The sequence below is a fragment of the Streptomyces sp. NPDC088810 genome (assembly GCF_044750305.1).
GTDB lineage: Bacteria > Actinomycetota > Actinomycetes > Streptomycetales > Streptomycetaceae > Streptomyces.
The window spans coordinates 429114-655591 of record NZ_JBIVJQ010000001.1 but is presented as its reverse complement, the minus strand read 5'-3'; the positions used below and the strand labels follow the sequence as shown (position 1 = coordinate 655591).

The following is a 226478-nucleotide window of genomic DNA, read 5'->3' as shown; positions in this document are numbered from 1 at the left end:
CAAGGGCGTCCTCGTGGACGACGAGCTGCGCACCTCCGACCCGCACATCCACGCCATCGGCGACTGCGCCCAGCACGGCGGCACGGTCTACGGCCTGGCCGCCCCGGCCCTCGAACAGGCCGACGCGCTCGCCGGACTGCTGGCAGGCGACACCGGTGCCCGCTACACCGGCACCCGTTCCCTGACCCGGCTGACCCTCACCGGTCCCGACTCCCCCTTCGACCTCGCCGCGTTCGGCGAGACGGAGGCCCGCCCCGGCGACGACGTCGTGCGGCTGACCGACGCCACCCGCGGCACCTACCGCAAGGTCGTCGTCCGCGACGACCGCGTGGTCGGCGGGGTCCTCGTCGGCGAACTGGGCACCGTCGGCGCGCTCGCCCGCGCCTGGGAGGGAGCAGAGCCGCTCCCCGACGACGGCCCCCTGCTCCACCTGCTCACCAACGATGGAGGCTCCTGAATGTCCGCCACCCTGGGGGCCACCCCCACGATCGTGCTCGTCGGCCACGGCATGGTCGGCCAGCGCTTCCTCGAAGCGCTCGCCGAGCGCGGCCTGACCGCCACGCACCGCGTGGTCGTGCTGTGCGAGGAGCCGCGTCCGGCCTACGACCGCGTGCAGCTCACCTCGTACTTCTCCGGGAAGACGCCGGAGGACCTCTCCATGACCGACATGGAGTTCATCAAGGACCACGGCATCGAGCTGCACATCGGTGACCCGGCCGAGACGATCGACCGCGAGGCGAAGACGGTCACCGCCCGCTCGGGGCTCACCGTCGGCTACGACGTCCTCGTGCTGGCCACCGGCTCCTACCCGTTCGTCCCGCCGGTCCCCAACAAGGACGCCACCGGCTGTTTCGTCTACCGGACCATCGAGGACCTGCTGGCCATCGAGGAGTACGCGAAGACGAAGGCCACCTCGGGTGCCGTCGTCGGCGGCGGCCTGCTCGGCCTGGAGGCGGCCGGCGCCCTCAAGGGACTCGGGGTCGAGGCGCACATCGTGGAGTTCGCGCCGCGGCTGATGCCGGTGCAGGTGGACGACGGTGGCGGCACGGCGCTGCTGCGGACCATCGAGGGCATGGGCCTGAGCGTGCACACCGGTGTGGGCACGCAGGAGATCGTCGTCGACGAGACCGGTGCCGTCACCGGTATGAAGCTGTCCGACGGCTCCGAACTCTCCACCGACATGGTGGTGTTCAGCGCCGGTGTCCGCCCCCGCGACCAGCTGGCCCGCGCCTCGGGCCTCACGGTCGGCGAGCGCGGCGGCATCGCGGTGGACGAGCAGTGCCGGACCGTCTCCGACCCGCACGTGTTCGCGATCGGCGAGTGCGCGCTGGCCGCGGACGGCCGGGTGTACGGCCTGGTGGCGCCCGGCTACGAGCAGGCGGAGACGGCGGCGGCGACGATCGCCGAGGACGAGGCCTCCTTCACCGGAGCCGACCTGTCCACCAAGCTGAAGCTGCTCGGTGTGGACGTGGCCTCCTTCGGCGACGCCCACGGCACCACCGAGGACTGCCTGGACGTCGTCTACTCCGACTCCCGCGCCGGCCTGTACAAGAAGCTGGTCATCGGCCGGGACGGCACGCTGCTCGGCGGCATCCTGGTCGGCGACGCGGAGGCGTACGGCACCCTGCGCGCGCTCACCGGTTCGGTGCCGCCCATCTCCCCCGAGTCGCTCGTCCTGCCCGCCGGAGCCGACTCGGGGGCCCAGCTCGGCCCGTCCGCCCTGCCGGACGAGGCGATCATCTGCTCCTGCCACAACGTCAGCAAGGGCGCGATCCGCGGCGCGGTCACCGAGCACAAGTGCACCACCGTGCCCGAGGTGAAGAAGTGCACCAAGGCCGGCACCGGCTGCGGCAGTTGCGTGAAGGTGCTGGGCCAGCTGGTCGACGCCGAGCTGGAGGCGTCGGGCATCGAGGTCGACAAGGGCCTGTGCGGCTGCTTCTCCCAGACCCGCGAGGAGCTGTACGAGATCGTCCTCGCGCTGCGCATCACGTCGTACCAGGAGCTGCTGGACCGCTACGGCCGCGAGGGCGCCCGGGGCGGTGACGGCTGCGAGGTGTGCAAGCCGGCGGTCGGCTCGATCATCGCCTCCCTCGCCCCGGCGATCGGCGCGAGCGGCTACGTCCTGGACGGCGAGCAGGCAGCGCTGCAGGACACCAACGACCACTTCCTCGCCAACCTGCAGAAGAACGGCTCGTACTCGGTGGTGCCGCGGATCCCCGGCGGGGAGATCGCGCCCGAGAAGCTGATCGTGATCGGTGAGATCGCCCGGGACTTCGGCCTCTACACGAAGATCACCGGCGGTCAGCGGATCGACATGTTCGGCGCCCGTGTGGAGCAGCTGCCGCTGATCTGGGCGCGGTTGGTGGACGCCGGCTTCGAGTCGGGCCACGCGTACGGCAAGTCGCTGCGCACGGTGAAGTCCTGCGTGGGCTCCACCTGGTGCCGGTACGGCGTGCAGGACTCGGTCCGGATGGCGATCGACCTGGAGCTGCGCTACCGGGGCCTGAGGTCCCCGCACAAGCTGAAGTCGGCCGTGTCCGGGTGCGCCCGCGAGTGCGCGGAGGCCCAGTCGAAGGACTTCGGCGTGATCGCCACCGCGAACGGCTGGAACCTGTACGTCGGCGGCAACGGCGGCGCCACCCCGCGCCACGCCGACCTGCTGGCCCAGGACCTGTCCGACGCCGAACTGGTCCGGCTGATCGACCGGTTCCTGATGTTCTACATCCGTACGGCGGACCGTCTGGAGCGGACCAGCACCTGGCTGGAGCGCATCCCGGGCGGCCTGGAGCACGTACGCGACGTGGTGGTGCACGACTCGCTCGGCATCTGCGACGAGCTGGAGAAGCTCATGCAGGCGCACGTCGCCCACTACCGCGACGAGTGGGCGGAGACCGTCAACGACCCCGAAAAGCTCGCCCGGTTCGTGTCCTTCGTGAACGCGCCGGACACCCCGGACCCGGTCGTCTCCTTCGTCCCCGAGCGCGACCAGATCAAGCCCGACCTGCCGCTGCTGAACATCGGCCTGCGGCCCGCCGACGACGTCCTGGAAGGAAGCGCCCAGCGATGACCCTGGCAGTTGAGACGACCGAACTGAAGGTCCAGCTCCAGCTGGCGGACGAGTGGTTCACGGTCTGCGACCTGAGCATGCTGGTTCCCGGCCGCGGGGTGGCCGCCCTGCTGCCGGACGGCCGCCAGGTGGCGGTGTTCCGCGACCGCGCGGACCGGCTGTACGCCGTCGACAACCGCGACCCGTTCACCGGCGCGGCCGTCCTGTCCCGTGGCCTGACCGGCACCCACCAGGGCCGCCCGTTCGTGGCGTCCCCGCTGCTGAAGCAGCGCTTCGACCTGGCCACCGGGGAGTGCCTGGACGACGCGTCGGTGCGGGTGGCCGCGTACGAGGTGCGCGCCCTCTAGTTTTCTTGACCGACTGTTCCAGAAAGTCTAGGCTGCGAGGCGTGGCCAGGACCAAGGAATTCGACCCGGACGCCGCGCTGCAGTCAGCCCTGGAGCTGTTCTGGCGGCGCGGCTACGAGGCGACGTCGATGGCCGACCTGGTCGAGCACCTGGGCATCGGCAAGGCGAGCCTGTACGCCACCTTCGGCAGCAAGCACGAGCTGTACCTGAGGGCGCTGGACCGGTACGGACAGGCGCAGAACCCGCGGCTGACGCGGGAGCTGTCCCGGCCCGGCCCGGTGCTGCCGGCCGTGCGCGCCCTGGTCCGGCGGTTCGCGGCGGAGGCCGCCGCCGAGGCGACCCGGGAGCAGGGCTGCCTGGTCACCAACACCGCGGTCGAGCTCGCCCCGCACGACCGGGAGGCAGCCCGCCGGGTGGAGCACAGCTGGGACACCCTGGAGACCCTGCTGCACTCCGCCCTGGTCCGCGCCCAGGCACAGGGTGAGCTGGCCGGGGACCGCGACCCGCCGGCGCTGGCGCGCCTGCTGCTGGTGCTGCTCCAGGGCCTGCGGGTGGTCGGCAAGGCCTCGGCGGACCCGGCCCGGGTGCGGGACGCGGCGGAGCAGGCCCTGGCACTGCTGGACACCTGAACAAGGCGACGGAGAACGCGCTTCCGGCGGGGGGCGCGTTTTTCTCGCCCCTCATACTGAACCGATCGGTCAAGAAAAGGGATTCTCACCATGACGCACCGCTTCTCCGGCCGGACCGCTCTCGTCACCGGCGCCGGCTCCGGCATCGGCCGCGGAGTGGCACTCGCCCTCGCCCGGGAGGGCGCCCAGGTCGTCGTCGCCGGCCGGCGCCGCGACCCGCTCGACGAGACCGTGGCGCTGATCGAGGGCGCGGGCGGCAAGGGGCTCGCCGTCACCGCCGACGTCTCCCGCGCCGACGACCTGCACGCCCTGGTGGCCGCCGCCGTGGACCGGTTCGGCTCGCTGGACGTGGCGGTGAACAACGCCGGGGTCCTTCAGGGCCGGGGGCAGGCGGTCGGCGACCTGGCCGAGGCGGACTGGCGCCGGATGATCGACATCAACGTCACCGGTGTCTTCCTCGCCCTCCAGGCCGAGATCGCCCACATGCGCACCCAGCCGGACGGCGGCGCGATCGTCAACATCGCCTCCAGGATCGGCGTGCACAGCCGGCTGCCCGGCACCGCCGGCTATGCCGTCAGCAAGGCGGCCGTCTCGGTCCTCACCCGCGCCGCCGCCCTGGACCACATCACCGACGGCGTGCGCATCAACGCCGTCAGCCCCGGACCCACCGCCACGGAGATGTCGTTCCGGGACGGGGAGACCGAGGCCGGCCGGGCCGCGCGCATGCGCACCGAGGTGCCGCTCGGCCGGGTCTCCACCGTCGCCGAGGTGGCCGCCGCCGTGCTGTACCTCGCTTCGGACGACGCGGCCTCGGTGGTCGGCGCCGACCTGGTGATCGACGGCGGCTCCACGGCCTGAACCCTGCGCTCCGTCAGCCGATCCCGGACCGCTCGCCGCCCGGCCGGCAGCCGCCGGTGACGCGCCCCTGTATGCCGGGGATCCGGGCTACGGTGCCCATCTCGACCGGGACGGGGACGGGGTGGCCTGCGAATGGGGGCGGGCGCCCGGGGTCAGCGGGTGTGGTCGCGTCGCTCCTGGCGGGAGCCGGTGCGGCGGGTGATGGACATCAGGTCGCTGGGGGCGTCCAGTTCGAGTCGGTGCCAGCGGTTGCGGGGCACGATGACGGCGGTGCCCGGCCGCAGTCGCACCATCTCCTCCGGGGCGTCCGCGTCGACGGGGCGGACGTAGAGCCGTACGCCGCCGGACAGGCAGCAGACGGCCTCCTCGCCGTCGGGGTGGATCTCCCAGTGGTCGGCGTGGACGTCGGCGTCCGTCTCCACGTGGAAGGTGGCGACCTGCCAGACCCCGGGGTCGCCGTCGGTCATCCGCCGGGCGGCGGCGTGGACGTCACCGTCGGGGCGGAACTGGAGCGCCGAGGAGAACAGGTCGATGGCGGTGGTGGTCATGACGGGGTTCCTTCCAGTCGGGGTTCCTCGACAGGGGTGGGTGCCGGACCGCCGGTGGCCCGGCGGCGGGGCAGGACGCTGAACGCGACCACCGCCGCGAGCAGGAAGAGCGCGGCGGTGACGGCGAGACCCAGCGCGTAGCCGCCGGTGAGCGCGGCGGGGTCGGTGGCCGTGCCGGTGCGGTGGGCGGCGACCGTGGCCAGGGCGGCCAGGCCGACGCAACCACCCAGCTGGCGGGCGCTGTTGAGGACGCCGGAGGCCATGCCGGCCTCGCCGGGGCGGACCCCGGTGGTCGCGGCGGCGGCCACCGGCGCGAAGATCAGCCCGATGCCGACGCTGGTGAGGACGGACGGGCCGAGGACGTCGGTGAGGAAGCCGCCGTGCGGGCTGATCCCGGCGAACCAGGCCATGCCGGCGGCGGCGAACAGCGTGCCGGGCACCAGCGAGGCGCGCGGCGACCGGTTCGCGGTGATGCGGGTCGCCACGACGGTCGACGTCACCGAACCCGCGCAGAACGGCAGGAACGCGGCACCGGTAGCGGCGGCGCCCAGGCCCAGCACCTGCTGGAGGTAGAGGGACACGAAATAGAACGCGGTGAACTGCCCGGCCGCGGCCAGGAACACCAGCAGGTTCGCCCCGGCGACCCAGCGGCTGCGCAGCAGGCCGAGCCGCAGCAGCGGGGCGGCGGACCGGGATTCGACCGCGACGAAGGCGCCGAGCAGCAGTCCGGCGACGGCGAGCGTCTCCCAGGTCGCGGCGGACGCCCACCCCCTGACGTCGGTCCGGACGACCCCGAACACCAGCAGCCCGATGCCGCCGGTGGCCAGGACGGCGCCGAGCACGTCCAGCCGCTCACGCCGTACCGGCCGGGGCTCGGGGGCCACAGCGGCGTGCACGAGGACGAGTGCCGCCGCCACGATGGGCAGGTTGACCAGCATCACCCAGCGCCAGCCCGCGTACTCGGTCAGCACTCCGCCGGCCAGCACACCCAGCGCGCCGCCCACGGCGTTGACCCCGCTCCAGACGCCGAGGGCGCGCACGCGCCGGGGCCCCTCGGTGAAGGTGGTGGTCAGCAACGCGAGCGCGGCCGGCGCGGTGGCCGCCGCGCCCACCCCCTGGCCCGCGCGGGCGGCGATCAACTGCCAGGGTTCCCGGGCGAGTCCGCCGGCGAGCGAGCAGAGGCCGAAGACGACCAGCCCCGCGACGAACAGCCGGCGCCGGCCGAACAGATCGCAGGCCCTGCCGCCGAGCAGCAGGAACCCGCCGAAGGTGAGGGCGTACACGTGGACGACCCACGACAGGTCGAGCGGGGCGAATCCGAGCGCGGAGCGGATCGCCGGGAGGGCGACGTTGACGACGGCCATGTCCAGGGCGACGACGAACTGGGCTACGGCAGCCGCCGCCAGCACGGCCGCCGGACGGCCGCGTAAATTTCTATACATGTAAGAAAACTAGCGCGCGGGCCGCCCCGATGTCGACACCCGCGCCCCGAAGTCCCCGCCGCCTGAGGGATGATGAGCCCATGCCGCGACCGCCCGCCCCCCGCAAGACCACCGGCCGACCTGCCCGTATCTCCCGCGAGGAGATCATCCGGACGGCGCGCCGGATCGTGACGCAGGAGGGCGTCGGCCGCCTGACCATGCGCCGCCTCGCCACGGAGATCGGCAGCACGCCGATGGCCCTGTACCACCACGTCCGCGACAAGGAAGAGCTGCTCCTCCTCCTGCTGGACGACTACGCGGCCGGCTCCCTGCACCGCCCCGAGTCCCCGCCCGCCCACCCACGCGACCGCGTCCTCACCGCGGCCCTGGCGATCCACGACGTCCTGGCCGCCTGCCCCTGGATCGTCGAGGTGCTGACGGCGGACGACCTGATGTCCACCTCCGCCCTCTGGTTCGTGGAACAGATCGTCGCCGGCCTGACGGACGCCGGCCTCACCCTCGACCAGGCCGTCCACGGCTACCGCTCGATCTGGTACTACACGGCCGGCGAGATCCTGGTCCGCACCACGGCGGCCCGCCGCCGCACGACCGACGACCGCCCGGCCTACCGCGACCAGGTCTTCGCCGGCCTCGACCCGACCGACCTCCCCCACCTGTCCCGGGCCGCGGACCGTTGGGCGGCCCTGACGTCGCAGGACACGTACGAGCAGGGCCTACGAGCCCTGGTCACCGGCCTCCTGACCGCCCGCTGACCGGCATCGCGTCCGGCGGCGGAACCGCCCGTCCCCTGTGGTCGTCTTGTGCGCTGGCTGTGCACCGAGCAGGAATGCGGGGGACATTGTGACGCGGAACGTGACGAAGGCCGGTCTCATGGCGGTGGCCATGGCGACGGTGCTCGGGGCCTCGGCCTGCGGCGGGGAAGCCGGCCCGGCCGCCGGGGGGAGCGGCGGGAAGCTCCCCGCGCACGGGAGGGCGAAGTCGGTGGCGTCGTCCGGTTCGGTGCCGGCCTCTCCCGGAGCCGTGGGGAAGTTGTCCGGAGTCGCGCAGACCGAGACGTCGTCCCTCACCCGCCGCGTGCCGTGGAACCTGGACATCCTGGACCAGCGGTCACGGCCGCTGAACGGGAAGTTCACCACCACGGCCACGGGCAAGGGCGTTCACGTCTACGTGATCGACACGGGGATGGACATCGCCCACAAGGAGTTCGGCGGGCGCGCCCACCTCGGCGCCGACTTCGTGGGCCGCAAGGACTCCGGTGACTGCTTCGGCGAGGACGGCGGCGGCCACGGCACGTTCGTCGCGGGCATCATCGGCGGGGCGAGGTACGGGGTGGCGCCCAAGGCGGAGCTCGTACGGGTCCAGGGCATCCTGTGCGAGAGCGGGGGCGGCGGCTCCCCGGCGGCGGCCGAGGCGGCCCTGCTCAAGTCGGTCACGTGGGTGACCGCCCACGCGCAGAAGCCTGCGGTGGTGAACATGTCGCTCAACCTCGACCACCGGTCGGCGGCCCTGGAGTCCGCCGTGAAGAAGATGGTCGACGCGGGGATCCCGACGGTGGTGTCGGCCGGCAACTTCCATGACGACGCCTGCAAGCACTCCCCGGCCGGCGTCCCCGGCACGATCGTCGTGGCGGCCTCCACCTCGAACGACCGCGCGTGGGACGACGGCGACTCCTACGGATCGGGCTACGGACGGTGCGTGGACCTGTACGCCCCCGGCCAGAAGGTGACCGCCGCCCTCGCCGGCGGCGGTACGACCACGGAGGACTACGGCGCGACGTCCTGGGCCGCGCCGCATGCGACCGGCGTGATCGCGCTGTACCTGTCGGCGCACCCCCGGGCCACGGCCCACGAGGTCCACGTCTGGCTCGACCGCACGGCCACCCGCGGTGTCCTGCGCGGCGTCCGCTCCGACACTCCGAACCGGCTGCTCCACACCGGCGGCCTCTGACCTCGGCGCACCAAAGGGGCGACACCCCCCGCACTGGGGTGTCGCCCCTTCTCTTTCGTGCGCCGGAGCCGTCGCCGATCGGTGAGGGTCGGGGACCGGCGGCGGCTCCGGGGTCCGGGTGGGTCAGCGGTGGTCGCTGCCCGCCGACTGGGTGGCCGCGCGGCCGGCCTCCAGGCGGGCGACCGGGATGCGGAACGGGGAGCAGGAGACGTAGTCCAGCCCCACCTCGTGGAAGAAGTGGACCGACTCCGGGTCACCGCCGTGCTCGCCGCAGACGCCGAGCTTGAGGTCGGGGCGGGTGCGCCGGCCGGCCTCCGCGGCCGCCTTCACCAGGGAGCCGACACCGTCCTTGTCGATCGTCTCGAACGGGCTGACGCCGAAGATGCCCTTCTCCAGGTACGCCGTGAAGAACGAGGCCTCCACGTCGTCCCGGCTGAAGCCCCACACCGTCTGGGTCAGGTCGTTCGTGCCGAAGGAGAAGAACTCCGCCGCCTCCGCGATCTGGCCCGCCGTGAGGGCGGCGCGCGGCAGCTCGATCATCGTGCCGATCGCCAGCTTGAGCTGCGTGCCGGTCGCCGCCTCGACCTCGGCGACGACCTGGTCCGCCTCCTCGCGGACGATCTCCAGCTCCTGGACCGTACCGACGAGCGGGATCATGATCTCGGCGCGCGGGTCGCCCTTCGCCGCCTTGCGCTCGGCCGCCGCCTCCGCGATCGCGCGGACCTGCATGGTGAACAGGCCGGGGATGACCAGGCCGAGACGCACGCCGCGCAGGCCCAGCATCGGGTTCTGCTCGTGCAGGCGGTGAACCGCCTGGAGCAGGCGCAGGTCGTTCTCGTGCGGCTCCTGCCGGGACTCCGCCAGGGCCACCCGGACCGAGAGCTCCGTGATGTCCGGGAGGAACTCGTGCAGCGGCGGGTCGAGGAGGCGGATGGTGACGGGCAGGCCGTCCATCGCCTCGAAGAGTTCGACGAAGTCCTTCTTCTGCAGGGGCAGCAGCTCCCGCAGGGCGGCCTCGCGCTCCTCCTCCGTGTCGGCGAGGATCAGCTTCTCGACCATCTCCCGGCGCTCACCGAGGAACATGTGCTCCGTGCGGCACAGGCCGATGCCCTGGGCGCCGAAGCGGCGGGCGCGCAGCGCGTCCTCGGCGTTGTCGGCGTTGGCGCGCACCCGCAGGCGGCGCTTGCGGTCGGCGAAGGCCATCATGCGGTGGACGGCTTCGACCAGCTCGTCCGCGTCGTCGGCACCGGGGTGCATCCGGCCCTCGAAGTACTCCACCACGGGGGACGGGACGACCGGGACCTCGCCCAGGTAGACCTTGCCGGACGAGCCGTCGATGGAGATGAGGTCGCCCTCCTCCACGACGTGTCCGCCGGGGACCGTCATGCGGCGGCGCTTGGTGTCGACCTCCAGCTCCTCGGCGCCGCAGACACAGGTCTTGCCCATGCCGCGGGCGACGACGGCCGCGTGCGAGGTCTTGCCGCCGCGCGAGGTGAGGATGCCCTCCGCCGCGATCATGCCGTCCAGGTCGTCGGGGTTGGTCTCCCGGCGGACCAGGATCACCTTCTCGCCCGAGCGGGACCACTTCACCGCCGTGTACGAGTCGAAGACCGCCTTGCCGACCGCCGCACCCGGGGACGCGGCGATACCGCGCGCCACCTGCTCGACCTTCGCGTGCTCGTCGAAGCGCGGGAACATCAGCTGGGCCAGCTGGGCGCCGGTGACGCGCTGGAGCGCCTCCGTCTCGTCGATCAGGCCCTGGTCCACCAGCTGGGTGGCGATGCGGAAGGCGGCACCGGCGGTGCGCTTGCCGACCCGGGTCTGGAGCATCCACAGCTGACCGCGCTCGATCGTGAACTCGATGTCGCAGAGGTCCTTGTAGTGGTTCTCCAGCGTCTCCATGATCTGCATGAGCTGGTCGTACGACTTCTTGTCGATCTGCTCCAGCTCGGCGAGCGGGACGGTGTTGCGGATGCCCGCGACGACGTCCTCGCCCTGGGCGTTCTGCAGGTAGTCGCCGTAGACGCCCTGGTGGCCCGAGGCGGGGTCGCGGGTGAACGCGACGCCGGTGCCGGAGTCGGGGCCGAGGTTGCCGAAGACCATCGAGCAGACGTTGACGGCCGTGCCCAGGTCGTGCGGGATGCGCTCCTGGCGGCGGTACAGCTTGGCGCGGTCGCCGTTCCAGGAGTCGAAGACCGCCTTGATGGCGAGGTCCATCTGCTCGCGCGGGTCCTGCGGGAAGTCCCGGCCGGCCTCCTTCTTGACGATCTTCTTGAAGGTGGTGACCAGCTTCTTCAGGTCCGCGGCCTCCAGGTCGGTGTCGACCGTGACCTTCTTGGCGGCCTTGGCCTTGTCGAGGGCCTCCTCGAACAGCTCGCCGTCGACGCCGAGGACGGTCTTGCCGAACATCTGGATGAGGCGGCGGTAGGAGTCCCAGGCGAACCGCTCGTCGCCGGCCTGGGCGGCCAGGCCCTGCACCGACTTGTCCGACAGGCCGATGTTGAGGACCGTGTCCATCATGCCGGGCATGGAGAACTTGGCGCCGGAGCGGACCGAGACCAGCAGCGGGTTGTCGGCCTGGCCGAGCTTCTTGCCCATCTTCGCTTCGAGGGCCTCGAGGTGCGCACTCACCTCGTCACGCAGTGCCGCGGGCTCCTCACCGCTCTCCAGGTAGACCTTGCAGGCCTCCGTGGTGATCGTGAAGCCGGGAGGGACCGGGAGACCGAGGTTGGTCATCTCGGCGAGATTGGCACCCTTGCCACCGAGAAGGTCCTTGAGGTCCTTGTTGCCCTCGGTGAAGTCGTAAACGAACTTCGCTACGTGGGGTTCTTTGTTTTCCGACACGGGTCTCGACTCCTTGAGGCCACGGTGGCTGCCCTGACGGCCAGGAACATACCCAGATCGAAGGTTCCTGGGTACGTCCACTTACCCGTCATGCGCCTGTAACCACCCGTCCGCCAGCGGATCGAAAGTCAAGGCTTGGCAAGCGAAGCCAGCCGTATGTTTTCACTTCTTGAAGACAACCGCGCCCAGAGGTGCGGTTTTGCGCTCAGATGAGCGTTCTCCAGCGCGCCTGATTTCGGTCGCTGAACGATCAAAGGGTGGCACCCAGTGCCACCCTTTGGAGAAGTGCAGCCGCGCTTGATTCGCTCATCTGAGCGCAACCCTTATCAAGGGTGGCGAGAATCACGCTGCCACAGAGTGCCCCGTTTCACCATGCGGACCCCCTGACGGACGCCGACCAGCAGCGGAAACGGCCCTGTCACACGCCCATCCGGGACAGCCGCTCCTCCGCGCGCTCCGGCGCGTACAGGTACTCCACCACCAGCGCCCCGGCGCCGATCAGCCCCGCCCGGTCGCCGAGCCGGGAGGTGACGACCTCCAGGTGAGCGGTGGAGCGGGGCAGCGCCCGCTGGTAGAGCAGCTCGCGCACACCGGTGAGGAAAGGCGTTCCGGCCAGGTCGCCCGCGATCATCAGCACGCCCGGGTTGAGCAGCGTCACGACCGTCGCCAGCACGTCCCCGACCTGGCGCCCGGCCTCCCGGGCCAGCGCGGCTGCCTCCGGGTGCCCGGCGGCCAGCAGGTCCCGCACATCCGAGCCGGAGGAGGCCGGCACCCCGGACGCGGCCAGCCGCCGGGCCACGGCACCGCCGCTCGCGACGGCCGCGAGACAGCCGTACGACCCGCACCGGCACAGCGCGTCGGCGCCCACCCGGATGTGCCCGATGTCGCCGGCGCCGCCGTCGACGCCCCGGTAGATCGAGCCGTCCACGACCACCCCGGCACCGATGCCCGTGGACACCTTGACCAGCACGAAGGCCGTGCAGTCGGGGTGTCCGGTGCGCTGTTCGCCGTAGGCCATGAGGTTGGCGTCGTTGTCGACCAGCACCGGGACCGCGGGGGCGCCGGTGTGCTCGGTGAAGGCGCGGGAGAGGCGGCCGCGGATGTCGTAGCCGTCCCAGCCCGGCATGATCGGCGGCTGCACCACCAGGCCGGTCTCGCGGTCCACCGGGCCCGGCACCGCGAGCCCGATCCCGCACACCTCCTCGCCCGTGTGCCCGGCCTTGGTCAGCAGCTCGGCGAACCAGCGGCCCAGTTCGGCCAGAACGGCGTCCGGACCGTCCTCGACCGCCAGCGTGCCGGCGTGCTCGGCGAGGACCTCGCCGGTCAGGGTGAGGACGGCCGCGCGGGCGTGCCGGGTGTCCAGATCGGCGGCGAGGACCACCGCGTGGGAGTCGTCGAACTCCAGGGTGATGGAGGGACGGCCGCCGAGCGGCGAGTCGACCGGGCCGCCGGCGCCCTCGCGCAGCCAGCCCGCCCGGAACAGCCGGTCCAGGCGCTGGCCGACGGTGGCCCGGGACAGCCCGGTGGCCTGCTGGAGCGCGCCCCGCGTCACGGCCCGTCCACTGCGCACCAGTTCGAGCAGGTCGCCGGCTCCCGCCTGGCTTCCGCTCTTGCCGGTCCTTCCCGGACGTCCCGTCATGCGCACCCCCTTGTGTTTCTCAAGCTTGCATTACATATTGAGTTTTGCGTGTTAAATAGACGTAACCCTACGGTGGTCGCAGCCAAACCCGCGCGGCCGGACGTCTTCGGGGAGCCCCGAGTGGATCGCACTGCCCAGCTCACTGCCCGTCCCACGAAGCGCGAGGTCGCATACGATCCACCGGCCGCACCTGCGGCCACTGCGTCGCTGCACGTCCGAGCGGCCGAGGTGCTGGAGGCGAACTGGACGGGCGGCTCGACCGTGCCGTCCCGGAACCTGTACCCCCACCAATGGTCCTGGGACTCCGCGTTCATCGCCATCGGGCTGCGGCACCTCTCGCCGCTGCGCGCCCAGACCGAGCTGGAGACGCTGCTCGCCGCACAGTGGGCCGACGGTCGCGTCCCGCACATCGTGTTCCACCCCTCCGTACCGCTCGACGCGTACTTCCCGAGCCCCGACTTCTGGCGCTCCTCCACCGCCGGGCGCAGCGCGGGCGCCCCGCGCACCGTACAGACGTCCGGCATCGTGCAGCCACCGGTGCACGCGCTGGCGGCCTGGCTCGTGCACCGCGCCGACCCGGGGTTGTCCGTGGCCCGCGGCTTCCTGGCCCGGGTGTATCCGCGGCTGGCCGCCTGGCACCGGTACCTGCTGCACCGGCGGGACCTGGGCGGCGGCGGCCTCGCGTCCGTGGTCCACCCCTGGGAGCAGGGCATGGACAACAGCCCCTGCTGGGACGCCCCGATGGCCCGGATCACCCCGGCCCCGGCCCGCTCCTTCCGCCGCGCCGACCTCGACCACGGGGCGGCCGAGGACCGGCCGACGGACCTGGACTACGGGCGGTACGTGCGGCTGGCCGCGGACTACCGGGACGCCGGGTACGCCGACGGTGAGGCGGAGTTCGCCGTGGAGGACCCGGCGTTCAACGCCCTCCTCATCGCCTCCGAGCACGCCCTCGCCCGGATCGCCGAGGAACTGGGCGCGACCGGCTCCGCCCGCCGGGCCCGCGCCGAACGACTGACGGCGGCGCTGGTGGAACGGCTGTGGGACGAGAAGTCCGGCATGTTCCTGTGCCGCGACCTGCGGGGCGCCACCTCGACCGGGGCCCCCGACCCCGAGCGCGGCACCCCCGCCCCCGGCCACGCGCCGGAACGCGGCACCCCCGGAACCGGCCACGGACCCGAGCGCGGCACCTGCGGATCCGGTCTCGCGTCCGGGCCCGGCACCCCCGCCCCCGACCAGGCGCCGGAACGCGGCACCCCCGGAACCGGGCCCTGTACAGCCGGCGCCGACCGTTCCCCCGAGGACGCCACCCCCGGACCCGCTGCCACCCCCCAGCCCGGCGCCCCCGACCGAACCCCCGAGCCCCGCTCACCCGGGCCCGGCATCGCGCCGGAACGCGGCACCCCCCGGACCGGGCCCGCCCCCGGGCCCTGTACAGCCGGCGCCGGCCGTTCCGCCGAGGACGGCACTCCCCGACCCGGAACCGCCCGCCAACCCGGCGCGTCCGACCAGACCTCCGAGCCCCGCTCACCCGGGCCCGGCATCGCGCCGGAGCGCGGCACCCACGGACCTGAACCCACCCCCGAGCGCGCCACCCCCGGACCCAGCCAGGCCCCCGAGCGCGCCACCCCCGGCCCCGGCCCCACCCCCGAGCCGCGCTCGTCCGGCCCCGGCCCCGGGCCCAGCACTCCCCGCCCCCGCTCCACCACCCCCGGCCTGATCCCCGAGCGCAGCGTTTCCGGGCTGGTTCCGCTCCTGTTGCCCGGGTTGCCCCGGGACATCGTCGACGCGCTGGTCCGTACCGTGAGCGGGCCGCACTTCTCGGTCGGGGACCGGACGCGGCTGGTGCCGAGTTACGACCTCCTCGGCGAGGCCTTCGACCCGCACCGCTACTGGCGCGGGCCGGCCTGGTTCAACACGAGCTGGCTGCTGGAGCGCGGGCTGCGCACGCACGGCGAACGGGAGCGGGCCGACGCCCTGCGCGAGGCGGTGCTGGAGCTTGCCGGCACCACCGGTTTCGCCGAGTACGTCGACCCGTACACCGGCGAGGCCTGCGGCGCCACCGGCTTCAGCTGGACGGCGGCCCTCGCGCTCGACCTGCTGCACCAGCGGCCCACACCGCACGAGCGTCAAGAGCTGGACAAGAGCCCACAAAGTGGCGCACCCCCCACGGACACCGCACCGTTCGACAGGAGTGACAGAGGAGGGGACCGGGGATGACGGACCGGCATCATCTGCTCGTGCACGGCGCCACCTTCGCCGCCGTGGGCGACCGTGGCGACATCAGCGGAGTGCGGGGCGGCGGGCCCCCGGACGGGTTGTTCGTCCGGGACGCCCGGCACCTCAGCCGCTGGCAGCTCACCGTCGACGGCGCCGTACCCGAGGTGCTCACCCCGGTGACGGACGGGGACGAGGCCCGCTGTGTGCTGGTCCCGCGCGGCGGCCGGCAGGAGCCCCCGGCGCACACCCTGTTCCGTGAACAGGCCGTCGGGGACAGCTCGTTCGTGGAGTCCGTGAAGGTGACCAGCAACCGGCCGGTGCCCACCACCGTCCGGCTCGCGCTCACCGTGGACGCCGACTTCACCGACCAGTTCGAACTCCGCTCCGACCACCGCACCTACATCAAGTCCGGCGTCGTGCGCTCCCGCGAAGTCCTCGACGACGGCATCGAGTTCACCTACCGGCGCGCCGAATGGCGGTCCTGTACGACGATCACCGCCGACCCGCCCCCCGACGCCGTGGAGGAGACCGGCACCGGCGCCCGCCGCCTGGTGTGGACCCTCGACCTCGCCCCGCACGAGACGACCGAGCTGCTGCTGCGGGTGGTCGCCCGCCCGCACGGCGAGAAGCGCGCCGTCCGCGTGCCCCGCGACCCCGCCGCCGTGCACGACCAACTCCTCGCCCGGGAAGCGGAGTTCATGGAGGGCGTGGCCTTCCCGACCGGCTGGCCGGAGCTGGCCGCGGCCTGCGCCCGGGGCCTGGCCGACCTGGCGGCGCTCCAGGTCCCCGCCACCGGACCGGACGGCGAGGAGCTGCGCGTACCGGCGGCCGGCGCCCCCTGGTTCCTCACCCTGCTCGGCCGCGACGCCCTGCTCACCTCCCTGTTCGCCCTGCCCTACCGCCCGCAGCCGGCCGCCGCCACCCTCCTCGCCCTGGCCGCCACCCAGGCCACGGACACCGGCGGCTCCCCGGTCGCCCAGCCCGGCAAGATCGTGCACGAGGTCCGGCACGGCGAGCTGGCCCACTTCGGCCAGGTGCCGTTCGCCCGCTACTACGGCTCGGTCGACGCCACCCCGCTGTTCCTGGTCCTGCTCGGTGCGTACGTCGAGCAGACCGGGGACACGGAACTGGCCCGCCGTCTGGAGCCGCACGCCCGGGCCGCCATCGGCTGGATGCTCGACCACGGCGGCCTGACCTCGCGCGGCTACCTCGTCTACCGCGCCGACGAGGGCGGCCTCGCCAACCAGAACTGGAAGGACTCCCCCGGCGCGATCTGCTGCGCCGACGGCACCCGGCCCACCGGCGCGGTGATGGCGGCGGGCGCCCAGGGCTACGCGTACGACGCGCTGCGCCGCACGGCGGGGGTGGCGCGGGCGGTGTGGGCCGACGGGACGTACGCCGCGCTGCTGGAGCAGGCCGCGGCCGACCTCCGGGACCGTTTCCAGCGGGACTTCTGGATGCGCGAGCAGTCCTTCCCGGCGCTGGCCCTGGACGGGCGGGGCCGGCAGATCGACGCGCTGGCCTCCGACGCCGGGCATCTGCTGTGGTCGGGGCTGCTGGACAAGGAGTACGGCGAGGTGGTGGGCCGGCGGCTGCTGGAGCCGGACTTCTTCTCCGGCTGGGGCGTGCGCACGGTGGCCTCCGGCCAGGCGGCGTACCACCCGCTGTCGTACCACCGGGGCTCGGTCTGGCCGCACGACAACGCGCTGATCACGCTGGGGCTCGCGCGGTACGGGCTGCACGACGAGGCCCGTACGGTCGCCCACGCGCTGGTCGACGCGGCGACGATGGGCGGGCACCGGTTGCCGGAGGTGCTGGCGGGGTACGGGCGTGGTCCGCACGCGTCGCCGGTGCCGTATCCGCACGCGTGCGGGCTGGAGGCCCGGTCCGCCGCGGCGCCTCTTGCCCTGCTGACGGCGGTCGGGGGCGCCTGAACCGTACCGTCGGCTGGGTTGACCAGGTGTTTGCCTGGCCGGGGTGAACGGGGGTCCCCGGGGCGTCGTACGGGAGGGCATGAGTGCGCTCCAGTCAGCCGAGGACGTGGCCGAAGAGATCACCGAGCCCACCCCGCGCCCGTCCCGCCGCCCCTGGACCGTCTGGTCCGCGTGGCGGCGGCGCTGGCGGGAACAGCATCCGGCCGCCGCGCAGGCGCTGTCCGTGAGCGTCACCGTGCTGGCCGCCCTGCTCGTCGTCGCCGCGCTGGTGATGCCCAACACCGTCGTCCGGCTCGGGCCCGCCAAGTTCCTGCGGATACCGGCGGAAGCGGTCGTCGGGGCCGCCGTGCTGCTCGCGCTGCCGCGGCGGCCCCGGGTGGCGGTGGCGGCGGTGTCCGGGGTGCTGCTCGGGGCCATGACCGTGCTGAACGCGCTCGACATGGGGTTCAACCAGTACCTTGGCCGCAATTTCAACGTCGTCCTGGACTGGAGCCTGTTCGGAGACGCGGAGGCGTACCTGGAGGACTCCCTCGGGCGTACCGCGACCCTCGCGGCCGTGGGCGGGGTGATCGCCCTCGTGCTGCTGCTCTTGGTGCTGCCGGCGCTGGCCATGGTCCGGCTGAGCAACCTCCTGGCCCGGCACCCCGCCACCGCGACCCGCGGCACCCTGGTCGCCGGGGTCGTCTGGATCACCTGCTCCTCGCTCGGCCTGCAGATATCCGGCGTGCCGATCGCCTCGGACCGGACCGCGAACGCGCTGAAGATCCAGGCCCGCCGGGTCTCCGACACGCTGAAGGACGAGGCGGAGTTCCGGAAGGTGGCCCGGGTCGACGCGTTCGGGAACACGCCGGGCAGTCAGCTGGTGCCCGACCTGCGCGGCAAGGACGTGATCTTCACCTTCATCGAGAGCTACGGCCGCAGCGCGATCGAGGACCCGGTCATGGCGCCCGGCGTGGACCGGACGCTCGACGTCCGCACCAAGGCCCTGGCCCAGGCCGGCTTCCACGCCAGGAGCGGCTGGCTGACCTCGGCGACCTACGGCGGCAGCAGCTGGCTCGGCCACTCCACCACCATGTCGGGCCTGTGGATCAGCAACCAGCAGCGCTACCGCACGGTCATGGCCAGCGACCACCTCAGCCTGACGGAGGCGTTCCGCAAGACCGGCGCGTTCGACACGGTCGGTGTCATGCCGGGCGTGCAGAAGGGGTGGCCGGAGCAGAAGTGGTACGGCCTGGACCAGGTCTACAACGCCTTCCAGCTCGGCTACCAGGGGCCGAAGTTCAGCTGGTCGACCATGCCCGACCAGTACGCGCTCCAGCAGTACCAGGAGCGGGTGCACAGCAAGCCGGCGCCCGCGGGGAAGTCACGGATGTCGCTGCTCATCCTGACCTCCAGCCACCAGCCGTGGGCGCCCATCCCGAAGATGGTGGACTGGGACCGGCTCGGTGACGGCTCGGTCTTCAAGGGCATCGAGGCGTCGGGCAACAAGGCGGCCGACGTCATCGCCGACAGCAGCAAGTCCCGCGAGGAGTACGGAAAGTCGATCCAGTACTCGGTGACCGCGCTGACCGAGTGGCTGGAGCGCTACGGCACGAAGGACACCGTGCTCGTCTTCCTCGGCGACCACCAGCCCATCTCCCGGGTCAGCGGCAACCACGCCAGCCGTGACGTGCCGGTGTCGGTCGTCGCCAAGGACCCCCGGATGCTCGACAAGATCGCCGACTGGAACTGGACGGACGGCCTGCGCCCGGCCCACGACGCCCCGGTCTGGAAGATGAGCTCCTTCCGGGACCGCTTCCTGAGGGCGTACGGCTCGACACCGCACCCGAAGCACGGCTGACCCCGGGGGCCCCTTCCAGCCGACCGAGCCGGGTGGTGGGTGGGCGAGGCCGGGGCCAGGGGCGGAGCCCCAGGCGGGTCCGGGGCGGAGCCCAAGGCGGGTCCGGGGCGGAGCCCAAGGCGGACGGGCCGGTGCCCTAGGCGGGCGGGCCGGTGCCCTAGGCGGGCGGTGCCCTGGGCGGGTCCGGGGCGGAGCCCAGGCGGGTCCGGGCCGGTGCCCCCGGCGGGGTAAGGGGCGAGCCCCGGGGACGCTCAGCCGCCGGAGGTGTCCAGCTCCGCGTCCTCGCTCACGCCCGCGCAGTCGTACGGATCCTTCAGCCACCCGTCCGGCAGCACCACCCGGTTGTTGCCGGACGTACGCCCCCGCGGCCCCTCCGCCCCGACGGGCCACGGCTGCTCCAGGTCCAGCTCGTCCAGCCCGGCCCGCAGCTCCTCCAGGGACGACGTGATCGCAAGCCGCTTGCGCATCTCGGAACCGACCGCGAAGCCCTTCAGGTACCAGGCGACGTGCTTGCGGAAGTCGACCACGCCCTTGGACTCGTCGCCGATCCACTCCCCGAGCAGCGTGGCGTGCCGCACCATCACGTCGGCGACCTCGCGCAGCGAAGGCCGTGCGACATCCTTCAGCCGGCCCTCGAACGCCGCCACCAGGTCCGCGAACAGCCACGGCCGCCCCAGGCAGCCACGCCCCACCACGACCCCGTCGCACCCGGTCTCCCGCACCATCCGCAGCGCGTCCCCGGCCGACCAGATGTCGCCGTTGCCGAGCACGGGAATCTCCGGCACATGCTCCTTCAGCCGGGCGATGGCGTCCCAGTCGGCGGTACCGCCGTAGTGCTGGGCGGCCGTACGGCCGTGCAGGGCGATGGCGGTCACCCCCTCCTCGACGGCGATACGGCCGGCGTCGAGGTAGGTGATGTGGTCGTCGTCGATGCCCTTGCGCATCTTCATGGTCACCGGCAGGTCACCGGCACCGGAGACCGCCTCGCGCAGGATCGCCCGCAGCAGGTTCCGCTTGTACGGCAGCGCGGACCCGCCACCCTTGCGCGTCACCTTCGGCACCGGGCAGCCGAAGTTCAGGTCGATGTGGTCGGCCAGGCCCTCCTCCGCGATCATGCGGACGGCCTTGCCGACGGTCGCGGGGTCGACGCCGTACAGCTGGATCGAACGCGGCTGCTCGCTCGCGTCGAACTTGATCAGCTGCATGGTCTTGTCGTTGCGTTCGACCAGCGCCCGGGTGGTGATCATCTCGCTGACGAACAGCCCCTTGCCGCCACTGAACTCCCGGCACAGCGTGCGGAAGGGCGCATTGGTGATGCCCGCCATGGGTGCGAGCACGACGGGCGGCGTCACGGCGTGCGGGCCGATGGAGAGCGGGTGGGTCATCGTCAGGGCTCCGGAACGGATGGACGGCACAAGGACACGGAACAAGGTCCCATTGTCCCTCACCCGGCCGGCTACCCGTCCGGGGATCGTGTAGCACTCATTAGTTAGACGCACTATTGATTCGGGCGTACGATGGGGGTCATGCCAGAGCCGAGCCCTCGCCGACGCCTGCTCGTGCTCGCGATCTGCTGCATGAGCCTGCTGATCGTGAGCCTCGACAACACCGTGCTGAACGTGGCTCTGCCCTCGATGCAGCGCGACCTGCACGCCGGCACCTCCGGACTGCAGTGGACGATCGACGCCTACACGCTCGTCCTGGCCTCCCTGCTGATGCTCGCGGGCTCCACGGCCGACCGGATCGGACGCAAACGCGTCTTCATGGCGGGACTGGTGGTGTTCACCGCCGGCTCCGTGCTCTGCTCCCTCGCCCCGAACCTGGAACTGCTGATCGTGTTCCGCATGGTCCAGGCGGTGGGCGGCTCGATGCTCAACCCGGTCGCCATGTCGATCATCACCAACACCTTCACCGATCCCCGGGAACGCGCCCGCGCGATCGGTGTGTGGGGCGCGGTGGTCGGCATCTCCATGGCGGCGGGTCCGCTGGTCGGCGGTCTGCTGGTGCAGTCGGTGAGCTGGCGCTCGATCTTCTGGATCAACCTGCCGGTCGGCCTGGCGGCCCTCCTCCTCACCCTCCGCTTCGTCCCCGAGTCCCGCGCACCCCGGGCCCGCCGTCCCGACCCGGTCGGCCAGTTGCTGGTGATCGCCCTGTTCGGCGCCCTCACATACGCGATCATCGAGGCACCGGAGTCGGGCGCCGGCCCGGTCGCGCCGTTCGCCGCGCTCGCCGTAGCCGCCCTGCTGGCCCTGCTCTGGTACGAACCCCGGCGCGCGGAACCCCTCGTCGACCTGCGGTTCTTCCGCTCGGCCCCGTTCAGCGGCGCCACGATGATCGCGATCAGCGCGTTCGCGGCGCTGGGCGGATTCCTGTTCCTGTCCACCCTGTACCTGCAGAACGTGCGCGGCCTCGACGCCCTGCACGCGGGCCTGTGGATGCTGCCGATGGCCGCGCCGACGTTCCTGTGCGCCCCGCTCTCCGGCCGCCTGGTCGGCAGCCGCGGCCCCCGCCTGCCGCTGCTGGTGGCGGGTACGGCGATGACCGCGAGCGGCGTGCTGTTCGCCGCGTTCGAAGCGGAGACGGCGAACGCCACCCTCCTCCTCGGCTACGTCCTCTTCGGCATCGGCTTCGGCTTCGTGAACGCGCCGATCACCAACACGGCGGTCTCGGGCATGCCCCGCGCCCAGGCCGGCGTCGCCGCCGCCGTCGCCTCCACCAGCCGGCAGCTCGGCCAGACGCTCGGCGTCGCGGTGGTCGGCGCGGTCCTGGCCTCCGGCATCGGCTCCTCCCCCTACCGCCGGACCTTCGTCTCGGCCGCCCGCCCCGGCTGGTGGATCCTCACCGCCTGCGGCCTCGCCGTCCTCCTCCTCGGCCTCCTCACCAGCGGCCACTGGGCCCGCAGGACCGCCGAACGGACAGCCACGAGCCTGGAATCAGCAGAGATCCGCCAGCCCGCGGGAACCGCGGAGCGGGCGTAGGGTCGGGCGCCCCGTAAGCCGGCACCGGCTCGCCCTGGGGCTCCGTATCCGGCAGAACTGGAGGAGCTGCTGCTGAGCCATCCCGCCGTCGTCCGGTGCGCGGTGTTCGGCAGACGGGACGAGGAGTCGGTGGAGCACGTCCACGCCGCCGTGGTGCCCGCCCCCGGCAAGCACCCTTCCCTGGAGGACGTCCGGGACTTCGTCACCGCCCGCAAGGGACGCCTCTACGCCCCCGAGGCCCTGCACCTGGTCCCCGAGATCCCGCTGACGGCGGCGGGCAAACCGGACAAGAAGCTGCTCCGCTCCCGGCTCTCCGGCTGAGCCGCGGCACCTCCCCCAGGGCCTGGTCTGGATCATGCCGGGCTCGCGGGGGCTGGCCCGTTGCAAACGACAGGCCCTAGCCCGAACGCTCGGTGTCCGTCCGCAAGCACGGCGCGGCTGCCGGTTCCGGCGCGGTTCCCGCCCGACCATGTCCGGCAGCAGCCGCGCCGTACCCGTGGAGGTTTCCTTGCCGTGCTGGAGGCGTACCGGCCTGACCGCGTTCGTGTGCGTTGTCTGTCTCACCGGCTGCGCCACCCTCGGCGAGCGGGAGACGGCGGCGTCCCGGGCCGCGGTGCGCTTCGAGGAGAGCGTCCGGCGGGCCGACGGGTCACGCGGCTGCGCGGCGCTCGCCCCGCAGACCCGGCAGGAGGTCGAGCAGTCCGCCGAGTCCCCGTGCGCCAAGGCCCTCCCCGAGGAACAGCTCCCGTACGGGGGTGCCGTACGGGACGTCCAGGTCTACGGCCGCCAGGCACAGGTCGTCCTCGACCGCGACACCCTCTTCCTGTCGGCCTTCCCGGCCGGCTGGCTGATCACCGCGGCGGGCTGCGTGCCGCGGCCCGAGCAGCCGTACCAGTGCAAGGTCAAAGGGGGCTGAGCCGGCCATGCGCACCCTGTTCACGCTGGTCCTGGTGACCGTCGGCACCGGGCTCGGCTACTTCACCGCCGTGGGGCTGATGCACCGGTGAACGGCCTGACCCGCTTCCTCAAGCACAACAGCCTGACCCTGGCCTTCTTCACCGGCTTCCTGCTCACCCTCGCCGGGCAGGCGGTGGCCGGCCACGCCGACTTCGACAACCAGCTCACCACCGACGGCCTGCACCCGATCGGCTTCCTGGACTACCTCGCGACCTCCGACTTCGCCGTCGACGTCACCGAGAACTGGCAGTCCGAGTACCTGCAGTTCTTCCTCTACATCTTCGGCACCGTCTGGCTGCTCCAGCGCGGCTCCCCCGAGTCCAAGGAGTTGCACAAGGCCGGCGTGGAGAGCGACCGGGAGCAGAAGGTCGGCGAGCACGCCGGCCCGGACTCCCCGCGCTGGGCCGCCGACAAGGGCTGGCGGCAGCGGATGTACGCCCGTTCCCTGGGCCTCGTCATGGCCACCGTCTTCGCCTGGTCCTGGCTCGCCCAGTCCATCGCCGGTGCCGCCGCCTACAACGAGGAGCACCTGCGCCAGCTCCAGGCGCCCGTCTCCTGGGGGCAGTATCTCGGCTGCGCCGACTTCTGGGGCCGCACCCTGCAGAACTGGCAGTCCGAACTCCTGGCCGTCGCCTCGATGGCCATCCTCTCGGTCTACCTGCGCCAGCGAGGCTCCCCCGAGTCCAAGCCGGTCGGCGCGGCCCACGTCTCCACCGGGGTGGAGGGCTGAGTGTCAGGTCGCCGGTGCCCCGCAGGCGATCTCGTACAGCCGCGCCAGCCGCTCCCGGGTCTCCTCGTTCCGCGGGGTGTAGGTCACCATCCGGGCGCCCGCCTCGGGGCCCAGCCACAGGTCCGTGTGTTCCAGGGTGAGCAGGCCGACGTAGGGGTTGAGGAACTCCTTCGTCTTGTGGCGGGCGGCGACCACCTCGTAGCGCTGCCAGTTCTCACGGAACGCCGGGGACTCCTCCAGCCGCTTCAGGAGCATCTTCCAGGCGGGCTCGCCGAGATGGCCGGCCAGGGAGGCGCGCAGCCGGGCGGCCATCAGGTGTTGGGTCTCCTCCAGGTGGACGACCGCCGCCTGCCACTCCTTGCTGGTGTGGACGAGGAGCATGCAGTTGCGGTCCTCGGGCGGGACCGCGTCCAGGTCGCCGAGGAGGCGGCCGTAGGTGCGGTTGTAGGCGAGGATGTCGTACCGGCTGTTCTGGATGCAGGCCGGGATCGGCTCCAGCCGGGTCAGCATCTCGCGCAGGGCGGGTGTGATGCTCGGGCAGTTCGCGGCCGGGGTCGGGTCGGTCGCGCCGGCCAGCTGGAAGAGGTGGGCGCGTTCGCCGGCGTCGAGGCGCAGGGCGCGCGCGAGGGCGTCCAGGACCTGCACGGAGACCTGGATGTCGCGGGCCTGTTCGAGCCAGGTGTACCAGGTGACGCCGACCGCGGAGAGCTGGGCGACCTCCTCGCGGCGCAGCCCGGGGGTGCGGCGGCGGGCGCCGCGCGGCAGGCCCACCTGCTCCGGCGTGATGCGCTCCCGTCTGCTGCGCAGGAACGCGGCCAGCTCGTGCCGGCGGATCTCCGCTCCCCGGGCCGGCTGCGGCCGGGTGGTCTCCTGCGCCGTGGTCGTCATGGGCCCAGGGTGCCGCGTCGGCCAGCGTGTTTCCAGGTACTCCCGCTACCAGGATCAGAAGACTCTGGTACCCGTCTGAGCGGTCCCGCAGGCTCGGGGCATGAGGGAAACCGTCACCGCCCCTGCCGTCCGGCCGACGGCCGCGCCGCCCGCGCTCGGCGGGCCCGGGCTGTTCACCGTCCTGCTCGCCGCGGCGCTGCCGCTGGTCGACTTCTTCATCGTCAACGTGGCCCTGCCGACCATCGGCGCCGACCTCGCCGCGGGCGAGGCCGTACTGGAACTGGTCGTCGCCGGGTACGGGGTCGCGTACGCCGTGCTGCTCGTGCTCGGCGGGCGGCTCGGGGACCTGTTCGGGCGCCGGCGGCTGTTCCTCGGCGGCATGGCCGCGTTCGGGCTCACCTCCCTGGCCTGCGGACTCGCGCCCGGCGCATGGAGTCTGGTCGCGGCCCGGGTCGCGCAGGGCGCCTCGGCCGCCGCGATGCTGCCGCAGGTGCTCGCCACCATCCAGGCCGCCACGAGCGGCGCGCGCCGCGCGAAGGCCATGAGCCTGTACGGCGCCACGGCCGGCCTGTCCATGGTGGCCGGGCAGATCCTCGGCGGGGTGCTGGTCGCCGCCGATGTCGCCGGGACCGGATGGCGGGCGATCTTCCTCGTCAACGTGCCGGTGGTCGTGCTGGGGCTCGTGCTCGCCGCGCGGTACGTGCCCGAGACCCGGTCGCAGCACCCGGAGCCGGTGGACGGCCCCGGCACCGTGCTGCTCGCGGTGTCCCTGCTGACGCTGCTCGCGCCGCTCACCGAGGGCCGGGCCACCGGCTGGCCGCTGTGGACCTGGCTGTCGCTGGCCGCGTTCCCGTTCGCGGCGGGCGCGTTCTGGGTGGTGGAGCGGCGGGCGGACCGGGCGGGGCGGACGCCGTTGGTGCCGCCGAGCCTGTTCCGGGTGCCGTCCATGCGGCACGGTCTGGAGCTGCTGCTGCCGTTCTCCATCGGCTTCAGCGGGTTCATGTTCGTGATCGCGCTGGCGTTGCAGCAGGGCGCCGGGCTCGGTCCGGTGCCGGCCGGGCTCGCGCTCACGCCGATGGCCGTGGCGTACCTGCTCGTCTCCCTCGCCGGTCCCCGGCTGATCGCCCGCCACGGCACCCGGGTGGTCACCGCCGGGGCCGTGGTCCAGGGCGTGGGCCTGCTGCTGATCCTGCTGGCCGCGTGGCGGGACTGGCCGCACCTGGGCGTCGCCTCCCTGCTGCCGGGCGCGGCGGTGGCCGGTGCCGGCCAGGCGCTGCAACTGCCCAACGTGATGCGGATCGTGATGTCCGAGGTGCCGTCCGCCCGGGCCGGTGTCGGCAGCGGTGTGATGGTCACCACTCAGCAGTCGGCGCTGGCCCTGGGCGTGGCCACGCTCGGCACCCTGTTCCTGACCCTCGTGCCGCACCTCGGCATGCGGGACGCGCTGGTCGGCACGCTGCTGGTGCAGCTGGCCGGCCCGGTGCTGACCGGCCTGCTGAGCCTGCGGCTGCCCCGGACGGTCGGCTGAGCAGGGGCCCGGCCCGGCAGATTCGCCGCGAAGTCCGCCCTGCCGGCGACGGTTGTGCCGCACACTCCTGTGCGGCCGGGCGGTCCGGCGCGGGGAGGGAGGGCGTGATGCCCGGGGACGGCAGTACGAGCAAGGTCAGCCGCTGGGACCAGCACGGCCGGGAGCACGTGGTCCGGGTGGAGCGGGCGGCCGGCCGGCGCACGATCCGGTGCGACACCTGCGGCTGGCGGCAGGGCGCACAGTTCCTGCCGTGGCTGAAGGCGGAGCAGCACCTGACGGAGGCCCACCAGGCGACGGTCGATCCGACGGCACGCCGGTAGTCGTCCCGCCGACGCCCGCTTCCGGGGGGCCGATGACTTCCGGTGGCGGCGGGAGTCGTAGCAGCAGGACCACGGCACCGCCCCGACCGCCGACCGGAAGGCCGAGACCATGACCGCACTGCACGAGACCCTGCTCCGGTACGTCGAGGACGGGAGCGTGCCGGGCGCGGTGGCCCTGGTCGCCCGCGGGGACGACGTCGAGGTGGTGGCCGTCGGTCACCACGACACGGCCGGCTCGGTGCCGATGGCCCGGGACTCGCTGTTCCGGATCGCCTCGCTGACCAAGCCGGTGACGGCGGCGGCGCTGCTGACGCTGGTGGACGACGGCCGGCTCGCCCTGGACGACCCGGTGGAGCGGTGGCTGCCGGAGCTGGCGAAGCCGCTGGTCGTCCGGACCCCGTCCGCGCCGGTGGACGACGTGGTTCCCGCGGACCGGCCGATCACGGTCGAGGACCTGCTCGGCTCGCGCACCGGCTGGGGCTTCCCGTCGGACTTCTCGCTGCCCGCGGTCCAGGCCCTGTTCGAGGTGCAGAAGGACGGCCGGGCCCCGCAGGCCTGCCCCGCGCCGGACGCCTGGCTCGCCGATCTGGCCCGGGTGCCGCTGCTGTACCAGCCGGGCGAGGCGTGGCTGTACGGCACCTCGTCCGACCTGCAGGGTGTGCTGATCGCGCGGGTCTCGGGCCGTACGCTCCCGGAGTTCCTGGCGGAGCGGGTCTTCGAGCCGCTGGGCATGCTCGACACCGGGTTCGAGGTGCCGGCGGCGAAGCGGGACCGGTTCACCTCGTACTACCGGCGGGGCGCCGACCGCACGCTGGAGCTCGCGGACACCCCGGACGGCGACTGGAGCCGGGTGCCCGCGTTCCTGTCGGGCGGCGGCGGGCTCGCGTCGACGGCCGACGACTACGCGCGCTTCGCCCGGCTGGTGCTGGCCGGCGGTGAAGCGGGTGGCCGCCGGCTGCTCTCGGCGGCCTCCGTGAGCCGGATGACGAGCAATCATCTGGGCGTGCGCCAGCGGGAGATCGGCAGGCTCTTCCCGGAGGGGCAGGGCTGGGGGTACGGCGGCCAGGTGGACATCGCCCCGGCCGAGCCGTGGAACGTGCCCGGCCGTTACGGCTGGGTCGGGGGCACCGGCACCACCGCCCACCTCGTCCCGGCCACCGGCAGGATCACGATCCTGCTCACCCAGGTCGCCATGGCCGACCCGACACCGACCCCGCTGATGCGGGACTTCTGGCGGGCCACGGCCTGAGGACGACTCCGGTCACCGCGAGGTACGGGCGGCGCACCCGGGAAGGCGAGCGCGACCCCAGCCACCGTAGGGCAGGGGCGGCCCCAGCCGCCGTAAGGCAGGGGCGGCCCCGGTCACCGGCGGATTCGGGCGGTCACCGCCACCGTGAAGACGAGCGCGGTCCCCGTCACCCCGGAGGTGCGGCGGCGCCCCTCACCGGGCAGGTGCGCCGAGGCCGCGGGTCAGCAGGTCCACCACCGCGGTGAACTCCTCCTGGATCCCGGGGCTTTCCCAGTCCCGGGCGTAGCAGGGGTCGTGGAAGCGGCCGGTGGCCTGGAAGACGGCCCGGGCCGCGGTGGCCGGGTCGGTCACCCGGAAGGCGCCCGTCTCCGCGCCGGCGGCGATGATCCGGGTCAGCTGGCCGGTGAGGTCGGCTATGTGCTCGCGGACCACGCCGCCGAGTTCCCCGGCCAGCACGGTGTAGGTGGCGAACAGCTCGGGATCGTCGCCCGCCTTGTGCCGCTTGGCGGCGAACAGGGCGGCGAGCCAGTCCCGCAGCCGCTGCTCCGGTGACCGGTCCTCGGCGCCGACGATCCCGGCGAGCCGCTGCGAGGTCCGGTCCAGCCAGCGCTTGGTGACCGCCTCGCGCAGCGCCGCCTTGGTACGGAAGTGCCGGTAGACGCTGCCGTGGCTGACGCCGAGCGCGCGGGCCACATCGACCACGGTGGCCTTGGCCGGCCCGTGGCGGCGCAGCACCTCCTCGGTGGCTTCGAGGATGCGCTCGGCGGTCAGGGTCTCGCTGGTCGGTGGCATGCCTAGACGGTACCCGGCGTGCCGGTCACCGCTCGCTGTCGAGCAGGGCCATCTGTTCCGAGGCGTACCGCTCGCCGGCCGCCGCGTCCGCCGGTACGGCGCTCTCGATGGCGGCGAGCTCGTCCGCGTCCAGCGTCACGTCCAGGGCGCCGAGCGCCTCGCCGAGCCGCTCGCGGGTGCGGGCGCCGACCAGCGGCACGATGTCCTCGCCCCGGGAGAGCACCCAGGCGATGGCGATCTGCGCGACCGTGACGCCCTTCTGTTCGGCGATCTTGCGCAGGGAGTCGACGAGCGTGAGGTTGTGCTGGAGGTTCTCGCCCTGGAAGCGGGGCGAGTGGGCGCGGAAGTCGTTCGCTGCGAACTGCCGGCCGGCCGTGACGTGGCCGGAGATCAGCCCGCGCGAGAGCACGCCGTAGGCGGTGACGGCGATGCCCAGCTCCCGGAGGGTGGGCAGGATCTCCCGTTCGGGACCGCGCGAGATGAGCGCGTACTCGATCTGGAGGTCGGCGATCGGGGCGGTGGCGGCGGCCCGGCGGACGGTGTCGGCGCCGACCTCGCTGAGCCCGATGTGCCGGACCCAGCCCTTCTCGACCAGCTCGGCGATCGCGCCGACCGTCTCCTCGATCGGCACGTCCGGGTCGAGCCGGGCGGGACGGTAGACGTCGATGTGGTCGACGCCGAGGCGCTGCAGGGAGTACGCGGCGAAGTTCTTGACGGCCGCCGGGCGCCCGTCGGAGCCGGACCAGCCGCCGTCCGGGTCGCGCAGGGCGCCGAACTTCACGCTCAGCAGCGCGTTCTCGCGCAGGCCGGCCGGGGCGGTGCGCAGCGCCTCGGCGATCAGCAGTTCGTTGTGGCCCATGCCGTAGAAGTCGCCGGTGTCGAGCAGGGTCACGCCGGCCTCGAGGGCGGCGTGCAGGGTGGCGATCGACTCGGCGCGGTCCGCCTCGCCGTACATGCCGGACATGCCCATGCAGCCGAGGCCGAGGGCGGAGACCTGGGGGCCGGTGGTACCGAGGGTTCGGGTTCGCATCGTCATGGCTCCACCTTCGCATGACAGCTGACAGATTTCAATATCTGTCATCCCAATCCTGTTATTCCCGTTCCCGCCTTCACCGCTCGACAGGATGGTCCAGACCTATTGACGAGAGGTCTGGACCACGCGCACTGTCATGCCTACGACACCTCACCGCACCCCCACCGGGAGGCCTCGCATGATCAGACGTCTGCTCACCGCCACGCTCACCGCGGCGTTCCTCGTCCCCCTGGGCATCGCCACCGCGCCGGCCGCCTCCGCCGCCGACACGTGCGCGGTGCAGCCGAGACCGGCCGGCAAGGTGCTCCAGGGCTACTGGGAGAACTGGGACGGCTCCGCCAACGGCGTCCACCCGCCGTTCGGCTGGACCCCGATCACCGACTCCCGCATCGCCGCCCACGGCTACAACGTGATCAACGCGGCCTTCCCGGTGATCCGCTCCGACGGCACGGCGCTGTGGGAGGACGGCATGGACGCCGGCGTGAAGGTGGCCACGCCCGCCGAGATGTGCGCGGCCAAGGCGTCCGGCCGGACGATCCTGCTCTCCATCGGCGGCGCGGCGGCCGGCATCGACCTGTCGTCCTCCGCCGTGGCCGACCGGTTCGTGGCGACGATCGTCCCGATCCTGAAGAAGTACAACTTCGACGGCATCGACATCGACATCGAGACGGGTCTGGTCGGCAGCGGGAACATCAACCAACTCTCCACGTCCCAGGCCAACCTGATCCGCATCATCGACGGGATCCTGGCGCGGATGCCGGCGGGCTTCGGCCTGACGATGGCCCCGGAGACGGCGTACGTCACCGGCGGCAGCGTCACCTACGGCTCGATCTGGGGCGCGTACCTGCCGGTCGTCAAGAAGTACGCGGACAACGGCCGCCTGTGGTGGCTGAACATGCAGTACTACAACGGCAGCATGTACGGCTGCTCCGGCGACTCCTACGCGGCCGGCACCGTGCAGGGCTTCACCGCCCAGACCGACTGCCTCGACAAGGGCCTGGTGGTCCAGGGCACGACGATCAGGGTGCCGTACGACAAGCAGGTCCCCGGTCTGCCCGCCCAGCCCGGCGCGGGCGGCGGCTACCTGTCCCCGTCGCTGGTCTCCCAGGCCTGGAAGCACTACGGCACGTCGCTCAAGGGCCTGATGACGTGGTCGGTCAACTGGGACGGCGCGAAGAACTGGACCTTCGGCGACAACGTCAAGGCGCTCCAGGGGCGCTGACCGGACGCGGACATGCGTATGCCGGACGGGCCCGCCTGCTCGGCCCGTCCGGCATACGAGGGTGTGACTAGGCGCCGATCAGGCGGCTGGCCAGGTAGCCCTCGATCTGGTCCAGCGACACGCGCTCCTGCTTCATGGAGTCACGCTCGCGCACCGTGACGGCGTTGTCCTCGAGGGTGTCGAAGTCGACGGTCACGCAGAACGGCGTACCGATCTCGTCCTGGCGGCGGTAGCGGCGGCCGATGGCGCCGGCGTCGTCGAACTCGATGTTCCAGTGCTGGCGCAGCGCCTGGGCGAGACCCTTGGCCTTCGGGGACAGCTCCGGGTTGCGGGAGAGCGGGAGCACGGCGACCTTCACCGGGGCGAGGCGGTGGTCGAGGCGCAGCACGGTCCGCTTCTCCATCTTGCCCTTGGCGTTGGGCGCCTCGTCCTCGACGTAGGCGTCGAGCAGGAAGGCCAGCATGGTGCGGCCGACACCGGCCGCGGGCTCGATGACGTACGGCGTCCAGCGCTCGCCGGCGTCCTGGTCGTAGTAGGAGAGGTCCTGGCCGGAGGCCTTGGAGTGCGCGGAGAGGTCGTAGTCGGTGCGGTTGGCGACGCCCTCCAGCTCGCCCCACTCCGAGCCGCCGAACTGGAAGCGGTACTCGATGTCGGCGGTGCGCTTGGAGTAGTGGGAGAGCTTCTCCTTCGGGTGCTCGTACCAGCGCATGTTCTCCTCACGGAGACCCAGGCCGGTGTACCAGTTCCAGCGCTGCTCCATCCAGTATTCCTGCCACTGCTCGTCCTCGCCGGGCTTGACGAAGAACTCCATCTCCATCTGCTCGAACTCGCGGGTGCGGAAGATGAAGTTGCCCGGCGTGATCTCGTTGCGGAACGACTTGCCCATCTGGGCGATGCCGAACGGCGGCTTGCGGCGCGAGGTGGTCTGCACCTGGGCGAAGTTGGTGAAGATGCCCTGGGCGGTCTCGGGGCGCAGGTAGGCGACGGAGCCGGAGTCCTGGGTGGGGCCGAGGTGGGTGGAGAGCAGACCGGAGAACTGCTTGGGCTCGGTGAACTGGCCCTTGTTGCCGCAGTTCGGGCAGTTGATGTCCGCCAGGCCGTTCGCCGGGGCGTGGCCCTTCTTCTCCTCGTACGCCTCCTCCAGGTGGTCGGCGCGGAACCGCTTGTGACACGAGGTGCACTCGGTCAGCGGGTCGGTGAAGGTGGCGACGTGGCCGGAGGCGACCCAGACCTCGGAAGCCAGGATCACGGACGAGTCGATACCGACGACGTCCTCGCGCGAGGTCACCATGTAGCGCCACCACTGGCGCTTGATGTTCTCCTTGAGCTCGACACCCAGCGGTCCGTAGTCCCAGGCGGCGCGCTGTCCGCCGTAGATCTCACTGCAGGGGAAAACGAAGCCACGGCGCTTGCTCAGGCTGACGATGGTGTCGATCTTGTCGGCGGCCACGGTGCTCTCTTCATTACGACGACGGGCGTTGAAGCGAGATGCTTCCAGCGAATGATTCAGGTTACCGGCGCAGGCTCCCCCACGACCAAATCGGCCCCTGCCAAGACCACCTGATGAGCGTTGTTGACAACGGTTTCCATATTTGTTGAAAATGACTGTCATGAACGTACGACGACGCACCCGCGCCGGCGCGCAGCGCCTCATACCCGCCGCCGCGGTCGCCGCGGTCACCGCTCTGGGGGCCGGCACCCTCACCGCCTGCTCCGGCGAGAGCGCGGCAGCGGCCAACACCTCCAAGTTCGACGTCGTCGCGTCGTTCTACCCGATGCAGTTCCTCGCCGAGCAGATCGGCGGGAAGCACGTCCACGTCACCACCCTCACCTCCCCCGGCCAGGAACCGCACGACCTGGAGATCAGCCCGAAGCAGATCGCCGCGCTGGAGCAGTCCGACGCGGTGCTGTACCTGAAGAACCTCCAGCCGTCCGTCGACGACGCGGTGGCCCAGTCCCCGGTCAAGACCAAGATCGACGCGGCCTCCTTCACGACGCTGGAGGACCACGGCAACGAGGTCGGCGGCCACGCGGCCGAGCACGACACCCACCAGGGCGAGGAGTCCGCCGGCAAGGACCCGCACATCTGGCTCGACCCGGTGCGCTACGCCCAGGTCGCCGAGGGCGTCGGCAAGGCCTTCGAGAAGGCCGACCCGAAGCACGCGGCCGACTACCGGAAGAACACCGTGAAGCTGGTGGGGAAGCTGGGCGCGCTGAACTTCGCGTTCCAGCAGAGCCTCGCCCACACCAAGAGCAAGGTCTTCCTCACCACGCACGCCGCCTTCGGCTATCTCGCCGAGCGCTACGGTCTCACCGAGGAGGCCATCAACGGGCTCGACCCCGAGTCCGAGCCGAGCGCCGCCCGGGTCAGGGACCTGGAGAAGATGGCCGAGGCCGACGGCGTCTCCACCGTCTTCTACGAGACGCTCGTCAGCGACGGGACCGCCAAGACCATCGCGCACGACACCGGCCTGAAGACCGACGTCCTCGACCCGATCGAGGGCATCACCGACAAGTCCCGCGGCCGGGACTACTTCGCGGTCCAGCAGGCCAACCTCAAGGCCCTCCAGAAGGCGCTGGGCGCCAAGTGACGGGAGACGAGATGACCAGCCGGCCTGTCATAGCCCTGCGGGGGGTGACCGCCGAACTCGGCGCGCGTCCCGTCCTGCGCGGCATCGATCTCACCGTCGGCCGCGGCGAGGTCGTCGCGCTGCTCGGCGCGAACGGCTCCGGCAAGTCCACGGCGATCCGCGCGGTCATCGGCCAGGTGCCGGTCAGCGGCGGCACGATCGAGCTGTTCGGCACCCCGCGCGGGTCCTTCCGGGACTGGGCGCGGGTGGGCTACGTACCGCAGCGCACGACCGCCGCGGGCGGTGTCCCCGCGACGGTCACCGAGATCGTCTCCGCGGGCCGGCTGTCCCGCACCCGCTTCGGCGTCTTCCGCAGGAGCGACCGGGAGGCCGTGCGCCGGGCCCTGGAGCAGGTCGGCATGGCCGACCGCGCCAAGGACTCGGTCGACGCCCTCTCCGGCGGCCAGCACCAGCGGGTGCTGATCGCCCGCGCGCTCGTCGCCGAACCCGAGCTGCTGATCATGGACGAGCCGATGGCCGGCGTCGACCTGGCCAGCCAGGAGGTCCTGGCGCGGACGCTGGAGCAGCAGGTCGAGGCCGGTGCGACGGTTCTGCTCGTGCTGCACGAACTGGGCCCGCTGGAGCCCCTGATCGACCGGGCGGTCGTCCTGCGCGACGGCTGCGTGCTGCACGACGGGCCGCCGCCGCGCGCGGTCGGCCAGCACGCGCTGCCCGGCCACGACCACGTACACCCGCACGCACCGGCGGGCGCCGAACCGATCCGCACGGGACTGCTGAGCTGATGGAATTCCTGAACTACGCCTTCATGCAGCGGGCGCTGCTGGCCGCCGTGCTGGTCGGCATCACCGCGCCCGCGATCGGCATCTACCTGGTCCAGCGCCGCCAGGCCCTGATGGGCGACGGCATCGGACACGTGGCCATGACCGGCGTCGGCCTCGGCTTCCTGCTGTCCACGTCCCCCGTGTGGATGGCGACGGCCGTCTCCGTCCTCGGCGCGGTCCTGATGGAACTGATCCGCTGGTACGGCAAGACCCGCGGCGACATCGCCCTGGCCATGCTGTTCTACGGCGGTATGGCCGGCGGTGTGATGCTGATCAACCTCGCCCCGGGCGGGTCCAACGCCAACCTGGTGTCGTACCTGTTCGGCTCCCTGTCGACGGTGTCCGAGTCCGACGTGCATGCGATCTGCGTGCTGGCCGCGTTCGTCCTGCTGGTCGCTCTCGGCCTGCGCCGCCAGCTGTTCGCGGTCAGCCAGGACGAGGAGTTCGCGCGGGTCACGGGCCTGCCGGTGCGCGCCCTGAACCTGCTGACGGCGGTCACCGCGGCCGTCACCGTCACGGTCGCCATGCGGGTCGTCGGCCTGCTGCTGGTGTCCGCGCTGATGGTCGTCCCCGTGGCGGCGGCGCAGCAGCTCAGCCGCAGCTTCACCGTCACCTTCGTGATCGCGGTGGCGATCGGCGTGGCCGTGACCGTCAGCGGCACGATCACGTCGTACTACCAGTACGTCCCGCCCGGCGCCACGATCGTCCTGCTGACCATCGCCGCGTTCCTCGCGCTCACCGCGCTGGCCACCCCGCTGGCCCGGCGACGCGCCCGCGCCGCAGCCGCGGCCCAGCCCGCCGGCGACCCGGCGGAGTGCTCGATCCCGGCCGCGCGCGAGGCCGGCGAGGAGATCGGCGTCTGACCGCCGACAGCCCGGGCTGGCACAATGGCCCGGGCAGACGCCAGACGTGGAGGAGGCAACCGGTGACGACCGCTGGACCGCCCGTGAAGGGCCGCGCGACCCGCCAGCGTGCAGCCGTGGCGGCGGCCCTGGACGAGGTCGACGAGTTCCGCAGCGCGCAGGAACTGCACGACATGCTCAAGCACAAGGGCGACTCGGTCGGGCTCACCACCGTCTACCGCACGCTGCAGTCCCTCGCCGAGGCCGGCGAGGTGGACGTCCTGCGCACCTCCGACGGCGAGTCCGTCTACCGGCGCTGCTCCACCGGCGAACACCACCACCACCTGGTGTGCCGCGCCTGCGGCAAGGCGGTGGAGGTGGAGGGCCCGGCCGTCGAGAAGTGGGCGGAGGCCATCGCGGCGGAGCACGGCTACGTCAACGTGGCACACACCGTGGAGATCTTCGGCACGTGCTCCGACTGCGCGGCGAGCTGAGCAGTCGTCCGGTCGCCGCTCAGCTCGGCCCGAAGCAGCGCTCCAGCTCGTCGAGGTCGTAGAAGGCGCTGCGGTGGCTAGGAGGTGCCGTCGCCCTTCATGGCGGCTTCCATGGCGAGCAGTTCCTCGTTCGGGACGGCCCCGCCGAAGCGGCGGTCCCGGGAGGCGAACTCCATGCAGGCGCGCCACAGGTCACGGCGGTCGAAGTCCGGCCACAGGACGTCCTGGAAGACCATCTCGGCGTACGCGCTCTGCCAGAGCAGGTAGTTGGAGGTGCGCTGCTCGCCGCTGGGGCGCAGGAACAGGTCCACGTCCGGCATGTCCGGGTAGTACAGGTACTTCTGGATGGTCTTCTCGTTGACCTTCGACGGGTCGAGCCGGCCTGCCTTCACGTCCTCGGCGAGGGCCTTCGCGGCGTCGGCGATCTCGGCGCGGCCGCCGTAGTTCATGCAGAAGTACAGGGTGAGCAGGTCGTTGTCCTTCGTCTGCTCCTGGGCGACCTGCAGCTCCTTGGCGACGGACTTCCACAGCCTGGGCATCCGGCCCACCCAGCGCACCCGGATGCCGAGTTCGTCGAGCTGGTCGCGGGTCTTGCGGATGAAGTCGCGGTTGAAGTTCATCAGGAAGCGGACCTCGTCGGGCGAGCGCTTCCAGTTTTCGGTGGAGAAGGCGTACAGGGAGATGTTGCGCACGCCGATCTCGATGGAGCCCTGGAGGACGTCCAGGACCCGCTCGGCGCCGACCTTGTGCCCCTCGGTGCGCGGCAGCCCCCGCTCCTTGGCCCACCGCCCGTTGCCGTCCATGACGATCGCGACGTGGTTCGGGACCAGCTCACCCGGGAGCTTGGGCGCGCGGGCACCGGACGGGTGCGGCTCCGGCGCCTTGTACTCGCGCCGCTGGCGCCCCAGGATCCCGCGAACGACCATGTGCTTCTCGTCTCCCTCTTACTTCTCGACGTACCTGAGCGAACGCAGCCCGCGCTCCAGATGCCAGTGCAGGTAGGCGGACACCAGCCCGCTGCCCTCGCGGACGTACCGCGCCTCGCACGCGTCCGCCGTCTCCCAGTCTCCCGTAAGCAGCGCCCCGAGCAGTACCAGGGTCTGCGGTGACGGCACGACGCTGCCGGGCACCCGGCAGTCGACGCAGACGGAGCCGCCGGAGGCCACGGAGAAGAACCGGTTCGGGCCGGGCATCCCGCACTTCGCGCAGGCGTCGAAGCTGGGCGCGTACCCGTTCACGGCGAGCGAGCGCAGCAGGAAGGCGTCGAGGACCAGGTGCGGCGCGTGCTCGCCCCGGGCGAGCGTCCGCAGCGCCCCGACGAGCAGCAGGTACTGCTGCACGGCCGGCTCGCCCTCGTGGTCGGTGAACCGCTCGGCGGTCTCCAGCATGGCGGTCCCGGCGGTGTACCGGGCGTAGTCCGTGACGATCCCGCCGCCGTACGGAGCGATCGTCTCGCTCTGTGTGCACAGCGGCAGACCGCGCCCGACCAGCTCGCTCCCGCGCGCGAAGAACTGCACGTCGACGTGGGAGAACGGCTCCAGCCGGGCCCCGAACTTCGACTTCGTGCGCCGCACCCCGCGCGCCACGGCCCGCACCCGGCCATGCCCGCGGGTGAGCAGCGTGATGATCCGGTCCGCCTCACCCAGCTTCTGGGTGCGCAGCACGATGCCGTCGTCGCGGAACAGACTCATGGCACCATTCTCGCCCATGCCGGGGGCGGCTAGAGCGCCTCTCCGCGACTGCGGGCGTTGGCGTACGCGGTCGCCGCGCTCAGCCGCTCCGCCGGGGTCGCGGTGCGCAGCGCGCCCGGCTCCACGTCCCACTCCCGCCCGCCGCCGTAGGGTCTGAGCTGTACGTACGGCCCCTCGTGCCCCATGACGATGCCGACCTTGCCGGTACGGGTGTCCACCACATGACTGCCGACGGCAGGCTTCACCGCGCCACCCTCTCCTCCGCCTCTGCGCCCACGCTCACTCTGCTCCCCTTCCGCTCCGGATTTCACGCTTCGCACACCCAGAGTGACGCTGCGCGTCTACACTCGGCCGGAATGCCGCTACCGGCGCGGGTCGTATTGGTGTCACCACTACTTTGCGTACGCACTTGTTGCGGCTGGGCGAGGGCCCAAGGATGGAGGCATGCCCTCGTCGACAGATTCCGTCACCCGTATCAGCCACGAGGAATTCCGCGCCACGCTGGGCCGGTTCACCACCGGCGTCGTGGCGGTGACCGCGGTTCGCGCAGGCGAACCGGCACCGGTCGGCCTCGCGGTGAACTCCTTCACCTCGGTCTCCCTCGATCCCGCGCTCGTTCTCTTCTGCATCGCGCGAACGAGCACGAGTTGGCCCCGGGTGCGAGCCGCCGAACGATTCTGCGTCAACATCCTCGGCGCGGACCAGCGCGAGCTGAGCAGCCGCCTGGCCAGGAGCGGCCCCGACAAGTTCCGGGGCGTCAAGTGGAGCGCCACACCGGCCGGGACGCCCGTTCTGGACGGTGCCATCGGATGGCTGGAGTGTTCGGTGGAGGCGGAGTACCCGGCCGGGGACCACGACGTCGTCATCGCCCGTGTCCACCGGCTCAGCAGCCGTGGGGACGGGGCGCCGCTGGTCTTCTACCGCGGGTCGTACGAGCGGCTGGCCGCCTGATGAACAGTTTCCGGACCAACAGTGAGTGGGTTGACCCTTCATGACACAGAGCACCGGTTCCCCCAAGCCCCTCGGAGTCGGCATCGTCGGGCTGAGCGCCGACGGCGGCTGGGGATCCCGCGGTCACCTGCCCGCGCTCGCCGCGGTGGAAGGATTCGAGCTGCGCGGTCTGACGGCCTCCTCGCCGGAGGCCGCGCAGCGGTCCGCCGAGAAGTACGGGGTACCGCTGGCCTTCACCGATGTCGCCGAACTCGCCGCCCACGAGGACATCGACCTCGTCGTCGTGGCGGTCAAGGTGCCCCGGCACCGCGAGCTGATCGAGCCCGCCCTGGAGGCGGGCACGATGGTGCTGAGCGAGTGGCCGCTGGCCGTCGGGCCGGAGGAGGCGGAGGCGCTCGCGGCGCTGGCCGAGCGGCGCGGGGTGCGCACCGCGGTCGGTCTGCAGTCACGTTCCGCCCCGGCCGTGCGCTACCTGCGCGACCTGATCGCCGAGGGGTACGTGGGCGAGGTGCTGTCGACCACCCTGGTGGGCTCCGGCGGCGGCTGGGGTCCCGTCGTGGGCTCCCGCGGCGCGTACACGGCCGACCGTGCCAACGGGGCCACGCTGATGACCATCCCGTTCGGGCACACCCTCGACGCGCTGACCATGTGTCTGTCGGGCTTCGCCGGTCTGACCGCCACCACGGCCACCCGGCGCGGCCGGGTGCGGGTCGCGGAGACCGGTGAGTGGCTGCCGCAGACCGCCGAGGACCAGATCGCCGTCTCCGGTGTGCTGGAGAGCGGGGCGGTCGCCTCCCTGCACTACCGCGGCGGCTCCAGCCGGTCCACCAACCTGCTGTGGGAGATCAACGGTACCGAGGGCGACCTGGTGGTCACCGGGGACACCGGGCACCTGCAGTTCGGCCAGTTCACCCTCCGGGGCGCCCGCGGCGACGAGCAGCTCGCCGCGCTGCCCGTCCCCGAGCAGTACCAGCTGGTGCCGGACGTGAGCGGGCCGGCGGCGGCGGTCGCCAACGCCTACGCCCAGCTGCGCCAGGACCTCCAGGAGGGCACGCGGACGGTGCCCGACTTCGCGCACGCCGTCGAGCACCACCGGCTCCTGGACCGGATCGTGCGTGCCGCCGAGACCGGCACCCGCCAGTAGGCGCACCCGCGGAAGTCCCCCGGACCCCTCGGGTCCGGGGGACTTCCCTTGTGCGCGCCGGGCGGGTCAGGACCGCGTGCGTTCGCCGGCGAGCAGCGACCGGCAGGTGTCCACCAGGCGCGAGGAGACGTCCTCGGCGTGGTCGAAGAGGTAGAAGTGCCCGCCCGGCCACAGGTGACAGCCCATCGGGCGGCGGGAGTGGGCCGACCACCGGCGGAGCAGGTGCGGGGGCGCCAGCGGGTCGTCCTCGCCGCCGAACACCGACAGGGCCGTGTGCAGCGGCGGGCCGTCGACGTACCTGTAGCTGTCGACCACCTCCAGGTCCTGGCGTACGGTCCGCGCCACCAGCTCGGCCAGGGCCGTACGGCTGTCGGTTCCGGCGGGTGTGCCGCCCAGGCCGTGCAGGTACCGCAGCACGCGGTGGGCCGGCCAGGCGGCCGGCCCGGTGCCGCGGGCCGCCGGCGGCAGGACCGCCGACACCCCGAGCCAGCAGGGGCCGCGGGCCTCGGCCTCCAGCCGCCGCACCAGCTCGAACGCCAGCAGTGCGCCCATGCTGTGGCCGAAGACGGCGTACGGCCCGGCGAGTTCGGGGCGCAGGGCACGGCTCAGATGGTCCACGGCCTCCCCGGCGGTGCGGCAGGAGGGGCGGGCGCGGTCCAGCAGCCGGCCCGGCAGGTCGGCGCCGAGCACCCGCCACTGGTGCGGGAGGTGGGGCAGGAGCGGCGCGAAGCCGCGGGCGGATCCGCCGGCGTGGTGCAGCAGCACCAGGGTGAAGGGCGGCTCGGGGCCGGCCGTGGTGGTGACGTCGTAGACAGGCATCTCAGGCGACCAGTTCTCCGAGGAAGGTGTCCTGCTTGCCCAGGGGCATCGGTTTCTCCTTGTACAGGCAGTCCATGGGGAGCCAGTGCACGCGCAGCCGGGCGCCGGCGGGCTGGTCGCACAGCGCGGCGGCGGCCGTGTGACGGGGGCCGCACGGTACGTCGTGGAGGGTCCAGCGGTCGGGGTGGCGGCTGCTGTCGGCTCCGAGGTAGTCGGCGGACAGGTCACGGGCGAGACCGGTGCCGATGCCCTTGAGGTAGGCCTCCTTGCGCGTCCACAGCTGCCCGAACGCGACGGCGCCGGTGCCGTCGGGGCGGGCGAGCAGTTCGCTCTGCTCGTCGGGGTGCAGGGCCGGGGTGCACACGCGGACGGTCTCCCGGGAGGGGACCTTCTCGACGTCCACCCCGATCGGCAGGGTCGACACGCCGATCAGGGCCATCCCGGCGCTGTGGGACAGGGAGAAGTGCAGGCCGGAGGCGGGGGCTTCGAGCACGGGCCGGCCGTGCGGCTGCCCGCAGCACGGGCAGGCGGTCCGGCCGAAGCGGAGCTGTCGGGGCTCGGCGCCCAGGTAGGCGCCGAGCAGCCGGCGCAGGGCGATGTGCGCCGACGAGTACAGGAGGCGGCCGGCCTCGCGCCGGCAGGTGCCGGCCCGGCTCCGTTCGGCCTCGTCCAGTTCGGTCAGGTCGAGTTCGCCGGTGCAGGTGCCGAGCCGGGGCTGGCGCAGCAGCCACAGGTCGGCGTCGCCTGGTGCGGGTATGGGCAGTCTCACGCTGACAGGGCTCCTGCCGTGGGTACGCCGATCAGGCCCAGGAGATGCCGGGTCAGCGCGTGGGCGTTCTCGGCACGCAGGATCGCGGGGAGGGTGGGTGCCGTGCCGAGCGCCTCCTGGATCCGGCGCTGCAGCTCCAGTCCGATCATGGAACCGATCCCGAGGTCCGTCATGGTCTGGTCGTGATCGACCTTCTCGGCCGGACAGTTCAGCACCCGGCCGATCTCCTGGCACAGGTAGTCACCGACCATCCGCTCCCGCCGAGCGGGACTCGCACCCGCCAGCTCGGCGAGCGAGGGCGGGGTCACGTCGACCGCGAGGCCGTCGTCACCGGCTTCGTCCGGGTCGTCCGGCACACTCCGGAACCAGTCGAGCAGCGCCTGTTCCACTGTGCTGCAACCTCCGTTTCAGGTCGGGTGGGGCCGGGGGCGCCACCGGCAAGGATGCGGTGGCGCTCCCGGGGGGCCGGTGTCGGTGTTTCTCAGGCCGCGGTGGCGGCCGCCTGGGCGGGGAGTTCGTGGGCGAAGCCGCAGCGGAGCTGGGCGCCGGCCAGGGATGCCTTGATCTCGACGCTGCGCCAGATGCCGCCGCGCAGGGGCAGCAGGCGCTTGCCCGTGAGGGCGGCCTCGGCGACGAGCGGGGCGTCCGCATGCACCGGGGGGCCGGCCGACGGCGGCGCCTCCAGGACCGTCTGCATCATCCACAGCGTGTTGCTCTCGGCCCGGCTGATCGAGTCCAGCTCGTACATCAGGACCTGGACCAGCTGGAGGTTGACCACGAAGGCGTCGATGAGGGAGACGGACGGCTGGGTGTCGCCCTCGATGCCCTCACGGCCCGTGTCCCGCTCCGGTGCGAAGTGCACCTCGGCCCGCGCGGCGAGGGCGTCCATGTCGATGCCGACGTTGCGGATGAAGTGCCGCCGGTTCTTGAACCCGTCGCCCCAGAAACGCTCCGTGCCGGGCCCGAGCGCCTTCTCCAGGCTCTCGTGGCGCGCCTCCTCCACCGTGCGGACGGCGATGTCGTGCTCGATCTCGCACCGCACGCGCAGGTTGCCCACGGTGCAGTCGTGCACGGACAGGAAACGCCCGGTCGGCTCGGGCACTTCCTCCGTCCGCACCAGACGGGCCGCGAGCGGAATGTCCGTCAGCTCCTCCTGCGGCGCCCCGCCGGCGCGCAGGACGACCTTCCGCAGCCGCATCCGCGCCCGGCCCGCGCCGTCGAGCCCGTAGCCGTGCGCGAGGTGGAGTTCGGCGAGCTGGACGCCGAGGACGAGGGCGTCGACGGTGCTCAGATGGGGCCGCAGGTCGGTGCCGTCCTTCTTGCGGGACCAGTCGGCGGGGTAGGTGACGTCCACCGTGGCCCGCACGCCCGCGTCGGGCGCGTCGGCCGGGGTGACGACGACGTCCGCGACCCGGTACGCGGCCCGCTGGTAGCCACGGGAGAAGAAGCGGGTCTCGCTCGGGCCGAGGTAGTCGTCGATGGAGTCGAGCAACAGCTGCTGTTCGCCGGCCACGGTCACACCCCCGCCGACGCGGCGCGTATCGCCTCTTCGTAGACGTCGATGAGCTCCCCGACGGTGCGGATGTCGGTGATGGACCGCTCCTCGGCGAACGGGTCGACGCCCAGCGCGGCCTCCAGCTGGAGCAACAGCTGCGCCAGCAGAAGGGAGTTGAGGCCGGCCGTCAGCAGCGGGTCGTCCAGGGTGTAGCCGGCGCCGCCCTCCTCGTCCAGCAGGACGCTGTCGATCTCGCGCTGGATGGCCGCCCGGACGTCGGTCGCCGGGGTCTGCGTGTTGTTCAGCATGTGATGCCTCCATCGATGACAAGGGTGTGTCCGGTGATGAACCGGGCCTCGGGTGAGGCGAGGAAGAGGACCGCGTCGGCGATCTCTTGCACGGTTCCCAGGCGGCCCAGCGGAGTGCGGCGCTGGATCTTCTCGCGGTTGCCCGAGGTGACGTCCGCGGTCATGTCGCTGTCGAAGAACCCGGGCGTGAGGGTGTTCACCCGGATGCCCAGGGGACCGAGTTCCCGGGCCAGGCTGCGGCCGAGGCCTTCGAGGCCGGCCTTGGCGGCGGCGTACACCGCGACGCCCCGGTAGCCGCGGATGGCGTTGATGGACGAGACGTTGACGATCGTGCCGCCGCCCCCGCGCACCATGGCCCGGGCGCAGGCCTGGGCCAGGTGGAGGGGCGCCAGCAGGTTCGCGCCGACGAGGTCGTTCATCCGGGCCGGGGCGGTGGTCAGGAACAGCTCCTGGTGGAGTACGCCCGCGTTGTTCACCAGCAGGTCGATCCGGCCGAAGCGCTGGGCGCCGTCCCGGGCGAACTGCCGTAGCGCGGTGAAGTCCGTCAGGTCGACGGCCGCCCAGTGGAAGGCGTCCGGGTGCTTCCCGGCCATCGCCTCGGTGAACTCGTTGGGCTTGCGGCTGAAGGTGGCCACGCGCCAGCCGTCGGCGAGGAGCCGTTCGACCAGGACCCGGCCCAGTCCCCGGCTGCCGCCGCTGACGACGGCGACGGGGCTGCCGGGTGCGGCCCCGGGGGAGTCCGTGGCCGGGTTCACGCCGCGCTCCGGATCTTCTTGAACCGGTCGGAGTGCTGGTCGTCGTCGGTGACCTCGACCAGCAGCGGCACCTTGTACGCCTCCAGCCGCTGGCTGCAGTACTTGCGGACGCGGCGGGCCACCTCCCGCGGGTCGGCCGGCTCGGTGAGCTTCACCGTGGCCTGCACGACCTGGCCGGTGATGTGGCTGCTCCGGCCGGAGACGGTGGCGTCGGCGATGATGTCCATCTCCAGCAGGACGTTCTCCACCTCGCTGGGGTAGACCTTCTCCCCCGCGACGTTGATGATCTCCGACTTGCGGCCGAGGATGCGGACGTAGTCGCCGTCGGTCTCCACCGCGTCCTGCGTGTTGAAGTACCCCTCCTCGTCGAAGGGCGCGGGCGCGTTGAGGTAGCCGAGCATGGCCATGTCGGAGCGGATCCACAGGATGCCGTCGCGGATCTGGTACTCGAAGCCCTCGCCGCCGAGCTTCACCCAGAGGCTGTCGTTGTCCCGGGACCGGGTGGACAGGATGCCCAGCTCGGACAGGCCGTACGTCTGCTTCAGGCGGACGCCGGGCAGGGTCGCGTCGAGCCGCTGGAGCACGCCGAGCGGCATGGGCTCGGTGCCATAGGTGATCAGTTGCAGGGAGCTGAGGTCGTGGCGCGTGTAGGCGCGCGAGATGAGCAGCATGTTCAGGAACGTGGGCGTGGTGGGCAGCACCTGGATCCGGTGGGCGGCGATCGCGGCGCACACGGTGTCGGGCGTCCGGTCGTCGATGGTGACGAGCGCCCCGCCCTGGCTGAGCGTGTGCAGCAGCGTGTTGATGCCGCCGATGTGGTCCAGGTTCAGGAAGCCGAGCGTCCGCTTGGGCCTCCTGGCCTCCCCGTACTTGCCGAGCACCTTGGCGAAGTCGAGGACCGTCGCCTTGCTGCGGCCGGTGGTGCCGGAGCTGAACAGCACGAGCCCGGGGGTCCGTGCATCGCGCAGCCGGCCGTACAGTTCGTGGTCGGCCGTGCGGCCGGTGGCCTCGAACCGGTGCCGCCCCTCGCGGGCGTCGACGGTGATGGCGGCCTCCACCTCGGCGATGTCCAGGAACTCGGCCCGCTTGGCGGGGGGCAGCCGGGTCAGGGGTACGACGATGGCGCCGCGGTCGATCAGGGCGAGCAGCCCGGCGCAGGCCTCCACGCTGCTGGGTCCCTCCAGGGCGACCACCTGGCCGGCCCGCACCTGCTGGGCGTCGAGGAAGTCCTTCCACTGTTCGGTCAGTTTCAGCAGCTGTGCGTAGCTGTGGCTCCGGCCGTCGAAGACGATCGCGTCGGCGTCACCGAAGTTGTGCATCCGTTCGAAGAACCAGGCAGTCATGCGGTCTCCGGCATCTCGTAGCGGGCGGTTGAGGACTGGGTGAAGGACGAGTAGGGGGAGTTGAAGGTCGGACGGGTACGGGAGGCGGAGGCGTCGGTGGTGCGCGGCAGCGGCAGCTCGGGCGGGGGAAGGGTGCCGGGCAGCAGGGGCCAGCCGTGGACGCGGGCCGAGGCGCGCAGCCGCTCGTCGCCGCCGACGACCACGGCCGAGCCGACGGCCTTGAGCATCGGCAGGTCGGAGATGTGGTCGCCGTACGCGACGCAGTCGGCCGGCTCGGCACCGCGCCGGGCGAGGACGTGCGCGACCGCCTCGGCCTTGGCGGCCCCGATCATCGGCGGGCCGGTCAGTTCGCCGGTGTAGCGTCCGTGGGCGAGGTCCGGCTGGGTGCACCAGACTTCCTCGACGCCCAGGTCGGCGGCGATCGGGCGCAGCGGCGCCGGGAACGACCCGGAGACGATGACCACGTGGTCGCCGCGCTCCTGGTGGGCCCGCAGCGCGGCCAGGGCCGGCGGGTGGTAGTAGCCGCCGGTGGACAGCTCGGCCGCGAACCAGCGGTCCGCCACTCCGTCGAGTACGGCGGCGTCCACGCCCTGGAGGCCGGCGAAGTAGGCCCGGTTGGTGGCCTCCCGGGGGCAGCCGATCGCGGCCATGGCCTTGAGTTCGCGGCGCCGCTCCTCGTACACGCGCGGCGGCCGGCCCATGGCGGCGAGGTAGTAGGCAAGCAGCCGGAACATGCTGCCGGACGTGGTCAGGGTGCCGTCCACGTCGAAGAAGGCGACTCGCGTGCGGTTCATGGGGACGTACGCTCCTGGGGTCGAGGGGCGGTGGGTCGGCCGCGGCGGCCGCTCCTACTGGCGCCGGCCGAGGGCTACGGCCTTGCCGACGTCCATCACGGTGGGCAGGCCCGTGACCGCGAGGACCTTCTCCAACCGCTCCTCCGGGCTTCCGGTCACGGAATGGACCGGTACGCCGAGCTGGTCGAGAACGGGCAGCATCACCTGGTCCGACAGCGAGCGGAAGTGCTCGTTGATGGGCCGGTTGTCCTCGGCGAGACCGAATTCGATCGGCAGGTGAAAGAAGACGTCGTAGGCCGTTGCGGCGTGCTGCTGGGCGAGCCGGCCGATGTTGTCGGCGACTTCTTCCAGGGCGGCGGTGACCTCGTCGCGGAATCGGGTGTCCAAAGGCGCGTCGGATTCCGGTACGGGCCCGACGACCAGCCGGAGTTTGGCGAAGATGTACTCGTGGAGTATGGAACCGTCCGAAATGAAACCGCCGGTCTGGCGGCCTTCGTTGACGACTCGTTCGGCGTACCGCTTCACGGTCAGCTGCAGGAGTTCGCCCGGCGTCCACTTCCAGATGTGCTTTCCTTCGCCCCCGATGGGCTCCCGCATGGCGGTTCCCTGGGTGTAGGGAAGTCCGGTGGCGTGGGAAAGAGCTCGGGACAGCAGGGTTTTGCCGGATCCATAAGCGCCGACCACGGCGATGTTCTGGCTCATGGCAGAAATCATTCCATCGGTGGCCGCCGGGCCCCAGACTTCAATGTCACCGGCTTCCCCGACGACAGCACCGAAGATGCTGCCGCCCTCACCAACACGTTCAGCATTGCCACCCGCCGCGTATTCCGGCCGGCGTACGGATACGGAAAAAGCGGGCCCGGCACGGGGGTTACCCGTGCCGGGCCCGCTCTTCACGGGGGTCGCGCTATGCGGGGTCTTCCAGCAGCGGCTCCCAGCGCGCCGCGCCACCGCTTGGCGTGACGCGGCCCAGCTGGCCCTGCGCGAAGTGGTTCGCGAAGGCCAGGGTGTCCGGACGCGTCAGTTCGGCCAGCATCTCGTGCCGCGTGCGCACCGCCTGCTCCGGCAGGGCGTCCATCGACACCCGCCAGTCGGGGCGGGCCAGTTGGGCGGAGGTGTGGAAGACGTCCCCGAACGCGATCAGCCGCTGACCGCCGCCGGAGATGACGTACGACAGGTGGCCGCGCGTGTGTCCGGGGGTGGCCCAGGCCGTGACGCCGGGGAAGATCTCCTCGCCCGGTGTCACCGGGCGGGCGCGGGTGACGGCGTCCGGGGGCACCGGCCAGCCGTCCCATTCACCGGCGGACGCCAGCAGCGCGGCCCCGGCGAACGGGGAGGAGCGGTCCGGGCCGGGCCGGAACGCCCAGCCGATGTGGTCGTCGTGCAGGTGGGTGAAGGCCACGGCCTCGATGTCGGCGGGGGCCCGGCCGGTCTGCGCGAGCGCCTCGGGGAGCTGTCCGCCGTGCAGGGCGCCGATGGTGTCGATGGTCTGCTCGGCCGGGATGTCGTGCGGTCCGAAACCGGCGTCGAGGAGCAGGGCCCGGCCGTCGTACTCCACGAGCAGGCCGGCCACGGACGTGCCGATGTAGCCCTGCTCGTCCAGGACGCCGGCGTGGTCGCCCGCCCAGTCGCGGTCCGTCGAGTCGGGCAGCCAGCGCCGCGGGTGCAGTTGGACCGCGCCGTCGGGGACGACCGTGACGGTGTGTTCGCCCAGGCGCAGTGAACGCAGCGCGCCGGGCCGGGGGTTGAGCCCCGTGGGGAGCGGCATGGTGATCCTTCGGTGGGTGCGGACATGAGTGCCGGCCGGGGAAGCCGAACCGGGGTCCGGCTTCCCCGGGCGGACGGTCAGACCGCCTCGCCGGCCTTGACGGGGGCCTCGACCGCCACGGTCTCCTGGGCGGTGGCTGCCGGCTTCGGCAGCGCCAGCGCCAGTCCGACGGTGAGCAGGATCAGGACGGCGGAGGTGAAGGTCGCCGCCTGGAGCCCCTCGGAGAGCTGGGCGGGGGACGGGTCGGAGCCGCTGGCCGCGTTGGAGACGGCGACCAGGACGGCCAGGCCCACGGCGGCACCGACCTGCTGGCCGCTGGTGGCCAGGCCGGACGCCAGACCCTGGAGCTTCTCCTCGACACCCGTGGTGGCCGCGGAGAACATGGCGGTCCAGATCACGCCCTGCGCGATGCTGAAGATCACGATGCCGGGGACCATCTGCGCGTACGACGAGCCGCTGTCGAGGAAGGCGGCGAACACGGCCGTGCCGACGGCGCCGATGAGCAGGCCGATGACCAGGGTGCTGCGCACACCGATGGCGGTCGACATCTTGCCGCCGATCACGGTGCCGACCAGGATGCAGGCGCACGGCAGGATGAAGGCCAGGCCGGTGGACAGGGCGTTCCAGCCGCGCACGGTCTGCAGCGCGAGCGTGATGAAGTAGGCGCTCGCCCCGAAGGTCGCCATGAACGCGAACGTGATCATGGAGCCGAGGCGCAGGCTGCGGAAGGAGAACACCCGCAGCGGCACCAGGGGGTCGGCGGTGCGCGACTCGATGACGACGAAGCCGACGATCAGGGCCGCCGCGGCGACGAAGCTGACCAGGGTGACGGGCGCGGCCCAGCCGATCTCCGGGCCCTGCACCAGGCCGAAGACCAGCAGCAGGGCACCGCCGGTGACGGTGACACCGCCCGGCAGGTCGAAGCCCTGGCGGCGCTCGGTCCGCTCGTCGGCGGGGATCGCCCGGAGGCCGAGCAGGGCGACGCCCAGGGCCAGGGGGACGTTGACGAAGAACACCGCGGCCCAGCCGAACGCCTGGGTCAGGACGCCGCCCAGCAGCGAGCCGACGACCATGCCGCTGCTGCCGGTGGCACCCCAGATGCCCAGGGCGCGGTTGCGCTCGGGCCCCTCCTCGAAGTTCATGGTGAGCAGGGACAGGGTGGCGGGCGCGAGGAAGGCGCCGCCGACGCCCTGCACCGCTCGCGCGGCGACCAGGACCCACGGGTCCGAGGCGAGGCCTCCGAGCACCGAGGCCAGCGCGTAGAGCGCGAGGCCGGTCAGGAACATGCGGCGCCTGCCGAGCAGGTCGGACATGCGTCCGCCGAGCAGCAGGAAGCCGCCGAACGCGACGGCGTACGCACCGATCACCCACTGGAGCTGCTGGTCCGAGAAGCCCACACCGGAACCGATGTCCGGGAGGGCGACGAACACGATGCTGTAGTCCAGGGCGATGATCAGCTGGGCCAGCGCCAGGGCCGCCAGGATGAGCCCTTTGTGGCGCGCGGAACCAGACGAAGTCATGGCTCTCTGTACCTCTCTGAGTAGAGCGGAAGGCAGGGAAGGGACAGGCCGGACCGGACGGCGGACCGTCCGGCCGGCCACCGAGCCAGCATTGATTCTAGCTCGGAAACTACTAGCTCGAACTAATTGGCTCGAAGCTAAGGCTTGGTGAGGAGCTTCCGCAAGGGAAGATCGACTTCAAATGTTTTGAACTCGTATGAACTGATCGACCGGGTTCGCAGGGCCGCCCGGTACCATGTCGACATGGCGCCCTCGAACCCCCCCGGCCGGATCGCGGACAGCGATGTGTGCAGCCTGGTCAACGCACTGGCCCAGGCGATCGAACGGCACACCCGGCAGGTCTCCGACCGCTTCGGCCTCACCTCGGCCCAGGCGGTCGCCCTGCGAGAGCTGCCCGAACCGCGCACCCTGCGGGAGCTGGCCCAGCGGATGCACTGCGAGGCCTCGAACGCGACGTTCGTCGCCGACCGCCTGGAGGCCATGGGCCTGCTGGAGCGGCGCCCGCACCCCACCGACCGGCGCGCCAAGCTGCTGCACCTCACCCCCGAAGGGGCCGCACTGCGCAGGAAGGTGGTCAAGCAGCTCGGCGTGGACTCGCCGATCGGCCGGCTCACCGACGAGGAGCAGACGACGCTGCGCGACCTGCTCGCCCGGGCCACCGACTGAGGGTGCGCGCACCGGCCCTCAGGCGGGCACCTTCGAGACCGTGAAGGCCGGCGCGACCTCCCGGATCCAGCGGCCGATCCGTTCGGCGTCACCGCCCGAGTGCGGCCTGAGCAGGATCAGCTGGTGCCCGGGCCGGCACGCGAGGTCGAGGCAGACCTGGGTCAACGCCACCTGCCCCAGCCCCGGCTGGCGCACCACCTGGGTGATGCCCGCCCCGTCGCTGATGCGGTGCTGGTCCCACAGGTCGGCGAAGACCGGGCTGCACTCCCGCAGGTATCCGACGAGGGAGGCGAGCCGGGGATCCCCCAGGAACTCGCCACTCTGCGTACGGAACCGTGCCACCGCGTCGGCCGCGTCACGCTCCCACAGGGGGAACCGGCTGCGGGCGCTCTGGTCGAGGAAGAGGGTCTCCAGGTAGTTGGAGTGCCCCCCTTCGACGCCCAGCAGGCGCTCGGCGGCGGTGTTGGCCGCCGTGATGTCCCAGTAGCGGTCCATGAAGTACGCCGGGCTCGGCAGGAAGTCGTCGACGATCTTCGCGCCCAGCAGCTCGTCGTCCTCCACGGCGGCCCGGGGCCGGCGTGGCGCGGTGTAACCCGCCAGCCGCATCACATACAGACACTGCGCCTCGTCCAGCCTCAGGACACCGGCTATGGCCGCGAGGATCTCCGGGGAGACGTTCTTCGCCCTCCCCTGCTCGATCCACGCGTACCAGGACGCCCCGATACCCGCCAGCATGGCCACCTCCTCGCGGCGCAGACCGCTCAGCCGGCGGGATCCTCCGCCGGGCAGTCCGACCTGTTCCGGAGTGACCTCCGCCCGCCGGGCCGCCAGGAAGCTGCCGAGTTCGGCGAACCTCAGGTCGGCCGGCTTGGCCGCCGCGGGAGCCTGGACGGCATCGCGCCGCGGGGCGGGTCCCGCCTCCCGGCGCTCGCGGCGGATCACTGACAACGCGACGCCGGATGCCGGAGATCCAGTACCAGTCATCGTGGTGCTCCTCCTCCGTGTACAACGCTCGCGCCCCCCGTCTCGGTGCGCACTGAACATAATAGGTACCGTTATTTTTCTTGCGCCACCAAGAGAGTAACTTTTTTTATTTTTGCTGTTCCTTGACCGTCCGAGGGGCGTGTGAGGCACGCTCGGTTCACGCCACCTTGCTGACCAGGGGTTGCGACAGACCGCCTCGCCTATAAAGATAACGAGCACTATCATTGTTAGACGGGCATGCGGGTCTCCGCAGCCGTCCCAGGGCTGCTCCCGGGCAGGGTACGAGCCGCGACCACAGGTGCGGGACAGCCCCACCGAACGTGCGGAGGCCACGGAGCATGGTCAGTCAGGAGCGGGCCGAGCGGACGCGGGGGCGTCTTCTCCAGGCCGCCGCCAGGGAGTTCTCGCTGCACGGGTACAGCGGCACGTCACTCCAGCGCATCAGCAGGTCCGCCGGAGTCACCCTGGGTGCCCTGACCTTCCACTTCCCCACCAAGCCGGCGCTGGCGGGGGCCGTGCACGCGCAGGGGTTCGCCGTCACCCTGGAGGCGGTGGCGCAGACCGGCGCCGCCCACACGGTCGACGAGGACGACCGGGAATGCCCGCTCCTCCAGCGGGTCATGCGCATCTCGCACACGGTGGCGGCCCTGCTGTACGAGGAGCCGACGGTACGGGCGGCCGCCCGGCTGAGCCGGGAACAGGCGCCCGGTCTGGACGACTGGAACGACTCCTGGCTGCCCGAGGTACGCCGGCTGCTGGACCAGGCGAGCCACGAGAAACAACTCCGGACCGGCGTCGACCCCGACATCGTGACCCTGCTCCTGCGCTACCTGGTCCTGGGCATGCTGGACTCGACCCAGCCCCCGGAAACCGCCGCCTCCCACCTGCCCCAACTGACGGCCGTGTGGGACGTGTTGCTCCCGGGTCTGGTCAACGGGGGCTTGTAGCCGGGCGGATGGCCGGGGTGGGCCGAGGAGGCGGCCGGGGGCGCGCAGGCCGGGGGGCATCACGGCGGAGGCTGGGGGCGCATCGCGGCGGAGGCAGCCTTGGCGACACTGCGGGCGCCGTCGACACACCGCCGCTGGTACGCCCGACGGACCGCCGCCGGCGCCGCGCACACCGCCGCGGGTTCATCACCGCGGGCGCCGGGGGTGCATCGGCGGACGCTGCCTCGCGCCACCACCCGCCCCACCGACACCGCCGACGGACCACTGCGGACGTCACCGACGACCACCGCCGCTACCGCCCGCACCACCGTCAGCGCCACCCACACCACCGTGCCGCGCACCGGGTGCCGACGCGGGGCCGGGCCGGCACCAGCGCCGTGTGCAGTACCGCCCGCACACCGCCGCAGGCGCCGTGCACCCGCGCACCGCAGCCCGCGCACGTCCCCGCCGGCCGAGCCGTGCCGACCACCGCCGGCCGAACCCAAGCCCTACCGACCGCCCGCCGACCGAGACACATCACGGCTCCGACCAGGCCCTCGCCCGCTTGAGCGCGGCCACAGGCGTGCCGGCCCAGGCTTGCCGCCGGCCGCCGGCCGAACCCGAGTCGGCCGAGACGCATCGCCGTGCCGACTCGGCCGCGCCCCGGCGCCGTGACCCCGCCCGTTCTCAGACCGCGCTGCATCCCCCGTCCACCGGAACGGCTGCTCCGGTGACGAAAGAGGACTGGTCACTCAGTAGCCAGGCGGCGGCTCGGGCTATCTCCAGGGGGTCGGCCATGCGCTGTTGGATCGCGCGGGAGACGCCGTTGGTCTCCACCTCGGGGTACTGCTCGACCACCGCCTCCATCAGCTCCGTGCGCGTGGTGCCCACGACCAGGGCGTTGACCCGGATGCCCTGGGCGCCGTACTCGGCCGCCGCCGCGCGCGTCAGACCGATCAGCGCGTGCTTGGCGGCGACGTACGGGGCCACCGCACCGGTGGCGAACTGACCTGCCGTACTCGAGGTGTTGAGGATGGTGCCGCCGCGGTGGGCGAGCATCGCCGGTATCTGGTAGCGCATGCAGTTCCACCCGCCGCGCACATTGACGTCCATGATCTGGTCGTAGACGTCGTCGGACAGTTCGTGCAGCCGCGCGCCCGCCGTCCCCCAGCCGGCGTTGTTGAACGCCGCGTCCAGGGAACCGTAGGCGGAGACGGCGGCGTCGACGACGCGGCGCACGTCCCCCGCCGACGTCACGTCCCCCGGGCACGGCAGCGCCCGGCCCCCGTCCGCGGTGATCTCCGCCGCCAGCTTCTCGAGCTTCTCCTCGCGCCGCGCCATGAGCACGACCGCCGCGCCCTGCGCCGCGAGATGGCGGGCGGTGACGGCACCGATGCCGCTCGACGCCCCTGTGATCATGACCGTCTTGTCCGTGAACACGTTGTTCCCCTCCCCGTTGTTTCCGGACAACCGGTTCGGTCCCCACCGAACCGGCCCCTCCCTGTCATGCCGGAGTCAGCTGAACTCCCCGACGTGATCGGTGGTCCACTCGGTGAATGTCCCCGGCCGCCGCCCGAGCAGCTCCGCCAGGGTCCCTTCGTCACGCGCGGCGGCCGCTCCCCCGGCCCGCCGTCGTGCACCCGCCACCAGCGCCTCGGCGATCCGCTCGCCGTACCGGCGGCTCCAGCCGGCGCGGGCCTCCTCCTCCGTGATCTCCTCGAACTCCAGCCGCCTGCCGAGGACTTCGGCGAGTACGGCGGTCTGCTCGCGCGGCGAGAGCGCCTCCGGGCCGGCCAGCGCGTACGTGCGTCCGGCGTGCCGGGGCTCGGTCAGCGCCGCCACCGCCACGGCGGCGACGTCCCGGGGGTCCACGCAGGCCGTGCGCGACGCACCGCCGAGGGCCCGCACGACACCGCGTTCGCGGATCGACGGCGCCCAGGCGAGCGCGTTGGACATGGGGGTGCGGATGCGCAGCACGGTCCAGGACAGCCCGCTGTCGCGCAGCACCTCCTCGCTCCGCCGGTTCCAGCGGGCGACCAGGTCGTCGGCGCCCGGGTCGGCGACCCCGCACCAGGAGAGCTTGACGGCGTGCCGCACCCCGGCGGCGCGGGCGGCGGCCAGGATGTTCTCGTCGTCCTCGGGCCGCAGCGGGTTCGCCGTGACCACGAAGACGGCGTCGGCGCCGTCGAGTGCGCGGCGCAGCAGCTCGCGGTCCGCGTAGTCACCCCGGACGGCCGGGCCGGGCAGTCCGAGCGCCGCGGCCTTGTCCGGATCGCGTACGAACAGGCCGGGCCGCTCCGTTCCGCGCTGCGCGAGGAGCCGCGCCACATGACGCCCCACGGCTCCGGTGGCGCCGGTGACGACGATCTTCGGGCCGGAGGCCGGGGCGGCGGGTGGGTCGTCGGTCCGGTACGCGGCCTGGGTACCCGGCGCCGTCACGCGGACTTCCCACGGGAGTCGTCGAGTTGCATCCGGTTCAGCGCGCTCGGGGTGGCGATGGTCGGCAGCAGCACGTTCCACATCTCCCTCACTCGCTGTGGCAGGTCCCTGCGACCGCTCTCAAGGTGGGCATGCATCTGTGCACCGGTGCACGCGTTGACGATCAGTCGTGCCACCGCCTTGACGTCGACGTTGGCGCGCACCTCACGCTCGTTCTGGGCGAGGGCCAGGTCCTGGGCCATCACCTCGGTCCACTGCTGGTGCGAGTTCTCCTCCGGACCGATGAACAGGTCCTGTTCCATGACGAGGCGGGCACCAGCCAGCAGAAAGGGATCGTCAAGGAGTGCGTGAGCCCATGTCAATGTGACGTCGATCGCATGCTGGAGCCCACGGGACTCGAACGGCGGCGCCACCCGGTCCGGCTGGCTGCGCACGATCTCCCGGGCCAGGGCCTCCTTGTTCTCGAAGTGGAAGTACATCGCGCCGAGCGTCAGCCCCGCGCGCTGCGTGATCTTCGTGACGCTGGCGCCGGAGAAACCGCACTCCGCGAACACCTCGGCCGCGGCACGCGCGACCAGCGCCCGGGTCCGGACCGCGCGCTCCTGCTTGACCTCCCGCTTGCCCGTGAGCTCAGCCATCGACAGACCCTCCGAAGTAACCCCTCGACAAAAAAAAGAACTATCTCTATCTTACGACCTGGCTCCGGCCGACACCACGCTGTCACCCACACCGTTGCGACGACATACCTTGTTCGGGGGATCTGATGGCTACGCTCACCAGGCAGAGAACCGCTTCTTCCGGCCCCTCTGCCGCCGACGTCAAGCGCTACGCAGGCAAGGTCGACCTCACCGAAGTGCTGGTCTCCGACTGGCACCCGCTGACGGATCTCACTCACGTGGTGACCGTCGACTGGCCCGCCCGGCACGCGTTCTACACCGCCACCGCACACCGGCACGATCTGCTGTTCTTCACCGAGAGCGTCCGCCAGGCCCTGGCCGTGGCGAGCCACCTCGGCATCGGAGTCCCCCAGGGCTACCGCATGGGCTGGGAGCGACTGACCTGCACGGCCTCGCCGGAGGCCCTGGCCACGGGCCCGGACCCGTCCGTCGTGGAACTGACGATCACGCACGACCAGGTCGTCCGCCGCAAGTCGGGCGTGTTCCGGCTCACCGCCCACGTCCGGGCCACCCGGAACGGGCAGCCGCTGGGCACCGCCCGGGTCGGCTACACCGCCTATCCGCCGGCCCTGTACAACAGGCTGCGCGGCGCCCGCGCCGACGCCCGGGCCGCCTTCGCCCGCGCCCTGCCGCCGGGGCCCGCCGTCGAGCCCGCACTGGTGGGCCGTACCGACGCGCACGACGTGACCCTGACCCCGGACACCTCCGAGGTCCCGCACGGCAGACCGCGCCGGTGGGCACTGCGCACCGACACCACACACCCCATCCTCTTCGACCACCCCCACGACCACATACCCGGCATGGTCCTGCTGGAGGCCGTGAGCCAGGCCGCCCAGGCCGACGCGGCGCCCCGGCGGATCGTCCCGGTGGAACTCGACACGGTCTTCCACCGCTACGTCGAGCTGGACCTGCCGTGCGCCATCGTCGCGGACGACGCCGGGTTCGAAGAGCCAGGACTCGAATCCGGACCCGAACCGCGGCTGGACCGGCGGCGCGTCAGCGGCATCCAGGACGGACAGGCCGTCTTCACCACACTGATCACCAGCATCGTCCAGGACCCGGCGGTACCGTCCGCCGGCCGGCGCCTTCAGGCGACGGCGGGCTGAGCACCGGGGACGACCGGAGGAACGTTTCCCCTCGGCCGCCCCCGCGCACCACACCCACATCCGGCAGGCCGCGGTGGCTTCACGCCACCGCGGCCTGCCGCTTTTCCATGGCCGGCGAGGGAGGAAAGGACTCCCCCCTCACCTTGTTGGTGACAGCAATCGTGTCTGTGGTGATGGGCTCGGCGACGCTGTTGAATTTGGAGTCTGGGTAAGTCACGCGGCTGTTGCCATGATTATTCCGTCCCGCTCACCCGACACGAATTCCCACGAGGAGACAGAGATGAATCTGTCCATTTCCGGTACCTATTCCGTCGGCAAGACCCTGACCAGCATGGCGCTCGCGCACCTGACCGGCATCCCGCGCACCTCCGCCCCGACCATGCGCGAACTGCTCCCCATCTCGCTCCCCGGCAAGACGCTGGAGGAGTGCAACGGCGCCGAGCTCATCATGCTGATCACGCGGCGGATCCAGGGCCGGGCGGTCGCCGAGAGCCACCTGCCGAACGGATTCATCTCCGACGGGTCCGCCCTCCACGAGTGGTCGTACGCGACCGTGCGCGTCAAGGTCGGCATCAACCCGAACGAGTCCGTGGACCTCGACAACGTCGAGATGACCGACGAGGTCCGGTTCTACGCCGAGGTGATGAAGCAGGTCGCCATTCCGGCGAAGCAGCACACCAAGCAGTCGTACGACGCTTTCGTGCACCTGCCGATCGAATTCCCCATTGTCGAGGACGGCCACCGCCCGGTGAACGAGCGTTTCCGGCAGCTCGCGGAAGAGCTGCTGCTGAAGACGCTGGAAGAGCTGGAAATCCCGGTCCACATCGTCGGCGGCACCATTCCGGAGCGCCTGGCCAAGATCGTGGACATCTTCGGGTTCACGCCCGTGATGAGCATCGAGGAGGCCATCGACCGGGCCGAGGACGAGTACTCCAAGATCGACACCCGCAACGAGCTGGAGCGCCTGGCCGACGTCGCCGCGTGAGCGGCCGGCCGGCCCCCGAGCCGGCCGCCCGGTCCACGGCAGCGCGCAAGGCATCACAGAAGAAGGAGAGAGACCACGTGAGAATCGCATTCGTCGGCGCCTACGGAAACGGCAAGACGACCCTCACCACCGAACTGTCCAAGCGGACCGGTCTGGAGCGGGTCCACGGCAGCGCCATGCGGGACCCGGCCGGCGGCACCCCCAAGGCGCTGGAGGAGACCAACGAGCCCGAGCTGATCCAGCTCGCGGTGCGCCGCTACACGGAGCGCGCGGTCGACGAGGCCGGCCTCAAGGACGGTTTCCTCTCGGACGGTTCGGTGCTCCACGAGTGGGTCTACAGCAAGGTGCGGCTCGCCGTGGGCCGTTACCCGGAGCCCTCGGTCACCCTCGCCGACGTGCAGAAGGCGACAGGCCCGTACGTGGAGGTCGTGGACCAGCTCGGCCTGCTGGCGCAGGAGCACGCGCAGGCGAACTACGACGTCATCATCCACTGCCCGGTGGAGTTCCCGCTGCCCGAGGGCGTCGACCCGATCAGCGAGCGCTTCCGCACGCTGTCGGACGAGGTGATGCTCGAGATCGTCAAGACGCTCGACGTCCCGCTGCACATCATCACGGGCAGCCTCGAGGAGCGCATCGAGCAGGTCCTCAAGATCGCCGGCCTGCCGCAGACCGCGTAGCAGCGTGCCACCGTAGGCGTCGTCCGAAGCCGGACGACGCCCTCCATCCCCCTTCGCCACCCCCATCCCTTCACTCCCCCGCCCCTCCCACTCCCCTCCATCCCCCCATTGACTGCCCCCGTTCACGGCAAGGAGAGACCGTGCACACCGGAATCGGAGTGTTCCTTTCCCCCCTGCACGCCCCCGGTCAGGACCCGCACCTGACCATTCGGCGTGACCTCCAGCTCGTCGAGCACCTGGACGAGCTGAACTACGACGAGTGCTGGTTCGGCGAGCACCACTCCCTGGCCTGGCCGACGATCGGCGCCCCCGAGACGATCATCGCGGCCGCCGCCGAGCGGACCCGGCAGATCAAGCTGGCCAACGGCGTGGTCCCGCTGCCCTTCCACCACCCGTACAACGTCGCGACCCGCGCCCTCATGCTCGACCACCTCACGCGGGGCCGCTACATCCTCGGCGTCGGCCCCGGCGCCACCCCGAACGACTCCCACCAGTTCGGGGTCCCGCAGGACGAGCTGAAGCGCATGGCGAGCGAGGCGATCCCCGTCGTCCGGGAGCTGGTCAACGGCGAGGAGCGGGTGAGCGCCAAGACCGACTGGTTCGTCCTCCAGGACGCCAAGATGCAGCTGCCCCGCTACAGCAAGCCGGGCATCGAGATGGCGATCTCCAGCATCGGCACGCCCAACAGCCCCAAGGTGGCAGGGCAGTACGGACTGAGCCTGGTGTCCTGGGGCGCGCCGCCGCCCGGACTGCCGGCCGTGGACCTGGCCCAGCAGTGGCGCTACGCCGAGGAGTCCGCCGAGGAGCACGGCAACACGATGGACCGGGCCAAGTGGCGCGTCGTCGTACCGCTGTACATCGCGGAGACCCGGGAGGAGGCCTACCGGGACGTACGGGAGGGCTTCTCCGACTGGCTGTGGAACTACTGGGGCAAGGCCGCCGGCTTCGACGTGGCCGCCAGCATGGAGGGCGTCAAGTCCTCCCAGGAGCTGGAGGCGGGCATCGAGCAGGGGCTGGCGATCATCGGCTCCGCCGAGGACGCGGTCGCCGCGCTGGAGCGGCTCCAGGAGCAGACGGGCGGCTTCGGCACGTTCCTCGTGTACGCCATGAACTGGGCGTCGTTCGAGAAGACGAAGGCCAGCTACGCGCTGCTGGCCGAGCAGGTGGCACCGCGCTTCTCCGGCAGCACGGCACGCGGTGACGAGTCCATCCAGTGGAGCATCGACAACCGCCACATCTTCCCGCACACCGAGGCCCGACGCGCCCGCGCAGCCCGGGAGACCCAGCCGGTCTGACCCGACCCCCTGGCCCTCCCCCCCACCTGAGACCGACAGCGACCCGCCCCCGTCGCTGTCGGTCTCCCGCGCTGGAGCCCCCTGCCACCGGGCACGATTGGCAGCGAGCGATCGGGGGGCGGCGTGCCCTCAGGGTGACGCCGGGCCGGCTCCTGGCGGCCCAGCCCACCACCAACCCCACCCGGCATCCATGCGAGACGCCACGGCGCACCGCCCCGACCCCAAGACGCCAAGCCCACCCGGCATGCCGGCGAGCGCGTTCGCGTCCTGCGCGGGGACCTGGCGGGGTGGTGGTGGGCCGTCAGTAGGTGGTCGCGCTCGCGCACCACCCACCGACCGCAGGACGCCACGCCACCCGGCATCCACACGAGACGCCACCACGCCCCCACACACCCGGCCACCCGCAGCAAAGCCGACCCCGGCGCCCATGCGAAACGCGCCCTCCGACCCGCAAGACGCCAAGCCGACCGGGCGACCTTGCGAAACGAGACGCGCACCCTGCCAACCGCAAGCCGCCCCCACCCCCACCCACGCGAAGCGCCCCCCCCCGCCGCCGACGGCGCGACCGCAGCTGCCGTAAGGCCCCAGTGGGCCTGAGTCGCCCGCTCGCTTCTTACCCGTGCTGGAGTGGGCGGCCGAGTCAAGGGTGGCCCGGAGGGGCATCGCCGGAGGCGACGCGCAGCGCCCTTTACTCGGCTCGCGGAAGCACGACACCGGCCTGAGAAGCGGGCGGCCCCGCGGTCACCGTGGCGTCGCCGCCCCACCCCAACGCCCTCTCCCAGGGACGGCCCTGACTCCTCGGCCATTCGTGTGCGCCGTCTTGACCACCCCCTGCCCCCCTCCTATGGTCGCGCTACCGACAACGTAGGACGTAGGACGTCGTATCTCCCAGCGAACCCCTCCGCATCCCTCCTCCGACCTTCCTCCGCGCCCCCGTCGCACCCCCTCCCGCCCCCCCCTCCCCCAACCCACCCCTGGAGGCCCCGTGCGCACCTTCCTCCTCGCCAAGGCCCCCGCACCACGCCGCCGTTCGTTCCTGATCGGTGCCGGATCGCTGGGCGTGGGCGCGGTGCTGGGCGGTTGTTCCGCCGGTCCGGAGTCGACGAACGAGACCGGTGGCGGTGGCAGCGGCAAGGACCGGACGCTGACCGCCGTGATCGGGTACGGCAACGACGGCAGCTGGGACCCGACACAGACCGCGTCGGCGTTCGCGATGGCCGCCAACCACCACCTCTACGAGGGGCTGCTGGACACCGACCCGATCACAAGGGCGCCGTACCCCGCGCTCGCCACCGCGCTCCCCCGCGACCCCTCCGCCACCACCTGGCGGTTCACGCTCCGCTCGGGGGCCACCTTCCACGACGGCAAGCCCGTGACGGCCGACGACGTCGTGTTCGTCTTCGACCGGATCCTCGACCCGGGCACCCAGACCCTCGCCAAGGGCTTCTTCGCCTCCTGGCTGGAATCGGTGCGGAAGGTCGGCACCCGGACCGTCGAGCTCACCCTCAGGTTCCCCTTCCCGGACGGCCTCGCCCGGCTCACCCTGGCCAAGGTCATGCCGCAGCACGTGTTCTCGCGGCCCGGTGCGTGGGACGACGCGGTCAAGGGCCTGGCCGTGGGTTCGGGGCCGTACCGGCAGACCGCGCACCACCCGAAGTCGAACACGACCTTCGAGGCGTTCGCCGGCTACAACGGCCCGCGCAGGCCGGCCTTCCGGAAGATGAACTGGCTGACCATCGTGGACGCGGCCTCGCGCGTCGCGAAGATCTCCGGGACCGGCGCGGGCGCCCAGATCGCCGACAACATCCCGTACGCCAACATCCCCCGGCTGGAGCAGGGCGGGCTGAAGGTGGCCGGCGGTGCCGGGATGAACAACCTCTTCCTGATGTTCAACACCCGGCACAAGCCCTTCGACGACGTCCGCGTCCGCCAGGCCCTGCACTACGCCATCGACACCGAGAAGATGGTGCAGGTCGCACTGAAGGGACACGGAAAGCCCGCGTCCTCGTTCCTCAACGAGGCCAACCCGGGCTACCGGCGCGCCAAGACGGTCTACGACCACGACCCGGCCAAGGCCAGGGCGCTCCTCGAAGCCGCCGGAGTCACCGACCTCGAGGTCGACATCCTGGCGGTCAACGTCAGTTGGATCGTGGACTGCCTGCCGACCATCAAGGCCTCCTGGGACGCCATCGGCGTGCGCACGACGCTCGCGCCGCAGGAGACCACGGCCGTGTTCACCAAGCTGGACCAGAAGCAGGACTACCAGGTGGTCGCGGCGGCCTCCAACCCCAACCAGTTCGGGCTCGACGCCGACCTGATCATGCACTACAACTACGGCCCCGAGAACCTGTGGATGCAGTACACGCGCTGGGCCGGCCACCCCGTCGCCCGGCAGCTCTTCAAGGACATGGACCGGGCGACCCGGGAGCCGGATCCCGCGCGGAAGAAGGCGATGATCCAGGACTGCATCGACGTCGTCGCGGAGCAGGCCGTGCTCTACCCGGTCGTCCACAACGAGCTGATGACCGCCTGGGACCCGCGCGAGCTCAGCGGGATAAGGCCCCAGCCGTACCCGGGCATCAACGTTCTCGGCGCCAGGTGGATCTGACGGCATGACGGCCGTCGTACGGATCCTGCTCCGCCGCATCGCCCTGCTCGTCCCGCTGCTCCTCGGGATCGTGCTGTTCGTGTTCCTGGTGATGCGGTTCTCGGACGTCGACCCCGCGTCCGCGTTCTTCCAGGGCGCCAACCCCACCGCCCGGCAACTGCACGAGTTCCGGGAGCGCAACGGGCTGCTGGACCCGCTGCCCGTGCGGTACGTCCACTTCGTCGGCGACCTGCTCCACGGCGACCTCGGCACCAGCGCCCTCACGCGCGCGCCGGTGGTCGGCCAGGTCACCACCGCGCTGCCGCTCACCCTCCAGCTGACCTTCCTCGGGCTGGCGCTCGCGGTCGTGCTGGCGCTGGCCGGCGGGGTCACGGCGGCCGTGTACCGGGACCGGCTGCCGGACCAGGTCATCCGGATCGTGTCGCTGGTCGGGGTGGCCGCGCCCGGGTTCTGGCTGGCGCTGCTGATGATCCAGTACCTGGCCGTGGACCGGGGCTGGTTCCCGACCGGCGGCTACATCAACCCGGCCGACTCGGTCACCGGCTGGCTGAAGACCATGGCCCTGCCCGCCGTCGCGCTGTCCCTGCCGGTCGCCGCCCAGCTGACCCGGATCGTGCGGACCTCGGTGGTGGAGGAGCTGGACAAGGACTACGTGCGGACCGCCATCGGGAGCGGGCTGCCGCCGCGCGTGGTCGTCGGGCGGAACGTGCTCCGTAACGCGCTCGTCAATCCCCTCACCGTGCTCGGGCTGCGGGTCGGCTATCTCCTCGGCGGCGCGGTCGTCATCGAGACGATCTTCTCGCTGCCCGGCATGGGCAAGTTGATGATCGACGCCGTGCAGAACGGTGACCCGGCCGTCGTGCAGGGGGTCGTGCTGACCACCGCCACCGGGTTCGTCGTCGTCAATCTCGTGATCGACATCCTGTATCTGCTGGTCAACCCACGTCTGAGGGCGGGCTGATGGTCACGCGTGCGCGCATCGCCGAACGGCTCTCCCGGCCCGGTGTCCGGCTGCGCGGCCCGCGCCGGCTGCCGCTGCTGTCGAAGGCCGCCGTCTGCTTCCTGGCCGTGGTCGTCCTGGTCGCCGTACTCGCGCCGGTGCTGGCGCCGGACGATCCGCTCGACCAGCAGGACCCGGTCGGAGGGAGCGGGGCGCCGTCGGCCGCGCACTGGATGGGGCAGGACAGCCTGGGCCGGGACATCCTGAGCCGGCTGATGTACGGGGCCCGCTGGTCGCTGGCCATCGGGCTGGGCGCGACCGGGCTCGCGCTCGTCGCCGGCGCCTTCCTGGGGGCGCTCGCCGCCACCTCCCGCAAGGCCGTCGACGAGACGCTGATGCGCTGCCTGGACGTGGTGATGGCGTTCCCGGGAATCGCGCTCGCCGCCGTCCTGGTGGCCGTGTTCGGCGGTGGGATCGGGGTGCTGATCTGCGCGATCGCCTTCCTGTTCACCCCGCCCGTGGCCCGGGTGGCGCGGGCCAATGTGCTGGACCAGTACGGCGAGGACTACATCACCGCCGAGCGGGTCATCGGCGCCCGCACCCCGCACATCGTGCTGCGCCACGTGGCCGTCAACTGTGCGGCGCCGGTGCTGGTGTTCTGCACGGTCCAGGTCGCCGAGGCCATCGTCTTCGAGGCCTCGCTGTCCTTCATCGGCGCGGGTGTCCGGCCGCCCGACCCGTCCTGGGGCAGTGTCATCGCCGACGGCAGGAACATGGTGCTGACCGGCGGCTGGTGGGCGACGGTCTTCCCGGGGCTGCTGATCCTGCTCACCGTGCTGTCGCTGAACATCCTCTCCGAGGGCGTGTCGGACGCCTGGGCCGCGCCCGCCCCGCGCGAGGTGCGGGCGCCGGAGGACCGGCTGGAGACGCCGGAGTCCGGCACCGGCGAGGTGCTCGCGCTGCCCGGTCTCGCCGAGGCCGCCCGGCGGCTGCGCTCCCGGGCCCGGCCGCGCCCCGCTCCCGGCGGGCAGCCGGTGCTCGCCGTGGAGAACCTCGCGATCGGCTTCCCGGACCGGCACCGGGGCGTGGACATCGTGGCCGGGGTCGGCTTCGATGTGTATCCCGGTGAAGTGCTCGGTCTGGTGGGCGAGTCGGGCTGCGGCAAGTCGCTGACCGCGCTGACCGTCATGGGGCTCCAGCCGAAGGGCACCCGGATCAGCGGGCAGGTGCGGTTCCGGCAACGGGAGCTGCTGGCCGAGCCGATGCGGGTGCGGCGGCGGCTGCTCGGCCACGAGATGGCCATGGTGTACCAGGACGCCCTGTCCTCCCTGAACCCGGCGATGACCATCCGGGCCCAGTTGAAGCAGCTGGTCCGGCGCGGTGGCGGGCGCGGTCCGCGTGAGCTGATGGAGCTGGTCGGTCTGGACGCCGACCGCACCCTGCGCAGCTATCCGCACGAGCTGTCCGGCGGGCAGCGCCAGCGCGTGCTCATCGCCATGGCGCTCTCCCGGGACCCCAAACTGATCGTCGCCGACGAGCCGACCACCGCCCTGGACGTCACCGTGCAGGCACAGGTGATGGAGCTGCTGCTCCGGCTGCGCGCGGAGCTGGGCTTCGCGCTGATCCTGGTCTCGCACGACCTGGCGCTGGTCGCCGACGTCACCGACCGGGTGGTGGTGATGTACGGCGGGCAGATCGTGGAGACCGGGGTGACCGCCGACCTGGTGGCGGCACCGGCCCACCACTACACGCGCGGCCTGCTGGGCAGCGTGCTCTCGCTGGAGTCGGCCGAGGAACGGATGACCCAGATCAAGGGGGTCGTCCCGTCCCCCGCCGACTTCCCTGCGGGCTGCCGGTTCGCCGACCGCTGCCCGCTCGCCACCGAGGTGTGCCACACGACCGCCCCGGTCCTCACGGGCACCCCGGTGCACACGGCTGCCTGCCACCATCCGGCGGTGGCGCTGACCTCGGCGGAGAGCGAGGAGGCCGTGCAGTGACCGCTGTCGTGGAGGTGCGGGACGCGCACGTCGTCCACAGGGCGCGCACCGGCGGCCTGTTCCGGCGGGACCGGGTGTACGCCCTGACCGGCGCCGATCTGTCCGTGGCGCCCGGTGAGACGGTCGGCGTGGTCGGCGAGTCGGGGTGCGGGAAGTCGACGCTGGCGAGGGTGCTGGTGGGCGTCGAGCGGCCGGTGACCGGGACGGTGTCGTTCGGGGGCCGGGAGCTGTGGGCGATGCCGGCCGCCGAGCGCCGGGCCACGGTCGGTGCGGGCACCGGCATGGTCTTCCAGGATCCGTCGACCGCGCTGAACCGCCGGCTGCCGGTCCGCCGCATCCTGCGCGATCCGCTGGACGTCCACCGGCGCGGCACCCGGGCCGAACGGGAGGACCGGGTGCGGGAGTTGATGGCCCTGGTGGGCCTGCCGCGGGCCCTCGCCGACGCCCTGCCGGGGCAGCTGTCCGGCGGGCAGCGGCAGCGCGTCGCCATCGCCCGCGCGCTCGCCCTCGACCCGGCGCTGGTCGTCGCCGACGAGCCGACCAGCGCGCTGGACGTGTCGGTCCGCGCGCAGATCCTGAACCTCTTGCTGGACCTGCGGGAACGCCTGGGGCTGGCCCTGGTGTTCGTCTCGCACGACATCCAGACGGTACGGCGGATGAGCGACCGGGTGATCACCATGTACCTGGGCCGGATCGTGGAGGAGACCCCGGCCGGCCGGGTCACCGACGCCGCCCGGCACCCGTACACCCGCGCCCTGTTCTCGGCGACGCCCGGACTGCTGGACCCCGTCGAGCCGATCCCGCTGACCGGTCCTGTGCCCTCGGCGACCCGCCCGCCGAGCGGCTGCCCGTTCCGCACCCGCTGCTGGAAGGCGGACGAGGTCTGCGCCGCGTCGATGCCGGAGTTCTCGGCCGCGTCACGGCCCGGACACCGCTTCCGGTGCCACCATCCTGTGCAGGAGGACACGCCGACCCGAGACCTAGCGCGCCAGGAGCCCTGAATGACCTTCCAGCTCACCGGTGTCGTACCGCCCGTCTGCACGCCCCTGACGCCGGAGCGGGAGGTGGACGAGCCCTCGCTGCTGCGCCTGGTCGACTTCCTGGTGGAGGCCGGGGTGCACGGGCTGTTCCTGCTCGGCTCGACGTCGGAGGCGGCCTTCCTCACCGACGCGCAGCGCCGGCGGGTGGTGGCGGCCGTCACCGCGCACGTGGGCGGTCGGCTGCCCGTCCTCGCGGGCGCCATCGACATGACGACACCCCGGGTCCTGGACCATGTCGCGGCGGTCACCGCGGCCGGTGCGCAGGCAGTCGTCGTCACCGCCCCCTTCTACGCCCGCACCCACCCCTCGGAGATCGTCCACCACTACCGCCGGATCGCCGCCGCCAGCCCGGTCCCGGTGATCGCCTACGACATCCCCGTGGCCGTGCACACCAAGCTGCCCGCCGACGTGGTGCTGGGGCTCGCCGGTGACGGCGTGCTGGCCGGGCTCAAGGACTCCAGCGGGGACCTGGCGGCCTTCCGGGAGGTCGTCGCGGGCGCCCGGGCGCACCCCGGGTTCAGCGTGCTGACCGGCTCGGAGCTGATCACCGACGCGGCGCTGATGCTGGGTGCCGACGGGGCGGTGCCGGGCCTGGCCAACGTGGACCCGCACGGATACGTCCGCCTCTACCGCCTGTGCAGGGCGGGCGACCTGGAGGGCGCGCGGGCCGAACAGGAGCGGCTGTGCGCGCTGTTCGGGATGGTGGGCGTCGGCGATCCGGCGCGGATGGGCGGCAGCTCGGCGGCGCTGGGCGCGTTCAAGGCGGCGCTGCATCTGCGCGGGATCATCGACTGCCCGGTGACCGCCGAGCCGCAGGTGCCGCTGTCCGGCGCGGAGATCGAGCAGGTCGGCAAGTTCCTGGCGGCGGCCGGGCTGCTGGGTGCCGGCACGGAACGGCACTGACGGCGTAGTCACGGTGCGGTCCGGCGTCGGCGATCCGGCGCCGGATCCGCCCGTCGAACACGTCGAGCACCAGGGTGTGCAGCACCCGGCCGTCCCGGTCACGGAAGACCGCGCCGGCTCACAGGTCACCTCGACCAGGGCCAGCCGGGAGCCCCGGAACCGACCGGCACCGACGGCGTGGTCACGGTGCGGTCCGGGGGGTGCGGCGTGCCTGTTGCAGTTCGCGGTGGACCGCCCAGGCGTCCGCGACCGGGCCCACGTGCCCGAGCTTGTCGGGGTTGACCACCAGGCGGATCGCCTGGATCCGCCCGTCGAGCACGTCGAGCACCAGGATGTGCAGCACCCGGCCGTCCCGGTCACGGAAGACCGCGCCCGGCTGGCCGTTCACCTGGTGCGGCTCGCAGGTCACGTCGACCAGGGCCAGCCGGGGGAAGACGGCGGCGAGCAGCCGGGCCACGTGGTCGGCGCCCAGGACGGTCCGGGCCAGCTGCGGGGCCTTGCCGCCGCCGTCGCCGACCATCGCCACATCGGCGGCGAGCAGGTCCCGCAGTCCGGTGACGTCGCCTTCGCGCAGGGCGTCGAAGAACCGCGACGCCAGTTCCTCCCGCTCGGTGCGGTCCGCCTCGAAGCGGGGCCGGCCCTCGGTCATGTGGCGCCGGGCCCGTACCGCCAGCTGGCGGCAGGCCGCCTCCGAGCGCCCCACCGTCGAGGCGACCTCGGGGAAGCCGAAGTCGAACACCTCGCGCAGCACGAACACCGCACGCTCCAGCGGGCTGAGCCGTTCCAGGAGGAGCAGGGCCGCCATCGACACCGAGTCGGCCAGCTCCGCCGACCGCGCCGGATCCTCGTAGGGGTCGGCGAGCAGCGGCTCCGGGAACCACGGTCCGACGTAGGCCTCCCGCCGGACCCGGGCCGAGCGCAGCACGTCGATGGAGAGCCGGGTCACCGTGGCGGAGAGGAAGGCCCTGACGGACCTGGGCTCGGTGGGCGAGGCGGCGTAGCGCAGCCAGGTCTCCTGGACGGCGTCCTCGGCCTCGCTCACGCTGCCCAGGATCCGGTAGGCGATCGAGAACAGCAGGGGCCGCAGCTCCTGGAACTCCTCGGTCCTGCTCATCGGAAGCGCCCCCATGCGATGAATGCGGCCAGTGCGAGATAGGCGAGGTTCAGCAGCACGAACGCGGACTCGCCGCGCCGGCCGTGAGTGATCATCGCACCGGTCATCAGCAGCATCCAGCAGACGGCGGTGACCGGCACCAGCACCGGTGCGATGCCGAGCGCGGCCGGCAGGACCAGGCCCGCCGCGGCCAGCAGCTCCAGCACGCCGAGGGTCTTCACGAAGCCGGCGCCGGCGTCCCCCGTCCATCCCCCGCCGTGCACGGCGGCCAGTCTCTCCCGCGGCACGAACGTCTTGGTGACGCCGCCGAGCAGGGCCACCGCGGCCAGCAGTCCGGCGGCGATCCACAGTGCGAGGTTCATCGTCCACTCCGTGATCGAGGAAGGTGTGCACCCCTACGACGAGACGGCCGCCCGCGGCTGTGACACCTGCGGCAGGCGGAGCCGGCGGAACTCCAGCGACTCGTAGGGGCCGTGGACGCCGGTCTCGTAGAGGACGCCGATCGTGCCGGGGGCGAGCCGGACCAGGTCGGAGTAGGCGGCCGGGCGGTCCGAGAGGACGCGGAGCCGGGTGAAGGTGCGGCCGGTGTCCGGGCCGGCCCACAGGGCCAGGGCGCGGCGCGCGGTCGGCACGGAGGGCGCGGAGAACAGCAGGGGCGCGCCCGGGCCGCCGGCGTCCAGGACGCTGCCCTGGACCACGGGGACGGCGTTCAGGGCCGGCTGGACGGTGAAGGGGCGGTCCAGGGTGCGTCCGCCGTCGCGGGAGGTGGCGTCGAGGCGGTTGCCGGGGGCGGTGCCGTTCTGGTCGCGGGCGCTGAAGTAGACGCGGCCGTCGGGGAGCTGGGCGGCACCGGTCTCGTTGGTGTTGGTCCGGCCGTCGTAGGTGTCGTCCACGAAGCCCAGGTGCCAGGTGCGGCCGAGGTCGTCGCTGTAGAGGGCGTGGCCGCCGTAGTACCTGGCCTCCTGGCCGGTGTCGCGGGAGCCGGGGGGCGGGGCCGCGGAGTGGTCGGCGGGGACGAGGAGTCGGCTGGGGGTGCCCCCTCCGGGGGAGTGCGGGCCACCGGTGAGCGCGAGCGCGTGGCCGGGACCGGTGGCGTACCAGCGCCAGCCCGGCCGTCTCACCTGGGCGGTGATGTCCCGCGGGGCGGTGAAGTGCCGGCCGTCGTCCGCGCTGCGCTGCACGAAGACCCGGCGGCCCTGTCCCGGGCCGGCCTCGCCGCGCATGATCTGGGCCTCGGTCACGGTCCCGCTGTTGGCGCAGGTCACCAGGACGATCAGGCCGGTGCGCGGGTCGACGACGGGCGCCGGGTTGCCCCGGGTGCGCCCCTGCCCGGCGGCCACCACGGTGAGCGGACCCCAGGTGCAGCCGCCGTCGGTGGAGCGGCGCAGGACGACGTCGATGTCACCGCTGTCGGCGGGCCCGGACCGGCGGCCCTCGGCGAAGGCCAGGACGGTGCCCTGCCTGCTGGTGACCACGGCCGGGATGCGGTAGACGGCGTAGCCGCCCTGCCCGGCGGCGTACGGCACGGAGGAGGCGCAGCCGCCGGGCGCGGCGTGCGCGGGCAGCCGGGCGGTGAGCGAGGTGAGGAGCGCCAGGCAGGCGAGGAGGGAGCGGCTGCGCGGGGTCACCCCCTGATGCTCCCCGTATCCACCGGGGCGGTCTTACTCCGTCCGGGTGGGTCAGGACGGGGTCCGGGCGGCGGCCAGCAGGCGGGTCACGTCGTCGGAGCAGATGGTGAGGGCCGCGCCGACGGTGGTGAGGGCGTCGCGTTCGGCGGGGGTGTAGGGGCCGTCGGCGAGTGCGATGCGGGCGGCCTGGAGGAGCAGGGACTCGCGGCCGGCCGGGGCAAGGTGGGGGGCCAGCGGGTCCAGGGCCTCGTGCAGCTCTATGGTCAGCCCGGCCCCGCACGGCTGCTCGAAGTACCGGCCGGTGTCGGCGGCGAGGGCCTCGACCAGGGCGGCCAGCTGGTCCTCGGTGCAGTCGGCGAAACCGGCGGCGCGGACCGTGGCGGCGGCCGTCTCCAGGGCCGTACGGGAACCGGCGCCGCCCGCGGCGAGCACGGCGAGGGCGACGGTGTGCACGGCGTCGCGGAGCATGGCGGAGAAGCGGCGGGTGGTGGGGTGGTCCAGCACCTCGGTGCCGAAGTGGTGTCCGCAGGCCGCGCACTCCACCACCGGTCCGGCCGCCCCGCGCGGCAGCACGGGCACGCCGAGCAGGGTGAGCCGGCGCCTTCCGCTGAGCCGCTGGTAGTTGCGGTCGCCGCCGCAGCCGGGGCAGAAGAACTCGCCGTCTCCCACGGGTGTCCATGCGGTGCGGGTGCCCAGGATGCGCACAGCCCTGGCGGCACGGCCGTCTCGTCCCCGTACTGGCAGCACGTCGCACCTCCGTAACCGCACGGCAGCATCGCCGCGCTGGCGTGATGTTAGCCACATCACCGAGGCGGAGTCAGTACCCCGTAAGAGACCTTTCCGTGACCTGAGGGGCGCGATGGCCGATAAGTGACGGCGCCCTGACCGCCGTACGCAGCGGTCAGGGCGCCGAAAGAGCCGGTCGGACGGGGTCAGCGGGCCGCGCGGTTCACCGCGGAGACGACCGCCTTCAGCGACGCACGCGTCGTGTTCGCGTCGATGCCGATTCCCCACAGAACCTTGCCGTCGATCGCACATTCGATGTAGGAGGCGGCCTGCGCGGAGGCGCCCTCGCTCATCGTGTGCTCCTGGTAGTCCAGCAGGCGAACGTCGATGCCGATGGACTGCAGGGCGTCGAAGAAGGCCGAGATCGGACCGTTGCCGGAGCCGGTCAGGACGGTGTCCTCGCCGTCGACGGTGGCCTCGACGGTCAGGGTGTCCACGCCGTCGGTGTCGGTGGTCGACTGGCCGGTCCTGACCTGGATGCGGCCCCAGGGGTTGTCCGGATTCGGCAGGTACTCGTCCTGGAAGACCGCCCAGATCTCCTTCGGCGTGATCTCGCCGCCCTCGGCGTCGGTCTTGGCCTGGATGAGCCTCGAGAACTCGATCTGCATCCGGCGCGGCAGGTCCAGCTTGTGGTCGTTCTTCAGGACGTAGGAGATACCGCCCTTGCCGGACTGCGAGTTGACCCGGATGACGGCCTCGTAGGACCGGCCGACGTCCTTCGGGTCGATCGGCAGGTACGGCACCGCCCACTCGATGTCGTCGACCGTGACGCCCTTGGCCTTGGCGTCGGCCTCCATGGCGTCGAAGCCCTTCTTGATGGCGTCCTGGTGGGAGCCGGAGAAGGACGTGTAGACCAGGTCGCCCACGTACGGGTGGCGCGGGTGGACCTCCATCTGGTTGCAGTACTCCCACGTGCGACGGATCTCGTCGATGTCGGAGAAGTCGATCTGCGGGTCGACGCCCTGCGAGAACAGGTTCATGCCCAGGGTGACCAGGTCGACGTTGCCGGTGCGCTCGCCCTGCCCGAACAGGCAGCCCTCGACACGGTCGGCGCCGGCCATCAGGGCCAGCTCGGCGGCGGCGACGGCCGTACCGCGGTCGTTGTGCGGGTGGACGGACAGGCAGACGTACTCACGGCGGGTCAGGTTGCGGTGCATCCACTCGAAGCGGTCCGCGTGCGTGGACGGCGTCGAACGCTCCACGGTGGCGGGCAGGTTGAGGATGATCTCGCGGCCCGGGCCGGGCTGCCAGACGTCCATGACCGCCTCGCAGACCTCCAGCGCGAAGTCCAGCTCGGTGTCGGTGAAGATCTCCGGCGAGTACTGGTAGCCGAACTCGGTCTCCGGGCCCAGCAGCTTCTCGGCGTACTCCATCACCAGGCGGGTGCCGTCGACGGCGATCTGCTTGATGTCGTCCTTGGAGCCGCGGAAGACGACCCGGCGGAAGACCGGGGCCGTGGCGTTGTACAGGTGGACGGTCGCGCGCCGGGCGCCCTTCAGCGACTCCACGGTCCGCTCGATCAGGTCCTCGCGGGCCTGGGTCAGGACGGAGATCGTCACGTCCTCGGGGATCGCGCCCTCTTCCTCGATGATCGAGCGCACGAAGTCGAAGTCGGTCTGGCCGGAGGCGGGGAAGCCGACCTCGATCTCCTTGTAGCCCATCTTGACCAGCTGGTCGAACATGCGCCGCTTGCGCTCGGGCGACATGGGGTCGATCAGGGCCTGGTTGCCGTCGCGCAGGTCGGTGGAGAGCCAGCGGGGGGCGGCGGTGACGCGCCGGTCCGGCCAGGTGCGGTCCGGGATGTCGACCTGCTCGTAGCGGCCGTACTTGTGGATCGGCATGGGGCTGGGCTGCTGGCGGTTGGCCATGATGGCGTGGGCTCCTCAGGATGTCCGGATATCCGAGTGGACGGCCGACGACGCAACGCCGAGCTCCGCGGGGAGGGAGTCGGCCTCGACTACAGGCCCTCGCCGCGGCAGCTAAGAAGAAGCAGCCAGAAACGCATGATGCTCCGCAGCCTAGCCGAGCCGTTCCCGGTGCGCGGGCCTGTCCCAGTATGCGGGACCGTGCGGCAAAACAGGACAAAAAGTGCGCTGCACCACATCGACGTAGCACACCGTCACGGACCGTCGCGCTCCCTGTCCGGGTATTTCACCAATCATGGTGGCAGGTAGTGACACGGGCGTCACACAGTGCAAATGTGCCGGGCATGACGACCTACGGGGGCTCCCAGCCCGTCTTCTGCACGATCGTGCCGCCGCACGTCCTCGACAAGCTCGCCCGCAACGAGGACCCCGCGCTCTCCGGCCCGGCCCGCCGATCCCTGGAGCACGACGCCTACCAGCGCACCAAGCGCCGCCTGACCACGGTGATCGGTGCGCCCGCCGTCGCCCCGCCCGCGGGTGCCGACGCCGACCAGCCGCACCGCACGGTCTACGACGCCGAGCACGCCCAGGACCTGCCCGGCACCAAGGTCCGCGAGGAGGGCTCCGAGCCCGGCCCGGACGCCTCGGCCAACCGTGCCTACGCGGGCCTGGGCGCCACCTTCGAGCTGTACCTGACGGCGTACGGCCGGCACTCCATCGACGACAACGGGCTGCCGCTCGACGCCACCGTGCACTTCGGCGAGAACTACGACAACGCCTTCTGGAACGGCGAGCAGATGGTGTTCGGCGACGGCGACGGCGAGATCTTCCTCGACTTCACCATCCCGGTCGACGTCATCGGGCACGAGCTGACCCACGGCGTCACCCAGCACACCGCCAACCTGACCTACTTCGGGCAGCCCGGCGCGCTCAACGAGTCGCTCTCCGACGTGTTCGGCTCGCTGATCAAGCAGTACACGCTGGGCCAGACCGCCACCGAGGCCGACTGGCTGATCGGCGCCGGGCTCCTCGCCCCGCGCGTCACCGGCACCGCCCTGCGCTCGATGAAGGCCCCCGGCACGGCGTACGACGACGACGTCCTCGGCAAGGACCCGCAGCCGGCGAAGATGGAGGACTACGTCCGCACCGGCCGCGACAACGGCGGGGTGCACATCAACTCCGGCATCCCGAACCACGCCTTCTACCTGGCCGCCACCGCCCTCGGCGGCTACGCCTGGGAGAAGGCCGGTCAGGTCTGGTACGACGTGCTCACCGGCGGCGAGCTGAAGGAGGACGCCCTCTTCGCCGACTTCGCCACGCTGACGGTGAAGGCGGCCCGGGAGCGGTACGGCGCCGGCGGCGAACTCCAGGCCGTGCAGAAGGCGTGGGAACAGGTCGGGGTGCGGACGCTGTAGTTCCGTACTACACAGAGACCCATGCGTATTCGAGTGCGGCGCACGGGCGGTTTCGCGGGAATCGAGCGCCGGGCCGAGGTGGACACCTCGGGCCGGCCCGACGCCCCCGAGTGGCAGACCCTGGCCGAACGCGTCCTGGCGGCCGGCCGGAGCACGCCTCCGGCCGGCGTCCCGGACGGCTTCGGCTACGAGATCACGGTGGACGGCCGCACGGTGTACGCGGCCGATCCCCGACTCACCGAGGACGAACGGGAGTTGGTGTCACGGCTGTTGAAGGAGGGGGCGTAGGGGCCGGTTCGCGCCGGGGCGTTGACTTCCGTTACCGGGGGTAAGGATGATCCGGCCATGGCGACTGACGCAGGCACTGCGATCCCCCGGTTCCCGCCCGGCTTCCTGTGGGGCGTGTCGACCTCGGCCCACCAGATCGAGGGGGCGGCCGGGGAACGGCAACCGTCCGTCTGGGACGTGTTCACGGCCGAGCCCGGGCGGGTGAAGGACGGCTCGACGGCGGCGGTGGCCTGCGACCACTACCACCGCTACCCCGAGGACGTGGCCCTCCTGGCCGGCCTCGGCGTGGACGCCTACCGCTTCTCGGTCTCCTGGCCCCGGGTGAACTCCCCCGGCGGCCTGGACTTCTACGACCGCCTGGTGGACGAGCTGTGCGCGGCGGGCGTCCGGCCCGTCCCGACCCTCTTCCACTGGGACCTGCCGGCACACCTGGACTGGCTGGACCGGGACACGGCGGCCCGCTTCGCCGACCACGTGGCAGTGGTCGCGGACCGGCTCGGCGACCGGGTGCACAAGTGGATCACCCTCAACGAGCCGGCGGAACACACCCTGCTGGGACACGCCCTGGGCGCCCACGCCCCCGGCCGGCACCTGCTCTTCGACGCGCTCCCGGTCGCCCACCACCAGCTGCTGGCCCACGGACTGGCCGTACGGGCGCTGCGCGCGGCCGGCGCCCGTGACATCGGCATCGCCAACTCCCACGGCCCGACCTGGCCCGCCTCGCCGGAGCAGGCGGACCTGGAGGCGGCCGGCTTCTACGACCTGCTGCTGAACCGCCTGTTCGCCGAGCCGGTCATCCTGGGCGCCTACCCCGAGGGCATGGGCGACCTGATGCCGGGGGACGTCGAGTCCGACCTGAAGGTGATCGCCGAGCCGGTCGACTGGTACGGCGTGAACTACTACGCCCCGACGCGGGTGGGCGCCCCGCAGGGCACCGCGACCGAGTTCGGCGGACTGACGATGCCGGCCGAACTGCCCTTCTCGGTGCGGGAGATCGAGGGCCGGCCGGTGACCGACTTCGGCTGGCCGGTCGTCCCCGAGGGGCTGACGGAACTGCTCACCGGCTTCCGCGAGCGGTACGGCGACCGGCTCCCGCCCGTCGTCATCACCGAGAACGGCTGCTCCTACGAGGGCGTCGACGACCAGGACCGGATCGCCTACCTGGACGGCCACATCCGCGCCCTGTACCGGGCGGTCGAGGCCGGCGTCGACGTGCGCGGCTACTTCGTGTGGTCCCTGCTGGACAACTTCGAGTGGGCCGAGGGCTACGCCCGCCGGTTCGGCCTGGTGCACGTCGACTACGCCACGCTGGAGCGCACGCCCAAGGCCTCCTACCACTGGTTCCGGGAGCTGCTGCGGGCGCAGGGATGACCACCGTCCGCCCATCGGCCGCCGCCCTCGCCGAGCCGGTCGAACCGGTCGGCCGGGGCTGGACGGCGTCGCTGGCGCTGGCCAACGGGGCGATCTGGGTGGGCTGGTTCGGCCCGCTGCAGATCCTGCTCGCGGCCCAGGCGAAGGACTTCGCGCCCGGCTCCGGGATGTCGAAGGAGACGCTGCTGGCGTGGGTGACGGGCGCCGGCGCGGTGGTCTCGCTGCTCGCGAACCCGCTCTTCGGCGCCCTGTCCGACCGGACGACCGCCCGCCGGGGCCGCCGTACCCCGTGGATCGTGGCCGGGTCGGCCGGCGGTGCGCTGTCGTTGCTGCTGCTCGCGGGCGCGGGCGGGGTGTGGTCGATGGCGGCGGGCTGGTGCCTGGCGCAGCTCACCCTGAACGCGGCCTTCGCGGCGGTCACGGCGGCCGTCCCGGACCGGGTGCCGCGGGGCCGGCGGGGTGCGGTGGGCGGCTGGCTGGGCGCGGCCCAGATCCTGGGCGTGGTCGGCGGGACGGGCCTGGCCACGGCGGCGGGCGGGACCGGGGCCGGGTATGCGGCGTGCGCGGTGTTCACCGTCGTGGGGGTGGCGCCGTACGTCCTGCGCCACGCGGACCTGCGGCTGGCACGGGAGGACCGGCCGCCGTGGTCCTGGCGGGGGTTCCTCGCCGGGTTCTGGCTGAGCCCGCGCCGGCATCCCGACCTGGGCTGGGCCTGGCTGACCCGCTTCCTGATCAACCTCGGCAACTCCCTGGTCCTGCTGTACCTCCTGTACTACCTGCGCGACGGCCTGCACCGCTCCGACCCCGAGCAGGGCGTGCTGATCCTGACGGCCGTCAACGGCCTGACGCTGCTGGCGACCGTCGTGGCCGGCGGGGTGTGGTCGGACCGGGTGGGCCGGCGCAAGCCGTTCGTGGTCTGGTCGGGCGTGCTGATGGCTCTCGCCACGGCGGTCCTGTCCGGCTGGCAGACCTGGCCGGGCGCGATCGTGGCGGCGGCCGTGCTCGGGGTGGGCTTCGGGGTCTTCACGTCCGTCGACTTCGCGCTGATGACGGACGTCCTGCCGACGGCACTGGACCGGGGCAAGGACCTCGGCGTGCTCAACGTGGCCAACGCCCTCCCCCAGGTCGCCGCCCCCGCCGTGGCGGCACCGATCGTCACCCACCTCGGCGGCTACCGGGTGCTGTACCTGGTGGCGGCGGCGATCGGGCTGGGCGGGGCGGTGCTGGTGGGGCGGATCCGCGGGGTGGAGTGACCCTCACAGGGCGCCGGCGTCGCGGGCGCTCCACAGGGTGGGGAAGTACGGCCGGTAGCCCAGTTCGCGGCGGATGCGGTCGGTGGAGGCGATGCCGTACCAGGGGTCGGGGTCGGGGCCGTCCGCCGGCGGTTCCAGGCCGAGGACCTGGTGCAGTTCCAGGACGCTGACCGTGGCGTCGTCGGCGATGTTGTAGGCGCGGCCGGCGGCACCGGGCGCGTGCAGCAGGCGCAGCAGGCCCTGCGCGGCGTCCGCGACGTGCACGAGCTGGAACACGCGCTTGGTGGCGGGCCATCCGGCGATCTGCCGGGAGGCGTTGGCCAGGTGCGGGTCGCCCTCGCCGTAGACGAAGGCGAGGCGGCCTATCCGGACGTCCAGCCCGTCCAGGGCGAGCAGCCCGCGTTCGGCCTCCAGCTTGGACTCCGGGTACGTCATCCACAGCGGACCGCCCGGCACGGCCGGGTCGTCCTCGACGTGCGGCCGGCCGCGTCCGGCGCCGTACACCAGGATGGTGCTGGTCTGCACGAACCGCCGTACGCCCGCGGCGGCGGCCGCCCGGCCCAGCTCCAGGGCGGCGTCGCGGTTGACGGCCCGCATCTCCTCGTCGGGCACGCCCCGGAAGGCGGCCGCGATGTTGACGACGGCGTCCACTCCGGCGAGCGCCTTGCCGAGGACGTCGGAGTCGCGCAGGTCGCCGACGACGACCTCGGCGCCGCGGTCGGCGAGGGCGGCGGCGCGGGACGCGTCGCGCACGATCACCCGGACCTGCTCGTCCGGCCGGGCCTGGGCGAGCAGCCGGGGGACGAAACCGCGTCCCACCTGTCCGGTGGCGCCGGTGACCAGGGTCAGCATGGTGGTGCTCCTCTCGATCGGAACCCGTTCGAATCCCGTTCGGGTCCGTGGGGTGCACCCAGCCTCGGCCGCGGGCCGGGGCGGCGGGAGAGACCTCCCGATCGGGGGATCGGCAGTCCCTGGATGAGCCGGCCGGGCTGCCCCACGCTTGAGGGGTGAACCGAGCCGAACTCGCCGACTTCCTGCGCCGCGGCCGCGCCCGGCTGGAACCGTCCGACGTGGGCCTCGCGCCCGGCGCCCGCCGTCGTACGCCCGGGCTGCGCCGGGAGGAGGTGGCGTCGCTGGCCGGGATGTCGGTCGACTACTACACCCGGCTGGAGCAGCGCCGGGGCCCGCGGCCGTCCCGCCAGATGCTGACGGCGCTGGCGCGTGCGCTGCGCCTGACCGACGACGAACGCGATCACCTGTTCCACCTGGTGGGCGAGGAGCCGCCGCGCCGGGACGCGGCCTCGGGCCATGTCCGGCCCGGCCTGCTGCTGGTCCTGGACCGGCTGTACGACTCACCCGCGCAGGTGGTCACGGACTGCGGCGAGGTGCTGGCGCAGAACGCGCTGGCCAAGGCGCTGGTGGGGGACGCGTCCGCCCGCCCGCCGCGCGAGCGGAACCTGACCCGGCGGTTCTTCCTGGACCCCACGGCCCGCGCCCTCTTCCCGCCCGAGGATCTCCCTGCCCACGCCCGGGACCACGTGGCCAACCTCCGCGCGGTGGCCGCGGCCCGCCCCGACGACCCGGGACCGGCGGCTCTGGTGGCCGAACTCCGCGCCGCGAGCCAGGAGTTCGCCCGGCTCTGGGAGGAACACGAGGTGTCCCTGCGCCGCCCACGCGTGAAGCGCTTCCTGCACCCGGTGGTGGGCCTGCTGGAGCTGGAGTGCGAGGTCCTGCTGAGCCACCAGAGCCACCATCACCTCATCATCCACACGGCCCGCCCCGGCACCGAGTCGCACGACAGGCTCCAGCTGCTGAGGGTGGTGGGCCTGCAGGACCTGACCCCACAGGACGCCCCCGGCTAGAACCCCAGCCGGCGCAGCTGCTTCGGGTCCCGCTGCCAGTCCTTGGCGACCTTCACGTGCAGGTCCAGGAAGACGGGCGTGCCCAGGAGTGCCTCGATGTGCTTGCGGGACTTGATGCCGACCTCCTTCAGGCGCTTGCCCTTGGGGCCGATGATGATGCCCTTCTGGCTGGGGCGCTCGATGTAGACGTTGGCGTGGATGTCCAGCAGCGGCTTGTCCGCCGGCCGGTCCTCACGCGGCAGCATCTCCTCCACGACCACCGCGATGGAGTGCGGCAGCTCGTCGCGGACACCCTCCAGCGCCGCCTCGCGGATGAGTTCCGCGATCATGACCTGCTCGGGCTCGTCGGTGAGGTCGCCCTCGGGGTAGAGCGCCGGGCCCTCGGGCAGCATGGGGATCAGCAGGTCCGCCAGCAGGTCGACCTGCTTGTTCGCGGTCGCCGACACCGGGACGATCTGCGCCCACTCGATGCCCAGCTCCTTGCCCAGCTGGTCGATCGCGATCAGCTGCTCGGCCAGGGTCTTGGAGTCGACCAGGTCGGTCTTGGTGACGATGGCGACCTTCGGGGACTTGCGGATCCCGGCCAGCTCCTTGGCGATGAAGCGGTCGCCGGGCCCGATCTTCTCGTTCGCCGGCAGGCAGAAGCCGATCACGTCGACCTCCGCCCACGTCGTCCGCACGACGTCGTTGAGCCGCTCGCCGAGCAGCGTGCGCGGCTTGTGCAGTCCCGGCGTGTCCACCAGGATCAGCTGGGCGTCCGGCCGGTGCACGATCCCGCGCACGGTGTGCCGGGTCGTCTGCGGCTGGTTGGCGGTGATCGCCACCTTCTGCCCGACCAGAGCGTTCGTGAGGGTGGACTTGCCCGCGTTGGGGCGGCCCACGAAGCAGGCGAAGCCGGCGCGGTGGGCGGCCTCGGCCGGCTGCTCGGAAGACTGGGTACGAACACTCATGGCGTTCATTGTCCCTGATCCACGAGGCTCCGCCGTACCGCCCCGGCACACTGCCCCTCCCGGTGAGATTCCGGAAACCCGCCCGCAACGAAACGTCACGGAAACACACCCGTACGCGACCGGAAACGCACACCGGTGACCCTCTGACGCAGCCCCCACACCGTTGGAGACGCCCGTGACCCTCGCCGCCGCCCATGTGAACACCGGCGACACCGCCTGGCTGCTCGCCGCGACCGCCCTCGTCCTGCTGATGACCCCGGGCCTGGCCCTGTTCTACGGCGGCATGGTCCGCACGAAGAGCGTCCTCAACATGCTGATGATGAGCTTCGTGTCGATCGCCCTGGTCACGGTCGTCTGGCTGGCGGCCGGCTACTCCCTCGCGTTCGGCGACGACATCGGCGGCGGGCTGCTCGGCGGCCTGGAGCACGCCGGCATGCGCGGCCTCGGCCCGGCCGACGTCCACGGCACGGTCCCCACCGTCCTCTTCGCCACCTTCCAGCTGACCTTCGCGATCATCACGGCCGCGCTGGTCAGCGGCGCGGTCGCCGACCGCACGAAGTTCTCGGCATGGCTGGTCTTCGTACCGCTGTGGACGCTCCTCGTATACGTTCCGGTCACCCACTGGGTGTGGGGCCCGGGTGGCTGGATCCTCGACGGACTCGGCGCCCTGGACTTCGCGGGCGGTCTGCCCGTCGAGATCACTTCCGGCGCCTCCGGACTGGCGCTCTGCCTCGTCCTCGGCCCCCGCCTGGGCTTCAAGAAGGACGCCATGCGTCCGCACAACCTGCCCATGGTGGTCCTCGGCGCCGGTCTGCTCTGGTTCGGCTGGTTCGGCTTCAACGCCGGCTCCGCGCTCGGCGCGAACGGCCTCGCCGCCGCCGCGTTCCTCAACACGCTCGCCGCCGGCTGCACCGGCCTGCTCGGCTGGCTCTTCGTCGAGCAGAAGCGCGACGGCCACCCGACCACCCTGGGCGCGGCCTCCGGCGCGGTGGCCGGCCTGGTCGCGATCACCCCGTCCTGCGGCACGGTCTCCCTGCTCGGCGCCCTGGTCGTGGGCCTCGCCGCCGGTGTCGTGTGCAGTTACGCGGTGAGCTGGAAGTTCAAGCTGAACTACGACGACTCCCTGGACGTCGTCGGCGTCCACCTGGTCGGCGGCGTCATCGGCACCCTGCTGATCGGCCTGTTCGCCGAGAGGGCGATGACCGGCGGCACGGAGGGCCTCCTCTACGGCGGCGGGCTCGCCCCGCTCGGCAGGCAGCTGCTGGCCGTGGTGGTCGTGGCCGGGTACGCCTTCGGGGTGACGTACGGCCTCGGCAAGCTGCTCGACAAGGCGCTGGGCTTCCGGGCGAGCGAGGAGCAGGAGCACACCGGCCTGGACCTTACGGTGCACGCCGAGACCGCATACGATCACGGCGTCCTGGGCCACGGCGCCCCGGTCAGCTCGTCCGTCCTCTCCTCCGCCCAGAAGGTCAAGTCCCAGGCATGAAGCTCATCACCGCGATCGTCAAGCCGTACCGTCTGGACGAGGTCAAGACCGCCCTGCAGGAGCTGGGGGTGCACGGTCTGACCGTGACCGAGGCGAGCGGCTACGGCCGGCAGCGCGGCCACACCGAGGTGTACCGGGGGGCCGAGTACCGGGTCGACCTGGTGCCGAAGGTACGCATCGAGGTCGTGGTGGAGGACGCCGCCGCCGACGACGTGATCGACGCGATCGTCAGGGCCGCGCAGACGGGGAAGATCGGGGACGGAAAGGTGTGGTCCGTTCCCGTGGAGACGGTCGTCCGGGTGCGGACCGGCGAGCGCGGACCCGACGCGCTCTGACCAGCAGCGCCCCGGTCAGCACGCCGCCGGCGAACACCAGCGTCACCACGAGCCAGGGCAGCGCGAGGAAGCCGGCGCTCGCCGACTCCCGGGTGTCCTCGGCGCGCGCGGTGAGCGTCACGTCCGCCTGGTCGAACTGGGGCGCCCCGCGCCAGGTCTCGGTGAGCCGCACCCGCTGCCCCGGCAGCAGTTCGGCGGGCACCCGGGTCAGCTCCCGGTCGAGCAGCGTGCGGCCGAACAGTCCGCGCGCCTTCAGCTCCACCTTGGGGCCGAGGGTGACGTTCCCGGTGTTGCGCAGGGTGTAGGAGACGGTGGCCGTGCTGTCGCCGAGGCCCGGGACCAGCGGCTGGTGGTGGCTGATCCGCAGGTGCTCGACGGCGAGCGCGGGCAGTGCGGGTCCGCCGACCCGGAGGTAGACGCGGGCGCCGACGGCTCGCCGGACACCGAGGGCCAGCTTGCCGCCGCCCGGGTCGACCCGCTCGTCGAGCGCGACGATGGCACCCGGGTGGTCGCCGGGTTCGGCACCCTCGGGCACCCGCAGAGTGAAGGGCACGGTGACGGTCCGGTGCCCCGGCACGGTGATCCGGGGCGTGGCGGGTCTGGCCCAGGCACCGACCCCGCGCATGCGTTCCCCGGCGGTGCGCACGGCGAATCCGCCGTCCCGGGCGGTGTTGTAGGCGTCGGCCGCGTACAGCCGGAAGGTGAGCGGCCGGCCGGTCCTGTTCCGCACGGCGACCTTGTCGGTGAGGGTCTGGCCGGGTTCGGCGGAGAGGGTGAAGTAGGGCCGCGCGGCGATCTTCGAGGCGACCGGGTAGACGGACCAGCTGCCGTTGTCGGCGGCGTGCGCCGGGCCCGCCGGCAGACCGGGCAGGCCGAGGAGAGTGAGCAGGCTCAGGAGGAGGACGTGCGGCTTGCGCATGGGTGCGGACCCCCACGGACGAGGGACAGGGGAACGGGCGGGTGCGGACGCCCGTACGCTCAGGTGAGCGTCAGCGTGAGCACGCCGGAGTACGCGCCGGGCGGCGTGAACGCCGGTACGTCCAGGGAGAGCCGGGCGTCCACGGTGAACTCGCCGCCGGTGAGCGTGCCGTTGGCGGTGGAGGCGAGGGTCGCGCCCGCGCTGCCCACGGTGCCCGCCGAACCGGCCTTGCAGGTGCTGGGGCTGCCCGCCTTGGTCGCGCAGGCCGGCGTCCAGCTCAGCCGGCCTGCGTCGATCTTGGCGCCAGGGCCGGTGAAGTCGGTGACCTTGCCGGTCAGGGACCAGCCCGCGGGCCCGCCGCGGAAGTCCTTGACGGTCACCGTGTTCAGGCTGCCGGTGGAGGCCCCGCCCTGGCCGAAGTCGACGCCCGACAGGGCGACGGAGTCCCCGGCCTGGGACATGGACAGGGTGCCCGCCTTGACGGTGGTGGTCAGCTTCTGGCTGCCGGCCGGGACGGGCGTGTTGTCGTTGACGACGTAGGCCGCGGGCCCGGCGCCCTTGTCCGGGTTCCAGGAGGCGCCCTCGTAGGCCACGATCCCGGTCGTCGTCCTGTCGTTGACGACGAGGGAGCCGCTGAAGGAGCCCTGGGCGTTCGCGGTCACGGTCGCGGTGTCCGCGGTCTGCTTGTCGCCGGCCCGCCCGGCCAGGGTGACGGTCGCGCCCGGCGTGAAGTTCGTCCCGCTCACGGTGACACCCGCTCCGACGTCACCGGAGGCAGAACCGAGCGAGATGGCGCGGGTGTTGGCCGGGGTGCCGTCGGTCGCGGTGACGGTCTGCGAGACCGGGGCGGGCGGGGTGATGACCGTGCACGGGGTGTCCAGCTCCAGGATGTAGCTGGTGTGGATGGTGTAGTCGCCGGGCGAGAGAGTGATCTGCCCGGCCTTGGTGACGGTGAAGGTGCCGGTCATGGAGAAGGACGGGAAGGCGGCCTTCCCCGGCACCGGCGGATTCTTCTTCGGCCCGGCGACGGTGATGTCACCGCTCTGGGCGCCGCCGAGGGTGACCTTGCCGGTCGGGGTCATGATGTCGGCCGGCAGGGCCAGGTCGGTGGGGTTGCTGGCGGCGGCCGTGACCACGGTGTAGGTCACGGTGACCGTGTCGCCGACCTTCGGACTGGTCTTGTCCACCGAGACGTTGGCGGTGGTGGTGCCGTCGATCGGCGGGATGCCCGCGACGGCCGGCGGAATGCAGTGCGTGGCGAAGTCCACGTTCGCGCCGGCGGCGCCGGCCGGACAGGCCAGCGCGCCGCCCGCGGTGACCGCGAGCGCGGTCGACCCGAGCAGTGACGCCCAGCGCCACCGTCGGGCTCTTCGGGGTGTCGGACCCATGGGCCCCCTCCTGAGGGTTGCGGGCGCAGCGGCTCATCTGCGCCGACAGGGGGCATTGATGTGGAGCGGGGGTGAGAAGTCAATGGAGATGCCGCAGAAATCTGACGGATCATCAGTTTCTGCGGCATCAGGGGTGGTTACGGCACGATCCGGAACGGATCGCTCAGCAGGGGCGTCAGCTGAAGACGAAGGGGCCGGGCGCCTGCTTGGCCGTGGCGGTACAGGTCACGGTGATCCCGAAGATGACCATCTTCAGCGAGCCGCCGTACGCCTCCAGGCTGTCGCCGGGGGCCACGGTGCCGGGCAGCGGGCCGACGGTGACCGCCGAGCCACTGGCCATCGCCGGGTTCTTCGTCCCGCTGAAGACGGTGGTGCCGCCGCTCGCCTTGACCATGGTGAGCGTGGAGGCGATCGAGTCCTGGGCCACCGCGACCGGCGTCTTGATCGCGGTGGAGGTGAGGGTGAGGGTGGCCGAGCCGCCGCTCTGGGTGGCGGTGAGCGTGGCCGTGCCGCCGCCGAAGATGCCGCAGTTCGCGGTGATGGTCGCCGACTGGGGAGTGACGGCGGCCGCGGTGGGCGCGAAGGCCAGTCCGGTGACCGCGAGGGCCCCGGCCGCCAGTGCCGCACCTGTTGCCGTGCGCTTGCCTCTCATGGGGATCCGCTTCCCTTCCCTGGTGGGGAGTGCATGGGGGGACGCCCGACGGACGGGAGGGCTGCGCAGGCAGGTGCGGGCACGTGCGCGGCGGTGCGGATCTGACGGTCCGTCGGACGGTACGGGACCATTGACGCGCGTCGGACCGGACCGCGGCAAGGTTGAATTTAGGCCGACCTGTTGTTCGGTCGGTTCAGGAGGCGGCGACGGTGGCCCGCACGGTGCCGTCGGGCGAGGCGAGCAGCACCGGTGTCCCGGCACCGCCCAGGTCGGCGACGGCGGCCAGGTCCTCGGCCGGCACCGACTCTGCCTCGCTCACCACGGCCGCCGCCTCCAGGGACGCGGCCCCCGACGCCACGGCCATGGCGACCGCCGTCCGCAACGCGCTCAGCTTCAGCGAGGCGAGTCCCACCGACCCGGCGACGTACGTCCGCCCGGTGTCGTCCCGTACGGCCGCCCCCTCGGGCACACCGTTGCGGGCCCGCGCGGAACGGGCCAGGGTGACGATCTTGCGGTCCTCGGGGTCAAGCGCGTTGCTCTCGGTCATGCCCCGAGCATACGAAGTCCTGCCCGCACCCCGGGCCCGCGCCCCACCGGCCGCGGCCGGCACCGGATCACGGCCGGTCCAGCCGCAGCCGCTCCGCCCTCGGCAGACCCGCGACGACGAGGTCGTACGAGTCCTCGATCAGCTCCCGCACCAGCCGGGCGGGGAGGCCGCCGTCCACGGTCACGGTGTTCCAGTGCCGTTTGTTCATGTGCCAGCCGGGGACGATCAGGCCCTCGTGCTCGGCGCGCAGCCGGAGCGCGTCCTCCGGGTCGCACTTGAGGTTCACCGTCAGGGGCCGCGCGTCCAGGTGCGTCAGGGCGAACATCTTGCCCAGCACCTTGAAGACCGAAATCTCCGGGCTGAACGGGAAGTCCTCCACGGCCGCGTTGAAGGACAGGCAGAAGGCGCGCAGCTCCTGGGGGGTCACTCGGCCTTCTCCTCCTCGGCGACGGGGACGGGGACCGGCTCCACCAGTACCGTGACGATCTTGTTGCGGCGGCCGGCGGCGGCCTCGGCCGTCAGCTTCAGCCGGCGTTCGTCGGGCAGTTCGACCTCGGCGGAGGCGCCGGCGATGGGGACGCGGCCGAGCGCCTTGGCGAGCAGTCCGCCGACGGTCTCCACGTCCTCGTCGTCGTACTCCTCCAGGCCGTACAGCTCGCCGAGGTCGGTGATGTCCAGGCGGGCCGTGACCCGGAAGCGGTCGTCGCCGAGGTTCTCCACGGGCGGGAGTTCCCGGTCGTACTCGTCGGTGATCTCACCGACGATCTCCTCCAGGATGTCCTCGATGGTGACGATGCCGGCGGTGCCGCCGTACTCGTCGATGACGACGGCGACGTGGTTGCGGTCCTTCTGCATCTCGCGCAGCAGGTCGCCGGCGTTCTTGGTGTCGGGCACGAACACGGCGGGGCGCATGGCCGTGGACACCAGGTCGCCCTCCGCCTCCCGGCTGATGTGCGTCTTGCGGACCAGGTCCTTCAGATACACGATCCCGACGATGTCGTCCTCGCTCTCGCCGGTGACCGGGATCCGGGAGAAACCGGAGCGCAGGGCGAGGGTGAGGGCCTGGCGGATGGTCTTGAAGCGCTCGATGGTGACGAGGTCGGTGCGCGGCACCATGACCTCGCGCACGAGGGTGTCGCCCAGCTCGAAGACCGAGTGCACCATCCGGCGCTCGTCGTCCTCGATCAGCGACTCCTTCTCCGCGAGGTCGACCAGCGCGCGCAGCTCGGCCTCGGAGGCGAACGGGCCGCGCCGGAAGCCCTTGCCGGGGGTGAGCGCGTTGCCGATGAGGATCAGCAGGGACGGGATCGGCCCCATGATCCGGGCCAGCGGCAGCAGCACGTACGCCGCCGCGGTCGCCGTGTTCAGCGGGTGCTGGCGGCCGATGGTGCGCGGGGAGACGCCGACGGCGACGTACGACACGAGCACCATGACGCCGATGGCGATCAGCAGGGCCTGCCAGGTGGCGAACTCCTGCAGGCAGGCGTAGGTCACCAGCGCCGCTGCGGCCATCTCGCAGGCCACGCGGACCAGCAGGGCCACGTTCAGGTAGCGGGTGGGGTCGGCGGCGATCTGGGCGAGCTTGGCGCCGCCCCGCCGGCCGGACTTCACGGCCTCCTCGGCGCGGAAGCTGGAGACGCGCGCGAGGCCCGCCTCCGCGCAGGCGGCGAGCCAGGCCACGACGACCAGCGCGATCGCGCCGACCACGATCTGCGGAGACATCCGGCCCGCTTACGAGACGGTCGGCGCCGGGGACGGCCCGGTCAGGCCGCGCTCGGCCCGCCACCCGTCCACGATGGCGGCCTGGAGGCCGAACATCTCGGCCTTCTCGTCGGGCTCCTCGTGGTCGTACCCGAGCAGGTGCAGCACGCCGTGGACGGTGAGCAGCTGGAGCTCCTCGTCCATGGAGTGCTGCGTGGGCGCCTCGGCCCCCTGCTTGGCGGCGACCTCCGGGCACAGCACGATGTCGCCGAGCAGCCCCTGCGGCGGCTCGTCGTCGTCCTTGGACGGCGGGCGCAGCTCGTCCATCGGGAACGACATGACATCGGTGGGGCCGGGCAGGTCCATCCACTGGATGTGCAGCTGCTCCATGGCGTCGGCGTCCACGACGATCACCGAGAGCTCGGAGAGCGGGTGGATGCGCATCCGCGCGAGCGCGTAGCGGGCGACGTCGAGGATCGCCTGCTCGTCTACCTCGGTGCCGGACTCGTTGTTGACGTCGATCGACATGGTCGTGCTGGTCTACTTCCCCTTGGTGCCCTTGGCGCCGGACTTGCCACGGCCGCCCTTGGGGCCGCCGTTCTCGGTGCCGTACTTGCTGTCGTACTGCTCGTACGCGTCGACGATACGGCCCACCAGCTTGTGCCGTACGACATCGTGGGACGACAGCCGGGAGAAGTGGACGTCCTCGACGCCCTCCAGGATCTCCTGCACCTGCCTCAGACCCGACTTCTGCCCGTTGGGCAGGTCGACCTGGGTGACGTCACCCGTGATCACGATCTTCGAGTCGAAGCCGAGGCGGGTGAGGAACATCTTCATCTGCTCGGGGCTCGTGTTCTGGGCCTCGTCCAGGATGATGAAGGCGTCGTTGAGCGTGCGGCCGCGCATGTAGGCGAGCGGCGCGACCTCGATCGTCCCGGCGGCCATCAGCCGGGGAATCGAGTCCGGGTCGATCATGTCGTGCAGCGCGTCGTACAGCGGGCGCAGGTACGGGTCGATCTTCTCGTAGAGCGTGCCGGGCAGGAAGCCGAGCCGCTCGCCCGCCTCCACCGCCGGACGGGTCAGGATGATCCGGTTGACCTGCTTGGACTGGAGGGCCTGCACGGCCTTGGCCATGGCCAGGTAGGTCTTGCCGGTACCGGCGGGGCCGATGCCGAAGACGATCGTGTGCTTGTCGATCGCGTCGACGTACCGCTTCTGGTTGAGGGTCTTGGGGCGGATGGTGCGACCGCGCGAGGACAGGATGTTCTGCGTCAGCACCTGCGCCGGGGTCTCCGACCCGTCGCTCGTCCCGTTGTCGCTCGCCTTGAGCATGGCGATCGAGCGTTCCACTGCGTCCTCCGTCATCGGCTGCCCGGTGCGGAGCACCAGCATCATCTCGTCGAACACGCGCGAGATCAGGGCGACGTCCCCCGGGTCGCCGACCGCGCTGATCTCATTGCCCCGGACGTGGATGTCGGCCGCCGGGAAGGCCCTCTCGATCACACGCAGGAGGGAGTCGCCGGAACCCAGCACCGTCACCATGGGGTGCTGGGCGGGGACGGTCAGCTGCGCTCTCGCCTGCTCCTGCGCGGGGGTGTGAGCTGTGGGTGTCTGTGTCATGGGCCGGCGCTGAAGGCCTGCGCTTCCTCCTCGTCACGGCCGCACGGCTGAGGGCGGCCTCGCATGTCCAGGGTACGACGGAGGGCTGACAACACCGTAGGGCTTTTCATACGACCGGTCCTCCCGGGCCGAAGCGTGGTCCGGTCGGGCGTCAGCCGGACCGGCGGAACCCGATGGTCGGCACGGCCCGCCGCAGCGGCCACGGCCGGTCCAGTTCCTCCGGAACCAGGCCCTCGAGGAACTCGTACCGCCGAAGAGCCGCAGGTGACTGCCCCGGCAGCGACTGCACGCGCCGCCACCACGCCCCGATCTCCGACCACCCCGGCGCCGACAGCGACCCCCCGAACTCCTGCACCGACAGCGCGGCGGTGAGCCCGGCGAAGGCCAGCCGGTCCGCCAGCGGCCACCCCGCCAGGGAGCCCGTCACGAACCCGGCGACGAAGACGTCCCCGGCCCCCGTCGGGTCCAGCGCCTCCACCGCGATCGCCGGCACCTCCGCCGTCTCCCCGGTCCGCCGGTCCACCGCGTACGCGCCCTCCGAGCCGAGCGTCACCACGGCCACCGGCACGTACTCGGTCAGGGCGTGCGCGGCCAGCCGCGGGCAGTCGGTACCGGTGTACCGCTTCGCCTCCTCCGCGTTGGGCAGGAACGCCTCGCAGTGCTCCAGGTCGGGCAGGCCGGACAGGTCCCACGCGCCCGTCTCGTCCCAGCCGACGTCGGCGAAGATGCGGGTGCCCGCGCGGGCGGCCCGCGCGATCCACGGCGCGCCGCGCCCGGGGGTGAGGGAGGCCACGGCGGCCCGCGAGCGGGGCGGCCGGCCGGCGGCGCCCTCCCGGAGGAGGACGGCCTCCGTGGGCGGCTCGTGCCCGTGGGAGACCATGGTCCGCTCGCCCTCGTAGGCCATGGAGACGGTGACCGGGGAGTGCCAGCCGGGCACGGTCCGCGAGGCCGAGAGGTCGATGCCCTCGCCCTGTTCCAGCGCGTCCCAGCAGTACTCGCCGTAGTGGTCGTCGCCGAAGGCCGCGGCGAGGGCGGTGCGCAGGCCGAGCCGGGCCAGGGCGGTGGCCATGTTGGCGACCCCGCCGGGGCTGGAGCCCATGCCCCGGGCCCAGGACTCGGTGCCGCGGACCGGTGCCGAGTCCAGGCCGGTGAAGATGATGTCGAGGAAGACCGTGCCGGTGAGGTAGACGTCCCAGGGCGGGTCGCCGGGGGCGCGCAGCGCGGCGAGCGGGTCGACCTGGGTCTGGCAGCGTGCTGCCTGGGTGAGGTGTTCCGGTTCCTCTCCGGTGAGGGTGTGCGACGGCGTCACGGTGCGCTCCCTGGCGTGGTGCGGTTCTGGCCAGTGTGCACCAGGTCACGCACCGGTATCCCGTGCGGCGCCGGTCACCAGCGGGGCATCACCGGTGTCCGCCAGTCCGGTTCGCCCCTGCGCATGGCCGCCGCGTCGTCGCGGTCGCGCAGCGAGCCGTCGTCCTCGGCCCACCGCCGGTGCAGCCGGTCCAGTGCGTCGCGGTCCAGCTCTACGCCGAGGCCGGGCGCGTCGGACACGGCGACCCGGCCGCCCTCGAACGCGAGCCGCTCGGTGAGGACGTCCTCGGACTGCCAGGGGTAGTGGGAGTCGCAGGCGTGGTGCAGGTCCGGGACGGTGGCCGCGACCTGGGTCATCGCGGCGAGGCTGATGCCGAGATGGGTGTTGGAGTGCATGGACACCCCGACCCCGAAGGCGGCGCAGATCGCGGCGAGGTGCCGGGTGCTGCGCAGCCCGCCCCAGTAGTGGTGGTCGGCGAGCACGACCTGGACGGCGTCCTTCGTGAACGCCTCCCTGATCTCGCCGAAGGTGGTCACGCACATGTTGGTGGCGAGCGGGACGCCCTCCCGTCGCCCGTCACCGCCCTCGCCCGAGGCGCTTCGCGCCGCCCCTTTCAATCCGGCGGCCACCTGTGCCATGGCGGGCGTGCCGAGCGTCGGGTCCTCCAGGTACTCCAGGACGTCGCCGAGTTCCTTCGCGACCTTCAGCGAGGTCTCCACGGACCAGGCACCGTTGGGGTCGAGCCGCAGCGGGTGGCCGGGGAAGGCCTCGGCGAGGGCACGGACGGCGGCGATCTCCTCGTCGGGCGGGAAGACCCCGCCCTTGAGCTTGAACGAGCCGAACCCGTGCCGCTCCCGGAGCCGGCGCGCCTGTTCCACCACGCCGGCCGGGTCGAGCGCGGCACCCCACTCGTCCGGTTCGGCGGGGACGCCCGCCGGGTGCCGGTCCCACTTGTAGAAGAGGTAGGCGCTGTACTCGACGGCGTCCCGCACCTTGCCGCCGAGCAGCGCGTGCACGGGCAGCCCGAGCGCCTTGCCCTGGGCGTCGAGGCAGGCGACCTCGAAGGCGGACAGCACGGACAGCCGGAGTTTGTCGGCGCTCTGCACACCACGCAGCCCGCCGGCGTCCACCTGCCCCTGGACCCGGGACTCGTCGACGCCGAGGTCGATCTCGAACAAGCCGTTCACATCCATGACCGACCGTCCGGTGAGCCGCTCGGCCAGCGGCCGGGCGAGCTCGAGGTACTTGGTGTCGCCGTAGGTCTCACCGAGCCCGGTGACCCCGTCGGCGGTGACGAGCTCCACGATCAGCCGGGGGGTGTACGGCTGGTGCACGCCCTGGGTGTTGAGCAGCGGCGGGTCGGCGACCAGGATCGGGGTCAGCCGTACCTCGGCGATGGTCAGGTCACGGGTCACAGGGAGGCTCCTACGAGGTCGAGTCCGGCGGTGAGGAGGGCCTTCAGGTCGGCGAGGTCGGCGGGCGAGGGGTCGGCGAGCGGGGCGCGCACGGGCCCGACGGGCTGGCCGCGCAGCCGGGCCGCCGCCTTCACCAGGGACACGGCGTATCCGGGTGCGCGGTCGCGGAGTTCGACGAACGGGACGTAGAAGGCGCGCAGCAGCTTGTCGACGGTGCCGTGGTCCTCGTCCCGGAGCGCGGTGAAGAAGGCGCCGGCGATCTCGGGGGCGAAGGCGTGCACGGCGGAGGAGTAGGCGGGGACGCCGACGGTGGCGTAGGCGCGGGCCTGGATCTCGGCGGTGGCGGCGCCGTTGAAGAAGAGGAAGCCGTCGGGGGCGGCCAGGGTCAGGCGCTGGAGCCGGTCGAGGTCGCTGTGGCCGTCCTTGACCCCGATGACGTTCGGGATGCGTGCGATGCGTCGCAACGTGCCGGCGGTGTAGGCGACTTGGCCGCGCTGGTAGGCGACCATCGGCAGCCGGGTGCGGGCGGCGAGCTGTTCCAGCTGGGCGGCGAGACCGTCCTGCGGGGCCTCGGTCAGATAGTGCGGCAGGACGAGCAGGGCGTCGGCGCCGGCCTCCTCGGCGATCCGCGCGAACCGGGCGGCCTGCGCCCAGCCGTATCCGGTGCCGGCGACCACGGGCACCCGGCCGGCCGCCTCCTCGACGGCGACGGTGACGACCGTCCGGTACTCGTCCTCGTCCAGCGAGAAGAACTCGCCGGTGCCGCAGGCCGGGAAGACGGCGCCGGGACCGGCGGCGAGCCGGCCGGCCACATGGGTGCGGAGGCCGTCGGGGTCGAGGGTGCCGTCGTCGTGGAAGGCGGTGAGCGGGAAGGAGAGCACGCCCCGCGCCATCCCCTCCCGCAGCCGTCGCGCCACGTCCTGCGGAGCCGGGTCGCCGCCCACCTGGACCATCTCCTCTTATGAATAGCGTCTACATATGAGAACAGACGCTAGACGCTCTTACCCCCTTCCACCACCCTCAAACGCGACCGTGGCCCGGATCACACCCACCGGACTTCTTCCGGAACCACGTGCTTGATACAACTTGCTCGCGCGTTCCTGTCCGTCGACGGTCGTCGCCCAACCCCCTTTTCCGAGCCGCTCCTTCCGCCTGCCCTGGGAACGCCCGTGTCCGCCCCCCGCACCCTGCCCTGGCCCCTCGTCGCCCTGTTCACGGCCGGGTACCTCGCCCCGTACCTGCTCCCCACCACCGTGGGCAGACTCGCCTCCGGGCTCCCGCTCACCGCCACCCGGGCCGGGGCCGTCGGCAGCGCCCTGCTGCTCGGTTCGGCGACGGCGGGCTTCCTGCTGGCCTCCCGCGTCGACCGGATCGGCCCGCGCTCCCTCGCCCGCGCCGGCCTCGCGCTCGCCGCCCTCGGCTACGGCGGCGCGGCCCTCACCACCGTCGTACCGGCCGTCGTCACGGGCGCGGTGATCGGCGGCTTGGGGTCCGGCACGGTCACGGCGGTCGCCGCGAGCGGCATCGCCGGCCAGCGTGACCCGCACCGGGTCACCACCCTCGGCCTGCTCGGCGTGTCCGCCCTCGCCGGCGCGCTGTACCTGACGATCCCCCACCTCGGCCCCGGCCACGGCCTGCCCCTGGCCGCGATCGCCCTGACCTCGCTCGCCGTCTGGCCGCTCACCGGCCGCCTGTCCGCCCGCACGGCCCCGGCCCGCACGTCCGCCGGGTACGACCGTCTCCCCCACCCCCGGGCCGGACTCCTCCTGGCCGCCGCGATGCCCTTCTGGTCCCTCGCCCAGAACGCCCTCTGGGGCGTCAGCGGGCGCATCGGCCTCGACCAGGCCCACCTCACCGAGGTCACCGTCGGCGCGGTCTTCGCGGTCGCGCTCGGCGCCGGACTCCTCGGCGTCGTCGGCGCGGGCGCGCTCGGCCCGCGCCTGGGCCGGGCGCTGCCCATCGGCGCCGGTACGGCCCTCATCGCGGGCTGCATCGCGCTCAGCGCGACGGCGGCCGACCTGCCTGCGTTCGCGGCGGGCGAGATCGCCTGGAACCTGCTCTACCCGGTCGTACTGTCGTACGTCATCGCCCTGGCCGCCTCCCTGGACCCGCGCGGCCGCTGGACGGTCCTGGTCGGCTCGGCATCCTCGCTGGGCACGGCGGCGGGCCCGCTGACCGGCAGCGTGCTGGCGGACCGGGCGGGCTTCCCGGGGATGGGGCAGGCGCTCGCCGCCGAACTGCTGCTGATCGCCGTACCGATGACGGCGGTCGCGCTGCGGACCGGCAGGCGCGCCGTGCCGGTCACGGAACTCGCGGTCCTGGAGGTTCCGGTGGAGACGCCCGCCGTGGCCGCCCGGCGCGCCTACGACACCGCGTCCCCGAACCTGTAGGCGTCGACCTCGGCCAGGTAACGGCCCCTGCGCTCCTCGTCGTCCTCCAGGAAGGAGGCGAGGAAGGAGTTGCGGGCCAGCTCGCGCAGCCGTTCCTCACCGAGGCCCAGCACCGAGCGCACCGCGTCGAAGTTGTCGCCCGCGTACCCGCCGAAGTAGGCGGGGTCGTCGGAGTTGACCGTGCACAGCAGACCGGCGTCGAGCATGGCCGGCAGCGGGTGGTCGGCCAGGGTGTCCACGGCCCGCAGCCGGACGTTGGACAGCGGGCACAAGGTCAGCGGCACCCGCTCCCGGACCAGCCGCTCCACCAGCGCCGGATCCTCCATGCAGCGCAGCCCGTGGTCGACGCGCTCCACGCCGAGCACGTCCAGCGCCTCGGTGATGTACTCCGGCGGGCCCTCCTCGCCGGCGTGCGCGACCCGGCGCAGCCCGAGCACGGCGGCGGCCTCGTACACCTCCCGGAACTTCACCGGCGGATGCCCGACCTCCGCGGAGTCCAGGCCGACCCCGGTGATCCGGTCCAGGTACGGCTCGGCGGCCCGAAGGGTCGCGAGGGCCGACTCGGCGGACTCGTCACGCAGGAAGCACATGATCAGCCTGGTGGAGACGCCGTGGTTCGCCTCGCTCCTGCCCAGCGCCCGCCACAGCCCCTCCACGACCGTGCCCATGGCCACGCCCCGGGCCAGGTGTGCCTGCGGGTCGAAGAAGATCTCCGCGTGCCGCACGCCCTGCGCGGCGGCCCGGGCGAGATAGGCGTCGGCCAGGTCGGCGAAGTCCTGCTCGGTGCGCAGGACGGCCATCAGCTCGTAGTACAGGTCCAGGAAGGACTGGAGGTCCTCGAACTGGTAGGCCTTGCGGAGAGCGTCGGTGTCCGCGTACGGAAGGCTCACACCGTTGCGGGCGGCCAGCTCGAACGCCAGCTCGGGCTCCAGGGTGCCTTCGATGTGGAGGTGCAGTTCTGCTTTCGGGAGGGGCATCAAAGCATCGTACGGGTGTTTTACCGCCGTTTCGGAACCGGCACCCGCAGCAGGTCGTACGCCACGGTCAGCTCGCCCTCGAACCCGGCCGCCCGCGCCTGCCGCTCGAACTCCTCGGGCTCGGTGTAGCGCTGGCTGAAGTGGGTGAGGACCAGGTGGCGTACGCCGGCGTCCCGGGCCACGGCGGCGGCCTGCCCGGCCGTCAGATGCCCGTGCTCCACCGCGAGTTCGATGTCCTCGTCGAGGAACGTGGACTCGATGACGAGCAGGTCGCAGCCCTCCGCGAGCGCGTGCACGCCGTCGCAGAGCCGGGTGTCCATGACGAACGCGAACCGCTGCCCGCGCCGCACCTCGCTGACGTCCTCCAGGGTCACGTCCCCGAGCCGGCCGTCGCGCTGGAGGCGGCCCACGTCCGGGCCCGTGACGCCGTGCGCGGCGAGCCGCTCGGGCAGCATGCGGCGGCCGTCGGGTTCGATCAGCCGGTAGCCGTAGGACTCGACGGGGTGCGAGAGCCTGCGGGCCTCCAGCGTGTACGAGCGGGTCACCGCGAGGATGCCGTCGGCGGCGACCGGGGCCTCGGTGATGCCGACCGTCTCCCGGTAGGCGGTCGCGTAGCGCAGGCGGTCGAAGAAGCGCTGGCCGGAGCGCGGGTAGTGCGCGGTGACCTCGTGCGGCACGCGGTCCAGGTTGATCCGCTGGATGACGCCCGCGAGGCCGAGGGAGTGGTCGCCGTGGAAGTGCGTGACGCAGATCCGGTTCAGGTCGTGGGCGGCGACCCCGGCGCGCAGCATCTGCCGCTGCGTGCCCTCGCCGGGGTCGAACAGGATGCCCTCGCCGTCCCACCTCAGCAGGTAGCCGTTGTGGTTGCGGTGCCGGGTCGGGACCTGGCTGGCGGTGCCGAGGACCACCAGTTCACGTACGGACACGGTTGCTCACCCGGGAGGCCACTGGAGGCCGCGGCCGCCGAGGACGTGGGCGTGGGCGTGCCAGACGGTCTGGCCGGCGCCGCTGCCCGTGTTGAAGACGAGGCGGTAGCTGTCGAGCTTCTCCTCGTCGGCGACGGCCTTCGTTTCGGCGAGTACGTCCGCCGCGATCTGCGGGGCGCCTGCGGCGAGCTCGGCCGCGTTCTCGTAGTGGGCCTTGGGAATCACCAGGATGTGGGTGGGGGCCTGGGGGTTTATGTCCCGGAAGGCGACGGTCGTCTCCGTTTCGCGGACGATCGTCGCCGGGATCTCACCCGCGACGATCTTGCAGAACAGGCAGTCGTTCTGCGGCTCTCCGGCCATGCGTGTGCCTCCTGTGATCAATACCGTGGGCATCGTAGTCGGTCAGGCGGGCATGCCCGGCGGGGTTTTCGCGGGCCGTTCCTCCAGTGCCTCCAGCGCGAGCCTGATGGCCTCGTCCAGCTGGGCGTCTCGGTTCTCTGCCCAGTCCTGTGGGGTCTGTACGACCTCCACGTCCGGGTCCACCCCGTGGTTCTCCACGTCCCAGCCGACGCCCTCCAGCCACATCGCGTACTTCGGCTGGGTGACCAGGGTGCCGTCGACCAGGTGGTAGCGGCTGTCGATGCCGATGACGCCGCCCCAGGTGCGGGTGCCGACGACCGGGCCGATGCCGAGGGCCTTGATCGCCGCGTTGACGATGTCGCCGTCGGAGCCGGAGAACTCGTTGGCGACGGCGACGACCGGGCCGCGCGGGGCGTCGAGGGGATAGCTGGTGGGGCGCATGCCGCGCGGGATGTCCCAGCCGATGATCCGGCGGGCCAGCTTCTCGACCACGAGCTGGGACGTGTGGCCGCCGCGGTTCTCGCGGACGTCGACCACGAGACCCTCGCGGGCCACCTCGACGCGCAGGTCGCGGTGGATCTGGGCCCAGCCGGGAGCCTGCATGTCGGGGACGTGGAGGTAGCCGAGGCGGCCGGCGGAGGCCGCGTGGACGTGAGCGCGGCGGTCGGCCACCCAGGCGTGGTAGCGCAGGGGTTCCTCGTCGGCGATCGGTACGACGACGGTGTGGCGGGGTTCGCCGCCGCCGGCCGGGGAGACGGTCAGTTCGACGGGGTGGCCCGCGGTGCCCACGAGCAGCGGGCCGGGGCCCGTCACCGGGTCCACGGGGTGGCCGGCGACCGCGATGATCGCGTCCCCGGGGCGGACCGCCACCCCGGGCGCGGCGAGCGGGGAGCGGGCGTCCGGGTCGGAGGTCTCCGAGGGGAGGATGCGGTCGATGCGCCAGCTGCCGTCCGCGTGACGGGAGATGTCGGCGCCGAGCAGGCCCTGCCGGGGGCCGCCGGAGCCGCCGCGCGGGATGACGTAGGCGTGCGAGGTGCCGAGTTCGCCGTGCAGTTCCCAGAGCAGGTCGACCAGGTCGCTGTGGGTGGCGAGCCGGCCGAGCAGCGGGCGGTAGCGGTCCAGGACGCCGGTCCAGTCGGCGCCGCCGAGGTCGGGCCGCCAGAAGTGGTCGCGCATGAGCCGGCCGGTCTCGTCGTACATCTGCCGCCACTCGGCGGCCGGGTCGACGGTCTGCCGGACGCGCGCGAGGTCGACGGTGACGCTGGTGTCGCCGTCGTCCTCGGTGCCGGTGCGGCGGTCGCTCGGAACGACCCGCAGGCGGCCGTCGCTCCACAGCAGAACGCGTTTGCCGTCGCCGCTGACCTCGAAGTGGTCGGCGGTGGAGGCGAGGTGCTCCAGTCGGCGCTGGGCCAGGTCGTAGCGCTCCAGCTCGCTGTGCGGCTCGGGGTCCTCGGGGTGGGCGCGGGAGGCGCCGAGGACGCCCTCCACGGGGTGGCGCAGCCAGAGGACGCCGTCCTTGGCGGCCCGCAGGGTGGAGTAGCGGCCCGCCTCCACCGGGAAGGGCACGATCCGGTCGGCGAGCCCTTCGAGGTCGATCCGGGTGGCCGGGGTGCCCTCGCTGTCGGGGGTCTCGTCCTTGTCGGGTGCCTCGAACGGGCGGCCGTGGCGCTGCGGGCCGAACGGCGAGGGGGTGGTGGCGGCCAGGGTGATCAGGTGCGGGCGGGCGCCGACCACGAACGCGAGGTCGAAGGCGTGCTCGTCGTAGACCGGGTCGAAGGCGCGGTTGGAGAGGAACGCGAGGTGTTTGCCGTCGAGGGTGAAGGCGGGCGCGTAGTCCTGGAAGCGCAGCGGGGTCGCCTCGGTGACCGAGAGGTCGGTGGTGTGGGCGATGCGCAGCTGGGAGAGCGGGCGGGGGCCGGGGTGGGCCCAGGCGAGCCAGGCGGAGTCCGGCGAGAAGGCGAGGCCGAAGACCTCGCCGTCGTCGCTGCGGTCGACCTCGCGGACCTCGCCGGTCTCGCGTTCGACCAGGAGCAGTCTGCCGTCGTGCGCGGCCACGGCGGCCCGGCTGCCGTCGGGGGCCATGGCCAGCTCCAGGACCCGGCCGAGCTGCCCGGCGGCGAGCCGGCGCGGCGGGGCGCCGGGCACGGTGCCGGTCGCGGGCGCGAACTCCAGGGCGTCCTCGCCCTCGGCGTCCGTCACCCACACCACCCACTCCTCGCCCTCGGCGCGGAAGGCGCGCGGCATCCGGGCGCGCACGCCGGGGGTGGCGGCCAGGGCGCGGGCGGGGCCGGAGCGGTGGGTGACCCAGTGGATCCCGCCGCGCACGCAGACGGCGCTGCCGCGCGCGGTGTGGTCGGGGGACGCCGCGTCGAACCAGTGCGCGGCGTTCACCGGGCGGGGACGCAGATCGATCCGTGGCCCGCCGAGCCGCACCTCCAGCCGGCGCGGCTCGGCGCCCTCCAGGTCGTCCAGCAGCCAGAGTTCACCGGCCGAGCCGTAGACGACCCGGGTGCCGTCGCCGGAGGCGTGCCGGGCGTAGAAACCTCCCCCGTTCTCGGCTTCGCTCGAGCGGGAGGTGCCCCCCTGCGGTGTGTGCCGGCGCAGGTCGGAGCCGTCGGCGAGGGAGGAGTAGAGCGCGCCGGTGCCCTCGTGGTCGGAGAGGAAGGCGATCCGGTCCCCCGCCCACACCGGGCACTCGATGTTCCCGGCGATGTCCTCGTGCAGCCGGACGAACGCGCCGCTGCCGTCCCGGTCGATCCACAACTTGCCCGCCGTGCCGCCCCGGTAGCGCTTCCAGTGGGCGGCCTCGCGGCCCATCGGCGCGGACAGCAGCACGGTGGCCGGCCCGAGGGCCACATCGCCGACCGGGCCGTACGGCAGGGTCTCGGCCGGTCCGCCGTCCAGCGGGACGGCGTGCGCCCAGCTCTGCCGGGAGCTGGGCCGGCCCTGCGCGCCGAGCGCGAGCACCCGCCCGTCGGGGGTCCAGCCCAGCACCTCGGTACGGCGGTTGCCCCAGTACGTCAGCCGCTTGGCGGGGCCCCCGTCGACCGGGGCGACATGCACCTCGGGGGCGCCGTCCCGGGTGGAGGTCCAGGCGAGGTGTCGTCCGTCCGGCGATATCCGGGGCCGGGTCACCGGCGTGTTGTCGGCGCTGACCCGCCAGGCCCGGCCGCCGTCCAGCGGCGCGAGCCACACGTCGTCCTCGGCGGCGAAGGCCACCAAGTCGCCGTGCAGATGGGGGAACCGGAGATAGGCGGACGTTCCGGATCCCGTGGTTCCCGTCGAAGCACCCTGAGTCACGCCGTCACTCTACGCAGCGACCGGTGTGCCCCGCTCCCGGTTTCGGATCACTTGCCCTCCACGGGCCAGACGGTCCGCGTGACGGTGACGGTCACGGTCACGTCCGGCTTCGGCTGTCCCCCGGTCGGCGGGCGGTACGTCGGCCCGGGCGTCGCCGCGCAGTTGCCGAGCCCGTCGGCGTGGAACACCTGCCGGCCGCCGACCTTGGCCGTCAGGTCACCGCGCACACAGGCGCCGTCGACGGCCTTGGTCACCAGCCCGGTGACGACGATCTTCCGCCCGTCGTCCGTCTCGCCCTGGCAGTCGACGGAGACGACGGTGCTCTCGGACGGCGCGGGCGAGGTGCCACGAGTACCGCCGTCGCCCTGGCGTCCGGTACAGGTCAGCCAGGCGACGTTCACATGCCGGTGCTCCAGCGCGGCGGTCGCGGTCCGATCGGTGGTGTACGCGACGGTGGCCGACCCGAGTCCGCCCGGCTGACACGCCGTGACGGCACCCGCGCCCACCCCGACGAGCACGGCCACGGCCACCGCCCGCGCTCCGCGCCGTATCCGCCTCGATACGCCCATGCAGGGCAGCGTGCCACCACCACCGCCGGCACGGAAGTCCGCATACAGCCACTCACCCGTTCGGGAAACCGGTTCCGGGCGGAAGCGCCCCCGAAGGGGCGCGGGGAACCGCGCGACCAGCCGCAGCGGAGCCGCGGACGACGGACGGCCATCACCGCACCCCGGCGGAGCGCACCGTCAGCCGCGCAGCAGCAGCCACTCCTGGAGTTCCACCAGGTTGCCCTCCGGGTCCTTGAGGTGGGCCACGCGCATACGGTCGGTCATGGGGGCCGGGCCGTGCAGCAGGGTCGCGCCGCGGGCGGTGATCTCGGCGCAGTAGGCGTCGAGGTCGTCGACGCGCAGGACGACCAGGGAGCGGTGGCCGGTGGCGGTGTCGCCCAGTTCGTCCAGGACCTCGGCCATCATCGCGCGGTCCTGCAGCGCGATCCCGGCGGAGCCGGTGTGCGGGCTGAACTTCTCGTACGGGCCGCGGGCCGCCCCGGACTGCGGCTTCAGGCCGAGGACGTCGGCGTAGAAGCGGTAGCAGGCGGCGAAGTCGGTGACGAGCAGCCGGACTTGGGCGAGTTCCACGGTGTCCCCCGGGGAGTCAGGACCAGCGGCCGGTACGGCCCAGCAGCAGGGCCGCGGCGGCGGTGCCGGCGGTGGAGGTGCGCAGGACGGTGGGGCCGAGGACGTAGGGCTGCGCGCCCGCCTCGGCGAAGAGCGCCAACTCCTCCGGCGAGACGCCGCCTTCGGGGCCGACCACCAGCACGATCTCACCCTCGGCGGGGAGTTCGGCGGTGGCCAGGCGCGCGTCGCCGCTCTCGTGGAGCACCGCGGCGAAGTCCGCCCGGGCGAGCAGCGCGCCCACCTGCTTGGTCGTCGCCGCGTCCGCGACCTCGGGGAAGCGGACCCGGCGGGACTGCTTGCCGGCCTCGCGGGCGGTGGCCCGCCACTTGCCGAGGGCCTTCAGCCCGCGCTCGCCCTTCCACTGGGTGATGCAGCGGGACGCCTGCCAGGGCACGATCGCGTCGACGCCGACCTCGGTCATCGTCTCGACGGCCAGTTCGCCGCGGTCGCCCTTGGGCAGGGCCTGCACGACGGTGATGCGCGGGCTGGCCGGCGGCTCCTCGTGCACGGACTCCAGGTCCGTGACGATCAGCCGGTCCTTGCCCTCGGCGGCCTTGACGACGCCCTCCGCCCAGCGTCCGCGCCCGTCGGTGAGGACCACGTCCTCGCCCGGCCGCAGGCGCTTCACGGACACGGCGTGCCGTCCCTCGGGGCCGTCGAGCACGAACTCGCGCCCGACCGGGTCGAGTCGGTCGACGACGAAGACGGGAGCGGTCATCGCGGGTCACCTCCGGGCCGCGGCAGGTCCGACAACGCTGTCCTGGCTTCGGCGAGTTCGGCCGCCAGCACCTCCACCAGCCGTCCTGCGGGCAGTTCCCGGGCCATCCGGTGGCCCTGCCCCGCCCACAGCGCCATGCCCTGCGCGTCCCCGGCCTTGGCGGCGGCCTTGCGCAGCGGCACGGTGAGGTGGTGGACCTCCGGGTAGGCGGCGGGGGCGTACGGGCCGTGCTCGCGCAGGAAGCGGTTGACCAGTCCGCGGGCCGGGCGGCCGGAGAAGGCGCGGGTCAGCTCGGTGCGTGCGAACAGGGGGTTGGTCAGCGCCTGCTTGTGCAGGGCGTGCGCGCCGGACTCGGGGGTGGCGAGAAAGGCGGTGCCCAGCTGGGCCGCGCTCGCGCCCGCCGCGAGGACGGCGGCGATCTGGCTGCCGCGCATGATGCCGCCGGCGGCGACGACCGGGACGCGGACGGCCTCCCGGATCTGCGCGATCAGCGACAGCAGCCCGAGGCCCGAGCCGTCGTTCTCCGGGAGGTCCCGGTGGGTGCCCTGATGTCCGCCGGCCTCCACGCCCTGGGCGATCACCGCGTCCGCGCCGGCCCGCTCGACCGCGCGGGCCTCCTCGGCGGTGGTGGCGGTGACCAGGGTGAGGGTCCCCGCCCGGCGGAAGGTGTCGAGCACCTCCCGGCTCGGCACGCCGAAGTGGAAGGAGACCACCGGCACCGGGTTGTCGAGGAGGACGGCGAGCTTGGCGTCGTAGCAGTCGTCCCGGCCGCTGTCCGGGTCGCCCAGCTCGGTCTCGTACCAGGAGGCCTCGCCGGCCAGCTGGTGCGCGTACACCTCCACCGCGCCGGACTCGGCGTGCTCGGGCTGCGGCATGAACACGTTCACGCCGAAGGGCCGGTTCGTGAGCCCGCGCAGCTGCTTGATCTCCTGGTACATGCCGTCGGCGGTCTTGTACCCGGCGGCGAGGAACCCGAGGCCGCCGGCCTCGGAGACGGCGGCGGCGAGCTGCGGGACGGAGACACCGCCCGCCATGGGGGCCTGCACGATCGGGTGGGGGAAGAGATCGGTCAGCGCGGAGGACATGACCGCATGTTGTCACGTCCCCCGAACAAGTCCGAAACCGGGCGTCCCCCGGCATAGGACACCGGCATAGAGGGTGCCGGAGCACCCCGTACACCCGGTCTCAGCGACCGTTGAAGGCATCCTTCAGCCGCGAGAACAGCCCTTGCTGACCCGGCTGACCGTGTCGGCCCGGGGGGCAACCCCCGGACCCCCGGCAGCACCCGCAGCCGACGTCAGCGACCGTTGAAGGCATCCTTCAGCCGCGAGAACAGCCCTTGCTGACCCGGCTGGAACTGGCCCTGCGGGCGCTCCTCGCCGCGGAGCTTGGCCAGCTCGCGCAGCACTCGCTCCTGCTCGGGGTCCAGCTTGGTCGGCGTGGTCACCTCGACGTGCACGATCAGGTCGCCCCGGCCGCCGCCGCGCAGATGCGTGACACCCCGGTTGTGCAGCGGGATCGACTGGCCGGACTGGGTGCCGGGCCGGATGTCGACCTCCTCCATGCCGTCCAGCGTCTCCAGCGGCACCTTCGTACCGAGGGCCGCCGCCGTCATCGGGATCGTGACCGTGCAGTGCAGGTCGTCGCCGCGCCGCTGGAACATCGGGTGCGGCAGCTCGTGGATCTCGACGTACAGGTCGCCGGCCGGACCGCCGCCGGGGCCGACCTCGCCCTCGCCGGCCAGCTGGATCCGCGTGCCGTTGTCCACACCGGCCGGGATCTTCACGGTGAGCGTGCGGCGGGAGCGGACCCGGCCGTCGCCGGCGCACTCCGGGCACGGGGTCGGCACGACCGTGCCGAAGCCCTGGCACTGCGGGCAGGGACGCGAGGTCATGACCTGGCCCAGGAAGGACCGGGTGACCTGGGAGACCTCACCGCGGCCGCGGCACATGTCACACGTCTGCGCGGACGTGCCCGGAGCCGCGCCCTCACCGTTGCAGGTGTTGCAGACGACCGCGGTGTCGACCTGGATGTCCTTGGTCGTCCCGAAGGCCGCCTCGTCCAGCTCGACCTCGATCCGGATCATCGCGTCCTGGCCGCGCCGGGTGCGCGAGCGCGGCCCGCGCTGCGACGCCGTACCGAAGAACGCGTCCATGATGTCGGAGAAGTTGCCGAAGCCGCCGGCGCCGAAGCCGCCCGCGCCCGCGCCGCCCGACTGGGAGAGCGGGTCGCCGCCGAGGTCGTAGACCTGCTTCTTCTGCGGGTCCGACAGCACCTCGTAAGCGGCGTTGATCTCCTTGAACCGCTCCTGGGTCTTCGGATCCGGGTTGACGTCCGGGTGCAGCTCGCGCGCGAGCCGGCGGAACGCCTTCTTGATCTCATCCTGCGACGCGTCGCGGCGCACGCCGAGAACGGCGTAGTAGTCCGTGGCCACTTACGACTCCGCCAGGATCTGTCCGACGTACCGTGCCACTGCGCGTACCGCTCCCATCGTTCCCGGGTAGTCCATGCGGGTCGGTCCGACCACGCCGAGCTTGGCAACCGCCTCGCCGCCCGAACCGTAGCCGACCGACACGACGGAGGTGGAGTTGAGCCCCTCGTGGGCGTTCTCGTGGCCGATGCGCACGGTCACGCCCGGGTCCTTCGCCTCGCCGAGGAGCTTGAGGAGCACGACCTGCTCCTCCAGGGCCTCCAGGACGGGCCGGATCGTGAGGGGGAAGTCATGTCCGAAGCGGGTGAGATTGGCGGTACCGCCGATCATCAGCCGCTCCTCGTTCTCCTCCACCAGTGTCTCCAGCAGAGTGGAGAGCACCGTGGAGACCGTACCGCGGTCCTCCGGCTCGAAGGCCTCCGGCAGGTCCTCGACCAGCTTCGGCACATCGGTGAACCGTCGGCCCGCGACCCGGCTGTTGAGCCGCGCCCTGAGGTCCGCGAGCGAGGCCTCGCCGAACGGCGCCGGGCAGTCGACCATGCGCTGCTCGACCCGTCCGGTGTCCGTGATCAGCACGAGCATCACGCGCGCGGGAGCCAGCGAGAGCAGCTCCACGTGCCGGACGGTGGACCGGGTCAGCGACGGGTACTGCACCACGGCGACCTGCCGGGTCAGCTGCGCGAGCAGCCGCACCGTCCGCGCCACGACGTCGTCGAGGTCGACGGCGCCCTCCAGGAAGTTCTGGATGGCCCGTCGCTCGGGCGGGGTCATCGGCTTCACGCCCGCGAGCTTGTCCACGAACAGCCGGTAGCCCTTGTCGGTGGGGATCCGCCCCGCGCTGGTGTGCGGCTGGGCGATGTACCCCTCGTCCTCCAGGGCCGCCATGTCGTTGCGGACGGTCGCCGGGGACACCCCGAGGTTGTGCCGCTCGGTCAGGGCCTTCGACCCGACCGGCTCCTCGGTGCCGACATAGTCCTGGACGATGGCGCGCAGTACCTGAAGCCTGCGTTCACTCAGCATTCGCGCGCACCTCCAGCATGTCGTCCCCTCGTCCCTTCGGGTCGTCGGCCTGGCACTCTTCGTATGCGAGTGCCAACGTTCCCCGGCCCAGTGTACGGCTGTCGGCTACACACTGGGCAAGGTCGGACCCCGGTACGGGGTCGTACCGCTAGCGTCGCCGGTATGAGCGTGACTTGGGAAGAGCTGGGCTGGGAACGGCTGACCACCGGGGTGGGACGGTGCCGGCTGCCCGGCTGGGACTGCACGGCGGGGCTGGTCCTCGGAGAGGGGACGGCGCTCCTCGTGGACGCCGGGTCGAGCCTGGCGGAGGGGGCCCGGCTGCGCGCGCGGGCCGAGGAACTGGCGGGCGGCCGTGTGACCCATCTCGCTCTCACCCATCCCCACTTCGACCACGTGTTCGGCGCGTCCGTGTTCGCCGGGGCGGAGGTGTTCGCGGCGGTGGGCCTGGACGCGGCGCTGGCGTACGAGCGCGAGGAGCTGCGCCTGGACGCGATCAGGAACGGGCTGCCGGTGGCGGACGCCGACGAGGCGGCGGACGCGCTCTTCCCGCCCGGCCACCTGGTCTCCGGCGAGTGGACCCTCGACCTCGGCGGCGGTCGGCAGGCACTGCTGGCCAACGTGGGCCCCGGCCACACGGCGTACGACCTGGCGGTCCTGGTGCCGGGGGATCCGGAGGTGGTCTTCTGCGGCGACCTGGTGGAGGAGTCCGGCGAGCCGCAGGCGGGCCCGGACGCGATCCCGGCCCGCTGGCCGGACGCCCTCGACCGGCTGCTGGCGCTGGGCGGCGATGACGCGTTGTACGTGCCCGGCCACGGAGCGGTGGTGGACGCGGGGTTCGTCCGCCGCCAACGGGACGCCCTGGCAACGCGGTTCGGCGTGATCTGAGGGGCCCTTCCCGGCGTGTCGTACCCCTCGGTACGCGGCTTCTCCTATCGTCATCCGAATGCGCCAGTACTCCGCCGACCTGACCCCTCCCTGGAAGAAGCCGCAGCCGGTACCGGAGGTTCCGGCCGAGCCGGGCCTGGTGGTGGAGGAGCCCGGCACCGGGTTCTGCGGGGCGGTGATCCGCTGCGAGGCCGGCACGGTGACCCTGGAGGACCGCTTCGGCAAGCACCGGGTGTTCCCGCTGGAGCCGCGCGGCTTCCTGCTGGAGGGGCGGGTGGTGACGCTGGTCCGGCCGTCCTCGTCGGCTCCGGTACGTCCCACCCGTACGGCCTCCGGTTCGGTCGCCGTCCCCCGGGCACGCGCACGGGTGGCCCGCGCCGGCCGCATCTACGTGGAGGGCCGGCACGACGCCGAGCTGGTCGAGAAGGTGTGGGGCGACGACCTTCGCATCGAGGGCGTGGTCGTGGAGTACCTGGAGGGCGTGGACGACCTGCCGTCCATCGTGGAGTCCTTCGCCCCGGGCCCCGACGCCCGCCTGGGCGTCCTGGTGGACCACCTGCTGCCCGGCACGAAGGAGTGGCGCATCGCGGAGTCGGTGACCAGCGAACACGCACTGCTGGTCGGCCACCCGTTCATCGACATCTGGCAGGCGGTGAAACCGGCCTCGCTGGGCATCCCGGCATGGCCGACGGTACCGAAGGGGCAGGACTGGAAGACGGGGGTGTGCCGGGCCCTGGGCTGGCCGTCGGACAACACCGGAGCGGTGTGGCAGGCGATCCTGAAGCGGGTGGGCTCCTACAGGGACCTGGAGCCGGAGCTGCTGGGACGCGTGGAGGAGCTGATCGACTTCGTCACGGGCAGCGGCGGGGCCTGACCTTCTCGTAGGCGGCGCATTCGGTGGTGTCCGGTTCGATGCGGAGGGGCTCCAGCGGCGTCAGGTCGCCGGACTCGGTTGGCCGCCGGCACCGGTGATCCGGCACCTCGCTCCGGCACCACCCTCGCCCGCCCAGGGTCCCGCGCGGCCGGCCGTTTGATGTGGCTGTGCTCCGCCGAACCCGACCTTGTGGCGGAGCTGTCAGCAAAAGAGGGCTCGCGGGGCAGGAGGTGCCGGGGCGCTCCGCCACCACCGTCTACGCGAATACGCGAAGGCCCCTGGCGTCCGCCGGCCCGCCGCCGTGCTGCGCGCCCGGCACGCCCCGCACCCACGTCACCTCGTCGAGTCCCTCCCGCCGGACGAGAGCGTGGGCTGGGCCGGCGTCCCCGAGGACGTACGGCTGCGGCATGCGGCACTGCTGCCCGGGCCGGGACCCGGCGGCCCGCCCGGCAGCGCGCGGCTCACCCGGGAGCGGGCCCGGCACGGTCTCGGCGGCCGGCTCCACTACGCGCCGTCCACCCAGCCGGACGGGCTGCTCACGGCGGGCCTCCTCGACGGCGCGGACCTGGTCGGTGTGGTGCTGACCGGCCTCGGCCTCGAGTGGAATGGGCCCTCGACCGTGGAGGCGCTGCTCACCGGCGGAACATGGACCGATCACGCCGGACTGCCAGGCGTTCACCGTCCGGGGACGACAGCCGGCCGACTCGCCTCCCCTAGGGCGGGCACCCACGGCGCCGACGCGCCGGCGAAGAGATCCACCTGCTCGCCTCCGTCCCCGACCCGGCCCGGGGACCGCGGCCGAGGACGGTGGCGCGTTTGTAGTGGCACCAGGGGGGAGGCAGGGACCGGAATTGTTAATTCCCGCCGCCACCGGGCCTACCCCACGCGCGACCAAGCGGAGTGGTCCCGGCATCCACCGCGAACGACGCCGCTCCAGGCCGCGGCCTCCGCCATTCCAGACCATCCGCCATCAGGCTCCTGCCGGCCACCATGCAGGGCCACCCAGGGCGCATCCAAGCGGAATCGGTCTCGGCACCAGGGGGCGACGGGCCGATCCCGTGATCGTGTAAATGTCCTTGACAAGCCCACGCGAGGCCCGCCATGGTCTGCCAGGTCACGGCTCGGAGCCGGGGGAATTCGGATTTCGGGGGATCAAGGGAACGACACAGTCGGCCGATCGCTCGGCGCACTGATGGGCCGTAAGCTTCCGGCCACGCTCCCGTGGGAATGCCCGACGGTCGAGCGGCTGGTCGCGCGGCTGCTCGGCGGACCGGCGCCGGAGTCGACGGCCCCGGGCGGGACGGAGGGGTCCGGGGCGCCCGTGAGCGGCGAGCCCATCGCCGTCGTGGGCATGCCCTGCCGCTTCCCCGGCGCCGATGCGCGGCCCGGCTGCGCCCCGCGAGCATCGACGCGATCGAGACCGGACTGGGCCTTGCGAAGGCGCGCCGCGCCCCCTCAGGGGACAGGGACCTCGAACCAGCCACGCCGCACGGCCGGCGGTGAAAATAAAAACTTCACCACGTGGGCCGCAGCGGAGGAATACGGCCCCCGCTCAGCGTCGTAATCATTTCGGCCAGCGTCATCCGCAGGGTGTACATCGGGATCTTACCGGTCTGGCCGATGATTTCGGCTTCGAGATCATGCAGCACGGCACCGGCCACAGAAAGGTGCTCGTAAGCCTTTTCGGTCAGCTGAATCAGCTGACGGCGGCCGCCGGACGGATGCTGCACGCGCATCACGTAGCCGCGTTCTTCGAGGTGCGTGACCATTCCACTGACCGCCTGCTTGGTAATTCCCAGCGCGGCGGCCAGTTCGGTGCCGGTGGCGCCTTCGCCCTTCAGCACCTGAAGGGCCATTCCGTCAATCGGCCTGATGTCTTCGTAACCACGTTCGTTGAGTCTGCCCACGAACTCCCCGAGCAACAGCTGAAACGTCATCCCGACAAGGTAGATGAGCTCGTAGTCAGTCAGGTCATCCGCGTTTTTCATAGGTCCATGTTGACACACGCTCACCCGCTCCTATTAAAGTGTGTCAAGTAACTTGACACACGAGGGGGCGGTACCACCATGATTCTCATCAACCCATCCGAAGACCGGACAATCAGGACCGCGTCCGCCGTGATGCACGGCCTCGCCGCGCCGAGCCAGGGCAGCAACCAGGTGGCGACCTGGAGGGTCTCGGTGACCGACGGAGGCGAGTCCCCCGTCCACGTCATCGACAAGGACCAGATCTGGATGCCGGTCACCGGCTCCTTCGAGTTCACGGTCGACGGCGAGACCGAGCAGGTCTCGGCCGGTCAGGCCCTCGTGGTACCGGCCGGATCCGTACGCCGGTTCCGCAGCACCGGCGAGCCGCTCGAGGCGCTGGTCGCCATGCAGGCCGGAGCGCTGGTGAGCATTCCCGGCACCGAAGGAGCCAACCCGATCCCCTGGGCTGTCTGACATCGGATCAGGGCCCCTGGCCTGACGGGTGACCGGCTCCGCCAGGCGGGCCGTCACCCGGCGTCCGTCCCCCTGTCCGAAGGAACGCAATGTCGGACAGCCCGACCACGCCGCCCCAGGTGGCCGCCCGGTGAGCCGAGCGCCGGTCGTCGACAGCCCTCTTCGATCGTGACCTGCCAGCTCATGATCATGCTGGACCTGACGATCGTGCCATCGCCGGAGTGATCAGTCCACCAGGTCCCGTACCACCGCGTCCGCCAGCAGCCGCCCCCGCAGGGTCAGCGCGGCCCGCCCCTCCTCGTACGGCCCCTGCTGGAGGAGTCCGTCCGCCAGCGCGCGCCGGGACGCCGTGAGCCCCACCTCCTTCAGCAGGGACAGCGGAACCCCCTCCCGCAGCCGAAGCTCCAGGAGGATGCGCTCCACTCGCCGGTCCTCGTCGGACAGCAGTTCCCGGCCCGCGCCCGGGGAGCGGCCGGAGGCGAGGGCCGCCGCGTACGCCCCCGGGTGCTTGACGTTCCACCAGCGCACCCCGCCCACGTGCGAGTGGGCCCCGGGACCCGCGCCCCACCAGTCGGCGCCGCGCCAGTACAGCTCGTTGTGCAGGCAGCGGCCCGCCTCCGAGGTGGCCCAGTTGGAGACCTCGTACCAGTCGAAGCCCGCCGCGCTCAGCATCTCCTCGGCGATCAGGTACCGGTCGGCGTGCACGTCGTCGTCGGTCATCGGGACCTCGCCCCGGCGGATCCGGCGGGCGAGCTGGGTGCCCTCCTCGACGATGAGCGCGTAGGCGCTGATGTGGTCGGGGCCGGCGCCGAGGGCGGCCGCCAGGGACGCCCGCCAGTCGTCGTCGCTCTCCCCCGGCGTGCCGTAGATCAGGTCGAGGTTGACGTGCTCGAAGCCCGCAGCCCGCGCCTCCGCCACGCACGCCTCGGGGCGGCCGGGGGTGTGCGTCCGGTCGAGCACGCGCAGCACGTGCTGTCGCGCGCTCTGCATGCCGAAGGAGATCCGGTTGAAGCCGCCCTCACGGAGGGTGGCGAGGTACGCGGGGTCGACGGACTCCGGGTTCGCCTCCGTGGTGATCTCCGCGCCCGGCGCGAGACCGAACTCGGCGCGGATCACCCCCAGCATCCGTACGAGATCATCGGCGGCCAGCAGGGTCGGCGTACCGCCGCCGACGAAGACCGTGCGAACCTCGCGCTGGTCGTCGCCCAGCACCTTCCGCGCCAGCCGGATCTCGTCGGCCAACGTGTCGGCGTAGTTGTCCCGGGAGGCGAGCACGCCGCCGGTGCCGCGCAGCTCGGTCGCGGTGTAGGTGTTGAAGTCGCAGTAGCCGCAGCGGGTCGCGCAGTACGGGACGTGCAGGTAGAAACCGAGCGGGCGGCCTGCGGCCCCGGCGAGCGCGTGCGCGGGCAGCGCGCCGTCGGCGGGGACGGGCTCGCCGTCGGGGAGTGCGGAAGGCATGCCTTCCATTGTCCAGCACCGCGGGCGTTACTCCGCCTGGAGCACCAGCAGGGCCAGGTCGTCCTCGGGCAGGCCGCCGCCGAAGTCGTGGACCAGGCGGCGGATCCTTTCCGCGATCAGCTCGGCGCTCAGCCCGGCGCAGCCGGACAGGGCGCGGGCGAGCCCGTCGCCGTCGTCGAACTGGCGGCTGCCGGAGCGCCGCTCGGTGACCCCGTCGGTGACACACAGCAGGCTGTCACCGGGGCGCAGCTCCAGGGTCTCGCTGGTGTACGTCTCGTCCTCCACGACGCCGAGCAGCGTCTGCGGACGGGCGGCGGTGCGCACGGTGCCGTCGGGGCCGAGGACGAGCGGCAGCGGGTGGCCGGCGGAGGCGAGGGTGCAGCGGACCCCGCCGTCGTACGGCGTCAGCTCGCCGTAGAGAAGGGACAGGAACCGGGTCTGGGGGCCGTCCCCGGCGGTCATCGGCCGGCCGCCGGCGACCAGGGCGCGGGCGGCGGCGTCGGCGGCCTCGGTGGCGTCGTCCAGCAGGAGCTGGTTGAGGCGGTCCAGGACGTCGGCGACCCGGTAGCCCTCGCGGGCGAGGAGGCGCAGCCAGGGACGGGCCAGCCCGATCACCACGGCGGCCTCCGGGCCCTTGCCCTGGACGTCGCCGACGGCGAAGCACCAGCGGCCGTCGCCCGCCGGGAACAGGTCGTAGAAGTCGCCGCTCGGGCCGCCCTTGTCGCAGGGCTCGTAGACGAGCGCGCTGCGCACGCCGGGGATCTCGGCGACCGCGCCGGGCAGCAGGCCGCGCTGCAGGACGGCGCTGATGGTGGCCTGGCGGGCGTACTGGCGGGCCGCGCCGATGGCGAGGGCGACCCGGCGGCCGAGGTCCTCCACCAGCCCGGTGACCTCGTCGGGAAAGCCGGTGATCCCGCACCGGCCGATGACGAGCGTGCCGAGCGGCCGGCCGCCCGCGATCAGCCGGTACGACAGCGCCGTCCCGTTGACGCCCTGCGGGCCGAGGGCGTGGCCGGGCCAGGGGTAGGACTCGGGTCCGGAACGCAGCCCGTCCGGCGGGCACGGCGGCTCCTTCTCCAGCGCGCACCGCAGTTCCTCTATGCGGGCCTCGCTGGCGTGCCAGACCCGGGCGGGCCCGCCGCCGGCGCCGCCGCGTACGGTCGCCTCGTCCTCCAGCCAGACCGCGCACCAGTCGGCGAGCCGGGGCACGATCAGCTGGCCGGTGAGCGCGGCGACCAGGTTCTCGTCCAGCTGCCCGGCGAGCAGGTCGGAGGCCTCGGCGAGGAAGGACAGGGCGCCCCGGCCGAGCCAGTCCCGGTCGCCCTCGGCGCGCTGCGGCTGCGGGGCGAGGTCCTCGGCGATCCCCAGGGCGGGGTCGGGGCCGGGGCCGTCCAGGGCCTCGCTGCCGCCCGGGGGCAGCCGCGCCCAGACGGTCTTGGCGGCGGCGCGGTAGGTGACGCCCCAGGACTCGGCGAGCGTGGCGACCAGGCGCAGGCCGCGCCCGTACTCGGGGGTGTCGTACGTCCCCTCGCCGCCCGTGGCGTCCCGCGGGGCCCGGGAGGGGTGCTGGTCGTGCACCTCGACCACGAACGCGCCGGTCTGCTCCAGCCGCCACTCGACGCGCACCTCCGTGCCGGCGTGCACGACGGCGTTGGTGACCAGCTCGCTGACGACGGCCATGACGTCGTCGGCGAGCCGGGCGGAGACCCCGGGCGCCTCGGCCAGCGCGGCCCGCAGCAGCGCGCGGGCCGAACCCGGGGCGAGGGGACTCCCGGGCAGCGTGGCCCATCCCCGCGTCTCACCGGGGTGGGTGCCGCCGCTCTCCCGCTGCGTCGGTATGGCCGCCATGTCCATGCGGCCAGGGTGACAGACAGGAGGCACTCATCAGCGTTGAGTTACTGAAGTGACCAGAACAGGGAACCATTCGGGCACCGGCGAGCATCAAAGGGGCGCGGGGAACCGCGCGACGCGCCACACACGACCCGCAGCCGCCGGCTGTCCCCGCCGCCCCTCCGGAACCGTGCTACGCCTCCCGCGTCCCGGCGTACATCTCCTCGATGAGGTGCTTGTACTCCCGCTCCACCACCGGCCGCTTCAGCTTCAGGCTCGGCGTGATCTCCCCGTGCTCCACGTCGAGGTCCCGCGGCAGCAGCCGGAACTTCTTGATGGTCTGCCACTTCTGCAGCCCGGCGTTGAGCTGCCGCACGTACCCGTCGACCATCTCGACCGTCTGCGGCGCGGCGACGATCTCGGCGTACGACTTGCCCTCCAGCCCGTTCTCCTTCGCCCAGTCGAGGATGGCCGGCTCGTCCAGGGCGATGAGGGCGGTGCAGTAGTTCCGGTCGGCGCCGTGCACCAGGATGTTGGAGACGTACGGGCACACCGCCTTGAACTGGCCCTCGACCTCGGCCGGAGCGACGTACTTGCCGCCGGAGGTCTTGATGAGGTCCTTCTTGCGGTCGGTGATGCGCAGGTAGCCGTCGGGCGACAGCTCGCCGATGTCGCCGGTGTGGAACCAGCCGTCGGACTCCAGCACCTCGGCGGTCTTCTCGGGCTGCTGGTGGTAGCCCTCCATGATGCCGGGGCCGCGCAGCAGGATCTCGCCGTCGTCGGCGATACGGACCTCGGTGCCGGGCAGCGGCTTGCCGACCGTGCCGGTGCGGTAGGCCTCGCCGGGGTTGACGAAGGAGGCCGCGGAGGTCTCGGTGAGGCCGTAGCCCTCCAGGATGTGGATGCCGGCGCCGGCGAAGAAGTAGCCGATCTCCGGGGCGAGCGCGGAGGCACCGGAGACGCAGGCGCGCAGCCGGCCGCCGAAGGCCTCGCGGAGCTTGCCGTAGACGAGGGTGTCGGCGACCTTGTGCTTGGCGGCGAGCCCGAACGGCACGGAGGCGGTGCCGGTGCGCCGGAAGTTGTCCTGGCTGGCCTTCGCGTACTCGCGGGCGACCTCGGCGGCCCACTGGAAGATCTTGTACTTGGCCGCGCCGCCCTCGCGGGCCTTGGCGGCGACGCCGTTGTAGACCTTCTCGAAGATGCGCGGCACGGCCGCCATGTACGTCGGCTGCACCACCGGCAGATTCTCGATGATCTTGTCGACCCGGCCGTCCACGGCGGTGACGTGCCCGACCTCGATCTGCCCGGAGGTGAGCACCTTGCCGAAGACGTGCGCGAGCGGCAGCCACAGGTACTGCACGTCCTCGGCGCTGATCAGGCCGGTCGCGGCGATCGCCTTCGCCATGTAGGCCCAGTTGTCGTGCGGCAGGCGCACGCCCTTGGGGCGGCCGGTGGTGCCGGAGGTGTAGATGAGGGTGGCGAGCTGGTCCTTGGTGATCGCACCGACCCGCTCCTTGATCAGCTGCGGGTGCTGTTCCAGGTAGGCGGCGCCGCGCTCCTCCAGCTCGGCGAGGGTGAGCACCCAGTCGCCGCTCTCGACGCCGGCCGGGTCGATGACCACGACCTTGGTCAGCGCGGGCAGCTCGGCACGCTTCTCCACGGCCTTGGCGAGCTGGGCCGCGTCCTCGGCGATCAGCACCCGGCTCTCGGAGTCGGAGAGGATGAACGCCGACTCCTCGGCGTTGGTCTGCGGGTAGACGGTCGTGGTGGCGCCGCCCGCGCACATGATGCCGAGGTCGGCGAGGATCCACTCCACCCGGGTGGAGGAGGCGAGCGCCACCCGCTGCTCGGGCTGGACGCCCAGCTCGATGAGCCCGGCCGCGATCGCGTACACCCGCTCGGCCGCCTGGCCCCAGCTGAGCGACTTCCAGCCGTCGGGGCCCTGGCCGGAGGCCGGCGGCACGGGGTGGCGGTAGGCCTCGGCGTCCGGTGTGGCCGCCACGCGCTCCAGGAAGAGGGCTGCCACGGACGGCGGACGGTTCTCGATCAAAGTCTGTGTGTCGCTCACGACATCCTCCGGGGGCCCGCGACGGTGCGGCTGACTCGGTGCGGCTGGGTTAACTCACGGTGGGGATTCAGGCTGTTGTTTAACTCGCGAGTAACTATCGAGCAGGGATCAGGGTAAGGGGCGACCGGCCGCTGCGTAAGGGGCTTCGGCCTGTCACTTTCCACTCAGCGCGACGCTACGCACGCGTAGGGGCCCGCCGCGCTTTCGCACGACGGGCCCCCACATGCCCGCTTTGCGGGCGTGACCGGTTGTTACCTCCGGTTACTTCTTGCCCTTGGCCGACCCCGCGCCGTCATCGCTGGAGAGGACCGCGATGAAGGCTTCCTGCGGAACCTCCACGGAACCCACCATCTTCATCCGCTTCTTGCCTTCCTTCTGCTTCTCCAGCAGCTTCCGCTTACGGGAGATGTCACCGCCGTAGCACTTGGCGAGGACGTCCTTGCGGATGGCGCGGATGGTCTCGCGGGCGATCACCCGGGAGCCGATGGCGGCCTGCACCGGCACCTCGAAGGCCTGCCGCGGGATCAGCTCCTTGAGCTTGGCGACGAGCCGCACGCCGTACGCGTACGCCTGGTCCTTGTGGGTGATCGCCGAGAACGCGTCCACCTTGTCGCCGTGCAGCAGGATGTCGACCTTGACCAGGGAGCTGGTCTGCTCGCCGGTCGGCTCGTAGTCCAGCGAGGCATAGCCACGGGTCTTGGACTTGAGCTGGTCGAAGAAGTCGAAAACGATCTCCGCGAGCGGCAGCGTGTAGCGGATCTCGACCCGGTCCTCCGACAGGTAGTCCATACCGAGGAGGGTGCCGCGCCGGGTCTGGCACAGCTCCATGATCGAGCCGATGAACTCGGTCGGCGCGAGGATGGTGGCCCGTACGACCGGCTCGTACACCTCGTTGATCTTGCCTTCGGGGAACTCGCTCGGGTTGGTGACGGTGTGCTCGCTGCCGTCCTCCATCACGACCCGGTAGACCACGTTCGGCGCGGTGGCGATCAGGTCGAGGCCGAACTCGCGCTCCAGCCGCTCGCGGATCACATCGAGGTGCAGCAGTCCGAGGAAGCCGACGCGGAAACCGAAGCCGAGGGCGGCGGAGGTCTCCGGCTCGTAGACCAGCGCGGCATCGTTGAGCTGCAGCTTGTCCAGGGCCTCGCGCAGCTCCGGGTAGTCCGAGCCGTCCAGCGGATACAGGCCCGAGAAGACCATCGGCTTCGGGTCCTTGTAACCGCCGAGCGCCTCGGTGGCGCCCTTGTGCTGGCTGGTGACGGTGTCACCGACCTTGGACTGGCGCACGTCCTTCACGCCGGTGATCAGATAGCCCACCTCGCCGACGCCGAGACCGTCGGCGGGCAGCATCTCCGGCGAGTTCGTCCCGATCTCCAGCAGCTCGTGCGTGGCGCCGGTCGACATCATCCTGATGCGCTCGCGCTTGTTGAGCTGGCCGTCGATGACACGGACGTACGTCACGACACCGCGGTAGGAGTCGTACACCGAGTCGAAGATCATCGCGCGGGCGGGCGCGTCGGCGACCCCGACCGGCGCCGGGATCTCCTTGACGACCTTGTTCAGCAGCGCGTCCACGCCGAGACCGGTCTTCGCGGAGACCTTGAGCACGTCCTCCGGGTCACAGCCGACCAGGTTCGCCAGCTCCTCGGCGAACTTCTCCGGCTGGGCGGCCGGCAGGTCGATCTTGTTCAGCACCGGGATGATCGTGAGGTCGTTCTCCATCGCCAGGTAGAGGTTGGCGAGGGTCTGCGCCTCGATGCCCTGGGCTGCGTCGACGAGGAGGATGGTCCCCTCGCAGGCGGCCAGCGACCGCGAGACCTCGTAGGTGAAGTCGACGTGCCCCGGGGTGTCGATCATGTTGAGGATGTGGGTCGTGCCCTGGTCGGGGCCCTCGGTCGGGGCCCAGGGCAGACGCACCGCCTGGGACTTGATCGTGATGCCGCGCTCGCGCTCGATGTCCATCCGGTCGAGGTACTGAGCACGCATCTGCCGCTGCTCGACCACACCGGTCAGCTGGAGCATCCGGTCGGCGAGCGTGGACTTGCCGTGGTCGATGTGCGCGATGATGCAGAAATTGCGGATCAGAGCCGGGGCGGTACGGCTCGGCTCGGGCACATGGTTAGGGGTCGCGGGCACGCAGGGTCCTGTCTCTTGAGGCGCCTTATGCCTCGGGTCGGATCGTTACGTAGTCTCCATGGTCCCACGGGCAGGGACCGGGGGCCGTTTTGGGCCGTCCGGAGGGCCACTGGTACTGTAGATGGCTGTGCCTCATGCCCTCTCAGCGCGAGGCGCGACAGAAAATTTTGGATCACCGGTACGGGACCCGAGCGGCCCCGCACCTGAACCTGAAAAGGCTCCTTCGTGGCGAACATCAAGTCCCAGATCAAGCGGATCAAGACCAACGAGAAGGCTCGGCTGCGCAACAAGGCCGTCAAGTCCTCCCTGAAGACCGCGATCCGCAAGGCCCGCGAGGCCGCTGCCGCGGGTGACGTCGAGAAGGCCGCCGAGCTGCAGCGCGCTGCCGCGCGTGCGCTCGACAAGGCCGTCTCGAAGGGCGTCATCCACAAGAACCAGGCCGCCAACAAGAAGTCGGCGCTTGCTTCCAAGGTCGCGTCCCTCAAGGGCTGAACCTTTCTGATCTGACCGCCGGAAGGACCCAGAGCGGGCCCTCTCTCATCCGCTCCCGTCCGGCACCCACGAGCCTGTTCGCGGCCTGCGTTCGCCACGCGGGAACGGGCTCACCAGCTTGGTCCGAAGGCCCCGGCGCTCTCCCTTCCCCAGGGTGGGCGGCGGGGCCTTCGGCATGGCCGGCTCCGCACGGTGGCTGCGTTTGGTCGAGGCGCTTGCCCTGCCGCTCGGCCGTGAAGCGGTGCACGGCGACCGCGTCAGACATGTCGATGATCGCGTCCAGCCCCTGGCGGACAAGGGCCGCGGGCGGGTGTCGGCCACGGCGGTCGCCGCCTTGTGGTCCGTCGGCGAGGTACGGCCGTCACCTGCGATTCTCCTCGCCGGCGCCCCCGCGGCGAGTGGCTCAGCCCCGGCCTCTGGACCGCGCGGCCCGCGCGATCGTCACGACCGCCTTCTCCAGGGCGTACTCGGGGTCGTCCCCGCCTCCCTTCACTCCCGCGTCGGCCTCGGCGACGGCCATGAGCGCCACCGCGACCCCGTCCGGCGTCCATCCCCGCATCTGCTGCCGCACCCGGTCGATCTTCCACGGCGGCATGCCCAGCTCGCGCGCCAAGTCGGCCGGCCTGCCGCCCCGGGCCGAGGACAGCTTCCCGATCGCCCGCACGCCCTGCGCCAGTGCGCTGGTGATCATCACCGGCGCCACGCCCGTCGCCAGCGACCATCTGAGCGCCTCCAGCGCCTCCGCCGTGCGGCCCTCCACGGCCCGGTCGGCGACCGTGAAGCTGGAGGCCTCGGCCCGGCCTGTGTAGTACCGCCCGACGATCGCCTCGTCGATCGTCCCTTCCACGTCGGCGACGAGCTGCGAGACCGCCGAGGCCAGCTCCCGCAGGTCGCTGCCGATGGCGTCGCAGAGCGCCTGGCACGCCTCGGGTGTGGCCGACCGGCCGAGGGAGCGGAACTCCCCCCGTACGAAGGCCAGCCGGTCCGCCGGCTTGGTCATCTTCGGGCAGGCCACCTCCCGCGCCCCCGCCTTGCGCGCGGCGTCCAGCAGCCCCTTGCCCTTGGCGCCGCCGGCGTGCAGCAGCACGAGCGTGATCTCCTCGGCGGGCGAAGCGAGGTACCCCTTCACGTCCTTGACCGTGTCGGCGGACAGGTCCTGCGCGTTGCGTACGACCACGACCTTGCGCTCCGCGAAGAGCGACGGGCTGGTCAGCTCGGCAAGGGTGCCGGGCTGCAGCTGGTCCGGGGTCAGGTCACGTACGTCCGTGTCGGCGTCGGCGGCCTTGGCGGCGGCCACCACCTCCCGCACGGCACGGTCGAGCAGGAGGTCCTCCTGGCCCACGGCGAGGGTCACCGGGGCGAGAGGGTCGTCATTCGCAGTCTTCCTGGCCATCGCTTACAGCATCCCACGCGGCACTGACATCGAAGCGGTCCCGGCACCCTGACCGGTCGCGGAGCGGACCCCGAGTCAGGTTCGGGGGCACGGATGCGGGCTAGGGGCCACGGATACGGGCTCAGGGCCACGGGCACAGGCTCCGGTCACGGCTCCTCGCGCCAGCCGTCCCACTCCCCCGCGAACGCGTCCAGCTCGGCGGGGTCCAGCCGATCGCCCTCGTCCCGCAGGACCAGGAGCCACTGGGCGTCCTCGGCGTCGTCCTCACCGGCCAGCGCGTCCCGGACGAGCCGGGGCTCCTCGTCGATCCCGAACCGCTCCCCGAGCGCCTCGGCCGCCTCCTCGGCGGCATCGCGGTCGGGCAGCACCAGCACATGTCTCACATCACTCACGGGCCCATTCTCCGGCACCCGGAACACGGCGAAGGGCCAGGTCAGCCGTGGGGAACGCGCGCAGGTCAGCCTTCGGGCAGGAGTCTGCGGACGGACTGTGCCGGTCAGGCCGTCGGCACGTCCCGGTGCAGCTCGGTGCGCGCCCGGCAGTGGGACGGTGCGGGTCACGCCGTGCAGCGACAGCGCGCCGGCTGCGGTACGGGACCATCCCACCGGTCACACCCGGCGGCCCACGGCACAGCCGACCGCCAACTCGGCAGGTCGCGCCCGGGCCTGGGCCGAATCAGCCGTCCAGGTCAGGGTTTCGCACAGTCGGCACACAGCTCAGCTCGATCCCGAAGTGCTCTCGGTACACGGTCAGCACCTCCTCGTCCTCCTCCAGCTCGCGGATCTCCTGGGTGCCGTCCACGGCGGTCGTCTTCAGCTTGCGCCCGCTGAGCGTGATCCTCCCGCCGTCCTCGGTGAGCCGTGAACAGACCAGGGACCGGGTGAAGTGCGACGTCGGCGAGGTGCTGTGCCACCAGGCGCCGGCCGCGAAGTCCCCGAGTACCCGGGGGCGGGCCTCCAGCCGGTACTGCGGCTTGCCGTCCCACAGGACGTCCAGGTCCGCGCCGCGCACCCCGGCCGCGTCCGGCCCGGCCTCCACCACCTGGAACCTGCCACCGGGGTCGTCCTGCTCCCCGCCTTCCGCACAGGCCAGCGGGTAGTGGCTGTGCGCCCCGAACCCGACGTCGGCGAGCCAGGTGTCCCCCTCCACCGTCCGCACCCGCAGCGCGAGATGGTCGTAGGGGATCCCGAGCCGCCCCTCGTCGCCGTACACGCGTCCTGCGAGCAGCTCCACCTCGTAGCCGAGGGCGGCGAGCAACGTCCCGAACGCTCCGTTCAGTTCGTAGCAGAAGCCGCCCCGCCGACCTTCTGTCACCTTGGTCAGGAGCCGCTGCTCCTCCAGCGTGATCTCCTCTCCGAGGTGGACCGACAGGTTCTCGAAGGGGACGGCTCGCAGATGGCTCAGGTGCAGGGCGCGCAGCGCCTCACTGGTGGGCTGCCGGGGTCGCTCGCTCCCGAGCCGGCGGAGGTAGGCATCGATCTGTGCTGACGTCATGGGCCCAGTCTGGGCCAGTCCCGTCTCATCACTCTCCAGTCCGCTCTCGTCACCCGTATCCGGCCCTCGGTCCCTCCGGTTCCGGTGACCGCGAGGGCGCCGTCGCGGTCGGTGCTCAGGACCGTCGCGCCGCCCGCCCGCAGCGCGGCCATGGTCGCCGGTGCCGGGTGGCCATAAGGGTTGCCGGCACCTGCGGAGACGAGCGCCATCCGGGGTGCCGCGAGGTGTATCAGCTCCGGGTCCTGATAGGCCGAGCCGTGGTGCGCCACCTTCAGGACGTCCACTCCGGCCAGGTCGGCCGCCGCCGGTGACCGCAACAGCGCCTGCTGCGCCGGGGGTTCCAGGTCCCCGAGCAGCAGCAGCCGCAGCCCGCCGGTGCGCACGAGCAGCGCGACGCTGGCGTCGTTCGGACCCTCCGGCTCGTACAGGGCACCCGGCCGGCCCGGCGGCACCGTCGCCCCGGAGGGCAGCCGTGTGCTCCGCGGCGGGGCGCTTGGCGGCTGGGTGCTCTGCTGCGGGGGCCACAGGACGCGCCAGGTGAGGGGTCCGGCGCGCCGTTCCTCGCCCGCGACGGCCGTCGTGACCGGGATGTTCCGTTCGGCTGCCTCCCTGTGGACGAACTGTGCCTGGTCCGCCGGTTCCGCGAACCCCGTCGTCTCGATCGCGGCCACCGAGCGGCCCCGCAGGACGCCGGGCAGGCCCGCCACATGGTCGGCGTGGAAGTGGGTGAGGACGAGGAGAGGGACACGGGTGATGCCCAGCCGGCGCAGGCAGTGGTCGACCAGCGCCGGATCGGGTCCGGCGTCCACGACCACCCCGGCGCCGTCGCCCGCCGCCAGCACGGTCGCGTCGCCCTGCCCGACGTCGCACATCGCGAACCGCCAGCCCGGTGGCGGCCAGCCCGTGATCACCCGGGTCAGCGGCGCCGGCCGCGTCACCAGCAGCACGACCAGCACGCCGAGCAGCCCGCACCACGCCGGGTGCCGCAGCAGTCTCCGGCCGGCCAGGACGACGGCCACGGTGACCGCCGCGAGTGCCAGCGCCCCCGGCCAGCTCCCCGGCCAGTCCACTCCCGCGCCGGGCAGCGCCGCCCCGGCCCGGGCCACCCCGGCGATCCACCCGGTGGGCCAACTCGCGCACCAGGCGAGCGCCCTGGCCGCCGGCATCGCCACCGGCGCCGTCGCGAGCGCCGCGAACCCCAGCACCGTCGCCGGTGCCACCGCCACCTCGGCCAGCAGGTTGCACGGCACCGCCACCAGGCTCACCCGGGCCGACAGCACCGCCACGACCGGCGCGCACACCGCCTGTGCGGCCGCAGCCGCCGCCAGGGCCTCGGCGAGCCGCGGGGGCACCCGGCGCCGCCGCAACGCCTCGCTCCAGCCTGGCGCGATCACCAGCAGCGCGCCGGTGGCCAGCACGGACAGCAGGAAGCCGTAACTGCGGGCCAGCCACGGGTCGTACAGCACCAGCAGCAGGACAGCCGTGGCCAGTGCCGGGATCAGGGATCTACGGCGCCCGGTGGCCAGGGCGAGCAGCGCCACGGCGCCGCAGGCGGCGGCCCGCAGCACGCTGGGGTCGGGCCGGCAGACGACCACGAAGCCCAGTGTCAGCGCTCCCGCGAGCAGCGCCGTCGCCCGTAGGGAGAGCCCCAGGCGTGGGGCCAGGCCACGGCGCTCGACCCGTTGGGCCAGTCCGGGCGGCCCGATGAGCAGCGCGAGCAGAACGGTGAGGTTGCTGCCGGAGACGGCGAGCATGTGCGCCAGGTCCGTCTCCTCGAAGGCGTGGTCCAGCTCGGGCGTGATCCGCGAGGTGTCCCCGACGACCAGCCCGGGTAGCAGCGCCCGCGCGTCGCCGGGCAGGTCTTCGGCCGCTTCCCGCAGGCCCGCTCTGAGCCGCCCCGCCAGCCGTTGCGGGCCGCTCGGTCCCGCCACGATCCGTGGCTCCGGCCGGCCGCGCACCCGCAGCACGGCCGCGGTCCGGTCGCCGCCCGTCAGCGCAGGCGCCAGCCGACCGGCCACCCGCAGCCGTGTGGACGGCAGCAGCCCGAGCCAGGCGGCCCGCCTCCCGGCCGACGGGCCCTGTCCGGCGGGGACCGGCGAGCCTCCTGACGTCCGGCTCCCCGTCCCCTCCTTTTGCGGTGCCGGGACGTCAGGGTCGACGATCACCAGTACGGGTGTCCGGGTCCGCACCTGCCTTCCGTGAGCCTCCTCGATGCTCCGCAGCTCGGCCCGGACCAGCACCGCCACGGGCGCCGCGCGATCGCCGCGCACGTGGGGCCTGCTCAGCCAGGGATCGCCGCTCACCTCGACCTCGGCGGTCACGGTCGCGAACCGCCGGGCCAGCTCGGGCACCGGCCCACGCCGCACGTCGGCCCCGTGCAGCCCGGCGGAGGCGGCTGCGGCGGCGACGCAGAGCAGCACCGCGGCGACGGCCGGCCGCGCCCAGCGGAACCGGCCGCGTGCCCACCCGGCCCGCTCCGCCTCTCCGCCTCCCCCAGCCCGTCGGGCGGTCACCACGGCTCCGGCCGGCGCCGGCCCAGCGCCAACCGCCCCTTGGCGAGGGGTGCCCGATCCGGGTTCCGACCGGTCCAGCCGCCCAGCCCGCACCCCCTGTCCGCCCCGCCGCGGCCGCCTCACCGACAGCAGCAGGACCCCGCTGATCAGGCAGACCACGGCGGTCGCGGTGGTCCAGGCCGCGGGTGTGTCCAGGGTCAGGGCCGCCGTGGCCCAGGCCGCGAGCGCGGGTGGCACCAGACGCAGGTCCAGGGGACCGTCCCGGCCGGTGTGCGCGGTCCCGCCCTGCCCGGGTCGGGAGCGCGGGTCGGCCTCGTCGAGCGCGCGGCTCATGGCCGTACCAGTTCGCGCAGATCGGTGAACCGGCGGTCGCCGATGCCGTTCACCTCGCGCAGTTCGTCCACCGAGCGGAAACCGCCGTACTGGGTGCGGTAGTCGATGATGTGCTGGGCCAGTACCGGGCCCACTCCGGGCAGGGTGTCGAGCTGGTCCACAGTGGCCGTGTTGAGGGAGACCGGGGCTGTCGGGCCGGTGCCGGTGGTTCCGGAGAGCGGCCCGGCTGCCGGGTCGGGCGGAGGGGCGGCCCCGGCGGGGGTGCCGACGACGATCTGTTCGCCGTCGATGAGAAAGCGGGCCCGGTTGAGTCCTTCCGTGCTCACGCCCGGCCGGACCCCGCCCGCCGCCCGCAGCGCGTCGGCCACCCGGGCCCCGGCCGGCAGCCGTCGGATCCCCGGTTTGCGGACCTTGCCGCTGACGTCCACGACGATCTCCGCGCCTGGTGTCGCCGACGTGCTCACAGCCGCTCCGGCCTTCGCTCCCTCGTCCTTCCTGGTGAACGGCGCCTGAGCGTGCACCACCTGAGGGGCGCTCACCGACTGGGGCCGGCCGGCCCAGAAGTGCTGCACGGCGAAGACGGCGGCGGCCACGAGGACCACGGCGAGCGCCACGACTCCGCGCCGTTCCACTCCGTACCGTGCCTGCAGCCACACCGGCATCCGCTCGCGCAGCGCCAGCCCGGCCCGCTCCCGCCAGTCCGGGCCCGCGGGTGCCTCCGGCTCCGGCGCAGGCTCCGACAGCCGCGCCGGACCGGCCGGTTCAGGCTCCGTGGGGCTGCCCGGCTCCGGCGGACTCACGGTCGCTGTCCCACTCGGGGGCACGCCCGGCAGCATCGTGGTCACCGTCCCCCTCGTGCTCAGCCCCGGTTCCGGACCCGTCACCGTTGCCGTCGGTGTGCTCGCCGGCCTCTCCTGGTTCGGCGGTGCGTTCCCCGACTCCCGCCACTGCACGGCACGTTCGCCGAAGAGGAGCTCCGCGCGGCGGCGCAGTTCCTCCGCCGGTGCGGGCGGGCGGTGGCGGGCGCGGCGAGGGTGGACGGGGTTGCGGCGGTGGCGGAGGCGGCCGTCGGAGGCGATGCCACGGCCGGGGCCGCTGGTCGGAGTTGCCGTGCGTGAGCGAGATCGAAGTGCCATGCGACGAGGATGGAGCTTCTCGTCACATCGCGGTGATCTTGGTGGATTTCCGTGGATGCCCGACTGGTTGTGGAAAACTCCACCACCCGGACGAGTGAAGCCGGTAGGCCCCGGGAGCAAATGGCAAGGCCGGTCTGGGGATTAGCGGGTGTCAGCGAGGCGAGACGACCGCGCCCAGCAGCCCGGGTCCGGTGTGTGCCCCGATCACCGCTCCGACCTCGCTGACATGCAGGTCGGCCAGGCCCGGGACGCGGACCCGCAGCCGGTCGGCGAGTGCGGCGGCGCGGTCGGGGGCGGCGAGGTGGTGGACGGCGATGTCGACCTCGGCGCTGCCCGCCCGCTCGGCGGCCAGTTCCTCCAGGCGCGCGATCGCCCTGGACGCCGTACGGACCTTTTCCAGCAGCTCGATCCGGCCGCCCTCCAGCTGGAGCAGCGGCTTGACGGCGAGCGCGGAACCCAGCAGCGCCTGCGCGGCTCCGATGCGGCCCCCGCGGCGCAGATAGTCGAGGGTGTCGACGTAGAAGTAGGCGGACGTGCCCGCCGCCCGTTTCTCCGCAGCCGTGACGGCCTCGTCCATCGTGCCGCCCGCCTCCGCGGTCTCGGCCGCGGAGAGCGCGCAGAAGCCGAGCGCCATCGCGACCATCCCGGTGTCCACGACCCGCACGGGCACCGGTGCCTCGCGCGCCGCGAGGACGGCGGCGTCGTAGGTGCCGGACAACTCGGCGGACAGGTGCAGGGAGACGATGCCGCTCGCGCCGGACTCGGCGACCCTGCGGTAGGTCTCCGCGAACACCTGCGGGCTGGGGCGGGAGGTGGTCACGGAGCGCCGCTTCTGCAGTGCCTGGGCCAGGGAGCGGGTGGAGATCTCGGTGCCCTCTTCGAGGGCTTGATCGCCGAGGACCACGGTCAGCGGGACCGCGGTGATGCCATGGCGTTCCATCGTCCGGGGCGGCAGGTAGGCCGTTGAATCGGTGACGATCGCGACATGGCGGGACATGAGCTGGAGGTTACCTGGCGTAGTGCTCGCGTGGCAGCCCGGCCCCTGAGCCATGGTCCTGGAACGGCCCGGTCATGTAGTGCTCTCGGGGCGGGGCTTCTTCTGCCACGGGGACGTGGGGCGCCAGGACGGCGGGGCGATCGCGTCCGGAGCGGGCTGCGCCGCGTGGGAGCCGGCAGCCGTGGGCCGGGTCTGCCCGGTGGCCGGGCGGTCGGCCGCGGCGGGGGCGGGCTCGTCGGGCCACTGCGGGGACGCCTGGCCGGGCTCGGTCCGCGTCCAGTGGCGCAGGGCGCCCGCCTCGATGTCGATCTGGGCGCTGAGGGTGCCCAGATCGTCGTCGGCGAAGCGGCGGGCCCGGTCGTGGACGGCCCAGCGCAGGGAGTCCGCGGATGAGGTGATCCGCTCGGTGCGGCTGCGCAGTTCGGGCAGGCGTTCGGCGAGCGTGGCCCGGTCCGGCTCGGACTCCAGGCGCTTGAGGTCGGCGTCCAGTTCGTGTCCGTGCGCGCTCAGCCGCTCGAAGAGCCCGAGGGTCTCCTTCAGCGACTCGTCCTCGGCCGCGCCCGCGTGCAGCGCGTCCCGCGTGGCGCGCATGGAGGTGCGCAGTGCGAGCCGCAGCTGGGCGATCTCGCCGGCGGGCCCGATCTGGGCGAAGGACTTGGCGCGCAGGGTGTGGTCCTCGACCGTGCGGCGGGCCTGCGCGATGGTCCGGTCCACGCCGCGCTTGGCGGCGCCGACGGCCTTGACCGCGGCGTACGCGCCGAGGCCGACGAAGAGCAGGAAGAGCAGGGCGAACACGGCCAACACTACGTCCATGACGCTCCTCCTCCAGCTGGTACGGCACGAGCCGCTGTGCTCTCCACGGTAAACGCTGCGGGCAGGCCCGGAGTTCCGGAAGAACCCCGAACCTGCCCGTAGGGGACTACCCCGAGCCGGCGGAAAGCACCCGGTTCTTACGCGGGAACGATGTTGACCAGCTTCGGCGCCCGCACGATCACCTTGCGGATGCCGGCGCCGCCCAGCGCCGCGACGACCTTCTCGTCGGCCAGCGCGACCTTCTCCAGCTCCTCCTCGGAGATGGCCGGCGGCACCTCCAGCCGGGCCTTGACCTTGCCCTTGATCTGCACGACACAGGTCACGGTCTCGTCCACGACGTAGGCCGGGTCGGCGACCGGGAAGTCCCGGTGGACGACCGAGTCGGTGTGGCCCAGCTTGCGCCACAGCTCCTCGGCGATGTGCGGGGCCAGCGGGGCGACCATCAGCACCAGCGGCTCGGCCACGGACCGCGGCACCGCGCCGCCGGCCTTGGTCAGGTGGTTGTTCAGCTCGGTGACCTTGGCGATGGCGGTGTTGAAGCGCAGGCCCTCCAGGTCCTGGCGCACGCCGTCGATGGCCTTGTGCAGGGCGCGCAGGGTCTCCTCGTCGGGCTCGGCGTCGGTCACGGTGACCTCGCCGGTGGCCTCGTCGACGATGTTGCGCCACAGCCGCTGCAGCAGCCGGAACTGGCCGACCACCGCGCGCGTGTCCCACGGGCGGGAGACGTCCAGCGGGCCCATGGCCATCTCGTACAGGCGCAGCGTGTCGGCGCCGTACTCGGCGGCGATCTCGTCCGGAGTCACCGCGTTCTTCAGGGACTTGCCCATCTTGCCCAGCAGTCGGGAGACCTGCTCGCCCTGGTAGTAGTAGGCGCCGTCGCGCTCCTCCACCTCGGCGGCCGGCACCGCGATGCCACGGCTGTCGCGGTAGACGTAGGCCTGGATCATGCCCTGGTTGAACAGCTTGTGGAACGGCTCCGCGGAGGAGACGTGCCCCAGGTCGTACAGGACCTTGGACCAGAAGCGCGCGTACAGCAGGTGCAGCACGGCGTGCTCGGCACCGCCGACGTACAGGTCGACACCGCCGTGCGGCCGGCCCTCGCGCGGGCCCATCCAGTACTGCTCGATCTCCGGGTCGACCAGCTTCTGGTCGTTGTGCGGGTCCAGGTACCGGAACTCGTACCAGCAGGAACCGGCCCAGTTGGGCATGGTGTTGGTCTCGCGGCGGTACTTCTTGGGGCCGTCGCCCAGGTCCAGGGTGACGTTGACCCATTCCTCGTTGCGCGACAGCGGCGTCTCGGGCTGGGTGTCGGCGTCGTCCGGGTCGAAGGTGCGCGGGCTGTAGTCCTCGACCTCGGGCAGCTCCAGCGGCAGCATCGACTCGGGCAGCGCGTGGGCGATGCCGTCCTCGTCGTAGACGATCGGGAAGGGCTCGCCCCAGTAGCGCTGGCGGCTGAACAGCCAGTCGCGCAGCCGGAAGTTGACCGTGCCCTCGCCGATGCCCTTGTGCTCCAGCCACTCGGTGATGCGCGCCTTGGCGTCGGCCACGCCCAGGCCGTTCAGCTTGACGTCGTCGCTGTCGGAGTTGACGATCTTCGCGTCGTAGGAGACGAAGGCGTCGTCCCAGGTGGCCGGGTCGGTGCCGCGGCCGTCGGTCGGCTCGACCACGCAACGGATCGGCAGCTCGAAGGCGCGCGCGAAGGCGAAGTCGCGGGAGTCGTGACCCGGGACGGCCATGATCGCGCCGGTGCCGTAGCCCATCAGCACGTAGTCGGCGATGAAGACCGGGATCTGCTCACCGTTGACCGGGTTGGTCGCGAAGGCGCCGGTGAAGACGCCGGTCTTGTCCTTGGCCTCGGCCTGGCGCTCGACATCGGACTTCGAGGCGGCCTGCGCGCGGTAGGCGGCGACGGCCTCGGCCGGAGTGGCGTGGCCGCCGGTCCACACCTGGTGCGTGCCCTCGGGCCACGCCTCGGGGGTGAACTTGTCGACCAGCGGGTGCTCGGGCGCCAGCACCATGTAGGTCGCGCCGAACAGGGTGTCGGGGCGGGTGGTGAAGACCGTGATGCGCTCGCCGTCGATCGGGAAGTCGACGCGGGCGCCCTCGCTGCGGCCGATCCAGTTGCGCTGCTGCAGCTTGATGGCCTCGGGCCAGTCCAGCTCCTCCAGGTCCTCCAGCAGCCGGTCGGCGTAGGCGGTGATGCGCATGTTCCACTGGCGCAGCTTGGCCTTGAAGACCGGGAAGTTCCCGCGCTCGGAACGGCCGTCGGCGGTGACCTCCTCGTTGGCCAGCACGGTGCCCAGGCCCGGGCACCAGTTGACGGGCGCGTCGGAGGCGTAGGCCAGGCGGTACTCGCCCAGGATGTCGGCGCGCTCGGCGGCGGTCAGCTCGTTCCACGCGCGCGTGGAGCCCGGAATCGCGCGCTCACCGGACTCGAACCGGGCGATCAGCTCGGAGATCGGGCGGGCCTTGCGCGCCTCCTCGTCGTACCAGGAGTTGAAGATCTGCAGGAAGATCCACTGGGTCCACTTGTAGTACTCCGGGTCGATCGTGGCGAACGACCGGCGCTTGTCGTGGCCCAGGCCCAGCCGGCGCAGCTGGGCCTTCATGTTCTCGATGTTGGCCTCGGTGGACACGCGCGGGTGCGTGCCGGTCTGCACGGCGTACTGCTCGGCGGGCAGGCCGAAGGCGTCGAAGCCCAGGGTGTGCAGGACGTTGTGGCCGGTCATGCGCTGGAACCGGGCGTAGACGTCGGTGGCGATGTAGCCCAGCGGGTGGCCGACGTGCAGGCCCGCGCCCGAGGGATAGGGGAACATGTCCATGATGAACTTCTTGGGCTTGGCGACCAGCTCGGGGTCGCCCTCCAGGTCACCCTTGGGGTTCGGCGCCGCGTAGGTGCCGTCGGCGTCCCAGAAGTCCTGCCAGCGTGCCTCGATCTCGGCTGCCATGGCGGCCGTGTAGCGGTGCGGCGCGGCCTCCGCCGACGTGGCGGCGGTGGCAGCGGGGTTCGTCTCGCTCATGATCCTCAAAGCTCCATCGATCGTCTCTGCCTGCGGCTGCGACATCCAAAGAAACGAAAAAACCCCTCACACAGGAGGGGACGCCGCGCCGATGCCGACCTCACGGCTGGACCGGGGTCGGTACTGATCAGCGCGGCCCGCTAAGCAGAAGGCGTACGGCACGCATGGCGCTAGGGTACCGCAGCCCTTGAGCAAGCGGCGACGCGCTTCCGTATCCCTGATGGACATGTCACGAAGCCCGCCCGGAACTGAACAAAGGTCAGCAACTACTTCGCGTACCGTCCCCTATGGGACACCGCCCCCCGTCGCATTGTCCGTTGATAACAACGCAATAACTCAAACCCCGTACTGATCGGTATGGCTCCACTTAGAGTGCGGCAGCGGGACCGCTTTCCCGAAACTGCTCGGAGTTGCCCCCATGAACCCTCGTCGTAGTACCAGCTCGCTCCCCAAACCCGGCCGCTCGGCCTACGGGGTGGCGTCCGCTGTCATCCTGCTGCTCATACCCGTGGCCGTGCTGGTCGGAGGCAGCCAGTTCCGCGACTTCCTGAACTTCGGCGCGGGCGTGCTGTCCCTCGTCTCGCTCAGCTGCTCGGTGATCTGGGGCCTGTTCGCACAGGACCGGATCTTCCTGAACACGCGGCAGCGGATCATCGGCCAGGCGGTGCACCGGACGACCGCGGTCGCCTCGATCGCGTTCCTGTTGCTGCACATCACCACCAAGATCGCGCTCGGTCACACCGGGCTGATCGCCGCGATCATTCCGTTCTCGCTCGGCGTCTCCGGCATCGCCGGCCTGATCGGGCTGGGCTCGCTCGCTGGGCTGCTGATGATCTTCGTCGGCATCACCGGCGCCCTGCGCAGCAATTTCGCCACCCCGGCCCCGGTCGCCGCCCGCTGGCGGGCCATGCACATGCTGGCCTACCCGGCCTGGTGCGCCGCGCTGATCCACGGACTCTACGCGGGTCGCTCTGCCAAGCCGATCTTCGTGATCCTCTACAGCCTGTCCCTGCTCGGCGTGATGGGCGCCCTCGCGCTGCGCGCCGCGCCGCGCCCGGTCAAGCGCAGGGTCGCCGACCGCCTGGTGGCCCTGTTCGGCAGCTCGGAGCGGCCCGGACTGGACGATCTGGACGCGAGCCGCTCCCGGATGGCCGAGTCGGCGCTGCCCGGCTTCGAGAGCCGGCGGGAGCCGCGGCAGGCTCCGGCGGACACGGGGGCCGCCCCGCTCTACCAGACCCCGGCCGCCCCGGCCGCCGAGCCCGCCTACGGCTTCGCGGCGGCCTACCGCGCGGTCTCCACGCCGGGCCGCCCGCAGCAGCCCTTCACGGCCGACCAGACCGCCCGCATGGATCTGCCCATGGACCTGCGGGCCACCGAGGCCATCCCGCGCGTGGACGGCCCCTCCAGCACCTCGGGCAGCTGGCCGATCCCGTCCCCGCCGCCGGTCGGCGAGGCCCCGCCGTCCGCGTACGACCCCCTCCAGGACACCGGATACACCATCCCGGTCTACGGCAATCCGGGCGCCGCCGGATACGGCGGAAGTGACGTGTACGACACCGGTGAGACAAACGGCCTCTACGGCACGTACAACCCGAGTGACACGTTCAACAGCGGTCCCGCCACCGAAACGCTGCCCGGCTCCTCCTACGAGGCACCGGGTTCGGGCGAACCTTGGAACACGCCTTCCGGAGGCTTTAAGTGAACGAGGCCCTGCCCGACGTCCCCGAAGTCCGCGTGGTCGGACTTCCCCAGCTCACGTCGGGCTTCGACCTTGTGGAGCGGCTCGATCTGCCCATGCACCTGAAGGTGCACGGGCCGCTCGACCCGTTGGGCGGCGAACAGCTCGCCCAGCTCGCCGAACGCATCAACCTCAGGGGCCGCGGCGGCGCCGGCTTCCCCTTCCACAAGAAGCTGCGCTCGGTCGCCGAGTCGGCGATCAAGCGCGGGGTGCGGCCGGTCGTCGTGGTCAACGGCAGCGAGGACGAACCCGCCTGCCGCAAGGACACGGTGCTGATCAACCGTGCCCCGCACCTCATCCTGGACGGCGCGCTGCTGTGTGCCGAGGCGCTCGGCGCGCGCACCCTCGTCATCGGCGTCACCCGGGAGTCCACCCAGCGCTCCATGGAGGCCGCGCTCGCCGAGCGAGGCCTGAGCAACAGCCGTAGGTCGGCGCTGCGCGCGTGGGTGCAGCGCAATCCGGTGCGCATGGTCACCGGCGCCGCCGCCTCGCTGATCCGCTCCGTCGACGGCGGCCCGGCCATCCCGCCCGGCCGCAAGATCAGCGCCTCGCAGAGCGGTGTCGGCGGCGCGCCCACGCTGCTGTCGAACGCCGAGACGTTCGCGCAGCTGGCCATCGCCGCCCGCATCGGCCCGGAGCGCTACGGCAACACCGGCCTGTACGACGAACCGGGCACCGTGATGCTCACCGTGTCCGGAGCGGTCGCCCGCCCGATGGTGATCGAGGTACCCACGGGTGTGCCGCTGCGCTACGTGCTGCAGCTGGCGGGCGCCCCGCCGGTGCCGCAGGGCGTGCTGACCGGCGGCTACCACGGCAAGTGGATCGACGCGGCGACCGTCAACGAGGCGATCGTCTCCCGCAACTCGCTGGACGCGGTGGGCGGTTCGCTGGGCGCGGGCGCGATCCTGCCGATCAGCCAGGAGACGTGCCCGCTCGGCGAGTCGCTGCGGGTCGCGCAGTGGCTGGCCGAGGAGAGCGCCGGCCAGTGCGGGCCCTGCTACCTCGGCCTGCCCGCCGCCGCGCGCGGCTTGGAGGACATCCTCAACGGCGGCGGACCGGCCGCCCTGGAGGCGCTGAAGCAGGTCGCGAAGAACGTGAAGCGGCGCGGGGCGTGTTCACACCCGGACGGCTCGGCGATGTTCCTGGAGTCGACCATCAAGGCGTTCACCGACGACCTGGCCGCGCACGTGCTCGGGAACGGCTGCGGACGGCCTGTGGAGGGCGTTCTGCCGCTCTTCGAGGGGGGCAGGGCCCCCACGGGCGTCCCGGGCGGCGGAGAGCCCGAGGAGAGCGGCGCCAGCCGCCAGAAGATCTACGTCGACTGGACGCTGTGCCGGGGCCACGGGCTGTGCGCGGACATCCTGCCGGAGGTGTTCGAACTCGGCGCCGACGGCTTCCCGACCGTCGCCCAGGCGCAGGTGCCGCGGTACGCGGAGGCGAAGGCCCTGCGCGCGGTGCGCCGCTGCCCGGCGCTCGCCCTGCGCCTGGAGGAGGACACGCGCGGGCAGGCACCGTCGCGCAACCTGCCGGTCCTCTCCCAGGGCCGCGGCCGGCGGGCCCTGGGCCGCTGAAGGCACGGGAACGGCGGGTCACCCGGTTCGGGTGACCCGCCGTTCCGCTCACGCGCGCATGTCAGGCGTTTCTTCGGCGTCCCGTGTCCCGCAACACGCCGAAGGCGGACCATCCGTGGGATGATCCGCCTTCGATCTCTGTGGAGCTAAGGAGAATTGAACTCCTGACCTCCTGCATGCCATGCAGGCGCTCTACCAACTGAGCTATAGCCCCTTGTTGTCTCCCCGGGTTCCCCCGGCGACGACGTAAACATTACAGGGCCTCCTGGGCAGCACCAAATCGGTTTTCCCTCTGCACCGATTAGGGCGCTAATGTCGGCTTTCGTGCCCATGATCGCGTTCCCCGCCGCCTGCCGCCGGATGCCGGTCGCCCTGGGGGCGTGCCTGCTGTCGTTCACGGCGTTCTGGGCCGCTCAGCGGGCCGCGCACGTGTCGATGGTCGACCTGATGGTCTACCGGGCGGAGGGGGCCGCCGTGCGCGCCGGCGGCGACCTGTACGCGCTGCGCGCGACCGCCGCGCACCTGCCCACCACCTACCCGCCGTTCGCCGCCCTGCTGTTCACCCCGCTGCCCCTGCTGGACAGCGCCCTCCTGCGCGCGCTGGCGACGGCCGGGAACCTTGCGCTGCTGGTCGGGTTCGTACGGCTGTCGCTGAGACTCGTCGGCCACGCGCGCGGGCAGACCGCCTGGTGGGTCGCGGCGTCGGCCGTGTGGTGCGAGCCGGTGTGGACGACCGTGCGCTACGGCCAGATCAACCTGCTGCTGGCCGTTCTGGTGCTGTGGGACCTGACCCGCCGCCCCGCCGGCGGGTACGACCGCTGGACGGGAGTCGGCCTCGGGCTGGCCGCGGCGGTCAAGCTGACGCCCGCGATGTTCCCGGTGTTGCTGCTCGCCACGGGCCTCACCGCCCGCCTGAGAAGCGGGCACGGCGAGCCGTGGCTGCGCCACGCGCGCGGGGCGGCCGTCGCGTTCGCGGGGGCGACGCTGCTGGCGGCGGCCGTGCTGCCGTACGACTCGTGGCGGTTCTGGACGGACATGGTGTTCCGCGCGGACCGGGCCGGTTACGCCGAGGAGACCGCCAACCAGGCCCTGCGCGGCGCTCTGGCCCGCTTTCTGCACACGCCCGACCCGGGAGCCCTCTGGGCGGTCTCCGCGGCCGTGGTGGCCGTCCTGGGGCTCGCCGTGGCCGTGCGGGCGGAGTTGCGGGGGCGGCGGGCCTGGTCGGTGTGCGCGTGCGCGGTCACCGCCCTGCTGATCAGCCCGGTGTCGTGGACCCACCACTGGGTGTGGTGCGTGCCGCTGGTGCTGCTGCTGTGGACGCGCGCGCACCGGGCGGCGGCCGTGGGCACCCTGCTGGTCTTCTGCTCGTACGCCCCGTGGTGGGTGCCGCACGGCCCTGATCGGCCCGAACTGCACCTCACCGGAGCGGCATTGGCGCTCTCGGCCGTCTACGGAGGGGCCGGTGCGCTCTTCCTCGCGCTGGCCCGGACATCGTTGCCGAGGACCGACGGCGAGGTCCGCGTCACGCCGTGACGAACTGGTAGAACCTCTTGAGCGTGCAGTGCTCCTCCAGGAGGCGGCCGTAGATCGGCTCGCCCTCCAGCTCCCGGTACGTCTCGATCGGGTCGCCTTTTATGATCAGCGCCCGCGCGCACTCCTCGCACCAGTACTGGTAATCGGGATTGATCGGCTCCATGTCACGGACGATCGGTGTACCGCTCCCGCACCAGTCGCACTTTCGCCTGTGTGCACCCATCGATCAGCTCCAGCTGTGGCCGCAGGCCGTGCACACGTAGGAGATTCCGCCGTTGTCGCCGAGGACTTGCGCCACGTGCGCGGAACCGCAGGAAGGGCAGCTGAGCCGGGTGGTCGTACCCCGTGTCAACGCCGCACCGAGGAGGTGGCCGACCTCCTCGAGGATGCTCGCAGGCATCGCTTACTCCCTCCCGTCGGGCCGCGCCCCCTTCCGGCCGTTTGATTCTGCCACGGCCGGACCAATACGGTCAGCGACGCCTCACTACCAGTCCGGACACAGCACCCATCGCAGCGGTTCCGGCCAGCGCCCAGGCGCTTACCGAGAACGCCTCCGCGGACGTATACGCGTGCAGGACGCCGAACGACTCAAGCCGGTTCAGGAACAGTGTGCCGAAGGCCGCCACGCCGATCAGCTGACCGAGTTGCGCGACCGTCGCCAGCAGGCCGCTGGCGTCCGCCGCGTCCTCGGGCCGTACGGTCGCCAGGGCGCCGGTGAGCGTCGGGCTGAAGGCCAGCGCCAGCCCGGCACCCGTGCCCGCGTACCCCGCGTACAGAACCGCTCCCCCGTCGCCGCCGTCGTGGAAGGCCAGCCCGACGACGGCGACCGACACCGCGGTGAGCGCGAATCCGGCCGGTGCGAGCGCCCGCTGCCAGGCGGCCGGCCACCTGCGCCAGGTGAGGCTGACGGCGCCGAAGACGGCCGCGGTCGGCGCGAAGCTCAGCCCGGCCCGCAGGGCGCTGTAGCCGAGGCCGCCCTGGACGTGCAGGGTCAGCGCGAAGAGGAAGCCGGCGTTGACCGACATCACGGAGAGGATCCGGAAGACGGCCCGGCCGATGCCGGGCTGCCGCAGCACGCGGGGCGTGATGAGCGGGGCGCCACCACGCCGGGCCAGCCGGGACTCGTAGCCGCAGAACAGGGCGAACAGCACCGCGGCCGCCGCCAGCGACAGCCAGGACCACAGCGGCCAGTCCTCCTCCTGGCCGAGCACCAGCGGCACGGTCAGCAGCGACACGGCGGCGCCGAGCAGCACCAGTCCGGGCAGGTCGAGCGCCCGGGCCCGCTCCCGGCCGCCCGCACCGCCCAGCGGCAGGACCCGCCGGCCCAGTACGAGCAGCAGGGCGCCGACCGGCACGTTGACCAGGAAGACCGGTCGCCAGCCGGTGCCGAACAGGTCGGCGCTGACCAGCACACCACCGGCCACCTGTCCGGCCGCCGCGCCGACGGCCAGCACCGCCGAGTAGGCGCCGAGCGCCCGCACCCGGGCCTCTCCGGTGAAGGTGCGCTGGATGAGGCTGAGCACCTGCGGGATCATCAGCGCCGAGCCCGCGCCCTGCACCAGCCGGAACACGATCAGCTCGGTCGAGCCCTGCGCCAGCCCGCAGGCGAGCGAGGCCGCGGTGAACAGGGCCAGCCCGGCCAGGTGGACCCGGCCGTGGCCCAGCCGGTCGCCGAGCCGGGCACCGGTGATCAGCAGCACGGAGTAGGTGATGGTGTAGCCGGCGATCACCAGTTGCAGGTCGGCGCCCGAGGCGTGCAGGTCGGAACCGATCGTGGGTGCCGCGACGTTCACGATGAAGACGTCGAGCGCCGCCATGAACAGGGCGGCGAGCAGCACACCGAGCAGCAGCCGGGGTCGATTGTCAGTGGCGGGTGCTTCACTGCCCGTGACGGATGGTTCGGCTCGTTCGACGGTCGAGGCGTCACTGTCAGTGGCGGATGGTTCACTGATCGCAGGGTGAGGAACGGGCTCGGTGCCCGGACCGGTCCGGGATGTCGTCGTCATGGCGTCGAGCGTGACGACGCACCGGTACCGGTGCCGAGTGCCCGCCGATGCTGGTACTGCCAGCACCTGGCAGGGGCCGGTCCGGGTGCCGACGATGAGTACGGGGACGACGGGGGCGTGACGAATGGGGACGAGGACACAGCGGCGCAGGCCGGAGCTGGCCGCCTTTCTGCGCACGAGGCGGGCACGGGTCACACCGGCCGACGTGGGGATGCCGCCGGGCTTTCGGCGGCGCACGCCGGGCCTGCGCCGGGAGGAGGTGGCGCAGCTCTCGGGGGTGGGTGTGACCTGGTACACGTGGCTGGAGCAGGGTCGGCCGATCAACGCCTCGGCGCAGGTGCTGGACGCGGTCGCGCGCACGCTGCGGCTGGACCCGCCCGAGCGGGAGCATCTGTACCGGCTGGCGGAGGTGCCGTTCCAGCCGGATCCCGAGGGCCTGATCCGGCAGATCAGCCCCGAGGTGCAGGGCATCATCGACGCCCTCGACCCGATGCTGGCGGTGGTCTACAACTCGCGGTACGACGTCCTGGCCACCAACGCGGCCTACCGGGACCTGTTCCTGGTGCCCGAGACCCTCGGGATCGGCGTGCCGAACGTGCTGTGGACGCTCCTCACGCTGCCGGAGGGGACCTGCCCGCTGGTGCACCGGGAGACGGAGCTGCCGCTGATGGTGGCGACCCTGCGGTCGTCCTACGGCAGACACGTGGGCGAGCCGGCCTGGGAGGAGTACATACGCGGGCTGTCCGCGGCGAGCCCCTGGTTCGCGGAGCTGTGGGCGAGCGGTGAGGTGGCGCCTCCGGGACCGCGGGTGAAGACGTTCCGGCACGCGGCGGTGGGCGAGATGCGGATGACCTCGCAGTCGCTGTCCATCGACGGGATGCCCGAGTGCCGGATCGTGGTCTACAGGCCGGAGGACGAGGACGCGCGGGCGAAGATCGCGCTGCTGCGGGAGCGCAGAGAGCGGCTGTGAACGCAGAAAATCCCGCCCCCCTGCGGGGGCGGGATCCTCATCACCGATCCTTGACAACTCAACAGAGTGTCGACCAGTGGAGCTAAGGAGAATTGAACTCCTGACCTCCTGCATGCCATGCAGGCGCTCTACCAACTGAGCTATAGCCCCTTGCGTTCTTCCCGCTCGGCGGGGCGAACAAGAAGAACTTTAGCCTGTGACCTGCCGGAAAGTGAAATCCGGGGTCGGGGGGCCGCGGGACGGTCAGTCGTCGTCGCCGAGGACGGGCTCCGGGAGGGTGCCCGCGTTGTGCTCCAGCAGGCGCCAGCCGCGGGCGCCCTCGCCGAGCACGGACCAGCAGCAGTTGGAGAGGCCGCCGAGGCTCTCCCAGTGCCGGGCTTCCAGGCCGAGGAGGCGGCCGATGGTGGTGCGGATGGTGCCGCCATGACTGACGACGACGAGCGTGCCGTCGTCAGGCAGCTTCTCGACGTGCCGCAGCACGACGGGGGCGGCGCGGTCGGCGACCTCGGTCTCCAGTTCGCCGCCGCCGCGGCGGACCGCCTCGCCGCGCTTCCAGGCGGCGTACTCCTCGCCGAAGCGGGCGATGATCTCCTCGTGCGTCAGCCCCTGCCAGACGCCCGCGTAGGTCTCCCGCAGGCCCTCGTCGCGGGTGACGTCGAGCCCGGTGAGGGCGGCCAGCTCGGCAGCCGTGTGCGCGGCCCGCTGGAGGTCCGAGGAGATGATCGCGTCGGGCTGCAGGGAGGCGAGCAGCCGCGCGGCGCGGCGGGCCTGGCCCAGGCCCGTCTCGGTCAGCTCGACGTCCGTGGTGCCCTGAAAGCGGCGCTCCACGTTCCACGAGGTCTGGCCGTGCCGCCAGAGGATGATGCGGCGGCCCCGGCCCTTGCGGTCGGTCACCTCGCCGGTGGTGCTCATCCCCACTCCCCGCCCGGCTCCTGATCGGCCTCGGCGGCCTGCGCCCTGGCGTGCTCCTCGGCCTTGCCGCGGGTGGCCTTGGCGTCGGCGGGCAGCTCGAGCTCGGGGCAGTCCTTCCACAGCCGCTCCAGGGCGTAGAAGACCCGCTCCTCGCTGTGCTGGACGTGCACGACGATGTCGACGTAGTCGAGCAGGATCCAGCGGGACTCGCGGTCGCCCTCGCGGCGGACCGGCTTGGCGCCGAGTTCCTTCTGCAGGCGCTCCTCGATCTCGTCGACGATGGCCTTGACCTGGCGGTCGTTCGGCGCGGAGGCCAGCAGGAAGGCGTCCGTGATCGACAGCACGTCGCTCACGTCGTAGGCGATGACGTCGTGGGCGAGCTTGTCGGCCGCTGCCTGGGCGGCGGTGTTGATGAGCTCAAGGGAACGGTTGGTGGCGGTCACTACGTGGCTTTCCGTCGGCGGGCTTTTGACATCAAGGGTCTCACGGACCGCCCGGCGCACCCCACGTGATTACGGCAGGCACGTGGGGTGCCCCCGGCCGCGCTCCCGCAGGAGGCGGCCCGGGTCAGGAGGACGGCTCGTAGTCGCGGCCGAGGATCACCGAGACGTCGGCACCGGAGGACACGCTGCCCTTGGTCACGGAGCCGGCGGGCAGGCCGAGGGTCTTGGCGACCTCGGTGGCGTTCGCCTTGTCGGCGGTGTCCGCGTAGAGCACCTTCGAGGTGGCCTCGGAGCCGGAGGCGCTGCCGCCCTCCAGGAAGGTGAAGCCGCCGTTGAGAAGCACGACGCGGGCCTTCTCGGTGTCGTCCTTCACCCCGGTGGCGTTCTGCACGGAGACGCGGACCGCGGAGCCGGCGGCGGGGCTCTTGGCGGTGCCGCCGAGGATGTCCTTCACCACGCTGCCGCTGGTCTGCGCGCTGAGCGTGCCGTCGGTCTGCACGGGCAGCAGGGCGGTCTTGTAGTCGCCGCTCTTGGCGAGGTCGGCGAGCTTGGCGAGGAAGGCTCCGAGGTCCTTGTCGGTCAGCGGCGGGTCGAGGATCTGCGCCAAGGTCTGCACGGTGGTGGTGGCGGACGACGGGTCGGAGGACAGCTTGCGCAGCACGCCCTGCATGACCTGGCCGAACCGCTCCAGCTGGGCGTTCTGGGACTCGCCGGCGGCGCGGTAGGTGGCGTAGGCGACGGCCATCTTGCCGCTGAGGGTCTGGTGCCGGCCCTTGTGGACGAGCGGCGAGGCGCCCTTCTTCTTGGCGTCCGGGTCGGGCACGTCCGTGTTGGTGTCGATCTCGATGTTGCCGACGAGTTCGACGAGGTTCTGCAGGTAGGGCGTGTCGAGGCGCCAGGTGCCCTGGATGCTGGTGCCGAGGACCGTGTCGAGCTGGTCGCGGGTGCCGGAGGTGCCGTCGTCGTCCACGGACTTGGCGAGGGTCGTGGTGGAGCCGTCGTCGTCGGTCAGCGCGAGGGAGTTGGGCAGCAGGACCGTGGTGCCCTGCTTGGTGGTGGTGTTGTCGACCAGCAGCGCCGTGGAGGTTCCGCCCTTGGCGGTGTTGTGCAGGTGGACGACGAGCACGTCGCGTTTCTGGGCGGCGACGGGTGTGGCGCTGCCGGCCTTGCCGTCGGAGGAGGACAGGCCGGGCAGTTTTCCGGCGAACCAGAGGTAGCCGACACCGCCGACCGCGACGAGGGCCATCACGACGACAAGGGCGATGATCCGGCTGCGGGCGCGGCGGCGGGCCTCCTCGCGGCGCTCGGTGCGGTTCTCGGTGAACTTCAGCCAGTCGATGACGTCCTCGGAGTCGCCGTCCGGCTCCTCGACGAAGGCGAACTGCTCGGTGCGGTAGTCCGGTCCGTCCGACGCCGGCTCGGTGTCCTGTTGGGTCCGCGTGTCCTCGGGCGGGCCGGCCTGCTGCGGGATGTAGGCGGTCTGCTCGGCGACCCGGGGCTGCTGTCCGCTGCTCGCCGCCTGCCCGTAGGGGTCGTAGCCCGTGGCGTCCTGGGTGCCGGTGGCATACGGGTCGTACGGGGCCTGCGAACCGTACGGGTCGTAGGCGGGCTGTTGCTGGCCGGAGCCGTAGGAGGGGGCCGGCTGCTGCCGGCCGGTGGCGTAGGGGTCGTAGCCGTAGCCCTGCTGCTGGGCGTACGGGTCGTAGGTGGCCTGCTGGGCCTGGGGAGCCTGCTGTGCCGGAACCTGCCGGTACACGGGCCGCCCGTACTCGTCGTAGCCGACGACTTCGTACGGGCCGGCGCCGTAGCCTGCGTCACCCGCGTCGTATCGGTCGTTCACCGGTGCCCCTCTCGGCTCACTCGCCGCGGTACAGCTCGCGCTTGTCGATGTAGCGCACGACTCCGTCCGGCACCATGTACCAGATGGGGTCCCCCTTGGCGACTCTCGCACGGCAGTCTGTGGAGGAGATGGCGAGCGCGGGCACCTCCACGAGCGAGACGCCGCCTTCCGGCAGACCGGGGTTGGTCAGGTGGTGGCCGGGGCGGGTGACGCCGATGAAGTGCGCGAGGGAGAAAAGCTCCTCCGAGTCGCGCCAGGTCAGCAGTTGGGCGAGGGCGTCGGCGCCGGTGATGAAGAAGAGGTCGGTGTCCGGGTTGAGGGCACGCAGGTCGCGCAGGGTGTCCACGGTGTAGGTGGGGCCGCCGCGGTCGATGTCGATGCGGCTGACGGAGAACTGCGGGTTCTCGGCTGTCGCGATGACCGTCATCAGGTAGCGGTCCTCGGCCGGGGAGACCTTGCGGTGGGTCTTCTGCCACGGCTGGCCGGTGGGAACGAACACCACCTCGTCCAGCTGGAACTGCGCGGCGACCTCGCTGGCCGCCACGAGGTGCCCGTGGTGGATCGGGTCGAACGTCCCGCCCATGACGCCCAGGCGCCGCTTGCCCGTGTGGGCGGGGCCGTTGCCCGGTCCGTACTGCGGGTGCTTCACCGTGTCGTCGGCCGTCTCGTGCGCCGGACCGGTAGGCATGTCCTGCTCTCCCATGCGTGCAGACCCTACCGGCCCGGTCTCGGACGTCCGGCCGGGGACGGGGTCCCCGCTCAGCGGTCGCGGTTGAAGCGCGTGGTGATCCACAGCAGCAGGAGCAGGATGACCAGGGCGCCGCCGCCGGTGACGGCCGGGTTCAGGCTGTTGTGGTTTCCGCCGTGCTCCCCGCCCTCGGCGGCAAGGGTGACCAACTGGGCTGCGGCGCTGTGGAAGCTCATCTTCGGCAGGACCTATCGCGTGTGGGCGGAATAAAGATGTCGGCTCATCGTAAGCGGGCGGCCGTGCGGCGATCACGCCGACTCCGCCGTTGGGGACGGAGCGGGCCGGCGGCCCGGCCGCCGCGGAGATCGTCGGCGGCGCGGCGGCGGGGAACTTTCCCCGCTCGTCAGTCGTCTTTCCGCTTGTAGCCGCGCAGCAGGAACCACGCGGTCAGTACACAGCCGAGGAACATCACGATCAGCACGACACGGAGCAGGTTTCCCGCCCCGTGCTGCTGGACGGCGCTCGCGGCGGCCTCGGTCAGCCATGCGGCTGCGGGGTGGTGCTCCATGACGTGGACTCCTTCGGGTGTACTGCCCGTCCACGGTATCTCCGCCTACGCTGGGCCTCGCCTCGGGGCACAGTGGCACTCACACGCACATGGGGGAAGACATGTCCGACGACGGCCGGCAGGGCACGGGGCACGAGCGGGTGCCGAGCAGGCAGCGCAGGCGCTTCCCCGGGATCTCCACCCGCGCGTACGAGCACCCGGCCGACCGCTCGGCACTGGTCGCGCTGCGCAAGCTGAGCGGGTTCGACACGGTCTTCAAGGCGCTCAGCGGCCTCCTGCCGGAGCGGAGTCTCAGACTGCTGTTCCTGTCGGACTCGGTGCGGGTCTCCGAGCGGCAGTTCGCGCACCTGCACGACATGCTGCTGGACGCCTGTTACATCCTGGACCTGGAGAAGGTCCCGCCGATGTACGTCACGCAGGATCCGCAGCCGAACGCGATGTGCATCGGCCTGGACGAGCCGATCATCGTGGTCAGCACGGGGCTGGTGGAGCTGCTCGACGAGGAGGAGATGCGGGCGGTCGTCGGGCACGAGGTGGGGCACGCGCTGTCCGGGCACGCGGTCTACCGGACCATCCTGCTGTTCCTGACGAACCTCGCGCTGAAGGTCGCCTGGATCCCGCTGGGCAACCTCGCGGTCATGGCGATCATCACGGCGCTGCGGGAGTGGTTCCGCAAGTCGGAGCTGTCCGCCGACCGGGCGGGCCTGCTGGTCGGCCAGGACGTCCGGGCCGCGATGCGGGGCCTTATGAAGATCGCGGGCGGCAACCATCTGCACGAGATGAACGTGGACGCGTTCCTGGAGCAGGCCGAGGAGTACGAGTCCGGGGGCGATCTGCGCGACTCCGTGCTCAAGATCCTGAACGTGCTGCCCCGCTCGCACCCGTTCACCACCGTGCGGGCCGCCGAGCTGAAGAAGTGGGCCGAGTCCCGTGACTACCAGCGGATCATGGACGGCCACTACCCGCGGCGCAGCGAGGACAAGGACACCTCCGTCAGCGACACCTTCCGCGAGTCGGCGGCCAGCTACGCGAGCGATGTGAAGGGTTCCAAGGACCCGCTGATGAAGCTGGTCACGGACCTCGCGGGCGGCGCGGGCGACCTGGGCGGCCGGGTCCGCCGGGGCTTCGACGGCTTCCGCACCCCGCCGCCGGCCAAGGAGGACACCCCGGGCGGGGACGAGGCGTAGGCGAGGAACAGCCCCGAGCCCGGACCGACGGGCTCGGGACCATGGGCTCGGAGCAACGGGCTACGGCTGAGCACCGCAGGGTCCCGCCCCAGACGCGGCTCGCTGTCCCACACCGCCCAGCGCTCCCGCCCTGCGCTGCCACTCGGTACGGGGCTCCCCGCGGCAGCGCCCGGCGCCGGGAGAAGCCCGCGGTGCCGCTCAGACCTTCGGCTGAGCCCCGGTGGCGAGCGTTCCGCAGAGGGCCGGGGCGCTGTCCGTCTCGAAGGGGTTGGTACCCGCGGGGCCGCCTGATTTGGCCGTCTGGCCGGCCAGGAGGGGGCGGAGGTAGGCGGAGGAGTCCTCGGCGCAGGCGAGAGGGCCTGCCTGCACGGAGGAGGTGATCAGCTGGACCTGGTGGGTGCGCAGGTCGTCACGGTCGACGTGGAAGGTGACCGCGCGGCGGACCGTGAAGAGCGAGGCGGGGGCGCCGGAGGTGGCGCCGGTGGGGCGCAGGGCGTAGACGAAGGTGTGGTCGGCGGTGACCTCCAGCGTCGCCGAGTCGGCCTCGGTGGCCTGCAGGCTGCCGGAGACGCGGATCCTGTCGTCGGCCAGCTGGGCCCGGGCGGGGTCGATGCGGACCACCCAGCCCGTGGGCGCGTGCCGGCCGTCCGCCGCCGGGTGGTCGAAGCTCTGGTCGAACTGGTCGAGCTGCGCGGAGTCGACCAGGGCCCGGGCGGGACGCACCTCGCGGCCGGTGAGCACCTCGGGGTAGAGCGAGGAGCGGACGATGTAGTCCTTGACGGTGGTGAGGGCGATCACCACCTGGCTGTCGGAGAAGTGGGCGGTGCTGCGCGAGGCCGGCAGGGGTATCCCCTCGGCGCCGATCTCGAAGGGGGCGGCGGGGCTGCGCGCGTACAGGCTCTCGGCGTCGGCGGCGCCGGGCACCTTGCCCTGCGGGGCGAGCGGGATGACCGTCATCCGCAGGGACTCCGCGGGCCGGCGGGTCGGCGGGGAGCTGTAGGGGTGGCGCACGCCCATGTAGATCGCGGTGCCGAAGGCGACGGCGATCAGCACGACGAGAATCAGGGCCTGCCGGGTGAGCCCGCGGTGCAGGGGCGGGCGGCGGCGGACGGCGGGCGCGTGGTCGGCCATCCGCTCCTTGGCGGAGAACTCCTGGAGGCGGGCAGCACGGACGAACGACTCGTCGAAGACGACGGATCGGTATTCGTCCTCCGCACCGCCGGGGCCGCCCTCGGGTGTCCCCTCCGGTGGGTCTCCAGGCCCGCCCATACTTTCAGGGTAGGTCTCGTGAGGCTCGGGTAAACGCCCCGCCGCACGACAACTTCTGACAGGTTCTCACCAGGTTCGGGCGGGGCTTTTCAGGGGGCGGGCGGGACGGCCGGGACGACCGGCCGGGAGGGGTCGGCGGGGCCCTGGGGAGCGGTGGCGCCACCCTGTTCGAGGCCGGTCGAGGCGGGGGCGGGTACCCGGTCGCGGGTGCCCGAGGAGCCTCCCCGGTAGACGGCGGCGAAGGCCAGGGCGACCATGCCGACGCCCATCACGACGGCGAGGACCCAGGCCACGGGCCGGTGCCAGCGGACCTGCTTGCCGTAGGGGCCGAAGGCGCCGTGGCGGTCGCCGAGGAGGGAGGCGTCGTCCAGCTCGTCATCGTCGTGATCTTGGCCGAATCCGGGGCCGTCGGGGCCGTAGCCGTCGTCGTAGCGCTCGCCTCGGGCGTGGGCGCGGCGGGCTTCCGCCTCGGAGGCCTCGGCTCTGGCCTGGGCGGCGGCGAGGAGGCGTTCCACGGCGGTCGGCTCGTGGACCGTGGCCGCCCGTACGAAGGCCTCGTCGAAGACCACGGAGGCGAACTCTTCGTCCGACACCCCGCGGTCGTGGTCGTCGTCGGGCTCCCAGCCGTCAGGGAACGGCGTGCCCCCCACGTCCTCCGGCACGGATCCAGAGTAGACCTGGGGGGTCAATTTGGGCAGACGGTATGGAAATTCGTCTGCCTGGTGAGACGCCTTACGGCCGCGGCCCGCGGGCAGCGGGGCTCACGGCCGGACGGGTGAACTTCAGCGGCGTACGTGCCCGTCGCCGGTGACGATGTACTTCGTGCTGGTCAGCTCCGGCAGGCCCATCGGGCCGCGGGCGTGCAGCTTCTGGGTGGAGATGCCGATCTCGGCGCCGAACCCGAACTGCCCGCCGTCGGTGAAGCGGGTGGAGGCGTTCACGGCGACGGTGGTGGAGTCGACCAGCTGGGTGAAGCGGCGGGCGGCCTGCTGGGAGGTGGTGACGATGGCCTCGGTGTGGCCGGAGGTCCACAGCCGGATGTGCTCGACGGCCTTGTCCAGCGAGTCCACCACCGCGGCGGCGATGTCGTGGGAGAGGTACTCGGTCTCCCAGTCCTCGGCGGTCGCCTCGACCACGGTGGCCTTGGAGTCCTTGGCGTAGGCCATGACCCGCTCGTCGGCGTGGACGGTGACGCCGGCCTCGGCGAGGGCGTCCAGGGCGCGCGGCAGGAACTCGGGGGCGATGTCCTGATGGACGAGGAGGGTCTCGGCGGCGTTGCAGACGCTGACCCGCTGGGCCTTGGAGTTGATCAGGATCTCGATGGCCGTGTCGATGTCGGCCCGGGCGTCGACGTAGACGTGGCAGTTGCCGGTGCCGGTCTCGATCACGGGGACCGTGGACTCGTTGACCACGGTGCGGATCAGGGAGGCGCCGCCGCGCGGGATGAGGACGTCGACCAGGCCGCGGGCGCGCATCAGCTCGCGGACGGAGTCGCGGCTCTCGCCCGGCACCAGCTGGACGGCGTCGGCGGGCAGGCCGGCACCGCCGACGGCGTCGCGGATCACCCGGACGAGGGCGGTGTTGGACTCGTAGGCGGAGCCGGAGCCGCGCAGCAGGACCGCGTTGCCGGACTTCAGGCAGAGGGCGGCGGCGTCGACGGTGACGTTGGGGCGGGCCTCGTAGATGATGCCGACGACGCCGAGCGGAACGCGGACCTGGCGCAGGTCGATGCCGTTGGGGAGGGTGGAGCCGCGGACGACCTCGCCGACCGGGTCGGGCAGCTTCGCGACGTCGCGGACGTCGGAGGCGATGGCGCGGACCCGCTCGGGGGTGAGGGTGAGCCGGTCGACGATGGCCTCGCTGGTGCCGTTCTCCCGGGCCTTGGCCACGTCCCTGGCGTTGGCCTCGACGATCTCGGCGGTCCGGACCTCCAGGGCGTCGGCGATGGCGAGCAGCGCGTCGTCCTTCACGGCGCGCGGGAGCGGCGCGAGGTCGGCGGCGGCGGCCTTGGCCCGGTAGGCGGCCTGGGTGACCGGGGACATCGAGTCGTACGGCGAGAGCGTGGTCATGAGGGAAGGGTAGTGCGCGGGGCGCGGCGGTTCAGCGGTCGTCCCACACCCCGAGACACCGCAAAACGGGTGAACCCCGCCCCTCGCGTCCCGCTCCCTGCCCCGCGCCCGGTCCCGGCCGCGGCACCCGGCGCCGCCCCGGGCACCTACCTCGCCATCACACCGGGCACCGGTCCTGGGCGAGAGCCCCCGCCTCGGCCCCGCCCCGGGCACCGGCCCCGGCCCCTACCGCGCCCTCACCCCGGGCACCGCCCCCAGCCCCCGGGCCTCCGCGCCGCCCCGGATCCTCCCCCGCCTCAGAACGGGTGCACCCCCACCGGTGTCGCCGGTGCGGGGCCGTAGCCCTCGGCGATGCGGTGGTGGTAGGTCTCGCGGTCGATGACCTCAAGGCCGACGATCTCCCAGGCCGGCAGGCCGGCGCTCTGCCGGTGCTCGCCCCACAGGCGCAGCGCCACGGCGGCGGCGTCGTGCAGGTCGCGGGCCTCTTCCCAGTACCGGATCTCGGCGTGGTCGGTCGCGTATCTGCTGGTCAGCAGGAAGGGGTGGTCGTGGGCGAGCTGTTCCAGGGCCCGCCGCAGTTCGGGCAGGGGGACCTTCTTCCCGGAGACGCTGAGGGTGACGTGCCACAGCCTGGGCAGGTCCTTGGGCTCCTCATAGGTGTCCCCGGCCGCGACGCTCGTCAGAGCACCGCGGGACGTCGCCCCAGGGCGCACTCGTCTCACGACGGCCTCCTTCACGCATGGCTCGCATGCCTCGCATGACACGCATGACGCGCATGCCTTGTATGGCTCGCTCGACCCCTTGACGGAACGTGTCCCTTCAACATGTCCCCGAAAGAAAGTTGAGCAGGCCGCAGGGCTCCGCGTGGTGGTTTTACGGAACGTCCCCCACCGGGGGCGTTCCTTACGCCCTGTTTTACGAGCTGTTCTGCGAGAGTCAGGCGTGCAGGAGCACGAGGTCGTCCCTGTGTACGACCTCGCGTTCGTACGCGGGGCCCAGCTCGCGCGCCAGCTCCCGGGTGGACCGTCCGATCAGCCGGGGGATCTCCTTGGCGTCGAAGTTGACGAGTCCGCGGGCCACCGCGCGGCCGGCGGCGTCCCGCAGTTCGACGGGGTCGCCGGCGCTGAACTCGCCCTCCACGGCGGCGATTCCGGCGGGCAGCAGCGATGTGCGCCGCTTCACGACGGCGTCCACCGCACCGTCGTCCAGGATCAGGGCGCCCTGCGGGGTGGAGGCGTGCTGGAGCCAGAGGAGCCGGTCGGCGGAGCGCTTGCCGGCGGGGTGGAAGTAGGTGCCGGTGTCACCGCCGGCCAGGGCCTCGGCCGCGTGGACGGCGCTGGTCAGCACCACCGGGATGCCGGCGGCGGCGGCGATCCGGGCGGCCTCCACCTTGGTGACCATGCCGCCGGTGCCGACACCGGCCTTGCCCGCGCTGCCGATCTCGACGCCGGCGAGGTCCTCCGGCCCGCGCACCTCCGCTATCCGGGAGGTGCCGGGCTTGCCGGGGTCGCCGTCGTAGACGCCGTCGACGTCGGAGAGCAGGACGAGGAGGTCGGCGTGGACGAGGTGGGCGACGAGGGCGGCGAGGCGGTCGTTGTCGCCGAAGCGGATCTCGTCGGTGGCGACGGTGTCGTTCTCGTTGACGATCGGGAAGGCGCCCATCGCGAGCAGCTTGTCGAGGGTGCGCGAGGCGTTGCGGTGGTGGGCGCGGCGGCTCATGTCGTCGCTGGTGAGCAGGACTTGGCCGACGCGGACGCCGTAGCGGGCGAAGGAGGCGGTGTAGCGGGCGACGAGCAGGCCCTGGCCGACGCTGGCGGCGGCCTGCTGGCGGGCCAGGTCCTTGGGGCGGCGGCGCAGGCCGAGCGGGGCGAGGCCGGCGGCGATGGCGCCGGAGGAGACGAGCACGATCTCCTTCTCGCCGCCGCTGCGGAGCTTGGCGAGGACGTCGACGAGCGCGTCGACGCGGTCGGCGTCCAGACCGCCCGCGGCGGTGGTCAGCGAGGAGGAGCCCACCTTGACGACGATCCTGCGGGCCTCGCCCACGGCCTGCCTTGCCCTTGCCACCTTGCCCTCGGTCCCCTCGCGCGTTGCCGGCTGCCTGTCCGGCAATCTACGCGAAGTGGATCGGGTGGTGCGCACCGGTCCAGCTCCCGGACAGGCGAAGCGTAGTCGTTCACTCACCATTTGCGTACGGCAAAAAAGTTGTGGTGGTTGCCTGTAGAAATTAAATGTCTCCCCAACATAAGTTGAAGTTTGTGTCACCTACTGTTCCCCCCGTGAAGCGCATCCTGCTGCGCTCGGGCAAGAGCCCGTACGACGTCCTCTCCGTCGAGGAGGCCCTCCACCGGGACGTCATCGCCACCAACGCCGGCAACCTGATCTTCAGCGACGCGGCGCACAAGATCCTCGAAACGCCCGAGACCGAGGTCGTCTCCAACGGCATCGGCACGGACGTGGCTGCGGCCGCCCGGATCAACGAGGAGTACGACGCGTTCGTCGTGCCGCTGGCCAATGCCTTCCGGCCGTCCTTCGAGGGCCGGCTGAAGCGGCTCACCCGGCTGATCGGCAGGCTGCGGATCCCCGTGGTGGTCCTGGGCGTCGGCGCGCAGACCGGGCTGGGCTACGACCCGGCGCGGCTGAAGCCGATGGAGCAGTCCGTGCGCGAGTTCTGCGCGGCGGTGCTGGACCGCAGCGCCTCCATCGGGGTGCGCGGCGAGTTCACCGAGCAGTACCTGCGGGACATGGGCTTCCGGGACGTCGAGGTCATCGGCTGCCCGTCGATGTTCCTGTACGGCCGTGATCTCGACGTGCGCAAGAAGGTGCCGGAGCTGACCGCGGACGCGCGGATCGCGGTGAACGGTTCGCACAGCGCGGTGCAGAAGCAGGGCCTGGACCGGATCATCACCCGGACCCACGCCCGCTACCCGAACCTGTGCTTCGTCGGCCAGAACATCAGCGACGCACGGCAGTTGCACTGGCGGGACCTCACGGACCCGAACGCCCGCGTGACGGCGATGCCGACGCACCCGGACCACCCGATGTACCGGGAGGGCAAGGTGCGGGTGTACGTCGACCCGGTCACCTGGATCGAGGACCTGCGGTCCTTCGACTTCTCCTTCGGCTCGCGCATCCACGGCAACATCGCGGCGCTGCTGGCGGGCACCCCCGCGACGGTGCTGTGCGGGGACTCGCGCACGCTGGAGCTGTGCCGCTACTTCGAGATCCCGCACCTGCGGCTGGACCGGGCCGCCAAGGACCCGGAGGCGGCGGATCCGGCCCGGTTGTACGAGCAGGCGGACCTGAGCGGGCTGGTCGGGGGGCACGCGGAGCGCTTCGGCCGGTTCGTGCAGTTCCTGGACAGGAACGGGCTGCGGAACACCTTCACGCACGGCGACGGCGGGGCGGCCTTTGACCAGAAGATGCGCGCGCTGTCCTTCCCGCCGGGCATCCGGCCGTGGAACGACACCGATCTCGCCTCGCTCAGCAGCCGGTTCGGCTGGCTGCACAGCCAGGTGACGGAACTGGCCCAGGACAACGCCCAGTTGCGGCGGGAACTGGCGAAGGCGCAGAAGGCGAAGGCCCAGAAGGCCACGGCGGCAGCGACCCCGGCCACGTCCGTCTACCGGCGCGCGCGGCGTGTGGTGGGCCGGCCCCTGCGCCGCGCGCTGCAGTCCGGCAAGCAGTAGCCTCCGGCGGAACGAAGGGCCCCTGGCGCACCGGCTCGGGGCCCGGTCGTCGTACCCGGCCGGTCGCTCAGGTCGCGGCCGCCCCGGAGCGCTTGCGGGGCAGCAGCCGGCGCAGGGTCCGCCGTGCCTTGCGCAGGGCGCGGCGCGGGACGGAGTTGGCGACCGCCTCGCGGTAGCCCTCGAAGGCGCGGGCCTCGCGGGGGTCGGCGAGGTAGATCTCGTCGGGGATGCGGGCCGTCCTGGAACGGAAGTGCGGGTAGATCAGGTACAGGCGGGTACCGCGCTTCTCCAGCACGGCCGCGGCCTGCTTCTTCGCCTTGACGAACTTGACGACGTCCAGCAGCAGGTCGGCGCGCTGCATGGCGACCAGGTGCAGCCGCAGCCGCTCGTGGACCTTGAGGCGGCGGGACACCCCGGGCGTCCAGTAGGCGTCCATCAGCGGCTTGGCCAGCTCGAACTTGTGCCGGCGGACCTCTTCGCTGTCGGTGAGGAACTTGGGCCCGAACTGCGGCAGCAGCGTGATGAGGAACGGCCGGACCATGAGCAGGTCGCGCTTGTCGCCGGCCGGGACCATGTCGGCGATCAGCTTCATCAGGGCGCGCGCGGAGTCGAAGCGCAGGGTGTAGCTGCCGCTCTTGGTGACGTGCTTGCCGTCGTCACGGCCGACCAGGTAGTAGCAGGTGTAGTCGGCGAGCACGGAGACGCCGTCCGCGCGCAGGTACGCCTCCAGCGTGAACAGGGCGTCCTCGCCGGTGAACAGCGACTCGTCGAACCGCATGCCGTGCTGCTCCAGCAGGGAGCGGCGGAACAGCTTCTGCGCGCTGAGCGTGAACTTGATGTTCGAGGTGAAGACGTCGGCCCGGTCGAGGTTCTTGCCCCACATGGACTTCGGCGCGGTGCGGTTGACGCCCTCGACCCGGCCGAGGACGACGTCCGTGCCGTTCTTGTCGGCCATGGCGACCATGCGTTCCAGGGCCTCGGGGCCGAGCCGGTCGTCGGCGTCGAGGAAGAAGACGAAGCGTCCGGCCGCCTTGCCCAGGCCGACGTTGCGCGGGCCGCTGGGGCCGCCGGAGTTCTCCTGGCGGATCACGGTGACCTGCATGGGGGCGCGGGCGGCGAACTCCTCGAGGCACTCGCCCGTGCCGTCGGTCGAGCCGTCGTCGACCGCGATGACCTCCAGGCGCGCCGGATCGATGGTCTGTGCCTCGACGGATGCCAGGCACTCGACCAGGTACGGCATCGCTTCGTACGCCCCGATGATCACGCTCACATCAGGCTGCGTCACGACGGTCACTCTTCCCCCTAGTCACGGAGTATTTCCCCCGTATCACCTCAATCGCAAGATGTTAGACGGGCGACCGGGGGAAGCGGTTGCCCTGCGGAAGGCAAAGAGTGCCGCACGTCACACGCCTGCTCCGACCGAGGAAGAACAAGGCCCCCGAGGAACGCTCCTCGGGGGCCCGGTGCGCGCGCCGGGGGGGTCAGCCCGCGCCGACGCCGTCCGTCTCGCCGGCCGACGCGGTGCGCTGGCCCGGCACCGCGTTGGTCAGCTCGGCCGTCTCGGCGGGGTCGGCGTTCGCCGCACCCAGCCGGGACTGCTGGCCCACGTTGCGGGCCTCGGCCTTGAGGGCGAGGTCGGCGACCGCGGCGTTGAACTGGTCGATCGACGTCGGCTCGTCCGGGCCGAGCAGGTACTGCTTCAGCTCCTTGCGGTCCTGCGCCAGCGGGTCGCCCGCCGGGTCGCGCACGGCGTCCAGCAGGCCGCCCAGCTCGGCCGCGCTGTTGGACAGGATCACCGCGGCGCGCACGGCCGTGTTCTGCCGCTTGAACTCCTCGGCGCCCAGCTCGCCCGAGTCGGTGACGGCGTACGGCTTGCCGCTCGCGATGAAGTCGGAGACCACGGAGGAGATGTCGGAGACCATCGCGTCGGAGACGTTGAAGCAGTCGTACAGGCGCGGCTCGGCGCCCGTGATGACGCGGTGCTCGTACGACGGGAAGGAGCGCCAGTAGGCGTCGTTCCACTCGGCGCGCAGCCGGGCGATCTCCTCGTGCCGGTGCACGTCCACGACGCCGTCGCGGGTGGCCTCGGCCTCGTCGCCCTTGGCACCGCCGGTGACGGTCAGCTGGTCGAGCCGGGCCTCGATGCGGGCCAGCTCGGCCTTGGCCTGCTCCGTGGCGGCGCTGTCGGCGGTGAACCGGGAGTCGTCGGCGCGCTCGGCGGCGGCCTTCTCGACCAGGGCGGTGATGCGCTGGTGGGCGGCCTTGGCCTCCCTGCTGACGGTGCCGGTGAACGGGTGCGGCTTGTACAGGACGCGGACCGGCGGGTCGGCCGCGACCAGCTTCTGCACGATGTTCTCGCCGGCGAGCACGATCGAGGTGTTGCCGGGGTTGCCGTCCCAGCCCTCCCAGGTGGGCGCGTACAGGACGGTCGGGATGCGGCCCTCGGGCACGCCCTGCCAGCCCTGGATGGGGGCGAGCTGCGGGCGGCCGACCTCCACGATGTCCTCGTCGCGGACGCCGACGTCGGCGATGGCGTACCGGTCGCGGCCGGCCCGGCCGGCGGTCCACACCTCGTCGTACACCTTGCTGTACGGGTTGACGCTGGCCAGCTTGTCGCTGTCGCCGTGGCCGATGAAGACGTGCTTCATGGTGGGCACGCGCAGCAGGTGGATGTTCTTGCCGACGTTGGCCGCGTACAGGGCGACCCGCACGGTGGACAGGTCCAGGTTCATCAGGTGCACCCCTCCGGGCACGCAGATGACGGGGACCGTGGTCGGTGCGAGGTTGCCGAGGATGACACGCTCTCGGAGGATGATCAGCGGCCGGGTCTGGAGCTGCTCCATCGTCTCCAGCCACATGTTGACCTGGTACGCGGAGTCCTTGGAGCCGGAGAAGTACAGGACCGTCTCGGGCTTGTAGGCGGCCAGCCAGTCGTCGACGGCGGCGAGGACGGTCTCGGCCTTCGGCGGGACCCGCCGGCCGCGCACGTACGGCAGGAGGCGCAGGATGTACCCGGTGCCCAGGCCGACGGTGAGACCGATGCCGAGGAAGCCGAACCCGGCGGACCCCAGCTCCGCGGAGACGAGGATGCCGACGACCGCGAACAGGTCGAGGTGGAGCATCTTCTCCGCGGAGCGGTGCAGCAGCCCGCGCGGCGGGGCGTCCGGGATGCGGATGCGGGACTTCAGGTCGATGTTGCGGGTGGCGACCGGCATCCGGCGCCGGTTGCGGATCAGGGTGACCAGGGCGCCATGCGGGGCCTGGAGGCCGTAGAAGGCGATGAAGCAGGCGACCGCACCGTAGAAGATCAGGTCGTCCGAGAGGGACAGGCGGGCCAGCAGCAGGATCAGCAGCAGCTGTCGGATCAGGAAGCGGATCGACAGGCCTGCCCGGACCTTGCTGAGGCGGTTGATCAGGTAGCTGCCCTTGCGGTGCAGATAGTGGTCCGCCAGGTACGTCACGGCGGCCAGAGCCGCGAAAGCGGGAACGCTCGGGACGAGCGCGGCCAGCATGAGCGCCGGGAAGCCCAGCATCACGAGGGCCGCCGCGGCCAGCTCGGCCGCGCTGCCCACCCGGGCGACGCGAATAGCGGTGGATATCACGGAGAAACCTGCTCTGGGAGGGGGGAGTGCCGGTTTTGTTCAGGAATGTCGGGAGAAGCCGGTAATTCCTGTGGGGTACGGATACAGGCCTCTGCGAATACCCGGTGAACGGGTACCCACAGAGGCCTGAATTCCCAAAAGCTTAATTACCTCTGATTATTACACGCCGTCCTGACGGTCCAGCACGGTGGCCAGCGCCTGCTCGAAGCCGGAGGCCCTCGCGGCGCCCGCGGTCGGGTCCTGCTGGCGGACGTCGATGACGTGCCCGGTCAGCTCGGAGAGCAGCACGTCCAGGGAGGTACGGGCCACGGCCTCGGAGGAGAGCAGGGAGCCCGACGGCTCCTGGCCGAAGGCCTTGGTGCGCATCGGGGTGGCGGTGCGCTCGGGGTTGATGCAGTTGACCCGGATGCCGTCGCCGGCCCACTCGTCGGACAGCGCCTGGGTGAGGTTCACCATGGCGGCCTTGGTGGAGGAGTACAGGGAGTACTCGGCGCGGCCGCGGGTGTAGCTGCTGGAGGTGTAGAGCAGCAGCTGGCCGTTGGTCTCCGCGAGGTACTTGTAGGAGGAGCGCGCGATCTGCACCGGGGCCAGATAGTTGACCTTCAGCGCCTCCTCGATGGTGGCGTTGTCGGTCTCGGCGAGCTTGCCGATGCGCAGCACGCCCGCGGTGTTGACGACGTAGTCGATCCGGCCGGTCTCCGCGTACGCCTTGGACAGCGCGTCGTCGACCTCCTCCGGGTTCTCCACGTGCGTTCCGGTGGTGGAGCGGCCCAGCGCGTACACGTTCGCCCCGTACGACTCGGCGAGTTCGGCGATGTCCTTGCCGATGCCGTAGGAGCCGCCGAAGATGACGACGGTCTTGCCGGTGAGGAGTTCGCGGTAGGCCTCCTCGCCGTTCTGCTCGGGCGCGGCGGTGGAGGCGAGCTGGAACAGCTTGTCGGCGATGAAGACGTCGACCGGCTGGGTCACCTTCATGTTGTACTCGTCGCCCGCGACGACGTGGATCGGCACGTCCGGCAGGTACTTGAGGACCACCGAGCAGTCGTCCGTGGCCTGGAAGTTGGGGTCGCCGGCGGCGACCTCGTAGGCGCGGCGGATGGTGGACAGCTTGAAGGCCTGCGGGGTCTGGCCGCGGCGCAGCCGGGAGCGGTCCGGGATCTCGGTGATGAACTCGCCGTCCTCACCGTGCGTGCGCGTGACGATGATGGTGTCGGCGGACGGGATGGCGACGTCCACGGCCTGGTAGCGCTCCAGCGCGGCCACGCAGTCGTCGATGACGCGCTGCGAGAGCAGCGGGCGTACGGCGTCGTGGAAGAGGACGTTGAGGTCCTCGCCCTCGGCAAGGCCCTCGCCGAGCGCGGAGATGGCGCGCTCGGTGGTCTCGTTCCTCGTCGAACCACCTTCGATGATCTTCTTCACCTTGGTGAAGCCCGCCTTGGCGACGATCTTCTCGATGTCCGGCACATAGCCCGGGGCCATCAGCACGATGATGTCGTCGATCGAGTCGGCCTTCTCGAAGGTGGTCAGGGTGTGCTCGATGACTGCCTTCCCGGCGATCTTCAGCAGCTGCTTGGGGATCGACAGACCCACCCGCTGACCGGTGCCACCGGCCAGGATCACTGCGGTGGTACGGGGCTTGGCTATGTGCTGGGACACAGGTGACCTACCTTGGGGCGACAGGGAACCGTGAAATGGTCCCACTTCCGGTAACCGCAGTGCAAGGTGAGTGCCCTCCGCTGCATATGTGCGCGCAACCTGTCATTCACCTTGCACTCCTGGTGATTGGCGGCGGGCCGCGTGAACGCCCGTGAATTTGCTGTGAGTAAGTCCACAGGTGCCCGTGGAGAGGGTTCAGCGCCTCCGTAGCCGCTTCGGACAACGGTGCCCGAGGACCCGCACGAGTTCCTTCGACGGCGTCTGGTGCACACAGCGCGAAGGGGCCGCCGCCTCGACCGCCCAGCGGGGTGTCGGGATCTTCACGTCCCGGGGCGAGGGACTGCACGTGTTCTTCATATGCAGCACGGCACCGTTGCGTACGAGGCGGGAATACAGCTCGTCCCGCAGTCCATTGCCGCGGAATTCCACATTGAGGTTCCGCAGCATTTCCGTCTCGGCCAGGGTGAGCGACCGATTCGTGGTGTCCGGAACCGGTTGCAGGAGATTCTCCGGCAGCCCGAGGTGACTCGGGGCCGTACTGCTGCCACTGGGAGGGCGGCCGATCGTGCCGTCGTCGGGCGCGTCGGCGAAGAACTCGCTGCTGATCACCTGGGTGCTGCCGCCGGTGGCCCGCACCTGCTCAAGCAGCCGGTTCCGGTGCCGGTCGGGTGCCGGGTGTGCGCGGGGCACTCCACGCCGTGCGCGGGCAGCCGCTCCTTGGCGGCGAAGAGGGCGCCCTGGCCGGCGGTGGTCCCGCTCTTGTGCGGGCCGATGGCAGTCCGTCTCCATGGTCAACGGACGGTAAGAGTTTCACCTGGGGTGGGGCTGGCAGGAGCCTGGGACCCGGATGAGTCCCAGGCTCGCGGACGTCACACCAGCCGGACCCCCGGCTCGTCCGATTCCACCCGCAGCCGGGCCAGGGTGCTCGCCGTCGCCTGCGGCTTCAGCACCGTGTCGACGGCCCGCACCCGCGCGTCGATGCCGTCGCGGCGGATGTCGAACAGGTGGTAGCCGCGGTGGGCGTCGATGAACTTCCAGTGCGGGTTGTCCGCCATCAGCGGGTCCCACTGCCGGTGGAAGGCGTCCTGGTCCTGGTCGCCGCTGCTGGAGACGGAGGTGCCGACGAACTCGGCGCCGACCACGTCCGAGTCGGGGTCGGCGTAGTCCGTCCGGAGGTCGCTGATCATCGTCAGGTGACGGTCGCCGCTCAGCACGACCGGGTTGCGGATGTCGGCGAACTCCTCCAGCAGTGCGTTGCGTTCGGCCTGGTAGCCGTCCCAGGCGTCGTAGTACCAGAGCTTGCCGTCGCCGGGCAGCAGGTCGGTCTCCGCCATCATGATCTGCGAGGCGATGAGGTTCCAGCGGGCCGGGGAGTCGTACAGCCCGTCGAGCAGCCACTGCTTCTGCTCGGCGCCGAGCATGGTCTGCGTGGGTGCCTCGGCGCCCTCCTGCGTGGTGGCCTGGTCGCTGCGGTACTGCCGGGTGTCGAGGACGTTGAGCCGGGCCAGCCGGCCGAACTCCAGGCGGCGGTACATCTGGATGTGCGGGCCGGTGGGGATCGCGGAGGCACGCACCGGCATGTGCTCGTAGTACGCCTGGAAGGCCGCCGTCAGCCGGGACACGAACCTGTCGTGCGGCTGCTTGTCGGGGTCCTGCGGGATCTCGCCGGCCCAGTCGTTGTCCACCTCGTGGTCGTCGAAGGTGACCACCCAGGGGGTGTTCGCGTGCATCGCGGCGAGGTCGGGGTCGGTCTTGTACTGCGCGTACCGGTTGCGGTACTGCACCAGGGTGTACGGCTCGCCCTTGCCCTCGTGCCGCCGTACGGCCGTCGCCGAGGGCGCGGACTCGTATATGTAGTCGCCGACGAACAGCACGACGTCGGGGTCCTGGGCGAGCATGTCGGCGTACGGCGTGAAGTAGCCGTGCTGCCAGTTCTGGCAGGAGGCGAGGGCGACGCGCAGCGAGCCGCCCCGCTGGTGCGGGTGGGGGGCGGTGCGGGTGCGGCCGGTGGGCGAGAGCTGGCCGCCGGCCCGGAAGCGGTACCAGTACGGGCGGTCGGGGCGCAGGCCGCGGACGTCCACGTGGACGCTGTGGCCGAGTTCCGGGCGGGCCTCGGCGGTGCCGCGGCGGGCGGTTCTGCGGAACCGCTCGTCCTCGGCGATCTCCCACTCCACGGGGAAGACGGCATCGGGCATGCCGCCGCCGTTCAGCGGGTCGGGCGCGAGTCTGGTCCACAGCACGATCCCGTCGGGCAGCGGATCGCCGGAGGCGATGCCGAGGGTGAAGACGCCGTCGGGGAGCGGGGTGTCGGCGGCGCGGGCGGTGCCGGGCAGCCACAACTGGGCGGAGGCCGCGGCCCCGAGGACGGCGGCCCCGGCGGTCAGAAAGCGGCGGCGGTCGGGCGATGGTGCGGTCATGCGCTGACTCCCTTTGCCACAGTGGCCACTTGGACAGGTGTGTCGGACAGTCGGAAGTTCCCACGGCCGGACGGTCCGCCTGCTGAACCAAGCCCATCGCGAGCATGACAAATAGGGAGACAACAGGAGACCCGTTGCGGCACGAGAAAACCGTCGCGCCACAACGGATCTGACGGTAGATCGGAATCCGCCCCGCCGCCGACGCCCACCGGCGAGTCGCACGCTCTCCTGACGGCCCCTCAGTCACCGGGGCACGCACCGGACCAGGCCCGGGCGGCGAGCGGACCGGCCCGGGCCGCCGGGTCGCCGATTGTCCTGAAAAAGTGAATGAAAGGGAGCCGGCCGGGGAATGCCCGCGCCGAGGCCGGCGGGGACCAGCCGGTCCCGCACCGCAGAAACGCGACGCGGAGAGGACCGGGGTCCTCTCCGCGTCGCACCGTCAGAACACCGCGGGTTCAGCCGCGGCCGGGCACAGCCCGCCGAGCCCTACTCGAACGGGTTGAACTCGTCGTACTCCCGCAGTGCCTCGTCGCGCTCCGCCTGCTTGTCCCGCCGGCGCTGCGCCGCGGGCCGGGCCTCGTCCAAGCGGTGGTCCTCGCCGCGGCGGCCGAGCATCTCGGCGCCGGCCATGACCGTCGGCTCCCAGTCGAAGACGACCGCGTTCTCCTCGGGGCCGATGGCGACACCGTCGCCCGAGCGGGCGCCCGCCTTCATCAACTGGTCTTCCACGCCGAGGCGGTTGAGCCGGTCGGCGAGGTAGCCGACGGCCTCGTCGTTGTTGAAGTCGGTCTGGCGGACCCAGCGCTCCGGCTTCTCGCCGCGCACCCGGAACAGCGGCTCGCCGCCGACCTCCTCGCGGGTGACGGTGAAGCCGGCGTCGTCCACGGCCTTGGGCCGGATGACGATCCGGGTCGCCTCCTCCTTCGGCTTGGCGGCGCGCGCGGTGGCGACCAGCTCGCCGAGGGCGAAGGACAGCTCGCGCAGCCCGATGTGCGCCACGGCCGACACCTCGAAAACGCGGTAGCCGCGGGCCTCCAGGTCGGGGCGGACCATCTCGGCGAGGTCCTTGCCGTCCGGCACGTCCACCTTGTTCAGGACGACGATCCGGGGACGGTTGTCGAGCCCGCCGTACTGGCGCAGCTCCTCCTCGATGATGTCGAGGTCGGAGACCGGGTCGCGGTCGGACTCCAGCGTCGCGGTGTCCAGCACGTGCACCAGCACGCTGCACCGCTCCACGTGCCGCAGGAACTCCAGGCCCAGGCCCTTGCCCTGGCTGGCGCCCGGGATCAGACCGGGCACGTCGGCGATGGTGTAGACGGTGGAGCCGGCGGTCACCACGCCCAGGTTCGGGACCAGCGTGGTGAACGGGTAGTCGGCGATCTTCGGCTTGGCCGCGCTCAGCACGGAGATCAGCGAGGACTTGCCGGCGCTCGGGTAGCCGACGAGGGCCACGTCCGCGACGGTCTTCAGCTCCAGGACGATGTCCTGGACGTCCCCGGGCTCGCCGAGCAGCGCGAAACCGGGCGCCTTGCGGCGGGCGGAGGCCAGCGCCGCGTTGCCGAGGCCGCCCCGGCCGCCCTGCGCGGCGATGAACGAGGTGCCGTGGCCGACCAGGTCGGCGAGCACGTTGCCCGCCTTGTCCAGGACGACCGTGCCGTCCGGCACCGGCAGGATCAGGTCCTGGCCGTCCTTGCCGGAGCGGTTGCCGCCCTCGCCGGGCTTGCCGTTGGTGGCCTTGCGGTGCGGGGAGTGGTGGTAGTCCAGCAGCGTCGTGACCGACTGGTCGACGGTCAGGATGACGTCTCCGCCCCGGCCGCCGTTGCCGCCGTCGGGGCCGCCAAGCGGCTTGAACTTCTCACGGTGGACGGAGGCACAGCCGTGGCCTCCGTTACCCGCGGCGACGTGCAGCTCGACGCGGTCCACGAAGGTGGTCATGGTTCGGTGCCTCCTGGGGGTCCCCCCGGCCGGGGCCGGGGGCGTACGGGTATGTCCTGTGGGGGTAACACGCGAAAGGCGGACCCGCCTTCCCGAACGGGAAGTGAGGTCCGCCTCGCGAAAGCGTTCAGCGCGTGAATCAGGCGATTCAGGCGACCGGAACGATGTTCACGACCTTGCGGCCGCGGTGGGTACCGAACTCCACCGCACCGGCCTGCAGCGCGAACAGCGTGTCGTCGCCGCCGCGGCCGACACCGGCGCCCGGGTGGAAGTGGGTGCCGCGCTGGCGGACCAGGATCTCACCCGCGTTGACGACCTGACCGCCGAAGCGCTTCACGCCGAGCCGCTGGGCGTTGGAGTCGCGACCGTTCCGGGTGGACGATGCGCCCTTCTTGTGTGCCATTTCTCCTCAGTCCCTTACTTCGCAGCCGTGGGGATCGACGTGACCTTGATCGCCGTGTACTGCTGGCGGTGGCCCTGCCGACGGCGGTAGCCGGTCTTGTTCTTGTAGCGCAGAATGTCGATCTTCTGGCCCTTGTGGTGGTCCACGACCTCGGCCTGGACCTTGATGCCGGCCAGCACCCACGGGTCGCTGGTCACGGAGTCGCCGTCGACAACGAGCAGGGTCGAGAGCTCGACCGTGTCGCCAACCTTGGCGGTGGAAATCTTGTCAACCTCAACGATGTCGCCGACAGCAACCTTGTGCTGGCGACCACCGCTGCGCACGATGGCGTACACGCGGATCTCACTTTCGCTCGAAGAAACGGCACCCCCGCAGGCCAGTCGTCCAGGAACACCACGGACGACCTCTCCCGGCCCGCCTTGCGTCCGGGAGGAAGAGGTTTACGGGGATGTGGCGTGTTCAGTGGACACGCCGACGGTCAAGGTTACGGGGCCACGGCCGAGGGGGTCAAACCGGGCCCCACCGGTGTGCGGCCGGTCACGTGAACCGGCCGCACACCGCGGGCGTCAGCCCTCGTCGCCGGCGGTGGAGACCGTGGTGGTCTTCTTCGCCGTCGACTTCGCGGCGGCCGTCTTGGCGGTCTTCGTCGCCTTCTTGGCCGTCGTCTTCTTCGCGGCCGTCTTCTTGGCCACGGTCTTCTTGGCAGCCGTCTTCTTCGCCGCCGTCTTCTTGGCGGCGGTCTTACGGGCCGCCTTCTTGGCCGGAGCCGTCGCCTCGGCCACCTCCTCGGCCGTCACCTCGCCCTCCGGGGCCTGCGAGGCCGCCTCGGACGGGGCCGCCTCGGCAGCCTCCGGCGCGGCCGACGGGACGACCACGACGGCCGCCTCCGCGGGCGCGGTCGGCGCGGTGGCCTTGCGCACCGCACGGCGCCGCGGGCGGGCCGGGGCGGCGGCGCTCTCGGCCTCCGCCGGCTGCTCGGCGGGGGCCTCGGCGGCCGGAGCGGGCTGCTCCGCCGGTGCCTCGGCCACGGGAGCGGTCTCCGGCACCGTCACCACGGCCGCCTCGGCACCCTCGGGAGAGCCGGCCGGGGCCGACACCTTCCGGGTCGCCCGACGGCGCGTACGGCCCTTGGGCGCGGCCTCCTCGGCGGCGGGGGCCTCGGCCTGCGGCGCCGGAACCACCTGGTCCTCGGCGGCCACCGGCTCGGCCAGCGCCTCCGCGGCCGGCTCCGGCTGCACCGGGCGCGCCGCCGCCTCCTCGGCGGTGACGTCCTGGGCGGTCGGAACCTGGGCCTCCGCAGCCTCCTCGGCCACCGGGGCCTGCTCCGCCTTGGGAGCCCGCCCGGCCTTGGGCGCCCGCTCGGCACGCTCCGCCTTGGGCGCGCCCGCCGGAGCCGACGCCCGGCGGCTCGCCCGGCGCCGCGTACGGCCACGGCCGGCCGCCGCCTCCGCCTCGGCGACGCTGCTGTACAGCTCCTCGTCCGGCGCGAACTCGGGCGCCGGCAGGGACACCGGCTCGGCGGCCTCGGCGGCCACCTCCGCGGCGGTCTCCACCTCGGGCTCGACGGCCTCGCCGGTCTCCACGGCCACGGCGGCCGTCTCGTGCACGTGCTCGTGCACGGGCTCCGGCGCCTCGCCGCGGCCGCCGCGCTTCTTGCGCTTGCCGCCGCCGCCGTTCGCGGTGGCCTGGTCCAGGTGGACGATGACACCGCGGCCGTTGCAGTGGACGCAGGTCTCGGAGAAGGACTCCAGCAGGCCCTGGCCGACCCGCTTGCGGGTCATCTGCACCAGGCCCAGCGAGGTCACCTCGGCCACCTGGTGCTTCGTACGGTCGCGGCCCAGGCACTCCAGCAGGCGGCGCAGCACCAGGTCCCGGTTGGACTCCAGGACCATGTCGATGAAGTCGATCACGATGATGCCGCCGAGGTCGCGCAGCCGCAGCTGGCGCACGATCTCCTCGGCCGCCTCCAGGTTGTTCCTGGTGACCGTCTCCTCCAGGTTGCCGCCCTGGCCGGTGAACTTGCCGGTGTTGACGTCGATGACGACCATCGCCTCGGTCCGGTCGATCACCAGCGAACCACCGCTGGGCAGCCAGACCTTGCGGTCCAGCGCCTTGGCGAGCTGCTCGTCGATCCGGTAGGTGGCGAAGACGTCGACCTCGCTCGTCCACCGCGACAGCCGGCCGGCCAGGTCCGGGGCGACGTGCGAGACGTAGCCGTGGATCGTCTGCCAGGCCTCGTCACCGCTGACGATGACCTTGGTGAAGTCCTCGTTGAAGATGTCGCGCACGACCCGGACGGTCATGTCCGGCTCGCCGTACAGCAGCGTCGGCGCGTTGCTGCCGTTCTTCGCCTTCTTCTGGATGTCCTCCCACTGCGCCTGGAGCCGTTCGACGTCGCGGCGCAGCTCGTCCTCGCTCGCGCCCTCGGCGGCGGTGCGCACGATGACGCCCGCGTCCTCGGGGACGATCTTCTTGAGGATGGTCTTCAGCCGGGCCCGCTCGGTGTCGGGCAGCTTGCGGCTGATGCCGGTCATCGAACCCTCGGGGACGTACACGAGGTAGCGGCCCGGCAGGGAGACCTGGCTGGTCAGACGCGCGCCCTTGTGGCCGATCGGGTCCTTCGTGACCTGTACGAGCACGGACTGGCCGGACTTCAGCGCGGCCTCGATGCGCCGCGGCCCGTTGGCCATGCCGAGCGCCTCGAAGTTGACCTCACCGGCGTACAGCACGGCGTTGCGGCCCTTGCCGATGTCGATGAAGGCGGCCTCCATCGACGGCAGCACGTTCTGGACCTTGCCCAGGTAGACGTTGCCGACGTACGAGGTCGACTGCTCCTTGTTGACGTAGTGCTCGACGAGCACGCCGTCCTCCAGGACGCCGATCTGCGTACGGTCGCCGTGCTGGCGGACGACCATCACGCGCTCGACGGCCTCGCGGCGCGCCAGGAACTCGGCCTCGGTGATGATCGGAACGCGCCGGCGGCCCTGCTCACGGCCTTCCCGGCGGCGCTGCTTCTTGGCCTCCAGACGGGTCGAGCCCTTGATGGACTGCACCTCGTCGGACGGCTCGCTGGGCTTGCGCGGCTCGCGGACCTTGACGACCGTGCGCTCCGGGTCGTCGTCGGACGGCTCGGCGTCGGAGGCGGTGTCACCGGCCCGGCGCCGGCGGCGACGACGCCGGCGGCTGCTGGTGCTGGAGGCGCCGGACTCCTCGGAGCGGCCCTCCTCGGCGTCCTCTTCCTCCTGCTCGGCGGTGTCCTCGGCGTCCTGCTCGGCCTGCTCGGCGGCGAGCTCGTCGGCCTCGGCGTCCACGCCCTCGCCGGACTCGCCGTCGGCCGCGTCACCGCGCCGGCGACGGCGTCCGCCACGGCGGCGACGGCGGCGCGAGCCGGACTCCTCGAAGCCCTCGGCGCCCTCCGTCTCGTCGCCCTCCTCGCCCTCGGCGAGGTCCTCGGCCGGCTCGGGGGCCTCCTCGGCCTCCTCCTCTTCCTCGGCGGCGGCCTCGACCGGGCGGGTCTCCTCGGCGGCAGCACGGCGGCGCCGCCGCCGGCGGGTGCCGGTCTCGACGCGCTCCTCCGCGTACTCCTCGGGCTCCTCCACCTCGGAGACCTCCGCGGCGGCCGCGGCGGCGGCCCGCTCCGGGGTCTGGAACCTGGGCTCGGTGAAGACCGGCGGCTGGAAGACGGCGACGGCGGGGCGGGCGGGCCGGCGCGCGCCATCGGTCTCGTCGGTCTCCGCGGCGGCGGGCCGGGCCGGGCGGGCGGGCTCGGCGAACCCGGACGCGGCGCGGACGACCCGGCGACGGGACCGGCGCGGCGCCCCTGCCTCGGCCTCGGCGGCCTGCGGTGCCTGCGCGGCGGGGGCCGGCTCGGTGGTGGGGGCGGTCGCGGGGACCTCCGGGGTGGGGGTGGTCACCGCGGCCTCCTCTTCCTGGGCGGCCTCGGCGGCCACGGCTTCGTCGGTGACGGCTGCGGACACCCGGCGGGTGGCCCGACGGCGCGTACGACGGGGAGCGGCCTCCTCGGCAGCGGGAACCTCGGGCTCCGCGGCGGCGGCCGGCGCCTCCTCCGCCTCCTCGGCCGCAGCGCCGGCAGGGGCCTGCTCGGCCTCACCGGCCGCGGGCGCACCGGCGGGCGCGGACACCCGGCGGGTGGCCCGACGACGCGTACGACGGGGAGCGGCCTCCTCGGCAGCGGGAACCTCGGGCTCCGCGGCGGCGGCCGGCGCCTCGACGACGGCGGCCTCCTCCGGCTCGGCGGCGGGAGCCTCGTCGGTAGCCTCCGGCTCGGCGGCGGGAGCCTCCTCGGCGGCCTTCGGCGCGCCGGCGGGCGCGGAGGCCCGGCGGGCGGCCCGGCGACGCGGACGCGCGGCGGGGGCGGCCTCCTCAACGGAGGTCTCCGCGGCAGCAGGCGCTTCCGTCACAGCGGCCTCGGCGGTCTCGGCCTTCGGAGCAGCCGGAACCACGGTCTCGGCGGCCTCGGCCGACGCCGGCGATCCGGTGGGCGCCGACGCACGGCGAGCGGCCCGGCGACGCGGACGCGCGGCGGGTGCTGCCTCCTCTGCGGGGGCCACCTCCGCGGCGGGCGCCGGGGCAGCGGCCTCGGCGGTCTCGGCCTTCGGAGCAGCCGGAACCACGGTCTCGGCGGCCTCGGCCGACGCCGGCGATCCGGTGGGCGCCGACGCCCGGCGGGCGGCCCGGCGACGCGGACGCGCGGCGGGGGCGGCCTCCTCGGCAGGGGCCTCCGCGGCAGCAGGCGCTTCGGTCACAGCGGCCTCGGCCGTCACACCGGTCTCGGCGGCGGCAGCCTCGGCGGCGGTCGGCGCGGAGACGCTGCGGGTGGCCCGGCGCCGGGTGCGGCGCGGTGCGGCCTCCTCGCCGGTGACGACCGCGCCGGCCTCGGCCACGGCGGTCTTCTCCGGCTCGGCGGCGGACGCGGCCGGTACGACGGTCTCGGCGGCCTCGGCGGAGGTCGGCGACCCGGCGGGCGCGGAGGCCCGGCGGGCGGCGCGGCGGCGCGGACGCGCGGCCGGGGCGGCCTCCTCGGCGGCGGGCGCCGGAGCAGCGGCCTCGGCGGCCTCTTCGGCGCCCTCTGCCCCGAGAACCTCGGTGGCCTCGGTGTCCTCGGTCACTTCGGCGAGCTCGTCGGCGTCGGCGGCCGGTATGGCCGGCACGGTGACCTCGGCGGGCGCCTCCGCAGCCGCGGCGGGCGGGCCCGCCGGGCGAGAGGCGGCGCGGCGACGCCTGCGCGGCGGCAGGGTGTCGCTGGGGGTGTTGAGTTCGGAACCCTCGGTGGGTTCGGTCGGCTCGAGCATGCGGGCGTTTCTCCCGTCAGGCTCCCGGGCGCCGCACCTGGTCCGGCGCCGGTCTCTGGGGACCGTCCGCCGTTGACGTCCGCGGCCCGCGCGATGCGCGATGGCCGCCGTCCGGGGCGCGGGCGCCGCACGGGAGCACTCTGTGTCCTGTCTCGCCGGTTCCGTACGCCTTGTCGGTACGGCCTGGCGAAAGTCTTCTGGTCGGTGCGCTGCCCGACCCAGGTGGCTCCCGAGTACGAGGGCGGCGCTACGACGGCCGTCCCTACGCGGGACCTTCCGGCGTCGGCGCCTTCGCGGCGGCGGCCAGCTGGGCCGTCAGGGCCCCGGCAGCCTCGCGGTCGGGCGCGAGCGGGTCGGTCACCGTGCCGGTCTCTGCATCGAACAGCCCCTGCGCCAGCCTGGTCACCGCTGCGGGGACCGGCGGCGCCAGGTCGGCCACGGCGCGGAGACCGGACAGGACGTCGTCGGGTCGTACGGCAGGCGTCACGTGCCGAACAACCAGCCGCAGTATCGCACAGGGCTGGTCGGTCGGCCTATCAGCCGGCGCACCGTGCGTCTCCAGGCTCACCACGGCCGGGCGGGCGTCGAAGGTGCGGACGCCGTTCTTGGTCATGCGCTGCACCTCGACGGTGTCGGCCCCGGTGAAGGCCTCGACCGCGCGTCGGGCGTCGGCCGGGTCGACGCCGTCCAGCCGCAGCTCCCACACGGAGGCCGTCAGCCGGTCGGCGAGGCCCGAGGTCCGCGCCTCGACCGCCTCGATGACGTCGAGCCCGGCGGGCAGCGACTCGTCGAGGAGGACGCGCAGGGTCTCGGGATCGCGCGCTTCGGTGAGCGCGATCTCCAGGTACTCCGCCTCACTGCCTGTGCCGGTGGGTGCGGCATTGGCGTACGACACCTTCGGGTGCGGCGTGAACCCGGCCGAGTAGGCCATGGGCACCTCGGCGCGGCGCAGCGCCCGCTCGAAGGCGCGCTGGAAGTCTCGGTGGCTGGTGAACCTCAGGCGGCCGCGCTTGGTGTAGCGCAGTCGGATGCGCTGCACCGCGGGTGCGGGCGGCGGGCCTTCGGGCTGTCGCTTGCCCAGTGTCCTAGTCCTTCGTGAGAGCGGTCGTACTCCTACCAAGAGTACGTGTGTCGCGGCCCGAGGGTTCCCGCCGGTCCACCGGGGCCGGCCGGCGGGCCTCGCCGAACAGCATGCGCCGCACGTCGGCGCGGGCCTGCCGCACCGTGTCGCGGGCCGAGACCAGGGCCTCGCGCGCGACCCGGCCCACCGCGCGCACGCCGTCCGCGACGGGCCGCAGGACGGCGTCCCGTACGACGTGCCCGACGGGGGTGAGGACGCTCCGGTACACCCAGCGCACCGGCTCCACGAAGATCCACCGGAAGAGGGTCCCGAGCGCCCGCCCCACCGCCCGGGAGATCCGCCCGGCGACCCGCCAGGCGTGTCCGAGCGCGTCGCCGACCTCGCGCGCGACGACCGCGAGGAACCGGCCGACGGGCGCGAGCACCCAGCGCCACAGCGCGAGCACGGGCAGCACGAACAGGACGCGGGCCGCCCAGTACAGGGCGAGGCCGGCGCCGGTGCCGAGCACGCCCAGCAGCCACCCGAGTCCGCGTACGCACCAGGCGACGGCCCGGCCGACGGGCGCGAGGAGCCAGGTGTACAGCCACCGCGCGGGCACGACGAGCAGGTACCGCGCCAGCCAGGCGACGGCGGTGTACACACCGAGCCCGACGGCGGCCAGCACCGCGCCGATGCCCTTCAGCAGCCAGGTCAGCGCGTGCCCGACCGGGGTGAGCACGCGCGCGTACACCCACCCGAACCCGGCGCCCACCCCCCGCGCCAGCCAGGCGAGGGCGTGCCCGGCGGGGGTGAGGACGTACCGGTACAGCCACACGGCCGGCACGACGACGAGGACGGTGCCGAGCCATCCGAGCGCCCTGCCGGCGGGGCCCAGGACGTACCGCCACAGGCCCACGAACGGCCAGACGAACACGGCCTTGCCGACCCACAGCAGGGCCCGTCCGAACGGCCGGAGGACGGTGTCCCGCAGGAACCGCCCGGTGACGACGAGCGCGTCCCAGACCATCCGCACCGGCACGACCAGCACCAGGACGACGATCCGCACCGGGAGGCGGATGGCGACGACGAGGCAACCCTCGGGTTGCTGCGGCTGCGCGGGTGGTGTGTCGAGCTCCATGCCCGCATAGACGCTCCTGACCCCCGTACGGATGCACTACACCGCACGCGCCTTGTACGCCTCGGGATAGCGCTCGGTGAACTTGACGACCGCGACCAGCAGGACCACCGGGACGACCCAGTCGAGCCAGTCGTCCAGGGACGGGACGCGGATGGCCAGCCATGTCGAGAGGGCCATGAGGACGAAGACCGCGCCCCACGCGGCGGTCAGCACCCGGTTGATGTGCAGGAAGACGGGCGAGTTCCACAGGTCGCGGGGTGTCTGCTGCCGCGCGTACTGCGCGGTGAAGGGGTCCTTGAGCAGCGAGCCCAGCGCGACGACGGCGATGACTCCGTTGGAGATGACCTGGGCGTAGGTCTCCAGCCACAGGAGCTGCGAGCGGTCCAGGGCGAGCGCGAGGACCGAGATCACCGCGAAGAACACGATGCCCACCATGTCGAGGAGGTAGAACCTGCGCCGGGCGATGTCCTTCCCGGACAGGACGATCGCGGCGATCAGCGCGGCGAGCGCCGCGTACTCCCACGTACTGGGGCTGGCGACCACCCCGAAGATGATCCAGGGCGCGAACGAGAGGAACACACTGCCCGCTCCGACGGGCTTCTCGGGCGGGGCCTTCGTCTCCGTCTGCTGAGCCATGGGAGGTCTCCCGTCGGATGCGTGCCACGGCTGCCCCCTCCTCTTCCATCCTGCTGCCGTCCGCCGCGGGCCGCATGCCACCCGCTGTGCGCCCGGTCCGCGGCTCTCCTACCGTGGGAGTGCGGTCCGGGTGAGCGGGGGGGATGCCGCTGTCGCCTGTCCGGGAGCCGCCATGACGTACCGCTTCCACCAGAACGTCCAGTTCGACTACGAGATCCGGCTCGCCCTGGGCTCCGCCTGGCGGCAGGGCGCCGACGTGGGCGAGGTGCTGGCCACGGCCGCCACCGTGGCCGACGGTGACGGGCAGGCCTGGTTCACCGCCTGGGTGGAGCTGGCCCGCAGGGTCCGGGAGCGGGCCGACCGCTGTGCGTCCGAGGGACGGACGGTGAGCGCCCGGGACGGCTGGCTGCGCGCCGCCGAGTACTACGGCAGGGCCCTGGCGGCCGTCGACGCGGTCGCGGATCCGGAGCAGCGGCTGGGCGAGGTCTTCCCGGAGCACCGTGCGTGCTTCGACCGCTTCCTGCGCGTCGGGGATCCTCCGGCCGAGCCGGTCTCGATCCCGTACGAGGACACCTCCCTGCCCGGCTTTCTCGTCGCCCCGCCCGGCGCCCGCGGTCCCCTGCCCACGCTGATCGCCAACAACGGCAGCGACGGCCCGATCACCTCCGTCTGGACGCTGCTCGGCGCGCCGGCGGTGGCCCGCGGCTACCGTGTGCTGCTCTTCGACGGCCCGGGCCAGCAGTCGATGCTCTTCGAACGAGGCGTGCCCTTCCGGCCGGACTGGGAGGCCGTCATCACCCCGGTCGTCGACTTCCTCCTCGCCCGCCCCGACGTCGACCCCCGGCGGCTCGCCCTGGCCGGCGTCAGCCAGGCCGGGTACTGGGTCCCGCGGGCGCTCGCCTTCGAGCACCGGATCGCCGCGGCGGTCGCCGACCCGGGGGTGGTGCGGGTGGCGGACAGCTGGTGGCACAACCTCGGCCCCGAGCTGCGCGGGCTATGGGAGTCCGGCGACCGCGAGGCCTTCGACGGCTTCCTCCAGGAGGGCCTCGGCCAGGATCCGGCCCTTGCCGCGACGTGGCGCTGGCGCGCCAAGCCGTACGGCATCGACTCGCCGTTCGACCTGCTGACGGAGGTCTCCCGGTACGACGTCACGCCCGTCGCCGGCCGGATCACCACCCCGCTGCTGATCACCGACCCGGACGGCGAGCACTTCTGGCCGGGCGCTGCACGGGAGTTGTACGACCTCCTGCCCGGCCCGAAGCAACTGGTGCGCTTCACCGAGGAGGAAGGGGCGCATCTGCACTGCGAGCCGATGGGTCGCGCACTGTTCGAGCAGCGGGTCTTCGACTGGCTGGACGGCCGCCTGGCCCGCGCCGGCGGCTAGCGGAGGTGCGGGCGGACGACGTCTCAGGAGGGGCTGTCCGGTGCGCGTTGGTGCGAACGGGTGACGGTGGGTAAAGAGTGCCCCACCTGACGGCGGTGATTGCTCTGATATGAGGATAAATCGCCCCATTCGGCTCGTACGGGTCGGCTCGTGCCGGGTGCTCAGGTCACGCTCGCACTGGAGTCCGGGACCCCTCGGACCGCCGTCCGGGTCCCCGCCCGGACCGCTTCGACTCAAGGAGCACTGCATGAGTCCTGATCACAGGGCATCGCGGCTCGGGCCGGTGGCCCGGGCGCGGTTCAAGCAGGCCGGGATGCTTACCTCCCTCACGCTCGTGCTGGCGGCCGGTCTGGCCTCGCCGGCCGTGGCGGCCGGCCGCGCCGTCACCGACCACACGCCGACCGTCACGCAGGGCGGCGGCCACGACTGCGACGATCCCAAGACGACCACCGGTCCGACCGGCGGAGACCACCAGGGATGCCGGGGCGCGACCGGCGCAACCGGCGCCACAGGTGCGACGGGGGCCACAGGTGCGACAGGGGCCACCGGCGCCACGGGGGCCACCGGCGCCACGGGTGCGACCGGTCCGTGCGCCGACATCGACGCCAGCCAGGACAGCAACAACTTCGAACTGCGGGCCGCGCTCACCGGCTCCAACCCCACCAGGGCCTACGCGGGCATTCGTGACCTCACGACGGCGACTCCCGGGCCCTTCCTGTGGACCGACCTCAGCACGCACCCCGACTACCCGCAGAACGCCTGCGGCATCGCCCTCGCCCAGCACAGCCAGGGCAACCAGGCGGAAGGCGACCTGAGGGTCGACGTCGTCACCACCACGGGTGCCATCTACGAGACCACCTGTCAGGTCGTCACCAGCAACCGCACGCTGAACTGCGACAACAATCCCTGGGTCCTCGTGAACAGGCAGCCGGCCCCCGGCGCTGTGAACGGCGGGACCATCGTCATGTAGCTCCGGCCGTCCGGCACACCGCATGAGGGTGCCCGGCACGTCATGGCCGGCTGCCGGGCACCCCTTGCGCTGGAATTCACCGGCCGGCCCTTTCCGCCAGGGAAGAGAAAGAGCCCATGAAAACGGTCTGCCTCAATATGATCGTCAAGGACGAGGCACATGTGATCCGCCGTTGCCTCGAATCCGTACGCCCCCTCATCGACACCTGGGTGATCCTCGACACGGGCTCGACCGACGGGACCCGGGACGTCATCCGCGACACGCTCGCAGACCTGCCCGGCACCCTCCACGAAAGCCCCTGGAAAGGCTTCGGCCTCAGCCGCACGGAGGCGATCGAACGGGCCCGGGACCAGGCGCGCTACCTGCTGTTCATCGACGCCGACGACGTGATGGAGACCGACCCCGGCTTCACGATGCCGGAGCCGACCCACGACTGCTACGACGTCGAGGTGCGCCACGGCCCCGTCGTCCACTGGCGCCCGACGATGGTGTCGACCCGTCTGCCCTGGCGGTACGTCGGCGTCCTGCACGAATACCTGGAATGCGACGCGGAGTTCAGCCGCGCGACCCTGCCCGGTGCCCGCATGGTCATTCTGGGCGGCGGCGGACGCCAGCAGGGCGACCAGCGCAGGAAATACCTGCGCGACGCCGCCGTCCTGAAAGACGCACTGGCCAGAGAACCCGACAACACCCGGTACGTCTTCTATCTCGCCCAGAGCTGGCGCGACGCCGGCGAACCCGCGAAGGCGCTCGCCGCCTACGACCGCCGCGCGGCCATGGGCGGCTTCGCCGAGGAGGTGTTCTGCGCCCGGCTCTACGCCGCCCGGCTCGCCCAGACCCTCAAGCGCAGGATGCCCGAGGTCATGGCCCGCTTCCTGGACGCCCACGCGTACCGGCCCACCCGCGCCGAACCGCTCGGCGAACTCGCCCACCTCTGCCGCGTCCAGGGAGAACGCTGGCCACTCGCCTACCTGTACGCCCGGCGCGCGGTGGAGATCCCGCGCCCCGCCGACATCCTGTTCGTCGAGCACGCCTGGTACGACTGGCGGGCCCTGGACGAGCTGGCGGTGTCGGCGTACTGGATGGGCTCCTACCGCGAGTCGCTGGAGTGCTGCGAGCGCCTCCTGGACGGCGGCAAACTGCCCGACGCCCACCGCGAACGCGTCCTCGCCAACCGCGACTTCGCCCGCACCAAACTGGCCGTAGGAGCCCCCCGCCCTCAACCGGCATAACCGGCCGACGCCGTCCAGGAAGTCGCCGACGACGGCAGCGACGCCTCCAGGGTGATCAGACCCCGGGGGTGCGTCGCTGTGCCGGGAGCCACTGAGCCACTAGATGCAACTGCCTGTGCACGGTAGCCAGTTCCCACGGCCGTCAGCGGCTCCGTAAGCCAACCCGACCCCTGCGCAGGTCGGTTGAGACCTCACGCTGGAATCACTCACTGAGCGTGGTGCTGTGAATCCGTTCCTGGGGTGGCTCACCCGCTCGGATGCGCTCGGCGAGCAACTGGTCGCGGGAGTGTGCATGGTGAGTTCATGAACACAACACCTCACCCCAAGAAGGTCGTTTCCCGGATTCCGCGAGTATTCGCGGTGAGCGTCGCCGTGGGCATCGCTTGTGCGGCGGGGGTGGCAACTGCCACATCCGCCGTGGCCGCGACGCCCGCAACGCACGTCGCCACAAAGGCCACCCCGGCCTACGGCGGCGGCGGTGGCGGCGACGAATTCCAGTGCGGAAACGGCCTCCTGCCCATCCTCAACTTCTGCAACTGACGGGCAGACAGCAGCAGTTCCTTCCCGTCAACCGCAGAACCACACAACCGCACATGTGAACTCCACCCACCGCAGGGCGGTCAGGAAAAGGGGCAGAATCCCTCTTCCCGACCGCCCTGCCGACACATCCGACGGCCGGATTGACGGAGCAGGCGAGCCAGTGCCCCGCTCACCTCAGTGCGCGTGGCCGCTCGAAGCCGGCGTCGGGCCCGCGTTCTTGACCGTCAGCGGGAGCAACTTCTTGCCGGTCGGGCCGATTTGGATGGCCGTGTCCATCTGCGGGCACACGCCGCAGTCGAAGCACGGGGTCCAGCGGCAGTCCTCGACCTCCGTTTCGTCGAGGGCGTCCTGCCAGTCCTCCCAGAGCCAGTCCTTGTCCAGGCCGGAGTCGAGGTGGTCCCAGGGGAGGACTTCTTCGTAGGTGCGCTCGCGGGTGGTGTACCAGTCGACGTCCACCCCGTAGGGGGCCAGCGCCTTGTCCGCGCAGGCCATCCAGCGGTCGTAGGAGAAGTGCTCGCGCCAGCCGTCGAAGCGGCCGCCGTCGTCGTAGACCGCGCGGATGACGGCGCCGATGCGGCGGTCGCCGCGCGACAGGAGACCTTCCACGATTCCCGGCTTGCCGTCGTGGTAGCGGAAGCCGATGGAGCGGCCGTACTTCTTGTCGCCGCGGATCTTGTCGCGCAGCTTCCCCAGCCGGGCGTCCGTCTCCTCCGCCGAGAGCTGCGGGGCCCACTGGAAGGGGGTGTGGGGCTTGGGGACGAAGCCGCCGATCGAGACCGTGCAGCGGATGTCGTTCGAGCCCGAGACCTCGCGGCCCTTCGCGATCACCCGCGTCGCCATGTCGGCGATCTGCAGGACGTCGTCGTCGGTCTCCGTGGGCAGGCCGCACATGAAGTACAGCTTCACCTGGCGCCAGCCGTTGCCGTACGCCGTGGCGACCGTGCGGATCAGGTCGTCCTCCGAGACCATCTTGTTGATGACCTTGCGGATGCGCTCCGAGCCGCCCTCGGGCGCGAAGGTCAGACCGGAGCGGCGGCCGTTGCGGGTCAGCTCGTTCGCCAGGTCGATGTTGAAGGCGTCGACGCGGGTGGACGGGAGGGAGAGGCCGATCTTGTCGTCCTCGTAGCGGTCCGCCAGGCCCTTGGCGATGTCGCCGATCTCCGAGTGGTCCGCGGAGGAGAGGGACAGGAGGCCGACCTCCTCGAAGCCGGTCGCCTTCAGGCCCTTGTCCACCATCTCGCCGATGCCCGTGATGGAGCGCTCGCGCACCGGGCGGGTGATCATGCCGGCCTGGCAGAAGCGGCAGCCGCGGGTGCAGCCGCGGAAGATCTCCACCGACATGCGCTCGTGGACCGTCTCGGCGAGCGGCACGAGGGGCTGCTTGGGGTACGGCCACTCGTCCAGGTCCATGACCGTGTGCTTGGACACGCGCCACGGGACGCCCGACTTGTTGGGGACCACGCGGGCGATACGGCCGTCGGGGAGGTATTCGACGTCGTAGAACGCCGGGATGTAGACCCCGCCGGTCTTCGCGAGGCGGAAGAGGACCTCCTCGCGGCCTCCCGGGCGGCCCTCGGCCTTCCACTCGCGGATGATCCGGGTCATGTCCAGGACGGCCTGCTCGCCGTCGCCGATGACCGCCGCGTCGATGAAGTCGGCGATCGGCTCCGGGTTGAAGGCAGCGTGACCGCCGGCCAGGACGATCGGGTCGTCGATCGTGCGGTCCTTGGACTCCAGGGGGATTCCGGCCAGGTCCAGGGCGGTGAGCATGTTCGTGTAGCCCAGCTCCGTGGAGAAGCTGATGCCGAACACGTCGAACGCCTTCACCGGGCGGTGGCTGTCCACCGTGAACTGCGGGACGCTGTGCTCACGCATCAGCGCCTCGAGGTCCGGCCACACGCTGTAGGTGCGCTCGGCGAGGACGCCCTCCTGCTCGTTGAGGACCTCGTAGAGGATCATCACGCCCTGGTTGGGCAGGCCGACCTCGTACGCGTCCGGGTACATGAGCGCCCAGCGGACGTCGCACTCGTCCCACGGCTTGACCGTGGAGTTGAGCTCTCCGCCGACGTACTGGATCGGCTTCTGCACGTGCGGGAGCAGAGCTTCGAGCTGCGGGAAAACCGACTCGACAGGCATCTCGCGAACCTTCATGAGCTGACGGGGGTGACCATCAAGCGTAACCCGATCGGCGGCCTCCCCCGAACGCCCAGCCGGACGCTCAGCCGGCCGCCCCGGTCTTGATCTTCTTCCACCGGCCGGGCAGCTCGGCCTCCAGCGCGGCCGCCCGCGCCTCCTCCCTGGCGTAAAGCACCCCGTAGGTGAACGTGCTCTCGCCGGCCGCGTGGGCCACCGCCGCGAGTTCGAGGAGGGTGCGGCGGGCCATGACGCTGTCCTGGTGGTCGCCGAGGAGGGTGGTGAGGGACTTCACGGCCCCGGTGAGGCCCTGGGCGGGGGCGCCCAGGGCCTGGGTGCCGGCTTCGGCGGCGTAGCGGGTGCGCTTGGCCTTCTTGCGGGCCTCGTGCAGGGCGAGATCGCGGTCCTGGCCCGGCGGCAGCGCCAGCGCGTGCTCCAGGACGGCCGTCAGCTTCTTCTCGTCCTTGCGTACGGCCTTGCCGAGCGGCTTCGCCGGTTTCTTCCCGGCCGCCTTGCGCAGCGGCGGATCCGCGAGGAGGGCATCCAGGGTGTCCAACAGGGTCAGATAGCGGCGGGAGTCCAGGACGCCGGTCAGGTGGGCGTGGGCGCCGCCCTGCCGGGCCCCGGCCCAGGCGGTGAGCCGTTCGGGGACGGGGCCGGTGACCAGGGCGGGCGGGAGGGCGTCGAGGGCGGTCTTCAGGCGGTCGGCCAGCACCTCCTGGTCGCGGTCGACGCCCAGCTCGCCCGCGAGCCACTTCAGCTCGGCGCCGACGGGGTCGGTGACGGTGCGGTCCAGGACGGTGCCGAAGGTGCGCAGGGTGCTGCGGGCGCGGCGGGTGGCGACCCGCATGCGGTGCACCGCGTCGGGCAGGCCGCGGCGGACGGCGGGATCCAGCTCGACCAGGGCGTCCCGCTGGGCGCGGAGATAGGCGAGGACGTGGTCGCCGGCGGTCACCGGCAGCGGGGGCCCGGTCTTCCCGCCGCGGCGGCGGCCGGCCGTCAGCTCCAGGGCGCGGGCCAGTTTGGACGGTGAGGCGGCGGGGCGTACGCCCGCCTTGCGCAGCCGTTTCTCCAGTTGGTCGAGGAGGGCCGGGTCGCCGCCGTCGGCCAGTTCGACCTCGATCTCGGTCCACTGGGCGGCCCGCCTCTTGCCGGTGAGCCGTTCGGCGGTGACGGTGTCGAGGCTCGCCTCGGCCAGCAGGGTGCCCTCGGCGTCGACCAGGTGCCGCACGTCGCGGGCGGAGCGCAGCCGGACCAGGGGGATCAGCTCGGCGCCCCGGACGCGGGAGCGGACGAGGGCGGCGATCTCCTCGGGGACGGTGTCGGAGAGCGGGGCCCGGGTCTCGTCGCGGACTCCGGGGGCGACCGGGAACTTCAGGTGCCAGCCGGCGTCCGAGCCGCCGGTGCGGCGGCGCAGCGTGAGCGAGGCGGCGGTCAGGCGCTCGTCGGCGGTGTCGTAGTACGTGGCGTCCAGCTCGACCAGGCCCTTGTCGAGGACGGCCGCCACGCCGGCGGCGCCGGTCAGGTCGGGCAGCCCGCTGTCGTCGGATTCGTACTTGCGCTCGATCTCGCGTTTCGTCTCCGCCATGCACCGAATCTAGTGTCCGGGGCGCCGATGCGGCAGAGGGCGTCCCGGGGCCTACGCCGACATCGGGCGCTGCACCTTGATCGACTGCAGCAGGCCCACCGCGACCCATACCGCGAACATCGACGAGCCGCCGTACGACACGAACGGCAGGGGCAGGCCCGTGACCGGCATGATGCCGAGGGTCATGCCGATGTTCTCGAAGGACTGGAAGGCGAACCAGGCGACGATCCCGGCGGCGACGGTCGTCCCGTACAGCTCGGTGGAGTCACGCGCTATCCGGCAGGCGCGCCACAGGACGACGCCGAGCAGGAAGATGATGAAGCCCGCGCCGACGAAGCCCAGCTCCTCCCCCGCGACCGTGTACACGAAGTCCGTCTGCTGCTCGGGCACGAACTGACCGGTGGTCTGCGAGCCGTGGAAGAGTCCGGCTCCGGTGAGCCCGCCGGAGCCGATGGCGATGCGGGCCTGGTTGGTGTTGTAGCCGACGCCGGCCGGGTCCAGGTCCGGGTTGGCGAAGGCGGCGAACCGGTTGATCTGGTACTCGTCCAGGATGTGCAGCTGCCAGATCGCGATGCAGCCGATCACACCGGCGGTGAGCAGGCCGAAGACCCAGCGGTTGGAGGCGCCGGAGGCGAGCAGCACGCCGAGGATGATCGCGACCATGGCCAGCACCGAGCCGAGGTCGGGCATGAGCAGCAGGATCAGGATCGGTACGGCGGCCAGGCACAGGGACTGGAACACGGTCCGGTGGTCGGGGTACGGCTTGTCGCCCGCGTCCACCCGGGCGGCCAGCATCATGGCCATGCCCAGGATGATCGTGACCTTCAGGAATTCGGCGGGCTGGAGCGAGAAGCCGCCGATGACCAGCCAGTTGCGCTGGCCGTTGATCGTCGCGCCGAGCGGGGTGAGCACCACCAGGGCGAGGAGCACCGACAGGCCGTAGAGGATCGGCACGGCGTTGCGCAGGGCGCGGTGGCCGAGCCAGACCGTGCCGATCATCAGGGCGATCCCGATGCCGAGGTTCATCAGGTGCCGGACCAGGAAGAAGTACGGGTCGCCCTGGTTCAGCTCGGTGCGGTTGCGGGTCGCCGAGTACACCAGCAGCGAGCCCAGCAGGGACAGGGCGGTGGCCGCGAATAGGATCGGCCAGTCCAGCCTGCGGGTGAGCGCGTCGCGGGCGAAGATCCTGGTCCAGCCGGCCCGCTCGGGGCCGTATCCGGAGACGGAGAAGCTGTTCGTGCCGGTCATGAGGGCATCCTCCGGCTCCCCCGCCTGCGCGGCCGCCTGCGGGTGTCGCGGTTGCCCGTGGTGGGCGAGGGCGTGGTCCCCGCGGGCTGCTGGTCGTCGCCGTTGGTGGGGTTGTTCTTCTGGGCGGCCTCGGCTTCCTTCGCCGGGTCGCCGGTGATCTTGGGAGCGGCGATGGTGCCGTCCGTGCGGACCTTCGGCAGACCCTTCTGCGGCTCGGGCAGCAGCGCCTTCTTGGTGTCGATGGAGCCGTCGCCCTGGACGCCGTAGAGCGCGCTGTAGATGTTGCGCACGGCCTCACCGGAGGCTCCGGAACCCGTACCGGCCTGGGCGATCGTCATGATCACCGTGTAGTCCTCGGAGTAGGTGGCCAGCCAGGAGGTGGTCTGCTTGCCGTAGACCTCCGCGGTACCGGTCTTGGCGTGCAGCGGGATCTTGTCCTGCGGCCAGCCGCCGAACTTCCAGGCCGCCGTACCGCGGGTGATGACGCCGGCGAAGGCGTCGTTCATACCGCGCAGGGTGGCCTGGCTGACCGGGAGCTTTCCGCGCTTCGTCGGCTTGATCTCCTGCACGCTCTTGCCGTCGGCGCTGACGATCGCCTTGCCGATGGTCGGCTGGTACATCGTGCCGCCGTTGGCGACGGCGCCGTAGATCACGGCCTCCTGGATCGGCGTGACGAGCGTGTCGCCCTGGCCGATGGAGTAGTTGATCGAGTCGCCTTCGCGCATCTTGTTGCCTTCGAGGCAGTTCTCGTAGGCGATCTTCTCGACGTAGGAGCCGTCCTTCTTGCCGGTCTTGCACCAGGCGTCCTTGTTGGCCTTCCAGTACGCCTCCTTCCACTGGCGGTCGGGGACGCGGCCGGTGACCTCGTTGGGCAGGTCGATGCCGGTCTCCTTGCCGAGGCCGAACTGGTGGGCGGCCTTGTAGAAGTAGTCCTTCGGCTGGCCCTTCTTGGGGTTGATGCCGCCGTCCTTCTTCCACTCCCGGTCGGCGAGGCCGTAGAAGACGGTGTCGCAGGAGACCTCCAGGGCGCGGCCGAGGGAGATGGGGCCGAAGTTCTCGCCCTCGAAGTTCTTGAAGACCTGGCCGCCCACCGAGTACGAGCTGGTGCACGGGTAGCGGCCGTCGAAGGGGTATCCGGCCTCGACCGCGGCGGCCGTGGAGACCACCTTGAACGTCGAGCCGGGTGCGGCCTGGCCCTGTATGGCCCGGTTGAGCAGGGGGTAGTCCGAGTCCTTGCCGGTGAGGGCCTTGTAGTCCTTGGCGGAGATGCCGCCGACCCAGACGTTCGGGTCGTACTTCGGCGCCGAGGCCATGGCGACGATCCGGCCGGTCTTGGCCTCCATCACCACGACGGCGCCGGAGTCGGCCTTGTAGTTGGTGCCGGTGATCTTGTCGAACTGCTGGCGGGCGACCTTCATCGCCTTGTCCAGTTCGTACTCGGCGACCCGCTGGACGCGGGAGTCGATGCTGGTGACGAGGTTCGAACCCGGCTCGGCCGCGTCCGACTTGGCCTTGCCGATGACCCGGCCGAGGTTGTCGACCTCGTAGCGGGTGACGCCGGCCTTGCCGCGCAGCACCTTGTCGTAGGTCCGCTCCAGGCCGGAGCGGCCGACCATGTCGGAGCGCAGGTAGGGCGAGTCGGTGTCCTTGGCCTTCTGGATCTCGGCGTCGGTGACGGGCGAGAGGTAGCCGAGCACCTGCGCGGTGTTGGACTTGCCGGGGCCCGGGTAGCGGCGGACGGCCTCGGGTTCGGCGGTGATGCCGGGGAAGTCCTCGGAGCGCTCGCGGATCTGCAGGGCCTGCTTGGCCGTGGCCTCGTCGGTGATGGGGATCGGCTGGTACGGCGAGCCGTTCCAGCAGGGCTGGGGGGTCTTGGCGTCGCACAGCCGGACCTTCTGCATGACGTCCGCGGGGCTCATGCCGAGGACGCCGGCCAGCTTGGTGAGGACGGCCTTGCCGTCGTCCTTCTGCTTCAGCAGGTCGGTGCGGGAGGCGGAGACGACCAGGCGGGTCTCGTTGTCCGCGAGGGGCACACCGCGGGCGTCCAGGATGTCGCCGCGCACGGCGGGGTCGACGACCTGCTGGACGTGGTTGCCGGAGGCCTCCTTCTGGTACTCGGCGCCCTCGCGGATCTGCAGGTACCACAGTCGGCCGCCGAGTGTGCCGAGGAGGGAGAGGACGAGGATCTGGATCACGACGAGCCGGGTCTGGACGCGTGGCGTCCGACCGGTCTCGGGGATGTTGGTCACTGCGGCTGTCTCCCCCTCTCAGTGTGCGAACGTCTGGGCGCGGCGGGCGTCCGTGCGAACCGCCTGTGCGCGTACGAATGATGAACGACCGGCCTGTGAACTCGCGTTCCGCGAAAGCTGACCCGTTCGGGTGAACTCGCCGGGGTGGAACTCGCCGCCGTTCACAGCCGCTTGACCCCCTTGATGCGGCCGACCTTGGCGGAGCGGGTGCGCGCCTTGGCCTTCAGCGCGCCGAGTCCGCCGCGCTGGCTGCCGATGCGCAGTCCGGTGCCGGAGGAGAGCCAGCCGGAGGAGATGTCCCCGGCCTTGGCGGCGGGCCCGCTCTCGGTGAGCGGGTCGTTGTCGGAGCGGCGGGCCAGCCACATCACGCCGGGCACCACGAACGGGGCGAGCAGCAGGTCGTACAGGGCGGCCGAGAACAGCAGCCCGGGCAGGCCGACATGGCGGGCGGCGGTGTCGCCGACCAGGGCGCCCACCCCGGCGTAGAGCAGGGTGGACCCGATGGCGGCGGCGACCACGACGGCCATGGGGCCGGTCGCCGACTTCAGCCGGCCGTTCTCCGGCCGGACGAGCCCGGCGAGGTAGCCGATGACGCACAGCACGAGCGCGTACCGGCCGGCCGCGTGGTCGGCGGGCGGGGCCAGGTCGGCGAGCAGGCCGGCGCCGAAGCCGACGAGGGCGCCGCCGACATGGCCGTACACCATCGCCAGGCCGAGGACGGTGAGCAGCAGCAGGTCGGGGACGGCACCGGGCAGGTGCAGCCGGGCGAGGACGCTCACCTGGATGACCAGGGCCACGACGACCAGCGCGGTGGAGAGCAGGATCCGGTTGACACGCATGGGGATTCAGCTCCTACTGCTGCTCTTCGGTGGCGGGGGCGTCGGCCGACGGGGTGACCGTCACGGTCACCGTCGGCGTCGGGACCGGTTTCGGCCGGGCCGGGAGCACGGTGTCCCGCGGGTCCTTCTTCGGCGCCTGTACGACCACGCCGACGATGTCGAGCTTGGTGAAACCGACGTACGGGGTGACGTAGAGGGTGCGGGTCAGGCCGCCGCCGGAGGGGTCCACGCGGGAGACCACGCCGACCGGGACGCCGGGCACGAACGGCTTGTCGGCCTGCGAGCCGAACGTGACGAGCCGGTCGCCCTTCTTCACCTCCGCCTTGCCGTTGAGCAGTTCCACGCGCAGCGGGCGGTCGCCCTGGCCGGAGGCGAAACCCAGTTCGTCGCTGCCCTCCATGCGGGTGCCGACGGTGAAGTCGGGGTCGTTGGCGAGCAGCACGGTGGAGGTGCTGGGGCCGACGGTGGTGACCCGGCCGACCAGGCCGTCGCCGTTGAGGACGGTCATGTCCCGCTGGATGCCGTCGTTGGCGCCGGCGTCGATGGTGATGGTCCAGGAGAAGCCCTGGGCCGAGCCGATGGCGATGACCTGGGCGCCCTTGATGCCGTACTGCCCCTCGCCGGCGATCTTCAGCAGCTTGTCCAGCTGCTTGAGGCGGCTGCGGTTGCGGTCGTCGCTGCCGAGCTTGGCCTTGAGGGCCGCGTTCTCCTTCTCCAGCGCGGCGAGCCGGTCGTGCCGGCTGCCCGAGTCACGGACCGCGGAGACGGCGTCGCCGACCGGGTCGACCGCGGAGGACAGCCCGTTCTCCACCGGGCCGAACACCGCCGCGGCGGCGTGCCGGGCACCGTCGACCGGGGAGTTCCGGCCTCCCCGGATGTCCACCGTGATCAGCGCGAACGCGATGGCGACCAGCAGGACCAGGAGCAGCCGGCTCTCTTTCGTGTCCCTCACGTGCGGCGGCCGTGCCCTTCCTCAAGTAGGAATGCGTCGGACTCCTGGAAAACGCGCATTCTACGGCGCAACCCAAGAGGCCCATTTGTGGGAGCTTATGCCTCTATATCAACGATCCGCCGCACGAGAGGAGAACGTCTCGTACGGCGGAATCGAAGAGTTACGTCATCTGCGCGGCTGGGCGTCCAGGACCTGCTGCAGCGCCTCGAACTCCTCGACACACTTGCCGGAGCCGAGCGCGACGCTGTCCAGCGGGTCCTCGGCGATGTGGATCGGCATGCCGGTCTCCCGCCGCAGCCGCTCGTCGAGCCCGCGCAGCAGGGCTCCGCCGCCGGTCAGAACGATTCCTCGGTCCATGATGTCGCCGGACAGCTCCGGCGGGCACTTGTCGAGGGTGGTCTTCACCGCGTCCACGATCGCGTTGACCGGCTCCTCGATCGCCTTGCGCACCTCGGCCGCCGAGATGACGACGGTCTTCGGCAGCCCGGACACCAGGTCCCGGCCCCGCACTTCGGTGTGCTCGTCGGTGTCGAGCTCGTACGCCGAACCGATCGTGATCTTGATCTGCTCGGCCGTGCGCTCACCCAGCAGGAGGCTGTACTCCTTCTTGATGTACTGGATGATCGCGTTGTCCAGTTCGTCGCCGGCGACGCGGATGGACTGGGCGGTGACGATGCCGCCGAGCGAGATGACCGCCACCTCCGTGGTGCCGCCGCCGATGTCCACCACCATGTTGCCCGTGGCCTCGTGGACCGGCAGACCGGAGCCGATGGCGGCGGCCATGGGCTCCTCGATGATGTGCACCTGGCGGGCGCCTGCCTGGGAGGACGCCTCGATGACCGCGCGGCGCTCGACGCCCGTGATACCGGAGGGCACACAGACGACGACCCGCGGCCGGGCCAGATACCGCCGCTTGTGGATCTTCAGGATGAAGTAGCGGAGCATCCGCTCGGTGATCTCGAAGTCGGCGATCACGCCGTCCTTCAGCGGGCGGACGGCCACGATGTTGCCCGGCGTCCGGCCGATCATCTTCTTCGCTTCGGCACCGACCGCGAGGATCCCACCCGTGTTGGTGTTGATCGCCACGACGGACGGCTCGTTCAGTACGATCCCGCGACCCCTGACGTACACCAGCGTGTTGGCGGTCCCGAGGTCGACAGCCATGTCACGGCCGATGAACGACATTGAGTTCCCCATCCGGATTCATCTGGCCTTCCTGAGCTTTTGAGGGCATGTCAGGTCGGCGAGGCGGGTGCTGTGACGTGAAGGCTTCCATCGTAAACGCGCCTGCACGAACACTGCGCGAGGGTCTCCGCCATTGTCACCAGATGGCGTGCCGCCTCGCTTGTGGAGACGGGCGTTCGGGGACGCTCGTTCCCTCGATCGCCGGTACTCATGCCAGGAAAACCGAGGTCCGGGGGCACGCCCCCGAACGCTCCGCCGCGGCCGTGGACGTTACGCGCGCCCCGGGAAGAAGATCTTCACCTCGCGCTCGGCGGACTCCTCGGAGTCGGAGGCGTGGATCAGGTTCTCGCGCACGATCACGCCGTAGTCACCGCGGATCGAACCGGGCGCGGCGGCGATCGGGTCGGTGGGGCCGGCCAGCGCGCGCACGCCCTCGATGACCCGCTCGCCCTCGACGATCATCGCGACGACGGGGCCGGAGGACATGAACTCCACCAGCGGCTCGTAGAACGGCTTGCCCTTGTGCTCGCCGTAGTGCTGCTCCAGCGTGTCCTGGTCCAGGGTGCGCAGCTCCAGCGCGGTGATCTGCCAGCCGGCCTTGCGCTCGATACGGCTGATGATCTCGCCGGTCAGGCCTCGACGGACGGCGTCGGGCTTGAGGAGGACGAGGGTGCGCTGGCTCACGAGGGGCTCCTTACACGACTTACGGGTGCGGTGGGACGAGGTTACAGGGCGTGTCGGGGCCCTTGTTACGCAGCGTCAGCCGTGGAGGAAGGGGACTCGGCCTGGGCGGCGAATCTCGCCTTCGCCTCGTCCACCTTTCGCCCGAAGTGCACCGACGCCCACCACAGCGCCGCGAACACCGCACCCATGAAGTACATGGTCGGGACGAACACCCCGGAGGCGATCAGGGCGATCTGCAGGGCCCAGCCGAGGGCCACCCCGCCGGGCCGGGTCACCATGCCGCACAGCAGCACGCACAGCAGCATGGCGATACCGCTGACCAGCCACACCGTGGAGGTGGACAGGTCCGGGTCCTTCATCGCGACGAGCCCGGCGAAGCCGATGACGAAGAACTCGCCGATCAGGGTCGATGCACAGAGCGTACGCATCCTCGACTCTCAGCCCTTCCCCAGCAGCAGCCGGGCCTCGCCGACCGTGATGACCGAACCGGTGACCAGCACACCGCCGCCGGCGAACTCGCCCTCCTCCTCGGCCAGCGTGATCGCGGCCTCCAGGGCGTCCGGCAGCCGCGGCTCGACCTGCACCCGCTCGTCGCCGAACACCTCGACGGCGATCGCGGCCAGCTCGTCGGCGTCCATGGCGCGATGGCTTGAGTTCTGCGTGACGACGACCTCGGCGAAGATCGGCTCGAAGGCCTCCAGCACCCCGCGCACGTTCTTGTCGCCGCTCGCGCCGACGACCCCGATCAGCCGGGTGAAGTCGAACGCCTCCCGCACGGCCTCGGCGGCGGCCTCCGCACCGGCCGGGTTGTGCGCGGCGTCCAGGACGACGGTGGGAGAGCGCCGTACGACCTCCAGCCGCCCCGGGGACGACACGGCCGCGAACGCCTTGCGCACGGTGTCGATGTCCAGCGGCTCCGCGCGCTGCGCGCCCACGCCGAAGAACGCCTCCACGGCGGCGAGTGCGACGGCCGCGTTGTGCGCCTGGTGGGCGCCGTGCAGCGGCAGGTACACCTCGGGGTACTCGCCGCCGAGGCCGCGCAGCGTGAGCAGCTGCCCGCCGACGGCGACCTGCCGGGCGACGACACCGAACTCCAGGCCCTCGCGGGCCACGGTCGCGTCCACCTCGACGGCCTTCTTCAGCAGCACCTGCGCCGCGTCCACCGGCTGCTGGGCCAGGATGACGGTCGCGTCCTGCTTGATGATGCCGCTCTTCTCGGTGGCGATCTCCGCGGGCGTCTCGCCGAGCCGGTCGGTGTGGTCGAGGTCGATGGGGGTCACGACGGCGACATCGCCGTCGATCACGTTCGTGGCGTCCCAGGAGCCGCCCATGCCGACCTCGACGACGGCGACGTCCACGGGGGCGTCCGCGAAGGCCGCGTACGCCATGCCGGTGAGCACCTCGAAGAAGGACAGCCGGTACTCCTGCTGTCCGTCGACCATCTCGACGTACGGCTTGATGTCCTGGTACGTCTCGATGAACCGCTCGGCGGAGATCGGGGCGCCGTCCAGGCTGATCCGCTCGGTGATCGACTGCACGTGCGGGCTGGTGTAGCGGCCGGTGCGCAGCTCGAAGGCGCCGAGCAGGGCCTCGATCATGCGGGCGGTGGAGGTCTTGCCGTTCGTGCCCGTGATGTGGATCGAGGGGTACGAGCGCTGGGGCTCGCCGAGGACGTCCATCAGCGCGGCGATACGGGCGACCGAGGGCTCCAGCTTGGTCTCGCCCCAGCGGGTGGCCAGCTCGGCCTCGACCTCGCGCAGCGCCTTGTCGACCTCGGGGTCCTCGGGGCGCGTGGGTACGTCGGCCTGCGGCGGGCCGCCCTGGGTGCGCAGGGTACGGCTGCCGGCCTCGATCACCGCGAGGTCGGGGTCACGGGTGGTCTCGGCTTCGACGATCTCGTCGAAGGAGTCGAGGGGGTCGGGGGTGTCGCTGGTGCCGGGCGCTTCGCTCACGAGGCCCAGTCTACGGAGCGGCGCGCCGGCGTGCGGCGCCGGTTCGGAGTGGCTGGTCATGTCGTCCGGCTCCGGGCCGCCGTGGGCTGGTCGCGCAGTTTCCCCGCGCCCCTGGGGAGCTGCAGTGCCGTCGGCTGCGCGGTTCCGCCGCCGGCGCGGGCAAGGGACCCCGCCCCCGGGCACGCAAAGGCCCCCGGAGCCTCTCGGCTCCGGGGGCCTGGGCGCTGACGGTCACGCCTGCGGCAGCTTCTCCAGCTGGGCGGTGATGCGGGTGATGTCCTCCTGTGCCTTGGCCAGGCGCGTGCGGATCTTGTCCACCACGTTCTCCGGGGCCTTCGCCAGGAAGGCCTCGTTGCCGAGCTTGGCCGTGGCCTGGGCCTTCTCCTTCTCCGCGGCGGCGAGGTCCTTCGCCAGGCGCTTGCGCTCCGCGGCGACGTCGATCGTGCCGGAGAGGTCGAGGGCCACCTCGGCGCCCGCCACCGGCAGGGTCGCCGTGGCCGTGAAGGAGTCACCCTCGGGCTGGAGCCGGAGCAGCTGACGGATGGCCGCCTCGTGCGGGGCGAGGGCCGTGCCGTCGAGCGTCAGGCGGGCCGGAACCCGCTGGCCCGGCTGGAGGCCCTGGTCGGCGCGGAAGCGGCGGACCTCGGTGATGACCGACTGGAGGGTGGAGATCTCCTGCTCGGCGGCCTCGTCCCGGAAGCCACTGTCCTCGGGCCACTCGGCGACGACGACCGACTCACCGCCCGTGAGGGTGGTCCACAGGGTGTCGGTCACGAACGGGACCACCGGGTGCAGCAGCTTCAGCGTGACGTCCAGGACCTCGCCCAGGACGCGCTTGCTCGCCTCGGCGGCGGCACCGCCCGCCTGGAACGTCGTCTTGGACAGCTCGACGTACCAGTCGAAGACCTCGTCCCACGCGAAGTGGTACAGGGCGTCGCTGAGCTTCGCGAACTGGAAGTCCTCGTAGTACGCGTCGACTTCGGCGACGGTCTTGTTCAGGCGGCTCAGGATCCAGCGGTCGGTGGCGGACAGCTGCTCCGGGGCGGGCAGCGGGCCCTCGACCGTCGCGCCGTTCATCAGCGCGAAACGGGTCGCGTTCCAGATCTTGTTGGCGAAGTTACGGGACGCCTGGACCCAGTCCTCGCCGATCGGCACGTCGGTGCCGGGGTTGGCGCCGCGGGCCAGCGTGAAGCGGACGGCGTCGGAGCCGTACTTGTCCATCCAGTCCAGCGGGTCGACGACGTTCCCGAACGACTTCGACATCTTCTTGCCGCGCTCGTCGCGGACCAGACCGGTCAGCGCGATGGTGCGGAAGGGGACCTCGCCGTCCATGGCATACAGGCCGAACATCATCATCCGGGCGACCCAGAAGAAGATGATGTCGTGGCCTGTGAGCAGGACGTCGGTCGGGTAGAACTTCGCGAGCGACTCGGTCTGCTCGGGCCAGCCGAGGGTGGAGAACGGCCACAGGCCGGAGGAGAACCAGGTGTCGAGGACGTCGGTGTCCTGGCGCCAGCCCTCGCCGGTCGGCGGCTCCTCGTCGGGACCCACGCAGACGACTTCACCCTCCGGGCCGTACCAGACCGGGATGCGGTGGCCCCACCAGAGCTGGCGCGAGATGCACCAGTCGTGCATGTTGTCGACCCAGTCGAAGTACCGCTTCGACATGTCCTCGGGGTGGATCTTCACCCGACCGTCGCGGACGGCGTCGCCCGCCGCCTTGGCCAGCGGGCCGACCTTGACCCACCACTGCATCGACAGCCGCGGCTCGATGGTGGTCTTGCAGCGCGAGCAGTGGCCCACGGAGTGGACGTACGGCCGCTTCTCCGCGACGATGCGGCCCTGCGAGCGCAGGGCAGCGACGATGGCGCTGCGCGCCTCGAAGCGGTCGAGGCCCTGGAAGGGGCCGTGCGTGGTGATGACGGCGCGCTCGTCCATGACCGTGATGGACTCCAGGCCGTGGCGCTGGCCGATCGCGAAGTCGTTGGGGTCGTGGGCCGGGGTGACCTTGACGGCGCCGGTGCCGAACTCGGGGTCGACGTGCGTGTCCGCGACGACGGGGATGGAGCGGTCGGTCAGCGGCAGCTTGATGCGCTTGCCGACCAGGTGCCGGTAGCGCTCATCGTCGGGGTGAACGGCGACGGCCGTGTCACCGAGCATGGTCTCGGCGCGGGTGGTGGCGACGACGAGGGTCTCGTCACCCTCGCCGTACTTGATGGAGACGAGCTCGCCGTCGTCCTCCTGGTACTCCACCTCGATGTCCGAGATGGCTGTCAGACAGCGCGGGCACCAGTTGATGATGCGCTCGGCGCGGTAGATCAGCTCGTCGTCGTAGAGCTTCTTGAAGATGGTCTGGACGGCCTTGGACAGGCCTTCGTCCATGGTGAAGCGCTCACGCGACCAGTCGACGCCGTCACCGAGGCGGCGCATCTGGCCGAGGATCTTGCCGCCGTACTCCTCTTTCCACTGCCAGACGCGTTCGACGAACTCCTCGCGGCCCAGGTCGTGGCGGGACTTGCCCTCCTCGGCGAGCTGCTGCTCGACCTTGTTCTGGGTGGCGATGCCGGCGTGGTCCATGCCGGGCAGCCACAGTGACTCGTAGCCCTGCATGCGCTTGCGGCGGGTGAGGGCGTCCATCAGCGTGTGCTGGAAGGCGTGGCCCAGGTGGAGCGAGCCGGTGACGTTCGGCGGCGGGATGACGATCGTGTACGGCGGCTTGTCGCTCTTCGCGTCCGCCTCGAAGTAACCGCGCTCTACCCAGCGCTCGTACAGCGGCCCCTCTACATCGGCCGGCGCGTACTGGGTCGGCAGTTCGGTGTCGGGCGCGGGTGGCTGCTGCTGAGCGTTCTCGGTCACGGGGGTCAGTTTAGAGGTGTCACGGGGTGGTCCCGAAACGCGTTTGTTCTGTAACGGTGCGACCCCCGGTGCCGTGCGTTTCCTGTGCCTGGGCCAGGATGTCAGGAACACATAAGGCATCTGGAGGGGAACCCAGGAATGAGCAACAACCAGCCGGGCCCGTACGGCCAGCAGCCCCAGCAGCCGGGGCAGCCGGGGCCGTACGGCCAGCCGGGGCAGCCGGGGCAGCCGGGCCCCCACGGCCAGCAGCCGCAGGCTCCGCAGCCCGGCTACGGCTACCCCCAGCAGGCCCCGCCGCCGGCGCAGCCGGGGTACGGCTACCCGCAGCAGGGCGCGCCCCAGCAGCCCGGCCCGTACGGCCAGCAGCCCACCCCCTACGGCCAGCAGCAGCCGTACGGCATGCCGCAGGCTCCGCAGCCGGCCGGGGGGAAGAAGAAGACGGGCCTGATCATCGGCGCGGTGGCCGTGGTGGTCGCCGTGGCGGTGGCCGCGTACTTCGCCCTCAGCGGCGGCAGCGGCAGCAGCGGTGTCGCGGACGACGGGCCGCACAAGCTGACGACTCCGGCGACGGTGCTGTCCGAGTACAAGAAGTCCAAGGGCGACAGCGGCACCATGACGAAGAGCGACCTGAAGGACGCCGAGAAGTGGGGTGTACTCAACCCCAAGGACGTCAGCGCCGCGTATGAGTCCGGGGACCCGGACAATCCGCTGAGCAAGAAGGGGATCAACTTCGCCGGTGTCTACGGCACCATCGACGACCCCGAGAAGACCGTCGACGCGATGTTCGCGTACTTCAAGTCCGAGTCGCAGAAGAACGGTGACAGCGCGGAGGTCGCCCTGAAGGGCGAGCCGAAGGAGTACAAGCCGGCCGGCCTCGACGGCGCGGTCCTCAAGTGTCAGCAGGCCACCGCCCCCACCGGCGCGAGCAGCGGCGGCCCGAAGGACGTGACGCTCTCGATCTGCGTCTGGGGTGACCACAGCACCGTCGGGTTCGTCATGCCGATGGACTTCGCCAACCTCGTGGCGGGCCGCAGCAGCGACCCGGCCGCCGACGCCGAGCTGGCCGCCAAGTTCCGCAGCCAGGTCCGCGTCAAGGCCTGACGCGTTCACTCGGCGCTCTCAGCGGCGAAGGGGCCCCGGTCGGTCGACCGGGGCCCCTTCGTACGTCGCTTGCGCCTACGCCGTCTTCTGCTCCCCCGAGCCCCGGCCGCGGGCGTCCCGGGGGATCAGGGTCGGGTTGACGTTGGAGAGGACCACGTCGGCGGTGATGACGACTCGGGCGACGTCCTTGCGGGACGGGACCTCGTACATCACGCCCTGGAGGACCTCCTCCATGATGGCGCGCAGGCCGCGGGCGCCGGTCTGGCGGAGGATGGCCTGGTCGGCGATGGCCTCCAGGGCCTCGCGCTCGAAGTCCAGCTCCACGCCGTCGAGTTCGAAGAGGCGCTGGTACTGCTTGACCAGGGCGTTGCGGGGCTCGACCAGGATCTTGAGCAGGGCCTCGCGGTCCAGGTTGTGGACGCTCGTGATCACGGGCAGACGGCCGATGAACTCGGGGATCATGCCGAACTTGACCAGGTCCTCCGGCATGACGTCCTCGAAGACGTCCTTGGCCTCCAGCTCGCGCTTGGACAGGATCGTCGCGCCGAAGCCGATGCCCTTGGCGCCGGCCCGGGCCTCGATGATCTTTTCCAGGCCCGCGAAGGCACCGCCCACGATGAACAGGACGTTCGTCGTGTCGATCTGGATGAACTCCTGGTGGGGGTGTTTGCGGCCGCCCTGGGGCGGGACCGAGGCCGTGGTCCCCTCGAGGATCTTCAGCAGGGCCTGCTGGACACCCTCGCCCGAGACGTCACGGGTGATCGACGGGTTCTCGCTCTTGCGGGCGACCTTGTCGATCTCGTCGATGTAGATGATCCCGGTCTCGGCCTTCTTGACGTCGTAGTCCGCCGCCTGGATCAGCTTCAGCAGGATGTTCTCGACGTCCTCGCCGACGTACCCCGCCTCGGTCAGCGCCGTCGCGTCGGCGATCGCGAACGGGACGTTCAGCATCCGCGCCAGCGTCTGCGCGAGCAGCGTCTTGCCGGAACCCGTGGGGCCGAGCAGCAGGATGTTGGACTTCGCCAGCTCGATGGCGTCGTCACGGCCGCTCGCGCCGCCGTTCTCGCCCGCCTGGACCCGCTTGTAGTGGTTGTACACCGCGACGGAGAGCGCCTTCTTGGCGGCCTCCTGGCCGACCACGTAGCCCTCGAGGAACTCGTAGATCTCGCGGGGCTTGGGCAACTCCTCCCAGCGCACCTCGCTGGTCTCCGCGAGCTCTTCCTCGATGATCTCGTTGCAGAGATCGATGCACTCGTCGCAGATGTACACACCGGGCCCTGCGATGAGCTTCTTGACCTGCTTCTGGCTCTTGCCGCAGAACGAGCACTTGAGCAGATCGCCGCCGTCACCGATGCGTGCCACGGTGTGCTTCCCCTTCGCCTGGGAGACGCCTGGACGCTATGAGTCCAGCGGCTCCTGGTGCTGCCTTATGTCCGACGGTACCTTGCCGGGCCCGGTGTTCGGGCCCCCCTTGGCAGGGTTCACTTTGACGTGGACCGTGCCAAGGGGGGCCGGACGTGCATGGTTCCGCTGTCAGCGGACCGCGCTGTTGTTCAGCTTGCGGGTGGAGATGATCTGGTCGACGAGGCCGTACTCCAGCGCCTCCTCGGCCGTGAGGATCTTGTCGCGCTCGATGTCCTCGCGGACCTGCTCGATCGGCCGGTTCGAGTGCTTGGCCAGCATGTTCTCCAGCTGCTCACGCATCCGGGTGAACTCGTTGGCGATGATCTCCAGGTCGGAGAGCTGGCCGCGGCCGGTGGAGCCCGCCGGCTGGTGGATCAGCACGCGGGAGTTCGGCAGCGCCATCCGCTTGCCGGGCGTACCGGCGGCGAGCAGGATGGCCGCGGCGGAGGCCGCCTGGCCCATGCAGACCGTCTGGATGTCGGGCTTCACGAACTGCATCGTGTCGTAGATCGCCGTCAGGGCGGTCATGTCGCCACCGGGGCTGTTGATGTAGATCGAGATGTCCCGGTCGGGGTCCATCGACTCCAGGCACAGCAGCTGCGCCATGACGTCGTTGGCGGAGGCGTCGTCGATCTGGACGCCCAGGAAGATCACGCGCTCCTCGAAGAGCTTCGCGTACGGGTCGTACTCGCGGATGCCCTGGGAGGTGCGCTCGACGAAGCGCGGGATGACGTAGCGGCTGTCGGGGCGGGGCCCTTCGTACATGCCGCTGGCGGCGCCGGGGAAGTTGCTCATGGGGTTCACCGTCCTGGTGGCGTTCGGGGGGCTGGTGTCTCGGCGGTGCGTGGCGTGGCCGGGCCGGTCAGGCACCGGTCCCGCCGCCTCCCGGAACACCCGAGGCGTGCGTGATGATCTCGTCAATGAGACCGTACTCCTTGGCCTCTTCCGGGGTGAACCAGCGGTCGCGGTCGCCGTCGCGGATGATCGTCTCGACGGACTGGCCGGAGTGCAGGGCGGTCAGCTCGGACATGGTCTTCTTGGTGCGCAGCAGGTACTGGGCCTGGATCTTGATGTCCGAGACCGTACCGCCGAGGCCCGCAGAGCCCTGGTGCATCATGATGTCGGTGTGCGGCAGGGCGAAGCGCTTGCCGGCGGTGCCGCCGGTGAGCAGGAACTGGCCCATCGAGGCCGCCATGCCCATGCCGATCGTCACCACGTCGTTCGGGATGTACTGCATGGTGTCGTAGATCGCCATGCCGGCCGTGACCGAGCCGCCCGGGCTGTTGATGTAGAGGTAGATGTCCTTGTCCGGGTCCGCGGCAAGGAGCAGCAGCTGCGCGGTGATCTTGTTCGCGATGTCGTCGTCAACCTGCTGGCCGAGGAAGATGATCCGCTCGTTGAGCAGCCGGTTGTAGACCTGGTCGCCGAGGCCACCACCGATGGAAGGCTCGCCGGCGGCTGAGGGCATCAGATTCGTCACGTATCCACCTGCTCGTCTTACGACGGCGCCGGGCCGTCTCAGTTCTGCTTGTTCTGCCTTTCATGGACCCTAACGCGAGGGCCCCTTCCGGGAATCCCGGGAATGGGGGTGTTCGCCGGGGGCGTAGCGCTCCGCAGGGGGGCCGGGCGGGGTTTCGAGTCCCGGAACCACGAACGGGCCCCGGGGATGGTCCCCAGGGCCCGTCGTACGTGCCTTACCGGCGCCGTGGGGCTGCTCAGCCCTCGGCGTTCTCCTCGGAGGTCTCGGAGGTCTCCGACGCCTCGGCGGCCTCGGTCTCCTCCTCCTCGTCGTCCAGGTTGACGATCTCGCCGTTGGTGTCCTTCACCGTGGCGGCCTCGACCACGACGGCCAGGGCCTTGCCGCGGGCGACCTCGCCGACCAGGAGCGGCACCTGGCCGCCCTCGACGACGGCCTGGGCGAACTGGTCGGGGGACATGCCGGAGGAGGCCGCACGCCGCATGAGGTGCTCGGTGAGCTCCTCCTGGTTGACGTTGAGGTTCTCCTTCTTGACCAGCTCGTCGAGGACGAACTGGGTCTTGATGCCCTTGACCGCGGCCTCGCGGGTCTCGGTCTCGAACTCCTCGGCGGTCTTGCCCTGGATCTCCAGGTACTTGTCGAGGGTGAGGCCCATCTGGCCGAGCTGGTGGTGCTCCAGGTTGTGCTTGCGGGTGTTGATCTCGTCCTCGAGCAGCTTCTCGGGGACCGGGACCTCGACCAGCTCGAGCAGCTTCTCCAGGACGCGCTCCTGGGCCTGGGTGGCCTGGTCGAACTGCTTCATGTTCGCGAGGCGCTTGCGGCTGTCCGCCTTGAGCTCCTCGAGGGTGTCGAACTCGGAGGCGAGCTGCGCGAACTCGTCGTCCAGCTCGGGCAGTTCGCGGGCGGCGACCTGGGTGACCTTGACGGTGACCTCGGCCTCCTTGCCCGCGGCGGAGCCGCCCTTCAGCTCGGAGGTGAAGGTGGCCTCCTCACCCGCGGACAGGCCCTTCACGGCGTCGTCGATGCCGTCCAGCAGCTCACCGGAGCCGATGGTGTACGAGACACCGTTGGCGATGCCGTCCTCCAGCACCTCGCCGTCGACCTTGGCCTGCAGGTCGATGGTGACGACGTCGCCGTCCTCGGCGGCACGCTCGACCGGGGAGGTGGAGGCGAAGCGCTCGCGCAGCTGCTCGACCGACTTCTCCACGTCCTCGTCGGTGACCTCGACGGCGTCGACCTCGACCTCGATCCCGGAGTAGTCCGGGATCTCGAGGGCCGGGCGGACGTCGACCTCGGCGGTGAAGTTCAGCGTCTCGCCGTCCTTCAGCTCGGTGATGTCGACGTCGGGCTGGCCCAGCGGGCTCAGCTCGGCCTCGTTGACCGCCTCGGTGTAGAACTTCGGGAGCGCGTCGTTGACGGCCTCCTCCAGCACGGCGCCACGACCGAACCGCTGGTCGATGACGCGGGCCGGGATCTTGCCCTTGCGGAAGCCCTTCACCGTGACCTGCTGGTTGATCTTCTTGTACGCCGCGTCGAGGCTGTCCTTGAGCTCCTCGAAGGGCACCTCGACAGTGAGCCGAACCCGGGTCGGGTTCAGGGTCTCCACGGCGCTCTTCACGGTTCGGTCTCCTTGTGGCTGACTTCTCGGGTTCTGCCGGAGCCTGACGGGCCCGGCGGATTTCGCCGCCCGGAGGAGTTCGGGCCGTGAGGGCCGGGACACACGGGCGCGCAGCTTGCATAGTAACCGCAGCCGGTCAGCGCCCCAAAAGGCGATCATCACGACGTCATGAGCCGGTGGTCGGGGTGGCGGGATTTGAACCCACGGCCTTCCGCTCCCAAAGCGGACGCGCTACCAAGCTGCGCCACACCCCGTCTGGTGCGACACGTAGGGTACATGCCCGGACCGGATCCGTCGGCCGCATTCTCCGAGGCGGGACGCGTGGTGCCGACGTGGTCCTATTCGTTGGCCTCGGCGGCGGGCGACCCGCTACGATGCCTTCAGTGCCGCGGTCACCGACCTGCGGCGCAGTGTTGCGGGCGTAGCTCAATGGTAGAGCCCTAGTCTTCCAAACTAGCTACGCGGGTTCGATTCCCGTCGCCCGCTCTGTGTGCCGAAGGCCCAGGCGAGAGGTTGAATTCCTCTCCCTGGGCCTTCAGCCATTCCGGGGGCCACTCAGCCGTCCGTGTCCCCCACGTGCCCCTTCGGCCGGCGACGCCGCTTCAGAGCGTTCACGATCACCGCGTCCACCCCGTCGGCGATCTCCCGCTCACGGCGATCCGAGGTGTGCTGGTAGATCAGCGCCGCACGGGTCGAGCTGTGGCCGAGCCGGGTCATCAGCTCGCGCGTGCTGGCGTTGGTCTGGGACGCCAGGGTGTTGCCGGTGTGCCGAAGATCATGGAAGCGCAGGCCCTTGATACCGACCTCGGCGCAGGCCTTGTGCCACAGCCCGTTGAAGTGGTTCCGGCGGGGTGTGGCGCCCTTCTCTCCGACGAAGACGCGGCCGTCAGCGCCGGGCTCGGCAAACTGCTTCATATGGGCGGCGACCGCGGGCAGGATCGAGCGCGGAATGGCCACCGACCGCTTGCCCGCCTCGCTCTTAGGCGCCTTGTAGATCCGCTCGCCGTTGTTCAGCTCGGAGACCGAGCCACGCACCCGGATCATGCCCGCGTCCAGGTCGACGTCTCGCCGGCGCAGTGCGACCAGTTCGCCCCACCGCAGGGCGCAGAACGCGCCGAGCAGCACCAGGGCGCGGTAGCGCGGCTGTGAGGCGTCGGCGATTGCGAAGACGTCCAGGACGGAGGCGGTGGGACGCTCCGGGGTGGTCACCGTGCCGCCGTTCCTGATCTGGCACGGGTTACGGCGGATCAGCCCGTCCTCAACGGCGGTGCCCATGATCGTGCGGAGCAACGAGTAGGCCTTGGCGACTGTGGTCGGACCGGTCCCCGCGTCCAGGCGAGCCCGGCGCCAGGTGCGGACGGCGGCCGGCGTGATGTCGGCGATGGACAGGTGTCCGAAGGTGGGCACCAGGTGCACCCGGACGAGGATCTCGTACAGCTCCTGGGTGCTCTTGGCGAGCGGGCGCTCGGCCACCCATGCGTTCGCGTACTTCTCGAACGGCACCTTGGCCGCATCGGGGTCGCGCCAGTCGCCCTGCCGCAGCTCCGTCTGGATGTCGGCGAGCCAGTCATCCGCCTCGCGCTTGGTCCGGAAGGTGTCGGGCGCGGGTCGCAGGACTCCGTCAGGACCGACGTAGCGGGCCTGGTAGCGGCCGGACGGCAGCTTCCGGACCCGACCGAACTGGCGACGCCTACCGGCCATCAGGCAGCCACCCCTCGGCGGGCAGGGACGCGGCGGCGCGGCTCGACCGTGTTGGCGGCGATGAAGTCGCGTACGGCGCTCTCCGGGATGCGCACGTGTCGACCGACCTTCACATAGGTGATCCGCCGCTCTTCGATCAGGCGTCGGGGGAAGCGCACGGTCGTGCCGAGTGCTTCGGCCACCTGGTCGACGGTGAGGTACCGCTCATTCATGGTCGTGCGCTCCTTCCAGGAGGGGGCGTTCTTCGCGTGCGATCTCGCGGTTGTGCTCGATGTCTCGGCGGATGTTGGCGGCGAGCCAGGATTCGCCGGGGGTGTGGCCGTGGCCGGCGTAGGCCCAGTGGGCGAGGGTGAGCGTGGTTGCTTCCTCGTCGTCGGGGTCGGGCAGGCCAAGGGCGGCGCGTTGCTGGGCGGCGCGGTAGTCGGCGCGGACCTGGCGGAGGGCGCCGAGAGTGGTGGAGTAGCGGCGGGACTTGGTGGAGAAGTGGCCTCGGAAGCCGAGCATGTGAGCCCAGTCGCGTAACTTCCGGTCCGGGTAGAGCGGGTGCAGGTCGAGGCAGGCGGCGATGAGCCGGGCCGGGTGCTCGGGCACCTCGAGGAGGGCCAGGGCCTCTTTGTTGCCGATGCGGCGGTCTACGGTTCCGGTGGTCTCGGCAGCCTTGGTGGCGTACTTGGCCACGTAGGAGGCCACGGCCTGTTCTGTGATCTCCTCGCCGTGACCGAAGGCGCCGATGGCCTGGACGTCGAGCTGGGTGCCCCACCGCAGGGTGCGGGCCGGTAGGTCCCCGGCCGGCGGCACGTCCACCGCGACGCGAGCAGCAGCGGCATGGACGGCGTCGGTGAGCAGGTCGAGGGTCGCCCAGGCCGGGGGTGGGCTGTCGGGTCCCTCGGGGCCGTCGAAGCGGATCACGGCGTGAAAATGGACGGCTCCGCGCTTCTGGTACTCGGCGACCTTGCCGAAGGAGACCCGGGACTGTTCGCGCGCGGCCTTCTGGGTGAGTCCGGCCCGCTTGGCGATCTCGCGACGCAGGTAGATCGTGAAGTAGCGCCACAGGTCGGAGGCGTGGTTGTTCCACAGCACGGCGCCCGCGTAGTCGTACGACTCCGGGTCGAGCGGTGTGCCGAGTTCTGGCGCGTCCTCCTGGTGGTGGGTGCCGCAGCGGCAGGGCCGGTTGCCGGGGCGATTGTGGACCGGGCCGAACGAGGGCGCGGTGAGGGTGGCGAAGACGCGGGGGTGGTCGCGGATGGTCTCGGGGGTGCCTTTGTCGGGGTCGCCGACGAGGCCGGCGCGGATGAGGTGGTAGGTGTCGCCCGCGTAGGTCCAGGCGCAGGCCGGGCAGCGGGAGGCCCGCCGGTTGCCACAGGCCACGCGGAGGACGCCGCCGGGTTCGGTGTCGGTCGAGTAGGAGTGCAGGACGTGGCCGGTGGCCGCGTCGCGGGTGACCATGGTGCCCTGCAGGCGGATCGGGTCGGTGCAGCCGCCGGTACGGCGGATCTGGTCTTGGATGCGGTCGAAGCCGGTAGACCCGGCCAGCCTCAGCACGTCGGCGAGGGTGGCCGGGTCCAGGCCCGCCATGGTGGCGGTGTCGCTCACTTGATCACCGGCCCCAACGCCGCTTCTTCGGGGTGCTGGCGTCGCTGCTGGTCGGCCCAGACAGGTCCGTGCGGCCAGGCCGGGACGGCTTCGCGCTCCGCTGACCGTCGTGCAGCTCGTGCGCCTTGGCGGTCTTCTTCAAGCGGTCGTAGTCGCCGTCGATCCCCTCGTAGTGGATTCGGTCGACTCCACGGCTCCAGCTGCGCGGCATCAGACGGTCACCTCCTGCGGGCGCACGCGGCGAGCGGCGCCGGTGCCCTTGCAGGCCGGGCAGGTCACGCGGAGGGTGACGCGGGTGCCGTCGCGGTGCCGGCCGCCGGTGGTGATGTGGACGGCGGCGTGGCCGTCGCAGTCGCGGCAGACGCGCGTGTTCGGGGCGTGCTGGGACATGATGGGGCTTCCCTTTCGGGTCCGTTGGATCTGGAAGTGGTGCAGGCGCCCGGAGCGGCGGATCTTTGGCGAGAGAGGCCGCTCCGGGGGCCGTCATGGGCGGGTGTTGCGCCTGCCGTGGCCCTTGACCGCGTACATCGCCGCGTCGGCGGCAGCCAGGGCGTCGGTGAGGGTCCGCACCGGCAGGTGGGAGCAGTAGCAGCGGCCGACCGATGCCGAGACCGGCAGGGTGCGTCCGTCGTGTTCGAGCGGCCCGTTTAGGGCGAGTTGCAGGACCTGGAGGCTGGGGGTGCGGCCGGGGTCGGTGATGATCGCGGCGAACTCGTCTCCGCCGAGGCGGCCGGCGATGCCGTAGCGACCACACCAGGTGTTCAGCCGGCGGGCGGTAGCGGTGAGGACCGCGTCTCCAGCGGCGTGGCCGTGGGTGTCGTTGGTGGCCTTGAAGTCGTCCAGGTCGATCAGCAGGACCAGGGCTGCGGGGTGCTTGGTGAGCAGGTGTTCGGCGCGGGTGGTCCATCCGGCGCGGGTGTGCAGGCCGGTCAGCGGATCACGCCGGGCCGTGGCCAGGCGGCGGACGAGGAGGCCGCCGTGGACGGCCCAGCCCAGCGTAGGTAACGCGGCCGCGATCAGGGTGTCCATCGTTCAGCGTCCCTTCCGCAGGTCGGTGATCAGGAAGCGCAGCACGACGGCCGTCACGGCGACCGACACAGCGGTGATGGCGACCGCCAGGAGCATCGAGACGAGGACGGCGCCGACGACCAGGACCACGGCCGTGCCGCCGCCGACGAGGGCGAGCACGGTGCCGGGGGTGAGCTGGACGGCCGGCCGCTGGGAGACCGGCGCGGGTACGACCGGGGCCGAGGCCTGAACCGCGGGGACCTCAACGGTGGTCGGTACCGGGGCGAGGGTTGGCACCGGGGCGGTGTCCGGGGGCGGGTACTTCGGTGTGAACACGGGATCTTCCTCCTGTCAGGCGTTGCAGCGGTGGGTGCGGGCGGCGAGTTCGGCGGCGGAGCGGTCGCGGTGTTCGGTGGAGAAGCCACAGCCGGGGGCGGTGCAGGCGGCGGTGTGCTTGGTCTGGCCCCGGCCGTTGTTGTAGGTGCCGACCTCGACCGGGCCGACGCGGATCACGTTGTAGAAGCGGTTCGGACGCACGGACTGACCTCCTTGCGATGTCAGGCGAGTTGGAGTTCGGCGGCGATGGCTTGGCAGGTCGGTGCGGGCAGGCCGAGCCGGGCGGTGAGCACTTCTGCGGTGATCTGCTCACCCGTGCTGCTGCGGTGTGCGTCGGCGATCGAGCGGGCGTGGTCGAGCAGTGCTGGCGGAACGACCGGGGCGGCCGGAGGTTTAACAGGCGCCGGGGTCAGTTCCGCCGCTGGGACCGGGGCCGGGGGCACCGGTTCGGGTGTGTCGGTGCGGTGCACCTCGACTTCCGGGGCGGACGGTTCTTCGTCCGGCTCAGGTTCGACGGCGGCCGGGGCGGGGGTGTGGACGAGGAGGGTGCCGCCGAGGAAGGCGAGGGCGGGCCAACCGGCGACGAGGATGCGCAGCCAGGCGGGCACCTGGTGCAGGTTGAGCAGTCCGGCAGTGGCGACGTTGGCGCCGAGCGAGGCCGCCAGGGCGATGGCGAACCAGGTCCACGAGGACCGGTCCCGGCCGGCGCGCAGCCGACGCCAGGCGGCGACCAACAGCAGGTCGACCGAGACCGGATAGGCCCACGCCTTCCATCCGGACTGCCCGGCCGCCGCCGCCAGGTCGTGCAAGTGCGCGAAGGACAGAGCACCGGCGATCACGGCCTGGATGAGGACGGCATCAGGGCGCAGCGAGCGGTTCACGGCGACCCCCTTACTCCGTGACCGGCCGTGGCTTGACCAGCGACGGACCGGACGCCGGGGCGTCGGCGGGCACGTGCGGCCGGAACCGGTCCAGGACGGGAAGGTCCGGGACCAGGTGAGCGAAGGCCCGACATGACGCCTTCGCCTCATCCCGGGACGTGTGGGGGGTGCGGATCTTTGCCCAGCCACCGGAGGAGTCGGCCGCCACGGCAGTGCCGGGACGTTCCGCGGGGATAAGGGAGGCGGCCGCGACAGCATCCGGGGCGACGTCGGCGAGGCCCATTTCGGCGGTCTGCTTGTCGTTGACGCGGTGCACCACGCGGCCGGTGAGCTGGGCGCGCAGCATGGTGGCGCCCTTGCCCAGTTCGGAGCCGAAGCGCTGCCCGCACACTTCCAGGTAGATCCCGACCGCGCGGGCCATCTGCGCCAGCCGGATCAGCGCGGTGACAATCCGCTCCCGCCGCTCCTCATCCTTCTTCGAGGAGATCAGGAACAGTTCCGCCACCTCGTCGACCAGGACGACGACCGGCACGGGCCGTAAGCGTTCGGGCAGGTCCCACATGTCCGAGACGCCGTGCGCGCTCAGCAGGTCAAAGCGGGACTCCATCTCCCCCACCAGCACATCCAGCAGCGAGGCCGAGTCGTCGGGGGTGGTAACCAGGGCCGACAGCCGGGGTGCGTAGGCGGAGTGTTCCACGCCGCGCTTGCAGTCGATTCCGACCAGCGCCACCGGCAGCCGCGCCAAGCCCTTAATCAGGTTCCGCTGGTAGACGGACTTGCCCGAGCTGTTGGCGCCGAGCGTCAGCGCCATGGGCACTTGGCGGTAGTCCCGGACGAACGCAGTGCCGTCCTCCCGCAGCGCCACCGGCACCGCCAGGCCTTCAGGGCGGGCCCTGCGTGGCATCCGGACCTGACGCAGTACGTCGTAGCCGGTCATGCGCAGCTCGACGTGTCCCGGCTTGGTCTCGGCGATGGTCACCGAGTGCACGCCCCAGGCATGCCGCAGTCGCTCCGAGGCGGCCATCAGGTCGGCCGGTTCGAGGCCGGCGGGAAGCCGCAGCGTCACCCGAAGCCCGGTCGACGTGGCACGGACGCGGCGTACCTTCGGCGGGACCGGCAGCACCTCCCGGCGGGCCACGTTCCGTGCGATGAAGGCCCGCATGCGCGACGGCTGCACCGTCAAGCCGCACACGTCCATCGTGGAGCGGTAGGTGAAGGTGAACCGGCCCCAGGTCACCGGCAGCCCGACCAGCAACCAGTACACGCGCGGCGCGCGGACCTTCGCGTAGCCCAGTCCACCGGCCCCCGCGAGGACTCCGGTGGTCTCCAGGACCATGGACAGGTCGGTCATGGTCAGGCCACCGGGGTGATCGCGACCGCGCGGAACGAGATCCCGTGCCGCTTCTGGCCGTTGAACTCGTTCTCCCAGTCCCGCGCCTTGAGCCCGACCACCTTCACCGGCATGCCCGGCGCCAGGCCCTCCGGGTAACCGGTCTCCGGGACGGTGACCTGGTAGAGGTTCCCCTCCCCCTCGTCCGAGACCAGCAGGCCCACCGTCGACAGCGGGGCACCGGTCTCCCGGTCCATCGCCCGCTCACCGGTCTTGGCGTTGGCCAGCTTCGGCGTCGGCGCGGTCGCCACGAACACGACAGCGGTCGACGTGTCGATCTTGAAAGACGGCATGAGCACATCCCTCGTTCAGGAGGCCGCCCGATGCGACCTCTCTAGACATCTCCACTTTGAGGCTGCATCTCTAGAGATGTCAAGAGGGATGTATAGAGAGGTTGGGGGTGGAAGATCGCGGCAACACGCAGAGGGCGAGCGCCATAGCCATGGCCTAGGCTGTCTAGAGAAGAGAGGAGGGCTCCGGAATGGCCAACACCGACGACGACCGTCGGCCGAAGTACCAGCGGATCGCGGACTCCCTGCGTGAGGCGATCCAGTCGGGCGAGTACGGCCCCGGTGATCGCCTCCCCGGAGAAAACGAGCTGATGGCCGCCCACGGCGTGGCCCGAATGACGGCCCGCCAGGCGTTGAGCGTGCTCCGAGACGAAGGCGTCGCAGAGGCCCGCAAGGGTGCCGGCGTGTTCGTCCGAGCGTTTCGCCCCCTTCGACGCCGAGGCATCCAGCGACTTTCCGAGCAGCAGTGGGGCAGCGGCCGTTCCATCTGGTCCGCGGACATCGAGAACCGCGCGCTCGAGGTGGACCAGGTCGCCGTGTCCGAGGAGGCCGCGCCCGACCGCATCAGCGCGGTTCTGGATCTGGCCGACGACGAGACGGTGTGCGTGAGGCGCCGGCGCTTCGTCTTGGAGGGGAAGCCCGTCCTGCTCGCGACGAGCTATCTGCCCACATCAGTGGTTGCCGGATCCGCCATCACTCAGGAGGACACGGGACCAGGTGGGACGTACGCCAGGCTTGCCGAACTCGGCTACAAGCCAGTGCACTTCCGCGAGGAGATCCGCTCACGCATGCCGTCGAAGGATGAGGCGGCACAGTTGAGCATGTCCTCGGGCACGCCGGTCATCCTCATCTGCCGTACCGCGTTCGCGGACGAGGGCCGCCCCGTCGAGATCAACGAGATGACGCTCGACGCCGCCTCGTACATCCTGGAGTACGACTTCGACGCGTGACCTTGTCGAGTCTCAGTTGATGGTTGACGGGTTGGCGTCGGGTGATGCTTGACGGCCGCCCTGGATAGTCCGAACCGACACCGATCCTCGTGCTGGTCGAGTGAGAGCCCATTGGCCCCCTTGCGCGAGCGAGATCGACCCACTATCCCGGTTCCGGGGGTGGGGCCTGATGGGTGCGGGTGGGTGGCGGGAAAGTCGGCTGCTGCTGATCGTGGCTGGGTTGGCGCTGTTGGCGACCGCGCCAGCCATGTTGGCGACGTTTAAGGTCACCAACCAGTGGGCGGTCGGCGCCGCGGCGGGGGGCGCGGCCGTGCTGGTGGCGGTAGCCGCAGTGTGGCAGGAGCGCTACAAGCGTGCCGCGCAGCAGCGGGACGAGCAAACACTCAAGATCGAGAGTGGTTGTCTGGTGTTACCGAACGGCCAGCTGCCGACGGTGGCGCAGGCGGCCGACCCGCTCCGACTGGGCGTACATCCGGCCCCGATCATGGCTGTCGACCCGACACAGCGGACCACTGCCGCGACGGCGGAGCGGGTGCCGGTGTACGTTCCGCGTGACATCGATGCAGATCTGCGTGAGCAGTTGGCACGCGGCGGCTTCGTGCTGCTGGTGGGGGATTCCACCGCGGGCAAGTCCCGCGCGGCCTATGAGGCGATGCACGCTACCCTGCCCGATCATCTGCTGATCGCGCCGCAGGATCGCGCAGCGCTACCGGCGGCGCTGGCCCAAGCCGCCAGCACTCGGCGGTGCGTGCTGTGGCTAAGTGATCTGGAGCACTATGTGGGCGCCGATGGGTTGACCCGTACCGGCATCGCGCGGGTACTGGGCGGAACCGGTCACCACCGCGTCATTCTGGCGACTCTACGCGCCGCCGAACAGACCCGCCTGACCAGCGGCCCGACCACCCAGGACGAGGCCGGGCGGGTGGCCCACCACGAAGTCCGCGAGGCCCTCGAGCAAGCCCACCTGCTTCGCGTGCAGAGGATGTTCAGCGCGGCCGAGCAGCAGCGGGCCAGAGCCCGCGAATGGGATCCACGGATCGCAGACGCGCTCGCCCACGCCGACGCCTACGGCCTCGCCGAGTACCTGGCCGCCGGACCCGACCTGTTACGCGACTGGCAGGACGCATGGAGCCCGAACACCGACCCCGCCACGCCAACACATCCGCGCGCCGCCGCCCTGATAGCGGCCGCTGTCGACATCCGCCGGGCCGGCCACACCGCGCCCCTGCCGCGCAGCCTGCTGGAGGCCACCCACGAGCACTACCTCACCCAGCGCGGCGGCCGCCGACTGCATCCCGAACCGTTGCCGACGGCTTGGGAATGGGCCACCAAGCCCCGGCGGGCCACCACCGCACTGCTCCAGCCCGAGGACGACGAGCACGTCCAGGTCTTCGACTACCTGACCGACACCATCCAACGCCACAGCGCCCCCGGCGACCATGTTCCCGCAGACGTCATCCAAACCGTGCTGGCCGACTGCGCCCCACGAGATGCCGCGGACATCGCCACGACCGCGTACGCTCAAGGCCGCTACCAGCTCGCGGAAATCGGTTTGCGCGCCGCCCTTGAGGCCAGGGATACGACGCTGGGCCCGGAGCACCCGGACACCCTGACCAGCCGCAGCGACCTCGTCGACGTGCTCTGGGCGCTGGGGCGGTTTGAGGAGGCGGAGGCGGAGAACCGCGCGGTGCTCAATACGCAAACCCGTGTGCTGGGCCCGGAGCACCCGAACACCCTGACCAGCCGCAGCAACCTCGCCTGCGTGCTCTGGGCGCTGGGGCGGTTGGTGGAGGCGGAGGCGGAGAACCGCGCAGTACTGAATGTCCGCACCCGTGTGCTGGGCCCGGAGCACCCGGACACCCTGACCAGCCGCAACAACCTCGCCGGCGTGCTCTGGGCGCTGGGGCGGTTTGAGGAGGCGGAGGCGGAGAACCGCGCAGTGCTCAATGTCCGCACCCGTGTGCTGGGCCCGGAGCACCCGGACACCCTGACCAGCCGCAACAACCTCGCCCTCGTGCTGGCTGACCTGGGGCGGTTTGAGGAGGCGGAGGCGGAGAACCGCGCAGTGCTCAATGTCCGCACCCGTGTGCTGGGCCCGGAGCACCCGGACACCCTGACCGGCCGCAGCAACCTCGCCCTCGTGCTGGCTAACCTGGGGCGTGTTGAGGAGGCGGAGGCGGAGAACCGCGCGGTTCTGAATGTGCGCACCCGCGTGCTGGGCCCCGAGCACCCGGACACCCTGACCAGCCGCAACAACCTCGCCCTCGTGCTCCGGGCTCTGGGACGGTTTGAGGAGGCGGAGGCGGAGAACCGCGCGGCGCTGAACGTGTGCACCCGCGTGCTCGGCCCCGAGCACCCGAACACCCTGACCAGCCGCAACAACCTCGCCCTCGTGCTCGCTGACCTGGGCCGCCTTGAGGAGGCGGAGGCGGAGAACCGCGCGGCGCTGAACGTGTGCACCCGCGTGCTGGGCCCCGAGCACCCGAACACCCTGACCAGCCGCAACAACCTCGCCAACGTGCTCGGTGACCTAGGGCGCCCAAACGATCTCTAGGCGGCGCCCAACGCCGTACCGTCTTGCGTCAAGCATCAGGTGAAGCCACAACGTCAAGCACCAACCGAGACAAGACAATTCGACGCGTGACCTGGGTTGTTACAGGTTTCTCTACCTCATCAAGCCCCGGCTGCGCTCCGCTCCGCCGGGCGCGCTTCCCGGCTCCGCTGCGGGCGACGCTCCTGCCTCCGGCCCGCTCCGCCCGCGCTGCGCCGACGCGCGCCCACGAGTGGATAGGGCCGCTGGCCATGAGTCGATCACCGCGGAGCACGGCCACGGTCAGAACATTGCCTCCGGCGGGGGACCGGCCGGCACCGGGATGGAGGGGGCGCCGTCGCCGACCGCGGGTTCGTCGTGGCGGATGCGGGGGCTCCCATCCCGCACACCATCGCCCCAGGCAGAGCCGAGCAGACGCGGCCCCTGGCGTCCAGGTCGTTCGTACAGTGGCGCGCTCCACCTGGACGCCAGGAACCACGCCCGCTCCACGGTGTGTGGGTCGACGGCGTACGGGATGGGAGCTGGGGACAGTGGTGGGTTGAGGTAGGTGGCCAGGGAAGAACCAGCGACTTCATGGAAGGGTTTCGGCCAACCTTGGCGTATACGCAACCGCGTGCACTGGCAAGCAAACGTGAGTTTCTGTGAGCAGACGCGAGTTTCAGTGAGTCTCACGCCAAGCGCTTAGTTGCTGGAAGTGACCGAACGCGAAGACGGCCGGATGAGCACCGAAGCGCCCACTGCTACCGTCTCGAAGCAGCTCGGGTCCGAACCCGCGCAAGTGGCAGCCGGTGTAGGCGAGTTACAGCCTCACGCATGCTAAGGTACGCAGCTACACATGCAGGTACGCCAAAAGGACGTCCGCGACACCTCTCACCGCGCGCTGACGCCTGATGGCCAATAGGAGGACCCCTTGCCGAAGAAGCCCAACCAACCCGCACAGGCATTGCATGGCAATGCTTATCCGAGTACGCCGGACAGTACAGCAGTGAGACCACAGGAGGCAAGCAAGCTGGCCCAGGCAGCGGCACTGATCTCGGCTCTTGCCAGTTTGATCACGGCGCTAACAGGAGCCGCAGTCCTGTTGCTGCACTATTCCTGACCTTCAGGCAGCGTGCCCCCGGCGTGCCCGTTCAAAGGGCACAGAAGGGGGAGCCACGGGCAAGAGCGGTCGTTGCAGAGCCGACATGCAGGTCAGCGTTCTGCCAGCTCACGGCGGATCCGCGTACGCGATCTTCCAAACTAGCTACGCGGGTTCGATTCCCGTCGCCCGCTCTTTTGCGGCCCGGGGCCGGGTCGGAGGGTTCTTCCTCCGTCCGGCCCCGGGCCGTTCGTGTGTCACAGGCCGGCGACGTCGACGCTGTAGACCGCGCGCATGCCGTAGGGGACGTAGAGGGCGTCGCCGGACAGGACGGGGGCCGCCGCGGTGTTGCCGGAGCCGCTGTTGTCGCTGTCGTCGCGGCCGGGGAGCGTGCCGGTGACCTTGCCGGTGCGCAGGTCGAGGGCGGCCAGCCGGCCGGTGGGCGAGGCCAGGTAGAGCCGGGTGGCGGAGGCGGCGGGCGGGCCGGGCTGCTCGACGGTGGAGTTGCTCTGCCACAGCTCGCGGCCGGTCAGCGGGTCGATCGCGCGGACGCTGCCGCTGGTGAGGGTGAGGTAGACGGTGCCGCGGACGAGGTGGGCGCCGGACGCGTTGCGCGGGGTGGACAGCCGTACGGTCGTCAGGATGTGCGAGGAGGCGTCGACCAGGGTCAGGCCGGTCAGCTTGTCCATGAGCGGGTCGGCGCCCAGCACCAGGTGGCCGCGGGTCTGGCCGAACAGGTACTGCGTGCCCTTGACGGTGACCGTCCAGCGGCTGCGGCCGGTGGCCGGGTCGAGCTGGGCGAATGTGGTGCGCGTCCGTTCGGTGTCCTCGTCGATGTGCAGGCAGGTCAGGTACGGCTGTCCCCCGGCGCCGCTCAGCTGGCACTCGCCGCTGCTGCCGGCGAGGCTCTCGGGCAGCTTCCGGCGCCAGCGGACCTTGCCGTGCGCGGCGTCGAGGAGGGCGTAGGAGTCGGAGGCGTTGCCGATGGTGGTGATGATCCCGGCGGGGGTGGCGACGGCGCCGGCGGTGTCGGGTCCGAGGCCGTCCGTGTTGGCGGAGACGACCGTCCGCCAGAGCTGCTTGCCGGTGTCCGGGTCCAGGGCCTGCACGGTGTACGTGGTCCGGCTCTCCGTCTCCTCGCCGCCGGTCTTGATGTCGCGGTCGTCGGCGCCGTAGACGTAGACGGCGCCGGGGCCGGTGCCGATGATCGTGCCGCCGCCGCTGCTCCTGGCCTCGGAGGGGGTGGGGTCCATCGGCTTGGTCCAGACGTTGCGGCCGTCGGCGAGGGAGAACCGGGCGGCCATGATGCCGTCGCCGGCGCACAGCAGCGCCTTGTCCGCGACGACGCAGCGGCTGAAGGGTCCGCTGGGGCCCGTCGTGTTCGGGTTCCTGGCCATGGGGTCCGCGGCCTGCCGGTGCCAGGCGTGCCAGCCGGCCGGCAGCTCGTGCGGCTCGTTCCCGCCGGCCCGGGCGAGGACGGTGGTGGTGGCGGCCACGGCGGCCAGTACGGCGGTGGCGGCCACGGCGGCGGGCCACCGGCGGCGCCGGCGCGGCGGCGCGGGCTCGGTGTCCGGCAGCGCGGGCTCGGGGCGCGGGTCGGGCAGCCGGCCCTCGCGGAGCAGGTGCAGCAGCTCGTCGGGGCCGGGGCGGGACTTGGGGTGCTTCTCCAGGCAGAGGCGGACGAAGGGGAGCAGGTCGTCGGGGACGCCGGCCAGCTCGGGGGTGCCCTCGACGACGCGGGTCGCGGTCTCCCAGGGGTTCGGGCTGTCGAAGGGGCCGCGGCGGGTGGCGGCGTACACGAGGACGGCGCCGAGGGAGAAGATGTCGGTGGCCGGGCCGACCTCGTGCGGCGAGGTGAACTGCTCGGGGGACATGAAGGGCGGGGTGCCCATCACGCGGCCGGTCTGGGTGAGGGCGTCCATGCCGGCGGTCTCGGCGGCGCGCGAGATGCCGAAGTCGATGACCCGGGGGCCGTCGTCGGCGAGCATGACGTTGGCCGGTTTCAGGTCCCGGTGGACCACTCCCGCGCGGTGGATGTCGCGCAGTGCCTCGGCGAGGCCGGCGGCGAGGTCGCGCAGCCGGTCCGGCGGGAGCGGGCCGTGCCGGCGGACGTGGGTGCCGAGGTCCTCGCCGGGGATGTAGAGGGTGGCCATCCAGGGGCTCGGCGCGTCGGCGTCCGCGTCCACCACGGGGGCCGTGAAGGCGCCGCTGACCTGGCGGGCGGCGGCCACCTCGCGGCGGAACCGGGTGCGGAACTCGTCGTCGTCGGCGTACTGGCCGTGGACCACCTTGACGGCGAGCCGGCGTCCTGAGGCGGAGCGGGCGAGGTAGACCACGCCCATGCCGCCGCTGCCGAGGCGGTCCTCGATCCGGTAGCCGCCGACCTCCGCCGGGTCCGAGTCGCGCAGCGCCATTCCCGTACGTACCCCCGTTGTTTCAGTTGTGCGGCCCGCTCGGGCCCGCCGGTCGCGCCGGCACACCATCGGCTCCCCGCCGGCTCACCGCCGGTGCGGCACCGGCCCCCGCCCCGGTCAGAACCTGATCGAGTTGATGGACTCCGCTATCGAGTTCAGGAAGCGATTGATCGATGGTGCCATGCCGGTCGAGGCCAGGAAGAAACCGAAGAGGATCGCGACGATGGCGGGTCCGGCCTTGATGTTCCCCCCTCGGATCAACACCACCAGGATGATCGCCAACAGCAGCACCACGGACAGTGAAATGGCCACAACTGATCACACACCCTCGGTCGGTCCGCTCTCCCGGCCCGGAGGTACGGCCCGCGCACCCCCGCCAGAACCATCGTGCCACCAACCCGCCCGCCCTATGCGGCCCATGACACAACGTCGGGGGCGGGGCCCGGTGCGGGCGATGCGCCGCACAGCAATTCGAGGGGATCCGCGCACCTGACTCGCCGGGAAATTACGCGACTTCGTTTCTGTGCCCACACATCATGTGCGCAGGTAATTCGAATTGGCGACACTGAGGCGAGATATGCCCCATTTAGTCAGCATGAATCGGGACATCGGGGGTGAACTGACGACCCGTGTGTGCCCGTCATCACGTGGGCAAGAGGGGCAGGTTCGGGAAATGAGCGGGTACCCGGAAGCGATAACCAGGAATGACTGCGGGAGTTTTACGAAATCCCACAGACGACGCTAGGGTGCCTGAGATGTTTGACGCCGCCTCGTCCCCCGGCCAGAACCACAGACCACTCCCCCCGGCACAGCAGCCGGCGGACGGGGTGCCCGGTCCGCGTACCCCGATGAGTGCGCGGGAACCGCGGCCGAAGGCGGACAGACCCGGCAAACAGCGCGACTCCTTCTTCGACAACGCCAAGTACCTGGCCATCGTGCTGGTCGCGATGGGGCACTCGTGGGAGCCGCTGAAGGGCGACAGCCGCATCCTGGAGGGTGTGTACACCGTCGTGTACGCCTTCCACATGCCGGCGTTCATCATCATCTCCGGCTTCTTCTCGCGCAGCTTCGACATGCGGCCGGACCGGCTGAAGCGGCTGATCACCGGTGTCGCCGTGCCGTACGTCCTGTTCGAGACGGCGTACCCGCTCTTCAAGAACGCCGTCACCGGCTCGCACGAGGACATCAGCCTCCTCGATCCCTGGTATCTCACCTGGTTCCTGGTCGCCCTGTTCGTCTGGCGGCTGACCACGCCCGTCTGGAAGCTGGTGCGCTGGCCGCTGCCGGTGGCCCTCGGCGTCGCCATGCTGGCGACCGTCAGCCCGAACATCGGTGACGACCTCGATCTGCAGCGGGTCCTGCAGTTCCTGCCGTACTTCGTGCTCGGCCTGTGCATGAAGCCCGAGCACTTCCACCTGGTGCGCCGGCGCTGGGTGCGGATCGTGTCGGTGCCGGTGTTCGCGGCGGCGCTGGCGGTCGGCTGGTGGGCGGTGCCGCGCATGCACACCGGGTGGTTCTACCACCGGGACTCGGCGCAGGAGCTGGGCGCGCCGTGGTGGTGCGGGCCGGTGATGGCGCTCGCCATGATGGGCTGCTCGCTGGTGCTCACGGCCTGCTTCTTCGCCTGGGTGCCGCGCCGCCGGATGTGGTTCACGGCGCTCGGCGCGGGCACGCTCTACGGCTACCTTCTGCACGGCTTCCTGGTGAAGTTCGGTGACTACCGCGGGTGGTTCGAGCACCCGTGGCTGCACCGGCCGCTCGGCGAGATCCTGGTGACCGTGCTGGCGGGGGCCGCCGTCACCGTGCTGTGCACCGGGCCGGTGCGGCGCGTGTTCCGGTTCGCGATGGAGCCGAGGATGGAGTGGGCGTTCAGGCAGGACGCGGCCGAGCTGGCCCGCGAGCGGCAGAAGCCGCGGGAGACGGCAGGCGTCTAGCCGGTTCGTTCAGGTCCCCGTTTCGAGACCGAGAAGTGCGCGCATGCGGGCGTACTTCTCGGTCAGTCGTTTCCGGGTCGGCTCGTCCAGGACGGCGAGGCGCTTCGGGTCGGCGTTGTGCGCCAGGTCGGCCGCCTTCACCAACGGGGCGCCCGGGGTGGTGAGGATCCGGCACGCGTACGCCTCCGGTTCCTCGCCGGGGCGCTTCGTGAGGGCGTCCACGATGGCCTTGGTGCGGGGGGTCAGGGCGGCGGTGGCCAGCCAGTCGCGGGTGAGGGCGTCGTCCTCGACGGAGTCGTGCAGCCAGGCCGCCGCGATCTGCTCCGCGTCGCCGCCGCGTGCGCGGACGCCTTCGGCGACGGCGGCGAGGTGCTCGGCGTACGGCCGTCCCGCCTTGTCGGTCTGGCCCTCGTGGGCGGCGCGGGCGATGGCCTCAACCTCGGCGAGCGTGAGAGGGGTCATGGGGGCAGTGTCTCTTGCGGGGTGCGGGGGGATTCGGCGTGGGTTGTGTTTCCCACCCGCACCACCCGTACAACTCTCGTCGCCGGGTGCGGGTGGCCCCTGTGGGGCGGGCTCGCCGTCGGCGGCTGCGGGGGCGTGAGTGGGGAGAGCGAGCTTCGGCGGCGGGCGCGTGGGCCGGGAGGGAGGAACGGGCCTCGTGGCTGGATATGGGTCTGCCTCATGGGACGGGCTCGCCGTCGGCGGGTTCAGGGCGTGACTGGGGAGAGCGAGCTTCGGCGGCGGGCGCGTGGGCCGGGAAGAGGAACGAACCTCGTGGCCGGATGTGGGTGCGCCTCGTGGGACGGGCTCGCCGTCGGCGGGTTCAGGGCGTGAGTGGGGAGAGCGAGCTTCGGCGGCGGGCGCGTGGGCGGGGAAGAGGCACGGGCCTCGTGGCCGGATGTGGGTGCGCCTCGTGGGACGGGCTCGCCGGCTGCGGGGGGTGTGTCGGCGGATGCGGGTGCGCCCCCGGCGACACGCGACGAGGCCGACGCAGTGTTCGCGTGTTCGTCGGGTCAGCGGGGGGTGGAAGGGGGTACGCGGCAGATCAGTAGGAGGGCTCGGTCGTCGTTGACGTCTTTTGCCACTGCCTCGATGAGGTGCCAGGCGGCACCGTGGAAGCCGCCGGAGACGTAGCGGTCCGCCTCTCCGGTGAGGCGGTCGATGCCCTCGACGATGTCGCGGTCGGAGGTCTCCACCAGACCGTCCGTGAAGAGCATCAGCACGTCGCCGGGGCGCAGGGAGCCCTTCACGGGGTCGAACTGGGCGCCGTCGTAGACCCCGAGCAGCGGGCCCTCGGCGGCCTTCTCCTCCCAGCGTCCGCTGCCCGCGCTCAGCTGGAGCCCCGGCGGATGGCCGGCGGAGTACAGCTCGTAGTCGCCGGAGTCCAGGTCCAGGACCAGGTGGATGGAGGTGGCGAAGCCCTCCTCCCAGTCCTGGCGCAGCAGGTAGCCGTTCGCGGCGGGGAGGAAGGCGTGCGGGGGCAGGGAGCCCAGCAGGCCGCCGAAGGCGCCCGAGAGCAGCAGGGCCCGCGAGCCGGCGTCCATGCCCTTGCCGGACACGTCCGTGAGGACGACCTCCAGGGTGCGGCCGCCGTTGGTACGGGCCGCGACGACGAAGTCACCGGAGAACGACTGGCCGCCCGCCGGACGCAGCGCCATCTCGTGGTGCCAGCCCTGCGGCAGCTTCGGCAGCTTGCTCTGCACCCGGATCCGCTCGCGCAGGTCGAACAGCATGGTGCCGCCGCGCCGCCAGGGCACACCGACCCGGCTGCGGAACTGCGCGGTCAGCAGCCCGAAGAAGCCGCACGCGGCGACCACCAGGACGATGCCCGGGGTGACCCGGGAGGGGCCCTCGGTGTACGGGCCGAGCCGTACCGACTCCACGATCAGCGCGGTGGCCGCCGCCGCGTACAGGCCGAGCAGGCTCGCCGGGCGCAGCAGCAGGCCGCCGGCGACGATCGGCAGCACCAGGGTGGCCGGGGAGCACCACACCGAGTCCAGGAGGGTCATGGCCGCGAGGACCGGGATGGTCAGCAGCAGTCCGGCGAAGGCGATCCAGTCCGAACCGTCCCCGCGGAAGTAGTCCACGGCGCTTCTGCGCAGCCCGACGCGGACCCGGTGCCACTGCTTCTTCCACCGGGCCGTGAACGTCTCGGCCTTCGCACGCCGCTGTCGTCCTGCTGCCATTAGTTCGGGACCCTATCCAGCGGACCGGCTGCTTGGCACGGGAGGTCCCACTTGTCCCCCCTGCGAGATTCCGCTTCGGCGTTCGTCCGCCGGGTCCGGCGCCGGTCCGCCGGGCTCCGGCCGGGGAGAAATTCGGTGGCTGGTCCCGCTTCGCCCTGATAGGCATGGCCCATGGGGACTGACCACGGAACCGACTTGAAGCCGCTGCGCCCGGAGGAGTTCGACCGGTGGTGGGACCACCTGATCCGGGCCTTCGGCGGCGGGCCGGCCTCTGCCGAGGAACGCGAACTGGACCGGTCCGTCACCGAGTTCGACCGCTCCCTGGGCGTCTGGGACGGGGACACGCTCGTCGGTACGGCCGGGGCCTTCAGCTTTCGGATGACCGTGCCGGGCGGCGCGGTGGTGCCCACGGCCGGGGTGACGATGGTCAGCGTGGCCGCGACGCACCGGCGGCGCGGGGTGCTGACGTCGATGATGCGGCGGCTGCTGGACGACGCGCGCGCCAAGGGTGAGCCGCTGGCCGCGCTGTTCGCCTCCGAGCCCGCGATCTACGGCCGTTTCGGGTACGGCACGGCGACCTTCCAGCTCAACGCCGAGATCGACACCAGCCGGGTCACCCTGGCGCTGCCGGAGGGCACCGACGAGGTGCGCGTGCGCTACGCGCCGCCCGCCGACGTCCTCGCGGAGTGCGAGGCGGTGTACGCGGCGCTGGTGTCCCGCCGCCCCGGCATGCTGGCGCGGCAGCCCGGCTGGGAGCGGGCCGCGTTGGTCGACCCGGAGAGCGAGCGGCAGGGGGCGTCGGCACTGCAGTGTGTGGTCGCCGAACGGGACGGCGAGATCACCGGGTACGCGCGCTTCCGCACCAAGATGGGCTGGGGGCCGAGCGGTCACGACGGCACGGTGACCCTGGAGGACCTGGCCGCGCTCGATCCGGCGAGCGAGGCCGCGCTGTGGCGCTTCCTGTTCGGCATCGACCTGATGACGACACTGAAGGTGCGGGCCCGGCCGGTCGACGACGCCTGGCAGCATCTGGTTTCCGACCTCCGCCGCTGTCTGCCGCAGCCGCGGGACGCCGGGTACGTCCGTCTCGTGGACGTGGGAGCGGCCCTGTCGGCCCGTACGTATCTCGCGCCCGTGGACGTCGTGTTCGAGGTCGAGGACGCCTTCTGCCCCTGGAACGCGGGGCGGTGGCGGCTGACGGGCGACGCGAAGGGCGCGTCCTGCGAGCGTACGGCCGACGCCGCCGATCTCGCCCTGTCCGTGAGGGAGTTGGGCGCGGCGTACCTGGGCGGGGTGAGCCTGCTGTCGCTGGCGGGGGCCGGGCGGGTACGGGAGCTCAGGCCGGGGGCGCTGGCGGAGGCGTCGGTGGGCTTCGGCTCACCGGTGGCCCCGTGGTTCCCGCACGGCTTCTAGGGTCTTTCGCTCGGATCAGGCCGGATCAGGGCGCGGTGCCAGGGTTCGCAAGCCCGGCGTGATCCGAACGACAGGCCCTGGGTCAGCGCTGCTGGCAGCCGGGGCACCAGAACAGGTTGCGGGCGGCGAGGCCGGCGGTACGGATCTCGCTGCCGCAGATGTGGCAGGGCAGGGTGGCGCGGCGGTAGACGTAGACCTCGCCGCCGTGGTCGTCCACGCGGGGCGGGCGGCCCATCGCCTCCGGGGTGTGCTCCGGGCGGACGGTGTCGATCCGGTTGTTCCGCACGCCCTCCCGCATCAGGTCCGCCAGGTCGGCCCAGAGGGCGTCCCACTCGGCCGGGGTGATGTCCCGGCCGGCGCGGTAGGGGTCGATGCCGTGCCGGAAGAGGACCTCGGCGCGGTAGACGTTGCCGACGCCGGCCACGATCTTCTGGTCCATGAGCAGCGCGGCGATCGTCGTACGGCTGCGGGAGATCCTCCGGTACGCCGTGCCCGGGTCGGCGTCCTCGCGGAGCGGGTCGGGGCCGAGGCGGTCGTGGATCGCCTGCTTCTCGGCGTCCGTGATCAGGGCGCAGGTGGTGGGGCCGCGCAGGTCGACGTACGACGTGCCGGTCGCGAGCCGGAGCCGGACGGTGTCGGTGGGCGGGGGTGCCGGGGCGTCGCCGAAGCCGACCTTGCCGAAGAGGCCGAGGTGGATGTGGATCCAGTCGGCGTCCCGGAAGCCCAGGAAGAGGTGCTTGCCGTGGGCTTCGGTGGCGGTCAGCTCGGTGCGGTCCAGGAGGGCGGCGGCGTCGGAGAACTTGCCCTGTGGGCTGGTGACGTGGGGGGCCGTGCCGAGGAAGTGCTCGGCGTAGTCCTGGGCCAGCCGGTGGATCGTGTGCCCTTCCGGCACGGCGGTGGTGTCCTTTCGGGTCTCTGCCCACCCGCCCGCCCCGGCCGGCCGAGAGGTGGGCGGGCCGGACCGGTCGGGTGGGGCAGGGTGCCCGGGTCCCCGGGCCGGTCCGGAGGGGCGGCCAGGCCGGCGGAGGCTACTGCTGGGGGTGGTGGGCCGGGATCGGGGGGAGGTCGCCCGTGGTCTCGTACGCCGAGAGCATGTCGATGCGGCGGATGTGACGCTCGTCGCCGGAGAACGGGGTGTTCAGGAAGACCTCGACGAACTTGGTCGCCTCCTCCGTGCTGTGCATCCGCGCACCCACGGCCACCACGTTGGCGTTGTTGTGCTGGCGCCCGAGCGCCGCCGTCTCCTCGCTCCAGGCCAGCGCCGCGCGCACGCCCTTCACCTTGTTCGCGGCGATCTGCTCACCGTTGCCGGAGCCGCCGATCACGATGCCGAGGGCGTCCGGGTCCGCGGCCGTCTTCTCCGCGGCGCGGAGACAGAAGGGCGGGTAGTCGTCCTGGGCGTCGTAGATGTGCGGCCCGCAGTCGACGGGCTCGTGGCCGGCGGCCTTCAGCCACTCGGCGAGGTGGTTCTTGAGTTCGTAGCCCGCATGGTCGGAGCCGAGATACACGCGCATGCAACGAGTGTGACACGCCTGTTTCCGGGCAGCAGCCCCGGGTGTCGACGGGTGATCGACAGGCAATCTGTGAGGCAGGCCATAGATCCTCAAGGAAACCTCAAGTAACAATCTGGATTCAGAGGTTCCCGAATTCGTACACCTCGGATTCACTGGACCGACTCGTACACCGCTCGTACGGGCAGCTTCACCTGGCGCAAAGGAAATCCGTCCATGACCCCTGGTTCGGGCCTCCAAGCAGGACTGAAAAACCGCCATCTGTCGATGATCGCGATCGGTGGTGTCATCGGAGCCGGCCTCTTCGTCGGTTCCAGTTCCGGTATCGCCACCGCGGGACCCGGCATCCTCCTGTCCTATGCCCTCGTCGGCACGCTCGTCGTGCTCGTGATGCGCATGCTCGGCGAGATGTCCGCGGCCAATCCGACCTCCGGCTCCTTCTCCGCGCACGCCGACCGTGCGCTGGGCCGCTGGGCCGGGTTCTCCATCGGCTGGCTCTACTGGTTCTTCTGGGTCGTCGTGCTCGCCGTCGAGGCGACCGCCGGCGCGAAGATCCTCGAAGGCTGGGTCCCGGCCGTCCCGCAGTGGGGCTGGGCACTGATCGTGATGGTCGTCCTGACCGCGACCAACCTCGTCTCCGTCGGCTCCTACGGCGAGTTCGAGTTCTGGTTCGCCGGCATCAAGGTCGTGGCGATCGGCGCGTTCATCGTCGTCGGTCTGCTCGCCGTGTTCGGCGTGCTGCCGGGCGTGGACGCCGAGAAGGCCTCCTTCGGCAACCTCACCTCGCACGGCGGCTTCCTGCCACACGGTCCCGGCGCGATCCTCACCGGCGTTCTGCTGGTCGTCTTCTCCTTCATGGGCAGCGAGATCGCCACCCTGGCGGCCGGCGAGTCCGAGGACCCGCAGAAGGCGGTCACCAAGTCCACCAACAGCATCATCTGGCGCATCGGCGTCTTCTACCTGGGCTCGATCCTGGTCGTGGTCTCGCTGCTGCCGTGGGACGACAAGTCCATCGCGAAGGACGGCTCCTACGTCGCCGCCCTGAACTCCCTGGGCATCGCACACGCCGGTGAGATCATGAACTTCATCGTGCTGACCTCGGTGCTGTCCTGCCTGAACTCGGGCCTGTACACGGCCTCCCGCATGGCCTTCTCGCTCGGCGAGCGGGGCGACGCGCCGAAGGCGTTCGCACGGGTCAACAGCCGGGGCGTGCCGATGACGGCGATCCTCGCGTCGGTCGTGTTCGGCTTCGTCGCCGTCTTCTTCAACTACCTGTCCCCGGACAAGATCTTCCTCTTCCTCGTCAACTCCTCCGGCGCGGTGGCCCTGTTCGTGTGGCTGGTCATCTGCTTCTCGCAGCTGCGGATGCGGAAGATCCTCCAGCGCGAGGCGCCGGAGAAGCTCATCGTGAAGATGTGGCTGTACCCGTACCTGACCTGGGCGACGGCCGCGCTGATCGTGTTCGTCCTCGGCTACATGCTGACCGACACCGAGCACGACGGCCGGGAGACCGTGCTGCTGTCGCTGCTGGTCGCGGCGATCGTGCTGGTGATCGCCGTGGTGAAGGAGCGGATGAGGGCGGGCCGCCCGGCTCCCGCGGCCGAGGCACCGGCCGACAAGGTGTCCGTCGGCTGACCCGACTCGCACCGGCAGGGCCGCATGACCTGACGCACACCGTCAGGTCATGCGGCCCTGCCGCGTTTCTGGCACGCGTACGGCCCCGGGCGCCGGGGTGCGCTGACGGCAGGTGCTCGCGGCGGCCGAGCCGATACGGGCCGGCGCCGCGCCGTGGGGACGCCTCCTGCGCGTCCAGCAGGCGGAAGGATCCACAGCCGCTCCCCGGCCCCCGCTGGACCTGGCGTGCTCGCGATCCTGCCGCCTGCGGCCGGTCCGCCGCAGCCGCTCCCCGGCCCCCGCTGGACCCGGCGTGCGCACCGCCCCGGCCGGCGACACCGCTCGGGGCCGAGGCGGTGCGGGGTGTTCGGCCCGGAAACGCGGAAGAGGCCCGCCCGGGTCGAGGAGACCTGTGACCCGGGCGGGCCTCTTGCGCGGGAACGAGCGCCTCAGCGCTTGTCGGCGAGCTTCCACGCGGTGGGCAGCAGACCCATCGCCAGGGCCGCCTTCACGGCGTCGCCGATCAGGAACGGGGTGAGGCCGGCAGCGAGGGCCTGGGACGCGGAGAGGTCGGCGGCGTAGGCCAGGTACGGGACGCCGATCGCGTAGATGATCGCCTCGCCCAGCAGCATCGTGCCGGCCATGCGCAGTACGGAGCGGTCGGCGCCGCGGCGGGCCAGGGCGCCCACGACGGTGGACGCCAGCAGCATGCCGAGGATGTAGCCGAAGGAGACGGAGACACCGGAAGTGCCGTGGGCGAACCACGGCACGCCGGCGAGTCCGGCGAGCGCGTACACGGCGAGCGCGGCGAGGCCCCGGCTCGCGCCCAGCGCCGTGCCGACCAGCAGCGCGGCGAAGGTCTGTCCGGTCACCGGCACCGGGGAGCCCGGGACGGGGACGGCGATCTGGGCGGCCAGGCCGGTGAGCGCGGCGCCGCCGAGCACGAGCGCCGCGTCGCGGACGCGGGACGCGGGGAGCAGGTCGGCGAGTACCTCGCGGGGGCGGGCGGTGGCGGCAGCGGTGCTCATGGGTACTCCGCGGGTGACGGGGACATGCTGGGACACGGTGACGCTATCCCAGCCCGCTCCGGGCGATCACCGTCAGCGCTCGACAAAGGGGGGAACGCGGGATTGGTGGGCTCCGGACAAAGGGTGCTGGTTACACCGGTCCGGTCGTGACACTGATCACAGAGGCAGCGACGTCCAGCTCACTCGACCGGCCGCCGACGGGACTGTGGGGTCTCACCAAACGCATCCGGATCGTCTGGCCGGATTCCCCTTTCCTGCCCTACCCTTCCAGCCATGGTTGCCCAGGCCCGGAATCTCACCTCGCGTCGCTATGTCGACCTGCGACGCCAGGGCACGGCCACCTGTCACCGCCCCGGGTAGGGGCGGGCTCCGGCGCGTCTCTGTCCTCCGAGACGTGTCGGCCCCGCTCCCGAGGACGGTCCTCATGCCCCGCACCGCGACTCCCACCCTGCCCTCCCCCGTTCCGCGCGCCGCCGACAGCGACCGGCGACGCACCACCGCCAGCGTCGTGCTGCGCTCCGTGCTGGAGCACGGACCGGTGGCGCGCAGCACCATCGCCCGGCTGACCGGACTGTCGCCCGCGTCGGTGACCGAGCACTGCGCCCGGCTCGCCGAGCGGGGGCTGCTCCGGGAGTCGGCCGCGCCCCGCCGGTCGAACGGGGTCGGCCGTCCGCACGTGCCCGTCGACCTGGACGACACCCGCTTCCTGGTCGCCGGGGTGCATGTGGCCGTGCCGTACACGACGGTGGCGCTGCTGGATCTGCGCGGCCGGGTGGTGGCGCGGCGGGAGCTGCGGCACGAGCGGACCGAGCCCGGCTGGGTGCTGGCGCGGGCGGCCGAGGGGCTCACGGGGCTGCTGGCCGGGGTGCCGGGCCGGCGCCCGCTGGGGGTCGGGGTGGCGGTGGGCGGCTGGGTGGACCGGGAGACGGGCACCGTGGTCGAGCACGAGCTGCTGGGCTGGCGGGAGGTGCCGGTGCGGGAGCTGCTCGGCGCCCGTACCGGCCTGCCGGTCGAGGTGGACGGGCACGCGCGGGCGCTGGTGCACGGGGAGCGGCTGTTCGGGCGGGCCCGGGGCAGCAGGAGCGTGCTGCACCTGTTCGTGGGCAATGTGGTGGACGCCGCCTTCTCCGCCCATGCCGAGGTGCACTACGGCCCCCGGTCCGCGGCCGGCGCGATCGCCCATCTGCCGGTGCCGGGCGGCACCGAGGCGTGCGCGTGCGGCCGTACCGGCTGCCTCCAAGTGGAGCTGAGCGAGCGGACGTTGTGCCGGCGAGCGCGGGCGGCCGGGGTGATCGGCTCGGCCAACCCGATGCATGTGGTGGCCGCGGCGACGGGCGGGGATCCGGTGGCCCGGCGGCTGCTGGCGGACCGGGCCCGGACGACCGGGCGGGCGGCCGGGCTGCTGCTGGACGTGCTGAACCCGGAGACGGTCGTGGTCACCGAGGTCGGTGTCATCCACTTCGAGGACTGCCTCCAGGCGCTGCGGGAGGCGGTCGGCCCGGAGCGTTCGGCCGCCGTCGTGCCGACCAGTTTCCCGGATTCCGTGCTGGCGGTGGCAGGCGGATCGGTGGTCCTGGACGCGCTGTTCCGGGATCCGCTGGGCGCCTCACCTGAGGGTATTTAATTCGAAAACTCGGAATGTTGACAGGGGTCGGCATGACCGGGAACATCCTGGTCATGAGCCCTCTCACCAGCTGTCGCACCCTCTGTTGCTGACATATTGCCGCGCATGAAGCGCGTGTTTCCCGCTGTGTGAGCTCCTCTTCCTCCGGCCTGCCCGCCCGGAATTCCTCCTGCGTTTTCGCCGTCTTTTCCCGTTCTTTTCTCCTGGGAGTCCTCCCATGCACCGTCGTGCCTTTCTCACATCCGTTTTCGGCGCGTCCGCCGCCGTCGCCGGCCTGTCCGGCTGCGCGCAGGGCAACGCCGCCGCCGACACCGGCCGCGCCGCCACCGAGCCGCTCGCCGCCGAGGTCCCGGCCGGAACCAGCCTGAAGATCGCCTCCTATCTGGGTCAGCAGCAGCTGCAGTTCAGGCTGGCGAAGCTGCCCGAGCTGCCGTTCAGGGTGTCCGACTGGGTGAACATCGGGGCGGGCCCGGACGTGATCAACGCGTTCCGCGCCAAGTCCCTGGACCTCGCCAACAACGCCGGCATCCCGCCGATACAGGCGCACTACCAGGGCTTCGCCGCGAAGATCGTGGCGATCGACATCACCCGCAAGCCCAACTACCTCTTCGCCACCAGGCCCGGCAGCGAGGTCCGCACGGTCGCCGACTTCAAGGGCAAGAAGCTCGCGTTCTCCCAGGGCCAGGCGCAGGGCGTGGTGCTGCTGCGGGCGCTGAAGAAGGCGGGACTGGCCTACGACGAGGTGAAGCTGGTCCCGCTGACCAGCAACCAGTTCTTCACCGCCCTGCAGTCCGGGCAGGTGGACGTGGCCCCCCTGGCCATCAACCAGGCGCCCGCCTACCTGAAGCAGTACGAGCCCAAGGGCGCCCGGGCCATCCCCACCGACGTGGTCGACCTGCTCAACCTGCTGTGGGCCCCGCAGTCCGTGCTGAACGACCCGGCGAAGGCCGCCGCGATCGCCGCCTACATCCCGCAGTGGGCCAAGGGGCAGGTGTGGCAGTACGAGCACCCGGACGTCTGGAACGAGGAGTTCTACGTCAAGACGCAGAACCTGACCCTCGCACAGGCCCGGAGCATCACGAAGCTGGCCAACAAGCCGCTCTTCCCGCCCAGCTGGGCGGAGGCGATCCGGTGGGAGCAGGAGACCGCCGATCTGCTCGCCGAGGGCGGCTTCGTGAAGAAGTTCGACGTGTCCTCGCTCTTCGACCACCGCTTCGAGTCGATCGCCGCCAAGGCCGTACCCGAGGAGTACCGGAGGTGACCGCCGTGACCACGACGACGACGGCCGTGGCGGCGCCGGCCGTCGGGGAACTCTCCCAGGTCCGCAGGCGCCGCCGCCTGTCCCCCGGCCGCCGGCTGCCCGCCGCCCGGCTGGTCGGCCCGCTGACGCTGCTCGCCGTGTGGGCCGGCGCCTCGGCCGCCGGAGCGCTCGACCCAGGTGCGATCCCGGCGCCCTGGACGGTGCTGAGGACGGCCGGCCACCTGTGGACGGACGGCACCCTGTCCACCGATGTGCTGACCTCGCTGGAGCGGGCCGGCTACGGATTCGCGATCGGCCTGACCGCCGGGGTGCTGCTCGCGCTCGTCTCCGGTCTGAGCCGGGTCGGGGAGGCCCTGATCGACGGGACCGTGCAGCTCAACCGGGCGATCCCCACCCTCGGTCTGATCCCGCTGTTCATCCTCTGGCTGGGTATCGGCGAGACCTTCAAGATCGCCATCATCGCGATCGTCGTCTACATCCCCATCTATCTGAACACGCACGCCGCGCTGTCCGGCATCGACAGCCGCTTCGTCGAACTCGCGGAGGTGCAGGGCCTGTCGCGGCTCGACTTCGTCCGCCGGATCGTGATCCCCGGCGCGCTGCCCGGATTCTTCGTGGGACTCCGGCTCGGTGTGACCGGCTCCTGGGTGGGCCTGGTGGTCCTGGAGCAGATCAACGCCACCAGCGGCCTCGGCTACATGATGTTCCAGGCGCAGAACTACGGCCAGAGCGACGTCATCCTGGTCGGCCTGCTGATCTACGGCGTCTTCGGCCTGGTCTCCGACAGCGTGGTCCGTCTCATCGAACGGAGGGTGCTGTCATGGCGCCGCACACTCGGCAACTGACCCGGCCCGCCGTGCGGCTGCACGGCCTGACCCGGTCGTTCGAGGGCCGTACGGTCCTCGACGGCATCGATCTGGAACTGCCCGCCGGACAGTTCACGGCCCTGCTCGGGCACAGCGGCTCCGGCAAGTCGACCCTGCTGCGGGCGATCGCCGGCCTGGACCACGGGGTGGCCGGCGGCGGGCAGCTGACGGCACCCGAGCGGGTGTCGGTCGTCTTCCAGGACTCGCGGCTGCTGCCCTGGCGGCGGGTGCTGGACAACGTCCTGCTCGGCCTCGACGGCAAGGACGCCGGGGAACGCGGCCGGGCCGCCCTGACGGAGGTCGGCCTGGGCGGCCGGGAGCGGGCCTGGCCGGGCGAGCTGTCCGGCGGCGAGGCCCAGCGGGCGGCACTCGCCCGCTGCCTGGTGCGCGAGCCGGAACTGCTGCTGGCCGACGAGCCGTTCGGCGCGCTGGACGCGCTGACCCGGATCCGGATGCACACCCTGCTGCGCGAGCTGTGGCAGCGCCACCGGCCGTCGGTGCTGCTCGTCACCCACGACGTGGACGAGGCGATCGTGCTCGCCGACCGGGTCCTCGTCCTGGACTCCGGCCGCATCGGCCTCGACCTGACCATCGACCACCCCCACCCGCGCTCCTACCGGGAGCCGGTGCTGGGCGAGTACCGCGAGCGGCTGCTGGCCGCCCTCGGTGTCACGGAGGACCACCGGTGACCACGAGACAGCTCCACCTGAACGCGTTCCTGATGAACACCGGCCACCACGAGGCGTCGTGGCGGCTCCCGGAGAGCGATCCGTACGCCCACGTGGAACTGAGCCACTACGTCCGGCTCGCCCGGATCGCCGAGCGCGGCACCTTCGACTCCCTCTTCCTCGCCGACGGCCCCCAGTTGTGGGGAAGCCTCGCCCAGCGGCCGGCCGGCGCGCTGGAACCGCTCACCCTGCTGACCGCGCTGGCGACGGCCACCGAGCACATCGGCCTGATCGCCACCGCCTCCACCTCCTACAACTCCCCCTACAACCTGGCCCGCAGGTTCGCCTCGCTGGACATCGTCAGCGGCGGCCGGGCCGGCTGGAACATCGTCACCACCGCCGGCGCGGAGGCCGCCCGGAACTTCGGGCTCGCCGAGGAACCCCCGCACGCGGAGCGGTACGCGCGCGCCGCCGAGTTCCTGGAGGTGTCCCGCAAGCTGTGGGACAGCTGGGAGGACGACGCGATCGTCGCGGACAAGGCGGCCGGCGTCTGGGGCGACGACCGCAGGATCCACCCGCCCCGGCACAAGGGGACGTACTTCGGCGTCGAGGGCGCCCTCAACGTGCCGCGCACCCCGCAGGGCTACCCGCTGCTGGTGCAGGCCGGCTCCTCGGAGGACGGCAAGGCGTTCGCCGCCCGGTACGCGGAGGCGGTGTTCACCGCCCAGCAGACCCTCGCCGACGCGCAGGCCTTCTACGCCGACCTGAAGTCCCGTACCCGGGCCGCGGGCCGGGACCCCGAGCACCTGAAGGTGCTGCCCGGGATCGTTCCCGTACTCGGGTCGACGGAGGCCGAGGCGCGGGCCGCCGAGCGGCTGCTGGAGGACCACATCGTGTACGAGCACGGGGTGGGCCGTCTGGAGAGCCTGCTGCAGCTGCCGGCCGGGACACTGCGGCTGGACGGCCGGCTCCCCGCCGATCTGCCGCCCGAGTCCGCCATCGAGGGCGCCAAGAGCCGGTACACGCTGGTCGTGGAGCTGGCCCGGCGCGAGCGGCTCACCGTGCGGCAGCTGATCGGCCGGCTCGGCGGCGGGCGCGGGCACCTCACCGTCGCCGGGACACCCGAGCAGGTCGCCGACCAGATCGAGACCTGGTTCACACAGGGCGCCGCCGACGGCTTCAACATCATGCCGGCCGTGCTGCCCTCCGGTCTGGAGGCGTTCGTCGAGCACGTCGTACCGGTCCTGCGCGGCCGCGGTCTGCTGCGCACCGCGTACGGGCCGCGGCAGACCCTGCGCGAGCGCTACGGCCTGCCCCGCCCCGCGAACCAGTACCTGACCCCCGCTCCCGCCCCCGCCCCCGCCCTCGTCTGAGAGGAATCCCCATGCCCATCGAGATCACCAAGGTCACCGCGCGCATCGGCGCCCGCGTCTCCGGTGTCGACATCTCCCGGCCGCTCGGGCCGGAGGAAGTCACCGCGATCCGGGAGGCCCTCAACGTCCACAAGGCGCTCGTCTTCGACGACGTGCGCCTGGACGACGCCGGCCAGCAGGCCTTCGCCCGCCACCTCGGCGACCTGACCACGGCCCATCCGACGGTCGGCGCGGTCGACGGCGCCCCCAACGTGCTGCCGGTCGACAGCGAGCGGGGCCGCGCCAACCACTGGCACACCGACGTCACCTTCGTCCTCAACCCGCCGCAGGCCAGCACCCTGCGCTCGCTCACCGTCCCGCCGTACGGCGGCGAGACGCTGATCGCCAACGCGGCGGCCGCCTACCGGGACCTGCCCGAGCCGCTGCGCCGGCTGGCCGACACCCTGTGGGCCGAGCACACCAACGACTACGACTACGCGGTGCCGGACGAGGAGATCGACGAGGAGAAGGCCGCCCAGCGCGCCCAGTTCACGTCGATCACGTACCGCACCGCCCACCCCGTGGTCCGGGTGCACCCGCTGACCGGGGAGCGGGGGCTGTTCGTCGGCGGGTTCGCGCAGCGGATCGTCGGCCTGTCGCTCGGCGAGTCCCGCAAGATCCTCGACCTGCTCCAGGCGTACGTCACCCGTCCGGAGAACGTGCTGCGCCACCGCTGGTCGGAGAACCAGCTGGTCCTCTTCGACAACCGCATCACCCAGCACTACGCCATCGACAACTACGACGGCCTGCCGCGCCGCCTGCACCGGGTGACCGTCGCCGGTGACGTCCCCGTCGGCACCGAGGGCAAGGAGAGCTACTCGATCGAGGGGGACGCCTCCCACTACACACCCGTGGCCGCGTAGCCGTATATTCACCCTCCGTACGACAAGGTGTCCGGATAGTGGGCGGCCGCTTCGCGTGAGCGGACGGGCCGCCCACACTGGCGGGGTTTTTGCCCGCCCATTGCCCTGGGGGAGCCGCACCCATGCCCAGCAGCACGACCAAGGAGACGCCGCCGCAGCAGCAGGCGGACGGCTCCCTCTCCCATGGCCTCAAGCAGCGCCATCTGTCGATGATCGCCCTCGGTGGTGTGATCGGCGCGGGCCTGTTTGTCGGCTCCGGTGCCGGCATCGCCGCCGCCGGCCCGTCCATCGTGATCGCCTACACCCTCTCCGGCCTCCTGGTGATGCTGGTGATGCGGATGCTCGGCGAGATGTCCGCCGCCTACCCGTCGTCGGGCTCCTTCTCCGCGCACGCCGAGCGGGCCATCGGCCCGTGGGCGGGCTTCGCCGCCGGCTGGTCGTTCTGGGTGCTGCTGTGCACGGCGGTCGGCCTGGAGGGCATCGGCGCCGCGCACATCGTCTCCGGCTGGCTGCCCGGCACGCCGGAGTGGATGTGGGTGGCCCTGTTCATGGTCGTCTTCTGCGGCACGAACCTGGCCGCCGTGAAGAACTTCGGCGAGTTCGAGTTCTGGTTCGCCGCGCTGAAGGTCGGCGCGATCAGCCTGTTCCTGATCCTGGGTGCCCTGGCCATCGCGGGCGTGCTGCCCGGCACGGACTCCCCCGGTGCCTCGCACCTCACCCACTTCTTCCCGCACGGCAGCGACGGCCTGATCATCGGCCTGCTCGCGTCCGTCTTCTCCTACGGCGGCATGGAGACGGTCACCATCGCCGCGGCCGAGTCGGAGAACCCGGTCAAGGGCGTGGCCTCCGCCGTGCGTACCGCGATGTGGCGCATCGCCCTGTTCTACATCGGCTCCATGGCGGCCGTCGTCACCCTGATCCCGTGGGACTCCAAGGACGTCGTCGAGAAGGGCCCGTACGTCGCCACGCTCGACCACCTCGGCATCCCCGGCGCCGGCCAGCTGATGAACGTCGTCGTCCTGGTCGCCCTGCTCTCGGCGATGAACGCCAACATCTACGGCTCCTCGCGCATCGCCTTCTCGCTGGTCGAGCGCGGCCAGGGCCCGAAGGCGCTGGCGAAGCTGTCCGGCGGGGTCCCGCGGATCGCGGTCCTCGTCTCCTGCGTCCTCGGGTTCGTCTGCGTCCTGCTCAGCTACTGGAGCCCGAACGGCGCCTTCAAGTGGCTGCTGAACATGATCGGCGCGGTCATCCTGGTCGTCTGGATCTTCATCGCGGTCTCCCAGCTGCTGCTGCGCCGCCGCATCGAGCGCGAGGCGCCGGGGAAGCTGGTCGTGCGCATGTGGGCGTTCCCGTGGCTGACCTGGGTCGCGCTGGCCGGCATGGCCGCGATCTTCGTCCTGATGGCCCGCGAGCCGGACACCCGGGTGCAGCTGTACTCGACGGGCGTGATGACGCTGGCCCTGGCGGCCGTCGGCTACGTCCGGCAGCGGGTGCGCGCCCGGCGCTGACCGCCGTACGTTCCGGCGAAGGCCCCCACGTGTGACACGTGGGGGCCTTCGTGGTGCTCCGGCGCCCCGCCGCCGTGAAGGGTGAGAAGACGATCACGAGGGTTCGGACGCTCTTATTGCGACCAAGTCGCAATTGCAGCTTATCAGCAGGAAGGCAGGTTGAGGGAGAGCAACGCGGCCTGCTCGCCGTCGATCCGCAGCTCGGTCAGCGCCGCGTTGTGCAGCCGCGGCAGGACCCGGCGGTACTCGGACAGCGGGATGTGCAGCAGGGAGCACAGCACCAGGCGGAGCAGGGTGTTGTGGGCGACGACCAGGACCCGCTCGCCGGGGTGGGCGGCGGCGATCCGGCGCAGGGCCGCGGTGCCGCGTGCCGTCGCCGCACGGGGGTCCTCGGCGCCGGGGAAGGGGTGCGCCACCGGGTCGGCGCGGAACGCCTCCGCCGCGGGCGGGTCGTCCGCCGCGAACTCCGCGAGGGTACGGCCCTCCAGCACGCCGAAGTCGCACTCCCGCAGGCCGGGCTCCCGGCGCGGGACGAGTCCCAGGGCCCGGCAGGCCGGCTCTGCGGTGGCGACCGCCCGGGACAGGGGCGAGGTCCACACCGCGTCCACCGGGTGCCCGGCGGCCCACCGCCCCAGCGCCTCGGCCTGGTCGCGCCCGGTGTCCGTCAGGGCCACATCGCTCACGCCGGCGTACCGGTTCTCGGCGTGCCACACGGTCTGCCCGTGCCGGGCGAGGAGAAGGGTGGTGGGAGTCATGGGCAGCAGTATCCCGGGCGGAGCGCGTCTCACAGCCGCGCCCGCGCGTGCGCGGCCACCGGGTGCGGAAGCCACCCCCGCGCCTCCAGTTCCCCCACCAGCCGGGCGTAGGGCTCGGTGAAGCGGGCGGTGCGGCCGGGGCGGGGCTCGACCGTGGTGCCGGTGCGCACCATGCCCTCGGCCACCGCGGCGAGCGTCGGCCCCGCCCCGGTGCCGTACGCGGCCAGGGCCGCCATGCCCAACGCCGGTTCGGTGCGGGCCGGGACGCGCAGCGGGCGGCCCAGGACGTCGGCGCGCAACTGGGTCCAGTACGCGCTGCGGGCGCCGCCGCCGGTGACGGTGAGGGGGCCGCCGAGGGGGGCGCCCAGGTGGTGGAGGTAGTCCAGGCAGAGGCGTTCGGTGAAGGCCACGCCCTGCAGGAGGGCCGCCCACAGGTCGGCGTCCGACTCCGGGTCGCCGAGCAGCAGGGAGGTGGCCCGCGGGGCGAGGAAGGGGAAGCGTTCGCCGGGCGAGACGAGCGGATAGGCGACCGCGGTCGAGGGTTCGAAGGCGGCGGCGCGGGCGTCCAGCACGGCCGGGTCCGCGCCCGGGAAGCGGGCCGTGAGCACACCGGCGCCCACGCTGGAGGCCCCGCCCGGCAGCCAGGTGCCGTCGGGCGCGCGGTGGTTGTAGACCACGCCGGCCGGGTCGGACACCGGCTGCGCCGCCGCGCCCTTGAGGACCAGCGTCGTCCCCAGCACCGAGTTCCAGGAGCCCTCGCGCAGCGCGCCCGCGGCGATCTGGGCGGCGCAGCCGTCGGTCATGCCCGCGACGACGGGCGTGCCGGCCGGGATTCCGGTGGCCTCGGCGGCGGCCGGGCAGACCTCACCGAGCCGGGTGCCGGGCCGTACCACCTCCGGGAGGACGCCCGCGGGCAGTCCGGTGAGGTCGGGCCAGGCCTCGCGGTGCAGGTCGTAGGCCGTCTTCAGGGCGTGGCTGGAGTCACTGGGCACCGGGTGGCCGACCAGCCGGGCGGTGATCACGTCCGGCTGGTGGGCGACCCGGCCCGGGCCGTGCGCGCCGACCAGCCAGCGCACCTTGGGCAGCGCCCAGGTGTCCTGCACCACGAGCCCGGCGGAGCGCAGCCGGCCCGCCTCGGCGGCGGCCCGCCCGTCGTCGTACATCAGCGCGGGGCTCACCGGCCGGCCCCCGTCGTCGGTGAGCAGCACGGTCCCGGACGTCCCGCACACCGCGACCCCGGCCACCCGGACCCGCGCCCCGGCGAGCGCCGCCCGGCAGGCCGCGCCCACCGCCGCCCACCACTCCCCCGGGTCCTGTTCGTGCCGCACCCCCTCCCGGCGCCCCCGGCTGAGCGGCGCCGCACCGCTGCCGGGCACCCTGCCGTCGGCCGTCACCAGCAGCGCCCGCACCCCCTGCGTGCCGAGGTCGACCCCGAGCCACGCCTCATCCATCCGAACCTCCGCTCTTCGCGACCGGTCCTGTGAACTTCCCACGCTCCTCCGAGATTTCCCCCTGATTTCCCCGTGCACAAGGGATTGACGGCGTTTCACCGCCGATACACCCTCTGTTGTCGAGTCGACTCGCCCGGTGAACCCGCCCGACCCCACCGCCCCACCGACGGAGGTCCCGGATGGACAAGGCACAGCAGGGACCCGCGGCCCGGCAGGCCGCCCTGGCCGAACTCGTCCTCGCCGAGGGCTCGGCGAGCGCGGCCGAGCTGGCCGAGCGGTTCGGGGTGAGCCTGATGACCATCCACCGGGACCTGGACGAACTCGAACGGCAGGGCATCGTACGGAAGTTCCGCGGCGGGGTGACCGCGCAGCCGTCCGGGGTGTTCGAGTCGAACGTGCAGTACCGGCTGAAGACCATGCGCCCGCAGAAGGCCGCGCTCGCCGAGCGGGCGATGCGGCAGATCGAGCCCGGCATGGCCGTCCTGCTGGACGACTCCACCTCCACCCTGGAGATAGCGCGCCGGCTGCGGCTCGGCGGGATCACCCCGCTCACCGTCGTCACCAACTTCCTGGAGGCGATCAACCTCCTCGCCGACCAGCGGGGCATCCGGCTGGTGGCGCTCGGCGGCGACTACGACCCGCTGCACTCCTCCTTCCTCGGGGTGTCCTGCGTGGAGGCCGTCGGCCAGCTCCG

General features: G+C 71.9%; 200 protein-coding genes, 4 tRNA genes and 1 pseudogene (2 of these 205 cut by a window edge). 73 read left to right on the top strand and 132 right to left on the bottom strand.

Translation table 11 applies throughout. The annotated features are described in order from the left end of the window. The 6 genes and pseudogenes from ACIP4Y_RS02960 to ACIP4Y_RS02935 all read left to right on the top strand — a co-directional run. Positions 1-457: the 3' end of an NAD(P)/FAD-dependent oxidoreductase gene (locus tag ACIP4Y_RS02960; RefSeq protein WP_401386958.1), read on the top strand. It extends 758 nt beyond the left edge of the window; only the last 457 of its 1215 coding nucleotides appear in the window; its start codon lies beyond the left edge, outside the window; the stop codon is at positions 455-457. Next, on the top strand, positions 458-3067 hold the full coding sequence (nirB, locus tag ACIP4Y_RS02955) for a nitrite reductase large subunit NirB (RefSeq protein ID WP_401386957.1): 2610 nt from the start codon (positions 458-460) through the stop codon (positions 3065-3067). Continuing rightward, positions 3064-3414, top strand: coding sequence for a nitrite reductase small subunit NirD (gene nirD / locus ACIP4Y_RS02950; RefSeq protein ID WP_358635501.1), 351 nt, complete (start codon positions 3064-3066; stop codon positions 3412-3414). Before nirB ends, nirD begins: the two co-directional genes overlap by 4 nt. A gap of 41 nt (positions 3415-3455) precedes the next feature. After that, the gene (locus ACIP4Y_RS02945; RefSeq protein WP_401386954.1) at positions 3456-4043 is read left to right on the top strand and encodes a TetR/AcrR family transcriptional regulator; all 588 of its coding nucleotides are present in this window, start codon (positions 3456-3458) and stop codon (positions 4041-4043) included. 90 nt (positions 4044-4133) lie between these two features. Then, positions 4134-4901 carry an SDR family NAD(P)-dependent oxidoreductase gene (locus ACIP4Y_RS02940; RefSeq protein ID WP_401386951.1) on the top strand — a complete coding sequence of 256 codons (768 nt, stop codon included), beginning with the start codon at positions 4134-4136 and terminating at the stop codon, positions 4899-4901. Positions 4902-4962: 61 nt separating this feature from the next. Further along, a pseudogene (locus ACIP4Y_RS02935) lies at positions 4963-5103 on the top strand (excalibur calcium-binding domain-containing protein); the annotation flags it as partial. Here the strand turns inward: ACIP4Y_RS02935 and ACIP4Y_RS02930 are convergent. Then, positions 5054-5449, bottom strand: a complete 396-nt coding sequence (locus ACIP4Y_RS02930) for a cupin domain-containing protein (RefSeq protein ID WP_401386948.1) — start codon at positions 5447-5449, stop codon at positions 5054-5056. The pseudogene ACIP4Y_RS02935 and the gene ACIP4Y_RS02930 sit on opposite strands and share 50 nt — an antisense overlap. Next, positions 5446-6891, bottom strand: a complete 1446-nt coding sequence (locus tag ACIP4Y_RS02925) for an MFS transporter (protein WP_401386946.1) — start codon at positions 6889-6891, stop codon at positions 5446-5448. Before ACIP4Y_RS02925 ends, ACIP4Y_RS02930 begins: the two co-directional genes overlap by 4 nt. Before the next feature lie 80 nt (positions 6892-6971). Between ACIP4Y_RS02925 and ACIP4Y_RS02920 the strand changes: the two genes are divergently transcribed. After that, on the top strand, positions 6972-7643 hold the full coding sequence (locus ACIP4Y_RS02920; RefSeq protein ID WP_401386943.1) for a TetR/AcrR family transcriptional regulator: 672 nt from the start codon (positions 6972-6974) through the stop codon (positions 7641-7643). 100 nt (positions 7644-7743) lie between these two features. After that, complete coding sequence (locus ACIP4Y_RS02915; RefSeq protein ID WP_401386941.1) at positions 7744-8838, top strand: S8 family peptidase; 1095 nt, start codon at positions 7744-7746, stop codon at positions 8836-8838. 123 nt (positions 8839-8961) lie between these two features. Here the strand turns inward: ACIP4Y_RS02915 and ppdK are convergent, their stop codons facing one another. Together ppdK and ACIP4Y_RS02905 are read right to left on the bottom strand one after the other, a co-directional pair. Then, a complete protein-coding gene (gene ppdK / locus ACIP4Y_RS02910) occupies positions 8962-11682 on the bottom strand; it encodes a pyruvate, phosphate dikinase (RefSeq protein ID WP_358635514.1) in 2721 nt (906 codons plus the stop codon). A gap of 418 nt (positions 11683-12100) precedes the next feature. Further along, complete coding sequence (locus ACIP4Y_RS02905) at positions 12101-13321, bottom strand: ROK family protein (RefSeq protein ID WP_401386938.1); 1221 nt, start codon at positions 13319-13321, stop codon at positions 12101-12103. Positions 13322-13441: 120 nt separating this feature from the next. Between ACIP4Y_RS02905 and ACIP4Y_RS02900 the strand changes: the two genes are divergently transcribed. The 3 genes from ACIP4Y_RS02900 to ACIP4Y_RS02890 all read left to right on the top strand — a co-directional run bounded on the left by ACIP4Y_RS02900 (position 13442) and on the right by ACIP4Y_RS02890 (position 19315). After that, positions 13442-15541: an MGH1-like glycoside hydrolase domain-containing protein gene (locus ACIP4Y_RS02900; protein WP_401386935.1), complete on the top strand. Its 2100-nt coding sequence runs from the start codon at positions 13442-13444 to the stop codon at positions 15539-15541. Then, a complete protein-coding gene (locus tag ACIP4Y_RS02895) occupies positions 15538-17475 on the top strand; it encodes a glycogen debranching N-terminal domain-containing protein (protein ID WP_401386933.1) in 1938 nt (645 codons plus the stop codon). Before ACIP4Y_RS02900 ends, ACIP4Y_RS02895 begins: the two co-directional genes overlap by 4 nt. Positions 17476-17554: 79 nt before the next feature. Continuing rightward, a complete protein-coding gene (locus ACIP4Y_RS02890) occupies positions 17555-19315 on the top strand; it encodes a CDP-alcohol phosphatidyltransferase (RefSeq protein ID WP_401386931.1) in 1761 nt (586 codons plus the stop codon). Between the two features lie 251 nt (positions 19316-19566). Here ACIP4Y_RS02890 and dusB read toward each other — a convergent pair whose 3' ends face one another. Then, the gene (gene dusB / locus ACIP4Y_RS02885; RefSeq protein WP_401386929.1) at positions 19567-20700 is read right to left on the bottom strand and encodes a tRNA dihydrouridine synthase DusB; all 1134 of its coding nucleotides are present in this window, start codon (positions 20698-20700) and stop codon (positions 19567-19569) included. Between the two features lie 141 nt (positions 20701-20841). Here dusB and ACIP4Y_RS02880 point away from each other — a divergent pair, with 141 nt between their 5' ends. The 4 genes from ACIP4Y_RS02880 (at position 20842) to ACIP4Y_RS02865 (ending at position 23980) form a co-directional block, all read left to right on the top strand. Further along, positions 20842-22293: an MFS transporter gene (locus ACIP4Y_RS02880; RefSeq protein WP_401386926.1), complete on the top strand. Its 1452-nt coding sequence runs from the start codon at positions 20842-20844 to the stop codon at positions 22291-22293. 57 nt (positions 22294-22350) lie between these two features. After that, positions 22351-22614, top strand: a complete 264-nt coding sequence (locus ACIP4Y_RS02875; protein ID WP_401388636.1) for a hypothetical protein — start codon at positions 22351-22353, stop codon at positions 22612-22614. 223 nt (positions 22615-22837) lie between these two features. After that, positions 22838-23209 (top strand): hypothetical protein, encoded by a 372-nt coding sequence (locus tag ACIP4Y_RS02870; protein ID WP_401386924.1) that lies wholly within the window; start codon positions 22838-22840, stop codon positions 23207-23209. A gap of 87 nt (positions 23210-23296) precedes the next feature. Further along, positions 23297-23980 (top strand): DUF6766 family protein, encoded by a 684-nt coding sequence (locus ACIP4Y_RS02865; RefSeq protein ID WP_401386921.1) that lies wholly within the window; start codon positions 23297-23299, stop codon positions 23978-23980. 3 nt (positions 23981-23983) lie between these two features. Here the strand turns inward: ACIP4Y_RS02865 and ACIP4Y_RS02860 are convergent, their stop codons facing one another. Next, positions 23984-24868: a helix-turn-helix transcriptional regulator gene (locus ACIP4Y_RS02860; protein ID WP_401386918.1), complete on the bottom strand. Its 885-nt coding sequence runs from the start codon at positions 24866-24868 to the stop codon at positions 23984-23986. A gap of 100 nt (positions 24869-24968) precedes the next feature. On the opposite strand from ACIP4Y_RS02860, the gene ACIP4Y_RS02855 reads away from it, so the two are divergent. From ACIP4Y_RS02855 to ACIP4Y_RS02845, 3 genes are all read left to right on the top strand, one after another. Continuing rightward, positions 24969-26396, top strand: coding sequence for an MFS transporter (locus ACIP4Y_RS02855; protein WP_401386915.1), 1428 nt, complete (start codon positions 24969-24971; stop codon positions 26394-26396). Between the two features lie 107 nt (positions 26397-26503). After that, positions 26504-26716, top strand: coding sequence for a hypothetical protein (locus ACIP4Y_RS02850; protein ID WP_401386912.1), 213 nt, complete (start codon positions 26504-26506; stop codon positions 26714-26716). A 109-nt stretch (positions 26717-26825) separates the two neighbouring features. Continuing rightward, positions 26826-27965, top strand: a complete 1140-nt coding sequence (locus tag ACIP4Y_RS02845) for a serine hydrolase domain-containing protein (RefSeq protein WP_401386909.1) — start codon at positions 26826-26828, stop codon at positions 27963-27965. A 192-nt stretch (positions 27966-28157) separates the two neighbouring features. Here the strand turns inward: ACIP4Y_RS02845 and ACIP4Y_RS02840 are convergent, their stop codons facing one another. After that, positions 28158-28757 carry a TetR family transcriptional regulator gene (locus tag ACIP4Y_RS02840; protein ID WP_401386906.1) on the bottom strand — a complete coding sequence of 200 codons (600 nt, stop codon included), beginning with the start codon at positions 28755-28757 and terminating at the stop codon, positions 28158-28160. A gap of 25 nt (positions 28758-28782) precedes the next feature. Beyond that, entirely contained in the window at positions 28783-29793 is a 1011-nt protein-coding gene (locus tag ACIP4Y_RS02835) for an aldo/keto reductase (RefSeq protein WP_401386903.1), read from the bottom strand. Positions 29794-29968: 175 nt separating this feature from the next. Between ACIP4Y_RS02835 and ACIP4Y_RS02830 the strand changes: the two genes are divergently transcribed. Beyond that, positions 29969-31012 carry a chitinase gene (locus tag ACIP4Y_RS02830; RefSeq protein WP_401386900.1) on the top strand — a complete coding sequence of 348 codons (1044 nt, stop codon included), beginning with the start codon at positions 29969-29971 and terminating at the stop codon, positions 31010-31012. A 67-nt stretch (positions 31013-31079) separates the two neighbouring features. On the opposite strand, the gene ACIP4Y_RS02825 is transcribed toward ACIP4Y_RS02830, so the two are convergent. Then, positions 31080-32462, bottom strand: a complete 1383-nt coding sequence (locus ACIP4Y_RS02825) for a glycine--tRNA ligase (RefSeq protein WP_358635543.1) — start codon at positions 32460-32462, stop codon at positions 31080-31082. Between the two features lie 160 nt (positions 32463-32622). Between ACIP4Y_RS02825 and ACIP4Y_RS02820 the strand changes: the two genes are divergently transcribed. The 4 genes from ACIP4Y_RS02820 to ACIP4Y_RS02805 all read left to right on the top strand — a co-directional run bounded on the left by ACIP4Y_RS02820 (position 32623) and on the right by ACIP4Y_RS02805 (position 35760). Beyond that, complete coding sequence (locus tag ACIP4Y_RS02820; RefSeq protein ID WP_401386897.1) at positions 32623-33603, top strand: metal ABC transporter substrate-binding protein; 981 nt, start codon at positions 32623-32625, stop codon at positions 33601-33603. A gap of 11 nt (positions 33604-33614) precedes the next feature. Then, a complete protein-coding gene (locus ACIP4Y_RS02815; protein WP_401386894.1) occupies positions 33615-34385 on the top strand; it encodes a metal ABC transporter ATP-binding protein in 771 nt (256 codons plus the stop codon). Beyond that, a complete protein-coding gene (locus ACIP4Y_RS02810; protein WP_358635549.1) occupies positions 34385-35287 on the top strand; it encodes a metal ABC transporter permease in 903 nt (300 codons plus the stop codon). Before ACIP4Y_RS02815 ends, ACIP4Y_RS02810 begins: the two co-directional genes overlap by 1 nt. Before the next feature lie 62 nt (positions 35288-35349). Continuing rightward, on the top strand, positions 35350-35760 hold the full coding sequence (locus tag ACIP4Y_RS02805) for a Fur family transcriptional regulator (RefSeq protein ID WP_401386891.1): 411 nt from the start codon (positions 35350-35352) through the stop codon (positions 35758-35760). A 77-nt stretch (positions 35761-35837) separates the two neighbouring features. Here ACIP4Y_RS02805 and ACIP4Y_RS02800 read toward each other — a convergent pair whose 3' ends face one another. From ACIP4Y_RS02800 to ACIP4Y_RS02790, 3 genes are read right to left on the bottom strand one after another with little or no spacing between them, the layout of a single operon-like run. After that, positions 35838-36686, bottom strand: a complete 849-nt coding sequence (locus ACIP4Y_RS02800; protein ID WP_358635555.1) for an isoprenyl transferase — start codon at positions 36684-36686, stop codon at positions 35838-35840. A gap of 18 nt (positions 36687-36704) precedes the next feature. Continuing rightward, positions 36705-37451: a DNA repair protein RecO gene (recO, locus tag ACIP4Y_RS02795; RefSeq protein WP_189984284.1), complete on the bottom strand. Its 747-nt coding sequence runs from the start codon at positions 37449-37451 to the stop codon at positions 36705-36707. 29 nt (positions 37452-37480) lie between these two features. Continuing rightward, positions 37481-37696, bottom strand: a complete 216-nt coding sequence (locus tag ACIP4Y_RS02790) for a hypothetical protein (RefSeq protein WP_358635557.1) — start codon at positions 37694-37696, stop codon at positions 37481-37483. A 199-nt stretch (positions 37697-37895) separates the two neighbouring features. On the opposite strand from ACIP4Y_RS02790, the gene ACIP4Y_RS02785 reads away from it, so the two are divergent. Next, positions 37896-38402: a flavin reductase family protein gene (locus ACIP4Y_RS02785; RefSeq protein ID WP_358635559.1), complete on the top strand. Its 507-nt coding sequence runs from the start codon at positions 37896-37898 to the stop codon at positions 38400-38402. 40 nt (positions 38403-38442) lie between these two features. Further along, positions 38443-39546, top strand: a complete 1104-nt coding sequence (locus ACIP4Y_RS02780) for a Gfo/Idh/MocA family protein (RefSeq protein WP_401386885.1) — start codon at positions 38443-38445, stop codon at positions 39544-39546. A gap of 66 nt (positions 39547-39612) precedes the next feature. Here the strand turns inward: ACIP4Y_RS02780 and ACIP4Y_RS02775 are convergent, their stop codons facing one another. From ACIP4Y_RS02775 to ACIP4Y_RS02725, 11 genes are all read right to left on the bottom strand, one after another. Then, positions 39613-40365 carry a thioesterase II family protein gene (locus tag ACIP4Y_RS02775; RefSeq protein ID WP_401386882.1) on the bottom strand — a complete coding sequence of 251 codons (753 nt, stop codon included), beginning with the start codon at positions 40363-40365 and terminating at the stop codon, positions 39613-39615. Position 40366: 1 nt separating this feature from the next. After that, complete coding sequence (locus ACIP4Y_RS02770) at positions 40367-41134, bottom strand: 4'-phosphopantetheinyl transferase family protein (RefSeq protein WP_401386879.1); 768 nt, start codon at positions 41132-41134, stop codon at positions 40367-40369. Beyond that, the gene (locus tag ACIP4Y_RS02765; RefSeq protein WP_401386876.1) at positions 41131-41523 is read right to left on the bottom strand and encodes an acyl carrier protein; all 393 of its coding nucleotides are present in this window, start codon (positions 41521-41523) and stop codon (positions 41131-41133) included. The genes ACIP4Y_RS02770 and ACIP4Y_RS02765 overlap by 4 nt, the downstream gene beginning before the upstream one ends. 92 nt (positions 41524-41615) lie before the next feature. Beyond that, positions 41616-42647, bottom strand: a complete 1032-nt coding sequence (locus ACIP4Y_RS02760) for an AvrD family protein (RefSeq protein ID WP_358635569.1) — start codon at positions 42645-42647, stop codon at positions 41616-41618. Positions 42648-42649: 2 nt separating this feature from the next. Beyond that, entirely contained in the window at positions 42650-42937 is a 288-nt protein-coding gene (locus ACIP4Y_RS02755) for a phosphopantetheine-binding protein (RefSeq protein ID WP_401386872.1), read from the bottom strand. Next, entirely contained in the window at positions 42931-43692 is a 762-nt protein-coding gene (locus ACIP4Y_RS02750; RefSeq protein ID WP_401386869.1) for an SDR family NAD(P)-dependent oxidoreductase, read from the bottom strand. Before ACIP4Y_RS02750 ends, ACIP4Y_RS02755 begins: the two co-directional genes overlap by 7 nt. Next, a complete protein-coding gene (locus ACIP4Y_RS02745; protein WP_358635575.1) occupies positions 43689-45035 on the bottom strand; it encodes a long-chain fatty acid--CoA ligase in 1347 nt (448 codons plus the stop codon). Before ACIP4Y_RS02745 ends, ACIP4Y_RS02750 begins: the two co-directional genes overlap by 4 nt. Beyond that, complete coding sequence (locus ACIP4Y_RS02740; protein WP_401386865.1) at positions 45032-45829, bottom strand: HAD family hydrolase; 798 nt, start codon at positions 45827-45829, stop codon at positions 45032-45034. Before ACIP4Y_RS02740 ends, ACIP4Y_RS02745 begins: the two co-directional genes overlap by 4 nt. A gap of 54 nt (positions 45830-45883) precedes the next feature. After that, a complete protein-coding gene (locus ACIP4Y_RS02735; RefSeq protein WP_401386862.1) occupies positions 45884-46726 on the bottom strand; it encodes an AAA family ATPase in 843 nt (280 codons plus the stop codon). Between the two features lie 10 nt (positions 46727-46736). Further along, on the bottom strand, positions 46737-47597 hold the full coding sequence (locus tag ACIP4Y_RS02730) for an MBL fold metallo-hydrolase (RefSeq protein ID WP_401386859.1): 861 nt from the start codon (positions 47595-47597) through the stop codon (positions 46737-46739). Positions 47598-47674: 77 nt separating this feature from the next. After that, positions 47675-49117 carry an MFS transporter gene (locus ACIP4Y_RS02725; RefSeq protein ID WP_401386856.1) on the bottom strand — a complete coding sequence of 481 codons (1443 nt, stop codon included), beginning with the start codon at positions 49115-49117 and terminating at the stop codon, positions 47675-47677. 243 nt (positions 49118-49360) lie between these two features. On the opposite strand from ACIP4Y_RS02725, the gene ACIP4Y_RS02720 reads away from it, so the two are divergent. Next, on the top strand, positions 49361-49783 hold the full coding sequence (locus ACIP4Y_RS02720) for a MarR family winged helix-turn-helix transcriptional regulator (RefSeq protein ID WP_401386853.1): 423 nt from the start codon (positions 49361-49363) through the stop codon (positions 49781-49783). An 18-nt stretch (positions 49784-49801) separates the two neighbouring features. Here the strand turns inward: ACIP4Y_RS02720 and ACIP4Y_RS02715 are convergent, their stop codons facing one another. Continuing rightward, positions 49802-50767, bottom strand: coding sequence for a helix-turn-helix domain-containing protein (locus ACIP4Y_RS02715; RefSeq protein ID WP_401386850.1), 966 nt, complete (start codon positions 50765-50767; stop codon positions 49802-49804). A 338-nt stretch (positions 50768-51105) separates the two neighbouring features. Here ACIP4Y_RS02715 and ACIP4Y_RS02710 point away from each other — a divergent pair, with 338 nt between their 5' ends. Then, entirely contained in the window at positions 51106-51714 is a 609-nt protein-coding gene (locus ACIP4Y_RS02710) for a TetR family transcriptional regulator (protein WP_401386847.1), read from the top strand. Between the two features lie 666 nt (positions 51715-52380). On the opposite strand, the gene ACIP4Y_RS02705 is transcribed toward ACIP4Y_RS02710, so the two are convergent. The 3 genes from ACIP4Y_RS02705 to ACIP4Y_RS02695 form a co-directional block, all read right to left on the bottom strand. After that, positions 52381-53133, bottom strand: coding sequence for an SDR family NAD(P)-dependent oxidoreductase (locus ACIP4Y_RS02705; protein WP_401386844.1), 753 nt, complete (start codon positions 53131-53133; stop codon positions 52381-52383). A gap of 75 nt (positions 53134-53208) precedes the next feature. Continuing rightward, the gene (locus tag ACIP4Y_RS02700) at positions 53209-54132 is read right to left on the bottom strand and encodes an NAD(P)H-binding protein (protein ID WP_401386841.1); all 924 of its coding nucleotides are present in this window, start codon (positions 54130-54132) and stop codon (positions 53209-53211) included. Beyond that, on the bottom strand, positions 54129-54770 hold the full coding sequence (locus ACIP4Y_RS02695) for a ScbR family autoregulator-binding transcription factor (RefSeq protein WP_401386838.1): 642 nt from the start codon (positions 54768-54770) through the stop codon (positions 54129-54131). The genes ACIP4Y_RS02700 and ACIP4Y_RS02695 overlap by 4 nt, the downstream gene beginning before the upstream one ends. Positions 54771-54895: 125 nt before the next feature. On the opposite strand from ACIP4Y_RS02695, the gene ACIP4Y_RS02690 reads away from it, so the two are divergent. The 9 genes from ACIP4Y_RS02690 to ACIP4Y_RS02650 all read left to right on the top strand — a co-directional run bounded on the left by ACIP4Y_RS02690 (position 54896) and on the right by ACIP4Y_RS02650 (position 66360). Further along, positions 54896-55915, top strand: coding sequence for a ScbA/BarX family gamma-butyrolactone biosynthesis protein (locus ACIP4Y_RS02690; RefSeq protein WP_401386835.1), 1020 nt, complete (start codon positions 54896-54898; stop codon positions 55913-55915). A 280-nt stretch (positions 55916-56195) separates the two neighbouring features. Then, a complete protein-coding gene (locus tag ACIP4Y_RS02685; RefSeq protein ID WP_358642303.1) occupies positions 56196-56900 on the top strand; it encodes an AAA family ATPase in 705 nt (234 codons plus the stop codon). A gap of 77 nt (positions 56901-56977) precedes the next feature. Beyond that, positions 56978-57577: an AAA family ATPase gene (locus tag ACIP4Y_RS02680; protein ID WP_358642301.1), complete on the top strand. Its 600-nt coding sequence runs from the start codon at positions 56978-56980 to the stop codon at positions 57575-57577. Between the two features lie 140 nt (positions 57578-57717). Next, positions 57718-58872 carry an LLM class flavin-dependent oxidoreductase gene (locus ACIP4Y_RS02675; protein WP_358642299.1) on the top strand — a complete coding sequence of 385 codons (1155 nt, stop codon included), beginning with the start codon at positions 57718-57720 and terminating at the stop codon, positions 58870-58872. 985 nt (positions 58873-59857) lie between these two features. Next, a complete protein-coding gene (locus ACIP4Y_RS02670) occupies positions 59858-61480 on the top strand; it encodes an ABC transporter substrate-binding protein (protein WP_401386830.1) in 1623 nt (540 codons plus the stop codon). Between the two features lie 4 nt (positions 61481-61484). Then, positions 61485-62441, top strand: coding sequence for an ABC transporter permease (locus tag ACIP4Y_RS02665; protein ID WP_401386827.1), 957 nt, complete (start codon positions 61485-61487; stop codon positions 62439-62441). Then, positions 62441-64417 carry a dipeptide/oligopeptide/nickel ABC transporter permease/ATP-binding protein gene (locus ACIP4Y_RS02660; RefSeq protein ID WP_401386824.1) on the top strand — a complete coding sequence of 659 codons (1977 nt, stop codon included), beginning with the start codon at positions 62441-62443 and terminating at the stop codon, positions 64415-64417. Before ACIP4Y_RS02665 ends, ACIP4Y_RS02660 begins: the two co-directional genes overlap by 1 nt. Continuing rightward, positions 64414-65418: an oligopeptide/dipeptide ABC transporter ATP-binding protein gene (locus tag ACIP4Y_RS02655; protein ID WP_401386821.1), complete on the top strand. Its 1005-nt coding sequence runs from the start codon at positions 64414-64416 to the stop codon at positions 65416-65418. The genes ACIP4Y_RS02660 and ACIP4Y_RS02655 overlap by 4 nt, the downstream gene beginning before the upstream one ends. Further along, on the top strand, positions 65419-66360 hold the full coding sequence (locus ACIP4Y_RS02650; RefSeq protein WP_401386818.1) for a dihydrodipicolinate synthase family protein: 942 nt from the start codon (positions 65419-65421) through the stop codon (positions 66358-66360). Between the two features lie 181 nt (positions 66361-66541). Here ACIP4Y_RS02650 and ACIP4Y_RS02645 read toward each other — a convergent pair whose 3' ends face one another. From ACIP4Y_RS02645 to leuA, 5 genes are all read right to left on the bottom strand, one after another. Next, the gene (locus ACIP4Y_RS02645; protein WP_401386815.1) at positions 66542-67474 is read right to left on the bottom strand and encodes an RNA polymerase sigma-70 factor; all 933 of its coding nucleotides are present in this window, start codon (positions 67472-67474) and stop codon (positions 66542-66544) included. Continuing rightward, positions 67471-67836, bottom strand: coding sequence for a DoxX family protein (locus ACIP4Y_RS02640; protein WP_401386812.1), 366 nt, complete (start codon positions 67834-67836; stop codon positions 67471-67473). The genes ACIP4Y_RS02645 and ACIP4Y_RS02640 overlap by 4 nt, the downstream gene beginning before the upstream one ends. Before the next feature lie 33 nt (positions 67837-67869). Continuing rightward, positions 67870-69102 (bottom strand): exo-alpha-sialidase, encoded by a 1233-nt coding sequence (locus ACIP4Y_RS02635; protein WP_401386809.1) that lies wholly within the window; start codon positions 69100-69102, stop codon positions 67870-67872. Positions 69103-69153: 51 nt separating this feature from the next. Next, positions 69154-69849, bottom strand: coding sequence for a TerB family tellurite resistance protein (locus ACIP4Y_RS02630; RefSeq protein WP_401386806.1), 696 nt, complete (start codon positions 69847-69849; stop codon positions 69154-69156). Positions 69850-70034: 185 nt separating this feature from the next. Beyond that, a complete protein-coding gene (gene leuA, locus ACIP4Y_RS02625; RefSeq protein WP_401386803.1) occupies positions 70035-71756 on the bottom strand; it encodes a 2-isopropylmalate synthase in 1722 nt (573 codons plus the stop codon). Between the two features lie 341 nt (positions 71757-72097). Between leuA and ACIP4Y_RS02620 the strand changes: the two genes are divergently transcribed. From ACIP4Y_RS02620 to ACIP4Y_RS02605, 4 genes are read left to right on the top strand one after another with little or no spacing between them, the layout of a single operon-like run. Further along, entirely contained in the window at positions 72098-73168 is a 1071-nt protein-coding gene (locus tag ACIP4Y_RS02620; protein ID WP_401386800.1) for a M4 family metallopeptidase, read from the top strand. Between the two features lie 21 nt (positions 73169-73189). Further along, positions 73190-73456, top strand: coding sequence for a protealysin inhibitor emfourin (locus ACIP4Y_RS02615; protein ID WP_401386797.1), 267 nt, complete (start codon positions 73190-73192; stop codon positions 73454-73456). A 57-nt stretch (positions 73457-73513) separates the two neighbouring features. Further along, entirely contained in the window at positions 73514-74827 is a 1314-nt protein-coding gene (locus ACIP4Y_RS02610) for a GH1 family beta-glucosidase (protein WP_401386795.1), read from the top strand. After that, positions 74824-76080, top strand: coding sequence for an MFS transporter (locus ACIP4Y_RS02605; RefSeq protein ID WP_401386792.1), 1257 nt, complete (start codon positions 74824-74826; stop codon positions 76078-76080). Before ACIP4Y_RS02610 ends, ACIP4Y_RS02605 begins: the two co-directional genes overlap by 4 nt. A 3-nt stretch (positions 76081-76083) precedes the next feature. On the opposite strand, the gene ACIP4Y_RS02600 is transcribed toward ACIP4Y_RS02605, so the two are convergent. Further along, the gene (locus ACIP4Y_RS02600) at positions 76084-76932 is read right to left on the bottom strand and encodes an NAD-dependent epimerase/dehydratase family protein (RefSeq protein ID WP_401386789.1); all 849 of its coding nucleotides are present in this window, start codon (positions 76930-76932) and stop codon (positions 76084-76086) included. Between the two features lie 155 nt (positions 76933-77087). On the opposite strand from ACIP4Y_RS02600, the gene ACIP4Y_RS02595 reads away from it, so the two are divergent. Then, positions 77088-77942, top strand: a complete 855-nt coding sequence (locus ACIP4Y_RS02595; RefSeq protein ID WP_401386786.1) for a helix-turn-helix transcriptional regulator — start codon at positions 77088-77090, stop codon at positions 77940-77942. Here the strand turns inward: ACIP4Y_RS02595 and era are convergent. Beyond that, a complete protein-coding gene (gene era, locus ACIP4Y_RS02590) occupies positions 77939-78892 on the bottom strand; it encodes a GTPase Era (protein WP_208032167.1) in 954 nt (317 codons plus the stop codon). The two genes, ACIP4Y_RS02595 and era, sit on opposite strands and share 4 nt — an antisense overlap. Positions 78893-79067: 175 nt before the next feature. On the opposite strand from era, the gene ACIP4Y_RS02585 reads away from it, so the two are divergent. Next, positions 79068-80378: an ammonium transporter gene (locus ACIP4Y_RS02585; protein ID WP_401386782.1), complete on the top strand. Its 1311-nt coding sequence runs from the start codon at positions 79068-79070 to the stop codon at positions 80376-80378. Next, positions 80375-80713 (top strand): P-II family nitrogen regulator, encoded by a 339-nt coding sequence (locus ACIP4Y_RS02580; RefSeq protein WP_189984269.1) that lies wholly within the window; start codon positions 80375-80377, stop codon positions 80711-80713. Before ACIP4Y_RS02585 ends, ACIP4Y_RS02580 begins: the two co-directional genes overlap by 4 nt. On the opposite strand, the gene ACIP4Y_RS02575 is transcribed toward ACIP4Y_RS02580, so the two are convergent. The 11 genes from ACIP4Y_RS02575 to ACIP4Y_RS02525 form a co-directional block, all read right to left on the bottom strand. After that, entirely contained in the window at positions 80607-81632 is a 1026-nt protein-coding gene (locus tag ACIP4Y_RS02575) for a WxL protein peptidoglycan domain-containing protein (protein WP_401386779.1), read from the bottom strand. The two genes, ACIP4Y_RS02580 and ACIP4Y_RS02575, sit on opposite strands and share 107 nt — an antisense overlap. Positions 81633-81691: 59 nt before the next feature. Then, the gene (locus ACIP4Y_RS02570) at positions 81692-83020 is read right to left on the bottom strand and encodes a beta-xylosidase (protein ID WP_401386776.1); all 1329 of its coding nucleotides are present in this window, start codon (positions 83018-83020) and stop codon (positions 81692-81694) included. 175 nt (positions 83021-83195) lie between these two features. Continuing rightward, positions 83196-83672 (bottom strand): hypothetical protein, encoded by a 477-nt coding sequence (locus ACIP4Y_RS02565; protein WP_358642265.1) that lies wholly within the window; start codon positions 83670-83672, stop codon positions 83196-83198. A 193-nt stretch (positions 83673-83865) separates the two neighbouring features. Next, positions 83866-84219 carry a cytidine deaminase gene (locus tag ACIP4Y_RS02560; RefSeq protein ID WP_358642263.1) on the bottom strand — a complete coding sequence of 118 codons (354 nt, stop codon included), beginning with the start codon at positions 84217-84219 and terminating at the stop codon, positions 83866-83868. Positions 84220-84286: 67 nt separating this feature from the next. Further along, entirely contained in the window at positions 84287-84646 is a 360-nt protein-coding gene (locus tag ACIP4Y_RS02555; RefSeq protein ID WP_401386772.1) for an MmcQ/YjbR family DNA-binding protein, read from the bottom strand. Continuing rightward, complete coding sequence (locus ACIP4Y_RS02550) at positions 84643-85941, bottom strand: hemolysin family protein (protein WP_401386769.1); 1299 nt, start codon at positions 85939-85941, stop codon at positions 84643-84645. Before ACIP4Y_RS02550 ends, ACIP4Y_RS02555 begins: the two co-directional genes overlap by 4 nt. Positions 85942-85950: 9 nt before the next feature. Further along, positions 85951-86448: an rRNA maturation RNase YbeY gene (gene ybeY, locus ACIP4Y_RS02545; protein ID WP_358642257.1), complete on the bottom strand. Its 498-nt coding sequence runs from the start codon at positions 86446-86448 to the stop codon at positions 85951-85953. A 12-nt stretch (positions 86449-86460) separates the two neighbouring features. After that, positions 86461-87540 carry a PhoH family protein gene (locus ACIP4Y_RS02540; RefSeq protein ID WP_358642255.1) on the bottom strand — a complete coding sequence of 360 codons (1080 nt, stop codon included), beginning with the start codon at positions 87538-87540 and terminating at the stop codon, positions 86461-86463. 151 nt (positions 87541-87691) lie between these two features. Then, positions 87692-88849 carry a carbohydrate kinase family protein gene (locus ACIP4Y_RS02535; RefSeq protein WP_401386764.1) on the bottom strand — a complete coding sequence of 386 codons (1158 nt, stop codon included), beginning with the start codon at positions 88847-88849 and terminating at the stop codon, positions 87692-87694. A gap of 74 nt (positions 88850-88923) precedes the next feature. Next, positions 88924-90264 (bottom strand): glucarate dehydratase family protein, encoded by a 1341-nt coding sequence (locus tag ACIP4Y_RS02530; RefSeq protein WP_401386762.1) that lies wholly within the window; start codon positions 90262-90264, stop codon positions 88924-88926. After that, positions 90261-91217 carry a 5-dehydro-4-deoxyglucarate dehydratase gene (locus tag ACIP4Y_RS02525; protein ID WP_401386759.1) on the bottom strand — a complete coding sequence of 319 codons (957 nt, stop codon included), beginning with the start codon at positions 91215-91217 and terminating at the stop codon, positions 90261-90263. The genes ACIP4Y_RS02530 and ACIP4Y_RS02525 overlap by 4 nt, the downstream gene beginning before the upstream one ends. Before the next feature lie 216 nt (positions 91218-91433). Here ACIP4Y_RS02525 and ACIP4Y_RS02520 point away from each other — a divergent pair, with 216 nt between their 5' ends. After that, positions 91434-92654, top strand: coding sequence for an MFS transporter (locus ACIP4Y_RS02520; RefSeq protein ID WP_401386756.1), 1221 nt, complete (start codon positions 91434-91436; stop codon positions 92652-92654). Here the strand turns inward: ACIP4Y_RS02520 and ACIP4Y_RS02515 are convergent. The 10 genes from ACIP4Y_RS02515 to hrcA form a co-directional block, all read right to left on the bottom strand. Beyond that, positions 92627-93631: an adenosine deaminase gene (locus tag ACIP4Y_RS02515; protein WP_401386753.1), complete on the bottom strand. Its 1005-nt coding sequence runs from the start codon at positions 93629-93631 to the stop codon at positions 92627-92629. The genes ACIP4Y_RS02520 and ACIP4Y_RS02515 overlap by 28 nt on opposite strands. 20 nt (positions 93632-93651) lie before the next feature. Further along, complete coding sequence (locus ACIP4Y_RS02510; RefSeq protein ID WP_358642243.1) at positions 93652-94557, bottom strand: ribonuclease Z; 906 nt, start codon at positions 94555-94557, stop codon at positions 93652-93654. A 6-nt stretch (positions 94558-94563) separates the two neighbouring features. Next, entirely contained in the window at positions 94564-94917 is a 354-nt protein-coding gene (locus ACIP4Y_RS02505) for a histidine triad nucleotide-binding protein (RefSeq protein WP_358642241.1), read from the bottom strand. A 42-nt stretch (positions 94918-94959) separates the two neighbouring features. Then, entirely contained in the window at positions 94960-98217 is a 3258-nt protein-coding gene (locus ACIP4Y_RS02500) for a S41 family peptidase (RefSeq protein ID WP_401386748.1), read from the bottom strand. 47 nt (positions 98218-98264) lie between these two features. Continuing rightward, on the bottom strand, positions 98265-98786 hold the full coding sequence (locus ACIP4Y_RS02495; protein ID WP_401386745.1) for a hypothetical protein: 522 nt from the start codon (positions 98784-98786) through the stop codon (positions 98265-98267). Between the two features lie 177 nt (positions 98787-98963). After that, positions 98964-99356 (bottom strand): VOC family protein, encoded by a 393-nt coding sequence (locus ACIP4Y_RS02490; protein ID WP_358642235.1) that lies wholly within the window; start codon positions 99354-99356, stop codon positions 98964-98966. A 16-nt stretch (positions 99357-99372) separates the two neighbouring features. Further along, positions 99373-100113 (bottom strand): 16S rRNA (uracil(1498)-N(3))-methyltransferase, encoded by a 741-nt coding sequence (locus tag ACIP4Y_RS02485; RefSeq protein WP_358642233.1) that lies wholly within the window; start codon positions 100111-100113, stop codon positions 99373-99375. Continuing rightward, positions 100110-101198 (bottom strand): nitronate monooxygenase, encoded by a 1089-nt coding sequence (locus tag ACIP4Y_RS02480; RefSeq protein WP_401386741.1) that lies wholly within the window; start codon positions 101196-101198, stop codon positions 100110-100112. Before ACIP4Y_RS02480 ends, ACIP4Y_RS02485 begins: the two co-directional genes overlap by 4 nt. Before the next feature lie 212 nt (positions 101199-101410). After that, the gene (gene dnaJ, locus ACIP4Y_RS02475) at positions 101411-102547 is read right to left on the bottom strand and encodes a molecular chaperone DnaJ (protein ID WP_358642230.1); all 1137 of its coding nucleotides are present in this window, start codon (positions 102545-102547) and stop codon (positions 101411-101413) included. After that, positions 102548-103564, bottom strand: a complete 1017-nt coding sequence (gene hrcA / locus ACIP4Y_RS02470) for a heat-inducible transcriptional repressor HrcA (protein ID WP_358642228.1) — start codon at positions 103562-103564, stop codon at positions 102548-102550. It abuts the gene before it with no gap. Between the two features lie 162 nt (positions 103565-103726). Here hrcA and ACIP4Y_RS02465 point away from each other — a divergent pair, with 162 nt between their 5' ends. After that, positions 103727-104449, top strand: coding sequence for an MBL fold metallo-hydrolase (locus ACIP4Y_RS02465; protein ID WP_401386736.1), 723 nt, complete (start codon positions 103727-103729; stop codon positions 104447-104449). A gap of 58 nt (positions 104450-104507) precedes the next feature. After that, positions 104508-105323, top strand: coding sequence for a DUF3097 domain-containing protein (locus tag ACIP4Y_RS02460; RefSeq protein ID WP_401386733.1), 816 nt, complete (start codon positions 104508-104510; stop codon positions 105321-105323). A 1514-nt stretch (positions 105324-106837) separates the two neighbouring features. On the opposite strand, the gene ACIP4Y_RS02455 is transcribed toward ACIP4Y_RS02460, so the two are convergent. Next, entirely contained in the window at positions 106838-107311 is a 474-nt protein-coding gene (locus ACIP4Y_RS02455; protein ID WP_401386730.1) for a MarR family winged helix-turn-helix transcriptional regulator, read from the bottom strand. 132 nt (positions 107312-107443) lie between these two features. On the opposite strand from ACIP4Y_RS02455, the gene ACIP4Y_RS02450 reads away from it, so the two are divergent. Continuing rightward, a complete protein-coding gene (locus tag ACIP4Y_RS02450; protein WP_401388633.1) occupies positions 107444-107764 on the top strand; it encodes a cupin domain-containing protein in 321 nt (106 codons plus the stop codon). Between the two features lie 225 nt (positions 107765-107989). Here ACIP4Y_RS02450 and hemW read toward each other — a convergent pair whose 3' ends face one another. From hemW to lepA, 4 genes are all read right to left on the bottom strand, one after another. Continuing rightward, complete coding sequence (hemW, locus tag ACIP4Y_RS02445) at positions 107990-109222, bottom strand: radical SAM family heme chaperone HemW (protein ID WP_401386727.1); 1233 nt, start codon at positions 109220-109222, stop codon at positions 107990-107992. A gap of 27 nt (positions 109223-109249) precedes the next feature. Beyond that, entirely contained in the window at positions 109250-111070 is a 1821-nt protein-coding gene (locus ACIP4Y_RS02440) for a SpoIIE family protein phosphatase (protein WP_401388630.1), read from the bottom strand. A 175-nt stretch (positions 111071-111245) separates the two neighbouring features. Continuing rightward, positions 111246-113120 (bottom strand): AMP-dependent synthetase/ligase, encoded by a 1875-nt coding sequence (locus tag ACIP4Y_RS02435; protein WP_401386724.1) that lies wholly within the window; start codon positions 113118-113120, stop codon positions 111246-111248. Positions 113121-113381: 261 nt separating this feature from the next. Further along, positions 113382-115256: a translation elongation factor 4 gene (lepA, locus tag ACIP4Y_RS02430; RefSeq protein WP_358642197.1), complete on the bottom strand. Its 1875-nt coding sequence runs from the start codon at positions 115254-115256 to the stop codon at positions 113382-113384. Between the two features lie 225 nt (positions 115257-115481). On the opposite strand from lepA, the gene rpsT reads away from it, so the two are divergent. Then, complete coding sequence (gene rpsT, locus ACIP4Y_RS02425) at positions 115482-115748, top strand: 30S ribosomal protein S20 (protein ID WP_358642195.1); 267 nt, start codon at positions 115482-115484, stop codon at positions 115746-115748. 403 nt (positions 115749-116151) lie between these two features. Here rpsT and holA read toward each other — a convergent pair whose 3' ends face one another. From holA to leuS, 8 genes are all read right to left on the bottom strand, one after another. Then, positions 116152-117141, bottom strand: a complete 990-nt coding sequence (holA, locus tag ACIP4Y_RS02420) for a DNA polymerase III subunit delta (RefSeq protein ID WP_401386719.1) — start codon at positions 117139-117141, stop codon at positions 116152-116154. A gap of 146 nt (positions 117142-117287) precedes the next feature. Next, a complete protein-coding gene (locus ACIP4Y_RS02415; protein ID WP_401386716.1) occupies positions 117288-117533 on the bottom strand; it encodes a hypothetical protein in 246 nt (81 codons plus the stop codon). A 283-nt stretch (positions 117534-117816) separates the two neighbouring features. Continuing rightward, on the bottom strand, positions 117817-118635 hold the full coding sequence (locus ACIP4Y_RS02410) for an arylamine N-acetyltransferase (protein WP_401386713.1): 819 nt from the start codon (positions 118633-118635) through the stop codon (positions 117817-117819). Beyond that, complete coding sequence (locus tag ACIP4Y_RS02405; protein WP_401386710.1) at positions 118632-121481, bottom strand: ComEC/Rec2 family competence protein; 2850 nt, start codon at positions 121479-121481, stop codon at positions 118632-118634. Before ACIP4Y_RS02405 ends, ACIP4Y_RS02410 begins: the two co-directional genes overlap by 4 nt. Then, entirely contained in the window at positions 121478-122617 is a 1140-nt protein-coding gene (locus ACIP4Y_RS02400; protein WP_401386707.1) for a helix-hairpin-helix domain-containing protein, read from the bottom strand. The genes ACIP4Y_RS02405 and ACIP4Y_RS02400 overlap by 4 nt, the downstream gene beginning before the upstream one ends. Before the next feature lie 151 nt (positions 122618-122768). Further along, positions 122769-123614 (bottom strand): DegV family protein, encoded by an 846-nt coding sequence (locus ACIP4Y_RS02395; protein WP_401386704.1) that lies wholly within the window; start codon positions 123612-123614, stop codon positions 122769-122771. Between the two features lie 72 nt (positions 123615-123686). Beyond that, the gene (locus ACIP4Y_RS02390) at positions 123687-124427 is read right to left on the bottom strand and encodes a hypothetical protein (protein ID WP_401386701.1); all 741 of its coding nucleotides are present in this window, start codon (positions 124425-124427) and stop codon (positions 123687-123689) included. Positions 124428-124564: 137 nt separating this feature from the next. Then, positions 124565-127447: a leucine--tRNA ligase gene (gene leuS / locus ACIP4Y_RS02385; RefSeq protein WP_401386698.1), complete on the bottom strand. Its 2883-nt coding sequence runs from the start codon at positions 127445-127447 to the stop codon at positions 124565-124567. Between the two features lie 418 nt (positions 127448-127865). On the opposite strand from leuS, the gene ACIP4Y_RS02380 reads away from it, so the two are divergent. After that, entirely contained in the window at positions 127866-129149 is a 1284-nt protein-coding gene (locus ACIP4Y_RS02380; protein ID WP_358642178.1) for a cytochrome b/b6 domain-containing protein, read from the top strand. Then, entirely contained in the window at positions 129146-130756 is a 1611-nt protein-coding gene (locus ACIP4Y_RS02375; protein WP_401386695.1) for an NADH-ubiquinone oxidoreductase-F iron-sulfur binding region domain-containing protein, read from the top strand. The genes ACIP4Y_RS02380 and ACIP4Y_RS02375 overlap by 4 nt, the downstream gene beginning before the upstream one ends. 141 nt (positions 130757-130897) lie before the next feature. Here ACIP4Y_RS02375 and ACIP4Y_RS02370 read toward each other — a convergent pair. Continuing rightward, a tRNA-Ala gene (locus tag ACIP4Y_RS02370) sits at positions 130898-130970 on the bottom strand. Between the two features lie 116 nt (positions 130971-131086). On the opposite strand from ACIP4Y_RS02370, the gene ACIP4Y_RS02365 reads away from it, so the two are divergent. Continuing rightward, positions 131087-132289 carry a glycosyltransferase 87 family protein gene (locus tag ACIP4Y_RS02365; RefSeq protein ID WP_401388627.1) on the top strand — a complete coding sequence of 401 codons (1203 nt, stop codon included), beginning with the start codon at positions 131087-131089 and terminating at the stop codon, positions 132287-132289. Here ACIP4Y_RS02365 and ACIP4Y_RS02360 read toward each other — a convergent pair. The 3 genes from ACIP4Y_RS02360 to ACIP4Y_RS02350 form a co-directional block, all read right to left on the bottom strand. Beyond that, complete coding sequence (locus ACIP4Y_RS02360; protein ID WP_030653820.1) at positions 132279-132512, bottom strand: hypothetical protein; 234 nt, start codon at positions 132510-132512, stop codon at positions 132279-132281. The two genes, ACIP4Y_RS02365 and ACIP4Y_RS02360, sit on opposite strands and share 11 nt — an antisense overlap. A gap of 3 nt (positions 132513-132515) precedes the next feature. Then, on the bottom strand, positions 132516-132689 hold the full coding sequence (locus ACIP4Y_RS02355) for a hypothetical protein (RefSeq protein ID WP_401386691.1): 174 nt from the start codon (positions 132687-132689) through the stop codon (positions 132516-132518). A gap of 70 nt (positions 132690-132759) precedes the next feature. Then, complete coding sequence (locus ACIP4Y_RS02350; RefSeq protein WP_401388624.1) at positions 132760-134124, bottom strand: MFS transporter; 1365 nt, start codon at positions 134122-134124, stop codon at positions 132760-132762. A gap of 295 nt (positions 134125-134419) precedes the next feature. Between ACIP4Y_RS02350 and ACIP4Y_RS02345 the strand changes: the two genes are divergently transcribed. Beyond that, complete coding sequence (locus ACIP4Y_RS02345) at positions 134420-135265, top strand: helix-turn-helix transcriptional regulator (protein WP_401386688.1); 846 nt, start codon at positions 134420-134422, stop codon at positions 135263-135265. A gap of 77 nt (positions 135266-135342) precedes the next feature. On the opposite strand, the gene ACIP4Y_RS02340 is transcribed toward ACIP4Y_RS02345, so the two are convergent. The 7 genes from ACIP4Y_RS02340 to ACIP4Y_RS02310 all read right to left on the bottom strand — a co-directional run bounded on the left by ACIP4Y_RS02340 (position 135343) and on the right by ACIP4Y_RS02310 (position 139716). After that, positions 135343-135415 (bottom strand) — tRNA-Ala (locus ACIP4Y_RS02340). 93 nt (positions 135416-135508) lie between these two features. Beyond that, positions 135509-136177 carry a histidine phosphatase family protein gene (locus ACIP4Y_RS02335; RefSeq protein WP_401386685.1) on the bottom strand — a complete coding sequence of 223 codons (669 nt, stop codon included), beginning with the start codon at positions 136175-136177 and terminating at the stop codon, positions 135509-135511. Further along, on the bottom strand, positions 136174-136620 hold the full coding sequence (gene rsfS / locus ACIP4Y_RS02330) for a ribosome silencing factor (RefSeq protein WP_401386682.1): 447 nt from the start codon (positions 136618-136620) through the stop codon (positions 136174-136176). Before rsfS ends, ACIP4Y_RS02335 begins: the two co-directional genes overlap by 4 nt. Positions 136621-136744: 124 nt before the next feature. Beyond that, positions 136745-138460: an LCP family protein gene (locus ACIP4Y_RS02325; protein WP_401386679.1), complete on the bottom strand. Its 1716-nt coding sequence runs from the start codon at positions 138458-138460 to the stop codon at positions 136745-136747. Positions 138461-138476: 16 nt separating this feature from the next. Then, a complete protein-coding gene (gene nadD, locus ACIP4Y_RS02320; protein WP_358646863.1) occupies positions 138477-139163 on the bottom strand; it encodes a nicotinate-nucleotide adenylyltransferase in 687 nt (228 codons plus the stop codon). Between the two features lie 56 nt (positions 139164-139219). Beyond that, a complete protein-coding gene (locus ACIP4Y_RS02315; protein WP_030345028.1) occupies positions 139220-139384 on the bottom strand; it encodes a hypothetical protein in 165 nt (54 codons plus the stop codon). A gap of 167 nt (positions 139385-139551) precedes the next feature. Continuing rightward, the gene (locus ACIP4Y_RS02310; protein ID WP_358646865.1) at positions 139552-139716 is read right to left on the bottom strand and encodes a hypothetical protein; all 165 of its coding nucleotides are present in this window, start codon (positions 139714-139716) and stop codon (positions 139552-139554) included. Positions 139717-139817: 101 nt separating this feature from the next. On the opposite strand from ACIP4Y_RS02310, the gene ACIP4Y_RS02305 reads away from it, so the two are divergent. Next, on the top strand, positions 139818-140903 hold the full coding sequence (locus ACIP4Y_RS02305) for a M48 family metallopeptidase (RefSeq protein ID WP_401386674.1): 1086 nt from the start codon (positions 139818-139820) through the stop codon (positions 140901-140903). 198 nt (positions 140904-141101) lie between these two features. Here the strand turns inward: ACIP4Y_RS02305 and ACIP4Y_RS02300 are convergent, their stop codons facing one another. From ACIP4Y_RS02300 to proB, 5 genes are all read right to left on the bottom strand, one after another. Beyond that, positions 141102-142172, bottom strand: a complete 1071-nt coding sequence (locus tag ACIP4Y_RS02300) for a hypothetical protein (protein WP_401386671.1) — start codon at positions 142170-142172, stop codon at positions 141102-141104. An 89-nt stretch (positions 142173-142261) separates the two neighbouring features. Beyond that, on the bottom strand, positions 142262-142861 hold the full coding sequence (locus ACIP4Y_RS02295) for a hypothetical protein (protein WP_401386668.1): 600 nt from the start codon (positions 142859-142861) through the stop codon (positions 142262-142264). Between the two features lie 93 nt (positions 142862-142954). Beyond that, positions 142955-144241 carry a glutamate-5-semialdehyde dehydrogenase gene (locus ACIP4Y_RS02290; RefSeq protein ID WP_401386665.1) on the bottom strand — a complete coding sequence of 429 codons (1287 nt, stop codon included), beginning with the start codon at positions 144239-144241 and terminating at the stop codon, positions 142955-142957. Between the two features lie 296 nt (positions 144242-144537). Next, complete coding sequence (locus tag ACIP4Y_RS02285; protein WP_358646873.1) at positions 144538-144963, bottom strand: hypothetical protein; 426 nt, start codon at positions 144961-144963, stop codon at positions 144538-144540. A 214-nt stretch (positions 144964-145177) separates the two neighbouring features. Beyond that, positions 145178-146284 carry a glutamate 5-kinase gene (gene proB / locus ACIP4Y_RS02280; RefSeq protein ID WP_401388622.1) on the bottom strand — a complete coding sequence of 369 codons (1107 nt, stop codon included), beginning with the start codon at positions 146282-146284 and terminating at the stop codon, positions 145178-145180. A gap of 233 nt (positions 146285-146517) precedes the next feature. On the opposite strand from proB, the gene ACIP4Y_RS02275 reads away from it, so the two are divergent. Then, positions 146518-147927: a polysaccharide pyruvyl transferase family protein gene (locus tag ACIP4Y_RS02275; RefSeq protein WP_401386661.1), complete on the top strand. Its 1410-nt coding sequence runs from the start codon at positions 146518-146520 to the stop codon at positions 147925-147927. A gap of 67 nt (positions 147928-147994) precedes the next feature. Here ACIP4Y_RS02275 and ACIP4Y_RS02270 read toward each other — a convergent pair whose 3' ends face one another. The 12 genes from ACIP4Y_RS02270 to ACIP4Y_RS02215 all read right to left on the bottom strand — a co-directional run bounded on the left by ACIP4Y_RS02270 (position 147995) and on the right by ACIP4Y_RS02215 (position 166086). Continuing rightward, complete coding sequence (locus ACIP4Y_RS02270) at positions 147995-149167, bottom strand: glycosyltransferase family 2 protein (protein ID WP_401388620.1); 1173 nt, start codon at positions 149165-149167, stop codon at positions 147995-147997. A gap of 241 nt (positions 149168-149408) precedes the next feature. Beyond that, positions 149409-151499, bottom strand: coding sequence for a hypothetical protein (locus ACIP4Y_RS02265; RefSeq protein WP_401388617.1), 2091 nt, complete (start codon positions 151497-151499; stop codon positions 149409-149411). Between the two features lie 189 nt (positions 151500-151688). Further along, entirely contained in the window at positions 151689-153185 is a 1497-nt protein-coding gene (locus tag ACIP4Y_RS02260) for a D-ribitol-5-phosphate cytidylyltransferase (protein ID WP_401386658.1), read from the bottom strand. Between the two features lie 195 nt (positions 153186-153380). Then, on the bottom strand, positions 153381-153821 hold the full coding sequence (locus ACIP4Y_RS02255) for a hypothetical protein (protein ID WP_401386655.1): 441 nt from the start codon (positions 153819-153821) through the stop codon (positions 153381-153383). A gap of 233 nt (positions 153822-154054) precedes the next feature. Next, positions 154055-155602, bottom strand: coding sequence for an alkaline phosphatase D family protein (locus ACIP4Y_RS02250; RefSeq protein WP_401386652.1), 1548 nt, complete (start codon positions 155600-155602; stop codon positions 154055-154057). Positions 155603-156088: 486 nt separating this feature from the next. Further along, positions 156089-157537, bottom strand: coding sequence for a GTPase ObgE (obgE, locus tag ACIP4Y_RS02245; protein ID WP_401386649.1), 1449 nt, complete (start codon positions 157535-157537; stop codon positions 156089-156091). A gap of 148 nt (positions 157538-157685) precedes the next feature. Beyond that, positions 157686-157940 carry a 50S ribosomal protein L27 gene (gene rpmA, locus ACIP4Y_RS02240; RefSeq protein ID WP_023550764.1) on the bottom strand — a complete coding sequence of 85 codons (255 nt, stop codon included), beginning with the start codon at positions 157938-157940 and terminating at the stop codon, positions 157686-157688. 14 nt (positions 157941-157954) lie between these two features. After that, positions 157955-158275: a 50S ribosomal protein L21 gene (gene rplU, locus ACIP4Y_RS02235; protein WP_028422127.1), complete on the bottom strand. Its 321-nt coding sequence runs from the start codon at positions 158273-158275 to the stop codon at positions 157955-157957. 231 nt (positions 158276-158506) lie between these two features. After that, positions 158507-163252: a ribonuclease E/G gene (locus ACIP4Y_RS02230; RefSeq protein ID WP_401386644.1), complete on the bottom strand. Its 4746-nt coding sequence runs from the start codon at positions 163250-163252 to the stop codon at positions 158507-158509. Between the two features lie 262 nt (positions 163253-163514). Beyond that, positions 163515-164291: a TIGR03936 family radical SAM-associated protein gene (locus tag ACIP4Y_RS02225; RefSeq protein WP_401386641.1), complete on the bottom strand. Its 777-nt coding sequence runs from the start codon at positions 164289-164291 to the stop codon at positions 163515-163517. 46 nt (positions 164292-164337) lie between these two features. Continuing rightward, positions 164338-165450, bottom strand: a complete 1113-nt coding sequence (locus ACIP4Y_RS02220) for a hypothetical protein (RefSeq protein WP_401386638.1) — start codon at positions 165448-165450, stop codon at positions 164338-164340. Positions 165451-165486: 36 nt separating this feature from the next. After that, entirely contained in the window at positions 165487-166086 is a 600-nt protein-coding gene (locus ACIP4Y_RS02215; protein ID WP_401386635.1) for a hypothetical protein, read from the bottom strand. Positions 166087-166258: 172 nt separating this feature from the next. Here ACIP4Y_RS02215 and ACIP4Y_RS02210 point away from each other — a divergent pair, with 172 nt between their 5' ends. The 4 genes from ACIP4Y_RS02210 (at position 166259) to ACIP4Y_RS02195 (ending at position 170212) form a co-directional block, all read left to right on the top strand. Further along, entirely contained in the window at positions 166259-167470 is a 1212-nt protein-coding gene (locus tag ACIP4Y_RS02210; protein WP_401386632.1) for an alpha/beta hydrolase family protein, read from the top strand. Between the two features lie 247 nt (positions 167471-167717). Continuing rightward, positions 167718-168440 carry a hypothetical protein gene (locus ACIP4Y_RS02205; RefSeq protein WP_401386630.1) on the top strand — a complete coding sequence of 241 codons (723 nt, stop codon included), beginning with the start codon at positions 167718-167720 and terminating at the stop codon, positions 168438-168440. A gap of 137 nt (positions 168441-168577) precedes the next feature. Further along, positions 168578-169672, top strand: coding sequence for a glycosyltransferase (locus tag ACIP4Y_RS02200; protein ID WP_401386627.1), 1095 nt, complete (start codon positions 168578-168580; stop codon positions 169670-169672). Positions 169673-169975: 303 nt separating this feature from the next. Next, positions 169976-170212, top strand: coding sequence for a hypothetical protein (locus tag ACIP4Y_RS02195; protein WP_358644584.1), 237 nt, complete (start codon positions 169976-169978; stop codon positions 170210-170212). 174 nt (positions 170213-170386) lie between these two features. Here ACIP4Y_RS02195 and ACIP4Y_RS02190 read toward each other — a convergent pair whose 3' ends face one another. The 11 genes from ACIP4Y_RS02190 to ACIP4Y_RS02140 form a co-directional block, all read right to left on the bottom strand. Then, positions 170387-172348, bottom strand: a complete 1962-nt coding sequence (locus tag ACIP4Y_RS02190) for a TIGR03960 family B12-binding radical SAM protein (protein WP_358644582.1) — start codon at positions 172346-172348, stop codon at positions 170387-170389. Between the two features lie 82 nt (positions 172349-172430). After that, positions 172431-173933, bottom strand: a complete 1503-nt coding sequence (locus ACIP4Y_RS02185) for a CHAD domain-containing protein (RefSeq protein WP_401386623.1) — start codon at positions 173931-173933, stop codon at positions 172431-172433. A gap of 51 nt (positions 173934-173984) precedes the next feature. After that, entirely contained in the window at positions 173985-175181 is a 1197-nt protein-coding gene (rodA, locus tag ACIP4Y_RS02180) for a rod shape-determining protein RodA (RefSeq protein ID WP_401386620.1), read from the bottom strand. Further along, positions 175178-177430, bottom strand: a complete 2253-nt coding sequence (gene mrdA, locus ACIP4Y_RS02175; protein WP_401386617.1) for a penicillin-binding protein 2 — start codon at positions 177428-177430, stop codon at positions 175178-175180. The genes rodA and mrdA overlap by 4 nt, the downstream gene beginning before the upstream one ends. A gap of 161 nt (positions 177431-177591) precedes the next feature. Continuing rightward, positions 177592-178269, bottom strand: coding sequence for a rod shape-determining protein MreD (gene mreD, locus ACIP4Y_RS02170; protein WP_358644574.1), 678 nt, complete (start codon positions 178267-178269; stop codon positions 177592-177594). Positions 178270-178282: 13 nt separating this feature from the next. Next, positions 178283-179221, bottom strand: coding sequence for a rod shape-determining protein MreC (gene mreC / locus ACIP4Y_RS02165; RefSeq protein ID WP_401386614.1), 939 nt, complete (start codon positions 179219-179221; stop codon positions 178283-178285). A 165-nt stretch (positions 179222-179386) separates the two neighbouring features. Then, positions 179387-180406: a rod shape-determining protein gene (locus tag ACIP4Y_RS02160; RefSeq protein WP_208036593.1), complete on the bottom strand. Its 1020-nt coding sequence runs from the start codon at positions 180404-180406 to the stop codon at positions 179387-179389. Between the two features lie 270 nt (positions 180407-180676). Beyond that, positions 180677-181090 carry a nucleoside-diphosphate kinase gene (gene ndk / locus ACIP4Y_RS02155; protein WP_059249537.1) on the bottom strand — a complete coding sequence of 138 codons (414 nt, stop codon included), beginning with the start codon at positions 181088-181090 and terminating at the stop codon, positions 180677-180679. A gap of 65 nt (positions 181091-181155) precedes the next feature. After that, positions 181156-181518: a DUF4233 domain-containing protein gene (locus ACIP4Y_RS02150; protein ID WP_358644570.1), complete on the bottom strand. Its 363-nt coding sequence runs from the start codon at positions 181516-181518 to the stop codon at positions 181156-181158. Positions 181519-181527: 9 nt separating this feature from the next. After that, positions 181528-183042 (bottom strand): bifunctional folylpolyglutamate synthase/dihydrofolate synthase, encoded by a 1515-nt coding sequence (locus ACIP4Y_RS02145; RefSeq protein WP_401386609.1) that lies wholly within the window; start codon positions 183040-183042, stop codon positions 181528-181530. A gap of 231 nt (positions 183043-183273) precedes the next feature. Next, positions 183274-185898 carry a valine--tRNA ligase gene (locus ACIP4Y_RS02140; RefSeq protein ID WP_401386606.1) on the bottom strand — a complete coding sequence of 875 codons (2625 nt, stop codon included), beginning with the start codon at positions 185896-185898 and terminating at the stop codon, positions 183274-183276. 138 nt (positions 185899-186036) lie between these two features. Here ACIP4Y_RS02140 and ACIP4Y_RS02135 point away from each other — a divergent pair, with 138 nt between their 5' ends. Further along, complete coding sequence (locus ACIP4Y_RS02135; RefSeq protein WP_401386603.1) at positions 186037-186999, top strand: DUF1720 domain-containing protein; 963 nt, start codon at positions 186037-186039, stop codon at positions 186997-186999. 75 nt (positions 187000-187074) lie between these two features. Here ACIP4Y_RS02135 and clpX read toward each other — a convergent pair whose 3' ends face one another. The 5 genes from clpX to ACIP4Y_RS02110 all read right to left on the bottom strand — a co-directional run bounded on the left by clpX (position 187075) and on the right by ACIP4Y_RS02110 (position 191752). Next, a complete protein-coding gene (gene clpX, locus ACIP4Y_RS02130; protein WP_014672712.1) occupies positions 187075-188361 on the bottom strand; it encodes an ATP-dependent Clp protease ATP-binding subunit ClpX in 1287 nt (428 codons plus the stop codon). A 171-nt stretch (positions 188362-188532) separates the two neighbouring features. Further along, positions 188533-189198 (bottom strand): ATP-dependent Clp protease proteolytic subunit, encoded by a 666-nt coding sequence (locus ACIP4Y_RS02125; protein WP_030648613.1) that lies wholly within the window; start codon positions 189196-189198, stop codon positions 188533-188535. A gap of 67 nt (positions 189199-189265) precedes the next feature. Next, positions 189266-189871 (bottom strand): ATP-dependent Clp protease proteolytic subunit, encoded by a 606-nt coding sequence (locus tag ACIP4Y_RS02120; protein WP_351216612.1) that lies wholly within the window; start codon positions 189869-189871, stop codon positions 189266-189268. 247 nt (positions 189872-190118) lie between these two features. After that, entirely contained in the window at positions 190119-191498 is a 1380-nt protein-coding gene (tig, locus tag ACIP4Y_RS02115; protein ID WP_401386598.1) for a trigger factor, read from the bottom strand. Positions 191499-191675: 177 nt separating this feature from the next. Continuing rightward, positions 191676-191752, bottom strand: a tRNA-Pro gene (locus ACIP4Y_RS02110). Positions 191753-191913: 161 nt separating this feature from the next. On the opposite strand from ACIP4Y_RS02110, the gene ACIP4Y_RS02105 reads away from it, so the two are divergent. After that, positions 191914-191984, top strand: a tRNA-Gly gene (locus ACIP4Y_RS02105). A gap of 69 nt (positions 191985-192053) precedes the next feature. On the opposite strand, the gene ACIP4Y_RS02100 is transcribed toward ACIP4Y_RS02105, so the two are convergent. The 11 genes from ACIP4Y_RS02100 to ACIP4Y_RS02050 all read right to left on the bottom strand — a co-directional run bounded on the left by ACIP4Y_RS02100 (position 192054) and on the right by ACIP4Y_RS02050 (position 198700). Beyond that, positions 192054-193199, bottom strand: coding sequence for a tyrosine-type recombinase/integrase (locus ACIP4Y_RS02100; protein ID WP_401386595.1), 1146 nt, complete (start codon positions 193197-193199; stop codon positions 192054-192056). After that, on the bottom strand, positions 193199-193411 hold the full coding sequence (locus ACIP4Y_RS02095; protein WP_401386593.1) for an excisionase family DNA-binding protein: 213 nt from the start codon (positions 193409-193411) through the stop codon (positions 193199-193201). The genes ACIP4Y_RS02100 and ACIP4Y_RS02095 overlap by 1 nt, the downstream gene beginning before the upstream one ends. After that, positions 193404-194792 carry a replication initiator protein RepSA gene (gene repSA / locus ACIP4Y_RS02090; protein ID WP_401386590.1) on the bottom strand — a complete coding sequence of 463 codons (1389 nt, stop codon included), beginning with the start codon at positions 194790-194792 and terminating at the stop codon, positions 193404-193406. The genes ACIP4Y_RS02095 and repSA overlap by 8 nt, the downstream gene beginning before the upstream one ends. 4 nt (positions 194793-194796) lie before the next feature. Next, positions 194797-195003: a hypothetical protein gene (locus ACIP4Y_RS02085; RefSeq protein WP_401386587.1), complete on the bottom strand. Its 207-nt coding sequence runs from the start codon at positions 195001-195003 to the stop codon at positions 194797-194799. Next, positions 195003-195182 (bottom strand): hypothetical protein, encoded by a 180-nt coding sequence (locus ACIP4Y_RS02080; RefSeq protein ID WP_401386584.1) that lies wholly within the window; start codon positions 195180-195182, stop codon positions 195003-195005. The genes ACIP4Y_RS02085 and ACIP4Y_RS02080 overlap by 1 nt, the downstream gene beginning before the upstream one ends. A 93-nt stretch (positions 195183-195275) precedes the next feature. Continuing rightward, a complete protein-coding gene (locus tag ACIP4Y_RS02075; RefSeq protein ID WP_401386581.1) occupies positions 195276-195821 on the bottom strand; it encodes a GGDEF domain-containing protein in 546 nt (181 codons plus the stop codon). A 3-nt stretch (positions 195822-195824) separates the two neighbouring features. Then, positions 195825-196136, bottom strand: coding sequence for a SpdD protein (locus ACIP4Y_RS02070; protein ID WP_401386578.1), 312 nt, complete (start codon positions 196134-196136; stop codon positions 195825-195827). Positions 196137-196151: 15 nt separating this feature from the next. Continuing rightward, positions 196152-196337, bottom strand: a complete 186-nt coding sequence (locus ACIP4Y_RS02065) for a mobile element transfer protein (RefSeq protein WP_401386575.1) — start codon at positions 196335-196337, stop codon at positions 196152-196154. Between the two features lie 20 nt (positions 196338-196357). Further along, positions 196358-197017 carry a DUF2637 domain-containing protein gene (locus tag ACIP4Y_RS02060; RefSeq protein WP_401386572.1) on the bottom strand — a complete coding sequence of 220 codons (660 nt, stop codon included), beginning with the start codon at positions 197015-197017 and terminating at the stop codon, positions 196358-196360. Positions 197018-197027: 10 nt separating this feature from the next. Further along, positions 197028-198368 (bottom strand): FtsK/SpoIIIE domain-containing protein, encoded by a 1341-nt coding sequence (locus ACIP4Y_RS02055; RefSeq protein ID WP_401386569.1) that lies wholly within the window; start codon positions 198366-198368, stop codon positions 197028-197030. Positions 198369-198370: 2 nt separating this feature from the next. Next, positions 198371-198700: a hypothetical protein gene (locus tag ACIP4Y_RS02050; protein ID WP_401386566.1), complete on the bottom strand. Its 330-nt coding sequence runs from the start codon at positions 198698-198700 to the stop codon at positions 198371-198373. Between the two features lie 188 nt (positions 198701-198888). On the opposite strand from ACIP4Y_RS02050, the gene ACIP4Y_RS02045 reads away from it, so the two are divergent. Continuing rightward, positions 198889-199647, top strand: a complete 759-nt coding sequence (locus tag ACIP4Y_RS02045) for a GntR family transcriptional regulator (RefSeq protein WP_401386563.1) — start codon at positions 198889-198891, stop codon at positions 199645-199647. A gap of 220 nt (positions 199648-199867) precedes the next feature. Then, positions 199868-202201 (top strand): tetratricopeptide repeat protein, encoded by a 2334-nt coding sequence (locus tag ACIP4Y_RS02040; protein ID WP_401386560.1) that lies wholly within the window; start codon positions 199868-199870, stop codon positions 202199-202201. Between the two features lie 1332 nt (positions 202202-203533). On the opposite strand, the gene ACIP4Y_RS02035 is transcribed toward ACIP4Y_RS02040, so the two are convergent. After that, positions 203534-205690: a PQQ-binding-like beta-propeller repeat protein gene (locus ACIP4Y_RS02035; protein ID WP_401386557.1), complete on the bottom strand. Its 2157-nt coding sequence runs from the start codon at positions 205688-205690 to the stop codon at positions 203534-203536. Between the two features lie 117 nt (positions 205691-205807). After that, positions 205808-206002, bottom strand: coding sequence for a hypothetical protein (locus ACIP4Y_RS02030; RefSeq protein ID WP_030648672.1), 195 nt, complete (start codon positions 206000-206002; stop codon positions 205808-205810). Positions 206003-206538: 536 nt separating this feature from the next. Between ACIP4Y_RS02030 and ACIP4Y_RS02025 the strand changes: the two genes are divergently transcribed. Continuing rightward, a complete protein-coding gene (locus ACIP4Y_RS02025; protein WP_401386554.1) occupies positions 206539-207624 on the top strand; it encodes an acyltransferase family protein in 1086 nt (361 codons plus the stop codon). Between the two features lie 9 nt (positions 207625-207633). On the opposite strand, the gene ACIP4Y_RS02020 is transcribed toward ACIP4Y_RS02025, so the two are convergent. Both ACIP4Y_RS02020 and ACIP4Y_RS02015 read right to left on the bottom strand, forming a co-directional pair. Beyond that, a complete protein-coding gene (locus ACIP4Y_RS02020) occupies positions 207634-208086 on the bottom strand; it encodes an HD domain-containing protein (RefSeq protein ID WP_401386551.1) in 453 nt (150 codons plus the stop codon). Positions 208087-208637: 551 nt separating this feature from the next. After that, positions 208638-209810: a PP2C family protein-serine/threonine phosphatase gene (locus ACIP4Y_RS02015; RefSeq protein WP_401386548.1), complete on the bottom strand. Its 1173-nt coding sequence runs from the start codon at positions 209808-209810 to the stop codon at positions 208638-208640. Between the two features lie 171 nt (positions 209811-209981). Here ACIP4Y_RS02015 and ACIP4Y_RS02010 point away from each other — a divergent pair, with 171 nt between their 5' ends. Further along, positions 209982-211223: a GNAT family N-acetyltransferase gene (locus ACIP4Y_RS02010; RefSeq protein WP_401386545.1), complete on the top strand. Its 1242-nt coding sequence runs from the start codon at positions 209982-209984 to the stop codon at positions 211221-211223. A gap of 82 nt (positions 211224-211305) precedes the next feature. On the opposite strand, the gene ACIP4Y_RS02005 is transcribed toward ACIP4Y_RS02010, so the two are convergent. Both ACIP4Y_RS02005 and ACIP4Y_RS02000 read right to left on the bottom strand, forming a co-directional pair. Then, positions 211306-212115 carry an Fpg/Nei family DNA glycosylase gene (locus ACIP4Y_RS02005; RefSeq protein WP_401386542.1) on the bottom strand — a complete coding sequence of 270 codons (810 nt, stop codon included), beginning with the start codon at positions 212113-212115 and terminating at the stop codon, positions 211306-211308. Between the two features lie 136 nt (positions 212116-212251). Then, positions 212252-212737 carry a ribose-5-phosphate isomerase gene (locus tag ACIP4Y_RS02000; RefSeq protein ID WP_358644546.1) on the bottom strand — a complete coding sequence of 162 codons (486 nt, stop codon included), beginning with the start codon at positions 212735-212737 and terminating at the stop codon, positions 212252-212254. Between the two features lie 213 nt (positions 212738-212950). On the opposite strand from ACIP4Y_RS02000, the gene ACIP4Y_RS01995 reads away from it, so the two are divergent. Then, positions 212951-214369, top strand: a complete 1419-nt coding sequence (locus ACIP4Y_RS01995) for an amino acid permease (RefSeq protein WP_401386539.1) — start codon at positions 212951-212953, stop codon at positions 214367-214369. Between the two features lie 428 nt (positions 214370-214797). Here ACIP4Y_RS01995 and ACIP4Y_RS01990 read toward each other — a convergent pair whose 3' ends face one another. Next, on the bottom strand, positions 214798-215376 hold the full coding sequence (locus tag ACIP4Y_RS01990; RefSeq protein ID WP_401386536.1) for a biotin transporter BioY: 579 nt from the start codon (positions 215374-215376) through the stop codon (positions 214798-214800). Positions 215377-215800: 424 nt separating this feature from the next. Here ACIP4Y_RS01990 and ACIP4Y_RS01985 point away from each other — a divergent pair, with 424 nt between their 5' ends. The 7 genes from ACIP4Y_RS01985 to ACIP4Y_RS01955 all read left to right on the top strand — a co-directional run bounded on the left by ACIP4Y_RS01985 (position 215801) and on the right by ACIP4Y_RS01955 (position 223578). Then, positions 215801-217000: an ROK family protein gene (locus tag ACIP4Y_RS01985; RefSeq protein ID WP_401386533.1), complete on the top strand. Its 1200-nt coding sequence runs from the start codon at positions 215801-215803 to the stop codon at positions 216998-217000. Positions 217001-217217: 217 nt separating this feature from the next. After that, on the top strand, positions 217218-218261 hold the full coding sequence (locus ACIP4Y_RS01980; RefSeq protein WP_401386530.1) for an ABC transporter substrate-binding protein: 1044 nt from the start codon (positions 217218-217220) through the stop codon (positions 218259-218261). Next, a complete protein-coding gene (locus tag ACIP4Y_RS01975) occupies positions 218258-219106 on the top strand; it encodes an ABC transporter permease (protein ID WP_401386527.1) in 849 nt (282 codons plus the stop codon). The genes ACIP4Y_RS01980 and ACIP4Y_RS01975 overlap by 4 nt, the downstream gene beginning before the upstream one ends. Next, a complete protein-coding gene (locus tag ACIP4Y_RS01970) occupies positions 219082-219816 on the top strand; it encodes an ABC transporter ATP-binding protein (protein WP_401386524.1) in 735 nt (244 codons plus the stop codon). Before ACIP4Y_RS01975 ends, ACIP4Y_RS01970 begins: the two co-directional genes overlap by 25 nt. Then, on the top strand, positions 219813-221168 hold the full coding sequence (locus ACIP4Y_RS01965; protein WP_401386521.1) for an LLM class flavin-dependent oxidoreductase: 1356 nt from the start codon (positions 219813-219815) through the stop codon (positions 221166-221168). Before ACIP4Y_RS01970 ends, ACIP4Y_RS01965 begins: the two co-directional genes overlap by 4 nt. 11 nt (positions 221169-221179) lie before the next feature. After that, complete coding sequence (locus ACIP4Y_RS01960; protein WP_401386518.1) at positions 221180-222070, top strand: TauD/TfdA dioxygenase family protein; 891 nt, start codon at positions 221180-221182, stop codon at positions 222068-222070. A gap of 122 nt (positions 222071-222192) precedes the next feature. Next, the gene (locus ACIP4Y_RS01955) at positions 222193-223578 is read left to right on the top strand and encodes an amino acid permease (RefSeq protein ID WP_401386515.1); all 1386 of its coding nucleotides are present in this window, start codon (positions 222193-222195) and stop codon (positions 223576-223578) included. Between the two features lie 143 nt (positions 223579-223721). Here ACIP4Y_RS01955 and ACIP4Y_RS01950 read toward each other — a convergent pair whose 3' ends face one another. Continuing rightward, positions 223722-224333, bottom strand: a complete 612-nt coding sequence (locus tag ACIP4Y_RS01950) for a histidine phosphatase family protein (protein WP_401386512.1) — start codon at positions 224331-224333, stop codon at positions 223722-223724. Between the two features lie 29 nt (positions 224334-224362). Next, entirely contained in the window at positions 224363-225784 is a 1422-nt protein-coding gene (locus ACIP4Y_RS01945) for an FGGY-family carbohydrate kinase (protein ID WP_401386509.1), read from the bottom strand. A gap of 179 nt (positions 225785-225963) precedes the next feature. Here ACIP4Y_RS01945 and ACIP4Y_RS01940 point away from each other — a divergent pair, with 179 nt between their 5' ends. Further along, positions 225964-226478 carry the 5' portion of a DeoR/GlpR family DNA-binding transcription regulator gene (locus ACIP4Y_RS01940; RefSeq protein WP_401386507.1) on the top strand. The gene runs 313 nt beyond the window's last position, so 515 of the gene's 828 nt are visible here — the first part of the coding sequence; the start codon lies at positions 225964-225966; its stop codon lies off the right edge, out of view.

Excerpts from the sequence above, each read along its gene's own strand:
- ACIP4Y_RS01945 (WP_401386509.1), bottom strand. The coding sequence starts at position 225,784 with ATGGATGAGGCGTGGCTCGGGGTCGACCTCGGCACGCAGGGGGTGCGG.
- ACIP4Y_RS01995 (WP_401386539.1), top strand. The coding sequence starts at position 212,951 with ATGACCCCTGGTTCGGGCCTCCAAGCAGGACTGAAAAACCGCCATCTG.
- ACIP4Y_RS02400 (WP_401386707.1), bottom strand. The coding sequence starts at position 122,617 with ATGGCACTTCGATCTCGCTCACGCACGGCAACTCCGACCAGCGGCCCC.
- ACIP4Y_RS02940 (WP_401386951.1), top strand. The coding sequence starts at position 4,134 with ATGACGCACCGCTTCTCCGGCCGGACCGCTCTCGTCACCGGCGCCGGC.
- ybeY (WP_358642257.1), bottom strand. The coding sequence starts at position 86,448 with ATGTCGATCGACGTCAACAACGAGTCCGGCACCGAGGTAGACGAGCAG.
- ACIP4Y_RS02395 (WP_401386704.1), bottom strand. The coding sequence starts at position 123,614 with ATGTCCCGCCATGTCGCGATCGTCACCGATTCAACGGCCTACCTGCCG.
- ACIP4Y_RS02560 (WP_358642263.1), bottom strand. The coding sequence starts at position 84,219 with ATGACCGAGAGCAACGCGCTTGACCCCGAGGACCGCAAGATCGTCACC.
- ACIP4Y_RS02650 (WP_401386818.1), top strand. The coding sequence starts at position 65,419 with ATGACCTTCCAGCTCACCGGTGTCGTACCGCCCGTCTGCACGCCCCTG.
- ACIP4Y_RS02455 (WP_401386730.1), bottom strand. The coding sequence starts at position 107,311 with ATGAAAAACGCGGATGACCTGACTGACTACGAGCTCATCTACCTTGTC.
- ACIP4Y_RS02515 (WP_401386753.1), bottom strand. The coding sequence starts at position 93,631 with ATGCCCCTCCCGAAAGCAGAACTGCACCTCCACATCGAAGGCACCCTG.
- ACIP4Y_RS02930 (WP_401386948.1), bottom strand. The coding sequence starts at position 5,449 with ATGACCACCACCGCCATCGACCTGTTCTCCTCGGCGCTCCAGTTCCGC.
- ACIP4Y_RS02850 (WP_401386912.1), top strand. The coding sequence starts at position 26,504 with ATGCCCGGGGACGGCAGTACGAGCAAGGTCAGCCGCTGGGACCAGCAC.
- ACIP4Y_RS02125 (WP_030648613.1), bottom strand. The coding sequence starts at position 189,198 with ATGAGCAACTTCCCCGGCGCCGCCAGCGGCATGTACGAAGGGCCCCGC.
- ACIP4Y_RS02015 (WP_401386548.1), bottom strand. The coding sequence starts at position 209,810 with ATGGCAGCAGGACGACAGCGGCGTGCGAAGGCCGAGACGTTCACGGCC.
- ACIP4Y_RS02210 (WP_401386632.1), top strand. The coding sequence starts at position 166,259 with ATGACGTACCGCTTCCACCAGAACGTCCAGTTCGACTACGAGATCCGG.
- recO (WP_189984284.1), bottom strand. The coding sequence starts at position 37,451 with ATGAGTCTGTTCCGCGACGACGGCATCGTGCTGCGCACCCAGAAGCTG.
- nirD (WP_358635501.1), top strand. The coding sequence starts at position 3,064 with ATGACCCTGGCAGTTGAGACGACCGAACTGAAGGTCCAGCTCCAGCTG.
- ACIP4Y_RS02290 (WP_401386665.1), bottom strand. The coding sequence starts at position 144,241 with ATGACCACGCTCTCGCCGTACGACTCGATGTCCCCGGTCACCCAGGCC.
- ACIP4Y_RS02615 (WP_401386797.1), top strand. The coding sequence starts at position 73,190 with ATGCGTATTCGAGTGCGGCGCACGGGCGGTTTCGCGGGAATCGAGCGC.
- ACIP4Y_RS02480 (WP_401386741.1), bottom strand. The coding sequence starts at position 101,198 with ATGTCCTCCGCGCTGACCGATCTCTTCCCCCACCCGATCGTGCAGGCC.
- ACIP4Y_RS02920 (WP_401386943.1), top strand. The coding sequence starts at position 6,972 with ATGCCGCGACCGCCCGCCCCCCGCAAGACCACCGGCCGACCTGCCCGT.
- ACIP4Y_RS02355 (WP_401386691.1), bottom strand. The coding sequence starts at position 132,689 with ATGCCTGCGAGCATCCTCGAGGAGGTCGGCCACCTCCTCGGTGCGGCG.
- ACIP4Y_RS02120 (WP_351216612.1), bottom strand. The coding sequence starts at position 189,871 with ATGCCCTCAGCCGCCGGCGAGCCTTCCATCGGTGGTGGCCTCGGCGAC.
- nadD (WP_358646863.1), bottom strand. The coding sequence starts at position 139,163 with ATGGGAGAGCAGGACATGCCTACCGGTCCGGCGCACGAGACGGCCGAC.
- ACIP4Y_RS02020 (WP_401386551.1), bottom strand. The coding sequence starts at position 208,086 with ATGACCCCTCTCACGCTCGCCGAGGTTGAGGCCATCGCCCGCGCCGCC.
- ACIP4Y_RS02315 (WP_030345028.1), bottom strand. The coding sequence starts at position 139,384 with ATGAGCTTCCACAGCGCCGCAGCCCAGTTGGTCACCCTTGCCGCCGAG.
- ACIP4Y_RS02525 (WP_401386759.1), bottom strand. The coding sequence starts at position 91,217 with ATGGTCCAGGTGGGCGGCGACCCGGCTCCGCAGGACGTGGCGCGACGG.
- ACIP4Y_RS02820 (WP_401386897.1), top strand. The coding sequence starts at position 32,623 with ATGAACGTACGACGACGCACCCGCGCCGGCGCGCAGCGCCTCATACCC.
- ACIP4Y_RS02025 (WP_401386554.1), top strand. The coding sequence starts at position 206,539 with ATGAGTGCGCGGGAACCGCGGCCGAAGGCGGACAGACCCGGCAAACAG.
- ACIP4Y_RS02810 (WP_358635549.1), top strand. The coding sequence starts at position 34,385 with ATGGAATTCCTGAACTACGCCTTCATGCAGCGGGCGCTGCTGGCCGCC.
- ACIP4Y_RS02860 (WP_401386918.1), bottom strand. The coding sequence starts at position 24,868 with ATGACGACCACGGCGCAGGAGACCACCCGGCCGCAGCCGGCCCGGGGA.
- ACIP4Y_RS02300 (WP_401386671.1), bottom strand. The coding sequence starts at position 142,172 with ATGGGCGGGCCTGGAGACCCACCGGAGGGGACACCCGAGGGCGGCCCC.
- ACIP4Y_RS02185 (WP_401386623.1), bottom strand. The coding sequence starts at position 173,933 with ATGGCGGAGACGAAACGCGAGATCGAGCGCAAGTACGAATCCGACGAC.
- mreD (WP_358644574.1), bottom strand. The coding sequence starts at position 178,269 with ATGCGTGTCAACCGGATCCTGCTCTCCACCGCGCTGGTCGTCGTGGCC.
- ACIP4Y_RS02160 (WP_208036593.1), bottom strand. The coding sequence starts at position 180,406 with ATGTCGTTCATCGGCCGTGACATGGCTGTCGACCTCGGGACCGCCAAC.
- ACIP4Y_RS02190 (WP_358644582.1), bottom strand. The coding sequence starts at position 172,348 with ATGCCTGTCGAGTCGGTTTTCCCGCAGCTCGAAGCTCTGCTCCCGCAC.
- ACIP4Y_RS02665 (WP_401386827.1), top strand. The coding sequence starts at position 61,485 with ATGACGGCCGTCGTACGGATCCTGCTCCGCCGCATCGCCCTGCTCGTC.
- ACIP4Y_RS02835 (WP_401386903.1), bottom strand. The coding sequence starts at position 29,793 with ATGACGATGCGAACCCGAACCCTCGGTACCACCGGCCCCCAGGTCTCC.
- ACIP4Y_RS02855 (WP_401386915.1), top strand. The coding sequence starts at position 24,969 with ATGAGGGAAACCGTCACCGCCCCTGCCGTCCGGCCGACGGCCGCGCCG.
- ACIP4Y_RS02405 (WP_401386710.1), bottom strand. The coding sequence starts at position 121,481 with ATGAGCCGCGCGCTCGACGAGGCCGACCCGCGCTCCCGACCCGGGCAG.
- era (WP_208032167.1), bottom strand. The coding sequence starts at position 78,892 with ATGAGTGTTCGTACCCAGTCTTCCGAGCAGCCGGCCGAGGCCGCCCAC.
- ACIP4Y_RS01950 (WP_401386512.1), bottom strand. The coding sequence starts at position 224,333 with ATGACTCCCACCACCCTTCTCCTCGCCCGGCACGGGCAGACCGTGTGG.
- ACIP4Y_RS02000 (WP_358644546.1), bottom strand. The coding sequence starts at position 212,737 with ATGCGCGTGTATCTCGGCTCCGACCATGCGGGCTACGAACTCAAGAAC.
- ACIP4Y_RS02695 (WP_401386838.1), bottom strand. The coding sequence starts at position 54,770 with ATGGCTGAGCTCACGGGCAAGCGGGAGGTCAAGCAGGAGCGCGCGGTC.
- ACIP4Y_RS02135 (WP_401386603.1), top strand. The coding sequence starts at position 186,037 with ATGAGCAACAACCAGCCGGGCCCGTACGGCCAGCAGCCCCAGCAGCCG.
- ACIP4Y_RS01955 (WP_401386515.1), top strand. The coding sequence starts at position 222,193 with ATGCCCAGCAGCACGACCAAGGAGACGCCGCCGCAGCAGCAGGCGGAC.
- ACIP4Y_RS02270 (WP_401388620.1), bottom strand. The coding sequence starts at position 149,167 with ATGCCGTACCTGGTCGAGTGCCTGGCATCCGTCGAGGCACAGACCATC.
- ACIP4Y_RS02540 (WP_358642255.1), bottom strand. The coding sequence starts at position 87,540 with ATGACACAGACACCCACAGCTCACACCCCCGCGCAGGAGCAGGCGAGA.
- ACIP4Y_RS02345 (WP_401386688.1), top strand. The coding sequence starts at position 134,420 with ATGGGGACGAGGACACAGCGGCGCAGGCCGGAGCTGGCCGCCTTTCTG.
- ACIP4Y_RS02840 (WP_401386906.1), bottom strand. The coding sequence starts at position 28,757 with ATGCCACCGACCAGCGAGACCCTGACCGCCGAGCGCATCCTCGAAGCC.
- ACIP4Y_RS02305 (WP_401386674.1), top strand. The coding sequence starts at position 139,818 with ATGTCCGACGACGGCCGGCAGGGCACGGGGCACGAGCGGGTGCCGAGC.
- ACIP4Y_RS02205 (WP_401386630.1), top strand. The coding sequence starts at position 167,718 with ATGAGTCCTGATCACAGGGCATCGCGGCTCGGGCCGGTGGCCCGGGCG.
- ACIP4Y_RS02575 (WP_401386779.1), bottom strand. The coding sequence starts at position 81,632 with ATGCGCAAGCCGCACGTCCTCCTCCTGAGCCTGCTCACTCTCCTCGGC.
- ACIP4Y_RS01980 (WP_401386530.1), top strand. The coding sequence starts at position 217,218 with ATGCACCGTCGTGCCTTTCTCACATCCGTTTTCGGCGCGTCCGCCGCC.
- ACIP4Y_RS02565 (WP_358642265.1), bottom strand. The coding sequence starts at position 83,672 with ATGAGAGGCAAGCGCACGGCAACAGGTGCGGCACTGGCGGCCGGGGCC.
- ACIP4Y_RS02100 (WP_401386595.1), bottom strand. The coding sequence starts at position 193,199 with ATGGCCGGTAGGCGTCGCCAGTTCGGTCGGGTCCGGAAGCTGCCGTCC.
- ACIP4Y_RS02715 (WP_401386850.1), bottom strand. The coding sequence starts at position 50,767 with ATGACTGGTACTGGATCTCCGGCATCCGGCGTCGCGTTGTCAGTGATC.
- ACIP4Y_RS02755 (WP_401386872.1), bottom strand. The coding sequence starts at position 42,937 with ATGCTGAACAACACGCAGACCCCGGCGACCGACGTCCGGGCGGCCATC.
- ACIP4Y_RS02495 (WP_401386745.1), bottom strand. The coding sequence starts at position 98,786 with ATGGGCGTATCGAGGCGGATACGGCGCGGAGCGCGGGCGGTGGCCGTG.
- ACIP4Y_RS02725 (WP_401386856.1), bottom strand. The coding sequence starts at position 49,117 with ATGACTTCGTCTGGTTCCGCGCGCCACAAAGGGCTCATCCTGGCGGCC.
- ACIP4Y_RS02045 (WP_401386563.1), top strand. The coding sequence starts at position 198,889 with ATGGCCAACACCGACGACGACCGTCGGCCGAAGTACCAGCGGATCGCG.
- nirB (WP_401386957.1), top strand. The coding sequence starts at position 458 with ATGTCCGCCACCCTGGGGGCCACCCCCACGATCGTGCTCGTCGGCCAC.
- rodA (WP_401386620.1), bottom strand. The coding sequence starts at position 175,181 with ATGACCGGCACGAACAGCTTCTCCGTCTCCGGATACGGCCCCGAGCGG.
- dusB (WP_401386929.1), bottom strand. The coding sequence starts at position 20,700 with ATGACCCACCCGCTCTCCATCGGCCCGCACGCCGTGACGCCGCCCGTC.
- ACIP4Y_RS02485 (WP_358642233.1), bottom strand. The coding sequence starts at position 100,113 with ATGACCGCTCCCGTCTTCGTCGTCGACCGACTCGACCCGGTCGGGCGC.
- ACIP4Y_RS02095 (WP_401386593.1), bottom strand. The coding sequence starts at position 193,411 with ATGAATGAGCGGTACCTCACCGTCGACCAGGTGGCCGAAGCACTCGGC.
- ACIP4Y_RS02720 (WP_401386853.1), top strand. The coding sequence starts at position 49,361 with ATGGCGCCCTCGAACCCCCCCGGCCGGATCGCGGACAGCGATGTGTGC.
- holA (WP_401386719.1), bottom strand. The coding sequence starts at position 117,141 with ATGGCCAGGAAGACTGCGAATGACGACCCTCTCGCCCCGGTGACCCTC.
- ACIP4Y_RS02505 (WP_358642241.1), bottom strand. The coding sequence starts at position 94,917 with ATGGCCGGAGAGCCGCAGAACGACTGCCTGTTCTGCAAGATCGTCGCG.
- ACIP4Y_RS02745 (WP_358635575.1), bottom strand. The coding sequence starts at position 45,035 with ATGACTGCCTGGTTCTTCGAACGGATGCACAACTTCGGTGACGCCGAC.
- ACIP4Y_RS02035 (WP_401386557.1), bottom strand. The coding sequence starts at position 205,690 with ATGGCGCTGCGCGACTCGGACCCGGCGGAGGTCGGCGGCTACCGGATC.
- ACIP4Y_RS02050 (WP_401386566.1), bottom strand. The coding sequence starts at position 198,700 with ATGCCGTCTTTCAAGATCGACACGTCGACCGCTGTCGTGTTCGTGGCG.
- ACIP4Y_RS02440 (WP_401388630.1), bottom strand. The coding sequence starts at position 111,070 with ATGGCGGCCATACCGACGCAGCGGGAGAGCGGCGGCACCCACCCCGGT.
- ACIP4Y_RS02195 (WP_358644584.1), top strand. The coding sequence starts at position 169,976 with ATGAACACAACACCTCACCCCAAGAAGGTCGTTTCCCGGATTCCGCGA.
- ACIP4Y_RS02895 (WP_401386933.1), top strand. The coding sequence starts at position 15,538 with ATGACGGACCGGCATCATCTGCTCGTGCACGGCGCCACCTTCGCCGCC.
- ACIP4Y_RS02075 (WP_401386581.1), bottom strand. The coding sequence starts at position 195,821 with ATGGACACCCTGATCGCGGCCGCGTTACCTACGCTGGGCTGGGCCGTC.
- ACIP4Y_RS02465 (WP_401386736.1), top strand. The coding sequence starts at position 103,727 with ATGAGCGTGACTTGGGAAGAGCTGGGCTGGGAACGGCTGACCACCGGG.
- ACIP4Y_RS02230 (WP_401386644.1), bottom strand. The coding sequence starts at position 163,252 with ATGCTCGAGCCGACCGAACCCACCGAGGGTTCCGAACTCAACACCCCC.
- ACIP4Y_RS02905 (WP_401386938.1), bottom strand. The coding sequence starts at position 13,321 with ATGACGGGACGTCCGGGAAGGACCGGCAAGAGCGGAAGCCAGGCGGGA.
- ACIP4Y_RS02775 (WP_401386882.1), bottom strand. The coding sequence starts at position 40,365 with ATGCCTGTCTACGACGTCACCACCACGGCCGGCCCCGAGCCGCCCTTC.
- ACIP4Y_RS02685 (WP_358642303.1), top strand. The coding sequence starts at position 56,196 with ATGAATCTGTCCATTTCCGGTACCTATTCCGTCGGCAAGACCCTGACC.
- ACIP4Y_RS02890 (WP_401386931.1), top strand. The coding sequence starts at position 17,555 with ATGAGTGCGCTCCAGTCAGCCGAGGACGTGGCCGAAGAGATCACCGAG.
- ACIP4Y_RS02365 (WP_401388627.1), top strand. The coding sequence starts at position 131,087 with ATGATCGCGTTCCCCGCCGCCTGCCGCCGGATGCCGGTCGCCCTGGGG.
- ACIP4Y_RS02690 (WP_401386835.1), top strand. The coding sequence starts at position 54,896 with ATGGCTACGCTCACCAGGCAGAGAACCGCTTCTTCCGGCCCCTCTGCC.
- ACIP4Y_RS02780 (WP_401386885.1), top strand. The coding sequence starts at position 38,443 with ATGACACAGAGCACCGGTTCCCCCAAGCCCCTCGGAGTCGGCATCGTC.
- ACIP4Y_RS02580 (WP_189984269.1), top strand. The coding sequence starts at position 80,375 with ATGAAGCTCATCACCGCGATCGTCAAGCCGTACCGTCTGGACGAGGTC.
- ACIP4Y_RS02460 (WP_401386733.1), top strand. The coding sequence starts at position 104,508 with ATGCGCCAGTACTCCGCCGACCTGACCCCTCCCTGGAAGAAGCCGCAG.
- ACIP4Y_RS02645 (WP_401386815.1), bottom strand. The coding sequence starts at position 67,474 with ATGAGCAGGACCGAGGAGTTCCAGGAGCTGCGGCCCCTGCTGTTCTCG.
- ACIP4Y_RS02600 (WP_401386789.1), bottom strand. The coding sequence starts at position 76,932 with ATGCTGACCCTGGTCACCGGCGCCACCGGACAGGTGGGACGCGGTTTC.
- obgE (WP_401386649.1), bottom strand. The coding sequence starts at position 157,537 with ATGACCACCTTCGTGGACCGCGTCGAGCTGCACGTCGCCGCGGGTAAC.
- leuS (WP_401386698.1), bottom strand. The coding sequence starts at position 127,447 with ATGAGCGAGACGAACCCCGCTGCCACCGCCGCCACGTCGGCGGAGGCC.
- leuA (WP_401386803.1), bottom strand. The coding sequence starts at position 71,756 with ATGGCCAACCGCCAGCAGCCCAGCCCCATGCCGATCCACAAGTACGGC.
- ACIP4Y_RS02080 (WP_401386584.1), bottom strand. The coding sequence starts at position 195,182 with ATGTCCCAGCACGCCCCGAACACGCGCGTCTGCCGCGACTGCGACGGC.
- ACIP4Y_RS02620 (WP_401386800.1), top strand. The coding sequence starts at position 72,098 with ATGACGACCTACGGGGGCTCCCAGCCCGTCTTCTGCACGATCGTGCCG.
- ACIP4Y_RS02360 (WP_030653820.1), bottom strand. The coding sequence starts at position 132,512 with ATGGGTGCACACAGGCGAAAGTGCGACTGGTGCGGGAGCGGTACACCG.
- ACIP4Y_RS02785 (WP_358635559.1), top strand. The coding sequence starts at position 37,896 with ATGCCCTCGTCGACAGATTCCGTCACCCGTATCAGCCACGAGGAATTC.
- ACIP4Y_RS02830 (WP_401386900.1), top strand. The coding sequence starts at position 29,969 with ATGATCAGACGTCTGCTCACCGCCACGCTCACCGCGGCGTTCCTCGTC.
- ACIP4Y_RS02215 (WP_401386635.1), bottom strand. The coding sequence starts at position 166,086 with ATGGCTCAGCAGACGGAGACGAAGGCCCCGCCCGAGAAGCCCGTCGGA.
- ACIP4Y_RS02605 (WP_401386792.1), top strand. The coding sequence starts at position 74,824 with ATGACCACCGTCCGCCCATCGGCCGCCGCCCTCGCCGAGCCGGTCGAA.
- ACIP4Y_RS02010 (WP_401386545.1), top strand. The coding sequence starts at position 209,982 with ATGGGGACTGACCACGGAACCGACTTGAAGCCGCTGCGCCCGGAGGAG.
- ACIP4Y_RS01970 (WP_401386524.1), top strand. The coding sequence starts at position 219,082 with ATGGCGCCGCACACTCGGCAACTGACCCGGCCCGCCGTGCGGCTGCAC.
- ACIP4Y_RS01985 (WP_401386533.1), top strand. The coding sequence starts at position 215,801 with ATGCCCCGCACCGCGACTCCCACCCTGCCCTCCCCCGTTCCGCGCGCC.
- ACIP4Y_RS02740 (WP_401386865.1), bottom strand. The coding sequence starts at position 45,829 with ATGAACCGCACGCGAGTCGCCTTCTTCGACGTGGACGGCACCCTGACC.
- ACIP4Y_RS02335 (WP_401386685.1), bottom strand. The coding sequence starts at position 136,177 with ATGAGCACCACCGGCGAGGTGACCGACCGCAAGGGCCGGGGCCGCCGC.
- ACIP4Y_RS02150 (WP_358644570.1), bottom strand. The coding sequence starts at position 181,518 with ATGCGTACGCTCTGTGCATCGACCCTGATCGGCGAGTTCTTCGTCATC.
- ACIP4Y_RS02250 (WP_401386652.1), bottom strand. The coding sequence starts at position 155,602 with ATGACCGCACCATCGCCCGACCGCCGCCGCTTTCTGACCGCCGGGGCC.
- ACIP4Y_RS02310 (WP_358646865.1), bottom strand. The coding sequence starts at position 139,716 with ATGGAGCACCACCCCGCAGCCGCATGGCTGACCGAGGCCGCCGCGAGC.
- ACIP4Y_RS02410 (WP_401386713.1), bottom strand. The coding sequence starts at position 118,635 with ATGACGTCAGCACAGATCGATGCCTACCTCCGCCGGCTCGGGAGCGAG.
- ACIP4Y_RS02845 (WP_401386909.1), top strand. The coding sequence starts at position 26,826 with ATGACCGCACTGCACGAGACCCTGCTCCGGTACGTCGAGGACGGGAGC.
- ACIP4Y_RS02710 (WP_401386847.1), top strand. The coding sequence starts at position 51,106 with ATGGTCAGTCAGGAGCGGGCCGAGCGGACGCGGGGGCGTCTTCTCCAG.
- ACIP4Y_RS02815 (WP_401386894.1), top strand. The coding sequence starts at position 33,615 with ATGACCAGCCGGCCTGTCATAGCCCTGCGGGGGGTGACCGCCGAACTC.
- rpmA (WP_023550764.1), bottom strand. The coding sequence starts at position 157,940 with ATGGCACACAAGAAGGGCGCATCGTCCACCCGGAACGGTCGCGACTCC.
- ACIP4Y_RS02880 (WP_401386926.1), top strand. The coding sequence starts at position 20,842 with ATGCCAGAGCCGAGCCCTCGCCGACGCCTGCTCGTGCTCGCGATCTGC.
- ACIP4Y_RS02390 (WP_401386701.1), bottom strand. The coding sequence starts at position 124,427 with ATGGACGTAGTGTTGGCCGTGTTCGCCCTGCTCTTCCTGCTCTTCGTC.
- hrcA (WP_358642228.1), bottom strand. The coding sequence starts at position 103,564 with ATGCTGAGTGAACGCAGGCTTCAGGTACTGCGCGCCATCGTCCAGGAC.
- ACIP4Y_RS02640 (WP_401386812.1), bottom strand. The coding sequence starts at position 67,836 with ATGAACCTCGCACTGTGGATCGCCGCCGGACTGCTGGCCGCGGTGGCC.
- ACIP4Y_RS02200 (WP_401386627.1), top strand. The coding sequence starts at position 168,578 with ATGATCGTCAAGGACGAGGCACATGTGATCCGCCGTTGCCTCGAATCC.
- ACIP4Y_RS02800 (WP_358635555.1), bottom strand. The coding sequence starts at position 36,686 with ATGGTCGTTCGCGGGATCCTGGGGCGCCAGCGGCGCGAGTACAAGGCG.
- ACIP4Y_RS02380 (WP_358642178.1), top strand. The coding sequence starts at position 127,866 with ATGAACCCTCGTCGTAGTACCAGCTCGCTCCCCAAACCCGGCCGCTCG.
- ACIP4Y_RS01960 (WP_401386518.1), top strand. The coding sequence starts at position 221,180 with ATGCCCATCGAGATCACCAAGGTCACCGCGCGCATCGGCGCCCGCGTC.
- ACIP4Y_RS01990 (WP_401386536.1), bottom strand. The coding sequence starts at position 215,376 with ATGAGCACCGCTGCCGCCACCGCCCGCCCCCGCGAGGTACTCGCCGAC.
- ACIP4Y_RS02610 (WP_401386795.1), top strand. The coding sequence starts at position 73,514 with ATGGCGACTGACGCAGGCACTGCGATCCCCCGGTTCCCGCCCGGCTTC.
- ACIP4Y_RS02925 (WP_401386946.1), bottom strand. The coding sequence starts at position 6,891 with ATGTATAGAAATTTACGCGGCCGTCCGGCGGCCGTGCTGGCGGCGGCT.
- ACIP4Y_RS02085 (WP_401386587.1), bottom strand. The coding sequence starts at position 195,003 with ATGCCGCGCAGCTGGAGCCGTGGAGTCGACCGAATCCACTACGAGGGG.
- hemW (WP_401386727.1), bottom strand. The coding sequence starts at position 109,222 with ATGCCTTCCGCACTCCCCGACGGCGAGCCCGTCCCCGCCGACGGCGCG.
- ACIP4Y_RS02570 (WP_401386776.1), bottom strand. The coding sequence starts at position 83,020 with ATGGGTCCGACACCCCGAAGAGCCCGACGGTGGCGCTGGGCGTCACTG.
- ACIP4Y_RS02450 (WP_401388633.1), top strand. The coding sequence starts at position 107,444 with ATGCACGGCCTCGCCGCGCCGAGCCAGGGCAGCAACCAGGTGGCGACC.
- ACIP4Y_RS02550 (WP_401386769.1), bottom strand. The coding sequence starts at position 85,941 with ATGTCTCCGCAGATCGTGGTCGGCGCGATCGCGCTGGTCGTCGTGGCC.
- ACIP4Y_RS02730 (WP_401386859.1), bottom strand. The coding sequence starts at position 47,597 with ATGCCGCTCCCCACGGGGCTCAACCCCCGGCCCGGCGCGCTGCGTTCA.
- ACIP4Y_RS02055 (WP_401386569.1), bottom strand. The coding sequence starts at position 198,368 with ATGACCGACCTGTCCATGGTCCTGGAGACCACCGGAGTCCTCGCGGGG.
- ACIP4Y_RS02660 (WP_401386824.1), top strand. The coding sequence starts at position 62,441 with ATGGTCACGCGTGCGCGCATCGCCGAACGGCTCTCCCGGCCCGGTGTC.
- ACIP4Y_RS02220 (WP_401386638.1), bottom strand. The coding sequence starts at position 165,450 with ATGGAGCTCGACACACCACCCGCGCAGCCGCAGCAACCCGAGGGTTGC.